This is a genomic window from Streptomyces sp. NPDC029151, from assembly GCF_055564315.1.
Map to the genome: position 1 here is coordinate 1 of NZ_JBVHWQ010000006.1, position 228,032 is coordinate 228,032.

Below are 228,032 nucleotides of genomic sequence, written 5' to 3' on the forward strand. Positions count from 1 at the left end.
GAGTTCTCAAGGAACGGTCGCTTCCTTTGTACTCACCCTCTCGGGCTTTCCTCCGGGCGCTTCCCTTCGGTCTTGCGTTTCCGACTCTATCAGATCTTTTCTCGATCCGATTTCCTCGGCGCTTTCCAGGTTCCCGCTCTCGCGTTTCCCTTTCCGGCGATTCCGACTTTATCAGAAGTTCTCGGCCGTTCTGAACGGCCGCTCATTTCCGAGTAATCGGGGATGCCTCTCAAGACGTCGTTCACGACCTTCTTGAAGAAGCGATTAGATTCTAGCGGCTGCCGGGGGAACATGTCCAACTCCGGGCAACTGTTTGAATCTACCTCCCCACTCCCTCCGTGTCAACGGCTCTCGCGGGGCGGAGAGGAGACTAGCAGCCCACGGGGGCCGAGTGCACATCCGGCGGGGCGTCAGGCGGCCGTGGGGACGGCGGCGCTGCGGTCCGCCCCTTCTAGATCACCCGTCTCGCCCGCGCGTGCCGCGCGACCGCCCAGGACGTAGACATACGTCAGGAAGGCCAGCTCGGCCGCGATCCCGATACCGATGCGGGCCCAGGTGGGCAGGCCCGAGGGGGTGACGAAGCCTTCGATGGCGCCGGAGACGAAGAGGACCAGGGCTAGTCCGATCGCCATGCCGACGGCGGCCCGTCCTTCCTCCGCGAGTGCGGTGCGCCGGCTGCGTGGGCCCGGGTCGATCAAGGTCCAGCCGAGGCGCAGACCGGTACCGGCGGCGACGAAGACCGCGGTCAGTTCGAGCAGGCCGTGCGGGAGCACCAGGCCGAGGAAGGTGTCCAGGCGGCCGGCCGAGGACATGAGGCCGAAGCCGACGCCCAGGTTGAGCATGTTCTGGAAGAGGATCCACAGGACAGGCAGTCCCAGGAAGACGCCCAGGACCAGGCACATCGCCGCCGCCTGGGCGTTGTTCGTCCACACCTGGGCGGCGAACGCGGCCGCGGGATGGCTGGAGTAGTAGGTCTCGTACTCGCCGCCGGGGCGGGTCAGCTCGCGCAGCCGGCTGGACGCCGCGATGGACGACTGCACCTCCGGGTGCGTACCGATCCACCAGCCCAGGAGGACGGCGACGGCCGTGGAGACGAGTGCCGTGGGCACCCACCAGTGACGGGCGCGGTAGACGGCGGCCGGGAAGCCCCGGCTCAGGAAGCGCGTGACGTCACGCCACGAGGCGCGGCGCGTGCCGGCGACGGCGCTACGCGCGCGTGCCACGAGCCGGCTCAGCCGTCCCGTCAGTTGCGGGTCCGGTGCGCTGGACTGGACGAGGGAAAGGTGGGTGGCGGTGCGCTGGTAGAGGGCGACGAGTTCGTCTGCTTCCGCACCGGTGAGCCGGCGTCGGCGGCGGAGCAGCGCGTCGAGCCGGTCCCATTCGGCTCGGTGCACGGAGACGAAGACGTCCAGGTCCATCGGGTCTGCCTGCTCCTCGGCTGTTCCTCCACGGCCCGTCGCGGTCGTCGTGGATGCTCGTCGTTGCTGTCAGCTTGTCGTACTGCGGCGCGATGTGCCGACAGCTTGGCAGACTTGCGGTTCAGGGGACCAGGGAAGGACGGCGGGCGTGAGTGAGCTGGTGACCGGCGAGGCGGTGGCGCTCGAACTGCGGCCCGCGAAGCTGCCGAGCAGGGCGCTGGCCGTGTTGCTCGACCTGGTGGTGGCGGTGGTCGCGTACATCGTCGTGATCATGGTGTTGGTGGCGTCGACGGCCTCGCTGGACGAGGCCGCGCAGGTGGCGTTGTCCATCGCAGCGTTTCTGCTCGTGCTGGTGGGTGGGCCGGTGGCCGTCGAGACGCTCAGTCACGGGCGCTCACTGGGGAAGCTGGCGTTCGGGCTGCGGGTGGTGCGGGACGACGGGGGGCCGATCCGCTTCCGGCACGCGCTGGTGCGAGGCGCGCTCGGGGTGGTCGAGATTCTGATGACGTTCGGGGTGGTGGCCTGCGTCGCTTCGCTGGTCTCGGCGCGCGGTCGGCGGCTCGGGGACGTGTTCGCGGGCACGCTGGTCGTGCGCGAGCGGATACCGGCCGGGCGGACCGGGTTCGTGCCGCCTCCGCCGCCCTGGCTCGTGGGGCGGTTCGCCGAGCTGGACCTGTCCGCGGTGCCGGACGGGCTGTGGCTCGCCGTCCGGCAGTACCTGATCCGGATGCAGCAGCTCGATCCGCAGGTCGCGGCGGGGATGGCCCAGCGGCTGGCCGTCGACCTCGCGGGGCGTACCGGGGCGCCGGTGCCCCCGGATCTGCCGCCTGCCGCGTTTCTGGCGGCCGTGGTGCATGAGCGCCAGTCCCGTGACGCCCGGCAGGCCTTCGGTCACGGCGGGGCCGCATTCGGCGGCTTCGCCCGGGCGGGTCTCGCCCCTCACGCTCCCGCGTCGCACCAGCCTCCCGCCGCTTACCAGCCTTCGGGCTTCCCCCCTCCCCTGGGTTCCGTTCGGCCGGCTCCCGTCCCGAGTCCGCCCCGGGACCTGGCTCCGCAGGCGCCGCTTCTGTCCCCGCCTGCACCGGGTGACGAGCCGCGGACCGAGCGGCCGGCCACGGGGTTCGCGCCGCCGGCGTAGCGCGGGCCGGCCGGGGTCGGGCCGGGAGGGGCGCAGGAGGCCCGGGGCGGGCCGCCCCTGGGGGCCCGGCTCAGTCGAACCGGGAGGGGGGTGACTCCAGGTCCTCCAGCTCGATCCCGGGCGCGGCCAGGACGACGTCCCCGGTGATGTGGACGGTGTGCCGCTCGCCGGTGTCCAGGGCCGTGACCTGGTATTCGTCCACGGCCAGGGGGCCGTTGTCAGTGGCGTGTGCTTCGCTGTTCACCAGAGCCCAGGACTGGTCCACGGTACGGGGGGCGAGGACGGGATCGGTGAAGGCCACGAGGCGTACGCGGGTCGCGGCGGACGAGGGGGTGAGGCGCAGGAGCCGGGCGGTGGCGACGAGGAACGCGGGGGACGTGCCGGTGAAGGCGTGGGCGCGCACATTGCCTTCGGTGGCATGAGTGCCGGTGGGGTCGGTGCGGACCCAGGTGACGCCGTCGAGGGCGGCGCCGCGCACCTGCCAGCCGCCCGCGTGGAGTTCGAGGCGGATGGGACGGCCGAGGTCGTCCAGTGCGAGGTCGACCGAGCCGCGGTCATCGCCGGCGGGGCCGGTCAGCCGGGAGACATAGCGCCAGCCGGACGGACCGGGGGCGCACTGGAAGTGTTCTTCTCCGAGGGGGGTGTGATCGTGCGGATCATGGAGCGAATAGCGGCCGCGGGGCATGGGGGTCCTGGGTCGTGACGGGCGGGTCCGGTCGGGAGTCCTGAGTTCCGGCCCGAAGCCCTGGGTGCGGGAACAGAGCCCTGGCCGCGGGGCCAGAGCCTTGGCTTCGGGGCCGGAAGCCCTCGGTTCGGAGGGCCAAAGGGGCAGGCCCCCGGCACGGGGGTGCGGGGGCCTGCCTCGGAGGGCCTGCTGCCAGGGGATGCGTCGGTGCACCGGCGCGCTCCCCCGGCAGGCGGGGCTACGGGATCACCAGCTCAGTAGCGGTAGTGGTCCGGCTTGAACGGGCCGTCGACCTCCACGCCGATGTACGCGGCCTGCTCAGGGCGCAGCTTGGTGAGCTTGACGCCGAGCGCGTCCAGGTGGAGGCGGGCGACCTTCTCGTCGAGGTGCTTGGGCAGCGTGTAGACGCCGATCGGGTACGCGTCGGGCTTGGTGAACAGCTCGATCTGGGCCAGGGTCTGGTCCGCGAAGGAGTTGGACATCACGAACGACGGGTGGCCGGTGGCGTTGCCCAGGTTCAGCAGGCGGCCCTCGGACAGCACGATGATCTTCTTGCCGTCGGGGAAGGTCCAGGTGTGGACCTGCGGCTTGACCTCGTCCTTGACGATGCCGGGCACCTTGGCGAGACCGGCCATGTCGATCTCGTTGTCGAAGTGACCGATGTTGCCGACGATCGCCTGGTGCTTCATCTTGGCCATGTCCGAGGCCATGATGATGTCCTTGTTGCCGGTCGTGGTGATGAAGATGTCGGCCTTGTCGACGACCTCGTCCAGGGTGGTGACCTGGTAGCCGTCCATCGCCGCCTGCAGGGCGCAGATCGGGTCGATCTCGGTGACGATCACCCGGGCGCCCTGGCCGCGGAGGGACTCGGCGCAGCCCTTGCCCACGTCGCCGTAGCCGCAGACGACGGCGGTCTTGCCGCCGATCAGGACGTCGGTGGCGCGGTTGATGCCGTCGACCAGGGAGTGGCGGCAGCCGTACTTGTTGTCGAACTTCGACTTGGTGACGGCGTCGTTGACGTTGATCGCCGGGAAGAGGAGGACGCCGTCGCGCTGCATCTCGTACAGGCGGTGGACACCCGTGGTGGTCTCCTCGGTGACACCGCGGATCTCCGAGGCCAGCTGGGTCCACTTCTGGGGGTTCTCGCCCAGGGTGCGGTGCAGCAGCTGGAGGATGACGCGGTGCTCGTCGGACTCGGCGGTCTCCAGGGCGGGGACCTCACCGGCCTTCTCGTACTCGACGCCCTTGTGGACGAGGAGGGTGGCGTCGCCACCGTCGTCCAGGATCATGTTGGGGCCGCCGGTGGGGCTGTCCGGCCAGGTCAGCGCCTGCTCGGTGCACCACCAGTACTCCTCCAGGGTCTCGCCCTTCCAGGCGAAGACCGGGATGCCCTGCGGGTTGTCGGGCGTGCCGTTCGGACCGACCGCGATGGCGGCGGCGGCGTGGTCCTGGGTGGAGAAGATGTTGCAGGAGGCCCAGCGGACCCGGGCGCCGAGGGCGACCAGGGTCTCGATGAGCACGGCGGTCTGCACGGTCATGTGCAGGGAGCCGGTGACGCGGGCGCCGGCGAGGGGCTGGGCCTCGGCGTACTCCTTGCGGATCGCCATGAGGCCGGGCATCTCGTGCTCGGCGAGGGTGATCTCCTTGCGGCCGAACTCGGCCAGCGAGAGGTCGGCGACCTTGAAGTCCTGTCGGTTGTCGACAGTCGTCATTACGAGCTGCTCCTCGGGGTTGGGGCGAGGTGGGTACGGCTGGTCTGCGCGGCGGCGGACACAGGGGTGCCCGGGAAGAGGACACAGGCATGCCCACGTACGCGCAGCGCAGTCCGTCGGAGGCCCTCTCTCCCTCGGTCGGTCCGTGTGGGACCGCCCGACCGCCATCAGCAGCGACGTCTGGCTCCGTCCCAAGCTACACCGGACGGCCCGCCGGGCCCCAGTCCGTCTGGGCATTCGCGGGGTCGTATTCCAGGCGGTCCGAGGGGCGGGTCCGGGGCGCGGTGGTCGTGCGGGAACCGTGGAGCCGGTGCCGACGGACCGGGCTGAACAGGGACTTTTACGTCTTCGAGGGGGAGGTGCCAGTGGTCGGGATGCAGGGGACCGGGAGTTCCGGATCCGCTCGCGGGGTGTCCGGGACGACACCCCCGGACGACGAAACGTGAGGAGACCGACGTGACGATCCCGGCCGGGCCGCCCCCCACGGGGTGGCCGCGACGACGGGCGGCGGCCGCTGAGCTGCCGGCGGTGACCACCCGCCCGGACGTCGGCGTCAGTGGCCGGCGGGGTGCGGGGTGGGTCCGCCCGGGGTGGCCTCCGGGTCGGGGCCCTTGGCGGCCTCGGCCTCGCTGTAGATGTCCGGCTCCAGGTAGATGACGCGGGCGATGGGGACGGCGGCGCGGATGCGGGCCTCGGCGGCGTCGATGGCGTTCGCGACCTCGGTGGCCGTGTCGTCGTGCCGGACGGCGATCTTGGCGGCGACCAGCAGTTCCTCCGGGCCGAGGTGCAGCGTGCGCATGTGGATGACGCGGGGGACCGTGTCGCCGTCGACGATCGCGGCCTCGATCTTCCTGACGTCCTCGGCGCCGGCGGCCTCGCCGAGCAGCAGCGACTTGGTCTCGGCGGCGAGGACCAGGGCGATCAGGACGAGCAGGACACCGATGCAGAGGGTGCCGATGCCGTCCCAGACGCCGTCGCCGGTGAGCAGGGAGAGGCCGACGCCGCCGAGGGCGAGGACCAGACCGATGAGCGCGCCGAAGTCCTCCAGGAGGACGACGGGCAGCTCGGGGGCCTTGGCGCGGCGGATGAACTCCTTCCAGGAGAGCTTGCCGCGCAGTTCGTTGGACTCCTTGATGGCCGTGCGGAAGGAGAAGCCCTCGGCGAGGATCGCGAAGACGAGGACCCCGACCGGCCAGTACCAGTTCTCCAGGCCGTGCGGGTGACGGATCTTCTCGTAGCCCTCGTAGACGGCGAACATGCCGCCGATGGAGAAGAGCACGATCGAGACGAGGAAGGCGTAGATGAACCGCTCGCGGCCGTAGCCGAAGGGGTGCTGCGGGGTGGCCTGGCGCTGCGCCTTCCTGCCGCCGACGAGCAGCAGGAACTGGTTGCCGGAGTCGGCGAGCGAGTGGACGCCCTCGGCGAGCATCGAGGAGGAGCCGCTGAACGCGAACGCCACGAACTTCGATGCCGCGATCGCGAGGTTGGCTCCGAGTGCCGCCACGATCGCCCTGGTACCGCCTGACGCGCTCATGTGTTCGCGTTGTCCCTTCGCCTCTGTCGGCCTGGTCCTGATCCGTCCGTCCAGGCGGGTGCCCGGTTTTGCCCGGCCTTTGCCCGGTGGGCCATTCTTGCAGCCCGGCCGGGGCTCACCGTCTCAGGTATCCACAACCCCGGTCATGCGATCACGGTGGCGCGGAAGACCGTGCCCGCCCCCGTGATCTCCGCCGTCTCGCCGGCCGGGACGAAGACGGACCGGCCGGGGCCCAGTTCGTGCTCGCCGGCCCGGACGGTGCCGGCCGTGCAGAGCAGGATCTGCGGGGTGTCCCGGGTGAGGTCGTGGGCGGCTCCGCCCTCGGGCAGGACGTACCGGGAGAGCCGGAACTCGTCGATCGGCGTCTCGTAGACCTCCTCGCCCTCCGGGGAGGCCTCGGGGCGCAGCACGCCCGGGTCGCTGGGCTCGAAGCGCACGACGCGCAGGAGTTCGGGCACGTCGACGTGCTTCGGGGTCAGGCCGCAGCGCAGGACGTTGTCGGAGTTGGCCATGATCTCGACGCCGAGGCCGCTGAGGTAGGCGTGCGGGATGCCGGCGCCGAGGAACAGGGCCTCGCCGGGCTGCAGCCGCACGTGGTTGAGCAGCATGGCCGCGATGACGCCGGGGTCGCCGGGGTAGTGGTGGGCGATGTCGGCGTAGGGGGCGTAGGCGCCGCCGAGGCGGGTGCAGGCGGCGGTGGCCTCGGCGACCGTGTGGGCGGTCTCCTCCCGGTCGGCGCCGAGGATCGCGGTGAGGACCTCGCGCAGGGCCGCGTCCTCGGGGTGGGCGTGCAGCAGGTCGACGTAGGGCTTGAGGGAGTCCACGCCGAGTCCGTCGAGCAGGCCGGCGGCCTGGACGGGGTCGCGGAAGCCGCACAGGCCGTCGAACTCGGTGAGTGCGCAGATCAGTTCGGGCTTGTGGTTGGCGTCCTTGTAGTTGCGGTGCGGGGCGTCGAGCGGGACGCCGCGCCGCTCCTCGTCGGCGTACCCCGCCCTGGCCTGCTCCAGGTCGGGGTGGACCTGGAGGGACAGGGGCGCGCCGGCGGCGAGGATCTTGAGCAGGAACGGCAGACGGGGGCCGAACCTGGCGACCGCGCGGGGGCCCAGCTCGCGCTCCGGGTCGGCCTCGATGACCTCCACGAGGGTTCCGCGCGCGGTGCGCGACGGGGCACCGGGGTGGGCGCCCATCCACATCTCCGCCTGGGGTTCGCCGGTCGGCTCCACGCCGAGGAGGTGCGGGATGGCGGTGGGGGAACCCCAGGCGTAGGGGCGGACGGTGTTGTCGAGGCGGTCCATGTGTCTTCTCTGTCTCCGTACGTACGCTGCGCGGCCGGCGCCGGCGGCCGGCCTCCTCGGGGCACCGGTGGCGGGCCCGGGTGGTCCGGCCCGGAACTGTGGGGCTTCACGGGGATCAGTCCGGGTCCGCGAGGCCCGGCACGGCGTCCCGCCGCGTTGCCGGACCACCCGGCCGCGCCCGGGGGTGCCGGTGGTCCGCCGCCGTGCGACGCCCGCACCGGGTGCCGCGGCCTGACCGGGCCTGATCCAAACGAAACCCCCTGGATCAGGCCCCGGAAGCGAGCGCCAGGTAAACGGCGGCGAAATCCGTGACGGCGATCAGTTCCGCGAGGGTCTCCAGTTCGCCGCCCTCCTCCGGTTCGAGTTCGCTGATGGGCGTGTCGTGGCTGAGGGCGACGTCGCGGGCGGCGGGGGCGGCGGTGAGGCCGCTGATCGGGCGGTCGCGGAGCAGCACCACGCGCGCGTGCAGGGCGGGCGGCTCCTCCACGCGGTCGCGGAAGAAGTCGTCCGGGTCGGCGCTGGCGGCGAGCGGGCCGGCCAGCAGGGCGTTGTGCGCGGCGAGCGCCTCGGGGAGTTCGGCGACCAGGGCGGGGCGGCCGGCGAGTTCGGCGAGGGCGGCGGCGAAGCGGCGGCCCGCCGGTCCGGCCGAGGTGCCCTCCGTCCACACCACGGGGAGCGCGTCGGCGAGTTCGGCGGCGAGGGTCTTCGCCGGGTTGCCGTAGGTGGCGATGGCGGGGCCGCAGCGCTCCGCGACGTGGTCCAGGCGGTCGGCGGCCTTCTCCAGGGCGTCCGGCGGTGCGGTGATCAGGCCGACCCGGTCCAGGAGCGCGAGCAGCGGGGTCAGCAGCGCCCAGAAGACGCCCGGGGAGGACGCGGCGAGCGGTTCCTCCTGGTCGTACGGAGCCGTCGCCATCGGTACGAACAGGCCGTGCGCGCCGGCGACCGCCTCGGCGAGCGGGGTGCGGGGCGGGGCCACGGCGACGACCGTGCAGCCGCGGCGGTAGGCCTGTTCGGCGAGGAGGGACAGGCTCGGCTCGGCGCCGTCCGGGGTGGCGATCAGCAGCAGGTCCACGGAACCGGCCCAGCCCGGGAGCTCCCAGCGCAGGGCGCCCGGGGCCGGGGCGACGCCGGTGGGGGCGAGCCGTACGACGGGGCTGCCGGCGCCGGCCAGGGTGCCAAGGAGGTCGGCGGTGTGGGTGGCGGCGGCGCCGGGGCCCGCGATGAGGACCGCGCGGGGGCGGCCGTCGGGCTTCAGGGTGCCGATACCGGCCTCGGCCGCGTGCCGGACGGCGGTGCGGACGCGGGCGCCGGCCTCCGCCGCGCCGCGCAGCAGAGCTCGGCGGTCGGCCTCGGCGAGGCCCTCCGGGGTGTCGAGCAGCGATTCGTCCAGCATGGGCGGGCAGCCTCCGGTCGCCGGGGATCCTAGGGTGCTACGAGGTGGGGCCCGTCACTCGGGTCGGCGGGCCTCGTCCACCAGCAGGACGGGGATGCCGTCGCGCACCGGGTAGGCGAGGCCGCAGTCCTGGCCCGTGCAGATCAGCTCGGTGTCCTGCTCCTTCAGGGGGGCGTGGCAGGCCGGGCAGGCGAGGATCTCCAGGAGGCCGGCTTCGAGCGCCATGGGGTGTCCCTTCGGAGGGCGGTGTGTCTTCGTGGATATGCCTGGTCAGGTTACCGCTGATGGGGCGGGCCGCTCAGCCCCTGATGATCGCCAGCGCCTCGTCGCGGATCTTCGTCATGGTGGCCTCGTCCCTGGCCTCGGCGTTCAGGCGCAGGAGCGGCTCGGTGTTGGACGGGCGGACGTTGAACCACCAGTCGGCAGCGGCGACCGTGAGGCCGTCGAGGTCGTCCAGGGTGACGCCGGCACGGCCCTCGTAGGCGGCCCGGATCGCGGCGAGGCGGGCGGCCTGGTCGGCGACGGTGGAGTTGATCTCGCCGGAGCCGGCGTAGCGGTCGTACTGCGCGACCAGGGCGGACAGCGGGCCCTCCTGGCCGCCGAGGGCGGCGAGGACGTGCAGGGCGGCCAGCATGCCCGTGTCGGCGTTCCAGAAGTCCTTGAAGTAGTAGTGGGCCGAGTGCTCGCCGCCGAAGATCGCGCCGGTGCGGGCCATCTCCGCCTTGATGAAGGAGTGGCCGACGCGGGTGCGGGCAGGGGTGCCGCCGTTCTCCTTCACCACCTCAGGCACCGTGCGGGACGTGATCAGGTTGTGGATGACCGTGCCCTTGCCGCCGTTGCGGGCGAGTTCACGGGCGGCGACCAGTGCGGTGATCGCGGAGGGGGAGACGGGGTCGCCGTTCTGGTCCACGACGAAGCAGCGGTCGGCGTCGCCGTCGAAGGCGATGCCGAGGTCGGCGCCCTCCGCCGGGACCCGCTTCTGCAGGTCCACGAGGTTGGCCGGGTCGAGCGGGTTGGCCTCGTGGTTGGGGAAGGTGCCGTCCAGTTCGAAGTACATCGGGACGAGGGTCAGGGGCAGGCCGGCGAAGACGGAGGGCACCGTGTGGCCGCCCATGCCGTTGCCGGCGTCGACCACGACCTTGAGGGGGCGGATGGCGGTGAGGTCGACGAGGGAGCGGAGGTGCGCCGCGTAATCCTCCAACGTCTCGCGCGCGGAGAGGGTTCCCGGCCGGTCCACGGGTGCCGGGGCGCCCTCCGCCAGCCACCGCTCGGTCAGCTCGCGGATCTCCGCGAGGCCGGTGTCCTGGCCGACGGGGGCGGCGCCCGCGCGGCACAGCTTGATGCCGTTGTACCGGGCGGGGTTGTGGGAGGCGGTGAACATCGCGCCCGGGAGGTTCAGCGCGCCGGAGGCGTAGTACAGCTGGTCCGTGGAGCACAGGCCGATCTCGGTGACGTCCGCACCGCGGTCGGCGGCGCCGCGCGCGAAGGCACGGGAGAGACCGGGGGACGAGGGCCGCATGTCGTGGCCGACGACGATGGCCGCCGCTCCCGTCACCTCCGCGAAGGCGGCGCCGAAGAGTCCGGCCAGTGCCTCGTCCCACTGGTCCGGGACCACTCCGCGCACGTCGTACGCCTTCACGATCTGCGACAGATCAGCAGTCACGGCCAACCCTCCTGAAGTCCTATGGGTGCCCACAAACTACCCGTCCGGGGTAAGCGGAGGTGCGCGGACACCAGCGGGCCCTTCCGCGGAACCGCATTCCGGTCTCCCCGGGGGTCCCTGTGCGGGCGCTTCGCGGGCCCCCGTCCGTGACGCCGGCGGGAGGCGAATCGTCACGCCTGGCGGGAGTGGCGCGGGGTGACGGTCAGTTGTCCGGGGAGCGCAGGACCCTCAGGTGGCCGCGGCGGGCGACCTCCATGGGGTCGGCGGCACGGCCACCGCCGCCGCCCGCCTCCGCGGCGCGCTCCTGCGGACGGGCCGCCTCGCGGACGGCGTTGGCGAGCGCTTCCAGGTCGTCCCCGCTGGGCCGTGCGGGCGCGGAACCGTCCAGGAGGCGTACGACCTCCCAGCCGCGCGGCGCGGTGAGGCGCTCGGAGTGCTCGGCGCACAGGTCGTAGCAGTGGGGTTCGGCGTAGGTGGCGAGCGGGCCGAGGACCGCGGTCGAGTCGGCGTAGACGTACGTCAGCGTCGCGACGGCGGGTCGGCCGCAGGCGGTGCGCGAACAGCGACGTACAGGGCTCACGACGTTGGACGGTACCGCACTCTTGAGCGGGCCGCGACGACTCTCCACCAGGTCACTCCACCGTGTCGGGCTGTGAAACGCCCCACACACCCCTTCGAGTGGGCCCTGCTGACCTGCATGGACGAGGGTGAGGCGGGGCTCGGGCGGCACTGCGTCCGGTCATGAGTCGGTACAAACACCGTCAAACGGCTTGAGTTCGGTGGTCTTGGAGAGTTACGGAAACGAGCCACACCTTGGCTGGAATGGTCATCCTGCGGCAGGGGGGCGTTGGGCCGGTTGCCGCGTGGAGCCGGACGGGCGAAGGGTGCGGGGACTACGCTTCATCGGTGATGGACAACCGTGTACCGCCCCGTGCCGCCGGCCCTGGGCCCCGTCGCCGTGACCGCCACGGGCGGGGCATGCGGGGGCCGATCGCACCGCCGCAGGTGCCGCTCGCGGCGAGCCGTGCCCAGGTGTTCGCGGACCTGGTGCAGGACTCCGTGGAGCGTCTTGAGCGGCGGTGGCCGCAGCTGGCCGACATCGACTTCCTGGTGCTGGAGGTGCCCCGGCTGGAGGGGCGGGGGGAGCAGGCGGCGTGGGAGGACGACGCGGTCCCGCTCGGCGGGGTCGCCCCCGCGCGGGACGGGCGGCGGGCTCGGGTGGTCGTGTACCGGCGGCCGGTGGAGATCCGGACCAAGGGGCGCGACGAGCGGGCCGCGCTGGTGCATGAAGTGGTGGTCGAGCAGGTGGCCGAGCTGCTCGGGCTGACGCCGGAGACGGTGGATCCCCGGTACGGGGAGGATTAGGCCGGAAAGGCGGGGGCCGAAGTCCGGGGTGGGGGTTCTTCCCGGCTGGGCCTGACGGGGCTGTGTCCCGGCTGGTGCTTGTGCCGGTGCCGGTAGGTGTGCCGGTGCCGGTCGCAGGCCGGACTGCCGGCCCGCGCCGGCGGGGTGCCGCCGAGCCCCGCCCGCGCCGCCTTGGCGGCACGGCTGCCCGCCGCCACGGCCGCGTGACCGCGGTTGCCGGGTGGGTGGGTGGTGTCGTGCCCCGCAGCAGGCCGATTCAGCGCTACGGCCGCCCCGGCCGCGCGGGCCCGGCGGTCCTGTCGGCTGTCGTCGCCACGGTGCCGCGGTGCGGGCCGCCGGGGTGCGGGTGGGTCAGTTCTGGAGTATCGACAGGTCCTGCTCCGTCCGCGGTACCGAAACCGTTCCGTGGTCGTTCGGGAGGGACTGGACGGTGAAGGCGGGGACGCCTCCCTCGGTGGCGGCGAGCGTGCGGGAGGCGTACACGGGGGCGCCGGAGACGGGTTCGACGGTGAGGGCGTAGGTGCCCTTCAGGCCTGCCGGGACGGGGGCGTCGATGTTCTGGGTGGTGCCGGACTTGAGGGTGTAGGTCTTCGTGACCGGGGTTCCGCCCTCGCTGCCGGCCGAGGCGGTGACCTTGACCGTGGCCGTGCCGGCCGGGGCGGTCAGGGCGAGTGTGGTGCCCTTGGCACTGTTGTCGGCCGAGGTCGCGCGCGTGCCGACGGCGGCCGTGGCCGGGATGAACGCCGTCTCCTTCTTGTCGCCCTTGCCGCGGACGACCTGGAGGGCCGCGACGACCGGGACGGTCCGGTCGGTGGGCGTCAGGACCAGGGAGCCGGCCTCGCCCCGGGTGACGTCGCCGAGGTCGACCGCCGTCGACACGCCGGACTTCACGTGCAGGGTCTCGTTCCCGGCCGGGGTGATCAGACCGTCGGGCGAGGCCAGGCGGATCTTCAGGTCGGCGTCGTCGTCGCCGGGCGTGAAGGCGGTCAGGCGGACGTCGGTGGCGTCCTTCGGGATGCCGGGCAGGACCAGGCTGCCGGCCGGGTCCGCGGCGGCGGCCAGCCAGTCGCCGCCCGCCTTGTCGTCCAGGGCCTGTACGGCCGCGCCGACCCGGCCGCTGCGCACGCCGACGTGCACGGTCAGGTCGGCCTGCCGCTCCTCGGTGAGGGTGGACAGCAGGATCGGCTCGCTCGCGTGCGCGTCGACGGTGAGGTTCTCGCCCAGCGGGGACTTGATCGCGCCGTCCTTGCCGTACAGCTCGATGTCGACCACGGCGGCGGAGTCGTCGGGGTTGGTCAGATGGACGTAGTCGGTGCGGCCTGCGGCCGTGCTGGCGCCCGGGAACCAGAACTCGGTGTCCGCTCCGGTGCAGTTGACGCCCAGCAGGCCCCGGCCGGTGCCGGCGGCGACCTCGGTGGTCTCCTGGACGGTCCAGCCCGACGCGAACCCGCCGTCCGCCGTGCCGATCAGCGCGGGCGCCTCCGCGCCGGAGGTCTCGCCGGTGGCCGGAGTGCCCGGTGCCTTCGGGGCGAGCCCCGGTTCGTCGGTCTTCTTCGCTGCGCCCTTGCCGCCCTTGCCCCCCTTGCCGCCGGTGTCGTCCGACTGCCCCGTGGCGGCCTGGAGCCGGGCCTTGCCGCTGCTCGCCGCGCCCTTGGTCACCGGTGTGAACGACGTGTACGCCGTGTCCGCGATGTCCGACATGCTCGGCGCCGGGCAGAGCAGGCCCGTGCGCTCCACGGGGAGTTGGGCGGCTGCCCGGGGGACGGCGGCGCCGGACGCGGACGGCGTGTCGAACGCGGCGAACGCGGTGACGGCGGCCAGCGCGGTCGTACCGGCGATCAGGGACAGGGTCGTGCGGTTCACTGCTGGCTCCCGTCGGGGCGCTGGCTGCCGGTGCCGTGGGGGTGCTGGGCGGGGTCGTAGCCCTGCTGGTGCTGGTCGTAGCCCTGCCGGCTCTGGTCGTAGCCCTGCCGGCCCTGCTCGTAACCCTGCTGGTGCTGGTCGTAGGCCTGCGGGGCCGGGTCGTAGCCCTGCTGGGTGGCGTCGTAGGCCGGGTCGTAGCCCTGCTGCCGGTAGGCGGCCGGGTCGTACGGCGTCTGGCCGGCGCCGCCGTCGTAGGCGTACGGGTCGTAGGGGGCCGGCTGGTAGGGGTCGGGCTGCTGGTACGGCTGCTGGTCGTAGCCGGTCGCGGTCTGGTAGGGGTCCGTGCCGTAGCCGTCGGTCCCGTAGGCGGCCGGGTCACTCCCCCAGTCCCGGCTCTCCTCGGCCGGCGGGGCCCCCGCCTCGTACGACTGCTGGTGCGGTACCGCCGTCGCGGGCTGCGGGACCGCGGCGGAGGGGTCCTCGGCCGGGGCGTCCGCGGCGGCGGCCTCCTCGGCCTGGGCGCGCAGACGGCGGGCGCGGCGGCCCTCGCCGGTGGGGGCCTGGGCGGGCAGGGGCTCCTCCTCGGGCAGGTCGTCGTCGACGTCGCGGCGGCGGCCGGGCAGCGCGAGGACGACGAGGACGAGGGCGAGCGCGCCCTGTGCCCAGAGCCAGGCGGTGCGGGTGACCGGGGGGTCGTAGGTGACGTCCAGCCGGCCGCCGGCGGCGGGGAGCCGGAAGCCCTGGGCCCAGCCGTCGACCGTGGTGCGGGTGAGCGGCTCGCCGTCGAGGGTGGCCGTCCAGCCGTCGGCGGCGCTGTCGGCGAGGCGCAGGACGCGGCTGCCGGAGCCGGCGGGGATCGTCGTGTGGATCTCCACCGGTCCCGAGGGGACCGTCCGGGCCTTGCCCGAGCCGGAGGCGGGCACGACGGCCGCGCGGGCGACGTCCTGGTCGACCCGCCACAGGGCGTTGCCCTTCTGCTGGCTGAGCCGGGACAGGCCGGGGGTGGCGTCGAGGATCCGGGTGATGTCGCGGGGGGCGCCCTTGTGGACGAGGACGTACCGCACGGCGAAGCCGCCGAGTTCGTCGGCCTGGTCCGCGCCGGAGCCGGCGACCAGGTTGGCGACGATCTTGTCCAGGCGGGTGTTCTCGCCGCCGGCGGCGGCGAGTTCGGCGTCGCCCATGCGGACGCCGGAGCCGCGGACCAGGGTGTAGCGCACCCGCGCGGCGGAGTCGCTGTCGAGGACCAGGGTGCGGGCCTGGGCGCCGCCGGTGGAGTCCTCGGCGACGAACGCCGGCACCTGGGCGGGGTCGCGGCGCTGCAGGGGGCCGTCGGCGCCGCCGATCATCCAGCCGGCGGCGATGAGCAGCGGGCCGGCGGCCGAGGCGAAGGCGATCAGGGCGGCCACGGGCTGGCGCCAGCCGAAGCTCTGCTCGGCCACGCGTGCGCGTGCGCCGTCGGCGCCGAGGGCGGCGGCGGCCAGCAGGGCGATGCCGTAGACCAGGGTGGCCGGTCCGGCCCAGGTGGACTCGTTGGACAGCACCGCGAAGACGAGGCCGACCAGGGCGACGGCCCACGCGGTGCGGATGCCGAGCTGCCGCTGGGAACGGAGCAGGGCGGCGAGCGCGGCGAGCACGATGCCGAGGAGCATCAGGCCGTCGACGGTGCCGGGGCCGCCGGGGGAGGCGCCGAGCAGGTCGAGCGCGGAGGCGGCCGAGGGGCCGTACTCCAGGCCGGCCTCCTGGAAGAAGCCGGTCGGCAGGAGGGTCAGCGACCAGGGTGCGAGGACCAGCAGCGGGGTGCCGAGCTGGGCGAGGAAGCGCAGGCCGTGGGCGAGGAGGTCGCCGCGGCGCAGCACCAGGACGCCGAGGCCGAGCAGCAGCGCGATGGGCCAGACCACCGGCGTGAACGCGGTGGTGATGGTCAGCAGCAGTGCGTACGCCCAGGTGGCGCGCCAGCTGCCGCGGGCGCCGGTGCGGCTCGCCAGGCCGCTCGCGGCGATGCCCGCGCGCGCGATGAGCGGCAGCAGCACGGCGAGGACGGAGGTGCCGATACGGCCGCCGGCGAGGGCGCCGGTGGTGGCGGGCAGGAAGGCGTAGACGACGGCCGCCCACGCGCGCAGCAGCCGGGAGGTGACCAGGGGGCGTGAGGCGAAGTAGGCGGTGAAGCCCGCGAGCGGCACCGAGCAGACCAGCAGGACGGTGACGGCGAGCCCGGTGGAGCCGAACAGGACCGAGGCGAGGGTCGCGACGATCGCGAGGTAGGGCGGCGCGGACGGGGCGCCGCCGGCGCCCACCGGATGCCAGGCGTCCAGGTAGCGGGACCACAGGTCGCCGGCGTCGGCCGGGGCGGGCAGCAGGGCGCCGCCGGCCAGCGCGCCGCCGCCGAGCAGGGCGCGGCAGGCGACGAAGGAGACGAGCAGCAGCGCGAGGAAGAGCACCGGGCCGGGCCGGCGGGCGATCCGCTTGAGCCGGGCGAACTGCTCGACCTCCAGGAACTCGGCGTCGTCGCCGCCGGGGCCGGACTCCACGGCGCCGCCGTGCCGGCCGGCCGAGGAGGTGTCGGTGTCGGTGCCGCTGGTGAAGCTGCCCGCGATCTGTTCCACGGTGGCCCGGACGGTGGCGCCGGGCGGCGGGAACAGCCGGCGCAGCTCGCCCTTGTCGATCCGGGGGGTGCCGCGGCGGCGCCGGGCGGCGATGATCCGCTCGGGCCGCAGCAGGGTGCTCAGCAGGCCGCGGATCTCGTCGACGGCCTGGCCGGGGACCTTGCCGACGAGGTAGGCGAGGGTGCGCAGGACGGTGCCGAGGACGAGCCGGACCAGCACCCAGGGCAGTGCGGCGGTACGGGTGTTGACGAGCAGGGTGTAGACGGCGCCGGCCTTGTCGACCTTGTGCGGGGAGGCGGCGGTGCGGCCGGCGCAGTCGACCGTGCGGCGCTCGCGGGAGGCGGCCTCGGCGTGCCGGACGACCGCGTCGGGGGCGACCAGGACGCGGTGGCCGGCGGTGTGGGCGCGCCAGCACAGGTCGACGTCGTCGCGCATGAGGGGCAGCCGGCGGTCGAAGCCGCCGAGCTGTTCGAAGACGTCGCGGCGGACGAGCATGCCGGCGGTGGAGACGGACAGCACGGTGCGGACGTGGTCGTGCTGGCCCTGGTCCTGTTCGCGGCGGTCCAGGCCGGTCCAGCGGCGGCCGGAGTTGGCGATGGAGACGCCGACCTCCAGCAGTTGCCGGCGGTCGTACCAGCCGCGCAGCTTGGGGCCGACGACGGCGACGTCGTCGCGGCCGAGTTCGAGCTCGTTGTCGACGACGCGCAGCAGCTGGGCGAGGGCGTCGGGTTCGGGGGCGCAGTCGTCGTGCAGCAGCCACAGCCACTGGACGGGCTCGCCGTGCGGCAGTTCGGGCAGGTCGTAGGCGTCGTCGCGCCACGTGCGCGTGACGGGGTCCCAGCCGCTGGGGCGCTTGAGGTACGGCAGTTCCTCGGGCGTCAGGACGGGCGCGGTGCGGCTCGCCTCCTCCACGGCCTGGCCGAAGCCGGTGCGGCGGGCGAGGTGCAGCACGTTCGCGTCGCCGAGGGCGTCGGTGAGCAGCCGGGCGGAGTCGTCCGCGCTGCCGGTGTCGGCGGCCACGGCGTACTGGACGGGGCGTTCCTGGCCGAGCAGCCCGGCGAGCGCGTCGGGCAGCCAGCGGGCGCCGTCGTGGGAGACGAGGACCGCGGTCACCACATGACGCGGGAACTCGGGCGGGCGGGTCGGGTCGGACCCAGCGGTGGCGGCCCCGGTTCGGGCGGCCGTATGGCTGTGCACGGACATCGAGGTACGGGCCCCGGTTCGATGGACTGCGGTGGACGCCCGCGTCTTCTCGGGAGTCGAGGGGACAGCGGGGCGTCTCGGACGAGCGACCACACTATCGGCAGTCCAAACGGGGCGGCGCGTAGCGCCTCGACGAGGGGTGGTGGCCGGGCGGCGGACGGGCGACGACGGCCCGCCGTCCGTGGACGGCCCGCGGGTGGCGGGCCGTTGGCGTTCGCGGCCGTCCGTACGTCAGACGGCGGCCTTCTTCAGGCGGCGGCGTTCGCGCTCGGACAGTCCGCCCCAGATGCCGAAGCGCTCGTCGTTGGCGAGGGCGTACTCGAGGCACTCGGAGCGGACCTCGCAGGCGAGGCAGACCTTCTTGGCCTCTCTGGTGGAGCCGCCCTTTTCGGGGAAGAAGGACTCGGGGTCGGTCTGGGCGCACAGCGCGCGCTCCTGCCAGCCGAGTTCCTCGTCCGCGTCGTCGACCAGCAGTTGCTGCACCAGCTCGGTCATGTGCGCCCCTCGTCTGTCTTTCGCGTCCCCGTGCGTAGCCGTTACCGATCTCGGCTGAACGACACGAGTGAAATTACAAGTGTGCTGCTCCGGGCGAGTCAAGCCGAGATCTGCTATTGGGCCCGTTATTCACTCTGCGGAACCAAGGCCGTGCGGAAAGTGTTCAAATCGCCATAAACCTTGACACGCAGCAGGACCCACGGGGACGGCCGCCACCCCGTACAGATCTCTGTACGCAGAAGGACGCCTCCGTGTTCGATCCCGTTCCGCGAGCCTCAAGCGCTCGGATGTGCCCCATGTGTCCCGGCTTCCCGGTGAGCAAACCTTTCACCTTCCAGGTGAACCGGATGAGGTGAAACATGTCCCACATACCGGGCACCGAGTTGACAGTGCGGGTGTGAACCGATGTCCTAGTGGGCATGCTCGCGAACTTGGCGCCCACCTCGACCCGCACCGCCGGGTCCCTCGGTGCCGCCCGCGCGCGCTGTAGCTGTTGTTGCTGTTCCAGCTGTTGAGCCGAGCCCGCTCCGGCTGTTCCCGAGTCCATCCCGGCTCGGCCGCGTCTCCCGCCGTGTGACCCCTCACCCGGGGCACCCCGCCCGCCCGTGACCCGGGCGGACCGTACGCGTCACCCGGCTCCACGCCCTCCGGCTCCACCCCCCCCAGCTCCAGCCCCCCACTCTTCACCGAGGACCTCCGCACCCCGATGAACAGCGACAACGACCTCCAGATCGCCGGCGACATCCTCGAAGTCCCCCACCTGCTCCAGCCGCCGCGCGAGCACCCGGCCACCGTCTCCGAGTTCGTGGGCCTCGCCCGCTCGATCGCCGCAGACCGCGGCCAGTGGGAGCACCTCGTCCGCTACGACGCCACCACCCGCTGGTACCACCGGCTGCGCACCGGACCCGGATACGAGGTGTGGCTGCTGTCCTGGGTGCCCGGTCAGGGCAGCGGACCGCACGACCACGGGCCCTCGTCCGGTGTGCTCACCGTCCTGGAGGGCACCCTCACCGAGCGCACCGAGCGCGGCACGCGCGCGCTGGCGGCGGGCGCGCAGCGGGTGTTCGCGCCGGGGTACGTCCACGAGGTGGTGAACGACGCGCTGGAGCCGGCGGTCAGCCTGCACGTGTACCACCCCGGGCTGACCCAGATGCCGATGCACTCCTCCCCGCACTGCGAAGCGCGTCCCGTGGTCGTCTGACGCGTTGTCGGACCCGCCTGCAAGACTGGGCCCATGCGCATTGTGGTTCTGGCAGGCGGCATCGGCGGTGCCCGGTTCCTGCGCGGTCTGAAGCGGGCCGTGCCGGACGCGGACATCACGGTCATCGGCAACACCGGCGACGACATCCACCTCTTCGGGCTGAAGGTCTGCCCGGACCTCGACACGGTGATGTACACGCTGGGCGGCGGCATCAACGAGGAGCAGGGCTGGGGACGGAGCGACGAGACCTTCCACCTCAAGGAGGAGCTGGCGGCCTACGGCGTGGGCCCGGAGTGGTTCGGGCTGGGGGACCGGGACTTCGCCACGCACATCGTGCGGACGCAGATGCTGGGCGCCGGCTATCCGCTGAGCGCGGTCACCGAGGCGCTGTGCGACCGCTGGAAGCCGGGCGTGCGGCTGATCCCGATGTCCGACGACCGCGTCGAGACGCACGTGGCCGTCGACGTGGACGGTGAGCGCAGGGCGGTCCACTTCCAGGAGTACTGGGTGAGGCTGCGCGCCTCCGTCCCGGCGGAGGCGATCGTCCCGGTCGGCGCCGAGCAGGCCAAGCCGGCCCCGGGCGTGCTGGAGGCCATCGCCGAGGCGGACGTCATCCTCTTCCCGCCGTCCAACCCGGTCGTGTCCATCGGCACCATCCTCGCCGTGCCCGGTATCCGCGAGGCCATCGCCGAGGCGGGCGTGCCGGTGGTCGGCCTCTCCCCGATCGTCGGGGACGCGCCCGTGCGCGGCATGGCCGACAAGGTGCTCGCCGCCGTCGGCGTGGAGTCCACGGCCGCCGCGGTCGCCGAGCACTACGGCTCGGGGCTGCTGGACGGCTGGCTGGTCGACACCGTCGACGCGGGCGCGGTCGGACGGGTCGAGGCGGACGGCATCCGCTGCCGGGCCGTCCCGCTGATGATGACCGACGTGGACGCGACCGCGCAGATGGCGCGTGAGGCGCTCGCACTGGCCGAGGAGGTGCGGGGGGCGTGAGCGAAGACGCGTCCGCCGGGGCGGCCGAGCGGCCCGGGTACCGGGTCTGGGCCCCGTCCGGCATCCCGGAGGTGCAGCCGGGCGACGACATCGCCAAGCTGATCGCCGCGGCCGAGCCGGGCCTGGCCGACGGGGACGTGGTGATCGTCACCAGCAAGATCGTCTCCAAGGCGGAGGGCCGGATCGTGCGGGCGGCCGACCGGGAGGCCGCGATCGACGCGGAGACGGTCCGCGTGGTGGCCCGGCGCGGCACGCTGCGGATCGTGGAGAACCGGCAGGGTCTGGTCATGGCCGCCGCCGGAGTCGACGCCTCCAACACCCCCGCCGGGACAGTGCTGTTGCTGCCCGAGGACCCGGACGCGTCCGCGCGCGCGATCCGGGCCGGGCTGCGCGACACCCTCGGGGTCGAGGTCGGGGTCGTCGTCACCGACACCTTCGGGCGGCCCTGGCGGGCCGGGCTCACGGACGTGGCGATCGGCGCCGCCGGGGTGCGGGTGCTGGACGATCTGCGCGGGGGCACGGACGCGTACGGCAATCCGCTGAGCGCGACCGTCGTCGCCACGGCGGACGAGCTGGCCGCCGCCGGAGACCTGGTCAAGGGCAAGGCGGAGGGCCGGCCGGTGGCCGTGGTGCGCGGACTGCCCCACGTCGTGGCCGACGGTGAGGAAGGTGAGGAAGAGGGGAAGGGCGCCCGGGCGCTGGTGCGTACGGCGGAGAACGACATGTTCCGGCTCGGCACCTCCGAGGCGGTACGGGAGGCGGTGACCCAGCGGCGTACCGTCCGGGCGTTCACCGACGACCCCGTCGACCCCGGCGCGGTCCGCCGCGCGGTGGCCGCCGCGGTCACCGCGCCCGCGCCGCACCACACCACACCGTGGCGGTTCGTGCTGCTGGAGTCGGAGGAGTCGCGGGTACGGCTGCTCGACGCGATGCGGGACGCCTGGATCGCCGACCTGCGCCGGGACGGCCGGAGCGAGGAGTCCGTCGAGAAGCGGGTCCGCCGCGGTGACATGCTGCGCAACGCGCCGTACCTGATCGTGCCGTGCCTCGTCATGGACGGCTCGCACACCTACGGGGACGCCCGACGGGACGGTGCCGAGCGGGAGATGTTCGTGGTCGCCATGGGCGCGGGCGTGCAGAACCTGCTGGTCGCACTGGCCGGGGAGCGGCTGGGCTCGGCGTGGGTGTCGTCCACGATGTTCTGCCGGGACGTGGTGCGCGAGGTGCTGGAGCTGCCGGCGGACTGGGACCCGATGGGCGCGGTGGCGGTCGGCCGTCCGGCTCAGGAGCCGGGGCCGCGGGCCGAGCGGGACGCGGGGGCGTTCGTCGAAGTGAGGTGAAGCACCCCGAGTGGGGGTGAAACACACCGGACACCGCCTAGTCTCGTAGGGCGGCACCGGTCCTCTGGGGGCTCGTCCGCGGAGGACGCGTTCTCCCGGAGGACGCGTCCTGCGCAGGACTCGTTCACCGTGGGACTCGTTCGCACCGGACTCATTCCCCGTAGGACTCATTCGTGGCAGGTCGATTCCCCCAGCGCCCCACGCGTACGACCGTGCGCGGCGGGCATGTCGCCGTGCCGGCGGGGGCCGCCGGCGGGATACCGCGGCAGGCCTCGGCGCCCGCGCGGGTGCGGCGGTGGGTACCGGACGGGCCGCTGGACCTCGGGCTGACCCTCGGCCCGCTGCGGCGCGGGCCGGGCGACCCGACGTTCCGGGCCACGGCGGACGGGTCCGTGTGGCGGGCCTGCCGTACGCCCGCCGGCCCGGGGACGCTGCGGGTGCGGGCCTACGGCGGTGAGGTGCTCGGTGAGGCGTGGGGACCGGGGGCGGAGTGGCTGCTGGAGCAATTGCCGGAGCTGCTCGGTGCCGCCGACGAGCCCGAGGCCTTCGTGCCGCGGCACCGGGTGGTGGCGCTGGCGCGGCACCGGCGGCCGGGGCTGAGGCTGACCCGGACCGGGCTGGTGCTGGAGTCGCTCATTCCGTCCGTGCTGGAGCAGAAGGTCACCACCGACGAGGCGTACCGGGCGTGGCGGCGGCTCGTACGGCGGTTCGGGGAGCCGGCGCCGGGGCCCGCGGGGCTGGGCGAGCGGGCGATGTGGGTGATGCCGGCGGTGCGGACCTGGGCGCTGATCCCGTCCTGGGAGTGGCATCGGGCCGGGGTGGACGACAAGCGGGCGTCGACCGTTCTGCGGGCCGTGCGGGTCGCCGCGCGGCTGGAGCAGTCGGTGGGGATGCCGGCGGCCGAGGCTCGGGCGCGGCTGGAAGTCGTACCGGGCGTGGGGCCGTGGACGTCGGCGGAAGTGGTGCAGCGCAGTCATGGGGCGGCGGACGCGGTGACCGTCGGGGACCTGCATCTGCCGGGGATCGTGGGGTGGGCGCTGGCGGGGGACCGGGATGCCGACGATGCGGAGATGCTGCGGCTGCTGGAGCCGTATGCCGGGCAGCGGCATCGGGCGGCTCGGCTGATCCTGCTGAGCGGGTCCGTGCCGGGGCGGCGGGCGCCGAAGATGCGACGGGTGGACATCGGCTTGCTGTGAGGCGCGGGGCGCCGCACGGGGCTGGGTGGGGTTCGCTCACCGGTGCTGCCCGTGTGCGGGGTGCCGCACGGGGCTGGGTGAGGTTCGCTCACCGGTACTGCCCGTGTGCGGGGTACCGCACGGGGCTGGGGCAGGGTTCGCCCACCGGTACTGCCCGTGTGAGGGGTGCCGCGCGGGGCTGGGTGGGGTCCGCTCACCGGTACTGACGAGTGCGGGGTGTCCCCGCCGGGCGGGGGTCGGACCGCTCGCCCGCGCCGACGGGGTGCCGCCGCGCCCACCCGCGCCCACCCGTGCCGCCCCGGCGCCACGACTGCCCGGGGCGACGGCGGGTGCCGCGCAGCCGGCGCACTGCGGCGCCCCGGCAGGGGCGGGGGAACCGCGCGAGCGGCGTGAGCGCCCCTCGACGGGCCCGGGGACCGCTGACGGGCCCCGCATGGCGGACGGGACGACGGGAGATCGGGGCCAAGCCACCCGGGGGGACCCCTGGGATGGGGTGCCCGGGGCGCGCAGATCCGGGGAGGGCGTCCCGGGGAGGACGTCCGGGGTAGGCAGTCCCGGGGAGGGGAGTCCCCTGGAGGACTTCCGGGGTGGGGCGTCCCAGGGAGGGGCGTCCGGGGAGGGGCGCCCCAGGAAGGGCGTTCGGGGTGGGACGTCCCAGGAAGGGCGTCCGGAGTGGGGCTTCCCGGGTGAGCAGTCCCGGGGAGGAGCGCCCCGGGGGCGTCCTATGGAGGACGTCCGGGGAGGAGCGTCCCAGGGAGGAGCCTCCGGCAAGGGGCGCCCCAGGAAGGGCGTTCGGGGTGGGACGTCCCGGGTGAGCAGTCCCGGGGAGGGGCGCCCCGGGGGCGTACCAAGGAGGACGTCCCGGGAGGAGCGTCCCAGGGAGGGGCGTCCGGGGTAGGCAGTCCCAAGGAGGGGCGCCCCGGGGGCGTCCCAGGAAGGACGTCCGAGGTAGGCAGTCCCGGGGAGGGGAGCCCCCGGGGGCGCCCCAGAAAGGACGTCCGGAGTGGGCAGTCCCATGAGGGCGTCCGGGAAGGACCGTCCCAGGAAGGGCGCCCGGGGTGACGAGCCCGGGGTGACGAGCCCGGGGTGACGAGCCCGGGGTGACGAGCCCGGGGTGACGAGCCCGGGGTGACGGGCCCGGGGTGACGGGCCCGGGGTGAGCGGCCCGGGGTGAGGGGCCCGGTGAGGGTCCCGGGTGTGGGCTACTGGTCGGAGGAGAAGCGCACCGCTCCCGCCGGGATGCGGACGTCGCACCAGACGCGGGCTCCCTGGAGGAGTTCGTTGTCGGCGCCCACGATCGCGCCGTCGCCGATGACCGTGCCGGTGAGGACGGAGCGTTCGCCGACGCGGGCCCGGCTGCCGATGAGGGAGTCGGTGATGACGGCGCCGGGTCCGATGACGGCGCCGGGGAGGATGGTGGAGCCGTAGATCCGCGCGCCCTCCGCCACGGACGCGCCCTCTCCCACCACCGTGCCGCCCGTCAGCTTGGCGTCCGGCGCCACCGTGGCCGAGGGAAGGACGAGGCGGTCGCCGCAGCGGCCCGGTACCGCCGGGGACGGCGCCCGGCCGAGGACCAGGTCGGCCGAGCCGCGGACGAAGGCGGCCGGGGTGCCGAGGTCCAGCCAGTAGGTGGAGTCGACCATGCCCTGCAGGTGCGCGCCGGCGGCCAGCAGACCGGGGAAGGTCTCGCGTTCCACGGAGACGGGACGGCCGGCCGGGATCATGTCGATCAGCGAGCGTCTGAAGACGTACGCGCCCGCGTTGATCTGGTCGGTGACGATCTCCTCCGGCGTCTGCGGCTTCTCCAGGAAGGCGAGGACCCGGCCGGTCTCGTCGGTGGGGACGAGGCCGTAGGCGCGCGGGTCCGTCACCTTCGTCAGGTGGAGCGAGACGTCGGCGCCCGTCGACTCGTGGGTGTCCACCAGGGCCCCGATGTCCAGCCCCGTCAGGATGTCGCCGTTGAAGATCAGCACCGGGTCGTCGGGACCGGAGTGCAGCCGGGAGGCGACGTTGCGGATCGCCCCGCCCGTGCCGAGGGGCTCCTCCTCCGTCACGTACTCGATGTGCAGGCCCAGCCGGGAGCCGTCTCCGAAGTACGGCTCGAAGACCTCGGCCAGATAGCTGGTCGCGAGGACGATGTGGTCGACGCCCGCCGCCCGTGCCCGCGCCAGCTGGTGCGTGAGGAACGGCACCCCGGCGGCCGGGACCATCGGCTTCGGCGTGTGCACCGTGAGCGGTCGCAGCCGGGTGCCTTTGCCGCCGACCAGGAGGATCGCTTCTGTCACCTGTCGTCTCTGCTTCCTGCCGGGACCGGCCGAGCTGTTCGTCGCACTCTTTTCGGCCGGTCAGTGTATGCAGACCGGGCGACGACGCCCTCGACGGCCGCGCGGTGTCCCGCGAGATCGACGCGCGTTTTCCCCCGAGCCGCCGCACGCGTCCCTCCGGCGGCGGGCCCCGGCCTCAGCGCCCCTGGTACGTCGCCGCGCTGGAACGGGCGCTGCCGAGCCTGGCGTAGAGCTGCTTTCCGGGGCATTCGGTGGCGTACCCGTCCCGATGACCGGAGATCACGTTCAGTCGTACGCTCTTCCCCTTGGGGTAGAGGTTGCCACCGCCCGACGTGAGATATGTCTTCGCGCGGGGATCGACCCCGTAGAGCCCGAGCTTCCACGCGGTGAGCCGGGCCACGGCCGTCACCGCGGCGGCCGCCGGCTTGGTCGTGGTGTACGTGCCGATCACGGCGATGCCCATGCTGTTCGTGTTGAACCCGAGGGTGTGCGCGCCCAGCACCGCCTTGGCGACGCCCCCGGCCCGGCCCTCGTAGATGGCCCCGCACTTGTCCACGAGGAAGTTGTAGCCGATGTCCCGCCAGCCCATGCTCTTGACGTGGTAGCGGTAGATACTGCGGATGACGGACGGGGCCTGGGCGCAGGTGTACGTGTTGCCCGTGGCGGTGTGGTGGACGAAGGCGGCCTTGATCGTCTTCGTGTAGACGAACCCGTGCTCGCGCAGTGACTCGTCCGCGCCCCAGCCGCGGCGCGTGACGATCCGCGGCCGCGGTCCGACGTACGGCTTGGCCCGCGCGGGGTCCTGGACCCCGGGGACCTGGAGCCGGGCCAGCTCGCGTTCGGTGGCCTGCCGGTCCAGTTCGGGGATCGCGTAGGAGCCGAAGTCGGTGATGTCGGCGTTGGCGGCCGAGGCGGCGAGTGCGGCCTCGGTGTCCAGGTCGGTGTGGGGCGGGTCGTCGGCCGGCAGCTTCCCTGGCGCCGCCTCCCCGGTGTCCCGCACCGCCTGCCCCGCCTCGTCCGTCTGCGGCACCCTCTTCACAGCCGCGGTCCGCCCCGTCCCCGCCGTCACCGCGGTCTTCCCCGTGTCCTTCCCGGGATCCACCAGCTCCAGCCGCATTCCCGACGGCAGCGCGGACCGCAGCCCTCCCGCGCGCGCCCCCCGCGTCCTTCCGGCGCCGGCCGCGCGCACCCGTACGTCCACGCCGTCCGAGTCGCCCACCCACAGCGGCGCGGTCCCCCCGCGCACCCGCCCGGAGGAGCGTTCCGCCGTGCCCGTGTCGGCGCCGTGGTCGGCGTGGTGCGTCTCGACGTCCTGCCAGCCGGACCACTCCCCCGTCGCCGCGGACCGGGTGCGCACCCGCACCCGGCCGTGCAGCTCCGCGGCCGGGTCGTCCCAGACCACGCCGACCAGCGCGAACCGCGCGAGGCCGGTGCGGCGCAGGCCCTGTTCCGGGGCCGCGCCGAGCGCGCGCTCCCGGGAGACGGGGGCGAGCGGCAGTGACCGGGTGCTCCCGGCGATCCCGGACCTGACCGGCGTGGCGGCGGCGGTCAGGCGGGCCGCAGCAGCGGCGGCGGTCAGGCGGGCCGGCGTACCGGCGGCGGCGAACCCGGCCGGAGCAGCGGCGGCGGGCCCTGCCGGGGCGAGGGCGAGGGCCGTGGCGAAGGCGACGCCGATCGAGCGGGCGGTGAGCGGGGGGACGCCGGGACAGGAAGTAAGGAATCCGCGCATGTGCCAGATCTTGGACATAGTCATACATACATGTCCATCAAGGAACTGACGGTGTGTCGGGAACCGTTCCGCCGAACCGGTGGCACCGCCACCCGCCGCGCCCGACCGCCCGCGCGTACCCTGTGCCGGGTGAACGCCACCGATCGCACCCCCGCCGACCTGCTGACTTCCGCGCTCGCCGCGGACCCCGGCCGCCCGCTGGTGACCTTCTACGACGACGCCACGGGCGAACGCGTCGAACTGTCCGTGGCCACCTTCGGCAATTGGGTGGCCAAGACCGCGAACCTGCTCCAGGGCGACCTCTCCGCCGGACCCGGCGACCGGGTCGCGCTGCTGCTGCCCGCGCACTGGCAGACGGCGGTGTGGCTGCTGGCCTGCTCCTCGGTGGGCGCGGTCGCGGACGTCGCCGGGGACCCCGCGGCGGCCGACGTCGTGGTGAGCGGGCCGGACGCGCTGGACGCCGCGCGCGCCTGCCGGGGCGAGCGGGTTGCTCTGGCGCTGCGGCCGCTGGGCGGCCGGTTCCCGCAGGCGCCGGAGGGCTTCCTCGACTACGCCGTGGAAGTACCGGGGCAGGGCGACCGGTTCGCCCCGTTCGCCCCGGTGGACCCGGAGGAGCCGGCGCTGATCGTCGCGGGGCGGGAGTTCAGCGGGGCGGAGGTCGTGGAGCGGGCCTCCGCGCAGGCGGCTTCGCTGGACCTGACGGGGCCCGGGTCGAGGCTGCTGTCCGGACTGCCGTACGACACCTGGGAGGGGCTGAGCGCGGGGCTGTTCTCGCCGCTGGCCGCAGGGGGCTCCGTGGTGCTGTGCCGGAACCTGGACCGGCTGGACGAGGACGGCCTCGCGCGGCGGATCGAGAGCGAGCGGGTGACGGCGGTACGACGGTAAGCCCGACGGCACGGGCACCTGTCCCCCGTTCGGAGTAACAAAGGGCGCTCCCGGCCCCCCTCCCCCGCCATCGTCGTAAGTGCAGGACGCGACGTTCGTACGCCATGAGGGGATGGCCCCACCGTGACCGACACCGCAGGCAGGCCCCTCGGTCCCGGTCCGGGAGCGGGGGCCTCCGCCACCGGCGACGGGCTGGCACGGCGTCGCCGGCGGCACTGGCTGCGCGGCGGCGCGCTGGGGGCGGCCGTACTCCTCGTCGCGGCCGCGGGGGCCGGCTGGGCCGTGTACGCCAAGCTCAGCGGCAACATCACCGCGGACGCCGCGGCCGCCGCCGAACTCGCCCGGTACGAGCGGGAGCGGCCCACCGCGCTGGTGAAGGACGCGCAGAACATCCTGCTGATCGGGTCCGACACCCGGGCCGGGGACGGCAACGCCAAGTACGGCAGGGACCTCGGCAGCGAGCGGTCGGACACCACGATCCTGCTGCACCTGGCCGCCGACCGGCGCAGCGCCACCGCCGTCTCGCTGCCCCGCGACCTGATGGTGGACATCCCGGACTGCCGGCAGGCGGACGGCAGACGCAGCGACCCGGTGTTCGCGATGTTCAACCACGCCTTCCAGGTGGGCGGTTCGGCGTGCACGATCCGGACCGTCGAGAAGCTGACCGGGATCCGCGTCGACCATCACATGGTCGTGGACTTCCACGGGTTCGAGGAGATGGTGGACGCCGTCGACGGCGTCGAGGTGTGCCTGAAGGAGCCCATCGACGACAAGGCGGCGAAGCTGCGGCTGCCCGCGGGGAAGGTCACGCTCGACGGGGAGCAGGCGCTCGGGTTCGTACGGGCCCGCAAGACGCTCGGCGACGGCAGCGACACCGAGCGGATGGAACGGCAGCAGCGCTTCCTCGGCGCGCTCGTCAACAAGGTGCAGAGCGACGACGTCCTGCTGAACCCGGTGAAGCTGTACCCGGTGCTGGACGCGGCGACCTCCGCGCTGACCACCGACCCCGAGATCGCCAGTCTGCGCGGCTTGTACCAGTTGGTGCGCGGGCTGCGCGACATCCCCACCGAACGGACCCAGTTCCTGACCGTGCCGAGGGAGTCGTACGTCTACGACTCCAACCGTGACCAGCTCGTGGAGCCGGAGGCGGAGAAGCTGTTCGCGCGGCTGCGGAACGACCAGCCGGTGGTGGTGAGCCAGGAGAATTCACAGAAAGTTCCGGGCGCCGACACAGGCTCGGGCGGTCCGGACGGCCCCTCGCCCGCGCCGACGTTCCGCGGGAACACCGCCGCCGAACAGACGTGTACGTAGCCGCGCGGCGCAAAGGGAGAACTTACGTTCAGAAAATGAGGGGAATTGCCCGGTTGTAGGCAGGTGGAATTTGTCACCGGCGTCGCCCGACGCTGAACTGGGCGGATAGTGTGAGCGATCCGGTGCACCTGGCCGCGAGGTCCGACGGGCTTTGTCGGGGCCGTGCACCGATTCACCGAGACCCGAGCGCCTTGTAGGGGGAAGGCGCCGCGTGGCCCCGACGGAGGATTCGGACAACCGTGGACGCGCAAGGCCGTGGGCGGGCGGACAACATCGATCCCGCAGACCAGTGGGTGCTCAATCCGAACACCGGCGAATACGAATTGCGACTGAGCCCTTCCGCAGCGCAGTCGCCGGTGCCCGGACCGCGCAGACCGTCCTCCCGGGACGGTGGTGCGCCGGGCGGGCGTGCGCGGCGGCCTGCCGGGGAGGCCCGGCAGCCGTCCCGTGGGCGCGGCGCCGAGGTGCCGGCCCCGCGCGCGGCCCGCCGCCGCCCTGCCGAGCCGGAGGCACCGCAGGGGCGGCGCGCGTCCCGGCGGCCGGTGAAGAAGAAGTCGACGGCGAAGAAGATACTGCTGTGGACCGGCGGCTCCATGGCCTTCGTCCTGGTCGCCGTGACGGCCGCCGGCTACCTCTACATCAAGCACCTGAACGACAACATCACGTCCGTGTCCGACGACGGCGCCGGCACCGGCGGCTTCCGCAAGGACGAGGCGATCAACATCCTGCTGATCGGCACGGACAAGCGCACCGGCAAGGGCAACGAGGGCTACGGCGACTCGGGCAGCGTCGGCCACGCCGACACCACGATCCTGCTGCACGTCTCCAAGGACCGGTCCAACGCGACCGCGCTCAGCATCCCGCGCGATTTGATCGTGAACGTCCCGGACTGCCCGACCCGGCAGGAGGACGGCAGCCAGAAGGTCATCCCCGGCTCCGAGCGCGCCCGCTTCAACACCAGCCTCGGACAGGACGACCGTACGCCGAGCTGCACCATGCGCACGGTGACCGAGCTGACCGGGATCAAGCCGGACGACTTCATGGTGGCCGACTTCAACGCGGTCAAGACGCTGACCGAGGCGGTCGGCGGGGTCGAGGTCTGCCTGGCCAAGGACATCGACGACAAGGACTCGCACCTGAAGCTGTCCGAGGGCACGCACAACATCTCCGGTGAGCAGGCACTGGCGTTCGTGCGCACCCGGCACTCCGTCGGCTTCGGCGGCGACCTGAGCCGGATCGGGCTCCAGCAGCAGTTCCTGAGCGCGCTGATGCGCAAGCTGAAGGGGAACGACACCCTCAGCAGCCCCACGAAGATGGTGAAGCTGGCGGAAGCGGGCACCAAGGCGCTCACCGTGGACGACAAGCTGGACAGCATCGGCAAGCTGAAGGACCTGGGTCTGGAGCTGGGCAAGCTCAACCCGAAGAACCTCACCTTCACCACGGTGCCGGTGGTGGACAACCCGGCGGAGAAGGTCCACAGCACGGTCGTCCTCAACGAGTCGAAGGCCCCGGCGGTGTTCGACGCCATCAGGAACGACGTCTCCTTCAGCGACGTGAAGAAGAAGCAGAAGGCGGAGAAGAACGCCCAGGCCGCCCGGCTCAAGGGCACCAAGGCGCCCGCCTCCGAGGTGCGGGTGCGCATCCTCAACGGCGGGGCCGCGGCCGGGAGCGCGCAGGCGGTGCTGAGCTGGCTGCAGAACGACGAGGGCGTGACCAAGTCGGAGAACGACGGCAACGCACCCGCACCGTCGAGCAGGACCACCCTGGAGTACGCGCCCGACCAGGCGGCCCAGGCCCGCCGGCTGGCCGCGATCATGGGCCTGTCCGGGGCCGCGCTGAAGCCGGGCAAGAGCGTGACCAACTCCCAGGGGCTGCCGGCGATGACGCTGACCCTGGGCAAGGACTTCAAGGGTGCGGGGGTCTCCCTCACTCCGTCGACGAAGGCTCCGGACGTCGACAAGTCCACGGCAGACAAGGTGAAGTGCGCCTCGTAGGTAACCCAAGGGGCCCGTCGTGCGTCTAACCCGACGCGGGACGGGCCCGTTGCTTGGCGCAAGGGTGGGGAGGGCAGGGAGTTGGCGCAGAGCGAGGTGCGCGGGAAGGCTCCGGCGGTCGAGGACACGATGTCGCTCACGCCGAAGACCACGGACGCGCCGGCGCGTTCCGGACGCCGCGAGCGCGGCGGCGGGGGCGGGCGGCGGGCCGGCGGTCCCAAAGTCGACAGACGCCGGCGCAGACGGCGCGTACTGCGCTGGTCGGCGACCGTGCTCGCGGTGGTGATACTCGGCACCGCCGGCGCCGGATACCTGTACTACCAGCATCTCAACAGCAACATCCAGAAGGGCAAGCGCGCCAACGGCGACGACTCCAAGGCCCACCGCACGGCGCCCAACGCGGCCGGCCAGACCCCGCTCAACATCCTGCTGATCGGCTCCGACAGCCGGAACTCCAAGGAGAACCTGAAGCTCGGCGGCAGCAGGGACCACGTCGGCGACCCGCCGCTCGGGGACGTGCAGATGCTCATCCACCTCTCGGCGGACCGCAAGAGCGCCTCCATGGTCAGCATCCCGCGGGACACCCGGGTGCACATCCCGGAGTGCAAGGACCCCCAGAGCGGCAAGGTCTACCCCGAGACGACCGACATCATCAACGTCACCCTGGCCCGCGGCGGGGCCGGCTGCACGCTGCTCACCTGGGAGGACCTCACCGGGGTCTACATCGACCACTGGATGACGATCGACTTCGCGGGTGTGGTGCGGATGGCGGACGCCATCGGCGGTGTCGAGGTGTGCGTGAACCAGAACGTCTGGGACCACTCGACCCCCAGCCAGCGCGGCGGCTCCGGCCTGAAGCTGACGAGGGGATCGCACAAGGTCAAGGGCGAGCAGGCCCTGCAGTGGCTGCGCACCCGGCACGCCTGGGGCAGCGACCTGATGCGGGCCCGCGCCCAGCACATGTACCTGAACTCGATGATCCGCACGCTGAAGAAGCAGAGCGTGTTCACCGACACCGGCCGGCTGACGGACCTGGCCGAGGCGGCCACCAAGTCCCTGAAGGTCTCCGAGGAGATCGGCACGGTCAAGAAGCTGTACGACCTGGGCATGGAGATGAAGTCCGTGCCGACGGACCGTGTGACGAGTCTGACGATGCCCAACGTCCCGGACCCGAACGACCCGGACAACCACGTCGTACCGGACAAGGCCAAGGCCGACCGGGTGTGGCAGATGCTCCAGGACGACGTGCCGTTCGACAAGAACGGCGGGAAGTCCGACGGGAAGAAGGACGCGGGCAAGGACAAGCCGGCGAAGAAGCCCTCGCTCGACGCGGCCCGGCTCGGGGTGCTGGTGCAGAACGCCACCCGCACCTCCACCGAGGCACCGGTGCGGCAGCGGGCGTCGGCGATCGGCCAGGAGCTGGTGCGCATGGGCTACGCCCGGGCGCAGGCCGACGCCTCGGGGAGCCTCTCCGAGGACAAGACGGTGGTGCGGTACCCGAGCGCGGACCTGGAGGGTGACGCGCAGGCCGTCGCGAAGGCGCTGGGCATCCCGATGGGCCAGGTGCAGAAGTCGACGGACGTGTCGGGGGTCACGGTCGTCGTCGGCGCGGACTGGCGCACGGGCGGCGCCTATCCCAAGGAGTCCAAGCCGAAGGCGGGCGACCTGCCCGAGGGCACCGACGCCGTCAACGCCTCGGACAAGGCGGACTGCATGGACGTGTACAAGCCCTACCAGTGGCACTGACGGACCGGCACACGCGGAAGGGCCCCTCCCCCGGCGGGGGAAGGGGCCCTTCGTGGCTTCGGCCTCCGGCCTCGGGTTTCCGTCAGACGGTGTCGAGGACCGCGGGCCGCCGGGAGGCGATGACCTTCCTCGCCAGGGACTTCGGGCTGGTCAGGAAGCCCCAGCCCCAGGCCATGTGCATGGTGGCGAGGGCCACCGGGATCTGCAGCCGGGCCTTCAGGGGCAGCCCCTTGCCGGCCGGGACGGAGCCCGCGACGATCGCGGCCAGGTAGCCGCCCGGGATCACGAGCCCCCACGGGGTCAGCGCCGCGCCGACGACCAGGCCGGCCGCTATCGCGCACACCGCCGTCGGCGGGGCGAGGTAGCGCAGGTTGATGGAGCCGGAGTGGTAGCGGGCGACGACGTGCCGCCAGCGGCCGTAGTCCTTGTACTGCTTGGCGAGCGCCCGCACCGACGGCCGCGGCCGGTACGACACCCTCAGCTCGGGCGAGAACCAGATCAGCCCGCCCGCCTCGCGGATGCGGAAGTTCAGCTCCCAGTCCTGGGCGCGGATGAACTCCTCGTTGTAGCCGCCCTGCTGCTCCAGCGCCTCCCGGCGGAAGACGCCCAGGTAGACGGTCTCGGCGGGGCCGGCCTGGCCGCCGGTGTGGAAGGCCGCGTTGCCGACGCCTATCTTCGAGGTCATCGCGGCGGCGACCGCGTGCTCCCAGTCGTTCTCGCCCTCGGCGTGCATGATGCCGCCGACGTTCTGGGCGCCGGTCTCCTCCAGGAGGCGTACGGCGGTCGCGATGTAGTTCGGCGAGAGCATGCCGTGGCCGTCGACCCGGACCACGATCGGGTGCCGGGACGCCTTGATCGCCGCGTTCAGCGCGGCCGGGGTGCGGCCGGTGGGGTTCGGGACGGTGTGCACGCGCGCGTCTTCCGCCACGAGCTGGGCCGCGATCTCGTCCGTGCGGTCCGTGGACGGACCGAGGGCGATCACGACCTCCATCTCGCCGGCGTACTCCTGCGCGAGGATCGCTTCGACGGCCCCGCGCAGATGCCGCTCCTCGTTGAGGACGGGCATGATCACTGACACGGCGGGGAGCCGCACGTCGGGCTTGGCGTTCATAGGGGCCTCACGTTACCGCGAACGGGGGACACGGATGCGCGCCGCCGGGCCTGCGGCGCGGGCTGGAGATCGTATCGGCCTACTGTGCTCACGGATCCCACGTACGGCCTCGTCCGGAGGTGTCCTCCTTGCCCAGTCCGCCCCGGTCCCCCTCCCCCACTGGCACGAGCGCGGCAGGCGCCCCCAGGCAGCGGCGCCGCCCGCAGCCGCCCCGCCGGGTGCCGCACCAGTCCGAGCGGCCGGTGCGGTCCGTCCGGCCGCCGCGGCGGCCGCGCTGGGCCATGCGGGCGGTCACCACGCTGTCGGTGGTGGTGCTCGCCTCCGCCGGGATCGGGCACGCGGTCGTCACCAGCCTGGACGCGGGCATCGCCCGCATCGACGCCTTCAAGGACATGAAGAACCGGCCCCAGGCCGGCCACGGCATGAACCTGCTGCTGGTCGGCACCGACGGCCGCGACAAGGTCAGCGAGAAGGACCGGCGCGCCTACCGGCTGGGCGGGCAGCCCTGTCACTGCACCGACACCATGATGATCGTGCACATCTCCGAGGACCGGGAGCGGGCCACGGTGGTGAGCCTGCCGCGCGACTCCTACGCCGAGATGCCCGCGCACGTCGACCAGAACTCGGGGCGGCGGCACGGCCCGCACCCGGTCCGGCTCAACGCGGCCTACGCCGAGGGCGGCCCCCAGCTGACCATCCGCACGGTCGAGAACATGACCCACGTGAAGATCGACCACTACCTGGAGGTCGACTTCACCAGCTTCATGCGGACCGTGGACGTGCTCGGCGGGGTCCGGGTGTGCACGCCGACGCCGCTGAAGGACAGGTACACCGGGCTCGACCTCGCTCCGGGCACCTACACCCTGCGGGGCGGGCAGGCGCTCCAGTACGTGCGCGCCCGGCACCTCGACGGCGCCAGCGACCTGGGCCGGATGAAGCGGCAGCAGCGGTTCCTGGCCGCGCTGCTCGACAGGGCGACCTCCTCCGGGGTGCTGCTGAACCCGATGCGGTTCCGGGACGTGACCCGGGCGGTGCTCGGCTCGGTCCGCGCCGACGCGGGCTTCGGCACCGACGAGCTGCTCGACCTCGGCCGGGCGATGCGGAACTTCGCGCCGTCCTCGTCGGAGTTCACCACCGTCCCCATCGGGCAGATGAACTTCCCGGTCAAGGGCATCGGCTCGACCCTGAAGTGGGACCCGGCCAAGGCGGAGCAGCTGTTCCGGTCGCTGCGCGACGACAAGCCGCTCAGCGTGGACCGGCCGCACCGCGACCCGGGGCGTGCCCCGGTGCCGGTGGAGGTGGCCCCGGACACGATCCGGGTGCAGGTGGCGAACGGCACCGGCACGATCGGGCTGGCCAAGCGGGTCGACGCGGCGCTCGCGGCGACCGGCTTCGCCACGACCCGCCGGCCGGTGACCGCGCCCACCCACGTGCCGCGCACGGTGATCCTCTACGACCCCCGCTGGGACCGCTCCGCCCGCTCCCTGGCGTCGGCCCTGCCGGGCAGCGAGCTGCGGGCGGTGCCGGGGCAGGGTCCGCTGCTGAAGGTGACGGCGGGCGCGGACTTCAAGAACGTACGGAAGGTGCGGTTCGAGGATCCGGCGCAGCCGGAGGACAGCGTGGTACGGGGCAACGAGGTGGTGTGCTGACGCTCACGGTCCTCGCTGCGGGCGCTCACGGTCCTCGCTCGGGTTCCTAGTCCTCGAATCCCTCCGCCGCCCGCTTCTCCCGCAGTTCCCTGATCGCCCGGCGGCGGGCCAGGCGGTGCGTGCGGCGGATCTGGGCCTCCTGGTAGCGGCGGCGGTCGCGGTCGGTCTCCGGTACGACCGGAGGTACGCGGCGCGGCTTGCCGTCGGCGTCGACGGCCGCGAAGACGAGGTAGGCCGAGCCGACCTGGGTGGCCGGGGCGGACTCGTTCCACCGCTCGGCGAGGACCCGGACGCCGATCTCCATGGAGGTCCGGCCGGTCCAGTTCACCTGCGCCTTGACGTGGACCAGGTCACCGACGCGGACCGGCTCCAGGAACACCATCTCGTCCATGGAGGCGGTGACGGCGGGACCGCCGGAGTGCCGGCCGGCCACCGCGCCCGCCGCGTCGTCGACGAGTTTCATGATCACTCCGCCGTGCACGGTCCCCAGCAGGTTGGTGTCGCTGTGGGTCATGATGTGGCTGAGGGTGGTGCGCGAGGCGGACGTGGGCTTGCCCGGGATGTCCGGTTCCACCTCCGGATCCCTGTCCGTGGCCTGGTCTGTCATGCCCTCCACCCTATGCCGACGGCGCATTCGCGGAATTTGTGTCGGGTTCGCAACAGCAGCGCCCTGATTTTCCGACATCCCTTGTCGAGCACGTATCGGCGCCCTGCACACTGGGGCGCATGAATGACTGGCCCGAGGGATGGTCCGACGACAACCGTGGCCCGCGCTACGGACGCGGCAGTGCCGGCGCACAGCCGGAGGGTGCCCGTGTGATGCGTCAGGTGCGGCGCGGCCCGGCGACGCCGCCGTACGCGGCCGGTGTGCCGCAGCAGCCGTCGTACGTCGACGGCCAGGGGCACGAGGAGGGCGCGGGCTACGGCGACTACGACAGCGGCTACAACACGGGCCAGGTCTACGGCGGCGCCGGCGGCCGCGGCCCGGGCGGTACCGCGGGTACGCCCACCCGGGCCCCGCGGCCCGCGCCGAACTGGCGGCGCCGGATCAAGTGGACGGCGATCACGCTGGCGAGCCTGCTGGTCGTCACCTCGGTCGCGACCTACTTCTGGGCCGACTCCAAGCTGCGCCGGGAGGTGGACCTGTCCAAGGTCATCGACCGGCCGGAGGCGGGCGAGGGCACGAACTACCTGATCGTCGGCTCGGACAGCCGTGAGGGCATGTCCAAGGAGGACGAGAAGAAGCTGCACACCGGCGGTGCCGAGGGCAAGCGCACGGACTCGATGATGATCCTGCACGTCGGCGACAACGGCGACACGCTGATCTCGCTGCCGCGTGACTCGGACGTGGTGGTGCCGTCGTACCAGGGCTCGACGTCCGGGAAGACCTACCCCGCGCAGGGCCGGCACGCGAAGCTGAACGCGACCTACGCCGAGGACGGGCCGACGCTGCTGGTCCGCGCGATCGAGGCCAACACCGGGCTGCACATCGACCACTACGTGGAGATCGGATTCCAGGGCTTCGCGAGCATCGTGGACGCGGTCGGCGGCGTCGACATCACCATCGACAAGGGCTTCAAGGACAAGTGGTCCGGCGCCGACTTCAAGGCCGGCAAGCAGACCCTGGACGGCCAGCAGGCGCTCGCCTTCGTCCGTACCCGGCACGCGTTCGCCGCGTCCGACCTGCAGCGCACCAAGAACCAGCAGAAGTTCCTGGCCGCGCTGGCCCACCAGGTGGCCACGCCGTCGACGGTGCTGAACCCGTTCAAGTTCTACCCGACCATGGGCGCGGGCCTGGACTCGCTGATCGTCGACAAGGACATGTCGCTGTGGGACCTGGCCTCGATGTTCTGGGCGATGAAGGGCGTCAGCGGCGGTGACGGCACGTCGATGAACATGCCGATCTCCGGTTCCTCCGGCGGCAACCTCGTCTGGGACAAGGCGAAGGTGAAGACGCTGGTGGACGAGCTGAACAAGGACGAGAAGGTCACCGTCTCCGGCAACTGACACCGTCGCGCGCACCGGGCCGAGGGCACCCCGCGGGGTCCCCTCGGCCGTGTCGCGGTGGGCTCACATGCTGGCGCCCGCCATCGCCCGGCAGGTCTCCGCGCAGCGGCGACACGCCTCGGCGCAGCGCATCATCTGCTGGTCGTCCGGCATGGACATACACGCCTCGGCACACATGTCACAGGCCCGCGCGCAGACCGCGCACATGTCGCCGGCCATGGGAGAGCGCCGCATCATCATGTCGGCGCACATGCGGGTCGTCTCGGAGCAGTCCATGAGCGCACGCATGACCTGCATCTGCGCCTGGCCGCCCTGCTGCATGCAGGAGCTCATGGTCTCCTCGCACATGTTGTGGCAGTTCATGCAGGCGTCGATGCAGTCCTGCATCTGCTGGGTCAGGGCAGGCATCATTCCGGACTGGGTCACGGCTCCTCCTCGGAGGCGGTGGGACCCGGGCCGGGTCCCGTGTGCTTCCGTCCTACGACGAGGAGCGGTGTCCCGCACGTCGGGGTACGGCTTCCTGCCCCCCCACCCGCCGGGGCTGCCTCGGGGCCGGACGGGTGCATCGCTCCGCCCGGCCCGGCCGGAGGGCGTGTCACGACCGCTCGATCCGGCACAGGCAGAACGGGTGGCCGGCCGGGTCGGCGTACACCTGGAAGTCCTTCTTCTCCCGGTCCTCCAGGTCCAGCGGGCGGGCGCCGAGCGCGAGGACCCGTTCGTGGGCCGTGTCGACGTCCGCCCAGGTCGGGCCCGCGTCGAAGTCCAGGTGCAGTTGCTGGCCGTTGCGGTCCGCGCGCGGCCAGTCCGGCGGGGTGTGCCCCTCGGCCCGCTGGAAGGCCAGCCGCGGCCCGTCCGGGACCTGGAGGACGACCCAGTCGTCGTCCTCCGGCTGCGGTGTCCCCCCGGCCACCGCCGCGTAGAAGGCGGCCAGCGCGTGCGGATCGGGGCAGTCGAGGACGACGTTGCGGAGCCGGGCCACGGACGCCATGGTTTCTCCTCCCGAGCAGGTCAGCATGCACAGAGGCAGAACGGGTGCCCAGCCGGGTCGGCGTAGACACGGAACGTCCGCTCCCGGTCCTCCGCGTCCAGCGGCCGGGCGCCCAGTTCCAGCACCCCCTTCTCGGCCGTGTCCAGGTCGTCCACCACCAAATCCAGGTGGAACTGCTGCGAGTGGTCCGCCGCGGGCCACTGCGGCGGCACGAACCCGGGCGCCTTCTGGAAGGCGAGCGCCGGCCCGCCCGGCACCTTCAGGTCGACCCACTCGCTCCCGGAATCCCCCTCCACCGTGCCGCCGAGCACACCGGCGTAGAAGCCGGCCAGCGCGCGGGGGTCGGGACAGTCCAGCACCACGACGTCGAGCTTGGCGAGAGCCATGACTACCTCCTCCTGACGTTACCCACAGAGGCGGGTAACCGGTAACGGTTACTGCATGCTCCCGCATCGGAGGTAACGTCGCAAGCATGAGCGAGAGATCGGCCGCTCCCGGTGGCCTGGCCCTGGTCGAGGCCCTGGTGAACACGCTGGACATCGAGACGGGCGCCGACTCGCTGGAAACGCCGGAGGGCCGCGCCCGGCTGGGGATCACGCAGGACGGCCTGGCCGAGGCCCGGGAGCTGCGCGAGTCGCTGCGGGCGGCACTGCTCGCCCACGCCGGCCACCCCCCGCACCGCGCGGTGACCCCGCTGAACGCCCTGCTGGCGCGGGCCCCGCTGTACGTCGCCGTGGACGAGGAGGACGGCTCGGCACGGCTCACGCCCGCCGACACGGGCCCGCTGACCTCCCGGGTCGCCGCCGCCGTCGCCGAGGCGCTGGTGGCCGGCACCTGGGCCCGGCTCAAGGCGTGCGAGGCCGAGACCTGCCACTGGGCGTACTACGACCGCAGCCCCGCCGGCCGCGGCCGCTGGTGCTCGATGCAGGTGTGCGGCGCCCGCGCGAAGATGCGGCGGTACCGGGCGAAGGGCGCGTGAACCCGCACGGTGTGGTGCAGAATGCGGACAGACGCCGGTTCGGCCGACTGAGCCTCGGCCGAACCGGCGTCGCCACACGGATCTCCGCTACGAGTCCCTACGCCGTGGGCCGGCCCATCGCCCGGTACGTCCAGCCGGCCCGCCGCCACAGCTCCGGGTCGAGGGTGTTGCGGCCGTCGAGGATCACCCGGGCGGTCGCCGCCTCGCCGAGCGCGGCCGGGTCCAGCTCGCGGAACTCCTGCCACTCGGTCAGGTGCAGCACGATGTCGGCGCCCCGGACGGCCGACAGCGCCGAGTCGGCGTAGCCCAGCGTCGGGAAGACCTTGCGGGCGTTGTCCATGCCCTTCGGGTCGTAGACGGTCACCTGGCCGCCCTGGAGGTGGATCTGGCCGGCCACGTTCAGCGCGGGCGAGTCGCGGACGTCGTCCGAGTCGGGCTTGAAGGTGGCGCCGAGCACCGCGACCCGCTTGCCGAGGAAGGAGCCGCCGCCGAGCGCCTCCCGGGCCATCTCGACCATCGCGCCGCGCCGGCGCATGTTGATGGAGTCGATCTCGCGCAGGAAGGTCAGCGCCTGGTCGGCGCCCAGCTCGCCCGCGCGGGCCATGAACGCCCGGATGTCCTTGGGGAGGCAGCCGCCGCCGAAGCCGATGCCGGCGCGCAGGAACTTGCGGCCGATCCGGTCGTCGTACCCGATGGCCTCCGCGAGCTTCGCCACGTCACCGCCGCCGGCCTCGCACACCTCGGCCATCGCGTTGATGAAGGAGATCTTGGTGGCGAGGAAGGAGTTAGCGGCCGTCTTCACCAGCTCGGCGGTCGGGAAGTCGGTGACGACGAACGGCGTGCCCTCGCCGACCGGCCCGGCGTACACCTCGCGCAGCAGCTTCTCCGCGCGCTCGCTGCGCACGCCCACGACGATCCGGTCCGGGTGCAGGGTGTCCTGGACGGCGAAGCCCTCGCGCAGGAACTCCGGGTTCCAGGCCAGCTCGGCGTCGGCGCCGGCCGGGGCGTGCCCGGCGAGGTAGGCGGCCAGCCGGTCGGCGGAGCCCACCGGCACCGTCGACTTGCCGACGACCAGGGCGGGGCCGTGCAGATGCGGGGCGAGGGAGGCGATCGCGGAGTCGACGTAGCTCATGTCGCACGCGTACTCGCCGTGCTTCTGCGGGGTGTTCACGCACACGAAGTGCACATCGCCGAAGGCACCGGCCTCGGCCCAGTCCACGGTGAACCGCAGCCGCCCGGTGGACCCCTCGATCCCGGCGACGTGCCGGCGCAGCAGGTCCTGGAGCCCCGGCTCGTACATGGGTGTCTCGCCGCGCTCCAGCATGGCGATCTTCTCCGGTACGACGTCCAGGCCCAGCACCTCGAAGCCCAGCTCGGCCATGGCCGCGGCGTGTGTGGCGCCGAGGTAGCCGGTGCCGATCACGGTGATCTTCAGGCTCATGGATGCGCTCCAGCTCGGGTACGTCGGTGATGCGGCCCCTGAGCATAGTCGGGCGCCCCGACGGGCAATTTCCCCGCTGTCGCGTAGCTCACGTAGGCGGGGTCGGAGCGGGGCTCTAAAATTTGAGTTACTTAACGGTAATTAGCGTCAGTATCACTGCGTCTTTGGAGCGTGAGAGACCGTGGCCGGATCGGCTGACTTCGACCTGTACCGCCCGTCCGAGGAGCACGACATGCTCCGGGACGCCGTCCGTTCCCTGGTCGAGGCGAAGATCGCGCCGTACGCCGCGGCGGTGGACGAGGAGGCCCGCTTCCCGCAGGAGGCCCTCGACGCCCTCGTCGCCAACGACCTGCACGCCGTGCACGTACCGGAGGAGTACGGCGGCGCCGGCGCCGACGCGCTCGCCACGGTCATCGTGATCGAGGAGGTCGCCCGCGCCTGCGTCTCCTCCTCCCTCATCCCCGCGGTGAACAAGCTCGGCTCCCTCCCGGTGATCCTCTCCGGCGGCGAGGAGCTGAAGAAGAGGTACCTGACGCCGCTGGCCAAGGGCGACGCGATGTTCTCGTACTGCCTCTCCGAGCCGGAGGCGGGCTCGGACGCGGCCGGCATGAAGACCAAGGCCGTCCGCGACGGCGACCACTGGGTGCTCAACGGCGTGAAGCGCTGGATCACCAACGCGGGCGTCTCCGAGTACTACACGGTCATGGCGGTCACCGACCCCTCCAAGCGCTCCAAGGGCATCTCCGCGTTCGTCGTGGAGAAGTCGGACGAGGGCGTCTCCTTCGGCGCCCCGGAGAAGAAGCTCGGCATCAAGGGCTCCCCGACCCGCGAGGTCTACTTCGACAACGTGCGCATCCCCGCCGACCGCATGATCGGCGAGGAGGGCACGGGCTTCCTGACCGCCATGAAGACGCTGGACCACACCCGCATCACCATCGCCGCGCAGGCCCTCGGCTGTGCTCAGGGCGCCCTCGACTACGCCAAGGGCTACGTCCAGGAGCGCAAGCAGTTCGGCAAGGCGATCGCCGACTTCCAGGGCATCCAGTTCATGCTCGCCGACATGTCGATGAAGATCTCCGCGGCCCGCGCCCTCACCTACCAGGCCGCCGCCGCCTCCGAGCGCGGCGACGCCGACCTCACCTACCTGGGCGCCGCCGCCAAGTGCTTCGCCTCGGACGTGGCGATGGAGGTCACCACGGACGCCGTCCAGCTCCTCGGCGGCTACGGCTACACCCGCGACTACCCGGTGGAGCGCATGATGCGCGACGCCAAGATCACCCAGATTTATGAAGGCACGAACCAAGTTCAGCGGATCGTCATGGCAAGGAACCTTCCCTAGCAGGGTTTTTGCAGGTCAGGCGCTGTTTCGACGGCCCGGCGAGTCGGTCACGGCTTCCTGTCCGTTGCGGCCCGATCAGGCCCGGTCCTGGGCGTCATGCTGGGGAAATCCTGGGTAGACGCCAGGCCGGAAACGGCCTCTGACCTGCATAAACAGCTCAGCCCCCGGCGCGTGGCCGGGGGCTGTAGTTGTAGGCGGATCAGGCGACCTCTGATGCCTCCGTGGGATCGTCAGCGCCGGGCGTCAACATCGTTGCGATGGCGGCCCGGCCGCGCTGCTCGGCCCCTTCAAAGATGTAGTGGTAGTGCTCCCTCAGCACGTCCGTACTGCTGTGGCCCATCCAGTCGGCCACATCGTTCTCGGGGACTCCGGCGTACAGCAGCCGTGATCCGTAGTAGTGCCGGAGCGAGTGAGCCTTGCAGTACTCCACCCGCCCCTTGCTCAGAGCCTCCATCCAGATCTTCGGGTAGAAGTACGACGCGTAGAGGTAGCCAGTCCGCGTCACGTTGGGGAAGAGAAGCCGCTCAGGCCCCCATACACCGTGGTTCTTGATGTGCCGCCGAAGCTCGAAGGCGACGTTCGGCGGGAGGGGGACCGTTCGCCCTGGCTCGCCTTCGTCACGAGCCTTGATGTGACGACGCTGGATCGCGCTGTTCTTCCCCGACTCGGTGTCTCCGTCCTCCGCAATCTGGAAGTCGACGCGAAGAGTCTCGGCCTTGAAGTCGATCTGGTCGCGGGACACTGCCATCGCCTCACCCAGCCGCAGGCCGCATCCGGCCATGAGCCACAGCATCGCGCGGTAACGGGCAGGGGCGGCATCCAGCATCGCCAGGACTTCCCGCGTCGTGAGCCGCCTTGCGGTGCTCTTCTGCTCCCGGATCTCCTTGGCGCGGCTGCCCGCGCCCTTGACCTTCTTGCACGGGTTCCGGCCGACGATCTCGTTGACGACAGCCCAGTCCATCATCCCGGAGAAGAACGAGAACCGCTGACGCCGTGTGCGCGCGGACAGCTTCCGGTCCTGCTCCATCCACAAGAGCCACTGCTCTACATCAGCGACCTTCAGGGACACGATGGAACGGGCCTTGAAGAACGGCTCAATGGTCGTTTTGAGGATCGACCGGTACTGCTTCTTGGTGCTGTTCTCCAGCCTCCTTTGATTCGCCCACTGCTCCCACACGGCCGTCACGGGCTGCTTGCCCAAGTGGTCGTCCAGGTAGGTCCCGGCTTCGAGTTCCTGCTCCTTGCGCTTGCGCAGGTCGCCATCCCGCTTCTTGGTCTCGAACGTCTTCTGCCGTTGCCTGCCGTACGGGTCGTACCAGTACGTCGTCCACTTCTTCGGGTCGTCCTTCGACCGCGCGACCCATGCCCTTGCCACTGAGGCGACCCCCTCCTGCTGTTGCCGACGTACGAGCCCGCCCCGCCGTCGCGCCGGTCACTCCCCGGCGTTCAAGTCTGCACACTGACCACCCTGGGCTGTCAACACAGGGTGGAACACCCTGGGTGTGTTAATTTGAGTGATATGGAAGCGGATGACAGCGGGTTCGAGATCACTCAGCAGCAGGGCGCCTGGGTGGTCCGCATGTGGTGGCCCGCGGGACCGGTCAACGGGGGACCACAGCGGATCACCATCGAGCCGGCCGAAGATTCCCCTGCTCGCGAGGTGGCACGGGGTATCTCGACCACTGTCCTGCGCAGGCTCGACATAGCCGCAGCCCTAAAGCTGGCCAAGCAGGCTCCCGATGCCCAGCGGACGTTGGAGGAGGCGGCAGGGAAGCTGAACGAGATGGGAGAGGCGGCGGGGCTCACCCTGGAGGGCGAAGGCGTCTCAGAGCGGTACTTGACCCTGCTTGTAGCCACATACACGGCCATGGCGGATTTTGGGGCTCCTGCGCCCATTCCATGGCTCGCCCGGCTCATCGGCCGCCGACCTGAGACGGTGAAGGATCACCTGAAGCGGGCCAGAAGGGACGGCTTCCTGACCACAGTTGCCGGTAAGGCGGGTGGAGAGTTGACGGACAAGGCCAAAGCAGCACTTGAGGAAATGGCTGAAGCAGGTAGCCAAGGCGCTGAACTACCTAGCACTTCATAGAGCGGGAGCGCCTGGCCGGGGAGGCACGAGCCCTCCCCGGCAAAGGCGGGAACGAATTCAGGATCACGGGGTGGGCGGAGTGCCGCCGCGACGAACGCGCCCTTCGAGGTCGCGTGGCCGCCAGTCCTCGGGTCTCGCACCTCTTCAACCGCTCTCCGCCTGTGCCAATGACTACGCCGCGCTGCTCGGCGAGTGCCCGTTCACCGGGCAGACGGGCTCCAGGCTGCGGCTTCCCCGTTGCCGCTTCGAGTGAGACGGGTCAGCTCCTCGCGTGCCATACGAACCCCCGGCGTGCTTACCTCGGTTCGGCCGTCACGCAGGGCGGCCGCCTTCACGAGCCCCCCTCTTCTGGTTCACCGATCAACAACTTGTGATCACCGATCACACAAACCATGTGGGGGCCACATCTATATGCAGACGCTCACGGATCGCTACGGCAAGAGGCGAGTATGGGCAGTCATCGGCTGTGCCTGGGCCGTGGTCATCCTGGTGGGAGTGGTCAAGACTGCTACCGACGACAGCGGCCCGGACACCTCGTCACCGGCATTCAAGGCTGGACAGCAGGACGCTGTGAAGTGGTCCTTCGAGTACGAGGACCCGGACACAGCCCTCAACGACTGCGAAGCGGGCGTGGCGCACGACCACGTGCTCTACCAGCTGGATCAGAAATCCGCCGACTGGGACGACGAACAGTTGGTTGCCTGGTCGGCCGGCTGCGTCTCTGGCCTGCGGAACCTCGGCATGAGCATCCCGCATCAGAGCTGGGAGGGCTGACCATGCCGAAGACGATGGAAGAGCTGGACAAGGAACTGAAGCGCGTCTTCGCCTCGGACGACTGGCTTCGAGAGAACAAAGACGGGGTGATCGCTGGTCTGGTCCTCTTCGAGAAGGACCTGGCCGCTCGGCTCTCCGAGCTGGACGAGGACGACCCCAGGGTGACGGGAAAGTGCCGGTCATCATGCGGGCGCTGAGGGACACCGAGGGGGCAAGGAAGAAAGCCCCCGGCCCGAAGGCCGGAACTGACTGACCGCCGCCGTCCGTACCGGGCGGAGTCCAGGACCGTCACGCCCGGCTAGGCGGGGTCCAGCTCGCTGATCCGGGCGTTCGACGCCTCCCGGCGGTGCCGGGCCGCCCGGGCCGTGGAATCCGCGCTGCGCAGGACCCGTTGTACGTTCCGCCAGGTCAGGAGGGCCAGCTCGGTCTCGGACCAGCCTCGGCGCAGCAGTTCGGCGATCAGGTGCGGGTAGCGGGAGGCGTCGGCGAGGTCACGGGGGTGGACGGCTCCGGAGTCGTAGGTGCCGGACAGGCCGACGCACTCGGGGCCCGCCACCGTGCGGACGTGGTCGAGGTGGTCGGCGACGTCCGGGACGGTCGGGCCGGTCTGCTCCGCGGTGAGCGGCACCATGCACAGCCCCTTCGCCTCGCCCAGGGCGGCGAGCAGCCCGTCGCCCAGGTTGGCCGGGTGCGGGCGCAGGGCCCGGGCGGCCGAGCGGCTGCACAGGACCGGGGTCTTGGACAGGGCGATGGTCCGCTCGGCGGTGTCCGGGGAGGCGCCGGAGACGTCGGCGAGCACGCCGAGCCGGTTCATCTCGCGCACGACCTCCTCCCCGAACCGGGTGAGTCCGGTCTCGCCCGCCCAGGCGGTGCCGGCGAGGGTGAGCACGCGCAGACCCAGGGAGCGCAGGATGCGCAGGAGGCCGAGGGAGTCGTCCAGCGCGGCGCCGGGCGCGGGGCCGAGCACCACGGCGATGCGGCCGCAGTTGCGGGCGTCGATGATCTGTCCGGCGGTGCGCACCAGCCGCAGGCCCTCCGGGTGGGACTCGACGACCGTGCGCACCAGGTCCAGCTGTTCCAGGGTCGCCGTCACCGCCCGGCCGTGGTCCGGCTCCCCGGGAAGGTGCAGGGACCAGAAGAGCGCGCCGACGTGTCCCTCGCGCAGCCGGGGCACGTCCGTGTCGATGGCGGCCTCGCCGAGCTCCAGGTCGTACCAGGGCAGGTGGCGCAGCGCCCAGGGCAGGCCGCTGTAGCCGTCGGCGACCGGGTGGGTGTCGAGCAGGGCGTGCGCCCGCTCCAGCAGCTCGCCGTCCGGCTGCCACCGGACGAAGGGGTCGTCCGGCAGGCTGTCGTCCTCGACGACCTCGGTCGTGCAGGGGATGTCGTCCTGGAGGTCGGCCATGGCGGGCTCCGTGCGTCGTCGTGGGCTACGTCGGTGAGCTACGGCGGGCTGTGGGCGGCGTACCGACACGGTCGCACGGGGCGGGGGAAGCCTCCTGGTGGGTGGGGCGTTCGGGGGTACGGCGGTCAGCCGGGCACGCCCGTGCCGTCCAGCTCCTCGATGGTGGCGAGGGAGGCGGCCCGGGTGGACTGCAGGTCCCGGGCGACGTCCTCCGCCGCGCCCAGCACCCGGACGGCGTTCTGCCAGGTCAGCTTGGCCAGGTCGGCCGTGGACCAGCCGCGGTCCAGCAGCTCGGCGAGCAGGTTGGGGTAGCCGGAGACGTCGTTCAGGCCGTCCGGGGTGAACGCGGTGCCGTCGTAGTCGCCGCCGATGCCCAGGTGGTCGATGCCGGCCACCTCGCGCATGTGGTCCAGGTGGTCCGCGACGGTGGACACCGTGGCGACCGGGCGGGGGTTGCGTTCCTCGAAGGCCCGGTGGACCTTCATCGCCTCGGCGCTGGTGTCCAGGTGGTGCAGGCCGTGGGCGCGCAGGTTCGCGTCGGCCGCGGCCGTCCAGTCCACGGCGGCCTGGAGGACGAACTTGGGCACGAACGTCACCATGGCCACGCCGCCGTTGGCGGGCAGGCGTTCCAGGACGTCGTCGGGGATGTTGCGGGGGTGGTCGCACACCGCGCGGGCGGAGGAGTGCGAGAAGATCACCGGCGCGGAGGTGGCGTCCAGCGCGTCCCGCATCGTCGTCGCGGCCACGTGGGAGAGGTCGACGAGCATGCCGAGGCGGTTCATCTCCGCCACGACCTCGCGGCCGAACGCGGACAGGCCGCCGACGTTCGGTTCGTCGGTCGCGGAGTCCGCCCAGTCCACGTTGTCGTTGTGGGTGAGCGTCATGTAGCGCACGCCGAGCGCGTGGAGGCCGCGCAGCGTGCCGAGGGAGTTGGCGATGGAGTGGCCGCCCTCGGCGCCCATGAGCGAGGCGATACGGCCGTCCCGGCGGGCCTTCTCCAGGTCGGCGGCGGTCAGGGCGGGCGCCAGCTCGGCCGGGTAGCGGTCGAGCAGCCGGCGGACGCAGTCGATCTGCTCCAGCGTCGCGGCGACCGGCTCGGGTTCCTCGCAGGGGACGTACACCGACCAGTACTGGGCGCCGACCCCGCCGGCGCGCAGCCGCGGCAGGTCGGTGTGCAGGCGTGTGCGCTGGTCGCCGGCGATGTCCAGGGCGTCCAGGTCGTAGCCGGCGTGCTTGCGCAGTGCCCAGGGCAGGTCGTTGTGCCCGTCGACCACGGGGAACTCGCGCAGCAGCGCGTGTGCTTCGTCCAGGGCGGCCACGGCGGTCACTTCCCGAAGCCGAAGCCGCTGCCCGCGCCCTCGACCTTGGCGCGCAGCCGCTTGCCCTTCTCGGTGGCCTGGTCGTTGAGGTCCTGCTGGAAGTCGCGCATCCTGTGCAGCAGGTCCTCGTCGTGCGCGGCGAGCATCCGGACCGCGAGGAGACCGGCGTTGCGGGCGCCGGCGACGGAGACGGTGGCGACCGGGACACCGGCGGGCATCTGCACGATGGAGAGCAGCGAGTCCATGCCGTCCAGGTACTTCAGCGGCACGGGGACGCCGATGACCGGCAGCGGGGTGACGGAGGCGAGCATGCCGGGCAGGTGGGCGGCACCGCCCGCGCCCGCGATGATCACCTTCAGGCCGCGGTCGGCGGCCTGTTCGCCGTAGGAGATCATCTCGCGGGGCATGCGGTGCGCGGAGACGACGTCGACCTCGTAGGGGATCTCGAACTCGTCCAGGGCCTTGGCGGCGGCTTCCATGACGGGCCAGTCGGAGTCCGACCCCATGACGATGCCAACAACGGGGCTCATTCGGTGATGGTGCCTCTCAGGTAGCCGGCTGCGTGACGGGCGCGCTCCAGCACGTCGTCCAGGTCGTCGCCGTAGGTGTTGACGTGTCCGACCTTGCGGCCGGGCTTCACGTCCTTGCCGTACATGTGGATCTTGAGCTTGGGGTCGCGGGCCATGCAGTGCAAGTACGCGGAGTACATGTCCGGGAAGTCGCCGCCCAGGACGTTGACCATCACGGTCCACGGCGCGCGCGGGCGCGGGTCGCCCAGCGGGAGGTCCAGGACGGCGCGGACGTGGTTGGCGAACTGCGAGGTGATGGCGCCGTCCATGCTCCAGTGGCCGGAGTTGTGCGGGCGCATCGCCAGTTCGTTGACGAGGACGCGGCCGTCGCGGGTCTGGAACAGCTCGACGGCGAGGTGTCCGACGACGCCGAGTTCCTTGGCGATGGTCAGGGCCATCTGCTCGGCGTGCAGGGCCAGGTCCTCGTCCAGGCCGGGGGCGGGCGCGATCACGGTGTCGCAGACGCCGCCCACCTGCCGGGACTCCACCACGGGGTAGGCGACGGCCTGGCCGTGGGGGGAGCGTACGACGTTGGCGGCGAGCTCGCGGACGTAGTCGACCTTCTCCTCGGCGAGGACGGGGACGCCCGCCTTGAACGGTTCGGCGGCCTCCTCGGCGGAGTCCACGACCCACACGCCCTTGCCGTCGTAGCCACCGCGGACCGTCTTGAGGACGACGGGGAAGCCGTCGCCCTCCTCGGCGAACCGGACGACGTCCTCCGGGTCGCCGACGATGCGGTGCCGTGGGCACGGGATGCCGAGCGCGTCGAGTTTCGCGCGCATCACGCCCTTGTCCTGGGCGTGCACCAGCGCGTCGGGCCCGGGGCGTACGGGGATGCCGTCCGCCTCCAGGGCGCGCAGGTGTTCGGTCGGCACGTGTTCGTGATCGAAGGTGATCACGTCACAGCCGCGCGCGAACTCGCGCAGCGTGTCGAGGTCGCGGTAGTCGCCGATGACGACATCGCTCACGACCTGCGCCGCGGAATCCTGAGGGGTGTCACTGAGGAGCTTGAACCTGATGCCCAACGGGATGCCCGCTTCGTGCGTCATACGCGCGAGCTGCCCCCCGCCGACCATGCCGACTACCGGGAACGTCACACCCCTAGCGTATCGGCCAAGTGGAGGAGACCGGATCCCGTCCCTCCCCTCGGCCTCTTACCCAGGGCTTCCCCGACTCTTTCCGACCCGTTTCCGTGCCGTGGCCCGGTCCGCGGGCACGGGAGGGGCCGCCCGGCTAGCATGGCAAGGTCGACAGAACCTACCGACGGGAGTTGCACAGCCATGGAACCTCGTTCCTCGGGGCTGCAACGGCTCGTACGCGAGGTGGTCAAGTTCGGGGCCGTCGGCGGTGCCGGTGTGCTCGTCAATCTCGGCGTGTTCAACCTGGTCCGGCACGTGTCCGACCTGCCGGTGGTGCGGGCCAGCATCATCGCGACCGTCGTGGCCATCGTCTTCAACTACGTCGGCTTCCGCTACTGGACCTACCGGGACCGCGACAAGAGCGGGCGCACCAAGGAACTCACGCTGTTCCTGCTGTTCAGCGCGGTCGGCCTGGTGATCGAGAACGGTGTGCTGTACCTGGCGACCTACGGCTTCGGCTGGGACAGCCCGCTGCAGAGCAACGTCTTCAAGTTCGTCGGCATCGGTGTCGCGACCCTCTTCCGGTTCTGGTCGTACCGCAGCTGGGTGTTCAAGGCGCTGCCCGCCCGGGAGGCCGTGGCGGGGGCCGAATCGATCCTCGAGCAGGAGTCGAGGCAGCAGCCGCCGAGGCAGCGCGTTCCCTGAGGGACCGCTCGGCGGACGATCCTCGCCGAACCGTGTCCGGCGCAGGCCCGGCGTGCGGGGCTCAGCGGACGGTGGGCCGGTCCTCGTCCGGCTTGTGCGCCGGGGGCGTGCGCGAAAGGAACAGGCCGAAGACCGGGGGCTGCGCCTGGAGCAGCTCCAGCCGGCCGCCGTCGGCCTCCGCGAGGTCCCGGGCGACGGCCAGGCCGATCCCCGTGGAGTTCCGTCCGCTGATCGTCCGCTCGAAGATCCGCGCGCCGAGGTCCGCCGGGACGCCCGGCCCCTCGTCGGTGACCTCGATGACGGCCTGGTTGCCGGTGACCCGGGTGCGCAGGGCGACGGTGCCGCCGCCGTGCATCAGCGAGTTCTCGATCAGCGCGGCCAGCACCTGGGCGACCGCGCCCGGTGTGCCCACCGCCTTCAGGTGCCGCTTGCCCGAGCTGACGATGGCCCGGCCGACGTTGCGGTAGGCGGGCCGCCACTCGGCGAGCTGCTGCTGGATGACCTCGTCCAGGTCGAAGGTGACGGCGGAGCCGGTCCGCGGGTCGCGGGAGTTCGTCAGCAGCCGCTGTACGACGTCCGTGAGCCGCTCGACCTGGGTCAGTGCGATGGTCGCCTCCTCCTTCACCGTCTCCGGGTCGTCGGTGAGGGTGATCTCCTCCAGCCGCATGGACAGCGCGGTCAGCGGTGTGCGGAGCTGGTGGGAGGCGTCGGCGGCCAGGCGCCGCTCGGCGGTCAGCATGCGCCCGATCCGCTCGGCGGAGGCGTCCAGCACATCGGCGACCCGGTCCAGCTCGGGGACGCCGTACCGCTTGTGCCGGGGGCGCGGGTCGCCGGAACCGAGGCGTTCGGCGGTCTCGGCGAGGTCGGTCAGCGGGGAGGCGAGCCGGTTGGCCTGCCGTACGGCGAGCAGCACGGCCGCCACCACGGCGAGCAGCGCGACCAGCCCGATGATCAGCAGGGTCCGGCCGACCTCGCGGGTCACCGAGGAGCGGGGCTCCTGCACGGTGACGGTCTCGCCCTCCTCGCCGTGCTGCGTGGAGTGGATGGTGTCGCCCTCGGGCCTGCTGCCGATCTCGATGGGCGGCTTGCCGGGCATGCGGATGACCGCGTACTGGTCCTTGCTGACCGGGTTGCGCAGGACGTCCGCGTTGACGTTCTCGGCGGCGAGGATCCGGCTGTCCACGATGCTGGCCAGCCGCACCGCCTCGGACTCCACCCGTTCCTGGGCGCTGTTGCCGATCGTCCGCGTCTCGACGATCACGAGGGAGACGCCGAAGACCGCGATCACCACGAGGACGACGGCGAGGGTGGACTGGATGAGACGTCGGCGCATGGTCCGTTACCTGTGGGGAGTCGCCGGGGCCCGGCTCAGCTCTTCTCGAAGCGGAAGCCGACCCCGCGCACCGTCGCGATGTACCGGGGGTTCGCCGCGTCGTCGCCGAGCTTCTTGCGCAGCCAGGAGATGTGCATGTCGAGGGTCTTGGTGGACGACCACCACGTGGTGTCCCAGACCTCGCGCATCAGCTGGTCCCGGGTCACCACCCGGCCGGCGTCCCGCACCAGCACCCGCAGCAGGTCGAACTCCTTGGCGGTGAGCTGGAGTTCCTCCTCGCCCATCCACGCCCGGTGCGACTCGACGTCGATCCGCACCCCGTGCGTGGCCGGCGGCTGCTGCGGCTCGGCGGCGCCGCGCCGGAGCAGGGCCCGTACCCGGGCGAGCAGTTCGGCGAGCCGGAAGGGCTTGGTGACGTAGTCGTCGGCGCCCGCGTCCAGGCCGACGACGGTGTCCACCTCGTCGGCCCGCGCGGTCAGGATGAGGATGGGTACCGTGTGGCCGTCGGCGCGCAGCCGGCGGGCCACCTCCAGGCCGTCCATGCCGGGCAGGCCCAGGTCCAGCACGACCAGATCGACGCCGCCCTGCATTCCGGCGTCGAGCGCGGCGGGTCCGTCCTCGCGCACCTCGACCTCGTAACCTTCCCGGCGCAGGGCGCGGGCCAGCGGCTCCGAGATGGACGCGTCGTCCTCGGCGAGCAGTACACGGGTCATGAGGTGATGGTAGACCGCCCGGGCGAGGTGCCGGGGTGTGATCGGTTCCCCCGCTTCTTACCTTCGTGCGCCACTGGTACGAACCATTGACCTGGGGATGCGATCGTAGGGGAGACCTTCGAAACGCGTTCCGCGGTTCCCGCGACACCTGTGATCCGCGTCTCAAGTCCTTCCATATCCGGCAGTGTCCTGCCGTATGGTGACCTGAACGCCTGTAGTACACCGGGGACCTTTGGCGGGCAGTGGACGCTGAAGGTCTCTTTTGTGTGCGGGCTGACCAAGATCACTTGATCAGCCTTGAAAGGAATGACCTCTGGCCGGGCTCCGGACGCACCTACGCGTCGAGGGGCGTGGATCCCGGTGGTCGCCGTCCGCCACTCCGTGATCCGGAGCGGACTCCCCCTGGGCGTGGGGTGGACGACCGACCTGCCGGTGCCGGCCGCCCCCACCGGGCGCGCAACTCCCCAAGCTCGGCCGCGCCGAGCAGGGGGACCCCCGACCGCGCGTCCCGACCAGCAAGGAACGACCATGGCGTCCAGCCTGACGAAGGACTCGGTCCGCCCGGGCACCCCCGGTTCCGAGAAGACCTTCTTCGGCCACCCCCGCGGCCTGGCCACCCTCTTCATGACCGAGATGTGGGAGCGTTTCTCCTACTACGGCATGAGGGCTCTTCTCCCGCTGTACCTGGTGGCCCCGGGTGGCCTGCACCTGAGTGCGGGCACGGCGAGCGCCATCTACGCGGTGTACCTGTCGCTCGTGTACCTGCTCGCCCTGCCGGGCGGCTGGTTCGCCGACCGTCTCCTCGGCCCCCGCAAGACGGTCGCCGTCGCGGGCGGGATCATCATGCTGGGCCACCTGTGCCTGGCGCTGCCGGCCGCCGCGAGCTTCTACGTCGGCCTGGTGCTCGTCGCCATCGGTTCGGGTCTGCTGAAGGCCAACATCTCCACGATGGTCGGCCACCTCTACGACGGCCCGCAGGACCCGCGCCGCGACGGTGGCTTCACGCTCTTCTACATCGGCATCAACCTCGGCGCCTTCGTCGCCCCGCTGGTCATCGGCACCATCGGTGAGGACGTCAACTGGCACCTGGGCTTCGCGCTGGCCGCCCTCGGCATGGCGCTGGGTCTCGTCCAGTACCTGCTCGGCGGACGCCACCTGAGCGCGAAGAGCAGCGAGGTCCCCACCCCGCTGACGCCCGCCGAGAAGGCGGCCACCCTGCGCAAGGGCCTGATCTGGCTCGCCGTCGCCGTGGTCTTCTACGGCGTCGTCGGCGGCACCGGCCACTTCACCCTGAACTGGGCGCTGATCCCGCTCACCCTCGTCGGCCTGATCGTGCCGATCCTGGTCATCTCCCGCATCCTGCGGGACAAGGAACTGGACTCCGCCGAGCGGTCGAAGGTGTCGGCGTACATCTGGTTCTTCGTCGCCGCCGCCGTCTTCTGGATGATCTACGACCAGGGTGGCTCGACGCTGTCGCTGTTCGCCAAGAACAGCGCGGAGAACTCGGTCCTCGGCTGGGACTTCCCGGTCTCCTGGTACCAGTCGGTCAACCCGGTCATGATCATGGCCCTGGCGCCGGTCTTCGCCTGGCTGTGGCTGTGGCTGAACCGCCGCGGCAAGGAGCCGAGCACGATCGTGAAGTTCGCCTCCGGCCTGGTGCTCGTGGGTGTGTCCTTCTTCGTCTTCCTCGCCCCGCTGTCGATCGCCGAGGGCGGTCACAAGGCCGCGGCGATGTGGCTGGTCGCGATCTACTTCGTGCAGACCATCGGTGAGCTGACGCTCTCTCCGGTCGGTCTGTCCGTGACGACGAAGATGGCGCCGAAGAAGTACGCCTCGCAGATGATGGGTGTCTGGTTCCTCGCGGTGACCGCGGGCGACTCCGTCACCGCCCTGCTGTCCAACCCCGCCGTGGGCGGCGTCAACCTCGACAAGATGGGCTTCGTCGCCCTGGAGGCCGTGCTCGCCGTGGTCGCCGGTGTCGCGGTGTGGATGTACCGCGGCAAGGTGAAGAAGATGATGGGCAGCGTCAACTAGCCGCTTCCGCCCTCCCGGCCCGAAGAGGGCCACCGCGTCTCCGGGACGCGGTGGCCCTCTCGCCGTGTGCGGGGGCGGCTAGCGCGTCCTGCGCCGTGCGGGCAGCACCGTGAAGATCGCGCCGCCCAGCAGGATCGCCGTGCCCGCCACCAGGCCCAGGGCCTTCAGGGCGCCGTGGTCGCCCGCGCCGGTCTCCGCGAGGCCGCCGTCACCGCCGTCGCCGCCGCCCGTCCCGGCGGCGCCCGACGAACCGCCGGCTGACCCGCCGGCTGACCCGCCCGAGGAGCCGGACCCGCCCGACGTGGACGTGCCGCCCGCGGCGCCGCCCGGCTGCCCGGTGGTGTCCAGGCTGAGGGAGACTTCCGTCTTCACCGGCGTGCACGTCGTGGTCGTCCCGAGCGCCTCGACCGTCAGCACGCCCGGGGACAGCGTCGAGGTGCCGCTCGCGCCCGGCTTGTAGGTGCCGGTGAGATCGGGGATCTCGATCGGGTCGCCGGCCTTGACCGGGCCCGTGTTCGTCGGCCCCTCCACGTGCACGGTGCCCTTGTCGGCGCCGCCCAGCACCACCTCCATGGACGGTTTCACGGAGTCCTTCGGGATCTCGGCGGGGCTGTCCATCACCGACTTCCCGAACCGCACCGTGAGGGCGTAACTCCCGCCGTCCTTCCTGGCGTCGATCCGCACCGGCGAGGTCGCGCTCCTGTCGCCGATCGGGGTCTTGCAGGCGTACGGGATCCGCACCTCCTTGCCGGTGAAGTCGGTCTGCCCGGTGCCGCCCGTGGCGGTGGCCGTCGCCGTGGCGGTCCTGGTCGGGGTCGCCGTCCTGGTCGGGGTCGCCGTCCTGGTCGGGGTCGCGGTCGCCGTGCCGCCGGCCGCCGCCACTTGGATCGTCGCCGCCTTCCGCACGGCCTCCTTCGGCGTGCACTCGGTGTCGGTCGACATCGCGTTGACCGTGTACGCGTCCGGTGTGAGCGTCACCTCGCCGGCCGCCGTCAGCTTCACGCTGCCCTTCATGTCGGACAGCACCATCGCACCGCCCTTGGGGATCGCGGGGTTCTCCCGCGGGCCCCGCATCGCGATGCCGCCGGTCTGCGCACCGGCCGCCTTCAGCACGCCGGACGGCTGCACCGAGTTCGCGGGCAGGTCGATGATGTCCGGGTTCCTGGACGCGGCCTGGACGAACTTCCACACGATGTCCACCGTGTCGCCCACCTTGGCCGTGGCCGGCGCGGTGATCTCGACCTTCGTGGTGCCGTCGACGGGGTCGATGCCCGCGGGCGGCACGCAGTGCGTGGCGTACGCCACCTCGGCCGCCTGCGCGGGGGCCACCGCCGCGCCCAGCAGGACGCCCGCCGCACAGAACACCAGCAGGGTGCCCGTGCCCCCGGCCGCCGTACCTCTCCTTCGCATGCTCACCTGGGTCCCTTCGTGGTGGGAGTCGTCGGACTCGTCGGGCTGTCGTCGTGCGGTGCGGAGGACCGGCCGGCCGGGCCGCCCGGAGCGGAGTCCGGGGCGAACCACGGCAGGGTCGGAGCCGGGGCGGCCGGGCGGGCCGAGGGGGCCGTCGCGGCGGTGGGCGCAGTGGGCGCCGCGGCGGAGCGGGGGCCGGGGGTGCGGGAGCGCCGGAGCGGCAGGCTCAGGGGTGCCCGCGGACGCAGGGGTGACGGGCGCGGGCGCGGGGCGGGCCGGTGGCGGGCACCGTGGGGGCGGCGCGGACGGACGCGGTCCACCACGGCCATGCCGACCCGGAACAGCGCCGCCGGCACGACCAGGCAGAGCAGGATCCAGAACAGCGTCACGCCCCACGGCCGGCCCACGCCCCACGGCTGCTCGGCGAGCACCCGGCCGCCGTACCGCAGGGTCACGGTGTAGTCGCCGTGCGCCCCCGCCGACAGCTCGACCGGGAGCTTGACCTGCGCCTTCTTCCCGGGGGCCAGGGTGCCGTGCCATTGCCGCTCGTCCCACTCCGGGGCGAAGACGCCGTGCGCGGTGCCGACCTGGAACACCGGGTCGCGGATCGGGCTCGTACCGGTGTTGCCGACCGTGAGGACCAAGGTGCGGGCGGGCGGCGCCCCGAACCAGGTCAGGAACCCGCTCGACCCGGTGAGCCGGGTGTCGGACAGCACCGCGAGCCGGCCGGCGGAGCGCTCGGCGGGCAGCGGGGCCACGGGGTGCCCGGCGACCTCCAGCACGGCGTCCGCCTCGGCCCTGGCGCCGGTGACCGTGGCGACGTGCACCACGCAGGGGCAGGGTACGGGCGGCTCGGCGACCGGCAGTTTCCGGTCGAAGGCGCCGTGGGTGTCGGTGGTCACGGCCCGTCCGTCGCCGTTGGCGCAGGAGTTGGTGCCGCCGACGACCCCCCGGGCCGGGGTGGCCCGCCCGCACACCAGCACCATCAGCAGCGTTCGAGGCCGCCAGCCGCTGCCGCTGACGGTGACCGCCCCGCCGACGCCGGCCTGCCCCGCCGACAACCGCACCCCGGGTCCGTCCGCAGCCCGCCCCGTCCCGGCCGTCCCGGCCAGGGCCAGCAGCACGGCGGCCACCAGCGGCAGGCCCCGCCTCACCCGCCCGAGCCGCCTCACGACACCGCTCCCGCCGTGCCCGGCCGGTGCGCGGGGCGTCCACGCAGGAGTACGGCCGTGGCCGGGGAGCTCGCGGTGTCCCGCGCACCGCCCGCCGCCGCGACCGTCGGCCGTAAGCGCGCCTCCCCCGACAGCGGCCGGCCGGACCCCGGCTCGCCGAACGCGCGCCGGGCGCCCGGGGGCAGCCGCACGGGCAGGGTGCGCGGGGCACGGTCCGGGACCCGGCCGAAGACCCCGTCGGCACGCACCGCGAGCTTCGGCACGAGGACGGTCGTACCCCGGTCGACCAGGTCGTACGTGATCCGGTCGGCGTGTACGGCCAGGTGCTCGACGCTCAGCGCGACGAGCGCGGGACCGCCCACGCGCAGCCGGACCGGCACGGTCGCGGTACGGCCGTGCGCGTCCCGAGCGACGATCGCGCCGGCACGGTCGCCGGGCGGGGCGCTCCGCGGCACCGTCACGGTGAAGGGCACCTCGGCCCGGGTGCGGGCCGGGACGGTGAGGGCGGTACGGCCGAGGGTCGCCGGCACATCGGAGCCGCGCAGCCGGACCGTCACCGGGGTCCGGCCCCGGCTGGTGAGCAGGACCAGGGTGGCGAGGGCCAGCGGCGCGCGTGGGGGTGAGGGCAGGGCCGGCAGGGGCGATGGGGGTGGGGATGGGGGTGGCCCGGGGGTGCGGGCTGCGGTCGGCATGGGCGGCTCCAGCGGTGGTGGCCGGACGGTTCAGCGGGGCGGCGCCGGGGCGGTCGGGCGGGCTGGCGGACGAGGCGAGGCTGGTGAGGTGGCGGGTGGGGCGGGTGACCGGGGCGGGCCGGGCGTCGAGGCGCGGTTGGTGGGGGCAGGTGACCGGAACGGGCGGGGCGTCGAGGCGAGCTGGTGGGGGCAGGTGACCGGGGCGGGCGGGGCGTCGAGGCGCGGTTGGTGGGGGCAGGTGACCGGAACGGGCGGGGCGTCGAGGCGAGCTGGTGGGGGCGTTGAGCGGGGTGGCCGGCGGGAGCCGGTGAGCGGCGTCGCCGGCGGGGGCCGGTGAGCGGCGGGCGGGGTGGCTCGGTCGGCGTACGCGGCGGACGGGGCCTGGCCTGAGCCGGGTCGGGGCCGGGGGGTGTGGCCCCTGAGGTCGGGGGCCGGGGGCCGGGGACCTGATCCGGGACGCGGTCGCGGCGGACGGCGACCCGACCCGGGCGAGGCCCCGGCAGCGCCCGCCCTGGCCGGTCCGGCGGCGGGCGGCTTCGCCAGGCCGGTGCCGCGGCGAGCGGCCCGGTCAGCGGCGGGCCGGCTGCCCCCGCCGGGTCAGCCACAGCGCCCCCGCCGCTCCGGCGAGGAGGACCGTGCCGCCGAGCGTGCCGAGGGCGACCGTGGAGTCCTCGGGGCCGGTCTGCGGCAGCTGCTGCCCGGCGGACGTACCGCCCGAGGAGGACGAGGACCCCGCGGACGAGCCGCCGGAGGACGACGAGGACGAACCGCCGGCCGCCGTCACGTCCAGGGCCAGGGACGGCTTCGGGCTGTTGGTCGGCGTGCACGTCGTCGTCGTACCGAGCGCCTTGATGGTGAGCGTGCCCGCCGTGAAGGTCACCTTGCCGCTCTTCTTCGGCGTGTACGTGCCGCTCAAGTCGCTGATCTTGATGGGGGTGTCGGCCGGGATGGCCGCGGAGTTGGCGGGGCCGGTGACGGCGAGGGTGCCGCTGTCGGCGCCGCCCAGCTCGATGGTGGCGCTCGGGCTCATCGCCCCCTTGCCCAGTTCGACGGGGCTGGAGGAGACGCCCTTCCGCCACGACATGGTGATCGTGTAGCCGCTGCCCCTCCGGGCGCTCCTGATGTCGATGGGCGAGACGGCACTCTTGACGCCGATCGGTGTCTGGCAGCGGTAGTCGACGTCGACGACGTCGGCCCGCGCGGCCGGTGCGGCCAGCAGCACCGCCGAGCCGGCCAGGGCCGCGGCGGACGCGAGCGCGGCGGTTCGTTTCGGGTACGACACGTTCGGTCCACCCCATTCGTTCCTGACGGCACATCAGATTCGGGCGTCAAGGTACGCCCGGGGTCGTGAGGAAGGAAGACGCGGCGCACGCCGGAGTTGTGGCGGTCCGGCGTGCGCGAAGGGGCGTCGGAGTGGAGGCCGCGGCCGGGGCGGCGGCCGTACGGGACGTCAGGCGGGGGCGCCCAGCTCCGCCCAGACCGTCTTGCCCGGGGCGTCCGGGGCGCGGACGACGCCCCAGTCCAGGCACAGCCGCTGCACGATGAACATGCCGTGGCCGCCGGGCCGGCCGGCGCGGTGCGGGGTACGCGGGGACGGCTGGCCGGCTCCCCGGTCGGAGACCTCCAGCCGGATCACCTTGTTGTCGCAGGCGAGCCGCAGTTCGTCGGGTCCCTCGGCGTGCAGGCAGGCGTTGGTGACCAGTTCGGAGACGACGAGCAGCACGTCCTCGGCCGCGGCCCGCTGCTCGGCACCGGCGGCGGGCAGCCAGCCCCACGCGTACAGCGCCTGGCGGGTGAAATCGCGGGCGAGCGGGACGACCCCGCTCTCGCCTTCGAGGCGGAGTCTGCGGACCTGCCGCCCCCGCGCCTGTGGCGTACCGTCGGACGGCACGGTCGGCGCGGACGGCGCGGCTGCCCCCGTGGCTGCGCCGGCAGCCGGCGCCTCCCCCTCGGACGCCCCGGAAGCGCCGCTGGGCTCCGGGCCGCGGTCGCCCGGCGAGTAAGGCCGGGTGGTGCTCATCAGCGCTTCACCTCACCGATTCACCAGTTCACGTTTCAATAGTCCGGTCAGTTGTCGCTCGGCAGCCCGGTGAGCGTTCCGGCCGGCCGTCCGGCCGGAGGTCCGTACGGCGCGGGCGCCGGCCGGTCGTACACCGTCCGCGGGCCGTACGCGCCGCGTCCGCCGCGGGTCGCCGTCCGGGCGGGGTCCCGTCCCCGCCCGTCCACCGGTCGCGCCTTCCGTCCGGGGCGTTCGCTGTGTCCAGGTCGTTCGCCGGCCTCCGTCGGACTCCGGCGCCCGGCCGGCGGCCGGTGGCCGGCAGGAGGCCTCCTGCCTTCTTCTGCCCTCTCCTGCCCGGCCGATCCCGCGGGACACCCCCGTATTGGACGTGACACGCGCAACGTCCACGGGGGCCGGTGCGAACCGGTCCGGACGGGGCCGGCCGGTCAGTCGGCACCGTCGGCCAGGGCCGCCTCCACAGAGTCGTGGACGGTGAAGACCGCCTCGGCCCCGGTGATCTCGAACACGCGGGCGACGACCGGCAGCATCCCGGCGAGATGGACCCCGCCTCCGGCGGCCTCCGCCTTCAGCCGGGCGCCGAGCAGGACGTTCAGCCCGGTGGAGTCGCAGAACTCCAGCCGTGAGCAGTCCACCACGAGCCGCGAGAAGCCCTTGGCGAGGAGGTCGTCGAGGGGCTCGCGCAGAAGATCGGCGGTGTGGTGATCGAGCTCACCCGCCGGTGTCACAACGGCGCTGGAGCCCTCTTCCCGCACCTCCACCAGAAGCCGGCCCGACTGTGCGCTGCCGACCGTCCCGTGGTCCATGCCGTCTCTCTCTCCCGAGGTCGTGGCTGCTGATGCCCTCGAACATTACGCCTTCTCCTCGCACTCCGACACCCGAACATCCGCGCACAATCGGACATATCACCACAGAACGCACTTGCGACCTGCTCGGTGCACCGGGTAGGGCTAGTAAAGACACACATCCCTACACGCCGGCTACGGAGGCGCCGCACACCGCAGTGCACGCACTGGCTTCGGCAGCCATATGCCGAGAACGATGGAGGACACCCATGTCACCCCGGCTCGACGCATCGCCTACCCCGATCGCGACGTCGACACCCCCACCGGAACAGCTGGATCATCCCATCGACACCCTCGACCTCTTCGAGGGACTCCCGGAGATCCCCCCGTACGACGAGATCGGCGCGGTCGACGCGCGGGCCCTGTCCAAGACCCTCTTCGAGCGCCTGGAGTCGCTGGAGGAAGGGACGCACGACCACGCGTACGTCCGCAACACCCTGGTCGAGCTGAACCTCGCGCTCGTCAAGTTCGCCGCCTCCCGCTTCCGCTCCCGCAGCGAGCCGATGGAGGACATCATCCAGGTCGGCACCATCGGCCTGATCAAGGCGATCGACCGCTTCGAGCTCTCCCGCGGCGTCGAGTTCCCCACCTTCGCGATGCCGACCATCATCGGCGAGATCAAGCGGTTCTTCCGTGACACCTCGTGGTCCGTGCGCGTCCCGCGCCGGCTCCAGGAGCTGCGGCTCGACCTCGCCAAGGCCGGCGACGAGCTGGCGCAGCAGCTGGACCGCGCCCCCACGGTCGCGGAACTCGCCGAGCGCCTCGGCCTCTCCAACGAGGAGGTCGTGGAGGGCATGGCGGCCTCGAACGCCTACACCGCCTCCTCGCTGGACGCCCAGCCGGAGGAGGACGACTCCGAGGGCGCGCTCGCGGACCGCATCGGGTACGAGGACCACGGGCTGGAGGGCATCGAGTACATAGAGTCGCTCAAGCCCCTGATCGCCGAACTCGCACCCCGGGACCGGAAGATCCTCTCCCTGCGCTTCGTGGCGAACATGACCCAGTCGGAGATCGGCGAGGAACTCGGCATCTCCCAGATGCACGTGTCCCGGCTGCTGTCGCGCACCCTGGGACGGCTGCGCAAGGGGCTGACGCTGGAGGAGTGACCCTCCGCCCCTTATAAGGAGCGGACCTCCACAGCGGGCTCCCCTCCCTCTCTGGAAGCGGCCCGGCCGACGACGCCGGGCCGCTCCGCCGTGTCCGGGGCCTGCCCCACCGGCCACCGGGTGCCCCGCGCGCCAACCGTTATGCGGTGACAGCACCCGGGATGCGGTCCCCGGCGAAAACGGCTTTCCAGCGCCCGCCCCGCTCCCCCACCATGGGCCCCGAACCGGCCGGCGTATCAGCCGTTCCGCGGCGGGACGGAGGGGGCGCACGGACGAGGGGGAGCACGGCACGATCCGCCGTACCCCGCCCTCGGGACGGCGGCGCCCCCGGACGACCGGTACGGGGCGGACCCGCGACGGCTTGCCCGTACGTCCCCCTGAGGAGGGTGCATGCCCGTCACCGCGGCCCGCAGCGGCCGGCTGACCGATCTTCCCGTTCTGCTGGTCGCGGTCGTCTGGGGCTCCAGCTACCTGGCCGCCAAGGGCGTCACCACGGAGCGGACCGTGCTCGCCGTGCTGGTGCTGCGGTTCGCCGTGGTCCTGCCGGTGCTGGCAGCCGCCGGGTGGCGGCGGCTGCGCGCGCTGAGCGCGGTGCAACTGCGCGGCGCCGGGCTGCTGGGGCTGGTCCTGGCGGGGATCTTCCTGCTGGAGACGTACGGGGTGGTGCACACCTCGGCGACGAACGCCGGGCTGATCATCAGCCTGACGATGGTGTTCACCCCGCTCGCCGAGAGCCGGGTGCGCGGTACCCGGCTGCCCGGGTCCTTCCTAGGGGCGGCCGGGCTGTCGGTGCTGGGCGTGGCCCTGCTGACCCAGGGCGCGGGTCTCACCGCCCCGACCGGCGGCGACCTGCTGATGCTCGGGGCGGCCGTCGCCCGTACCGTGCACGTCCTCGCCATGTCCCGCATGGAGTCGGTGCGCGGGGCGGACGCGCTGTCGCTGACCACCGTCCAGCTGGGCGGGGCGGTCCTCGTGTTCGCCGCTCTGGCGGCACTGCCGGGCACCGGCGCCTCGCCGTGGTCGGCCGCGGCCGCCTTCGACGGCGGGGACTGGCTGGGACTGGTGTACCTGTCCGCGTTCTGCACGTTGTTCGCGTTCTTCGTGCAGATGTGGGCGGTCCGTCGCACCTCTCCGTCCCGGGTCAGCCTGCTGCTCGGCACGGAGCCGGTGTGGGCCGCGGCCGTCGGCATCGCCGTGGGCGGCGACCGGCCGGGCGTGCCCGGCCTGCTCGGCGCCGTCCTGGTGCTCGCCGGTACGGCGTGGGGGCGGACGGTGGCCGATCGGGGGCGGGGAGCCGGGGCGGACGGCACGCAGGACGGGGAGAGGGGCGGCGGGACGGACGGTGGGGTGGTGGCCGTCGGGGGCGTCACCGAGGGGACGGCGAGGACGCCTTGACCGCGTCCCCGAAGGCCCGGCGGGGAGCCTTGGCCGGCGTCCTCGCCTCGCGCGCCCGCCGACGTCCGGTCAGACGACCCGTACGCCCTTGCGCCACACCCCGCCGACCAGCGGTACGCCCGGGCGGTAGGCCAGGTGGACATGGCTGGGGGCGTCGAGGAGGGTCAGGTCGGCGCGGGCGCCGGGGGTGAGGCGGCCGATGTCGGTGCGGCGGAGGGCGGCGGCACCGCCCGCCGTGGCCGACCAGACCGCCTCGTCCGGGGTCATCCGCATGTCGCGGACGGCCAGGGCGATGCAGAAGGGCACGGAGGAGGTGAAGGACGAGCCGGGGTTGCAGTCCGTGGAGAGGGCGACCGTCACCCCGGCGTCCAGCAGGCGGCGGGCGTCCGGCCACTCGGCGCGGGTGGAGAACTCGGCGCCCGGCAGGAGCGTGGCGACCGTGTCGCTGTGGGCGAGGGCGTCGACGTCCGCGTCCGTCAGGTGGGTGCAGTGGTCGGCGCTGGCCGCGTCCAGTTCGACGGCGAGCTGGACGCCGGGGCCGTAGGAGAGCTGGTTGGCGTGGATGCGGGGGTGCAGGCCCTTGGCCTTGCCCGCCGTGAGGATCGCGCGGGCCTGGTCGCCGTCGAAGGCGCCCTTCTCGCAGAAGACGTCGATCCAGCGGGCGTGCGGCGCGCAGGCGTCCAGCATCTCGCCGGTGACGAGGGCGACATAGGCCGCGGGGTCGTCGGCGTGGTCGGGGCTGACGATGTGCGCGCCGAGGTACGTCACCTCGTCGGTGTGCCTCGCCGCGAGGCGCAGGGCGCGGGACTCGTCCTCGACGGTCAGGCCGTAGCCCGACTTGGTCTCGAAGGTGGTGGTGCCCTGGCGGAGCGCCTCGTCGAGGTAACGGGTGAGGTTCGCCTCCAGTTCCGCGTCGCTCGCGGCCCGGGTGGCGGCGACCGTGGTGCGGATGCCGCCGGCCGTGTAGGAGCGGCCCGACATGCGGGCGTTGAACTCCTGCGTCCGGTCGCCCGCGAAGACCAGGTGGGAGTGGGAGTCCACGAAGCCCGGCAGCACCGCCCGGCCGCCCGCGTCGACCCGGTTGTCGGTGGCGGGTGCTTTGCTGGATTCACCGGTCCACGCGACACGGTCGCCGTCGATGACGACGGCCGCGTCCTGGATCAGACCGAGGGGGGAGCCGTCACCGAGGGAGGGGTCGTTGGTGACCAGCGTGGCGATGTTGGTGATGACGGTGCTGCTGCTCATGGTGTCCTCGTGGGTGATCGTCAGGCGCGGAGGGCTTCGACCGCCCGCGCGAGGGCGTGCGGCACATCGGGTACGAGCGTGTGCGCCCCGTCGCGTACGACATGCCGTCCGCCCACGACCGTATGCCGCACGTCCGCCGCCGTCGCCGCGAAGACGGCCGTCTCGGCGCCCAGCCCGGGCAGCGGCCCGGCCGTCCTGACCGAGTCCAGGGCGATCGTCGTCAGGTCGGCGAGCGCGCCGGCCTCGATGGCGCCGGCCTCGTCCCAGCCGAGGGCGGCATGGCCGTCGGCGGTGGCGGCCCGCAGCAGGGCGGCGGCCGTCCAGTGGCCCCGGGTGCGGGTGCGCAGCCGCTCGTTCAGCTCCATGGCACGCGCCTCTTCGAGCAGGTCGACGACGGCGTGGCTGTCGGAGCCGAGGGAGAGCGGGGAGCCGGCCCGCTGCAGGGCGACGGCCGGGCCGATGCCGTCGGCCAGGTCCCGCTCGGTGGTGGGGCACATGCAGGTGCCGGTGCCCGAGCCGCCGAGCAGCGCGATGTCCTCGTCGGTGAGGTGGGTGTTGTGCACCCCGGTGGTGCGCGGCCCCAGGACGCCGTGGTCGGCGAGCAGCCGGGTGGGCGTGCGGCCGTGCGCGGCGAGGCAGGCGTCGTTCTCGGCGGTCTGCTCCGACAGGTGCACGTGCAGCGGGGCCCGCCGCTCCTCCGCCCAGCCCGCCACGGTCGCCAGCTGCTCCGCGGGCACGGCCCGCACGGAGTGGATCGCCGCCCCGATCCGCGCGTGGTCCCGCTCCTTGAGAACCGCGCAGCGGGTCGCCCAGGCCTCCGCGCTGCCGTCGGAGAACCGCAGCTGGTGGGGGTTGGGGGGCTCCCCGAAGCCGGAGGAGAGGTAGCAGGTGTCGAGGAGGGTGATCCGGATGCCGGCCTCGGCGGCGGCCTCGATCAGCGCCTCGCCCATGGCGTTGGGGTCGGCGTAGGGGGTGCCGCCGGGCGTGTGGTGCACGTAGTGGAACTCGCCGACACAGGTGATGCCGGCCAGGGCCATCTCGGCGTACACCGCGCGGGCCAGGGCGTGGTAGGTCTCCGGGGTGAGGCGGTCGGCGACGGAGTACATCACCTCCCGCCAGGTCCAGAAGGTGCCGCTGCCGACCTGGACGGTGCCGCGCAGCGCCCGGTGGAAGGCGTGGCTGTGGGCGTTGGCGAGCCCGGGCAGCGTGAGCCCGCGCAGCACCTCGGCGCCGGGCGGCGGGGTGGGCACGCCGGTGCGGACGGCACCGATCCGCCCGTCCGCGACCTCGACGGCCACGCCCGGCTCGACGTGCGCGCCGAGCCAGGCGTGCTCCAACCAGTAGGTCCCCTTGGTCACCTGCAGGCCAGCCCTTCCAGTACGTCGGCGAGTGCGCGCACCCCGGCCACGCAGTCGTCCTCGGCCGCGAACTCGGCCGGGGAGTGCGAGACACCGGTGGGGTTGCGCACGAACAGCATGGCGGTCGGGATGCTGCCGGACAGGATCCCGGCGTCGTGTCCCGCACCGGTCCCCAGGACCGGCACCGTCAGGCCGGTGTCCGTGCCGAGGATGCGGGCGAGTTCGTCGCGCAGGGCGTGGTCGAACTCGACGACGGGGGTGAAGGACTCCCGGACGACGTCGAGGTCGATGCCGTGGGCGTCGGCGTACTCCCGGGCCGCCTTCTCGATGCCGCCCACCACCGTGTCCAGGGTGGCCTGGTCGGCGGCGCGGGAGTCGAGCCACCCGCGCACGAGGGACGGGATCGCGTTGACCCCGTTGGGCTCCACGGCGATCTTCCCGAAGGTGGCGACGGCACCGGCGAGTTCGGCCTCGCGGCGGGCCGCGAGCACGGTCTCGGCGTACGACAGCATGGGGTCGCGCCGGTCCGCCAGCCGGGTGGTGCCGGCGTGGTTGGCCTCGCCCCGGAAGTCGAACCGCCACCGGCCGTGCGGCCAGATGGCGCTGGCGACGCCGACCCGGTCGCCGGACAGGTCCAGCGCGCGGCCCTGTTCGACGTGCAGTTCCACGAACGCGCCGATCCGGGCCAGCCGCTCGGGGTCGGCCCCGATGCCCTCGGGGTCGTACCCGGCGGCCTCCATGGCCCGGGGCAGGCTGATCCCGTCCCCGTCGGTGAGCCGGTGCGCCTGCTCGACGGTCAGCTGTCCGGCGGTGAGCCGGGAGCCGACGCAGGCGAGCCCGAACCGGGCCCCCTCCTCGTCCCCGAAGTTGACGATGGCGAGCGGCTTGGCGAACTCCGCCCCGCGGCCGCGCAGTTCGTCCAGCGCGGCGAAGGAGGACACGACGCCGAGGGGCCCGTCGAAGGCACCGCCGTCGGGCACGGAGTCCAGGTGCGAGCCGGTGACGACGGCGTCCCCGGCCGCCGGGTCCCCGAGCCACGCCCACTGGTTCCCGTTGCGGTCGACCTCGTACGCCAGCCCGCGGTCCTCGGCCTGCTGCCGGAACCAGTCCCGGCAGTCGGCGTCGGCCCCGGTCCAGGCGTAACGCCGGTAGCCGCCGGAGACGGAGCTGCGGCCGATCGGCAGCAGCTCCGCCCACATGCTGTGGAAGGTCACGCCTCGTCACCCTCACGCATCGGCACCCGGACCCCCCGCTCGCCCGCGACGGACTCCGCGATGTCGTACCCGGCGTCCACGTGCCGGATGACACCCATGCCGGGGTCGTTGGTGAGGACGCGCCGGATCTTCTCGCCGCCCAGCTTCGTACCGTCGGCCACCGTCACCTGGCCGGCGTGGATGGACCGCCCCATGCCCACGCCGCCACCGTGGTGGAGCGAGACCCAGGAGGCGCCGGAGGCGACGTTGACCATGGCGTTCAGCAGCGGCCAGTCGGCGATCGCGTCGGAGCCGTCGAGCATGGCCTCGGTCTCGCGGTACGGAGAGGCGACGGACCCGCAGTCGAGGTGGTCGCGGCCGATGGCCAGCGGCGCGGCCAGCTCACCGCTCGCCACCATGTCGTTGAACCGCTCGCCGGCCTTGTCGCGCTCGCCGTAGCCGAGCCAGCAGATGCGGGCGGGCAGGCCCTGGAAGTGGACGCGTTCGCCGGCCAGCTTGATCCAGCGGGCGAGGGACTCGTTCTCGGGGAACAGCTCCAGGATCGCCTTGTCGGTCTTGGCGATGTCGGCCGGGTCGCCGGACAGGGCGGCCCAGCGGAAGGGGCCCTTGCCCTCGCAGAAGAGGGGGCGGATGTAGGCGGGGACGAAGCCGGGGAAGGCGAACGCCCGGCCGTAGCCCGCGAGCTGGGCCTCGCCGCGGATGGAGTTGCCGTAGTCGAAGACCTCGGCGCCGGCGTCCATGAAGCCGACCATGGCCTCCACGTGCCGTGCCATGGACTCCCGCGCGCGCGTGGTGAAGCCGGCCGGGTCCTTCGCGGCCTCGTCGGCCATGTTTTCGAAGGCGACGCCCACCGGAAGGTACGACAGCGGGTCGTGGGCGGAGGTCTGGTCGGTGACGACGTCGATGGGGGCGTTCATCGCGAGGAGCTGCGGGACCAGCTCGGCGGCGTTGCCGAGGACGCCGATGGAGAGCGGGCGCCGGGCGTCGCGGGCCTCGACGGCCAGCTGGAGCGCGTGGTCGAGGCTGTCGGCCCTGACGTCGAGGTAGCGGTGCTCGATGCGGCGCTCGATGGCGCGCGGGTCGCAGTCGATACAGATCGCGACGCCGTCGTTCATGGTGACGGCGAGCGGCTGGGCGCCGCCCATGCCGCCGAGGCCGGCGGTGAGGGTGATGGTGCCGGCCAGGGTGCCGCCGAACTTCTTCGCGGCGACGGCGGCGAAGGTCTCGTAGGTGCCCTGGAGGATGCCCTGGGTGCCGATGTAGATCCAGGAGCCGGCGGTCATCTGGCCGTACATGGTCAGGCCGAGGGCCTCCAGCCGGCGGAACTCCTCCCAGTTGGCCCAGTCGCCGACCAGGTTGGAGTTGGCGATGAGGACGCGCGGGGCCCACTCGTGGGTCTGCATCACGCCGACCGGGCGGCCGGACTGGACCAGCATGGTCTCGTCCTGCTTGAGCGTCCGCAGCGTGCGGACCATGGCGTCGAAGGAGCGCCAGTCACGGGCGGCCTTGCCGGTGCCGCCGTAGACGACCAGCTTGTCGGGGTGCTCGGCGACCTCCGGGTCGAGGTTGTTCTGCAGCATGCGCAGAGCGGCTTCCTGCTGCCATCCCAGGGCGCTGAGTTCCGTGCCGCGCGGTGCTCGTACGGGGCGGGGTCCCGACATCGTCTGCCTCCTCCTGTGCCTACGTCTATTCACATCCTGTCGGTCTGAATAGAGCTAGTCAATACATCGGCTCGGCCACGTCCCCGCGCGGCAGGTGTTTGGCTGGAAGGACCGGTAGCCGACAGGACGGAGCAGCCGTGGCGGAGATCGAGACGGCCGAGGACATCGGGAGCGAGGCCCGGGAACGGGCGGCGCGGCGGGACCGGGCCGTGCGGGCAGCCGTCGCACAGGGGCTGCTGGGCCCCGGCGCGGCCGTGGCGGGCCTGCTGGACGTCACCGGCATCCGGGAGTCGGCGGCGGCCCTGCGGGCGGCGTTCGAGGCGGTGACGGCGCCCGGCACCCCGGTGCTGCACGCCTTCGCGGTGAAGGCGACCCCGCTGGTGCCGGTGGTGCGGCTGCTGCACGAGGCGGGCGTCGGCGCGGAGGTGGCGAGCCCCGGGGAGCTGGCGCTGGCCCGGGCGGCCGGGGTGCCGTCCGCCCGGACGGTGCTGGACTCGCCGGCGAAGACCCCCGCGGAGCTGCGCGACGCGCTGGCCCTGGGCATCGCGGTGAACGCCGACAACCCGCAGGAGCTGGACCGGCTCGACGCCCTCGTGGGCTCCGACCCCGTCCGGTCGCCGCTCGGGCTCCGGGTCAACCCGCAGATCGGCGGCGGCACGATCGGGGCGACCTCCACGGCGACGCGGACCTCGAAGTTCGGGGTGGCGCTGCGGGACGAGGGGGCGCGCGCGTGGATCGTACGGGCGTACACGGAGCGGCCGTGGCTGACCCGGCTGCACGCGCACACCGGCTCGCAGGGCATCCCGCTGCCGCTGCTGGCGCGGGGCGTGGCGGAGGTCCACGCGCTGGCGGAGGAGATCAACAAGGCCGTCGGACGCCGGCAGGTCGACACGGTCGACATCGGCGGCGGGCTGCCGGTGAACACCGCCTCGGAGGCGACGGCCCCGACGTACGCGCAGTACGCGCGCGTGCTGGCCGGTCAGGTGCCGGGGCTGTTCGACGGGCGGTACGGGCTGGTGACCGAGTTCGGGCGGTCCCTGCTGGCCGAGCACGGGACGGTGGTGGCCCGGGTGGAGTACACCAAGAGCGCGGGCGGACGGCGGATCGCGGTGACGCACGCGGGCGTGCAGGTGGCGGCGCGGACGGTGTACGTGCCGGGGGCGTGGCCGCTGCGGATCGCCGCGTACGACGCCGGGGGGCGGCCGAAGACGGGGCCGGAGGTGGTGCAGGACGTGGCCGGACCGGCCTGCTTCTCGGGCGACCTGCTCGCCGAGGGGCGCGCGCTGCCGCTGCTGGAACAGGGCGACTACGCGGCGGCGCTGGACACGGGGGCGTACTACTTCGCCCACCACTACGCGTACAACTCCCTGGCCCGTCCCGGCATCTACGGCTACGCGCCGGACGGGGACGGGGGCGTCGCCTTCGCGGTCGTACGGGAGCCGCAGAGCCTCGCGGAAGTGGTGGCCGAATCCGGAGGGGCGCACGCCTCCGCGCTCACCACCCTGGGCGCGCCCGGGAGCCGTTGACACGCCCCCGCCACCCTCGAACAAATGGATCAACGGCCGTGGAACACACGTCAGTTGACTCACACTAGTACGCCGGACGCATGTTCCACCGGAAAATGCCAAAGGCCTCACCTCCCGCACACACGTTGCGTAGTGTCGGCGTCACTCAACCGGAGTCCCAGGCGGGAGGGGAGCCACGGTGCCCGGAATCGACGAGTGCTTACTGGAAGCGATGCGGCTGCCCGGTGCCCGGGGGGCCGCCCTGGTGGACTGGACGAGCGGACTGGCCCTCGGCACGGTCGGGGAGGCACCCGGCGGCGACCACGAGACGACCGCGGCCGAGGCCGCCGAACTGGCCCGGATGGCCGCCGAGCACGGCACCTTCGCGGCGCGCGGCGACGACGCGCCCCCGGTGGAGGACGTGATCATCAGCAACGGGGACAGCTACCACCTGCTGCGCTTCGTGGACACGTCCTTCGACAGCAGCGTGTTCCTGCACCTGTGGCTCGGCCGCGAGGAGGGCAATCTCGCGCTCGCCCGGATACGCCTCGGTGAGATGGCCGCCCGGCTGGTGCTGGGATGACCGTGGTCAGGACCCCTCCGCCGGCCCTGCCGGTACGGGACAGGGGCGCCACCCGCGCCCTGTCCCCGATGCTGACCCGGCTCGCCGAGGAGCGGGCCACCGGCGTCCTGGTCCGCGAACACGGCGTCCTGCACCTGGCCGAGGGGCGGGTGGTGCACGCCGAGAGCCCCCTCGCCCCGGGCCTCGACGTGCTCCTCACGGCCCACGGCACCCTCGCGGGCGCCGCCTGGCAGCGGGCCGCCGCGCAGACCCCGGGCCCCCTGCACGCGGCCGAACTGCTGCTGCGCTCCGGGGTGCTGCCCACGGGCGCGCTGGAGCTGTGCCATCTGGACGCGCTGTACGACGCCGGGTACTTCGCGCTGGCGCCGAGCAGCACCCCGGGCCGGTTCCGGTACGACGCCGCGCCCCGCCTCGGCCCGCTGCCCTCGGTCCCGGTCGTCGCGCTGGAGCGCGAGACGCTGCGCCGCCGCCTGCTGCTGCACCGGCTCTGGCCCGACCCGGCCGCCGACGGCGCCCCGCTGATCCGCGCGGACCCGGCCGCCGGCCGCACCCCGGGCGCGCCCGTCACCCCCCGCCAACGCGCCGTCCTGGACCGCGTGGACGGTGTCCGCACGGCCGTCGACATCGCCCGGAACCTGGGCCGGCAGGCGTTCCACACGCTGGTCGACGTACGCCGGCTCACGGCGGCCGGGCACATCGCCCCCGCGCCCACGGCACCCGCCCCGCCACCCCCGGCACGGGCACCGGCACCGGCACCGCGCCCGGCGCCGGTCCACCTGGTCACCACCGACCCCGACATCGCGCTGCTGAAGAGGCTCAGGGATGCGCTGGAGGCGCTTTGAACGGCACCGCCCCGCCGAGAGGAGAGACCTGATGGTGGCCGAAGACGACCTGCGGACCGTCCTGGAGGAGCTGCACCGGCTGCGCACCCGGGTGCCCCAGCTCACCGGCGCCCTCGCGGCCGGCGTGGACGGCCTCGTCGTCGCCCACGACACCCCCGGCGTCGACCCGGAGGGCCTGGCCGCGCTCACCGCCGCCGCGCTCGGCGTCGCCGTGCGGATCAGCGACCACACCGGACACCGCGGTTTCCGGGAGCTGCTGGTGCGCGGCGAGCGCGGTTACGTCGCCACCTACGCGGCCGGCCGCACCGCCGTCCTCACCCTGCTCGCCCAGGACCGGGTCAACGTCGGCCGGCTGCACCTGGAGGGCCGCCGGGCCGGCGCCCGCATCGGGGAGCTGCTGGACGCCGCCGAGGCGGTACGCCCGCTCCCGGGGACCACCGCCCCCGCACGCACCCGCACTCCTCGCGCACCCCGCACCACCGCCGCAGAGGCGCGCACCGCAACCGACAGCTGAAAGGACCACCATGGCCAACACCGAGACCGCCCTGAAGGAAGCCCTCACCTCCATCGAGGGCGCCACCGGCGTCGCGCTCGTCGACTACACCAGCGGAATGGCGCTGGGCACGATGGGCGGCAGCAAGACCTTCGACCTGAACGTGGCCGCCGCCGGCAACACCGACGTCATCCGCGCCAAGATGCGCACCATGGAGATGCTGGGCCTCAAGGCCGGCATCGAGGACATCCTGATCACCCTGTCCGACCAGTACCACCTGATCCGCCTGCTGAGCAGCCGCGGCGGCAACGGCCTGTTCCTGTACCTGGTCCTCGACTCCGGCCGGGCCAACCTGGCCATGGCCCGGCACCAGTTGAAGAGGATCGAGGAGGAGCTGGAGGTCTGACGGCGGCTCAGACCAGCGCCGCGGTTCGGCGGCGGGCCCCGCCCGGGGCCGCGTCGCCGGCCGCGACGCCCGTACCGCGCAGACCCTTGACGGCCTTGCCGGCCGGACGCCCGCCGCGCCGGTCGAGCCAGTCGACGCGCACCCACAGCAGCGTCTCGCCGGCCCGCTCCAGCCGTCCGATCCAGGCGGCCTTCAGCCACAGCCCGGTGCCGAGCCCGGCCAGCAGCAGCCCGCCGGCCGCGGGCACCGCGAAGGCGGAGCCCAGCGCGGCCGCCCAGCCCAGCAGCAGCCACCAGCGGTGCCCCCGGCGCCAGGTGCGCACGGTCACCGCACGGTCCTGCAGCACGTCGTACCTGCCCGCGCGGGCCACCCCGCGGGCCAGGGCGGTGTACCGGCCGCGCCGGACCAGCGCCACCACGGCCGCGCCGGCCAGGAACAGCACGGCCCCGGCCAGCACGCCGATGCGGCGCCCGGTCACTCCTTCCGGCACGATCCCGAGCCCCGCGGCGGCCACCCCGAGCCACCACAGCGGTGCGGCCCCCGCCCGTACGACGACGGCCAGCCGGGCCAGACCCTGTCCTCCGCGCGCCACGTCAGCCTCCCGTGTCACGTGTCCACAGCGCTTGTGTCCGCGGGGAAATTAGCAGCGGAACGTGAGACGAATCTGAGAACGGCAGGGCCCGGTCACTCGACGAACAGCCCGCGGGCCGCCGCCTTCACGTCGAACTCCTCCAGGCGGGCCTGGGCGTCCGGCAGGTCGTCGCAGAGGGCCTCCAGCAGCACCCGGCCGAGCAGCATCGGCGCGCACGCGGTGTCGAAGGCGAGCCCGGTGCCGACGGCGGCGGGCAGCAGCAGGTCGGAGTGCTTGGCGACCGGCGCGAACGCCGAGTCGGCGACGGTGACGACGGTCAGGCCGGCGTCCTTGGCGTAGGCGAGGGTGTCCACGACCTCGCGGGGGTGCCGGGGCAGCGCGAAGCAGAGGAGGGCGGTGGCGCCCGCGCGGACGGCGGCGTCGACACGGTCCTGGATCATCGTGCCGCCCTCGTGCAGCAGCCGGACGTCCGGGTGGACCTTGGCGGCGAAGTACGCGAAGCCGTACGCCTGGGAGGCGGCGGCGCGCAGGCCGAGCACCGGCAGCGGGCGGGAGGCGGCGAGGATCCGGCCGGCCTTCTGCACCGGGCGCGGGTCCGCGAGCAGCTCGGCGAGGTGCCTGAGGTTCTCGATCTCGGCCTCTACGGCCTGCTGGTACTCGTTGTAGGCGGAGGCCTCGGCGGCCGGCTCGGCCGGGACGACCTCGCGCAGGTGCCTGCGCAGGGCCGGGTAGCCGTCGAAGCCGAGGGCGACCGCGAACCGCGTCACCGACGGCTGGCTGACCCCGGCCAGTTCGGCCAGCTCCACGCTGGACAGAAAGGGCACGTCGGCGGCCCGGCGCACCATGCTGTGCGCGATGCGGCGCTGGGTCGGCGTGAGCCGGTGGCTCTCGAAGAGCGCCTGCAGGCGGTTGGCAGGGCTGTCGGTCGCGCTCATCACGTACTCCCCCTCCGGATTCCTCGACGCCCCGGGAGAGTACAGCGCCGAGGCATTGACAAACACAGGCTGCCTATTCAGACAGTGTGTCGCTGCATACCGTTATACAGCCCAGCGTGGGGAGTACGCATGGCACAGCTCGTGGAACTGCGCTCCATCGACCCCGTCCCGGACGAGGAACGGCACGGGACGGCCTTCAGCCAGTTCACGCTCTGGCTCGGTGCCAACCTCCAGATCACGGCCGTCGTCACGGGTGCCCTGGCGGTCGTCTTCGGCGGGGACGTGGTCTGGTCGGTCGTCGGCCTGCTGCTCGGCAACCTGCTCGGCGGCGCCGTGATGGCCCTGCACTCCGCGCAGGGCCCCAGGCTGGGCCTGCCGCAGATGATCCAGTCGCGGGCGCAGTTCGGGGTGCGCGGGGCGGTCGTACCGCTGCTGCTGGTGATCGTGATGTACGTCGGCTTCTTCGCGTCCGGCAGCGTGCTCGCCGGACAGGCGGTGGGCGAGCTGACGCACACGAACGACACCACCGGGATCATCGTGTTCGCGGCCGTCACGGCGGTCATGGCGACCGCCGGCTACCGGGTCGTCCACGCCCTCGGCCGGGTCGCGAGCGTCGTCTGCGCACTCGCCTTCGTCTACCTCGCCGTACGCCTCCTGGACCGCGCCGACACCTCCGCGCTGCTGCACGACGCGCACTTCTCGCTGCCGCTGTTCCTGCTGGCGGTGTCGCTGTCGGCGTCCTGGCAACTGGCGTTCGGGCCGTACGTGGCGGACTACTCGCGCTATCTGCCGCGGACGACGTCGCCGAAGGCCACCTTCTGGTGGACGCTGTCCGGTTCGGCGCTGGGCTCCCAGTGGTCGATGACCTTCGGGGTGCTGGTCGCGGCCACCGCCGGCGAGGAGTTCCTGGACAGCCAGGTCGGCTATGTCGTCGCCCTCGGCGGCACCGGTCTGGCCGCGTCGTTCTTCTCCTTCGTCATCGCGCTCGGCAAGCTCACCGTCAACGTCCTCAACACCTACGGCGGATTCATGTCGATGGTGACGGGCGTGAGCGGTTTCCGCGGGCAGCGGCGGCTGTCCCGGGCGGGCCGGGCGGCGTACATCGGGCTGGTGATGGTCGCCGGGACGGCGGTGGCCCTGCTCGGCAAGGACAGCTTCCTGTCCTCCTTCAAGGACTTCCTGCTGTTCCTGCTGACGTTCTTCACGCCCTGGTCGGCGATCAACCTGGTCGACTACTACCTGGTCTCCAGGGAGCGGTACGACCTCGCGGCCCTGGCCGACCCGCACGGCCGCTACGGCGCCTGGCGCTGGGACGCCCTCGCCGTCTACGCCGCCGGACTCCTCGCCCAGCTGCCGTTCCTCGCCACGAGCTTCTGCACCGGCCCGCTGGTGGACCCCCTGGGCGGCGCGGACGTCTCCTGGATCGTCGGCCTGGCCGTGCCCGCGCTGCTGTACCGGCTGGTCGCCCGGCGGAACGCGGACGCCCTCCCGGAGCCGGACCGGGGGGGTAGCCCCAGTGCGGCGGAGCGGACCGCTTCCTAGGCTGGCCGGTATGAGCACACTCGATCCCCGGGACGCCGGTCTCGGATCGGACCCGGGCCTCGGGAAGGACCTGGACGCCACCGTGCGGGCCCGCCGGGAACTGGGCGACGACTACGACTCCGCCCTGGTGGAGTCGTTCCTGGAGAAGGTCGGGCACCGGATCGACGACGCGGTGGACCGCCGGGTGCGCAGGCAGCTGGCCGAGCGGCAGATGGCGGCGGCCCGCGAGGACCGGCGCCCGAAGGCGGCCGACTCCTGGACCGAGCGCTACGGCTTCGCCCTGATCACCCTGGTGCTGGCGGTCCCGTTGTCCGCGATCGCCGGCGCCTTCGCGGGGCTCGCCGGGATGGTGGTCGCCTGGCTCGGCATCGTCGGCGTCAACGCGGTCCAGGCGGCACGGCTCCACCCGGACCTGTTCCCCGGCCGCGACGCCTCCGCGCGGGACGACTGACCGCCCCGGGGCCTTCAGGCCTGCCGGGTCGGCAGCACCATGATCTGGCGCAGGTTGACGTGCCGGGGGCGGCTGGTGGCGTAGGCGACGACGTCCGCGACCTCGGCCGCGGAGAGCCCGCCGAGCGCCCCGAACATCTCGTCCAGCTGCCCGGACAGCTCCGCGCTGCCGACGTGCGTCTTCAGCTCCGTCTCCGTCAGCCCCGGCTCGATGTTGGTGACCCGGACGTCCCGCGGGCCCAGCTCGCCGCGCAGCGACTGCGACAGGTAGGTGACGGCCGCTTTGGTCGCCCCGTACACCGCGTAGCCGGGGAAGGTCATGTGGGCGCCGATGGAGGAGATGTTCACCAGGTCGGCGGCGCGTCCCCCGGCCGCGGCGGCCAGCAGGTCGGCGGTGAAGGCGCGGATCATCCGCAGCACGCCGGCGACGTTGGTGTCGAGCATCCGCTGCCACTCGTCGATCCGGCCGTCGTCGACCGGGTTCGGCAGCATGACACCGGCGTTGTTGACGACGAGGTCGACGGCGCCGAACGCCTCGTGGATCCGGTCCCGGGCGGCCTCCACGGAGCCGTCGTCGGTGACGTCGGCGGCCACGGCGAGGGCCTCGCCGCCCTCCGCGCGGATCTTGTCCACCAGCTCCTGGAGCCGGTCCGCGCGCCGGGCGAGCAGCGCCACCCGGGCGCCCTCCGCGGCCAGTTGCCGTGCGACGGCCTCGCCGATCCCGCTGGCGGCTCCGGTGACGACGGCGGTACGGCCGGACAGGTTCTCGTACGACATGGTGTTCCCCTGGGCTCGCTGGCCGGGGCGTTTCCCCGGCGGCTGGCACCACTCTCGCCGCGGCCGGCCGCCGTACCCAGGGATGCGCTTTTCCTGGGTCTGCCAGTACCAGGATGGAGCCGGCCCCGCTCCCCTACGATCGGACCCATGGACGGGGACTGGACCGAAGCAGAGGTGGGCGACTTCCTGCGCTCACGCCGCGCCCGCATCCGGCCGGAGGAGGTCGGTCTGCCCGTGTACGGGCGGCGCCGGGTACCGGGGCTGCGCCGCGAGGAGGTGGCCCAGCTCGCGGGCGTGAGCGTCGACTACTACATCCGGCTGGAACAGGGCCGGGGCACGAGCGTCTCGGACGCCGTCCTGGACGCGGTCGCGCGGGTGCTGCGGCTGGACGAGACCGAGCACGCGTACCTGCGCACGGTGGCCCGCCCCCGTCGGCCGTCCCGGCAGCAGGTCCCCGCGCCCCGCGTCCGCCCCGGCGTCCAGCTCGTCCTGGACGGCCTGGAACGCAACCCGGCCCTGGTGCTGGGCCGCCGCATGGAGGTGCTCGCCTGGAACGCGCTCGGTGACGCGGTGAACGGCTTCAGCCGCATGGCACCGGCCGAGCGGAGCATGCCCCGGCAGGTCTTCCTGGCCCCCGGCGCCCGGGACCTCTACCCCGAGTGGGCGGCGGTGGCCGCGCAGACGGTCGCCCACCTGCGCCTGAACGCGGGCCGGTACGCCGACGACCCCGAGCTGTGCGCCCTGGTCGGCGAACTCTCCGTGAAGAGCGAGGACTTCCGCCGGCTGTGGGCGGACCACGAGGTCAGGGAGTGCGCGTACGGCGTGAAGAAGGTACGGCACCCGGTCGCGGGCCTGCTGACCCTGCCGTACGAGACCCTGGGCGTCCCGGCGGACCCGGAGCAGACGATCGTGGTGTACACGCCGGAGCCGGGTTCGGAGACGGCGGAGCGGCTGGCGCTGCTGGGGAGCTGGGAGTCGAGCACCGCTCGCTGAGAAGGGTGTGCGCGGGGACCGCCGCACCCCCGTTTCCGGGGGGCGGGACGACGGCGGTCCCCGCGAGGGACGCGTGCCGGGTCAGGGCCGGGTTGCGCGTCCGTGGCGTCCATGGAGGTCCGGGAGCCGCTCCGGAGGTCCTTGGCGCCGTTCGGTGCCGGTCCGGAAGGGGAGCCTCCCCCAGTGCTGAACGCCTGGGTGGTGCCTCCCGCTCCCTGCCGACACCCACCACTGTGCCGGACCCGTGTTAAGCCGGTGCTGCGCGCACGTGACACGCTCGTACACCTTCCGCGAACCCGGGCCCCCGGCTTCTGCCGGTTACTTGTTGCCGCCCTTGGCGAGGAAGGCCAGCAGGTCCTGCCGGCTGACCACGCCGGTGGGCTTGCCCTCGACCAGGACGATCGCCGCGTCCGCCGAGCCCAGGACCTGCATCAGGTCGCCGACCGGCTCGCCGGAGCCGACCTGCGGCAGCGGGGCGCACATGTGCTTCTCCAGCGGGTCCTCCAGCGAGGCCCGCTGGCTGAACAGGGCGTCGAGCAGCTCCCGTTCCACGACCGAGCCGACGACCTCGGCGGCCATGACGTCCGGGTGTCCGGCGCCGGGCTTGACGACGGGCATCTGCGAGACGCCGTACTCGCGCAGCACCTCGATGGCCTGGCCGACCGTCTCGTCCGGGTGCATGTGCACCAGGGAGGGGATGGTGCCGCCCGCCTTGTCGTTCAGCACGTCACCGACGCGGGCGCTCGGGCCCTCGTCCTCCAGGAAGCCGTAGTCGGCCATCCACTCGTCGTTGAAGATCTTGCTGAGGTAGCCGCGGCCGCTGTCCGGCAGGAGCACCACCACGACATCGTCCGGGCCGAGCCGCTCGGCGACCTCCAGCGCGGCCACGACGGCCATGCCGCAGGAGCCGCCCACCAGCAGGCCCTCCTCCTTGGCCAGCCGGCGGGTCATCTGGAAGGAGTCCTTGTCGGACACGGCGACGATCTCGTCCGCCACGGTGCGGTCGTAGGCGGTCGGCCAGAAGTCCTCGCCCACACCCTCGACCAGGTAGGGCCGGCCGGAGCCGCCGGAGTACACCGAGCCCTCGGGGTCGGCGCCGATGACCTTGACCTTCCCCTGGCTGGCCTCCTTCAGGTAGCGGCCGGTGCCGGAGATGGTGCCGCCGGTGCCGACGCCCGTCACGAAGTGGGTGATCTTCCCCTCGGTCTGCTCCCACAGCTCGGGGCCGGTGGAGTGATAGTGCGAGAGCGGGTTGTTGGGGTTGGAGTACTGGTCGGGCTTCCAGGCGCCCGGGGTCTCACGGACGAGCCGGTCGGAGACGTTGTAGTAGGAGTCCGGGTGCTCCGGCGCCACGGCGGTCGGGCACACGACGACCTCGGCGCCGTACGCGCGCAGCACGTTGATCTTGTCGGTGCTCACCTTGTCGGGGCAGACGAAGATGCACTTGTAGCCCTTCTGCTGGGCCACGATGGCGAGCCCCACCCCGGTGTTGCCGCTGGTCGGCTCGACGATCGTGCCGCCCGGCTTCAGCTCGCCGCTCTGCTCGGCGGCCTCGATCATGCGCAGGGCGATACGGTCCTTCACCGATCCGCCGGGGTTGAAGTACTCCACTTTCGCCAGGACGGTCGCCTGGATGCCCTTGGTCACGCTGTTGAGCTTCACCAGCGGGGTGTTGCCGACGAGGCTGATCATCGAGTCGTGGAACTGCACCGTTGTCTCCGGTCGCTGCAAAAGAAGTGTTCGTAGTGGTGCCGCCAGCCTACGGCCCCGCGTGCGGCGGGGGAGGTCGTTCACTCCTGGTGGAGATTGACGCACGGTCCGTACGGGGCAAGGAACGGGTACGGCTACGAGGAGGTGGCGGCGACGCATGACGAGCATGTCGAGGGCGCGGGTGGCCCGGCGCATCGCGGCCGGAGCGGCGTACGGCGGGGGCGGGGCCGGACTGGTCGGCGCGGCCGTCGTGGGACTGGTGCTGGCGGAGCTGCGGCTCGCCCGGCGCCATGTGGGCAACGGAAGCGGCGGCCGGGTGCCGGTGGCCGACGGGGTGTACGGCCACGCGTACGACCTCCCGGGCGAGCCGCCCCTGCGCCTGACCATGCTGGGCGACTCCACGGCGGCGGGGCAGGGCGTGCACCGGGCGGGGCAGACCCCGGGGGCGCTGCTGGCCTCCGGGCTCGCGGCGGTGGCGGAACGCCCGGTGGAGCTGCGCAACGTGGCGGTGCCGGGGGCCCGGTCCGACGACCTGGACCGCCAGGTGGCCCTCGTGCTGTCCTCTCCCGGCCCCGCCCCGGACATCTGCGTGATCATGGTCGGGGCGAACGACGTGACCCACCGGATGCCGCCGACCCGTTCGGTGCGGCACCTGTCGGCGGCGGTACGGCGGCTGCGCACGGCCGGCGCGGAGGTGGTGGTCGGCACCTGTCCCGACCTGGGCACGATCGAACCGGTGCAGCAGCCGCTGCGGTGGCTGGCCCGGCGGGCGTCCCGGCAGCTGGCGGCGGCGCAGACGATCGGCGTGGTGGAGCAGGGCGGGCGCACGGTGTCACTGGGCGACCTGCTCGGGCCCGAGTTCGAGGCGAACCCGCGGGAGCTGTTCGGGCCGGACAACTACCACCCCTCGGCCGAGGGCTACGCGACCGCGGCGATGGCCGTCCTGCCGACGGTGTGCGCGGCGCTGGGCCTGTGGCCGGCGGACGAGGAACGGCCGGACGTGTCGCGCCGCGAGGGCTTCCTGCCGGTGGCGCGGGCCGCGGCGGAGGCCGCGGCGGAGGCGGGCACCGAGGTGACGGCGGCGATGCCGACGGGCCCGCGGGGGCCGTGGGCGCTGCTGAAGCGCCGGCGCCGGCGGCGGGTACCGGAGGCGGAGCCGGCCACCCGGCCGCTCTGACCGCCTCGCCGGGGGCGGACCGCAGCCAAGCAAGCGCTTAGACAATTGCGGTCAGTGTCACACCGCCACACCGATGACCTGGGCCATACGTACGGGTAACTTCCCAAGCGGCCCTGCCCAACCCCCTTCCACTGGAGCCGTGATGCCCGAAGCCGTCATCGTCTCGACCGCCCGCTCCCCCATCGGCCGCGCGAACAAGGGCTCCCTGAAGGACCTGCGCCCCGACGACCTCACCGCCACGATCATCCAGGCCGCGCTCGCCAAGATCCCCGAGCTGGACCCCCGGGACATCGACGACCTGATGCTCGGCTGCGGCCTCCCCGGCGGCGAGCAGGGCCACAACCTCGGCCGGATCGTCGCCGTGCAGATGGGCATGGACCACCTGCCGGGCTGCACGATCACCCGCTACTGCTCCTCCTCCCTGCAGACCTCCCGCATGGCGCTGCACGCCATCAAGGCCGGCGAGGGGGACGTCTTCATCTCGGCCGGTGTCGAGATGGTCTCCAGCTACCGCAACGGCAGCTCCGACATGCCGGGCACCTACAACCCGCTGTTCGCCGAGGCGCAGGCCCGCACCGAGGCCGTCGCCCGGCAGGAGGGCACGACCTGGCACGACCCGCGCGAGGACGGCCTGCTGCCCGACCCGTACATCGCCATGGGCCAGACCGCCGAGAACCTGGCCCGCGCCAAGGGCGTCACCCGCCAGGAGATGGACGAGTTCGGCGTCCGCTCGCAGAACCTCGCCGAGGAAGCCATCAAGAACGGCTTCTGGGAGCGCGAGATCACCCCGGTCACGCTGCCCGACGGCACGGTGGTCAGCAAGGACGACGGCCCGCGCGCCGGCGTCACCCTGGAGGGCGTGCAGGGCCTGAAGCCGGTGTTCCGCCCGGACGGTCTCGTCACCGCCGGCAACTGCTGCCCGCTGAACGACGGCGCCGCCGCGCTCGTCATCATGTCCGACACCAAGGCCCGCGAACTGGGCCTGACCCCGCTCGCCCGGATCGTCTCCACCGGCGTCTCCGGCCTCTCCCCCGAGATCATGGGCCTCGGTCCGGTCGAGGCGAGCAAGCAGGCCCTCCAGCGCGCCGGCCTGACCATCGACGACATCGACCTGGTCGAGATCAACGAGGCCTTCGCCGCCCAGGTGATCCCGTCGTACCAGGAGCTCGGCATCGACCTCGACAAGCTGAACGTCAACGGCGGCGCCATCGCCGTCGGCCACCCCTTCGGCATGACCGGCGCCCGCATCACCGGCACCCTCATCAACTCGCTCCAGTGGCACGACAAGCAGTTCGGCCTGGAGACGATGTGCGTCGGCGGCGGCCAGGGCATGGCGATGGTCATCGAGCGCCTCAGCTGACGCACCGTCCGTAGCGAACCCCGCACGGTACGTCGCAGAAGGGCCCAGAACCCAGGAAACACCACGGTTCTGGGCCTTTTCGTGATCCAATCTCCCCCAGGATGTGACCTATCTCGCTAGCCTGAGGCATCAACGCAGGTCAGAGCGGTTCACCAGGGCGTACGGCGAGACGGCAGACCCAAAGTCCTGTCCGTTTCGTGACGTTACGCACTGACAGCTGGATAGTCCGCCCTTCAAGCTGATGTAGGAAGTCGGGGGTCGACTTGGAACCGGGAGTACGTCAGTGAGCGCCATGCCTATCGCCCTGCTGCTCACCACGGCAGCCACCGGCGCCGTGGGCGTCGCCGTCCTGCGCACCGTTCTGAAGCTGCGCCGCCAGCTCACCGAGCTGCAGCGGCAGCTCGCCGAGGACCAGGCGGCCACGGCACGCGCCCTGCTGCCGAACGCCCGTACCACCGCCGACGCCGAGCAGATACGCGCGGCCGTGGCCGCGGCGCTCGCCGAGGAGCGGGAGCGCGAGCTGGCCGAGGCCCGTGCCTTCTGGGCGGCGCAGGAGGCCCGCGACGCCTCGGACGCGCCCTCGCTGTTCGGCCTGCCCGAGGCGGACGTCTTCCTGCCCCGGCAGGCGGACTTCGCCGGCCTGGAGCCGCTGGAGCCGGTGTCCGAGCCGAGCGGCGACGCCGAGGACTTCGCCGGCGGCACGCCCTCGGGCGCCCCGGCCGCAGACTCCCCGGAACTGGCCGCGGCCCGCCGCCGGCACCCCTCGCACCCCGACTTCGTCCCGGTGCAGTCGCCCGCGGTCAACGACCACGAGCGCACGGTGACCACCCTGGAGGAGCTGGCCGCCGACCGCGTCGCGCTCTCCGACGTCCGCCCCGGCCCGCTCGGCACCCTCGACGTCTACGTCTTCGCCGACGGCACCACCCTCTGTATGACCCCGGGCCACCGCGAGACGGCGGAACGCCTGGCGGCGGCCCTGGAGTCGGGCGCGTCCCCGTACCTCCTGGGCGGCTCGGGCATCTCGGGCGCGTACACGCTGACGTTCGCGTGCGGCGAGGAGACGGTCTACATCCTGGCGGACCGCGTCATCGCCTCCCTGTAGGACGGCGCCCTCAGACCCCCGCCCGCTGCCGGGCCTCCTCCACCAGCCGCACCGCCTCGGCGACCTGGTCCTCGCTGCGCACCGCGACCGCGAGGTCGTGCGCGGCCACGAGGATCTGATCGGCGGCGGCGAACATCCCGGCGTCCGGCATCTCCCGGGGCTCGCGCCCCGGCTCCTCCATCAGCTGGGCCCGCCGGGAGAGTTCCCTGGCCACGGCCAGGGCCTCGGCGGCGGCGCCGCGTTGGAGCCGGCTCTGCGGAGCCGCCCGCAACCGGTCGGCGAAGTGATCCACTGCTTGGGTCAGGGGCGTCGTATCAACCACCAGCCGAGCGTAACGCGCCGCACTGTTGCCAATACCCGGACGCTCAGGCACGGTGACGTGAAGGACCGGCTTACATCCCCTTTGCGTTCGGAGGCGCCGATGTCCCACGTCTTGTCCGAGGAGACCCACCGCAACCTGCTCGCCCGCATCCCGCACTGCACCGGTCGTGAGATCTCCGACTGGCTGCGCACCGTCGAAGAAGGCCCGGCGCTCTTCCGCTTCGAGGAGAAGGTCAGCTGGCTCCGGCACGAGTACGACCTGGCGTACGGCCACGCGAAGGCGATCGTGCACGAGTACGACCTGAGGAGGGCGGCGCGCAAGCTGCTCTGAACGGCACGGGGCCCCGGGCGGATCGCCCGGGGCCCTGCCGTTGCCGTTGCCGTCGGCGGGGACGCGCTAGTCGTTGCTGCTGAAGATCGCGACCAGCCGCAGCATCTCCACGTAGATCCACACCAGGGTCATGGTGAGGCCGAACGCGGCCAGCCAGGACTCGTTGCGCGGTGCGCCGTAGGCGATGCCGTCCTCGATCTGCTTGAAGTCCAGCGTGAGGAAGAACGCGCCGAGCAGGATCGCGATGACGCCGACGAGCGCGCCGAGCGGCCCGAAGCTGCGCAGCCCGCCGTCCTCGGCGACGCCGAACGCGACCAGCAGCAGGTTGATCGCCATGACCACCATGAAGGCGATCGCGATGGCCATGCCGATGCGGGCGTAGCGCGCGGTGACGCGGATCCAGCCAGCCTTGTAGACCAGAAGGGTGGCACCGGAGACCGCCATGGTGCCGAGCACCGCCTGGAAGGGCGCGCCGCTCCACCGGCTGTTGAACATCTCGCTGAAGACGCCGAGGAAGACGCCCTCGAAGGCGGCGTACCCGAGGATCAGCGCGGGGGACGGGGTGCGCTTGAAGCTCTGGACCATCGCCAGGACGAACGCGACGAGCGCGGCGCCGACGGCCAGGCCGTAGCTGGTGCCCGAGACCGGCAGGAGCGTCCAGGCGAGGACGGCTCCGACGGCGACCGTGCCGAGCGTGAGGGCCGAGCGGACGACGACGTCGTCCATGGTCATCCGGTCGGTGGTGGCCGGGGCCTGGGGCGGGGCGCCGTGCTGGACGTCACCCTGCGCGTACGGGTTCTGGGCGTAGGGGTTCTGCGCGTAGGGGTTGCCCTGTGCGTACCCGGCCTGCGGTGCGGTGTTGAAGCCGGCGTAGCCGTTGTCGCGGCTGAACCCCCGTCGCGAGAAGACCGGGTTGCTGCTCCTCATTTCACTCCTCCATGGCTGCCGAGTGCAGCCTTGGCTCAAGAGTAATGGATTGGCAAAGGATCGACCATGATACTTGAGGAGGATCTTTCCGTGTGGATCTTCCCTCTGTGGCTCTTTCCCCTGTCGTGCTGGGCAACACGCTACGCGCGAGGCCGATTCCCGGCTACGGACGGACGGCCGACCGGGCGGGAACCCCGTGCACCCCTCGGCCGGCCCGGTCCCGGGCGGGCGGGAGGCGGGCGTCGAAGGCGGTGGCGTCCGGGGCGCTCCTCGGCGCCGGCGGGCGGCACGGCGCGGGCCGCGTACCCGGCGAGGGACGGCCGGCCGTGCCGCGTCCGCTCGCGCACGGAGGAGGGCATCGGTGTGCCCGGCAAGAGGTGCACGCCCGGCGCGGCCGGCCCCGAGGCGATCAGCGCCGATCGGGTGGCCGGGATGCCCGCCGTCCTCGCCGACGCCGTGTCGTGGACAGGCTCGCCGGACCGGCTTCACTCGGCTCTCGGTGAGCGGCGGAGACAAGGGAAAAAGGTGCCCGGAGCCGGACTCGAACCGGCACGCCCGCGAAGGGGCAGCGAGGTTTAAGCTCGCCGTGTCTGCATTCCACCATCCGGGCAGGCCATGGGCTCCGCTGCGAGGTTCGAGCCTATCGGGACCCATCCCTCGAACAGCGGACGGGTGGACCGATGTTGTCTTATTTTATTGACGTCTGAGGGTGCATCAGCCGACGGAACTCGCCATCCGCACTTGCCAATAGCCTGACGTGAGGGCTTTGCGCGCGTACGCGAAATGACGGAATTTCACCGTCCGAACGAGGGTGTTCCACCTGTTCTCCGTCCGGTGGGCGTCAGGGTCGCCCGTCCTCCCCAGGTATGACACCGGGCCGCTCCGTCCGACCCGAGTCGCCCCCCGGAACCGGAACAGCGACTGACTCCACGCGCACCGAACGCCGGGACGATGGATCGGTCCCCACGAAAAGACGTCGTACCGACAGGAGCACCCTCCCGTGACCACCACACCCACCGCCGGCCGGACCACCGCCGTGGCCGCACGCGCCACGGAGCTGTCGAAGATCTACGGGCAGGGTGAGACCCGGGTGGTCGCCCTGGACCGGGTCTCCGTCGACTTCCGGGCCGCCGAGTTCACCGCGATCATGGGGCCGTCCGGCTCCGGCAAGTCCACGCTGATGCACTGCGTGGCCGGGCTGGACACCTTCTCCTCCGGGTCCGTCCGGATCGGGGACACCGAGCTGGGGTCCCTGAAGGACAAACAGCTCACCAAGTTGCGCCGGGACAAGATCGGCTTCATCTTCCAGGCCTTCAACCTGCTGCCCACGCTGACCGCCCTGGAGAACATCACCCTCCCGATGGACATCGCCGGGCGGAAGCCGGACAAGGCGTGGCTGGACCGGGTCATCCAGATGGTCGGGCTGTCCGGGCGGCTCAGCCACCGGCCCTCCCAGCTCTCCGGCGGCCAGCAGCAGCGCGTGGCCGTCGCCCGCGCCCTCGCCTCCCGCCCCGAGATCATCTTCGGTGACGAGCCGACCGGAAACCTGGACTCCCGCTCCGGGGCGGAGGTCCTCGGCTTCCTGCGCAACTCCGTGCGCGAGCTCGGCCAGACCGTCGTCATGGTCACCCACGACCCGGTGGCCGCCGCCTACGCCGACCGCGTGGTCTTCCTGGCCGACGGGCGGATCGTCGACGAGATGCACGGCCCGACCGCCGACTCCGTCCTCGACCTGATGAAGCAGTTCGACGCGAAGGGCCGTACCAGCTGATGTTCCGCACCGCCCTGCGCAACGTCCTCGCGCACAAGGCCCGGCTCCTGATGACCGTGCTCGCCGTCATGCTCGGCGTGGCGTTCGTCTCCGGGACGCTGGTCTTCACCAACACCATCTCCGACGCCTACCAGAAGAGCTCCGCCAAGGGCTTCGACCGCGTCGACGTCGCCGTACAGCCCCAGTACCAGGAGTCCGAGGGCGACAAGGTCGGCACGACGCCCCGGCTGACCCGGGCCCTGCTCGACAAGGCCGCCAAGGTCCCCGGCGCCGCCTCCGCCACCGGTGTCGTCACCGGCTTCACCGCCCTCGCCGACAAGGACGGCAAGCTCGTCGGCGGCGACTGGCAGTCCGCCGGCGGCAACTACTGGGGCGCCGAGGACCCGCGGTACCCGCTGGTCAGCGGGCACGCCCCGCGCGACAGCCACGAGGTGGCGATCGACTCCGCGACCGCGAAGCGGGCCGGCTACCAGGTCGGCGACACCGTGCGCCTCTCCGTCGACGGCCCGGTCCTCACCCCCACCGTCAGCGGCATCTTCACCACCGACGACGGCAACGTCGCCGCCGGCGGCAGCCTCACCCTGTTCGACACGGCGACCGCGCAGTCCCTGTTCGGCAAGAAGGGCACGTACGACGAGATCGACGTGCAGGCCGCCCCGGGCACCAGCCAGGCGGCGCTCAAGGCCGCGCTGGACAGGACCCTGCCCGCGAAGCTGGTGGACACCACCACCGGCGAGCAGCTCGCCGACGACCAGGCCGAGGCGATCTCCTCCTCCATGAGCAGCCTGAAGCAGGGCCTGCTGGTGTTCGCCGGCATCGCCCTGTTCGTCGGCACGTTCATCATCGCCAACACCTTCACCATGCTGGTCGCCCAGCGCACCCGCGAGCTGGCCCTGCTGCGGGCGGTCGGCGCCTCCCGCCGCCAGGTCACCCGCTCGGTGCTGATCGAGGCGTTCGCGGTCGGCGCGGTCGCCGGTGTGACCGGCCTCGCCGCCGGTGTCGGCATCGGCGCGGGCCTGCGCTCCCTGCTGGGCTCCTTCGGCGCGAGCGTGCCGGACGGGCCGCTGGTGATCAGCCCCGGCACGGTGGTCACCGCCCTCGCGGTCGGCGTCCTCATCACGATGCTGGCCGCCTGGCTGCCCGGCCGCCGGGCCGCGAAGATCCCGCCGGTCGCGGCGATGAGCAGCGTCCACGCCAAGGCCACGGCCAAGTCGCTGGTGCTGCGCAACACGCTGGGCTCGCTGTTCGCGGCGGCCGGCGTCGCGGTGGTCCTCGCGGGCACGCGGATGAACGCCGACACCGGCCAGGGCGCGATGGGCATCGGCGCGGTCCTGCTCATCATCGGCGTGTTCATCCTGACCCCGCTGCTGTCCCGCCCGCTGATCGCCGCCGCCGCGCCGGTGCTGCGCGCCTTCGGGGTGTCGGGCAAGCTGGCCCGGCAGAACTCGGTGCGCAACCCGCGCCGTACCGCGGCCACCGCCTCCGCGCTGATGATCGGCCTGACCCTGATCACCGGCATGACGGTGATGGCGGGCAGCCTGCAGCAGTCCATCGACAAGATGGCCAGCTCGGCGATCCGCGCCGACTACGTCGTCTCGATGGCCAACCGCGGGCCGCTCTCCCCCGAGGTGGAGAAGAAGCTCGCCGCCGACGACGAGGTCACCACCAGCAGCCCGCTGCGCAACGCCGCGTCCCGCGTCGACGGCGGCACGGAGTACCTGACCGGTGTCGACGGCGCGGCCATCGGCAGGCTGACCGACCTGAAGGTCACCGACGGCTCCTTCACGGTGGGCGGCACGCGGGTCGTCGTGGACGAGGACCGGGCCGAGAAGCACGGCTGGAAGGCCGGCTCCCGGTTCACCGCGCACTTCGAGGACGGCAAGGCGCGGCGGCTGACGGTCGCGGGGGTCTACGAGGGCAACGACATGCTCAACGGGATCATCCTCGACAACAAGGTCGTCACCCCGCACCTGAGCGACCCGGCCGACATGCAGGTCATGGTCAAAACCGCGCACGGCGCCTCCGACGCGGTCAAGGACCGGCTGGAGCGGACCCTCGGCACCAACCCGGCGATCAAGGTCCAGGACAAGCAGGACATCTCCAACGAGATCGCGCAGATGTTCACGCTGATGCTGAACATGGTCTACGGCCTGCTCGGCATGGCGGTGATCGTCGCGGTGCTCGGTGTGATCAACACACTGGCCATGTCCGTCTTCGAGCGGGCGCAGGAGATCGGCATGCTGCGCGCGATCGGCCTGGACCGCAGGGCGGTCAAGCGGATGGTCCGCCTGGAGTCCCTGGTGATCTCCCTGTTCGGCGGGGTGCTGGGCATCGGCCTGGGCGTGTTCTTCGGCTGGGCGGCCGGCGAACTGCTGGGCACCAAGATGCCGACGTACGAGCTGGTGCTGCCCTGGGGCCGGATGGCGGTGTTCCTGCTGCTGGCGGGCGCGGTCGGCGTCCTGGCCGCCCTGTGGCCGGCCCGCCGCGCGGCCCGGCTGAACATGCTGACGGCCATCAAGGCCGAGTAGGCGGAGCACGACGGGCGGACGGTCGTACGACGGTGAAGGGGGCCCCTCGGGAAGGGGCCCCCTTCGCCGTACCGCCGGCGGTCGTACCGCTCGTCAGCCGTGCCAGGTGCGCGGCCGCAGCGGGAGACCGGAGGCGCCGGACTGCGGGGTGCGGATCGCGAGGACCTGGTTGACACCGATGCTGTTGCGTTCGAAGGCGAGCGCGGAGGCGGCCATGTACAGCCGCCAGACCCGGGCCCGGCCCGGGCCCGCGAGCTGGATCGCGCGGTCCCAGTCGGACTCCAGGTTGGTGACCCAGCGGCGCAGGGTGCGGGCGTAGTGCTCGCGGATGGACTCCACGTCCCGGACCTCGAAACCGGCCCGTTCCAGCTGGGTGACGGTGGTGCCGATGGGGGCGAGTTCGCCGTCCGGGAAGACGTAGGAGTCGATGAACGCGTCGACCTCGTACGCCGACTCGTCGGAGCGCGGACGGCGGGCGATCTGGTGGTTGAGCAGCCGGCCGCCGGGCTTCAGCAGGTCGTGCAGCCGGCGGGCGTACTCCAGGTACTTCTCCGCGCCGACGTGTTCGGCCATGCCGATGGAGGAGATCGCGTCGAAGGGGCCGTCCGTGACGTCCCGGTAGTCCTGGACCCTGATCTCCACCCGGTCGGTCAGTCCCTCGTCGGCGACGCGCTTGCGGGCGTACGCCGCCTGCTCCTGGGACAGCGTGACGCCGACGACGCTCACACCGTGCTCGCGGGCCGCGTGGATGGCCATGGAGCCCCAGCCGCAGCCGACGTCCAGCAGCCGCTGACCCTCCCTCAGGCCGAGCTTCGCGCAGACGAGTTCGAGCTTGTCGCGCTGGGCGGTCTCCAGGGTCCCGTCGTCCTCCCAGTAGGCGCAGGAGTACACCATGGAGGGACCGAGGACGATCTCGTAGAAGTCGTTGCCGACGTCGTAGTGGTGGCTGATGGCCCGACGGTCCGTGTGGCGCGTGTGCAGATTGCGGCGGGGCCTGCGGATCTCCTCGCGCGGCGGGGCGGGCGGGATCGGCGGGCCGGCCAGTTTCAGCAGCTCGCGGACGGCGGCCCGGACAGCGGGATCGCGCACGGCCTGGGCGACGCTGCGGGCGTCCTCACCGCGCTCCCAGACGAGGCCCGCCATCGCGTCGAGTGTGGCGTACAGGTCGCCCTCGACGTCCAGGTCACCGGAGACCCAGGCGCGGGCGAGGCCCAGCTCGCCCGGTTTGAACAGCATGCGGCGCAGGGCGCGGCGGTTGCGCACGACGAGCGCCGGCGCGTCCGGCGGGCCCGCCTGCGAGCCGTCCCAGGCCTTCAGGCGTACCGGGAGCGGGGTCCCCAGCACCTGCTCGGCAAGACTCCTCAGCCGCTGCGCGGCTTCGGCCATGGCGCACACCTCCGTCTTGAGACGTCTGACACCGTCTACCGGCAAACGATCGCCTACGCCGAGCTCATTCCCCTCCGTATACGGACGCCGACACTCCGCGTCCATGTCGGCCGGACTTCGCCGCCGGACCACCCGTGCGGCGGGGGCGGACGGGCGGGGCGCGCGATTGTGGGCCGGACGCCGGGCCGGGTCAAGTCCCGAGTGCGCGTGCCACGGGAAGCCGGGGCATGACCCGCCCCCGGGCCCCGGGTCGTAATGGAGACATCCCCACTCCCCCTCTTCCAAGGATGTGATTCAGATGACCCGTCTCTCCCGCCTCCAGCGCCTCAGCCTCTTCGCCGCCTCCGCCACGGTGGTCACCGGCGGTGTGCTGCTGCCCGGCACCGCGTTCGCCGCCCCGGCGTCACACACCGCGGCCGTCACCGACGTCACCGCGCAGTGGACGCAGACCACGGACTCCCCGAGCGGCATCTCGGTCCAGCTTCCGGGCAAGGCCGAGGCCCAGAAGTCCAACAGCGACGGCGTGAGCAGCCGCTGCTATGCGGTGCGTACCCCCTACGGGGTCATCGGCTTCACCGTCGAGGAGGTGCCCGGCACGGATGCGTCCGCTCCGTGGGACCTCGAGGGCAGTCTCAAGGCGAACCTCGACAACTACAACTCCGGCTCCACGCCCGCCGCCGCCAAGCTGCACAGCACCGACGTCAAGGAGGGTGTCACCGCGGACGGCCACCGGGAGCTGACTGCGGAGCTGACGGCGCCCGACGGCACCAGGGGCCACATCCACTTCATCGACCAGGGCAAGTACCTGGTCACCGTGGTCACGCTCTCCCCGAACGGGCACCAGGCCCAGATGGACCGTGACCAGCAGCGCGCCACGGACAGCGTCAAGGCGCCGGACAGCCATCAGGCGCAGTCCGACGGGGACAACCGGTCCACCGAGGCCCCGCGCTCCCTCTGAGCGGCCGTGAACGACCGCACACAGCCCGAAGGGGCCGCCCGCACCACGGATGGCGGGCGGCCCCTTCGGGCCGGGCTGGCGGGCCTGGGGTCAGGAGGCCTTGGCCTTCTCCTCGGGCTTGCTCGCGGCGACCGGCGCCGGCTTGGCGGCCTCGTAGAACTCCTCGCGGGGATTCTCCATGGCGCCCAGCGACACGACCTCGCGCTTGAGGAACATGCCGAGGGTCCAGTCGGCGAAGACGCGGATCTTGCGGTTCCAGGTCGGCATCGCCATGCCGTGGTAGCCACGGTGCATGTACCAGGCGAGGCGGCCCTTGAGCTTGATCTTCATCTTGCCCATGACGATCATCGCCACGCCCTTGTGCAGGCCGAGACCGGCGACCGCACCCTTGTTGGCGTGCTCGTACTCCTTCTGCGGGAAGCCCCGCATGCCGGAGACCACGTTGTCGCCGAGCACCCTGGCCTGGCGCAGCGCGTGCTGGGCGTTCGGCGGGCACCAGGCGTTCTCGTTGCCCGCCTTGCGGCCGACGAGGTCCGGGACCTGTGCGTTGTCACCGGCGGCCCAGATGTAGTCCGTGCCCTTGACCTGGAGCGTGGGCTCGCAGTCGACGTGGCCGCGCGGGCCGAGGGGCAGACCGAAGCGGGCGAGGGCCGGGTTCGGCTTGACGCCGGCCGTCCACACGATCGTGTTGGAGTCGACCTCGAGGCCGTTCTTCAGCACGACGTGGCCGTCGACGCAGGAGTCCATCGAGGTGGAGAGGTAGATCTCCACGCCTCGGCCCTCGAGGTGCTCCTTGCCGTACTGGCCGAGCTTCGGGCCGACCTCGGGAAGGATCTTGTCGGCGGCGTCGACCAGGATGAAGCGCATGTCCTCGCGGGACACGTTCTTGTAGTACTTGGCGGCGTCCCGGGCCATGTCCTCGACCTCGCCGATGGTCTCCGCACCCGCGAAGCCACCGCCGATGAAGACGAAGGTGAGCGCCTTGCGGCGGATCTCCTCGTCGGTCGTGGAGTCGGCCTTGTCCAGCTGCTCCAGCACGTGGTTGCGCAGGCCGATGGACTCCTCGATGCCCTTCATGCCGATGCCCTGCTCGGCGAGGCCGGGGATCGGGAAGGTGCGGGAGACCGCGCCCATCGCGATGACCAGGTAGTCGAAGGGCAGCTCGTACGCCTCGCCCACCAGCGGGGCGATCGTGGCGACCTTGCGGTCCTGGTCGATGGTGGTGACCCGGCCGGTGAGGACCTCCGCCTTCGGCAGCACGCGTCGCAGCGGGACGACGACATGGCGAGGGGAGATGTTGCCGGCGGCGGCTTCGGGGAGGAAGGGCTGGTAGGTCATGTACGACCGGGGGTCGACGACCGTGACGGTCGCCTCGCCGTAGCGCATCTTCTTGAGAATGCGCCGAGCTGCGTACAGGCCTACGTACCCACCGCCTACTACGAGGATCCTGGGACGCTCCGTGGTGCTCATGCCATCGAGTATCCACCCGCCGTCCGGGGGTCGCTCGTGCGCCCCTTCACAAGGTCCGACAGGCCCTGTGTTAAACTCCGCGGCCCGCGTGACGCAGGTCATGCGGGTGACGGGGAACCGGAGGGCGCTTCGCCCCGTTGTCAAGGCCGCGTGAGCTGCCTCTCCGGGTCGCGGGGGTGGCCGTGAGGGTGTCGTGACACCCCCGGAACAACCCCTTCTGCACCCCTTCCACACCCTCCGTCTGAACATGTTCAAACGGCACGTGACCCCCCGGAAGGGCCAAGAGACCCCCTTCCGGGACCCGGCTGCGGGGATTTCCTTGTGAAGAACTTCACGAAGTTTCCCGCGCCGGTACGACCAAGGGCCCCTCAAGGGGGCCCCGGCGCCGCTCAAACGGTATCCAACCTGCTCAGCAGATGGCTACCGATGAGTAATAAAAGAGAGCCACGCCACCGCTCAGGACTGGGTGCCGGCTCGGGGTCGGAAACCACCGGGTCGCCTACCGGATCGACGATGGTGAGCTCCTCGTCCTCGTCGTCAAGGCAGGCGACCGGCGAAACGTCTGCCGCGACTTGTAAGCGGTCAGGCCAGAGACCAGGCGATGCCGTCGAGGATCGCTCACGAACGCGACTCTCGGAACGGGCATGTGTACACGTGAGTGCGTACACTGACCTCATGACTGAGAACACCGTGACCGTACGGGAAGCCCGCGCGCACCTCGCCGACCACATCAACCGGGCCGAGGAAGGCGTTCCGACCGTCATCACGCGCAACGGCGCTCCGGTGGCCGCCGTAGTCCCGATTGCGGACTTCGAAGCTCTGGAGGAAGCGGCCGACGTCATGCTGGCTCGCGAAGCCGAAGCGGTCCTGGCCGAGGGCGGCCCCACGGTGACGATGGCGGAACTGCTGGCAGACCTGTTCACCGAACAGGACGGCGAAGCGGCGTGAAGTACGCCTTCCGGTTCACCGCGGCGGCGCAACGGCAGCTCCGGGCCATCAGCCGGCCCGACGCCATGCGCATCCTGACCGCGCTGACCGCACTCGGTGACGACCCGTACCGCCAGGACGCCGACGTCAAGAAGCTCACCGGCCCGTCCGGCCTCTACCGGCTCCGGGTCGGAAACCACCGGGTCGCCTACCGGATCGACGATGGTGAGCTCCTCGTCCTCGTCGTCAAGGCAGGCGACCGGCGAGAGGTGTACCGCGACTCGTAGGCGGTCAGGCCAAAGACCAGGCGATGCCGTCGAGGATGTCGTGCTCGCTCACGACGACCTCCTCCGCGCCGGTCCGCTCCATGATCGCGAGCAGGACGAGGGCGCCCGCACCGATGACGTCCACCCGGCCCGGGTGCATGGACGGGACCGCGGCGCGCTCGGCGTGCGTGGAGCGCAGCAGCCACTCGGTGATCTCGCGGACGCGGTCCCGGGAGATCCGGGAGTGGTGGATGCGCGCGGAGTCGTAGGCGGGCAGCTCCTGGGCGATCGCGGACACCGTGGTGACGGATCCGGCCAGGCCCACCAGGGTGTGCGCCTCGCGCAGCGGGACCGTCCGCTCGGCGAGGTCCAGGGCGGCCTCGATGTCGGCCCGTACGGCGGCGATCTGCTCCTCGGTGGGCGGGTCGCTCACCCGGCCCTCGTGCACCAGGTGCCGCTCGGTCATCCGCACGCAGCCGACGTCCACCGACCGGACGGCGCGCACGTGGTCGTCGCCGACGACGAACTCCGTGGAGCCGCCGCCGATGTCCACGACCAGGTAGGGGCGGGTCAGGTCGGCGCGGCCGGCGAGTTCCCTCGTGGCGCCGGTGAAGGAGAACTCGGCCTCCTGGTCGCCGGTGATGACCTCCGGCTCGACCCCGAGGATGTCCAGCACGCCCCGGACGAAGTCGTCCCGGTTCTCGGCGTCGCGGGAGGCGGAGGTGGCGACGAAGCGGAGCCGCTCGGCGCCGTACTCCTTGACGACGGCCGCGTACTCGCGGCAGGCCGCGAAGGTGCGCTCCAGCGCCTCGGGGGCGAGCCGGCCGGTGCGGTCGACGCCCTGGCCGAGCCGCACGATGGTCATCCGGCGGTCCAGCTCCGTCAGTTCGCCCGTCTCCGGGTCGGCGTCGGCGACCAGCAGGCGGATGGAGTTGGTGCCGCAGTCGACGGCGGCGACGCGGGTCACCTCTGCTCCCCCTCGGTCTCGTCGGACGTCACGCACGCGCCCTTGCGCCACCACTCCGGCAGCATCGCCAGGGCCTCGTCGCCGAGCGGGTTCACCCCGGGGCCGGCGGCCAGCGAGTGGGCGACGAGCACGTGCAGGCACTTGACCCGGTCCGGCATGCCGCCGGCGCTCGGGAAGCCCTGGAGGACCTCGATCTCGTCCCGGCGCCGGACGTAGTCCTCGTGCGCGGCCCGGTAGGCGGCGGCCAGCTCGGGGTCGCTCTGCAGCCGCTCGGTCATCTCCTTCATCACGCCGTTCGCCTCGAGCGTGCCGATGGCGGAGGACGCCTTCGGGCACGTCAGGTAGTACAGCGTCGGGAAGGGCGTGCCGTCGGGCAGGCGGGGTGCCGTCTCCACGACGTCCGGCTGACCGCACGGGCAGCGGTGCGCGATGGCCCTCAGGCCCCGCGGCGGGCGGCCCAGCTGCTGCTTGAAGGCCTCTACGTCCGCGTCGGTGGGCTCGGTGCGCGGAGTGGGCGGCGGAGGCGTTTCCATGACTGCTTTCAGAGTGGCTTTCTGGTCGTACCGGCCGTGTCGCCGGCTCACTGGTCGGAGGCGTCGGACTTGTCGACGCCGTCCCAGACGTTCGCGTACCAGGGCCGGTGGGCGGCCCCGAGGTCGGCGCGGGACTGCTTGGCCGCGCCCGGGTCGATGACCACGTACCCGGTCTCGCCGGGCCTCACGTAGTGCAGCCGGCGGCGGATCTGCTGCTCGGCGTAGGCGTCGTCCTGCCAGCGCGCCTTCAGGTCGCGCAGCTGCTCGACGCGCTCGCGCGCCTGCTCCCGCTGCCGCCGGAGGTCGGCGATCTCCGCGCGCTGGGAGACGTACTGCCGCATCGGGTAGGCGAGGGCGACGATCAGGGAGCAGAGCACCAGCGCGAGCAGGGCCGCGCGGCCGGTGAGCCGGGAGCGGCGGGCCTGCCGCTTCGTCTGGGAGCGGTAGACCCGGGCGGCCGTCTGCTCGCCGAGCAGCCGCAGCCTGGTCGCGGTGGAGAACCGGTCACGGTCCTTCACTGCCATCTTCCCCGCCTCCCGTTCACACACGCGCGTACGTCCCCGGACACGGTACGGGACCGGGTGCGGGGACGTACGTACGACTGGCTAGGCCTTACGCCAGGTTGGCTCAGCCCTTGGAGACCGCGCCGCGGAAGCGCGGGAACGCGCTGCGGCCGGCGTAGACCGCGGCGTCGTCGAGGATCTCCTCGATGCGCAGCAGCTGGTTGTACTTGGCGACGCGCTCGGAGCGGGCCGGGGCGCCGGTCTTGATCTGGCCGCAGTTGGTGGCGACGGCCAGGTCGGCGATGGTGACGTCCTCGGTCTCGCCGGAGCGGTGGGACATCATGCACTTGAAGCCGTTGCGCTGGGCCAGCTCGACGGCGTCCAGCGTCTCGGTCAGCGAGCCGATCTGGTTGACCTTGACCAGCAGGGCGTTGGCGGCGCCCTCCTCGATGCCGCGGGCCAGGCGCTCGGGGTTGGTGACGAACAGGTCGTCACCGACGAGCTGGACCTTGTCACCGAGCTTGTCGGTGATGGTCTTCCAGCCCTCCCAGTCGTCCTCGAACAGCGGGTCCTCGATGGAGACCAGGGGGTACGCCTCGACCAGCTCGGCGTAGTACTCGGTCATCTCGGCGGCCGTGCGCTCCTTGCCCTCGAAGAGGTAGGAGCCGTCCTTGTAGAACTCGGACGCGGCGACGTCGAGGGCGAGCGCGATCTGCTCGCCGGGGGCGTAGCCGGCCTCCTTGATCGCCTCCAGGATGAGGTCGAGCGCCTCGCGGTTGGAGCCGAGGTTCGGGGCGAAGCCGCCCTCGTCGCCGAGGCCGGTGGACAGGCCCTTGTTCTTCAGGACCTTCTTCAGCGTGTGGTAGACCTCGGTGCCCCAGCGCAGGGCCTCGGAGAAGGACTCCGCGCCGATCGGGGCGATCATGAACTCCTGGATGTCCACGTTGGAGTCGGCGTGCGAGCCGCCGTTCAGGATGTTCATCATCGGCACCGGCAGCAGGTGCGCGTTCGGGCCGCCCAGGTAGCGGAAGAGGGGCAGGTCGCTGGCCTCGGAGGCGGCGTGGGCGACGGCGAGCGAGACGCCGAGGATGGCGTTGGCGCCGAGGGAGCCCTTGTTGTCGGTGGCGTCCAGGTCGAACATGGCCTGGTCGATCAGGCGCTGCTCGGTGGCGTCGTAGCCGACCAGCTCCGGGCCGATCTGCTCGATCACGGCGAGGACGGCCTTCTCGACGCCCTTGCCCTGGTAGCGGTTGGGGTCACCGTCGCGCAGCTCGATGGCCTCGAAGGCGCCGGTCGAGGCGCCGGACGGGACGGCGGCACGACCCGTGCTGCCGTCGTCGAGGCCGACCTCGACCTCGACCGTGGGGTTGCCTCGGGAGTCCAGGATTTCCCGGGCTACGACGACGTCGATGGACGGCACGAGCATCTCCTTCTTGGATGTGACGCTGGAAGTGCGGGCTGGGTGCCTTACGGCTGTGCCTTGCGACTAGAGCCTAACCGTCCCGGGGGCGTCGGCCACCGACCGACCGTCCCGTGGACATGCCGACCGTACCTTTTGTTTCTGCGCCAAACAAAGGGCTTCGGGGAGCTCGGTGCTCCCGGGCAGAAAAAAACCCGCCCCGGTGCGTACGGGGGAACACGCACCGGGGCGGGGGGCCCGTGGGGACGGGGGGTGGCCCGCACGGGGTCTCAGGGGGCCGGGCGGGCCCGGGGGACCCGCCCGGGGAGGGCCGCGGGGGTCCGCCGGCCGCTCCTCTTACTTCAGGTGCAGCTGCTGGCCCGGGTAGATGAGGTTGGCGTCCTGGACGATGTCCTTGTTCAGCTCGAACAGCTTCTGCCAGCCGCCCTTGACGCCGTTCTTCGCGGCGATGGCACCGAGGGTGTCACCCGTGACGACCTTGTACTCGCCGTCGCCCTTCTTGACCTTCTTGCCGGTCGGGGTGGTGACGGTCTTCTCCGTCGACGGGGCGGTCCGGGTGGTGGAGCGGGTGGTGGACTGCTGGTCGGTGGAGCGGGTGGCGGCGGAGCCGGTGCCGCTGCCCGAGCCGCCGGTGCCGCCCGAGGTCGAGGGGGCGCTCGGGGCGGAGCCGTTGTACGGGGTACCGGACAGGCCCGTGCCGCATACCGGCCAGGCGCCCTTGCCCTGCGCGGCCAGCACCTTCTCGGCGACCGAGATCTGCTGCGACTTGGAGGCCTGGTCGGCGGTGGCGGCGTACTGCGTGCCGCCGTACGCGGACCAGGTGGAGGCGGAGAACTGCAGACCGCCGTAGTACCCGTTGCCGGTGTTGATGGACCAGTTGCCGCCGGACTCGCACTGGGCGACCTTGTCCCACTCGGCGGTGGTGGCGGCGGAGGCGTTGCCGGCCGCCATCAGCGGGGCGGCGACGGCCGCGCCGGTGACACCGGCGAGCGCGATGGCCCGGGTGGCCTTGGACGGACGACGGTGCTTGCCCTTGCCGGTAAACAGCATGGATCGATCCCCTCACCGACGCCTGCGAGGTGAGCTGTCGGGTTCGGGCCGGTTGAGTTGCCCGGCCGCGCTCCCGCTTGCGCGGAAGTCGCGGCTTCACCCCCAGCCGGTCCCAGCCTCAACTGCTGGTCCCGGCGCCTACCTTGGGTCCCCCGCTCCTGCCTACGGCGCTTGACGCGACGACTGTTCCCGGGTGGGCCGCTGGCAGGATTCGGCGTTGCGACCGCCGGGGCTCGTGGTGACGAGCGGCCTCGACCGTAGACACGCGCCGCGCGGAATTTCAAAGACGATCAGGGCTTCTGAGACTCATCCCACACTTTCGCCAAACCGGACATTACGGCGTCAAATGGGGCGTCAACTCCGCCTAGTTCGCGTCCGTTTCACCCGCGACGTCCAGCGTCTGACCGGCGGCGATGTGATCCGGGTCGGACCCGATGGCCTTCTTGTTGTCCGCGTAGAGCGCGCGCCACCCGCCGTCGACGTCGAGGGAGTCGGCGATGGAGACGAGGGAGTCGCCCTGGCGGACGGTGTACGTGTCCGTCCCGCGGGACGCGTGCCGGCCCGACACGGTGTCGTCCTGACCGTTTGTCACGCTTTCGTCCGCACTCGCCCCGCGGTGACGTCCGCCGCCGAGCGCCCCGGTGTCGACCAGGCTCCAGGAACCGGCGGCCCGCTGCGGGTCGTTCTCGACGCCCGCCTCCGGGGTGGCGGGGGCGGAGCCGTCACCGGGCGCGCTGGAGCCACCGGCGCCCGGCGAGGCGGACTTGTCGGACTTGGGGGTGTTGGTCCCCGCGGAGTCGGCGTCCGCACCGGCGTGCTTGCCCGGCTTGCCGGTCGGCGTGGTCGCCGGATCCGTGGACGATCCGGCGCCGGAGCCGGAGTTGGCGTCGGGGCCGGCACCGGTGGAGGACGGCGAATCCGGCGAACCGGACGCACCGGAGCCGTCGGAGGACCCCGAAGTGCCGGAAGTTCCGGAGGTGTCGGACTTCTCGGTCGATCCGGACGTCCCGCCCGAACCGCTCTTGTCGCCGGAGCCGCCGACACCCGTGTCGACGTCCACGGAACCCGAGTCGGTCGTCAGGCCGGACAGCAGGGCGCAGGTGGCCCACGGGGCGGTGCCCTTGTCGGCGAGGATCTTCTCGGCGACGGCGATCTGCTGGTTGCGGCTGGCCTGGTCGGGGCTGGCCGCGTACTGGCCGCCGCCGTACGCGTTCCAGTCCTCCTGGGAGATCTGGAGGCCGCCGTAGTAGCCGTTGCCGGGGTCGGCGCTCCAGGAGCCGCCGCTCTCGCACTCGGCCACCTTGTCCCACGTGCCGCCGTCGGCCGCGCTGGCGCTCGCCGCGCCGAGGAGCGGGATGGCGATGGCGGAGCCGGTCACTCCGGCCGCGACGAGGAGGGCAGGGGCCTGGCGGGGGCGACGGTGTCGACCGTTCCCGGAGAGCATGCAGAAGCCTTTCGAGCGACAGCAGGGCCGACGCGGCGGACGGAGCGGGTCGCCGCGCTGATGGGTGAACGTATAGGCAGACGATCACTTGTCACAAGTTCATGCCGCGCAGATCACGTGAAGATCACAGAGTTGAACGTCGTTCTTTTCCTCTGGAGGGCCTGTGGTCAGGCCGTGGGCGTGAACTCGACGGGCAGGGTGCGCAGGCCGCGCATGATGAGTCCGCCGCGCCAGCGCAGCTCGGCCGGATCGGCGGCGAGGCGCAGGTCCGGCAGGCGGGTGAGCAGGGTGGCGAGCGCGGTCTGGCCCTCCAGGCGGGCGAGCGGCGCGCCCAGGCAGTAGTGGATGCCGTGGCCGTAACCGAGGTGCTGGTTGTCACGGCGGCCGAGGTCCAGCACGTCCGGCTCGGCGAACCGCTCCGGGTCCCGGTCGGCGGCGGCGAGGACGACGAGCACCGGGTCGCCCGGCGCGATGTCCTGCCCGCCGATGGTGAGCGGCTCGGTGGCGAACCGCCAGGTGGCCAGCTCCACCGGGCCGTCGAAGCGCAGGAGTTCCTCGACTCCCGTCTCCAGCAGGTCCCGTTCGCCGCGGGCCAGGGAGGTCTGGAGCCGCGCGCGCTGGTCGGGGTGGGTGAGCAGGGCGTAGGTTCCGTTGCCGATGAGGTTGACGGTCGTCTCGAAGCCGGCGAACAGCAGGATGAAGGCCATGGCGGCGGCCTCGTTCTCGGTGAGGTGCTCGCCGTGGTCGGAGGCGCGGATGAGGCCGGAGATCAGGTCCTCGCCGGGCGTGGGCGCGGCGGGCAGCGCCTCCCGCTTCCGGTGGATCAGCTCGGCGAGGTAGCCGCGCATCTTCTTCACCGACCGGGCGACCCCGCCCCGGGGGCCTCCGCCGTGCCGGATCATCATGCCCGCCCAGTCCCGGAAGTCGTCCTGGTCCTCGCGCGGGACGCCGAGCAGGTCGCAGATGGCGTAGATGGGCAGCGGGAAGGCGAAGTCGTGGATGAGGTCGGCGGACCCCGTCTTGGCGAACCGGTCGATGAGGTGGTCGGTCAGTTCCTGCACCCGGGGGGCGAACTCGGCGACCCGGCGCGGGGTGAACGCCTTGCTGACGAGCTTCCTGAGCCGGGTGTGGTCCGGCGGGTCGATGTTCAGCAGGTGTGTCATCAGCTCGGCCTTGCGCTCGCCCGGGATGCCCGTCTTGCCCTTGGCGTGCGCGGGCTCGTCGTGATGCGCCGGGTTCTTGCTCAGCCGCTGGTCGGCCAGGGCCTGCCGGGCATCGGCGTACCGGGTGACCAGCCAGGCCTCGACCCCGCTCGGCAACCGCGTCCGGTGCACGGGGGCGTGCTCGCGCAGCCAGGCGTACGCCGGGTAGGGGTCGGCCGCGAACTCCCAGGTGAAGAGGGCGGGCGCGGACTGGTCGGGGCTGTGCTGCTCGGTCACTCCTCGACGGTATCCGGCCGGGCGGCCCCACCGCGTCCAGGCCTCCGCGCACGGGCCACGGCCGCCCGCTCCAGCATCTCCCCGACCCGCTGCGCCGCGGCCGGTGAGCGGCGGACCGCGGCCGGCAGCGCACGTCTCGGCTCCCGCGACTCGGCTGTCGCGCCGGCTCCCACGCCTCGCACCCGCCCGCCGGAGCAGCGGTACTAACCTGACAGCCCCTCAGCGGCCCGTATCGCGTCCCGGTACGCCCGCGCCGCCGCCCGCAGGGCCGCCTCCGGGTCGACGCCGGCCGCCTCGGCGCGGACCGCCAGCGCCAGCAGTTCGTACCCGATGCCCTCGCCCTCGGGCAGGGGGACCGCCAGGCCCGCCGTGCGGGTGCGGGAGGCGAGCTTGGCGGCGAGGGCCAGGCCGGGCTGGCCGAGCGGGACGCCCTCCGTGACCGAGGCGCGCCGCTTCTCCTCGGCCTTGGTGCGCAGCCAGTGCTCCTTGACGTCCTCCGGGGTCTCGGCCTCCTCGTCACCGAAGACGTGCGGGTGCCGGTGGACGAGCTTGGCGACGATGCCGCCGGCGACGTCGTCGATGGAGAACGGCGCCTCCGGGTCCTCCTCGGCGATCCGGGAGTGGAAGACGACCTGGAGGAGGACGTCGCCCAGCTCCTCGCGCAGCTCCGCGCGGTCGCCGGCCTCGATCGCCTCGACCAGTTCGTACGCCTCCTCGATGCCGTACTTCGCCAGGCCCTGGTGGGTCTGCCGGGAGGACCAGGGGCACTCGGCGCGGATGCGGTCCATGACCTGCACCAGGTCCAGCAGGCGGGCGCCGGGCAGGTCGTAGGAGGCGGGGAGCAGCTCCAGCTCCGGCATGGCGATCCGGCCGGAGCCGGCGAGCCGGGCGAGGCCGTCGGTGAGCGCCGGCTCGCCCTCGCCCGTCGCCACGACCACCACCGTGCGCCCGCCGGCGCAGGCCTCGACCAGCTCCTGCGCGGTGGGGGACGCCTCCGTCACCGCTGTCCCGGCCTCGCGCAGATACGGCAGCTGCGGGTGGGCGCCGTCCGCGCACAGCACGGCGTCGGCGGTGCGCAGGGCCTGCCAGGCGGGCCAGGACAGCAGGCCGGGGGCGACGCGGTGGCTGGTGGTGAGCAGGACGATGCGGCCGGGGGCTTCCTCGCGGGCGTCGGCGCGGAGCTCCGGGCCGCCTGCGGCGCGGGGTTCGGGGCTGGTTTCGTTCACGATTCGAACGTAACCCACGGCGCGAGGAAGCGGATCTCGTTGTCCACAGGGCCGAGAGATCCTGTGATCACGTGATCGTACGACCGGTCTAGGCCGTCACCGGCTGTCCGCCCGCCGTCGTGACCTCCCGCACCCACGGCGTCTCGGCGTCCACCCGGCTGCTCTTCTGCACGTCCCAGGTGCCGTAGCGCGGGTTGAGGTCGACGCGGAGCTCCTCGGACGCCTTGGACAGGGCCTTCCAGAAGGCGGGCCGGCTGGTGTCGGTGCCGAGCTTCTCGGCGAGCTTCTGCGCCTCCAGCTGCAGCCGCAGGTTGTCGTCGAGGCGGGCGGGGGCGATGCCGTACTTCTGGAGCCAGGCCGCCTCCAGGCCCTTGCTGCCGCCGGCCTGCCGCTCCAGGTCCGCGCGCATCTGCTGGATCTCCTTGCGGGTGACCGTGACGGCCTGGTCCTGCGCGGCGCGGTGCAGCACCCGGTCGAGCACCATGTTGTGCAGGGTGTCGCGGGTGAGGCCGCTGGTGGAGGAGACGACCTGCTGGTACTGCGTCTCGTCCGGCACCGTGGCCCGCTGGGCCCGGCGGACCTCCTCGACCCGGTTCTCCAGCTGGGCGACGGTGATCCGCTGCCCGCCGACGACGGCCGCGGCGCCCGGGTGCGCGTCGTCTCCGCAGGCGGTCAGCAGGGGTGCCGCGGCGGCGATCGCGGCGGTGAGGACGAGCGCGGTGCGACGGCGGCGGTGCAAGGAGACCTCCAGAGGGGAGATTGTGCGGCGGTGCACAAGGTCTTGCGGTGATCGATGGTAGGCAGTGGGCAGGCCGCGGCCAACCCATTCGACCAACGATTCGCGCGCCCTTCGGGCACCGCCGGCCGCCGCGCCGGCCTTATCCGCGCACCTGCCCCAGCCACTGCAGCGTCCGCCGGACCTCGACGGCCAGCGGGTGGCCGGGGCCGTGCAGCCGCTCGACGTCCATGACCAGCCGGGCGAGTGTGTCGTGGGCGGCCGACCGGTCGCCGAGGGCCAGCAGCAGGTGGCCGATGCGCCGGCGGACCTCATGGGCGAGCTGCGGGTCCCCGGAGACGTACTGGTTCTCGTAGTACGGCAGCAGCGCGCGGTACTCGGCGAGCGCCGCCGCCGGTTCGCCCAGCTGCTCCAGGCACTGCGCGGCCTCGTAGCGGTAGCGCAGCGACTGCGGGTCGGCCTGGCCGGCCTCGGCGGCGCGTTCGTCGGCGAGCCGGCGCAGTTCCGGAAGCGCGCGCCGGTACTGGCCGTCGTCCATGAGGGTGGCCGCGTACTGCTTGCGTAGCGTGCGCACCACCGGGGAGTGCTCGCCGTGCTGCTCCGCGGCGGCCGGCAGGATCGCGCCCAGGATGTCGACGGCCTGCGTGATGCGGCCCTCCCCCAGCAGGCGCTTGACCTCGTCCACGGCGGCGGCGACGTCGGGCTTCTCGGCCACCGGCGGCGCCGGCGCGACCGGGGCGGGCTGGGGCGCGGGGGTCCGCGCGCGGTCCGGCCAGGGGGCGTGCGGACGCAGGAAGGGGCGCGTGGGGTCCAGGGGCGCCCCGGTGGGCGTCCCGCGCGCGGGCAGGAGCAGCGCCAGGTCCTCGTACACCTCCTGCGCGGACGCCGGCCGGTGCTGCGGGTCCTTGGCGAGCAGCCGCAGCACCAGGGACTCCAGCGCCTCGGGCACCTCGGGGCGGATCCGGCGCACGGGGAGCGGGGGCTCGTACAGGTGCCGGTGCAGCACACCGAGCGCCGTCGAACCGGCGAACGGCACCTCTCCGCTCAGCAGTTCGTGCATCAGCACGCCGAGCGCGTACAGGTCGGTGTACGGGCCGACCGCACCGCCCATCGCCTGTTCCGGCGCCATGTAGGCGGGCGAGCCGATCGGGGAGCCGGTGTGGGTCAGACGCGTGGTGTCGGTGTCCATCACGGACGCCACACCCAGGTCGAGGACGGTGACCAAGCCGTCCTGCTTCACCATCACGTTGCGCGGCTTGAGGTCGCGGTGCACGATCGGCACGGCGTGCACGGCGCTCAGGACGGCGCACAGTTGCGCGGCCACCGCGACGGCCCACGGCCACGGGTACGGGTCGTGCTCGGCGAGGTGGTCGGAGAGGTCGGCGCCGTCGACGTACTGCATGACGAGGAACAGCTCCTCGCCCTCGCTGCCCGCGTCGTGCACCGTCACCAGGCCCGGGTGGTCCACCTGAGCGGTCACCCGGCACTCGCGCACGAACCGGCGGCGCAGCTCGTCCGCCTCCTGGCCCGCCACCTTGTCCGGGCGCAGCAGCTTCACCGCCACGCGCCGGTCGAGCCTGCGGTCGTACGCCGTCCACACCTGGCCCATGCCGCCCTGCCCGATGAGCGTGGACAGTTCGTAACGGCCGGCGACCATGCGCCCCGTCGTCACCGTCACCGTCCGCCCTCGTGGCCGTCCTGCCGGCGCAGGTAGTCGCTCAGCTCGTCCAGCTCGGCCCGCACCTGGTCGATCCGGGCGGGCGCGGGCCGCTGGAGCGGCGGGGTGGCCGGCGGGGGCTGGGGCACGGGGGTGTGCGACACCGGGGGCGGCGGGGTGTGCAGTCCGTTCGGGGTGTGCGGTGCGGTCGCCGGCGTCGCCGTCGGCAGGGCCGGGACGGTCGTCGCGGCGTACGGGGTCACGGGCGCCGGGTAACCGTACGCCGGGGCCGGCGCCCCCTGCGCCGCGTACGCCTGCTGCCGCAGCAGGAAGTACCGGATGTCCGCCGCGAGGTAGTAGGCGATGGCGGCCACGAGCGTGCCGAGCAGGAGCAGGATGCCCACGTAGCCGCCGGTGGTGTGGATCTCGTCACCGGGCTCCATCGCCACCAGCGTGAAGCTCAGGACGTCGGCGGCGAGCACGGCCACGAACAGCCCCCAGTCCAGCGAGCGGCGGGTGACGGCGGCCAGCCGCAGCAGCATCGCCCAGGCCAGGAAGCCGATGGTGAGGATGCCGAGCGCCACGAACAGCACGCGCAGGCAGACCAGCCACGCGGTGTGCGGTGGCTGCTTCACCGGCTGTCCGTAGCCGTGGCCTTGCATGGCTGCTCCCGATCCTGAAGTGGGCGTGCCCGCCCGTCCGGCATGGTCCGCGGGGCGGACGGCGCCGGCCGCGCGATGTCGCTTCGAGCATATGGCCCGGCAGGGACAAGCGGTCCGGGTTGTACCGAACCGTTGTGCGGCGACCGGGGAGGGAGCCGGCGGGACGCCCGTGGAGACGTCCCGGGGGTGCCCTGGGGGTCAGCCGGGTGCGACCGTGCCGTCCGTCAGGCCGTCGTACATCCCGCGTACGAGCTGCTCCCCCAGCCGGCTCGCGTACCGCAGCGCCCGCTCGAACTCGTCCAGGGCGCGGAACCGCGCGCCGTAGCGCCGCTGTTCCTCCAGCGGGAGCCGGGGCAGTTGCAGCCGGCGCACGTCCAGGCGGGTCGCCGTCGACGCGTAGCTGCTGGCCTGCCGGTTGTTGGCGGTCCCGCGCAGGAACCCGGCGAGGAACCACGGGTCGAGCGCCGTGGCATCGGGGCGCAGCAGCACGAGGTTGCGCCCCAGGGCGGCGCCCCCCGTCGCCTCGTCGACCACGCGCGCCACCGAACCCCCGCCGAGCACGGGTACGACGACATCGCCCGGCTCGGTCAGCACGGCCTCCTCCTCGCTCTCCGGGAGGGTGCCCGAGGGCGCGGTTCCGGCGAGGACGTCGTGGTCGGTGAGGACCGGCACGCGCGCGTGGCCGCCGTTCCCGCCGGTGCGCATCACCAGCGCGCCCCCGCGCGCGAGTTCGCCGACCGTGGTGAGCGGCCAGCGCACGGGCGGTGCCGGGGCGGCGGCGGGCGGGGTGAGGTCGGCGGTCAGGCGCAGGGTCGCACCGAGCCGTTCGCGCACCTGCGTGAGCTGCTCCGCGCCGTCGGCGACCGCGGCCGGCGGCAGATGGCGGGCGGGAGCGAGGTCCACGTCGTCGTCGAGGAGGTCGATGACCGGCACCGAACGGGCGAGCCCCGGCCGCTCCGCGAGCCGCCCCGCGCGCGTGAAGGCGCGCCAGGCGTCCGTCACGGCCTCCCGCACCGCCTCCCAGTCCGGTCCGCCGCGCCCCTCCCCGGCGAACCTGCCGGAGTCCACGAGCAGCACCTCGGGCGTCACCGGTGTCCGGTCGGGCCGGCGCAGCACCCACAGGTGCAGCGGGATGTTGTACGGCGGTGCCGCGCCGGCCGGCAGCGCGACGACGGCCCGCAGCGCGCCCCGGCGCAGCAGGTCGGCGCGGATCCGGCGACCGGAACGACGGGAGGCGGCGGCCGGCGGCATCAGCAGCACCGCCGTGCCGCCGTCGGTCAGCCGGGCCAGCGCGTGCTGCACCCAGGCCAGCTCCGACTCGGTGCGCGCCGGGAAGCCGTACTCCCAGCGCGGGTCGTAGGCGAGCTCGTCGTGGCCCCAGTTGCGCTCGTTGAACGGCGGATGGCACAGGACGACGTCGGCGTGCAGCCCGGGGTGCGCGTCGGCGCGCAGGGTGTCGCCGGCCGCGCCGTGCACGGTGGCCCGGCTGTGCAGCGCGAGCCGCAGCGTGCTGAGCGCGGCGAGTTCGGGGGCGCTGTCCTGGGCGTACAGCTCCTGTCCGGGGCGGGGGTCCACGGCACGCAGCAGGGCGCCGGTGCCGCAGGCGGGGTCCAGGGCGGTACGGGCCGGTCCGGCGAGGTCGGCCATGAGACCGGCGAGTTCGGCGGGCGTGAGCGTGTACTGGCGGGGGTTGGCGTCCAGGTGCCGGCCCAGCAGGAACTCGAACGTCTGCCGCGCCCCCATCTCGGCGGCCAGCTCGGCGGCGCCGCGGAGGAGGGGGGCGGAGGGGAGGAGCTGGGGGCCGGTGGGGGTGCGAAGGGCGGGGGCCGGGGGAAGGGCGGGGGCCGGGGCCGCCGCCGTGGCCGTGGCGGCGGGCTCGTGCTCCTGGGGCGGGCTGGGAACAACAGGCGCGGGGTTCACAGCCGGGAGAGTGGGCGACGAGTTCACGCGCGGCGACGTCGGGGCGGGGTTCACAGCCGGCGCCACGACCGGCGCGTTCACATCCCGCGCGCCGACGGCGGCGTTCACATCCCTCCCACCACCACCCGCGTTCACACCACCGTCGCCGAAAAGGCTGTTCACGTGGACGCCACCCGCTCGGGTGTTCACACCGTCGGCCTCGCCCGCGGAGTTCACACCGCCGCCGCGAACGGCGCCGTACACACCCCCACCCGGCGCGCCCGAGGGCTCACTCCGCCCCGGCACCCCGCCGAGCCGCGGCGCAAGCACCTCCTCCAGCACCCCCGGCAGCACCGCGGCCAGCCGGGCGTCGGAGCCCGCGCTCGCGTCGAGCCAGACGGTGGGCCGCTCATGGATCAGGAGCAGGACGCAACCGGCGTGCACCAGGGCCGTGAGCGGGCCCTCCGGGTGCCCGGCGAGCTGTTGCCAGACGCGTTCGCGCAGCGGGACTTCGGCGAGTTTTCCCTGCTTGCGCAGCCAGGCCTCGACCTCGGCGAGTGCGAAGGACGGGCTGGTCTCGCTGCCGCCGACCGGCTTGGGGAAGTCGCCGTGCCGGCGGCGCCAGTTGCTGACGGCGGCGCGGCCCACTCCGGCGAGCCGCGCGATACCGGCTGCGGTCACCTCTGTCGCGTTGTCCTGCACCGGCCTTGCTCCCCTCGTCCCGTGTGTGCGCCGAGCATACCGGCGTACACAAGATCTACAGATTCACGCGCGTGTACTGAACCCAATACGGGAGTCGTGTTGACTCGGTTCACAGCCTCTGTTCTTATTGACCCAGCGAACGAGCGGCCGCCGAGGGGGAGGCCGCATCACTCAGGGGAGGGGTTCGCCATGGGTATGAAGGCCAAGGTCGCGCTCGGTGCCGTCGTGGGGATCGCCGGCATCGGCGCCTTGTCCGCCAACGCCGGCGACGACGGCAAGGACGGCGCCGCGAGAGGCGGCGACAAGGACTCCTCGGCGTCGGCCGAACACAAGCCGACCGGCACCAAGGGCTCGGGCGGCACCAAGGGCTCGGGCGGCAGCAAGGGCTCGGACGGCACCAAGGCTGCCGAGGAGAAGAAGGCCGCCATCGGGGGTGACGGCGAGTACCGGGTCGGCTCCGACGTGAAGCCGGGGACGTACCGCACGACCGGCAACACCGACGACATGTGCTACTGGGAGCGCGCCAAGGACGCCTCCGGCGAGCTGGACTCCACCCTCGCCAACGACAACGTCAGCGGCACGAGTTACGTGACCGTCAAGCCCACCGACAAGCTGTTCAAGTCCAGGGGCTGCAAGGACTGGGAGGCCGTCGACCCCAAGGCGAAGGGCACGCCCGGCTCCTCGATGGACGGCGACGGCGGCATGTACAAGGTCGGCACGGACATCGCGCCGGGCACCTACAGGTCGACCGGGAACACCGACGACTCCTGCTACTGGGAGCGCACGAAGGACGCCGGCCAGGGCCTGGACTCGATCATCGCCAACAACAACGTCAGCGGCACGGCCGTCGTCACGATCAGCCCGTCGGACGCCTACTTCAAGACGAACGACTGCGGCGACTGGAAGAAGGCCTGACGGCCTGACGGTCACCCCGGTACGGGCCCGCCGTCCCCACGGCCCGCCGTACACACACCGCGTTCCCCACCCCGTTCCCCCCACCCCCCACACCCCGTTCCACCCCCCACACCCCGTTTCAACCCGCTCATCACCTCTGAAGGACTGTCATGCGTCTCTCGTCCCGTGCCGCAACGCTGCTCGCCGTCGCGGTGCTCCCCCTGGCCCTGTCCGCGTGCGACTCGGACTCGTCCTCCGGCACCGGTGCGAGCGCCGCACCGGCCAAGACGAAGAACCCGAACGCCGGCCTGCTGACCGGTACGCAGCTGAAGAAGGCGCTGGCGCCCGCGTCGGCCTTCCCGGCCGGGCTCACCCTGGAGGCGGACGGCGCCTCGGACAGCGGCGGCAAGTTCCTCGCCGTGTCCAGCCGGAAGACCGCGAAGCCGGACTGCACCCGGCTGGAGGGCACGTCCTGGATCCAGGTGACGGGCTTCGAGGGAGGCGTGGCCTTCGCGCAGGACGACTACGTCAACCAGGACAAGACCGAGGAAGTGGCCCAGGAGGTCGACGCGTTCCAGGGCACCACGGCGAAGACGGTGATGCAGCGGATGCGGTCCGTCGCCGCCGAGTGCGCCACCTTCACGGACACGGACACGCACGCCAAGGTGAAGGTGAAGGGCGCGTCCACGGCCGGTCTCGGCGACGAGGCGTACACGATGACGCTGACGAGCGGCGTCTGGGAGACCGGTACCACGCTCATCGCGGCCCGCTCCGGCAACCACGTGGTCACCGTGCTGTCCACCGCGGGCGATGACGACGGCGCCGCGGCCGCGAAGAAGGTGACGGCCCGGATCCTGGGCTCGCTGAAGGGCACGCCGGCCGCGTGACCCACCCGGGCGGCGGGACCGCCCGGCCCGTCCGCCCGCACCGTCCTGCCGGCCACGTGTGACCTGAACCCCGGGCCCCGCCCGGGGTTCAGGTCACAGCGGGTGCCGCATCCACACGTTGGGCTCCACGTAGACGGCGTACCCGTGCTCCATGTCGCAGCGGACCGGGACCAGTGCGCCGGGCACCTCGACGTCCCCCGCCGTGTCGAAGGGCAGCCCGGTCCAGCGGCGCCACTCCGCCAGCGAGCCGCTCACGGTCATGGAGGCCGGGGCGATGGAGTCGATGGTGGCACCGGCCCGGGCGTGGACGCGCAGCCACGGGTCCTGGGGCAGTCCATCGGGGCGGACCCGGTGGGCGTACTCGGTGATCGGGGTGCGCGGTTCGCGGTGCTTGGCGTTGGGGCGTACGGGGGCGACGACCTCGCGGAAGCCGTGGGCGCGGGCGTTGTCGCGCATCGCCGCGAGCATGAGGGCCGACAGGCCGTGGCCCTGGGCGTCCGGGGCGATGGTGACCGAGACGGCGCTCACGGTGTCCGGGCGGGTGCCGCGGCGCAGGTCGGCGAAGGCCCACGCGAGGACCTGGTCCCAGCCGCGGGCGGGCAGGGTGCGCCGCCCCTCGACGTCGAGGGCGAACGGCACGCTGTAGGCGTGGGCGACGACCCGGCCGTCCTCGTCCTCGGCGAACAGGGCGTACTCCGGGAGTTCGGTGGGGATGCGGCCGTAGTGGGTGGTGCCCACGAGGTCCTGGGTGACGAACTCGGGCCAGGTGTCGGTCATGCCGAACACCGCGGGCAGCCGGTCGGGCCGCTCGGCGAGGCTGCTCACCTTGATGTCCATGCCGGTCACGGTAGGCGGCGCCCGGCCGGGGCGACAGCGGATTACCCGGTCGTCACGGACGTCGCCGGGCGGGTCAGCGGGCCTGGAAGCGCTCGGGTGCCTTCGTCGGGTTGCCGCCGGTGGGCAGCTTCTGGCCGGGGCAGGAGGAGAGGACCTTCTTCATGGCGCTCTGTTCGGCTGCGGTGACCCACAGGCCGTACTTCTTCTTGACGGCGACCTGGGCGGCGACGTAGGCGCACCGGTAGGCCTTGTTGGGCGGGAGCCAGGTGGCCGCGTCGCCGTCTCCCTTGCCGCGGTTGGTGCTCGCGTCGACGGCGAGGAGGTTGAGGGGGTCGTTGGCCAGCGCTATGCGCTTGCCGGCGTCCCAGTACTTGGCGCCCTTCTGCCAGGCGTCGGACAGGGCGACGACGTGGTCGATGTCGACCTTGCTGCGGCCCCGCCGGTAGGTGATCTCCTTGCCGGAGTAGGGGTCGGGCTCCAGCAGGCCGTAGGAGACCCTGCACTTGCCGCCGGTGAACCGCACGTCCTTCAGGTCGCGTTTGAGGATGTCGTCGCGGGTGTCGCAGGAGTTGGAGTCGGTGTCCGCCCAAGCGGTGCCGAACCGGGCCCGCGAGTAACCGGTCTTCGGGGCACGCCCCTTGACGGTCAGTGAGCCGACGGCGGTCAGGGCGGCGCCTTTGCCGCCGGTCTTCCCGGGCCCGTTCGCTCCGCCGGACACTCCCCCGGTCTGCTCGGCCGTACAGCCGGTCACGGCGACCAGCACGGCCACGGCGGTGACCGCGGTGGCCGCTCCGCCCCTCGCACGCGTCACGGTACGTCCCCTCGCTCGCGCCGCCCGCCCCCCGGTGCGGGACGGATCGTTCCGCTCCCCACGGTAACCTCCCGCCGCCGCACAGCAGATGGGCACAGTGGGACAATTCGCCTCCGGCGTGCGGTTTTTGCCGCCCATCCGGCTTGACCCTGCCACTGGCGTCAGGGTCCGACGATTCCCGCATGAGCGAGAACAGCACCGCCCGAACCCCCCGTACCGTCCTCGTGACCGGCGCCGGCACCGGTATCGGCCGGGCCACCGCCCGCGCCTTCGCCTCCGAGGATGCCCGGGTCGTCGTCGTCGGCCGCCGGGCCGCGCCGCTGGTCGAGACGGCCGAGGGGCACCCCGGCATCACGCCGCTGCCCGCCGACCTCACCGCCGAGGACGGCCCCCGGGCCGTCGTGGGCGCCGTACTGGAGCGGTACGGCCGCCTCGACGTGCTCGTCAACAACGCGGCCGTCGTCACCACCGACTCCCTGCGGACCTACACCCGCGCGTCGGTACGGCCGCTGCTGGAGACCAACCTCCTCGCGCCCGTGCTGCTCACCCAGGCCGCGCTGCCCGCGCTGGAGGAGAGCCGGGGCGTGGTGGTGAACGTGACGACCTCGGTCGGCCAGCGGGGCTGGCCCGGCAACTCCCTGTACGCGGCGGGGAAGGCGGCCCTGGAGGTGCTGACCCGCAGCTGGGCGGTGGAACTGGCGCCGCGGGGCGTCCGGGTGGTCGCCGTGGCCCCGGGCGCGATCGAGACGCCGATCGCCGACCACTCCGGTTACACGCCCGAGCAGCGGGCCGCCGTCCGCGCGTGGCAGCTCGACCACACCCCGCTCGGCCGGATCGGCCGCCCCGAGGAGGTCGCCTGGGCCATCACCCGCCTCGCCTCGCCCCAGGCGTCGTTCGTGACGGGAGCGGTGCTGCCCGTGGACGGCGGCGCGGTCGTCGCCTGACCCCACCCCGTCCGGCCCCTGGCCCCCGCCCGTCCGGTCGCCCTCCGCCCCGGCCCCCGCCTGACCGGGCGGCCCCGGCCCGCCACCTGCTCCGCTCGCTCCGTTCGGTCGCTCGGTCGGTCCGGTCGATCCGGTCGGTCCGGTGGGTCCGGCGGGTCCGGTGGGTCCACTTGGTTCGTCCGGTCCACTTGGTTCGTCCGGTCCGTCCGGTGCGGTTCAGCCGGTCTCGGCGCCCGCCGCCCGCAGCGCCGACGCCAGGCGGTCGCGCAGCGCCGTCTGGGCCGCGATGCGGGCGTCGAGCACGGCCAGCCGCTCCCGGGCGACCTGGAGCGCCTTGGGGGAGACGGGTGCCGCGGTGACATCGGCGCCGTCCAGGCAGGGCAGGAAGACCCGTACGTCGTCCAGGGTGAGGCCCGCCTCCAGCAGCCGGCGGATGTTGCGGACGCGCACCGCCGTACCGGAGTCGTACGCGCGGTAGCCGTTGGCCGCGCGCACGGACGTGATCAGGCCCTGCTGCTCGTAGTGGCGCAGGGCGCGCGGTGTCGTGCCGGTCGCCTCGGCCAGCTCACCGATCCGCACGCGCGCCCCCGCCCCCGTACAGAGCCCCTCACCCCAGGACGGAGGTGAGGAACTCGCCGACCCAGGCCAGCAGTTCGCGGCCGACCAGCGGCTTGCCGCCGACCTTCGCGGTCTTCGGGCGCGGTACCAGCACCTGGTGGGCGGCGGGTTTGATGACCGTGCCCGGGTAGAGCCGCTTGAGCCGCAGCTCCTGCGACTCGCGCAGCTCCACCGGCGCGAAGCGGATGTTGGTGCCCTGCAGGACGATCTCGCCGACACCGCACGCCCGCGCGAGCATCCGCAGTCCGGCCACCAGCAGCAGGTTCTCCACCGGTTCGGGCAGCTTGCCGTAGCGGTCGGTGAGTTCCTCGCGGACGGCCTTGACGTCCTCCTCGGAGTTGGCCGAGGCGATCGCGCGGTACGCCTGCAGACGCAGCCGCTCGCCGGGGGCGTAGTCGTGCGGGACGTGCGCGTCGACCGGCAGCTCGATCTTGACTTCGAGCGGCGCCTCCTCCTCGGCTTCACCGGTCTCCAGCTGCCGCCGGTAGTCCGCGACGGCCTCGCCGACCATGCGGACGTACAGGTCGAAGCCGACGCCCGCGATGTGCCCGGACTGCTCGCCGCCGAGCAGGTTGCCGGCGCCGCGGATCTCCAGGTCCTTCATCGCGACGTACATGCCGGCGCCCATCTCGGTGTGCTGGGCGATGGTCGCCAGGCGTTCGTGCGCGGTCTCCGTCAGCGGCTTCTCCGGCGGGTACAGGAAGTACGCGTACCCGCGCTCGCGGCCCCGGCCGACGCGGCCGCGCAGCTGGTGCAGCTGGGACAGGCCGAAGGTGTCGCCGCGCTCCACGATCAGCGTGTTGGCGTTGGAGATGTCGATGCCGGACTCCACGATCGTGGTCGACACCAGCACGTCGAACTTCTTCTCCCAGAAGTCGACCACGACCTGTTCCAGCGCCGATTCCGACATCTGGCCGTGGGCCGTCGCGATGCGCGCCTCCGGGACGATCTCGCGGAGCCTGGCCGCCGCGCGGTCGATGGACTCGACGCGGTTGTGGATGTAGAAGACCTGGCCCTCGCGGAGGAGCTCGCGGCGGACGGCGGCGCCGATCTGCTTCTCCTCGTAGGGCCCGACGAAGGTGAGGACCGGGTGGCGCTCCTCCGGGGGCGTGGTGATCGTGGACATCTCGCGGATGCCGGTGACCGCCATCTCCAGGGTGCGCGGGATGGGCGTGGCCGACATGGTCAGTACGTCGACGTTGGCGCGGAGCTTCTTCAGCTGCTCCTTGTGCTCGACGCCGAAGCGCTGTTCCTCGTCGACGATGACCAGGCCCAGGTCCTTGAACTTGGTCTCGGAGGAGAACAGGCGGTGGGTGCCGATGACGACGTCCACCGAGCCCTCCTTCAGACCCTCCAGGACGGCCTTGGCCTCGGTGTCGGTCTGGAAGCGGGAGAGCGCCCGCACGTTCACCGGGAACTGTCCGTACCGCTCGGAGAACGTGCCGAAGTGCTGCTGCACCAGCAGGGTGGTGGGGACGAGGACGGCCACCTGTTTGCCGTCCTGTACGGCCTTGAAGGCGGCCCGCACGGCGATCTCGGTCTTGCCGTAGCCCACGTCGCCGCAGATCAGGCGGTCCATGGGGACCGACTTCTCCATGTCCTCCTTGACCTCGGCGATGGTGGTGAGCTGGTCGGGGGTCTCCGCGTAGGGGAAGGCGTCCTCCAGCTCGCGCTGCCAGGGCGTGTCGGCGCCGAAGGCGTGGCCGGGGGCGGCCATGCGCGCGCTGTACAGCTTGATCAGGTCGGCGGCGATCTCCTTGACGGCCTTCTTCGCGCGGGCCTTGGTCTTCGTCCAGTCGGCGCCGCCGAGGCGGTGCAGGGTGGGTGCCTCGCCGCCGACGTACTTGGTGATCTGCTCCAGCTGGTCGGTCGGGATGTAGAGCCGGTCGCCGGGCTGGCCGCGCTTGGCGGGGGCGTACTCCACGACCAGGTACTCGCGGGTGGCGCCCTGGACGGTGCGCTGGACCATCTCGATGTAGCGGCCGACGCCGTGCTGCTCGTGGACGATGTAGTCGCCGGGCTCCAGGGTGAGCGGGTCGATGGTCTTGCGGCGGCGGGCCGGCATGCGGGTGCCGTCGCGGCCGGTGGCGCGCTGGCCGGACAGGTCGGTCTCGGTGAGCACGGCGAGTCTGAGCGCCGGGTCCACGAAGCCGTACTCGATCGAGCCGCAGGAGACGTGCACGAGGGAGGGGCTCAGCTCGCCGAGGTCGGAGTCGAGGCGGGCCGCGATGCCCTCGCCGCCGAGGACCTCCACCGTGCGGGCGGCCGGGCCGTGGCCCTCGGTGACGAACACCGTGCGCCAGCCGTCGGCGAGCCAGCCCTTGGTGTCGGCGAGGGCCCGCGCGGTGTCGCCCCGGTAGCTCTCGGGGGCGTGCATGCCGAGCTTGAGGGTGTCGGCGTCGAGGTCGGCGTCGGCCGCGAACGGGGACACCGACCACCACATCACGTCCAGCTCGCGCGCGCGGTCGCGGACGTCGGCGATGGACCACAGGGAGGCCGCGCCGACGTCGATGGGGGCCTCGCCGCCGCCGGCGGTGGCCGCCCAGGACGCCTGGAGGAACTCCTGGCTGGTGGCGACGAGGTCGGCGGCGCGGGTGCGGACCCGCTCCGGGTCGCAGACGACGGCCATCGCGCCCTTGGGCAGGACGTCGAGCAGCAGCTCCATGTCGTCCACCAGGACCGGGGCGAGGGACTCCATGCCCTCGACCGCGATGCCCTCGGCGATCTTGTTCAGCAGCTCGCCCAGCTCCGGGTGCTCCTCGGCGAGGGCACGCGCGCGTGCGCGGACGTCGTCGGTGAGCAGCAGCTCGCGGCACGGGGGCGCCCACAGGCCGTGCTCGGCGACTTCGAGGGAGCGCTGGTCGGCGACCTTGAAGTAACGGATCTCCTCGACGTCGTCGCCCCAGAACTCGATGCGCAGGGGGTGTTCCTCGGTGGGCGGGAAGACGTCCAGGATGCCGCCGCGTACGGCGAACTCGCCGCGCTTCTCGACCAGCTCCACGCGCGCGTAGGCGGCGGCCGCGAGGGCTTCCACAACGGCGTTCAGATCGGCGCTCTGCCCGGTCCTGAGGGATACCGGCACCAGGTCGCCGAGGCCCTTGACCTGCGGCTGGAGCACGGAGCGCACGGGCGCCACGACGACGGAGACCGGGCCGGTCCCGGGGTCGTCGGCGCTGGGGTGGGCGAGGCGGCGCAGGACGGCGAGGCGGCGGCCGACGGTGTCGCTGCGGGGGCTGAGCCGCTCGTGCGGGAGGGTCTCCCAGGAGGGGTACTCCACCACGCCCTGTTCGGGCAGCAGGGAGCGCAGGGCGGCTGCCAGGTCCTCGGCCTCACGGCCGGTCGCGGTGACCGCCAGCACGGGGCGGCCGGCCTCGCGGGCGAGGGCGGCGATCGCGAAGGGGCGGGCGGCCGGGGGGCCGACGAGGTCGATGTGCGGGCGGTTGCCGTCCGCCGCCGCCTGAATCGCTTCCGCGAGGGCGGGGTCCTTGACTACGGCGTCGAGCAGACCGTGCAGGCTCATGGAGGGGCTTTCCGTCCAGGGGGTCGGCAACACGAAGGGCCCGACTCGACTGACGGGCCGGGGCTGTCCAGCGTACGACGGTGCGGGCCGCGGTGCGGGAGGCTGTGGACAACCCCGGGCGGCCGCACGCGCGGAAACCCGGTGCCGGCAAGCCCTCCAGGGCTTCCCGGCACCGGGCGTTCCCCCGCAACCCCCGTGTGCGGTGGCTTCCGGACCGGCCCGCGCGGCCGGTCCGCTGTCGGTCAGTCCGCCGTCGGTCAGTCCGTCGCGATCGCGTTCAGGACGTTCATCCGGCCCGCCCTGAACGCGGGGACCAGCGCGGCGAACAGGCCCACGAACGCGGAGCCCGCGAAGACGGCGGTGATCGTCGGCCAGGGGATCTCCAGGACGGTCAGGCCCTCCAGGGCGAGGAGCTTCTGGGCGGTGGCGCCCCAGCCCATGCCGAGACCGAGGCCGAGCAGCGCGCCGAAGACGGCGATCACCACGGACTCCAGGCGGATCATGCGGCGCAGCTGGCGGCGGGAGAGGCCGATGGCCCGCATGAGGCCGATCTCCCGGGTCCGCTCGACCACCGACAGGGCGAGGGTGTTCACGACACCCAGGACCGCGACGATGATCGCGAGGGCGAGCAGGCCGTAGATCATGTTCAGCAGCTGGCCGATCTGGTCCTTCAGCGCCTGCTTGTAGTCGGTCTGGTCGCGCACGGTGTACTGCGGGAACTCGTGCAGGGCCGACTTCAGCGCCGCGTAGGCGGACTTCTCCCGGCCGTCCTTCGCCGTGACGAAGAGCAGGTCGTCCAGGGGCATGTCGGCGGCGGGGATGTACTTCGCGGCGGTGGCGATGGACGCGTACATCGCGCCCTTGTCGATGACGGCCTCGTCGCTGGTGATCGCGCGGACGGTCAGCTTCGCCGTACGGCCGGCCTTGAAGTGGACGGTGACCGTGGATCCCAGCTTGATGCCGTGGTCCTTGGCGAAGCCCTCGAAGACGGACATCGAGTCGGGCCGGTAGGCGTCGGCGAGGGTGCCGGCGACGGTCTCGGTGCGCACGTCCCGCGCGTACGTCGGGTCGGCCGCGTTGATCGTCCCGTTCTCGGTGGTGCGGCCGTCCGGGGTGGTCAGGGAGGCGTCCAGCGCCTTGTACTCGGTGACCCGGGCCAGGCCCGGGGTGTCCTTGACGGCGTCGACCGCCTGCCGGGTGATGATCTGGCCGTTGTCCTCCCGGACGATGAAGTCCGCGCCGACGGTCTTGTCCAGCTGGTCGGTGGCGGAGGCCACCATGGAGGAGCCGACCACCGACAGGCAGGCCACCAGGGCGAGGCCGATCATCAGGGCGGCGCCGGTGGCGCCGGTGCGGCGCGGGTTGCGCAGCGCGTTGCGCTCGGCCATGCGGCCCACGGGGCCGAAGATCCGCAGGATGACCGCGCCGAGGATCCGGACCAGCCCGGCGGCGAGCAGCGGGCCGATGACGACGAAGCCGACCAGCGTGGCCACCACGCCCAGGCCCAGCCAGCCCGAGCCGGCCTTGGCGTCGTCGGTGGTGGCGGCGGCGTACAGGCTCCAGCCGCCGGCGGCGGTCAGGAGCAGGCCGATCACGGCCCGGACGGCACCGGCCCTGGCGTCGGCGGGGGTGCCCGCGTCGCGCAGGGCGGCCATCGGGGAGACCTTGCCGGCGCGCCGGGCGGGCAGGTAGGCGGCGAGGACGGTGACGACGACGCCGAGGAGCAGGCCGGTCGCGGGGGTGGTCCAGGCGACCGTGAGATCGTCGGTGGACAGCTTCATGCCGATCCGGCCCATGAGCTTCATCAGGCCGACCGCGATGCCGACGCCCGCGCCGACGCCGAGCACCGAGCCGAGCACGCCGAGCAGCAGGGCCTCGACCAGCACGGACCGGTTGACCTGCTTGCGGGAGGAGCCGATGGCGCGCAGCAGGCCGATCTCGCGGGTGCGCTGGGCGACCAGCATGGAGAAGGTGTTGATGATCAGGAAGATGCCGACGAGGAAGGCGATCCCGGCGAAGCCGAGCATCGCGTACTTCATGACGTTCAGGGAGTCCTGGACTTCCTTCTGGTTGGCGTCGGCGACCTCCTTGGCGGTCTGCACCCGGTAGTCGTGCCCCAGGACGGCGGTGACGTTCTTCTTCAGCCGGTCGTCGGTCACGCCCTTGGCGGCCATGACGTTGACGTCGGTGTAGACGCCGGTGCGGCCGACGAGGGTCCGCTGGGCGGTCCTGGTGTCCAGGTAGAAGACGGCCGCGCCGGGGTTGGTGACCCGGAAGGCGGCGATGCCGGACACGCGCGCGTGGTGCGTGCCGACGACGGTGATGAGGCCGATCTCGTCGCCGATCCTCAGGCCGTGCTTGTCGGCGGTGTCGGCGTCGACCATCACCTGGTCCGGGCCCTTGGGCGCCGTACCGGAGGTGATCTCCATGGTGCGGGCGTCGTTGCCGTTCCAGTTGCCGACGATGGTGGGCGCGCCGCTGCTGGGCGACAGCTTGTCCTTGTCGGCGTCGACGACGGTCACCGAGGTGGAGAACACCGTGCCCTCGGCCGACCTGACGCCCTCGGCCCTGCGGATCTCACCGACCACGGAGGCGGGCAGCACGGGCGGTCTGCCGGTGCGGGAGGTGGTCTCCCCGGTGTCGGAGGAGCTCCGCGCGCTGACCTGGACGTCCGAGGAGGTGGCCTGGAAGAGCTGGTCGAAGGTGGTGTTCATGGTGTCGGTGAACACGAGCGTGCCGCACACGAACGCCACCGACAGCAGGACCGCGACCGCCGACAGCATCATGCGGCCCTTGTGCGCGACGAAGTTGCGCAGCGAGGTCTTCAGGACGGTCATGCCGTACGCCCCCGGGCGTCGAAGTCCTTCATGCGGTCCAGGACCTGGTCGGCCGTCGGGTGGTGCATCTCGTCGACGATCCGGCCGTCGGCGAGGTAGAGCACGCGGTCGGCGTAGGAGGCGGCCACCGGGTCGTGGGTGACCATGACGATGGTCTGGCCGAGCTCGTCCACCGAGCGGCGCAGGAAGCCGAGTACTTCGGCGCCCGCGCGGGAGTCGAGGTTTCCGGTCGGCTCGTCCCCGAAGATGATCTCCGGGCGGGCGGCGAGGGCGCGGGCCACGGCGACGCGTTGCTGCTGGCCGCCGGAGAGCTGGGTGGGGCGGTGCTTGAGGCGCCCGGCGAGCCCGACGGTCTCCACGACCCGGTCCAGCCAGGCCCGGTCGGGCGTGCGGCCGGCGATGTCCATGGGGAGCGTGATGTTCTCGATCGCGTTCAGGGTCGGCAGCAGGTTGAACGCCTGGAAGATGAAGCCGATCCGGTCCCGGCGCAGCTGGGTGAGCTTCTTGTCCTTCAGGCCGGTGATCTCGGTGTCGTCGAGGTGGATCTGTCCGCTGGTCACCGTGTCCAGGCCGGCGAGGCAGTGCATCAGGGTGGACTTGCCGGATCCGGACGGGCCCATGATCGCGGTGAACCGGCCCCGGGTGATGTCCACGTCGACGTGGTCCAGGGCGACGACCCGGGTCTCGCCGGATCCGTACGCCTTCACGACCTGCCGCGCCCGCGCGGCAACGGCCGTAGGCCCTCCAGTGCCCCCGTGCCTGGGAATGGTCACAGCCGATGTCACGGTATGTCTCCTATATCGGTATGCAGGTCGGTGAGGGTGCTCCGGCGTGCCGGGGCGTCGTCTCGGGTACGTCGATGAGTCTCGCGGCCGGCGGGGGCCTCGCGCGCTGGTGCGAAGCCCCGTCTTTCCGGGGGGAAAACCCCACCCCCGCCGGTGCGGTCCGCCGCCCCCCAGCGGCGTGAAGCCAGGTTAAGGACGGACCGGGGCCGGTCTCGTCCTCCGCCGGGACGAACCCTCCCCGAGCCGTTGTACGGAGGAACCCCTAGGGGTGCTCCACCGCCGGGTGGAGGCGCATCCGGGGGCGTCTCCACCCTCCGGTGCGGAAAGCCTCCACCCTCCCGCCGCGTCAGGGTCAAGCCCGCCGCCCGTGGGAAGCTGTCGTCCCGGACATGCGTGCAGGGGGCATCTGGGCGGCTTCCGGCGGGAAGCACGGGAGGGGTTGCGGTGGAGAGCACGACAGGGGCGATACGCGGCGGGACCGAACGGCGGCCGGACACCCGGCGGCGGGGCGCGGTGGTCGCCGCGCTCATGCTGGCCATGGCACTGGCGGCCCTCGACGCCACCGTGGTCTCCACGGCCGTACCGCAGATCGTCGGCGACCTCGGCGGGTTCTCCGTCTTCTCGTGGCTGTTCTCCGGCTATCTGCTCGCCGTCACCGTCACCCTCCCCGTCTACGGCAAGCTGTCCGACACCTTCGGCCGCAAGCCGGTGCTGGTGGTGGGCGCGGCGGTGTTCCTGCTCGGCTCGCTGCTGTGCGCCGCCGCCTGGAACATGGCGGCCCTCATCGCGTTCCGGATCGTGCAGGGCCTGGGCGGCGGGGCGTTGCAGGGCACGGTGCAGACGCTGGCCGCCGACCTGTACCCGCTCGCCGAGCGCCCGAAGATCCAGTCCAGGCTCTCCACGGTGTGGGCGGTCTCCGCGGTGGCCGGCCCCGGGCTCGGCGGCGTCCTCGCCGCGTACGCCGACTGGCGCTGGATCTTCCTGGTCAACCTGCCGATCGGCGCCGCCGCCCTGTGGCTGATCGTGCGTCACCTGCACGAACCCCAGCGGCAGTCGGCCCGCCACGCGCGCGTGGACTGGGCCGGCGCGGTCGCGGTGTTCGCGTGCGGCGGGGTGCTGCTGACCGCGCTGGTGCAGGGCGGGGTCGCCTGGCCGTGGCTGTCGGCGCCCTCGCTGGCCCTCTTCGGCACGGGGCTGGCCCTGGCCGCCGTGGTGGTGTGGGTGGAGCGACGGGCCCCGGAGCCGATCATCCCGGGCTGGGTGTGGCGGCGCCGGACGATCGCGGCCGTCAATCTGGCGCTGGGCGCGCTGGGCCTGCTGATGGTGGCGCCGAGCGTGTTCCTGCCGACGTACGCGCAGTCCGTGCTCGGACTGGCGCCGGTCGGCGCCGGGTTCGTGCTGTCGGTGTGGACGCTCAGCTGGCCGGTGTCGGCCGCGTTCAGCCAGCACGTCTACCGGCGGATCGGCTTCCGGGACACCGCGCTGCTCGGCATCGGCCTGGCGGCGCTGATCCTGTGCGCGTTCCCGTTCCTTCCCTACCCCGGGTCGTGGTGGCAGCCGATGCTGCTGATGCTGCTGCTGGGCGGCGCGCTGGGCCTGTTCCAGCTGCCGCTGATCATCGGCGTGCAGTCGACCGTGGGCTGGTCGGAACGGGGCACCACCACCGCCTCGGTGCTGTTCTGCCGGCAGACCGGCCAGACCCTCGGCGCCTCCCTGTTCGGCGCCGTCGCCAACGGGGTGCTGGCCGCCCGGCTCGGCGGAGCGGGCGACCTGGACTCCGTCACGCGCGCGCTGGACGCCGGTACGGCCCCGGAGGCGACCCGGCGGGCCATCGCCGAGGCGGTGCACGCGGTCTACCTCGGAGCGGCGGCAGCGGCGGCCCTGGCGTTCGTCGTACTGCTGGTGGTGGCACCCCGGAGGTTCCCGGTGCTCCAGGACTGAACCCGGCCGGGCCCACCCGGAGCACACCGCCGGGGTTAACGCGGGTAACACCCCAGGTCGGAGCCGTTGGCGCGGGGAAAGCGCATACCGACCGGCCAGTTTGGTGAAAACGCCGCGCGGGCCGCACCTCGCGAGTAGCGTGCGTGGCCCAGCTCCCCCCACCTCCCTGCGGTCCGCCGCCACGGACCCGAGCCACGCAAGGAGCCCCGGGATGTCCTACGACACGCCGCACCCGTCGTACCCGCCGCACGCCGCACCACCGCCGTCCCCCTCGTACCCGCCGCACCGGCCGTACGCCGCACAGCCGTCGTCCGCGTCGTCGGCGCCCTCCGCGCCCTCGGCGTCGTCGGCGTCGTACCCGACCTACCCCTGGCAGCCGCCCGTGCCGCCCGACCCCGGCCCTCCGGTCCGCCGGACACCCCGCGAACCCCTCGGCCACCACAGCGACCTGCGGGTGCTGCGCGGCGCCTACCGCTGGCAGCGGCGCACCGCCACGCTCACCGCGCTCGGCTACTTCACGCTGTTCCTGGTCCTGTCCGCCACCGCCCCCGGCGTCATGACGAGCACCGTCGCCGACGGCATCCCCGCCGGCCTGCTCCTCGCCCTCCTCCAACTCCCCGTCACCTGGCTCGCGATCGCCCTGTACGAGCACACCGCGCGCCGGCACGTCGACCCGCTCGCCGACCGGATCCGCCGCCAGGCCGAACTGGACGCACGGCGGGGAGCGGTGCGATGACCGGCGCCGCCGCCACCGGTTTCACCGGCTTCAGCGACTCCGCGCAGGCCATGGCCCTGGTCGCCTTCTCCACCGCCGCCACCGTCACCCTGCTGCTGTGCGTGATGACCGGCCCCGACCGGGACGACCTGGACGAGTTCTACACCGGTTACGGCTCCCTCTCCCCGCTGCGCAACGGCCTCGCCATCGCCGGCGACTACATCTCCGCCGCCACCGTCCTCGGCACCGGCGGGGTGATCGCCCTGTGCGGCTACGACGGTGTGGTCCTCGCCCTCAGCACGGCGCTGTCGCTGATGCTGATGATGTTCCTGCTGGCCGAACCGCTGCGCAACGCCGGCCGGTTCACCATGGGCGACGCGCTCGCCCGCCGGCTTCCGGGCCGCGGCGTCCGCGTCGCGGCGTGCGCGGTGACCATCGCCGCGCTGCTGCCGCTGATGCTGGTCCAGCTCGCCGGAACCGGTCAGCTGATGGCCTTCATCCTCGGCTTCACGAACGAGTCCCTGAAGACCGGGTGCGTCGTGGGACTCGGCATCCTCATGATCGCCTACGCCGCGATCGGCGGCATGAAGGGCACCGCGCTCATCCAGATCGTGAAGATCGTGATGCTGATCGGCTCGGGCGCCGTGGTCGCCCTCCTGGTCCTGCGCCGCTTCGACTGGGACCCGGGCACCCTGTTCACCGCCGCCGCCCGCCAGAGCGGCGCCGGACCCGCCTTCCTGCACTCGGGGCTCGAGTTCGGCACCACACCCGCCGCCCGCGTCGACATGATCGCCTCGCAGCTGACCGTCGTCCTCGGCGGCGCCTGCCTGCCGCACATCACCATGCGCATGTACACCGCCTCCAGCGCCCGCCAGGTGCGCCGCTCGATGTCCTGGGCGGTGTCACTGGTCGCCCTGTTCGTCCTCGTCATCACCGTGGTGGGGTTCGGCGCGACGGCCCTGCTCGGGCGTACGGCGGTCGCGGCGGCCGACCCGCAGGGCAACACGGCCTACCTGCTGGGCTCGCGCGCGGTGTTCGGCACCGAGGTGACGACGGCGGAGACCTTCCTGTTCACCCTGGTCACCACCGCCATCTTCCTGACCCTGCTCGCCTCGGTGGCCGGGATGATCCTCGCCTGCGCCAACTCCCTCGCGCACGACGTGTTCGCGGCCCGGGTGCAGGAGATGCCGGCCCGCCGCGAGATGACCCTGGCCCGCGTCTCGGCGCTCGCCACAGGGGCACCGACGATCCTGCTGGCCACCCTGGTCCAGCACCACAGCCTGCAGCCCCTGGTCACGCTCTCCTTCTGCCTGGGCGCCTCCGCCCTCGCACCCGCCCTGGTCTACGGTCTCTTCTGGCGCCGCTACACCCGCACCGGACTCCTGGCCACACTGATCGGCGGCTCGCTGACCGTGCTGCTGCTCATGCCGGGCACCAAGCTCGTCTCCGGCTCGCCCGTGTCGGCGTTCCCGCACGCCGACTTCGCCTGGTTCCCGTTCACCACCACCGGCATCGTCTCCATCCCGGCCGGCTTCCTCTTCGGCTGGTTGGGCACGGTGCTCTCGGGCCGCGCCGAGGCGGAGGCGCAGAGGCACCAGTACGAGGCGGTGGAGGGGTGGATCCTCGCGGGGGCGGTACGGAAGGGGAGGTGACGGCGGGTCCGGTCCCGCGCTACTCCAGGGCCGCCCGGCCGGTCAGGGTGATGAGGCTGTCGCGCACCGAGTCCATGTGCGCCTGCATGTCGTCCCAGACCTCGCCGTGCTCGCGCAGCACCCGTTCCGTGTCCCGGGCGATGCGCTCCTCGCGCAGACGCGCCTCGGCGATGATCTCGGCGGCACGCGCGCGTGCCTCCTCCTGGGAGCGGCGCGCGGACTCCTCGGCCTCCGCGAGAGCCTGTTCCGCCTCGGCCAGGTCGGCCTCGGCCCGCCTGATCCGTTCGCCGTACCGGGCGTCCAGCGCGGCCGTCCGCTCGGCGTCCGCGCGTTCGGCCTCGGCCCACTGCTCGGCGTGCTCCCGGGCCTGTTCGGTGAGCACGCCGGTGGCGCGCTCCCGCGCCTCGCGCAGCACCGCGAGGGTCTCGGCGCGCCCGGCCTTCACCTCGCGCCGGGCACCGACACGGATCGCGTCGGCCTCGGCCTGCGCGGCCAGGAGGATCCTGCGGGCGAGTTCGTCGGCCTCCGCCCGGAACGCGTCCGCCGCCTGCTGCGTCTCCCGGCGCAGCCGACCGGCCCGCACCTCGGCCCGCTCCACCTCCTCCTGCCCCTCGCGCCGGGTACGTTCCGGCAGGTCCGCCGCCTCCTCCACCGCCAGCCGGTACAGGCGCCGCGCGCGGTCCCCGAGCGTCTCGTACGTCGGCGGCGGGAGCTGGGCGACGGCCTCGCGCACCTCCGCGAGCTCCGCCTCCATGTCCCTGGCGAGCACGGTCAGCCGGGCGGCGCGCTCCCAGGCGGCGTCCCGGTCGTCGGACAGCGCCTCCAGAAACGCCTCGACCTGGTCGGGACGGTAGCCGCGCCCCCGGACGGTCACGAAGCCGTGCGCCGGCATCGATGCGCTGCTCACCCTGAGGACCCCTCTCCATCGGGCCAAACGACGGACATACACGACAAGAAGATTTCGCGCATATCTTGATGGATCGGACGCGGGCGGTCATAACGCGACACTCCGCAGGAACGTCACGGCCTCCCCGGAAACACGTCGGGCCCTTCACGCACACGCGTGAAGGGCCCGACCGCGCTCCGAGGAGCACGCCACGGCGGGCGGGTCTACAGCAACCCGTCCCACATCTGCTCCAGCAGCACCGACCACCAGCTCTCCGGCGAACCGAGCGCCGCCGGATCGAGGGCGGCCAGCTGCGCCTGGAAGTCGACGGTCCAGCGGCCCGCCTGCTCCTGGTTCAGCCCGTACCGCAGACGCCACATCCGGCCCAGCAGCGCCAGGCACCGCGCGAACTCCGGCAACCCGGTGTTCACGAACTGCGGCGGCACCGGCGCACCACCCGGCCCCGCCTCCACCGGCACGGCCACGATGTTCGCCGTCCCGTACTGCACACAGATCGCCTTGCCGAAGTCGGTCCCCATGACGAGGTACGACCCCGCGTCCGCCGCCGGCTGCACCCCGCGCTCCGCCGCCAGCTCCGCCAGCGTCGGCACCGGACGGCCCGGCTGCGCCTGCGCCCAGAAGAACGGACCCATGTCCAGCGGCAGCCCCGCCACGACCAGCGTGTGCGCCACGACCGGCGGCACCCCCTGCCGGGACACCGCCTGCTGGTCGAACCGGAAGATCCCCGGCCCGAACGCCGCGGCCAGCTCCTGCGCGACGCCCTCCGGCGGCACGGGCGGCACCGCCTGCACCGGCGGCAGCGGCGCCCGCACCGGCGCGGGCCGCGCGGGACCGTCCGCCACCTGGTGCAGCTCACCCTGGTGCGCCAGCAACTGCTGCATGCCCTGCTGCCGGCTCGCGTGGTCCGTGCCGTACGGCGCGATGCTCGCGATCCGCGCCTGCGGCCACTGCTCACGGATCATCCGCGCGCAGTAGGCACCCGGCAACGCGCACGACTCCAGCTCCGTGTGCAGCTCCAGCACCTGGTCCGGCGGCACGTTCATGGCCCGCAGCTCGTGGAAGATCTGCCACTCCGGATGCGGCGTGCCCGGCGCCGAACGCCGGATCAGCTGCTGCTCGGAGCCGTCCTGCGCGCGGTAGCGCAACACGGCCTGGTAACCGGGGCCGACCGTCGGCTGAACCTGCTGCGGATACCCGTAGGCCGGACCCGGCCCGGGCACCGGCCCACCTGCCGGCGGCGGCATCGCACCGGGCGGCATCGGAGCCGGGGCCCCGGGAGCCCCCGGGGGCATACCAGGGGCGCCCGGCATACCGGGCGCGCCGGGCACGGGCGGCGGCGGGGGCGGCGGCGCGCCGGGGCCACCCACCGGGGGAGCGGCCAGCACGGTCTCGGCGTGGTGAACGGCACCACGGCCGCCACCGGGGGCGGCGGGCGGCTGCGGCGCACCGGGAGCGCCCGGAGGCTGCGGCGCGCCGGGGGCGCCCGGAGCACCGGGCGGGACCGGGGGCTGCGGTGCGCCCTGCGCAGGGGGCATACCAGGGGCACCCGGAGCCGCCGGGGAACCGGGAGGCTGGGGCGCACCCTGCGCGCCAGGGGCTCCGGGTGCACCCGGAACCGGCGACCCGCCCAACTGGCTCGGGTCCGCCAGCACCGTGGCCGCGTGATGGACGTTGCCCGGAGGCGCGGCGGGCGGCTGCGGGGCGCCCGGAGCGTTCGGCGCGCCCGGCGTCCGCGCACCCTCCGCGCCCCCCGGACCGGCCGGCGCACCCGCACCGCCCGGCCCCTCAGACCCGTCGGATCCCTCCGGGCCGAGCGCCGACATGAGCTGCGTCGGCACGTACCCGCCCGCGGGCGCACCCGGCGCGGGCGGCGGCGTCGCACTCCCCGGACGCGCACCCGGCGCACCCGGCGCCCCCGGCGGAGGAGGCGGCGCACCCACACCACCGCGCGCCTTCTTCGGCGGCGGCGCGGCCTTGCTCGTCGCGGCGTCCGCGATGTCCCCGGCGTTCGGCGCGAGCCGGCGCCCCGGCACACCCGAACCCGCGGCAGGCGGCGGCGCGCCCGGCACACCGCCCGGCCCCTGCGGATAGCCGTACGACGGGGCACCCGGCGGCGGAGGCGGCGTACTGCCCTGCGGAGCACCGTGCGCCGGAGGGTACGGCGGCACACCCTGCGCAGGCGTGCCCGGCCCCTGCGGATGGCCGTACGGGGGCGTACCCGGCACCGGCGGGGGTGTACCGCCCTGGCCGGCACCCGGCCCGCCCGGTCCACCCGGCAGGTCCAGCGCCGGCGCGACCGCCGTCGGCGGCAACTGGCTGCCGCCCGACATCAACGCCGTCGGCGCGTCCGCCGACACCGCCGGCGGGCGCGGCGCCGCGTCGTCCACGTCGCTCAGCGGCGGCGCGAACACCGTCGCGGGCAGCGGCACGGAACGGTCCTCGTCACCACTGTCCGCGTTCGTGTCCGTACCGGCCCAGGGCGTCGCCCCCGCGGGCACGTCCGCCGGAGCCGCAGCCGCCCCCGACGGGCCGGCCTGCGTCTGCGCGAGCCCGCCCCCACCGGAAGGAGCCACACCACCCGAAGCCGAGGGAACCGCACCCGAAGCCGGCCCCCCCTCGTGAGCCGAAGCCGCAGCGTCCGGGACAGCCGCCCCCGAAACCGAAGCCCCACCATCCGAAGCCCCCGCACCCGCCCCCGGAACCGGAACCGGAACCGGAGTCCCCGCCCCCGAAGTCACCACACCCGCACCCGGAGCCGAAACCCCCGGACCCGAAGCCCCCGCCCCCGTGCCCGTGTCCGCCCCCGCGCCCTCCGGCCGCCGCTCCCCGATCCCCAGCTTGTCCGCCGCCTCCTGCAACCACTCCGGCGGAGTCAACAGGAACGACGTCTGGTTCAGATCCAGCCGAGCCGCCGCCGGCGCCGGAACCGCGTCCTGCGGCTCCTCCGCACGGCCGTACTCCTCCTCGTACCGACGGATCACCTCACCCACCGGCAGCGCCGGCCACAGCGTCGCCTCCCCGCTGTCCCGGGCGATGACCAGCCGCTGACCACCCGCGTCCGAACGCGGCCCCTCAGCCCGGTCCTCCCCCCACACCACGAACCCCAGCTCGAACTCCCGCACCCGCACCTCACGATGCTGGTACACCGGCACATCGCCGTTGATCCACTCCTCGGCGCGCTCCTGCGCCTGCGCGTACGTCACCATCGCCAACTCACTCCCCCACCGGGCCGGAAGACGCCGAACCGGAAGACACCGGGACGACCCGCGCGAAACCACCGTCCACCATCAGATGCGCCACCGTGTCCAACTCCGGCGGACTACCGGCCAACCGCGACAGGAACCCGTCGAAGTCGTCCCCACACGGCAGCAGCAGACGCTCCACCCGCTCCCCCGGCGACCACGACGGATCCACGTCCCGCACATCGTCGTACGCGCAGAACCACACCGAACCCGGCCGCTCGCCCTTCACCTTCACCGCGAGCAACCCACCCTGCACGAAGGCGACCCCCAGATAATCCTTCGTCAGATGGTCACGCAGACACTTGTTCACATACACCAGGTCGTTGACCGCGGCCTCGTCCCGCACCGTGAAGAACGGCTGATCCACCAGCAGACCCAGCTCGGCGTCCAACGCCGTACCCACCGGCGCACAACCCCCCGCCGCCTTCAGGAACGAACGGTACGCACCCGGCAACCGGTACCCGAGGTCCTCCTCGACCCCCTGCACCTGCGCCTCCGACACCGCCACACCCGACTTCGGCAACCCGAAATGCGCCGGCCGCGACTCCTGCAACGGCCGCGTCCCCCGCTTGCCATGGTCCACCGGCGCCGTCGCCACCCCACCGTGATGCCGCAACAACGCCTTCACCTCGACCGGAACCAACTCCAGCCGCCGCGAACCCACCACGTGATGCCACGTCCAGCCGTGCGGCGTCGCCACATCCGGCACCGTGTCCCACAACTCGTGCCCCGCCGCCGCCAACGCCGCGTTCGCCGACACGTAATCCGTCAGCCGCAACTCGTCGACACCGAAACCCTCCGGCGGCTCGGCGATCTCCACCGCCACACGCGCGTACGGCGAGAAATCCGGATAACCCCGCTCATCGACCCGTACCCCTCTCGGGTGACGTGCCGCCCGGACCGGATCCGGAAAGTGCACGACCTGCCCGGCATAGGCCGCGTTCGGCGGCGCGGCCTGTCCCCCAGCGTGGCCGCTGGGCGGTACCCCCAGCCCGAGCCGACCTGTCGTCATGGCGGTTGCCCCCTGCGGCGTTGTCTTGGGCCTGAACGGCGCTGTCGATCGCGGACGGCGACAGCCTATGCGGTACCCGCACCCCGGTCACCGGCCCACCACAACCCCACCCACCCCACACCACCACCCCCGTGACCAGCCGTCACCCCACCGTCACAGCACGCCCTGAACGGGCGTGTCGCACCGCCCCAGCTACCACACCAGCCACGGCATTTGGCACCCTGTGTCCTTCAGGGGGACGCCCGGGGAGGGAACAACGATCATGAACGCCTTGCAGACCGGAGGTACCGACGTGCGGGCCGGCGACCCTCGCATCAACTGGAGCGGCACCGACACACCCCCCGCCCCCACACTCCGCCACCGCCGCGACGGCATCCTGCCCGCCATCGCCGCCGCCCTCTCCGTCCGCGGCGCCACCCTCACCGGCACCGCCGCCCGCAGCGACCAGCCCCCCGCCCTGCACCCCCTCGTCCAGGACTTCCTCGACACCCTCACCAGCGCCCAACGCGACCGCTTCACCGGCCGCTGCGCCGAAACCATCCTCATCTCCCGCCACATCACCACCGCCGACGCCGCCCGCAGCAAACGCGCCGCCCGCAGACCCATGACCAACGGCGAAGCCCGCAAAGCCCTCAAACACGCCAAACTCACCGCCCGCCGCATACGCGAGGACGGCGACCCCCTCCACGGCAGCTTCGCCACCCCCTGCCGCGCCTGCACCGCCCTCAGCGCCCACTTCGGCGTCCGCATCGTCGACCCCACCGCACCCGACGCCTGAACCACCCCCGTACCACCCCGCCGACACGACGATCGAAGGGCAGATGCACCCCGACCACACCCCCGCCCCCCAGCTCCCCGCCCCCGCCGACCAGGGAACCCCCACACCCCGCTTCCCCGTACCCGTCGACGCCGCCCTACGCGCCGCCGGCTGGCAACCCGGACGCTGGGACATAAAACAGGCGGAGATCTGGGCCGACACCCTCCGCGACCACACCTCACCCGCCGGACACCGGCACACCGTCTTCCCCGCCGCCGTCGAGGCCTGGGCCGAATTCGGCGGCCTCACCCTCACCCCCATCGGACCCGGCCGCCAGATCGCCCCCGCCCCCCTCCACCTCGACCCCCTCCACGGCCTCCACCTCGCCCGCACCCTCGGCGACCTCGGCCGCGCCCTCGGCACCGAACTCTGCCCCCTCGGCGAGGAGACCCACACCGCCGCCCTCCTCGCCATCGACACCGAAGGCCGCGTCTACACCATCGACCACACCGGCGACTGGTACCTCGGCCCCGACATCGACCGCGCACTCACCACCCTGATCACCGGCATCCCCCCCGTACGCCTCACCGCGGGCTGACCCCCCACCACCAGGCACCTACACCGCTACACCGCCGGAATCACCGCCGACACCCGGAAACCCCCCGCATCCGTCGGCCCCGACACGAACACACCACCCAGCGCCACCACCCGCTCACGCATCCCCACCAGGCCGTTCCCACCCGACGGCAACCCCGCCGCCGACGCCGACGCAGGCTCCGGCGGCGGCTCGTTCTCCACCTGCATCGCGATCTCCGACACCCGATGCGCCAACCGCACATGCGTCTTCGCCCCCGCCGCATGCTTGTGCACGTTCGTCAACGCCTCCTGCACCACCCGGTACGCCGTCTGCTCCACCTCCGCCGCATACGACCGCACCTCCCCCTCCACCGACAGATCCACCACCATCCCCGCGGCAGCCGACTGCCCGATCAACTCCTCCAGCTCCGACAGACAGGGACCCTCCGCCGCCCCCTCCGCCTCCGCCACCCGCGAAGCCGCCGCGACAGCCGCCTCCCCCACCACCGCCAACGACGCCGAAGCCGCCCGCCGGCCCGCGCCCTCCCCCGCCCGCAACACCCCGAGCATCTCCCGCAACTCCGTCAGCGCCTGCCGCCCCATGTCCCCCACCAGGGCCGCGTTCCGCACCGCCTTCTCCGGATCCTTCCGCGCCACCGCCTGCAACGCGGCGGCATGCACCACCATCAGACTCACCCGATGCGCCACCACGTCGTGCATCTCCCGGGCGATCCGCGTCCGCTCCTCGCTACGCGCCCACTCCGCCCGCTCCTCCGCCCGCTCCGCGAGCAGCTGAAGCTCCCGCTCCAGACTGTCCGCCCGCTCCCGCAGGCTCTCCATCAACCGCCGCCGCGCCCCCACGTACAACCCCAGCAGCACCGGCGGAGCCGTCAGCCCCAACGCCGTCGTCACCGCCGCGAACGGCACGAACCAGTCACCCAGCGTCAGATCCCCGCGCGCCATGTCCTGGCGCACCCGCACGAACGTCACCACCGCCGTCCCCAGCAGCGACATCCCCGACAACGACCCGATCACCCGCCGCGGCAGCTCACACGCGGCCAGCGTGTACAGACCGACCACGCCCATCAGGAAACCCATCTCGGCCGGCGTGACCGCGATCGCCACCAGCACCACGGCGACCGGCCACTTCCGCCGCACCAACAGCACCGAACCGGCGACCAGCCCGAACACGATCCCGACCGACACCGGGATCCCCGCCTCCCGGGCGAACGGAACCCCCTCCGCCGCACACTCCACGGCCGACACCAGCGCCAGAGCCCCGTCCAACACCGCACTACGCCGCCTAGGCCACCACCAAGGGCCGGTCAGCGCCCTGGCGTGGTCTTCCCCCGTCGTGGTCATGCCTCCAGCCTACGGGCGTCAGGTACGGCTTTTCCGGTGACTTTCGCCCACCCCCACCGACCACACCCGGTAACCGAACGCCCTCGAAACCACCCGGTATCCCTCGAACTGATGAACCTCCCCCGACCGCCCACGGAAGCCAACATTCCACCCGGACGGTATGCATATGGCACATTCACCCGGCAAGTACGCCGACTTCGAGGGCCTCAGGGAGCAGGCGATCGCCCTCCGCAGAGCGGGCCACAGCCTCCGGCAGATCCGCGACGAGCTGAAGATCTTCAACAACGACATCCTCAACCAGCTGGTGAAGGGGGAGCCACCGCCGGAGTGGACGAAGCGCCCCAACGCGAAGGACGACCTCCGGGAGCGGGCGCGGGAGCTGCGGCTGCGGGGCTGGACCTACAAGGAGATCCAGGAGGAACTCGGCTGCTCCAAGAGTTCGGTCTCACTGTGGGTGCGAGATCTGCCGCACCCCCCGGCCAAGTGCACCCCGGAGGAACAGCGGGCACGCATGAACGCAGGACTGGCAAGACTGCGGGCGTCACAAGACCGCGAGCGAGCAGAGGCCAAGCGGGCGGCCGCAGCGGCGATCGGCGACCTTTCCGACCGGGAACTCTTCATCACGGGCGTCGCCCTGTATTGGGCCGAGGGAACCAAGGACAAACCACACGCCCGGCGCGAAAGCGTGGAGTTCGTCAACAGTGACCCGGGAGTGATCTCCGTCTTCCTTGCCTGGCTCGACCTGTTGAACGTCGCGCGCGATCGCCTGCACTGCCGGGTCATGATCCACGAATCCGCCGACATCGACGCCGCCGAGCGCTACTGGGCCGACCTCGTCGGCATCGACAGGACCCTCCTGGGCAAGACCATTCTCAAGAGGCACAACCCCTCGACCGTGCGCAAGAACACGGGAAGCGCCTATCGGGGATGCCTTGGCATCAAAGTGCGCCAAGGAGCGGATCTGTACCGTCGCATCGAAGGCACCTGGTACGGCATAGTAGGGGCTGTGTCCGAGACCGATCTAGGAAATCGGACATAAGGGTAATCCCGGGTCGTCTAAGGGCAAGACGGTGGTTTTTGGTACCACTTATAGGGGTTCGAATCCTCTCCCGGGAGCCACAGCACACAAAACCCAGGTTCGGGTCCTGACCGGTAACACCACCGTCAGGACCCGCTCTCATGTCCGCCACAAAACACCCCGGTATCCTGCGGCTGTCACCCCCACCCATCCAGAGCCGAAGGGCAACCCCGTGAGCGCCATCCGCCCGGCCGCCGTCGTCGTTCTCGCAGCGGGTGAGGGCACCCGTATGAAGTCGGCCACACCCAAGGTCCTGCACGAGATCTGCGGCCGTTCCCTCGTCGGCCATGTGCTGGCCGCCGCCCGAGAGCTGGACCCGCAGAACCTGGTCGTCGTGGTCGGCCACGCCCGTGAGCAGGTCACCGCGCACCTGAACCAGATCGACCCGGAGACCAGGACGGCCGTCCAGGCGGAGCAGAACGGCACCGGGCACGCCGTGCGCATGGGTCTGGAGGAGCTGGGCGGGGCCGTGGAGGGGACCGTGGTGGTGGTGTGCGGGGACACCCCGCTGCTGACCGCCGACACGCTGAAGCGGCTCGCGGAGACGCACGCTGCCGACGGCAACGCGGTGACGGTGCTGACCGCGGAGGTTCCGGACGCGACCGGTTACGGCCGGATCGTGCGGGACGAGGCGACGGGTGCCGTCACGGCGATCGTGGAGCACAAGGACGCGACGGAGGTCCAGCGGGAGATCCGTGAGATCAATTCCGGGGTGTTCGCGTTCGACGGCGCGCTGCTGGCCGACGCGTTGAAGAAGGTGCGGACGGACAACAGCCAGGGTGAGGAGTACCTCACGGACGTGCTGGGGATTCTGCGGGGGGCCGGGCACCGGGTGGGGGCCTGTGTGGCGGGTGATCACCGTGAGATCGCGGGGATCAACAACCGGGTGCAGTTGGCCGAGGCGCGGCGGATCCTGAACGACCGGTTGCTGGAGCGGGCGATGCTCGACGGGGTGACCGTGGTGGATCCGGCGACGACGTGGGTCGATGTGACGGTGACGTTCGAGCGGGACGCCGTCGTGTATCCGGGGACGCAGCTGACGGGGTCGACGCATCTGGGTGAGGGTGCGGAGGTCGGGCCGAACAGCCGGCTGAAGGACACGTCGGTGGGTGCGGGTGCCCGGGTGGACAACACGGTGTCGGACGGGGCGGTGGTGGGTCCGCTGGCGTCCGTGGGGCCGTACGCGTATCTGCGGCCGGGGACGCGGCTGGGGGCCAAGGGCAAGATCGGGACGTACGTCGAGACGAAGAACGCGTCGATCGGTGAGGGTACGAAGGTGCCGCATCTGTCGTACGTGGGGGACGCGACGATCGGTGATTTCTCGAACATCGGTGCGGCGAGTGTGTTCGTGAACTATGACGGGGAGCACAAGCACCACACGACCGTCGGGTCGCACTGCAAGACGGGTTCGGACAACATGTTTGTGGCTCCTGTCACGGTCGGGGACGGTGCGTACACCGCTGCCGGGTCCGTGATCACGAAGGATGTGCCGCCCGGTTCGCTGGCCGTGGCCCGTGGTCAGCAGCGGAATATCGAGGGTTGGGTGGCGCGGAAGCGTCCGGGGAGCGCGGCGGCGAAGGCGGCCGAGGCGGCGTCCCGGCGGGGTGAGGGCGAGGACTGACGGGGAACGGGTGCGCCAAACACGGCGTACCGTGATAAGTGCACATCCGCACGTGTGCACCCGCACCTTTACCAGCTGATACGGCCTCTCATGCCCAGTCGGGAGGTCGCCGAGCAGCCGGCTGGCTGAGACAACCTCTGAGGAGACAGTGCTGTGACCGGGATCAAGACGACCGGCGAGAAGAAGATGATGTTCTTCTCCGGCCGCGCCCACCCCGAGCTTGCCGAGGAGGTCGCCCAGCAGCTGGGTGTCGGGGTCGTCCCGACGAAGGCCTTCGACTTCGCGAATGGTGAGATCTACGTCCGTTACCAGGAGTCGGCGCGTGGTGCGGACTGCTTCCTGATCCAGAGCCACACGGCTCCGATCAACAAGTGGATCATGGAGCAGCTGATCATGATCGACGCGCTGAAGCGTGCGTCGGCTCGTTCCATCACGGTGATCGTGCCGTTCTACGGTTACGCGCGGCAGGACAAGAAGCACCGGGGTCGTGAACCGATCTCGGCGCGTCTGATCGCGGATCTGATGAAGACGGCGGGTGCGGACCGCATCCTGACGGTGGATCTGCACACGGATCAGATCCAGGGTTTCTTCGACGGTCCGGTGGATCACCTGTTCGCGTTGCCGCTGCTGGCGGACTACGTGGGCAAGAAGGTGGACCGGGAGAAGCTGACGGTGGTGTCGCCGGACGCGGGCCGGGTGCGGGTGGCGGACCGGTGGTGTGACCGTCTGGGTGCGCCGCTGGCGATCGTGCACAAGCGGCGTGACAAGGACGTGGCGAACCAGGTGACGGTCCACGAGGTGGTGGGCGAGGTCAAGGGCCGGGTCTGTGTGCTGGTGGACGACATGATCGACACGGGTGGCACGATCTGTGCGGCGGCGGACGCGTTGTTCGCGCACGGTGCGGAGGACGTCATCGTGACGGCGACGCACGGTGTGCTGTCGGGTCCGGCTGCCGATCGGCTGAAGAACTCGCGGGTGAGTGAGTTCGTGTTCACGAACACGCTGCCGACGCCGTCGGAGCTGGGCCGGGATCTGGACAAGATCACGGTGTTGTCGATCGCTCCGACGATCGCGAGTGCGGTGCGTGAGGTGTTCGAGGATGGTTCGGTGACGAGTCTCTTCGACGAGCAGTGAGGTTTCTGCGCGTCCGTTGAGCCCCTGCCGGGCGATCTGATGTGATCGTTTTGGGTACGGCCTCCCCCTCCGAGTAGACTGCTGCAGTTGCTCGGCGAGGGAGGCCGTACTCGTGTACGGCGGTCCGTTATCGACGCGCTCTTCGTAGCAGGCCGTTCGTGGCCGGGTGACCACGTCCGTTCCGAGTTCTACGAGGAGTGATCCATATGTCCGAGGTGAAGCTCAGCGCCGAGACGCGCAGCGAGTTCGGCAAGGGTGCCGCGCGCCGTATCCGCCGTGACAACAAGGTGCCGGTCGTGCTGTACGGCCACGGCACCGACCCGGTGCACCTGACCCTGCCGGGTCACGAGCTGCTGCTGGCGCTGCGTACGCCGAACGTCCTGATCTCGCTGGACATCGACGGCAAGACCAACGAGCTGGCGATCCCGAAGGCCGTGCAGCGCGACCCGCTGAAGGGCTTCCTGGAGCACGTCGACCTGCTGCTGGTCAAGCGCGGCGAGAAGGTCACGGTCGAGATCCCGGTGCACACCGAGGGCGAGCTGGCCCCGGGCGGCAACCTGCTGGAGCACGTCCTGACCGCGCTGCCGGTGGAGACCGAGGCCACGCACATCCCCGAGGCCGTCACCGTGTCCGTCGAGGGCCTGGAGGCCGGTGCCTCCGTCCTCGCCAAGGACATCACCCTCCCGTCCGGCACCACGCTGGCCGTCGAGGATGACGCGGTCGTCCTGCAGGTCCTGGCCGCCCAGGCCGAGGAGACCGAGGGCGAGGCCACCGAGGGCGAAGAGGCCGCCGAGGCCTGATCCTCGCCGTCGTCATCAGCTGATCAGCCGCCGTTTCCCTCGCGGGGAGCGGCGGCTGGCGCGTATCAAGGAGACATGGACGTGACCACTGCCGCCAGTGATCCCTGGCTGATCGTCGGGCTCGGCAACCCGGGACCGGAGTACGCCATGAACCGGCACAACGTCGGTTTCATGGTGGCGGACCTGCTCGCGGACCGGATCGGGGGGAAGTTCAAGCGGGCGGGCAAGGCGCAGGCGCAGGTGCTGGAGGGGCGGATCGGTCCGGCGGGGCCGGGGAGCCGTCGGGTGGTCCTGGCGAAGCCGATGTCGTACATGAATCTGTCCGGTGGTCCGGTGAACGCGTTGCGGGACTTCTACAAGGTTCCGTTGGCGAACGTCGTGGCGGTCCATGACGAGCTGGACATCGATTACGGGACGCTGCGGCTGAAGCTGGGCGGTGGGGACAACGGGCACAACGGTCTGAAGTCGATGACGAAGGCGATGGGGCCGGAGTACCACCGGGTGCGGTGCGGGATCGGGCGGCCGCCGGGGCGGATGCAGGTGGCGGACTTCGTGCTGAAGGACTTCTCGTCGGCGGAGCGCAAGGAGCTGGACTGGTTCGTGGACCGTGCGGCGGACGCGGTGGAGTCCCTGGTGACGGAGGGGCTGGAGCGGGCGCAGAGCGCGTACAACTCCTGACTTGTCCGGGCTTGGCGCCCGCGGAGTTGACCGGTCGCAGGGGTATGGCCAATGATCCCGGCCATGCCTGCCACAGCCAGTACCGCTCGTCAGGCGTCCGTGTCCGCGTTGCGGTTCGGGCGGGTCGCGGTGATGGGCGCGCTCGCCGCGCTGATCGTGTTCGCCGGGGTGTGGGGGTCCTGGGGGACCGCCCAGCACGTGATGCTGACCAAGGGACGTGAACGGGGCACGGTGCGGGTGACGGGGTGCGCGCAGGGTGTGTGCGGCGGTCCGTTCACGCCGGGGTCGGCGGGGGCGCGGCCGCGGGCGCGGGTGGAGATCGCGCAGTCCGTGGCGGTGCGGGTGGGGGCGACGTACGACGTGGTGCTGAAGCCGGATTCGGGGAGTGCGGTGCGGTCGGGTCCGGCGGGGGTGCTGTACGCGTGGGTTCCGCTCGGCGGGGCGCTGTTGCTGGCGGCGGTGGTGGTCGCGGGCGGGATGCGGCTGGTCCGGCCGGCGTGGGTGCTGGGGTTGGCGGGGGCGGGGCTGCTGACGGCGGCGTTCGTGGCGTTGCAGTGATGCGGCGGTGATGCGGGGGCCGGTGGTCCGGGAGACGGGGGCGCCCCCGGGGTCGTACGACCTCGGGGGCGCCTTTTTGGTGTTTCCGCAGGTCAGCCGGTGTTGCGCAGGCCTGCTGCCACGCCGTTGACGGTGAGGAGCAGGGCGCGGGAGAGCAGCGGGTCGGGGTTCACGCCGGCCGCGGCGGCGTCGCGCTGCCGCTTGAGCAGGGCGACCTGGAGGTAGGAGATCGGGTCCAGGTAGGCGTCGCGGATGGCGAAGGTCTGCTTCAGGACGGGCTGGGCGTCCAGGAGTTCGCTCTCGCCGGTGACCCGGAGGACCTCGGCGACGGTCAGCTCGTGTTCGGCCTTGATGGTGTCGAAGACGTGCCTGAGCTCGTCGGGGACGAGGGTGTCGACGTAGTGCTGGGCGATGCGCAGGTCGGTCTTGGCGAGGGTCATCTCGACGTTGGAGATGAAGTTGCGGAAGAAGTGCCACTGCTGGTGCATCTCGTCGAGGACGGTGTCGAGGCCGGCTTCGCGCAGGGCCTTGAGGCCGGAGCCGACGCCGAACCAGCCGGGGACGATCTGCCGGGACTGGGTCCAGCCGAACACCCACGGGATGGCCCGCAGGCCGTCGAGCGACACGCCGGAGCCGGGGCGGCGGGAGGGCCGGGAGCCCAGGTGCAGGTCGGCGAGCTGGTCCACGGGTGTCGACGCGAGGAAGTACGTCGGCAGGTCGGGGTCCTCGACCAGGCGGCGGTAGGCGGCGTGGGCGGCGTCGGAGACGACGTCCATGGCCGCGTCCCAGCGGGCGAGGGCCTCGTCGGACTGGCGGGGCGCGGTGTGCAGGGCGGAGGCCTGGAGGGTGGCGGCGACGGTCAGTTCCAGGTTCTCCCGGGCGAGGGAGGGGATGAGGTACTTGTCGGAGATGACCTCGCCCTGCTCGGTGACCTTGATCTCGCCTTCGAGGGTGCCCCAGGGCTGGGCGAGGATGGCGTCGTGGGAGGGGCCGCCGCCGCGGCCGACGGTGCCGCCGCGGCCGTGGAAGAGGCGCAGGCGGACGCCGTAGCGGTGGGCGACGTCGCGCAGCCGGCGCTGGGCGCGGTGGATCTCCCACTGGCTGGTGGTGATGCCGCCGAACTTGGAGGAGTCGGAGTAGCCGAGCATGACCTCCTGGACGTCGCCGCGCAGCGCGACCAGGCGCCGGTAGGACGGGTCGGAGAGCATGTCCTCCAGGATGGTGTCGGCGGCCTTCAGCTCGTCGGTGGTCTCCAGGAGGGGGACGATGCCGATCTTGGCCCAGCCGGCGTGCAGGTCGACGAGGCCGGCCTCGCGGGCGAGGACGGCGGCGGCGAAGACGTCGTCGGCGCCCTGGCACATCGAGATGATGTAGGACTCGATGACTTCGGGGCCGAAGACCTCCAGGGCCTTCTTGACGGTCTGGAAGACGCCGAGGGTCTTCTGTCCGGCGGCGTCGACGGGTGCCGGGGTGGGGGCGAGGGGGCGCCGGGAGCGGAGTTCCTTGGCGAGGAGCTTGGCCCGGTAGTCGCGGGGCATGTCGGCGTAGCGCCAGGACTCCTCGCCGAGCCGGTCGAAGAGCTGGCCGAGGGCGTGGTGGTGGGCGTCGGCGTGTTCGCGGACGTCCATGGTGGCGAGCTGGAGGCCGAAGGCGGCCAGGGTGCGGATGGTGCGGGCGAGGCGGCCGTCGGCGAAGAGGCCGCCGCGGTGCTCGCGCAGGGAGGTCTGGATGATCCTGAGGTCAGCGAGCAGTTCGCTGGTGCCGAGGTAGTCGCGGCCGTCCTCGTGGGGGGTGCCCTTGGCGAGGCGCTGCTTGGTGTTCTCCAGCTTCTGCCGGATGCAGGTGGCCTTGAGCCGGTAGGGCTCCTCGGCGTTGAGGCGCTTGTAGCGGGGGCTGATCTCGGGGAGCCGGTCCAGGTCGGTCTGGAGGGAGTCGAGGAGTTCCTGGGTGGCGCCGGCGTAGCGGATGGAGTTGGAGAGCAGTCCGCGCAGCTCGTCGATGGTGTCCAGGGCGTCGTTGATGCCGTGCTCGTGCTGGAGGATGAGGACGTCCCAGGTCACCTGGGGGGTGACGTTGGGGTTGCCGTCGCGGTCGCCGCCGATCCAGGTGCCGAAGGTGAGGGGGCGGGTGTCGTCGGGCAGCTTGACGCCGACGCGCTCCAGTTCCGCGGTGAGGTCCTCCAGGACGTCGCCGACGGCGTCGGCGTGCAGTTCGTCCAGGTAGTAGATGGCGTTGCGGGCCTCGTCGGCGGGTTCGGGGCGTACGACGCGCAGCTCGTCGGTCTGCCAGACGAGGTCGATGTTCTCGGCGAGGCGGACGTCGTGGCGGCGGCGGTCGCTGTCGAGGACGGGGGTGTCCAGGAGCGCGGCGATGCGCCGGAGCTTGTTGAGGACGGACCGGCGGGCGGCCTCGGTGGGGTGTGCGGTGAAGACCGGGCGGACGTTGAGGTTGCGGACCGTCTGCTTCAGGTGCTCGGGGTCGGCGTCCTTGAGCCGGTCGGCGGTGCGGGAGAGCAGGCCGCCCTCGGCGGCGCGCCGGGCGCGCAGCTCCCGGCCGCGGTGTACCTGCTCGGTGATGTTGGCGAGGTGGAAGTAGGTGGAGAAGGCGCGGACCAGCTTGGCCGCGGTCTCCAGCTCGGTGCCGCGCAGCAGCTCGGCGGCGGCCTCGCCGTCCTCGCGGGTGAGGCGGCGGACCTTTTCGACCAGTTCGAGGAGCTCGGGGCCTTCCTGCCGGACGAGGGTCTCTCCGAGGAGATCACCCAGCCGGCGGATGTCGGCGCGCAGCTCGCTGCTGGTCGTGGTGGTCTGGTCGTCGGCACTGCTCACAGGTGCGGCTCCTTGCAGTGTTGAAGCTCGTCTGGGAGGGAACCCGGCCGGCTGCCAGGCGGCGGGGCGCCGCATACGGGCCGGTGCGTCCGGGAAGGGAAACTTCAGCGGACCGCGCTGTCCGACCGAGTCCAAGGATAGGTGGCCATGTGGACGCGCAGGGTCTGGGGCTCTTGCCGCCGCACATCTCGCTGCCATACTTACGACGCCGTAGGTTACGGAACCGTAGGGAAGTACCGTCGAGTCCCGCTCGGTCCCGCAGACCCGGCATCTGCCTCGACCATCGACCCCACAGGGGACGCGCATGACCTCAAGTTCCGATGTGATCGAAGAAGCCCGTAAGGCCACCGACACACCCCCTCCCTCCGCCACGCTGGGCGGTGAGCAGAAGCGTTCGATCGAGCAGATCACGTTGCTCCTGTTCATCGTCGTGCCCTTCGTGGCACTCGTGGCGGCCGTGCCGCTGGCCTGGGGCTGGGGGGTGAGCTGGCTCGATCTGGGCCTGCTGGTCTTCTTCTACTTCCTCGGGTGCCACGGCATCACCATCGGTTTTCACCGGTATTTCACCCACGGCTCGTTCAAGGCCAAGCGGCCGCTCAGGATCGCGCTGGCGATCATGGGTTCCATGGCGGTCGAGGGCCCGCTGGTGCGCTGGGTGGCCGACCACCGCAAGCACCACAAGTTCTCCGACGCCGAGGGCGACCCTCACTCCCCCTGGCGGTTCGGGGAGACGCTTCCCGCGCTGATGAAGGGCCTGTGGTGGGCCCACATCGGCTGGATGTTCGACGAGGAGCAGACTCCGCAGGACAAGTACGCGCCGGACCTGATCAAGGACAAGGCGATCCGGGCGATCTCCCGCCAGTTCGTGCTGTGGACGGCCCTGTCCCTGGGTCTGCCGCCGCTGATCGGGGGGCTGGTGACGATGTCCTGGTGGGGCGCGGTCACCGCGTTCTTCTGGGGGTCGCTGGTGAGGGTGGCGCTGCTGCACCACGTGACCTGGTCGATCAACTCGATCTGCCACGCGGTCGGCAAGCGGCCGTTCAAGTCGCGGGACCGTTCGGGCAACGTGTGGTGGCTGGCGGTCCTGTCCTGCGGGGAGTCCTGGCACAACCTGCACCACGCCGACCCGACCTCCGCGCGGCACGGTGTGATGCGCGGCCAGATCGACTCCTCGGCCCGGTTCATCCGTATCTTCGAGGCGTTCGGCTGGGCGTACGACGTGCGCTGGCCGTCACGCTCGCGTATCGATTCGCGCCGCAGCACCGATGAGGGCGGCTCCCGGCGCCGGAAGGAGACCGCGAAGGCGGCATGATTGACGCCGTGGCGACCGACTCCAGCAGCACTTCAGGCAACGACAAGCAGCGGCGGACCCGCCGGACCCGTATGACCGGTGCCGAGCGCCGCCAGCAGCTGCTGGAGATCGGTCGCACCCTCTTCGCGGCGAAGGGCTTCGAGGGCACGTCGGTGGAGGAGATCGCGGCGAAGGCCGGGGTGTCCAAGCCGGTGGTGTACGAGCACTTCGGCGGCAAGGAGGGGCTGTACGCGGTGGTGGTGGACCGTGAGATGCGGCGCCTGCTGGACATGGTGACCGGTTCCCTGACCGCCGGCCACCCCCGCGAGCTGTGCGAGCAGGCGGCGTTCGCGCTGCTGGACTACATCGAGGAGTACACGGACGGCTTCCGCATCCTGGTCCGTGACTCCCCCATCCCCCAGTCCACGGGGTCCTTCGCCTCGCTGATCTCCGACATCGCCACGCAGGTGGAGGACATCCTGGGCCGCGAGTTCAAGTCCCGCGGCTTCGACCCGAAGCTGGCCCCGCTGTACGCCCAGGCCCTGGTCGGCATGGTCGCCCTGACCGGCCAGTGGTGGCTGGACGTGCGCCGCCCCAAGAAGGCGGAGGTGGCGGCCCACCTGGTGAACCTGGCCTGGCACGGCCTGGACGGGCTGGAGCAGAAGCCGCGGCTGATAGGGCACCGGAAGGCGTAGGGCGGGTCAGCGGGGCTGGAGGAACTCCAGGCGGTTGCCGACGGGGTCCTCGCAGAAGAAGCGCCGGTGGCCGGGGAGGCGGTCGTCCCAGGTGACCCGGACCCCGTGGGCGGCCAGCCGGGCCGCGTAGGCCTCGATGCCGGTGACCCGCAGCCCCGGGTGGGCCTTCTTCGCGGGACGGAAGTCCGGCTCCACGCCCACGTGGAGCCGGACGAACCCCGCCTCGAACCAGCAGCCGCCGCGTGCGGCGAGCGCGGGAGGCCTGGGGACCTCGGTCATGCCGAGGACACCGGTGTAGTACGACCGCAGCTCGGGCTCCGAGCCGGGCGGTGCGGCCAGCTGCACGTGGTCGACGGCGACCAGCACCGCTCTCACTCCCCCTTCACCGCGACGGCGAACAGCCGCCGGAAGGGAAGGACGGTCCCGTACGGCGCGCTCGGGTACGCCGTGCGCAGCAGGTCCCGGTACTCGGTGAGGAACGCGTCGCGGGCCTCCGTGTCGTCGGCGAGGGCGGTCAGGGCGGGGCGCAGGCCGGTGCCCTTGACCCAGTCGAGGACCGGGTCCTCGCCGGGCAGGACGTGGAAGTACGTCGTCTGCCACACGTCGGCTGCGCAGCCGAGGCGGGTGAGGCGGTCCAGGTAGGCGCCGGGGGCGGGGACGGAGTCGGTGCGGCGCAGCACGCCGGCGAGGCGGTCGCGCCAGCGGGGGGTGTCGGCGAGGTTCCGCATGAGGGCGTGGAGCGGGGCGTCGATGTTGTCGGGGACCTGGAAGGCGAGGGTGCCGCCGGGGGCGAGGGCGGCGATCCAGTCGGGGAAGCGGTCGGTGTGGCCCGGTACCCACTGGAGGGTGGCGTTGGAGACGATCAGGTCGTAGGTCTCGGCGGGCGTCCAGGTGCGCAGGTCGGCGTGGGCGAAGTCCAGGCGGCCGCCGGGCGTGGGGCCCTCGTGCTCGACGTGGGCCCTGTCGAGCATCTCGGGTGAGTTGTCGTAGCCGGTGATGTGGGCGGTGGGCCAGCGGTCGGCGAGCAGGGCGGTGACGTTGCCGGGGCCGCAGCCGAGGTCGGCGATGCGGGGGCGGTCGCCGGGGAGTGCCGGGATCCGGGCGAGGAGGTCGGTGAAGGGCCGGGCCCGGTGCCCGGCGTGGCGGAGGTACTGGGCGGGGTCCCAGCGGGGCGTCGTCATGGCACCCACTTTCCCCGCCCAATTATCTCGCCGTCAAGAGACTCGACATCAAGAGACTTCACGTCGACACAACCACTACACTGATCTCCATGGAGGACGAGGTCGATCGGCTGGTCGCAGCGTGGCGCCGGGAGCGCCCGGACCTCGACGTGGAGCCGCTGGAAGTACTGAGCCGGGTCAGCCGGCTCGCCCGGCACCTGGACCGCGCCCGCCGGCTCGCCTTCTCCGAGCACCAGCTGGAGCCCTGGGAGTTCGATGTGCTGACCGCGCTGCGGCGCGCGGGAACGCCGTACCAGCTCTCCCCCGGCCAGCTGCTGACACAGACGCTGGTCACCTCCGGCACCATGACCAACCGCATCGACCGGCTGGCGAAGAAGGGCCTGGTGGAGCGGCTGCCCGACCCGAGCGACCGCAGGGGCGTCCTCGTCCGGCTGACCGACGAGGGCCGGGACCGCGCCGACCAGGCACTGGCGGGTCTGCTGGAGCAGGAGCGGGCGATCCTCGGCGAGCTCTCCCGCGCCCAGCGCGCCGAACTGGCCGGCCTGCTACGCCAGCTGACCGCCCCGTTCGACAACATCCCCGGCTGAGGCGCCGCGCCCGCCCGGCCGCGCCCGCAGGACCGGGCACGCGCACCCGCGAGGTCGCCGTCCCGCCGGACGCGCCGCGGGGAGCCCCTCTCCTCCGTCCTTTCGCTCACCCGGTCCGATCAGGCGCTGTTCGTCTCCTCCGGCACGACCCGCCCGGCGGACCCCAGGTCGGCCGGGCCGACACCCGCCCGTCTGGCCAGGGCGACGGCGGCCAGGGTGGAGTGGACGCCCAGTTTGCCGAGGACGTTCTGCATGTGGGTGCGGACGGTGTGCGGGGAGAGGAACAGCCGCTCGGCGACGGCCTTGCGGCCGAGCCCGGCGACCATGCAGCGCAGCACCTCCCGTTCCCTCGGGGTGAGGGACTCCACGAGCCGCTCGCTCTCGGTGCGGTGCCTGCGGGCCGCCGTCAGCTCCTTCAGCACCGCCGTGAGCAGCGCGGGCGGCAGATGGGTCTCGTCGCGCAGCACCCCCCGGATCACCGTCAGCAGCCGCGACAGCGAGCAGTCCTTGGCGACCCAGCCGGAGGCCCCGGCCTGCAGCGCGAGGGCCGCGCGGCGCGGGTCGTCCTTCTCGGCGAGGACGACGATCCGTACGGCGGGCTGGGCGGCGCGGACCCCGGCGACCAGCGAGATGCCGTCGACCAGGCCCTCCTCGTCGCCCTCCTGCACGGGTACGGCCGGACGGGCGCCGGGCAGCCGGCCGCCGAGATCGGCGTCGACCAGCAGCACGTCGTACCGTCTGCCGTCGCCGGCCGCGCGCTCCAGGCAGCGCAGCGCGGCAGGACCACTGCCGGCCGCGGCGACGTCGACGTCGGGCTCGGCGGCCAGCGCGGCGGCGAGCGACTCGGCGAAGATGCGGTGGTCGTCCACGACCAGGACTCGGGTGCGAACCACGTAACCCCCTTCCCCGGGCTCCGCGCGGAGCAGGGGATACCAAGGTCCGGAAGGCTCCGGAATAGGCCGGCCCGGACGAATCCGGAAAGGATCCGGAGGACGACGACCAACACGGGTACGACACCCACGGCCAAGGACGCGCGCCGCACGGCCGCCGCCGTTGCGGAGACTGCCACCCCTCCGCGGGTGCCGTACCCGCCTGTCTCGCCCCCTGATGCGACACCGGCCCCCACCGGTGCTGTTCCACAGAGTACGGATGGCAGCACGCAGCGGAAGCGGATTTACAGAACTGGCCGTCCGGCGCGTTTATGGTGTGCCGCATGTTTCGTATTGAGGCGGAAGTCGACAAAGACCGACGCGATCTGCTCCGCTCGCGGCTGCGGGACACCAACACGGCGGCGTCCCCGGTGCTCGCGGCCCTGCGCGGGACGCCCGGCGAACGCGAGGTCCCCCTCCACGTCTGGGCCCTGGACCCCTCCGGCGGCCTGGCGGGCGGCCTGGTCGGCCACACGTGGACGACCTGGCTGCACATCACCTACCTGTGGGTCGACACCGCCCACCGCGGCACCGGCCTGGGCACCCGTCTGCTCGCCGAGGCCGAGCACCTCGCCACCGACCGCGGCTGCACCGCCTCCCGCCTGGAGACCTGGGACTTCCAGGCCCCGGAGTTCTACCGGAAACAGGGCTACGAGGTGGTGTGCGTGATCCCCGACTACCCGCCGGGGATCACGGAGTACACCCTGACGAAACGACTGCCCCGAGACAACCTCAGCCCAGCCGGCGGGCCCCCGCCGTCCGGGCGCGTGGGGGAAGCCGTCCTCCGTCAGCGGTCGTAGCGCGGCAGCTGCGCGGGGAAGCCCCCCGGTCCCTTGCACTCGGCCAGGTCATAGGCGTGGCGGGTGAGTTGGTAGGCGAAGTCGGTCAGGGCCTGACGCAGGGCCGCGCCTGAGACCCTGCTCTTCCCGGTCACACTGGCCTCCGCCACCAGGGCACGGGGCCCGGAGGCACCGTCCGGCCCTTCCCCGGCGCCCTTCGGCTCACAGGGCACGTACACGGAAGCGACGCCGTGGTCGGTGTCGACCTGCGCCAGCCCTGCCACACGGCCCGCCGAGGTCCGCACGACGGCGGTGCCCGCGGCACCGCTGTAGCCGTCCGCCCAGGCGGCCTTCGACGACTCCCGCAGGTTCACCCCACCCGACAGGATCGAGTGACCGCTGGTCGAGACACGGCAATCGAACATGAACTCGCGACTGCCACCGCCTTGGTGATCCGCCCATTCCTCCGCTGCGCGCGCCCGCGGCAGAGTATGGATGACGAGATCTCGCTGGACGGAAGCTTCGCAGACCTTGTCCGGGAGCAGATACAGCCCTTTCACGAAGAACAGGAAGAGCCCGCCGCACACCAGTACGAGGACCGCGACCGCGATGAAGAACGCTCGTACGGAGTAGACCTGCTTCGCAGGGCGGGCCTTCCCCGTACGGCCGGATCCTGCCTCAGCCATACTTCACCTTCGAGCGGTTCAGGTAGTAGTCGGCATCCTTCCAGCCGTCGTTGACGGCCTGCCCCACGGAGTCGTCGATCTCGTCCTTCGGCAGGTGCACGTGGTTGCGCGCCAAGGCGTCGTCCACCGACCAGATCGTCTGCTGGCTGACCGAGTCCCGCATCGAGAACAGGTCCTTGCTGGAGTAGTACAGCCCCTGGTCCTCGGCACCCTTCATCTGCTGCCCGTCGAGCAGACGGTCGACGGCGGCACCGGCGACGGCACCGGCTCCGCCCCCGATCACGGACCCCATGACGTCGCCGCCGTACTGCGCGGGAACCTTGAGCCCGGTCAGGCCGATCGAGACCCAGGTCTTGGCGAAGTCCCCCTTGGCCTTGAGTTCTTCGTTGAACTCCTTCTCGCCGTCGATGGCCTTGCCGACTTCCGAGTTCGCAGCGGAATGCCCGACGATCCCTTCGATGATCCCGGCGTTCCTGCCGATGTCGTTGAGAACCTGTTTTTGGTCCCCGTCGAACAGATCGGGGTTCGACAGGTGCTCCTGCAAGAGACTTCCGGTGTAGATGCTTTCGCCGTAAATGATCCCTGCGCGCCCGGCGGGATCCGCGGCGGTGGCCGACAGGAAACGCGTGACATCCGTGAGATTGAGGCCTCTCGGGGCCTCGCTGGTCGTCAGGAAGACGGCCTCGCTCTCCGGTCCCTTGAAGGCACAGCTGATTTCCGGCATGTACGCGGCGGCCATGTCCCCGAAACTCTCACCGAGCCCCTGGGACACCAGGTCCCCGCCACCGTCCGGATCGGCCACCGCCTGCATGATGTTCGCCATGATCCTGACCTGGGCCGCGCTGTGCGGTGGGGCTCCGGAGTAGGTGTCGCCGTTGGCGACTCCGGTGACCGCGCTCTCCAGGGCGCGTCCGAGGGACTGTCCCCGGTCGGTGTACTTGGTCGTGGCGAGCATGTGGTCCAGGTCCGGCTTGGACTCGAAGGCGTGCTCGGCAGCTTCGGGGTTGTGGGAGAGACCGTCGAACAGTCCCTCCAGCGGATCCCGGCCGTTGCCGTCGCCGAAGACCAGGTCCAGGCCGTCGTACCCCTTGACCCACCGGTCGTCCGTGTTCGAGCCTCCCGCTCCCCTGTCCGCCTTGAAGAGGTCCTTGCGGTAGTCGTCGAGGAACTCCGTGTCGTACTGGCCGTCGCGCATGAGGCTGCTGATGACCTGGTAACCGAGCGCACCGATCGGGCTGGGTGACTTGGGGTCGCGGAAGTTGGTGGTGGTCTCGGCGAGAAGGTCCTTCTTCCACCCCCGCATCGCGTCCGTGTCCGAGAAGGTCGCCGTGGCCAGGGTCAGGCCGAGGTTGGTCTGCAGGTCCTTCATCGCCTGGAGTTCCGAGCCCTTGGCACCGGCGTGGGAATAGGCCATGTCGGCCCAGAACTGAAGCGTCCCCTTGGCCCCCAGGCGCGTCGCGAACTGCTCCGCGAACAGGGGATCGTCGTGGTACTTCGCCATCTCGCGGTTGAAGGCGGCGATGTCGTCGAGGGACATGTCGTCGGGGTGCTTGGCCGTCTTCGCGAGCTTCTCCGCCGCGGCGACGGCCTTGACCGCCTCGTCCCGGTTCTCGTACGAGGCGTCGGAAAAGCCGTACTTGGCCTGGTCGACAAGGAGCTTGAGCACCTTCGCCGCGCTGTCGTCGCTCTCCGTCGCCTTGCTCAGGATGCCCTGGATCTCGTTGCGGAAGGCGTCGACCACCTTCTGGTCCGTCGCGCCGGTGTTCCCGCTGGGGTCCGACGTCCAGTCCGGGCGGGTGTTGCCCATGACGGAGAACGTGCCGTCATGGTTGTCGATCACAGTCAGGCTCTTGTCGTTGGCCCGCTTGATCGCGTCGTTGAGCTGGGTGCGGAAGCCGACGAGTTCGCCATGCGTGTCACTGAGGATCTTGGTGATGGAGTCGGCCTGTGTGTGCGCGTCGGCGAACTCGGCGGCGGTCTTGGCGATGAACTCCCGGCTGACGGTCGCGTTGACTCCCGCCCATTTGGCCTTGTCGGCTTTCGCCTTGAGGTTGTCCTCGGCGTCCCTCTTGAGGTCGGCGAGCTTCTTCGTCATCTGTTCCCAGTCGGTGACGGCTTCGCCGAGCTTGGAGAAGTTGCCGTGGCGCAGTGCGTCGAGGTCCATGGGCGTCAGTGGCCCTTCCGGTCGTCGAAGCCCTCGTCGAGCGCCGAGATGCCGCTGACCGAGCCGGCGATGTACGAGTCGTCGGCGTCGTGCCGGTTCTTGGTGTAGCGCAGGTGGTTGGAGATGTGCGCGCAGGCGTCCAGCAGGGTCTTCGTCTGCTCGCTCCATCGCTGCGTCACATGCTCCAGCGCGTCTCCCAGGGCGAAACCCTCGCCCTTGAGTCCGCCCGCCGCCGCCTCGGAGGTCACGCTCGCGTGCCCGCTGTAGGTCGTGAAGTGGTCGAACAGCTCGTGGGCCGCCTTACCGACCGCTTCGAGATCCTCGTGCCCTACGACAAGGTCTCCCTTGGTGCTGCCACCGCCCTGGTCGGCCGGGTACTGGTTGAGCTGCATGCGTGTGGAATGCCGATCGGCCGCCCGGGCCTTCAGCTGGTCCCATTCCTCCCACGCCATCGTTGGCCTCCCCCGCGTCTCCTGATGCACAGCCGGGCACGGCGGTGACGGGCGTGTACATTACCGCCAGGCCACGTCAAGTCACGCGCGGGGCACGGGGCTTCGCTCTTCGCGCGCGGTGCCGGTACGACATCGGCCCCGTACACGATGATCACGTACGGGGCCGGTCGGGGCGACGGGCGTCAGCCCAGCCGGCGGGCCCCCGCCGACGGAACCGCCTCGAAGACGCGGGGTGCGGTGAAGGCCGCTGCCGCGAAGGCCTCCTCGATCGTCTTGGTGAGGGTGTCGACGTCGGTCGCCTCCGCCAGGACGATCGCCGAGCCGCCGAAGCCGCCGCCCGTCATGCGGGCGCCGAGGGCGCCGTGGGCGAGGGCGGTGTCCACGACCAGGTCCAGCTCCGGGCAGGAGATGCGGAAGTCGTCGCGGAGGGAGGCGTGGCCCTCGGTGAGGATCGGGCCGATGGAGCGGGGGTCGCCGGCGCGGAGCAGGGCCACCGTGCGCTCGACCCGCTGGTCCTCGGTCACCACGTGCCGCACCAGGCGGATCACCTCCTCCTCGTCGCCGAGGCGGGCGAGGGCCGCGTCCAGGTCGTCGTAGGGGATGTCCCGCAGGGCGTCGACGCCGAGCAGGGCCGCGCCCTTCTCGCAGCCGGCCCGGCGCCTGCCGTACTCGCCGCCGCTGTGGGCGTGCTTGACCTGGGTGTCCACGACCAGCAGGCGCAGGCCCTCGGCCGCGAGGTCGAAGGGGATCTGCTGCTGGGACAGGTCGCGCGTGTCCAGGAACAGCGCGTGGCCCTGCTCGCAGCAGGCCGACGCCGTCTGGTCCATGATCCCGGTCGGCGCGCCGACGTAGACGTTCTCGGCGCGCTGGCACAGGCGGGCCAGTTTCCAGCGCTGGAGGCCCAGGTCGTACAGGTCGTTCAGGGCGAGGGCGATCACGACCTCCAGGGCGGCCGAGGAGGACAGGCCGGCGCCCGTCGGGACCGTCGAGGAGAGGTGGACGTCCGCGCCGGTGATCTCGTGGCCCGCCTCGCGCAGGGCCCAGACCACGCCCGCCGGGTACGCCGTCCAGTCGTGGTCGGTTCCGGGGGCGAGGGCCTCCAGGCGCAGTTCCGCGACGCCGCCCTCGATGTCCGCCGAGTGCAGGCGCAGGACGCCGTCGGTGCGACGGGAGACCGCCGCGAGCGCCTGGTGCGGCAGCGCGAACGGCATGACGAAGCCGTCGTTGTAGTCGGTGTGCTCGCCGATCAGGTTGACCCGGCCCGGCGCCGCCCACACCCCCTCCGGCTCCGCCCCGTACAGCTCGGCGAAGCGCTCGGCGACCTGCTGTGCCCCCACTACTGCTCCCTTGTGATGCTCTGCGCGAACTCCCACGCGTCCGCGACGATGCCCGCGAGGTCCGCGCGGGTCGGGTTCCAGCCCAGTTTCTCGCGGGCGGTGTCCGCGGAGGCGACCAGGACGGCGGGGTCGCCGCCCCGGCGCGGGGCGGTGACCTCCGGGATCGGGTGGCCGGTGACCTCGCGGACGGTCTCGATGACCTCGCGGACGGAGAAGCCGTTGCCGTTGCCGAGGTTGCAGATCAGGTGCTCGCCCGGCCGGGCGGCCGTCAGCGCCAGCAGGTGGGCCTCGGCCAGGTCGGCGACGTGGATGTAGTCGCGGACGCAGGTGCCGTCGGGGGTCGGGTAGTCGTCGCCGTAGACCGAGATGGCGTCGCGGCGGCCCTGGGCGACCTGGAGGACCAGGGGGATGAGGTGCGACTCGGGGTCGTGGCGCTCGCCCTGCGCGCCGTACGCCCCGGCGACGTTGAAGTAGCGCAGCGACACCGCGGCCAGGCCGTGGGCGGTGGCCTCGCCGGTGATCATGTGGTCGACGGCGAGCTTGGAGGCGCCGTAGGGGCTGGTGGGGCGGGTCGGGGCGGTCTCCGGGATCGGGGTCTGCTCCGGCTCGCCGTAGGTCGCCGCGGTGGAGGAGAACACCAGCGTGCGGACGCGGGCCTCGCGCATCGCGGCGAGCAGCGCCATGCTGCCGCCGACGTTGTTCTCCCAGTACTTCTCCGGCTTCACCACCGACTCGCCGACCTGCGAGAACGCGGCGAAGTGCAGCACGCCGTCGAAGGAGGGGTCGAGCCACTTGGCGGCGTCGCGGATGTCGCCCTCGACGAACGCGGCTCCCGCGGGCACGCCCGCGCGGTGGCCCGTGGAGAGGTTGTCGAGGACGGTGACCTCGTGGCCGGCCTCCAGCAGGTGCTGGGCCACGACACTGCCGACGTATCCGGCCCCACCCGTCACCAGGTACTTCATGAACTCGCTACCTCTCGCAGTCGCTCGGCCGCGCGCTCCGGCGGCACGTCGTTGATGAACACGTTCATGCCGGACTCGGAACCCGCGAGAAACTTCAGCTTGCCGGAAGTGCGGCGGATGGTGAAAAGCTCGAGGTGAAGCGCGAAGTCGTCGCGCGTCACCCCGTCGAACTCCTCCAGCGCGCCGAACGGGGCCTGGTGCCAGGCCGCGATGTACGGCGTCGGAGCCTCACCCGTGCCGAAGATCCGGTCGAAGCGCCTCAAGAGTTCCAGATACACCTGGGGGAACTCTGTGCGTGCCGCCTCGTCCAGCGCGAGCAGATCGGGCACGCGGCGCTTCGGGTACAGGTGGACCTCGTAGGGCCAGTGCGCCGCGTACGGCACGAAGGCCGCCCAGTGTTCACCCTCAAGGACGACCCGCTCACCGGCGAGTTCCCGCGCGAGGACCGCGTCGAACAGGTTCTCCCCGCCGGTGGCCTCCTTGTGGGCGGCCAGCGAGCGGAGCATCAGCGCGGTGCGGGGGGTGGTGAAGGGGTAGGCGTAGATCTGTCCGTGCGGGTGGCCGAGGGTCACACCGATCTCGGCACCGCGGTTCTCGAAACAGAACACCTGCTCGACGGAGGGCAGATGCGACAGCTCCGACGTGCGGTCCGTCCACGCGTCCAGCACCAGCCGCGCCTGGTCCCCGGTGAGGTCGGCGAAGGAGGCGTCGTGGTCGGAGGTGAAGCAGACGACCTCGCAGCGGCCGGAGTCGCCGGCGAGGGAGGGGAACCGGTTCTCGAAGACGACGACGTCGTACGAGGAGTCGGGGATCTCGCTGAGCCGGTCGCCCCGCGTGGGGCACAGGGGGCACTCGTCGGCCGGCGGGTGGTAGGTGCGGCCCTGGCGGTGGGAGGCGACGGCGACGGAGTCGCCCAGCAGCGGGTCGCGGCGGATCTCGGAGGTGGTGACCGTACGGTCCAGCGGGCGCCGGTCGGCCGCGTCGCGCACGGTGTCGTCCCGCAGGTCGTAGTAGATCAGCTCACGACCGTCGGCCAGCCGGGTCGAGGTCTTCTTCACGCCGGACTCCTTGTTCGGGCCCTACGGGTGCGGCCGCACTGTCCTCACCCAATCACTCAACACAATCAAACATAACAGATCACACTCCGACACACCCTTGGTCGATCACAATCAAACAAAGAACACCAGCAGAAGTGTTCAAATACTGAACACGGCGGCGTAGGTTCCGCTCTGGATCAGTTCGCGCAACGAAGCGAGTTCTCATGCACACCCCCACAGACGCCCCCGCCTACCTGGCGGCGGAGCTACGGCTCCCCACCAACTGGCTGGACTACACGATCCTGGCGATCTACTTCGTCGTCGTCCTCGGCATCGGCTTCGCCGCCCGCCGCTCCGTGAAGACCAGCCTCGACTTCTTCCTGTCCGGACGCTCGCTGCCCGCGTGGATCACCGGCCTCGCCTTCATCTCGGCGAACCTGGCGGCCACCGAGATCCTCGGCATGGCCGCCAACAGCGCCCAGTACGGCGCCTACACCGTCCACTGGTACTGGATCGGCGCCATCCCCGCCATGGTCTTCCTCGGCCTGGTGATGATGCCCTTCTACTACGGCAGCAAGGTCCGCTCGGTCCCCGAGTTCCTGCTGCTGCGCTTCGACCGGGCCGCGCACCTGCTCAGTTCGGCCCTGTTCGCGTTCGCCGCGATCCTCATCGCCGGCGTCAACCTCTACGCCCTCGCGATCGTCGTGGAGGCCCTGCTCGGCTGGCCGCAGTGGGTCGCCATCGTCGTCGCCGGCGCCTTCGTCCTCGCCTACATCACCCTGGGCGGCCTGTCCTCGGCGATCTACAACGAGGTCCTCCAGTTCTTCGTGATCCTCGCCGCGCTCATCCCGATCACCGTCCTCGGCCTGAAGAAGGTCGGCGGCTGGGGCGGGCTGACCGACAAGCTCACCGCGACCCACGGCGCCGACTTCACCACGGCCTGGGGAGGCACCGGCATCGGCCACGCCAACCCGCTCGGCGCCAACTGGCTCACCATCGTCCTCGGCCTCGGCTTCGTGCTCTCCTTCGGCTACTGGACCACCAACTTCGCCGAGGTGCAGCGCGCCCTGTCCGCGAAGAACCTCTCGGCGGGCCAGCGCACACCGCTCATCGCGGCCTACCCCAAGATCTTCATCGTCTTCCTGGTGATGATCCCGGGCCTGGTCGCCGCCGCTCTGATCCCGAAGTTCGGCACCGCCGGCTCCGGCTACCAGTACAACGACGCCATCCCGTACCTGATGCAGGAACTGCTGCCCAACGGTGTGCTCGGCATCGCCGTCACCGGTCTGCTGGCCGCCTTCATGGCGGGCATGGCGGCGAACGTGTCGTCGTTCAACACGGTGTTCACCAACGACATCTGGGCGAAGTACGTGGTCCGGGACCGCGAGGACGGCTACTACGTCCGCTTCGGCCGCCTGATCACCGCGATCGGCGTCTGCGCCTCCATCGGCACGGCGTTCCTGGCGTCCTCGTTCTCGAACATCATGAGCTACCTGCAGACGCTGTTCTCCTTCTTCAACGTGCCGATGTTCGTCGTCTTCGTCGTCGGCATGTTCTGGAAGCGGGCGTCCGCGAAGTCCGGGTTCTGGGGCCTGCTCGCCGGCACCGTCACCGCGATGGTCAACTACTTCGTGCTGTACAAGAAGGGCATCGTCTCGATCCCCACCGACCAGGGCGCCAACTTCGTCTCCGCGATCGCGGGCTTCGTCGCCGGCGCGGTGGTGATGGTCGCGGTGTCCCTGTTCACCAAGCCGAAGCCGGCGGAGGAACTGCAGGGCCTCGTCTACGGCACCCGCTCCCCCGGCATGTCCGAGCCGCCCGCCGAGGGCGACGACGCGTGGTACCGCAAGCCGGCCCTGCTGGGCTGGGGCGCGGTCGTCCTCGCCGCCGCCTGCTACATCCCGTTCTCGTTCTGACGCGGGAGGATCGAGGAAACCATGACCGAGCACCCTGAGCGCCCCGACCGTCACCGCTACACCGAGGAGGAGGTGGCGCGGCAGGTCACCGATCTGGAGACCAAGTCCGCGACGGCGGCACGGATCTTCGACCTGCGCCGCATCATCGGCGGACTGTTCGTCGTCTACGGCGTCATCGTCACGATCACCGGGATCACCGACTCCCAGGCCGCGATCGACAAGGCCGAGGGCGTCAACATCAACCTGTGGACCGGCATCGGCATGCTGCTCCTGGGCATCTTCTTCCTGGCCTGGCTCAAGCTCCGGCCCACGCCTCCGCCGCTGCCTCCGGAGGGGCTGCCGGAAGAGCGAGAGGGGGCCTGAGGCTCCGCTTCCGCCCGCGGGCGCGTGGGAGCTGCTCGCGCAGTTCCCCGCGCCCCTCGGCGGCGCTCCGGCGCGGGGGCGCCTACTCGGGGACGGCGCCCCGCACGGGCCCGGCCCGGTCCAGCAGGCCCGTCCTGGCGGCCAGCGCCGCCGCCTCCAGCCGCGACCCCACCCCCAGCTTCATCAGGACGCGCTGGACATGCGTACGGGCCGTGCTCGGGGCGATGCCCATGCCGGCCGCGATCCGCCGTGTGTCCTCGCCGTCGGCCACCCGGACCAGCACCTCCACCTCCCGCGGCGTGAGCATCTCCAGCAGCCGCTGCGCCTCGTCGTCGGGCTGCGCGGCCGGGTTCAGCAGTTCGGCGAAGGCGCCCTGGAGCAGCAGCGGGGCCACCGCCGCCTCCCCGGCCCGGGCCTTCATGATGGCCCGCTCGACCCCCTCGATCCGCTCGTCGTGCCGCACGTACCCCGACGCCCCCGCGGCGAAGGCCGCCGCGATCCCGCGCGGCGACGGCACCGGGCCCAGCACCAGCACCGCCACCTGCGGACGCTCCCGCTTGATCTTCACGACCGGGTCGAAGACCCCCGGCTCGGCCGGTGCGGCCGTACCCAGCAGGCACACCTCGGGCGCCCGCGCGATCACCAGGTCCGCCGCGCCCGCCGCCGGTGCCGCCGAGGCGACCACCCGGTGCCCGCGCAGCTTGAGCGCCGACGCCAGCGCCTCCGCCAGCAGCCGATGGTCGTCCACGACCATGAGCCGCACTCCCATACACCAACCCCCCAGTCCCCCAGGCACCCCCGCCCTTCATGCCCCCGGAAGCTACACGCTTGTTCGACGTCGCGCTGCCCCTCTTCATGAGAAGTGCCCCGGATCGATGAAATCCGGGGCACTCCTCGGCAAGTCACCCATTCGGGCGAGGCCGGCGAACGGCGGGGCGCAGGCGTCAGCCGTCGGTGCCGAACGCCATCACCAGGTACTCCTTGCTGGAGGACGACATGTCCCGCTCCTTGGCCCACACGGCGGACATGTACAGCCGGCCCTTGCCGAAGAGCAGCTCGGAGTACTCCGGCAGCAGATTGGCCTCCGAGTCCCGCACGCTCTTCACCGACGGGTTCTCCAGCAGCTTGGTCGCCTTGAACGAACCGCCGTCGAGGCTGACGACCTGGCCGCCCTTGTTGTAGGGCGGTGCCTTGTAGGCGAGCAGGTTGCGTCCGTCCAGGCGCAGCGGGGAGAGGGTGTAGCCGTCACCGGCCTCGGCGCGCTGGCCGGTGGGCTTGCCGGTCTTCAGGTCGAAGGAGACGATCTCGTTGGTCCGGGTGTAGTCGCCCGAGCCGTCGTGCGGCTCGGTCATCAGGTACAGCCTGCCGTTGCCCGCCACGACCTGCTTGCAGTCCTCGATCCGGGTGATGCCGTCGCAGCGGCCCCCGTAGGTGTCGCCGGGCGCGGGGATGCGGGCGAGCAGCTTGCCGGTCTTGTCGTCGATGGAGAAGTAGTCCGAGACACCGCTGCCGTCGCCCGCGCTCTGACCGACGTCGGCCGCGACCACCAGCGGGTCGGTGGAGACGATGGAGGGGTAGTCGACGCCGGCCGGCATCCGGTACTCGGAGATCACCTTGCCGCCGGCCGGGTCGATGGTCTGGATGTTCAGCTGCGGGTTGTCGTACTCGCCGCACTTGCGCACCGCGACCAGCCGGGTGCCGCCGGCGTACCCCACGTCATGGCAGGTGTCGTCCGGCTTCGGCTGCCACAGCGCCTTGCCGGAGCCGATGTCGAACGCGGCGCCGCCGTCGGAGCTGCCGACCGCGACGGTGCGCTGGGCGACCGTGACGTTCTGGAAGGTGATCGGGAAGTCACCGGACTCCACCGTCTTCGTCCACAGCTTCTTGCCCGCGGCGAGGTCGATCGCCGCGATCTGGCTACAGCCCGCGGTGGAGCCCTTCGCGGGCATCTTCGGCTGGAAGGTGATCGCGGTCAGGCCGTCGGAGGTGACGTGGTGGCTGCCCGCGCAGATCGGGCCGGGCAGCTTGATCGTCCACCGCTCGGTGCCCTTGGCCGGGTCGTAGCCGACGATCTCGGCGATGCCGCTCTTGGCGTAGACGGTGTCCGTCAGCCAGGAGCCCACGGTGCTGGTCGTGTCGTCCGCCTTGGGCAGCGGCACCTCGAAGAGGACCTTGGCGGCCGGGTCGGCCGGCGCCTTCTCCTTGCCGCCACCGCCGCCGCTGCCCCCGGAGCCGTCCTTGCCGCCCGTGCCGCCGCCGGAGGAGGCGGTGTCGTGCCGCTTGCCGTCGTCGCCGGAGGACTTGGCGTACCAGATGCCACCGCCGACGATCAGGGCGATGGCGACGACCGCCGCGACGACGATGAACAGCACGGCGTTGTTCCGCCCGCCGCCGCCCGGCGCCGGCTGCGGCTGCATCGGCATGCTCGGCGGCCGGCCCTGGCCCGGATAGCCGTACCCCGGCTGCCCGCCCGGCAGGGGCTGCGTGGGCTGCGCGTAGGGGTTGGGCGGCTGGGCGCCGTAGCCCGGGGGCGGCGCCGCGGGGTGGGCCGGGGGCTGCTGGGCGTAGGGGTTGGGCTGCGCGCCCGGATAGCCGTAGCCGGGCTGCGGCTGGGCCGGCGGCTGCGGGGGCGGGGTCTGCGGGTAGCCGTACCCCGGCTGCGGCGGCGGCCCGGCCGGCGGGTTCGGGGGCTGGCTCGGGGGTTGCTGGGGCGGCGGGGGCGGCGGGGGCGGCTGGGTCATGGTCCGGGTACCTCGGGGACGCTCGGGAGGCCGTACGGCGACGGCGGGCTCGGGAGGAACGGGCTGGGGCCGGGAGGAACGGGCCGGGCTCAGTTGCCGAAGGCCATCATGAGCTTCTCCTTCGAGTCGTCGTCGCCGGACAGCCGGCCGGAGGAGATGAACAGCCGCCCGCCGGTCCAGTCGACGACGCCGTCGTAGAAGGCGTTCTCCGCGCCGGCGGCGCCCTGCGGGTTCTGCAGCAGCCGGGTCGTCTTGTGGGAGGAGCCGGTGACCGGCACCGACACCACCTGGCCGCCCGTGTCGTACGACGGCTGCACATAGGCGACGAGCTTGCCGTCCTCGACCTTCACCGGCGCCATCGGCCGGTCCGACGGGGAGCCGACGCGCCACTTCGCCTTGCCGTCGGCGAGGCTGATCGCGACGATCTCGTTGGCGCTGACGGTGGAGTCGGTGGGCAGGTACAGCGTGTCCGCGTCGACCGCGACCCCCTGGCAGCCCTGCAGCTCCCGCTCCAGGACGGCCCAGCCGCAGCGGGGCGCGAACTTCTCGTTCACCTTGACCTCGGAACGGAACTTGCCGTTCTTGTCGAAGGTGGAGATGTTCCAGGCCTTCTTGTCCCGGTTGGTCAGGTAGACCACGAGCGGGTCGACCGAGAACGTCCGGGTCACCTCCCAGCCCTTCTTGACGGTCTGGGTCCAGCGCACCTTGCCGGTGGCCGGGTCGAGTTCCTGGATCTCCTCGTGCTCCTTGCCGGTGCCGGCGCCGCAGGAGGCCACCTGGATCAGCCGGCCGGTACCGCCGGCGAAGGCGGCCGGGAAGCAGGCCGCGCCGTACCTCTTCTTGTCGTACAGCTTCTTGCCGGTGCCGATGTCGTACGCCGTGCCCGACTGCGAACGGCCCACCATCAACGTCTTCCCGCTGACCGTGAGTTCGACGGACATCGCGCTGTCGAACAGCCCGCCGTCGGCGACCTCGGCGGTCCAGCCCTTCTCGCCGGTGCGCAGGTCCAGCTGCTGGAGCTGGTTGCACTTGGCGCGGTCGCCGCCGCCGTTCATGTACGCCACGACGACCTTGTCGTCGGCCGACTTCTGCGGGGTGACCGCGCAGATCTTCTGCGGGAAGGCCAGCGGGCCCCAGGCGGTGCCGCCGTCGGCGGTGCGGAAGGCGAAGACCTGCTTGTACGCCGCCTTCACCGCCGTGTCGCCGGTGATCCACATGCCGGGTGCGTCGGCGCCGGAGGCCGGGGCGTCCGGTGCCGGCTTGTACCAGAGCACCTTCGCCTCGCCGGCCTGGCGGTCCTTGTTGAGGTTCTCCGGGTCCTCTCCGCCGGACGCCGTCGGCGAGGAGGTGGCGGAGTGCTTGGGGTCGTCGCTGTGCCGGGCCACGGGCTTCTTGTCGCCGCCGCCGTCGTCACCGCCTCCGGACACCGCGAACACCGTGCCGCCGATGACGAGCAGCGCGGCCACCGCGGCACCGATGATCAGTGCCGTCTTCTTCCGGGAGCCCTGCGGGCCGGGGACGGGACCGCCGGGCGCGGCACCGGGCATGCCCGGGTACGGCGGCTGCTGCGGGTGACCGTAGCCGGGCTGCGGCGCGCCGTACGGGCCGGGCTGGGGCGGCTGGCCGTAGGGACCGGGGGCGGCGCCGTAGGGGCCCGGCTGCTGCGGGGGCTGCTGCGGGTAGCCGTAGCCCGGCTGGGGCGGCTGCGGGGGCATGGCGGGCGGCTGGGGGGCGCCGAAACCGCCCTGCGCGGGCGGGGTCTGCGGGGCCGGGCCGAAACCGCCCTGTACCGGTGGCGTCTGCGGGGCCGGGCCGAAACCACCGCCCTGCGGCGGCTGGTCCTGCGGCGCTCCGAACCCGCCCTGCGGCGGCTGGTTGGGCGGCTGAGTCATCAGCGCTCTTCCCCCTCGTTCACTGATTTTTAGCCACGCCCTGAGGTTCGTGACGGACCCAAGGTCGCTTTACAGACAGTTCTCAGACGGCTCTTTCTATCACCCGGCACAGACAGCACACGGGGCCGCGTCCTCCCCTGTTCCCAAGGGAGGACCGGCCCGTGATGCCGTTGTTATGCGCCTTCACGCCCCCTTCACGCGACGGGCGTCAGGCGTCCTCCGCCAGTTCCAGCCAGCGCAGCTCCAGTTCCTCGCGCTCCCCGGCCAGGTCCCGCAGCCGGGCATCGAGTTCGGCCACCTTCGCGAAGTCGGTGGCGTTGTCGGCGATCTGGGCGTGCAGCGTGGACTCCTTCTCGGAGATCTTGTCCAACTGCCGCTCGATCTTCTGGAGTTCCTTCTTCGCGGCCCGCTGGTCGGCGGCGCTCTTCTCGGTGGTGGCCGGCTTCGGTGCCACGGCGGCGGCCTGCGCGGCGACCGCCTCCTCCATGCGCCGGCGCCGCTCCAGGTACTCGTCGATGCCGCGCGGCAGCATCCGCAGGGCGCCGTCGCCGAGGAGGGCGAACACCCGGTCCGTGGTGCGCTCCACGAAGAACCGGTCGTGGGAGATGACGATCATCGAGCCGGGCCAGCCGTCGAGGACGTCCTCCAGCTGGGTGAGCGTCTCGATGTCGAGGTCGTTGGTGGGCTCGTCCAGGAAGAGGACGTTGGGCTCGTCCATGAGCAGGCGCAGCAGCTGCAGCCGGCGCCGCTCGCCACCGGACAGGTCACCGACCGGCGTCCACTGCTTCTCCTTGGTGAAGCCGAACGTCTCGCACAGCTGCCCCGCCGTCATCTCGCGCCCCTTGCCGAGGTCGACGCGCTCCCGGACCCGCTGCACGGCCTCCAGCACCCGCCAGGTCGGGTCGAGTTCGGCGACCTCCTGGGACAGGTAGGCCAGCTTGACGGTCTTGCCCACGGCGATACGGCCCCCGGCAGGCTGCTCCTCGCCCTCGCTGCGGGCCGCGGCGGTCATGGCCCGCAGCAGCGAGGTCTTCCCGGCGCCGTTGACCCCGACGAGACCGATCCGGTCGCCCGGCCCGAGCTGCCAGGTGACGTGCTTGAGCAGCACCTTCGGACCGGCCTGGACGGTCACGTCCTCCAGGTCGAAGACGGTCCTGCCGAGCCGCGAGGAGGCGAACTTCATCAGCTCGCTGCTGTCCCGGGGCGGCGGCACGTCCGCGATGAGCTCGTTGGCGGCCTCGACCCGGAAGCGCGGCTTCGACGTCCGCGCGGGGGCGCCGCGCCGCAGCCAGGCCAGCTCCTTGCGGATCAGGTTCTGCCGCTTGGCCTCCTCGGTCGCGGCGATCCGCTCCCGCTCCGCGCGCGCGAAGACGTAGTCGGAGTAGCCGCCCTCGTACTCGTACACGTCACCGCGCTGCACGTCCCACATGCGCGTGCACACCTGGTCCAGGAACCACCGGTCGTGCGTCACGCACACCAGCGCCGAGCGCCGGTTCCGCAGGTGCTCGGCGAGCCAGGAGATGCCCTCGACGTCGAGGTGGTTGGTGGGCTCGTCCAGGACGATCAGGTCCTGCTCCTCGATGAGCAGCTTGGCCAGCGCGATACGGCGCCGCTCGCCGCCGGAGAGCGGCCCGATGACGGTGTCGAGGCCCTTGGGGAAGCCGGGCAGGTCCAGCCCGCCGAACAGCCCGGTCAGCACGTCCCGCACCTTGGCGTTGCCGGCCCACTCGTGGTCGGCCATGTCACCGATGACCTCGTGACGCACGGTGGCGGCCGGGTCGAGGGAGTCGTGCTGCGTCAGCACGCCGAGGCGCAGCCCGCCGGAGTGCGTGATCCGCCCGGTGTCGGCCTCCTCCAGCTTGGCGAGCATCCGGATCAGGGTGGTCTTGCCGTCGCCGTTGCGTCCGACGACCCCGATCCGGTCACCCTCCTGCACGCCCAGCGAGACCCCGTCCAGCAGGGCACGGGTGCCGTACACCTTGCTGACGTTCTCGACATTGACCAGATTGACGGCCATTTCACTCCTGTGCGCGGGGCTGGACTCGATATGCGGCTCCGCCGCGGGGGTCAGCCTTCTAGCGTAGGGCTTCGGGGGAGGGGGTTGGGGGGTGAGGGGGTGGTCACTCTTTGTGGTGACTCGATCGGGACACGGCCGCTACCGTGGAGGACAGGCAGCAGGATGCCGTCCATGGGAGGAACCATGACCGCCGAGTCCGTAGAGCACCGGGTTCCCTGGCCGGTGCCGCCGCTGGACGGCTACACCGTGGACGACCTGTTCACGCTGCCGGATCTCCCGCCGCACACCGAGCTGATCGACGGGAGCCTGGTTTTCGTGAGTCCGCAGCGCCGATTCCACGGGAACGTAGTCGATCTGCTCGTCTTCGGCCTGCGCGCCAGTGGCCTGCCTGCCGAATTCAAGGTCAGCCGGGAGATGACCGTGATCCTCGATAGGCGCAACGGCCCCGAGCCCGACGTGAGCGTGATCCGGACCGACGCCATCACCGGGCCGGACCAGACGAGCTACCAGGCCACCGACGTGCTTCTGGCGGTCGAAGTGGTCTCGCCCGAGTCCGAGTCCCGTGACCGCACGACGAAACCGCAGAAATACGCCGCCGCCGGAATTCCGAACTTCTGGCGCGTCGAGGCGAACGGGACCGACGGCAGGCCCGTCGTCCACGTCTACGAAATCGACCCGCTCACCCGGGCGTACGTCCACACGGGCATGCACCGCGATCGCATCAAGGTCGACAAGCCGTACCCCATCGACATCGACCTGACCGCCATCGACAACCTCTGAGCTCCTCAGAGAACCGTCGCCCCCGCCACCGGCCCCGCCGCCACGCGCACCGCCCGGCACGTCCCCGAAGCCCGCAGCACCTCGGCCACCTTCTCCGCCGCCTCGGCGTCCCGCGCGAGGAACGCCGTCGTGGGCCCGGAACCCGAGACCAGCGCGGCGAGCGCACCCGCCCCGCGTCCCGCGGCCAGCGTGTCCGCCAGCTCGGGAAAGAGGGACAGCGCGGCCGGCTGGAGGTCGTTGGAGACGGCCGCGGCCAGCGCCTCGGCGTCCCCCTTCGCCAGCGCCTGGAGCAGTTCCCGCGAAGCCACCGGCTCCGGGATCTCCCGTCCCTCCGCCAGCCGGTCGAACTCCCGGAACACCGCCGGCGTCGACAGGCCCCGCTCCGCCATCGCGAACACCCAGTGGAAGGTGCCGCCGGCCTCCAGCGCGGTCAGCTGCTCACCGCGCCCGACGCCGAGGGCCGCGCCGCCGACCAGACTGAACGGCACGTCGCTGCCCAGCTCGGCGCAGATCGCGAGCAGCTCGGCCCGTGAGGCTCCGGTGCCCCACAGCCGGTCGCAGGCGAGCAGCGCGCCCGCGCCGTCCGCGCTGCCGCCCGCCATGCCGCCGGCGACCGGGATGTCCTTGGCGATGTGGAGATGGACGTTCGGCTCGATGCCCCGGCGCCCGGCCAGGGCGATCGCGGCGCGCGCGGCGAGGTTGGTGCGGTCCAGGGGGACCTGGTCGGCGTCCGGTCCCTCGCAGGTGACCCGGAGTTCACCGGCCGGGGTCGCGGTGACCTCGTCGTACAGGCCGACCGCGAGGAACACGTTGGCGAGGTCGTGGAAACCGTCGGGGCGGGCGGCACCGACCGCGAGCTGGACGTTGACCTTGGCCGGCACCCGTACCGTGACGCTCACTCGCCGCTCCCCTTGCGTTCCGCGATCCGCGCGAACTCCTCCACCGTCAGCGCCTCCCCGCGGGCCTGCGGGGAGACGCCGGCCGCGACCAGCGCGGCCTCGGCCGCCGCCGCGGACCCGGCCCAGCCGGCGAGCGCGGCCCGCAGGGTCTTGCGACGCTGGGCGAAGGCCGCGTCGACCACGGCGAAGACCTCGGCCTTGGTAGCGGTGGTCTTGATCGGCTCGGCCCGGCGTACCAGGGACACCAGGCCGCTGTCGACGTTCGGGGCGGGCCAGAAGACGTTGCGGCCGATGGCCCCGGCCCGCTTCACGTCGGCGTACCAGTTGGCCTTCACGGACGGGACGCCGTACACCTTGTTCCCGGGTGCGGCGGCGAGCCGGTCGGCGACCTCGGACTGCACCATGACCAGCGTCCGCTCGATGCTCGGGAAGGTGTCGAGCATGTGCAGCAGAACGGGGACGGCGACGTTGTAGGGGAGGTTCGCGACCAGGGCCGTCGGGGCGGGGCCGGGCAGCTCGGTGACGTGCATCGCGTCACGGTGGACCAGCGCGAAGCGGTCGGCGCGGCCGGGCATGCGCGCGGTGACGGTGCCGGGGAGGGCCGCGGCGAGTACGTCGTCGATCTCGACGGCGGTGACCCGGTCGGCGACCTCCAGCAGCGCGAGGGTGAGCGAGCCGAGGCCGGGGCCCACCTCCACGACGACGTCGTCCGGGCGGACCTCGGCGGTGCGGACGATACGGCGGACCGTGTTCGCGTCGATCACGAAGTTCTGGCCGCGCTGCTTGGTGGGGCGGACACCGAGCGCTGCCGCGAGTTCACGGATGTCGGCGGGACCGAGGAGGGCGTCGGGGGTGGGGCTGCTCACGGGGACAAGGGTACGGGGGCGGAGGGGGCCGGATCGCCAGGTGTCCGGCGCGGGGCCGCGGGCGGGCGGGCACGCCGGGCGGGCACCGCACCGCGCGGCCCGCCGCACGGGGGTCCTTCCCTAGCCGCGCAGCCGCGCGCCGCAGTGCGGCCAGGGGCTCGTCCCCTGCCGGACGTACAGCTTCTTCGCGCGGTACGTCTGTTCCTCCGCCGACGCGTCCTGGGGGCGGCCCGTGCCGCCGAGGCTGTGCCAGGTGCGGGTGTCGAACTGGTAGAGCCCGCCGTACGTGCCGGAGGGGTCGACGGCGTGCGGCCGGCCGCCGGACTCGCACGCGGCGAGCGCCTGCCAGTTCAGGTGGTCCGCGCCGGACACGGAGTCGGGCCGCGGCTTGGTGCCCACCCGCACCACCTGCTTGCGCGGCAGGCGCACCACCTCGGACCGCTCCAGGCGCGGCTTCTGCCGGACGCCGTTGACGGTGCGCAGCAGGAACGTGGTGCGCCGCAGCCCGGGTCGTCCGGGCCGCGCGACGACCTCGGTGCCCGTGAAGAGCGAGGGATCGTCGGTGCGTTCGACCCGGAAGGGGATCTGCTCCTCGCGGACCTCTCGGCTGCCGGTCACCCGCAGCACGGTCACCGTCTGCCCGTCGCGCGGGAAGCTGTCCTGCGGGACCGAGGTGGTGTCCTGGCCGTGCAGGGTGATCCCGGCCTCCTCGACCGCTTCCCGGACGGTGGCCGCGTTGGTGCGGATGGTGCGGGACCGGCCGTCCGCCATGACCGTGACCGCGCGCTCGGTGCGCACGTCGAGGGCGAGCCCGGCGCGTCCGATCCGCTGGGAGCGCGAGGTCGACAGGTACGCGCCCTCGGCGCGCACCCCCAGCTCGTGCAGCGCCCCTTCCACGGTGTGCGCCGTCGTCCACACCTCGTGCCGCCGGCCGTCCAGCGTGAGCCGCACGGGGCGGCCGTACCGCACCGCGACCTCGTCGCCACTGGCGAGCGCCGTGCCGGGGGCAGGCGCGATCATGTCGTGGGCCCCGACGCGCACGCCCTCCTCGGCGAGCAGTTCGCTCACGTCGTCGGCGAAGGTGTGCAGGCTGCGCTGCCGGCCGTCGACGCTCAGCTCGATCGCCTTGTCCTCGGCGACGAAGGCGGTGGTGCCGCCGGCCAGGAAGGCCACGACCAGCGCCTGCGGCAGCAGCCGGCGCATGGCGGACTCCGGCCGGTCGGAGTCGCGCGCCCGGCGCCGGCGCGCGGCCCGCCCCCCGGCTCCTTCGGCGGGCTCGGCCTCCGGGACCGCCGGCTCCCGGATCACGGCCTCCGTGATCGCGGCCTCCGGGATCACCGTTTGGAGCGTGCCGGCCGTCTGCCGGGGCAGCGGCGGAGCCGGTTCCGTGACGAAGTACGCCTCGGCCTCGTAGGCGGGCCGGTAGGTGTCCCTGCCGAGGCCGTGGGGCAGGGTCTCCGCCGTGTGCACGGAGGCCTCATGACCGTAGGGGTCGTACGTCCCGTAACTCGACTTGCTCACGCCGACACGCTCCAGGGGGCCACAGGGGTCCGGTTCGGGCCCCCAGAACCTAGCGGAGGGTCGGTCACTCTCCAAAGCGACGCGACTACGTACTGTTGCGCCCCGAACGGGTGATCAGTAGTCGAAGGCCCGGGCGGTGTTCGCCGCCAGGGCCGTGGCCAGCGTGTCCTCGTCGGTGCCCCGCACGCCGGCCATCGCACGCACCGTGACGGGGATCAGGTACGGCGCGTTGGGGCGCCCGCGGTACGGCGCCGGGGTCAGGAAGGGCGCGTCGGTCTCCACGAGGACCAGCTCCAGCGGGGCGACGGCGAGGGCGTCCCGCAGGTTCTGGGCGTTCTTGAAGGTGACGTTGCCGGCGAAGGACATGAAGTAGCCCTCGCGGGCGCAGATCCCGGCCATCTCGGCGTCACCGGAGTAGCAGTGGAAGACGGTGCGCTCGGGGGCGCCCTCCTCCTTCAGGATCCTGAGCACGTCGGCGTGGGCGTCGCGGTCGTGGATGACGAGCGCCTTGCCGTGCCGTTTGGCGATCTCGATGTGGGCGCGGAAGGACCGCTCCTGGGCGGCCTTGCCCTCCGGGCCGGTGCGGAAGTGGTCGAGGCCGGTCTCGCCGACGCCCTTGACCTGCGGCAGTGCGGCGAGCCGGTCGATCTCGGCGAGGGCCTCGTCCAGCGCCGCGTCGCCGCCCGCCGGCCGGGCGCCCTGCCGTGACCAGCCGTCGGGATCGCCGTGGACGATGCGCGGGGCCTCGTTGGGGTGGAGGGCGACGGCGGCGTGGACGCTCGCGTGGGCGGCGGCGACCTCGGCGGCCCACTGCGAGCCCTTGATGTCGCAGCCGACCTGCACGACGGTCGTCACGCCCACCGAGGCGGCCTTCGCCAGGCCCTCCTCCACCGTGCCGGACTGCATGTCGAGGTGGGTGTGGGAGTCGGCGACGGGCACCTGGAGGGGCGCCGGAAGCGGCGGAGCCGCCTTCTTGTCGTCGTCTGCGGAGCTGTGGCCGGCGTTCGAGGGCATGCCCCGATCCTACGGAAGGGGCATGCCCGCGCGGTCCGGTGCCCGGCTCAGCTCGCCCGGCGCTGGAAGGGGTGCAGGAGGTCGGAGAGGTGCCAGTGGTGCGGTTCCGCGGCGGCCTGGCCCGGCACCGGGGGCACCTCGACGGGGCCCGCCGCCGGCACCCCGTGGTGCTGCCGGGCGGCCGCGCCGCGCACCGAGGAGACCTGGCCCGCGCGCATGATCCGCACGACGTGGCCGTCACAGTTCTGGCAGGCGGGCCGGCTGAGGGGCGACGGCACCACCCGGCCGTCGGCCACGTACAGCACGAACTGCTCCCCCTCGGCGTTCGTGTGGTGCTCTATCTCGTACGACTGCTCCCAGCCGTGCCCGCAGCGCATGCAGGCGAACGAATACGACTCGTGAACGACGGCCGAGGCCATACCGCGGAGCCCGGTCTGCCCTGCTATGTCACTCATGCCAGCTCCTTCTTGCACGGGTGCGTCCCTCTTGGACGGGTGCGTCCCTTCGACCAGTGGACGCCTCCGCGGGCCCGAACGCAGCAGGTCTGTCGAGTGTTGGAGCCGTTTTGGACATCGCTTGCCGAACCGACTCGAATGAGACGGCTGGGCTTTGCCATCGACGCCAGCCTTTTGCCCTCCCATGGGGCGCGTGCTCAGCCGAGGCGATCCCTGCTCAGGAGGGTGCCGCGGGTCGGCTCGGGTCCGTCTTCTTGGCCTGGACCACGGCGTCGAACACGACCCGTTTGGGCAGCCCCGCCTCCACCGCCACCGCCGCGATCGCCTCCTTGCGGCGCTCTCCGGCCTCCTCCCGCACCCGCACCCGGCGCACCAGCTCCGCGGCGTCGAGTTCCTCCGGCCCGGTCTCGGGCGCGCCCTCGACCACGACGGTGATCTCCCCGCGCACGCCCTCGGCCGCCCACCGCGCCAGCTCGGCCAGCGGACCGCGCCGCACCTCCTCGTAGGTCTTGGTCAGCTCGCGGCAGACGGCGGCGCGCCGGTCCGCGCCGAAGACCTCGGCCATCGCGGCGAGGGTGTCGTCGAGCCGGTGCGGGGCCTCGAAGTAGACGAGGGTGCGCCGCTCGCCCGCGACCTCGCGCAGCCGGGACAGCCGCTCGCCGGCCTTGCGGGGCAGGAAGCCCTCGAAGCAGAACCGGTCGACGGGCAGCCCGGACAGGGCGAGCGCGGTGAGCACGGCGGACGGCCCCGGCACGGCGGTGACCTTGACGTCCCGTTCCACGGCGGCGGCGACCAGCCGGTAGCCGGGGTCGGAGACGGAGGGCATGCCGGCGTCGGTCACCAGCAGCACGCGGGCACCGCCGAGCAGTTCCTCGACCAGTTCCGGCGTCCGGGCGGACTCGTTGCCCTCGAAGTACGACACCACACGGCCCTTGGGGGTGACGCCCAGCGCCTGGGTGAGCCGGCGCAGCCGCCGGGTGTCCTCGGCGGCGACGACGTCGGCGCCGGCCAGCTCCTCGGCGAGCCGGGGCGGCGCGTCCGCGATGTCACCGATGGGGGTACCTGCCAGGACAAGGGTTCCAGTCACCCACCCATCCTCCCAGGAGTCCCGGCCCGGTTTCCGGCCACCCGCGGACGGAGGTCCCGGCCGGCGGGCACGACCGGGGGAACCCCGGGGGAATCCGACCGTGTCCCGACCGGTACCGCACATGCGCGGGACTCGCACAGGCCGGTTCCCTACGATGGCGCGGTGACCAGTACCGCGTCCTCCATGGACCTCCGGCAGGACCAGGCACCGCACGACCGGCGGCCGTCGTGGCAGCAGCGGCTGCGCCGATTCGGGTACGCGCCGGCCTCGGACGCGCCCGAGGGTGACGTACGCGACCGGCTGGTGCCGCCGTTCGCCGGGCCCGGCCCCCGGCTGTGGCGGGTGCTCGGCGTGCCGCCGGTCCTCGCCGAGCGGCTCACCCGCTGGTCGGGCTGGGGCGGGCCGCTGCTGGTGACGCTGCTGGCGGGCGTCATGCGGTTCTGGAACCTGGGCAGCCCGCGCGCGGTGATATTCGACGAGACGTACTACGCCAAGGACGCGTGGGCGCTGGTCCACCGCGGTTTCGAGGTCAGCTGGGACCAGTACGGCAAGAACGCCAACGACATGGTGCTCCAGCAGGGCGGGCACCTGGGGCTCCCGACGGACCCGGCGTACGTGGTGCACCCGCCGGTCGGCAAGTACGTGATCGGGCTCGGCGAGCTGGTCTTCGGGTTCGACCCGTTCGGCTGGCGGTTCATGACGGCGCTGCTCGGCACGCTGAGCGTGCTGCTGGTGTGCCGGATCGGCCGCCGGATGTTCCGCTCGACGTTCCTGGGCTGCCTCGCGGGCGCGCTGATGGCGGTCGACGGCCTGCACTTCGTGATGAGCCGGACCTCGCTGCTCGACGGCGTGCTGATGTTCTTCGTGGTGGCCGCGTTCGGCTGCCTGGTGGTGGACCGGGACCGGGCGCGCGAGCGGCTCGCCGCCGCGCTGCCGGCGGGGCCGGACGGGCGGGTACGGCCGGACGGGCAGGTCGCGGACACCTTCCGTTTCGGGTGGCGGCCCTGGCGCTGGACGGCCGGGCTGATGCTGGGCCTGGCCGCGGGCACGAAGTGGAACGGCCTGTACGTGCTGGCCGCGTTCTGTGTGATGACGGTCCTGTGGGACGTCGGCACCCGCAAGGTGGCCGGCGCGTACCGCCCGTACCTCGCGGTCCTGAAGTACGACACGGGCGCCGCGTTCGTGGCGACGATCCCGGTGGCCCTGGTGGTCTACGTGGTCTCGTGGACCGGCTGGATCCTCTCCCCGGCCGACGGCACGGGCGGCTACTACCGCAACTGGGCGGCCACCGACGGCAAGGGCGGCACCTGGGCGTTCCTGCCGGACTGGCTGCGCAGCCTGTGGCACTACGAGCACGAGGTGTACAAGTTCCACGTCCACCTCGACCAGCCGCACACGTACCAGTCCAACCCGTGGAGCTGGATCGTGCTGGGCCGACCCGTCTCGTATTTCTACGAGTCCCCCTCCCCCGGCTCCGACGGCTGCCCGGCGGACGCGGGCCAGAAGTGCGCCCGGGAGGTGCTGGCGATCGGCACGCCGCTGCTGTGGTGGGCGGCCTGCTTCGCGATCGGCTACGTGCTGTGGCGCTGGGCGTTCCGCCGCGACTGGCGGGCCGGCGCCATCGCCTGCGGTATCGCGGCGGGGTACCTCCCCTGGTTCCACTACCAGGAGCGCACGATCTTCCTCTTCTACGCGGTCGTCTTCCTGCCGTTCCTGTGCCTGGCGGTGGCGATGATGGCCGGCGCGCTCGTGGGCCCGCCGAAATCCACCGACACCCGCCGCGTGATCGGCGCGACGGCGGCGGGCGTACTGGTCCTGCTGATCGCCTGGAACTTCATCTACTTCTGGCCCCTGTACACGGGCCAGGCGATCCCGATCGACTCCTGGCGGTCGCGGATGTGGCTGGACACCTGGGTGTAGCTGGGCAGACCCACTGGGAGGGCGCGGCCGACGGCCGCGCCCTCCCGGCCGTTGTTGGTCGTTAGTGGTTGATGCTGGCCGCCCTCGGACGGCCCGGAGACGGCCCGGCCAAGGCAGCACGGCAGATTCACAGCCCGCGCGACTCGTCGGAGGCGACCTGCGCCTACGAGGGGTCCAAGGCATGTGGCCCCCACAACGGCCCCACAGAGACGATGCAGGCGTTCTTCCCGGTGCCGCCCCGATACGAGCGACCGTCTGACGGCCCAGTGATCACTCAGCGACCGCGACAGCTCTCGGCATTGGGCCGAAGATGTTTGCCCGCGCCGCGGAACAAAGCTGCCTTACCTCAAGCTCGACTTGGGCCCAGTGCAGCCAGGCTTAGGCGCCACCATTGAAGCCGCGGATTGTACCCTAACCAGGCCTTTTGATCTGGTGTACAGTTTTGTTGTTGGGGAGCCATCACCCACTCGGGAAGGCACCTGACACGAAGAAGGGCCCGGCTCCTGCCAGAGCCAGGCCCTCCATGCAGTAGACACGAGCCCGGTCGCCTATCAGTAGGCCGGGCTCGCTGCTTTACCAGCGGCCCGCCGCGGCCGGGCGTACTCGCGCGTGGCGCCTTCTGTAATCAGGAGACGTACTGCACCACGATGGCGGCAAGCGCCAGGATCAGCCCGATCACACCGATGACCACCTGAGCCTTCTCGGGCCCGGTCCACGGCCGACGGGGCTTCCTCCCATCGAAACCTGCCACTTCGCGCCTCCTTCTCCTCCAGCCCTGGCCTTCAGGGCGCCACACTGAACAGCTCTTGCTGCCCAGCAAGTTGAGGGGAGGATCTTGCAGCGCGAAAGTCAGACTACTCTAGCCGTACGTTTACACGGAAACGTACGCACGCATACCAGGAGACGTACCGTACGCACCAGAACAGTGCTGACACATCATCAGTACATCGCATCCGCGCTGTCTTTGCAAACAACTCCGCTGTCACCGCATACTAGTTGTACCCACTAGACGTGAACCACTCTGACTGACCTGGGGGTTGACATGCCGACACTGCACGCGGCGATCCGCGCCAAGATGGGATCGACCCCGTACTACGTGACCACCATGAAGGTGAGCGACCTCGTTCAGATCGCCCGACCGGCGAGCGAGCAGGAAGAGTGGGCCACCACTGGCCTGACCGAACGGTTGCAGCGTGAGCTCAACGACACTCGGGTGCGCACCGAGATCGCCCCGTACCTGGCCAACTCCCCCGACCGGTTCTTCGGCGCCATCATCCTCCTGCTGGACTCCGATGAGGAGCCGGAGTTCGAGCCGCTCAGCGAGGTGGCCAAGAGCCTGCCGAAGGCGTACCGGTCCACGATGGGCAAGGACTCCTTCGGCTTCCTGACCATTGACAGCGGCGAGCGCATCATCCTCGACGGCCAGCACCGCTTCGCCGCCCTGCGCGAAGTGTTCATCACGCGCAACGTGGAGGGTGAGTACGTCAAGGACGTCGGGGACGACGAGGTGACCGTCATCATCGTCCCGCGCATCAGCACACAGCACACCAGGAAGATCTTCAACAAGGTCAATCGCTACGCCAAGAACACGAGTCGCGGCGACAACATCCTCACCAGTGAGGACGACGGGTTCGCCATCTTGACCCGGCGCCTGGCGGATGACGGCGGTCCGCTGGCCGGCAAGAACCACAAGGGTGAATCGCTGGTCAACTACAAGAACAACACGATCGCCGAACGCAGCACCCAGCTCACCACCCTGAGCGCCATCTACGAGACCGTCCGCATCATCGCTGAGCACTACGACATGGCGGACGAGCTGAACGAGAAGAAGACTCACGTCCGCCCCTCTGAGGACACCCTGGACCAGGGCTACGAGCACGTCGAGGGCTGGTGGGCGACTGTCCTGGACGGCATGCCGAAGCTGAAGTACGGCCGGGACAACACCAAGCTCCTCCCCGAGCTGCGCGCCAAGGAAGCCGACTACGGACTGCTGTTTAAGCCGGCAACCCACATCGTGCTGTTCCAGGCGCTCTCTCAGATCCTCAAGGCAGACCCCAACCTGACCCTCGAGGAAGCCGTGGACCGCACCTACCAGCTCGGCTGGAAAATCACAGACCCTCTGTGGCGCGACGTCCTGATCAACTCCGCGCACAACATCCTGACGAAGAAGGAGAACTACAACCTCGCGGCCGACTTGATCACCTACCTGGTTGTCGGCAACAAGCTGCCCACCAACCACATCAAGGAGCTGCGCGAGCGCGTCGCAAAGGCACGCGGCGAGGACGAGTCGACGTTCCAGCTTCCGGACCCGCTCGCCGACTGATCGGCGCCATCTCACCCAACCTGCGGCTACCACGCCCCGCGCCGGCCGGGTCCGCAGCGCTTACGCTCGACCCGGCCCGGCACCTTCAGCCCACTTTTTCACCGCAGAGTCTTCCACCAGCAGCTCTACAGCGGTCCGGTTTTGAGTGCACTGAACAGGCATATTGCTTCATACAGCTGGTGTGGGGCAGCCCAGGGAACTTCAACAGGTAGGAGGGAACCCGCGGCTCCAGGTTTCTGTTGCGCAGAGCTAGGCAGAAAGGAGGTCAAGCTTTCCCATCCACCGTAGAAGAAGTTCGCTTTGGGTGGCGCTGAGGTCAAGGTCGGGCTGCTCGTCCAGCAGGTGCCTTACCTCAGTCACCGAGGCTCCTTCGTCAAGCATCTGGCGGACTTCCTGGGCTCCCAGGATGCGCTCCATGAAAAGCCGACGCAGCAACTGCGCGTCGCGGTTCTCAACGAACTTGCGACCATGGGCGGTGAGAAGAATCTTCTCTCCTTGCACGACGGACAATCCGAGGGAGACCAAGTTCATGAGTCTTTTGCGCGCCTCGGGTTCGAGAGTGACGCTCGTAAAGAACTCCATGAACTTCTCAAGACACGTCTTCAGTTGAGGGTTCTCCTCAACCAGCTGAGCCATGAGCCACAGCGTCTCGACGTAGTCATTGCTGCGGCCACCGGGAACCTTGGCTAGGCGGTAGCGCGAACGGGTTGCGGCATGTCGCAGTTCGTCGGCGTCGGCTTCGACTGTCTCCAGGTGCCGCAAGGCGTCGACCGAGTTCCGGTCGACTTTCTTTTCCAGCTGGAAGACCCTACTGACCTGCTGCATCAGAGTGCTGGGCTCTACCATGAAGAGTCGCAGACCAGTGAGATCGCGCAGCTCATTCACCAACTCGATGCGCGGAAGCCGAACGGCTTTAGCAGACGCCTTCCGCCACCAGTCCTCCTTCAGATCCCGAGTAACGAAGAGCACATCCTTCCTGTGGCTCTGGGCCGCGTCCATGAGCTGACGCCAGACCAGATAGTCGCCGGCCGCCTCCTCGTCCTCCTTCTTCCCACTCTCAAAGTCCTTATAGCCAGGTGGTATTTGCTGGTCAGCCCTCTCCTTGGCCCGCTGCACCTCCTCCACGTGCCGCTGCGGCGAGTAGGGAGCTCCGACACGTTGGTCGAGAAGGTGTTCCAAGGCATTAATCACGGGGTCGGTGTGTGTGTTGCGGATCCCCGGGACCCTATCCTTTGCGGCCTGACGCTCCAGCCTCTCTTCAATTTCCTGGTAGAGCTTCTCGGCGCGATCAAGCTTCTCGTACATCGGTGAAACGATGTCGGTGTTGTCACCTATGTGGACATTCCTAGCCCACTCCTCCAAAGCACTGCGTGACCGACTGATAGAACTCTTCAAAATCTCCGCCGCGGTGGAGGCTTTTTTATCGTGATAGGTAATGAGCTCTTCACTCTGTCGGTTGCGCCAGAACTCAACCAGCACTTGGTGAGGGACCCACAGGCGTTCGGAGAGCGTCTTGAGGACGGTCAGCATGTCCTCACGGACGCGCCCGTTCATGCGGTACAAGTCGAGCAGTACGTTGGTGTCTAGGACGACGAGGCCGTGCTGCAGGGCCGATCGGTAGTCGCGATCGGAGGGTGTGCGATAGGCCTCGAATCCATCGAACATGCCCCGTGCCGTGGTCATACTGCTTCCCTCCCCCAGAACCTACGTGCTTATGATTCCAGAGGTGCGAGGCGGAAGCCCGGGTGTTTCGCTGCCGTACGCGCGATCTGGCCTCGTTGGCGGGTCCGTGTAAGAACGCTTCCTCTGGGCTGGCCCCGGACGCCACAAGCCATCACGCCGACGCCAGTCGACCGGCAGCTGCACAGTGGGCCCCGCCCACCACCCACGGCCAGCGTCTCTCCGCGTGCAGCATGCTGTCGGGGGACACCTGGGGGACCAGTGTCGGGTCAGGGGGCGACGTATCTCTCCATAGCAGGCAATGCGCACCGCGTTCGGAGTTCGATCCATCCGTGGCTCACATCCGCACCACCCCTCACTGCGCTGCAAAGCCTTCACTGGCATGGGCAGTGTCTTCATCTTCCGCGTGAACGCCGTGTACCGTGCACTGTTCGTAGTGTTTTCGCCTGACCGGCTCCTGGTCCTGTGTGTTGACAATCGACGCAACTATGAGCGGCTCTTGGCGGTGGGGCAAGGCGGCCGACTCCGGCGGCTCCCTGACCTGAGCGGACGTCGTCCCCGCACGGCACTTCGGTGCCGTCGAGGCCGCGTTCCGCCACCGCGCCAGCCATTGGACCCGCGTGTCCGGCCGTGACGAGGGCGCGCGGGCAAGCGGGCGCTTGAGGGGGCCTCAGAAGCCGCTGGCCCTACGGGATGTGCCGCTACCCAAGGCTGTGGCCACCGTGCTGCGGGAGCACTCCAAGGAGTTCGAGCCGATCGACGTGACGCTGCCGTGGCGCACGCCAGACGGCCCCCACGTGACGAAGCGGCTGATCTTCAGCGGAGTCGAGGGGCGCCACGTACGCGTGAGCAACTTCAACGATCATCACTGGAAGCCCGCGCTCGCCGCCGCCGGCATCATCCCCGATGCCGAAGCGGGCGAGCGGTATGCGTCGGCCCGCGAGCACGGCATGCACGCACTCAGGCACTTCTACGCCTCCGTGCTGCTGGACGCCGGCGAGAACATCCGGGCCCTGAGTCAGTACCTCGGGCACAGCGATCCGGGGTTCACGCTCCGGACATACACTCACCTGATGCCGAGCAGCGAGGGACGCACGCGGAAGGCCGTCGACAGCCTCTATCTGGCGTCCGATCATCACGATCACGGCCCAGAGACGGCCCAAGCCGCCTGATTCGGCCCCGGCCAGAGGCAAACGCCCTGGTCGGGGCCCTACGGGGCCTGATCGCGCAGACTTCATCTACTTCTGGCCCCTGTACACGGGCCAGGCGATCCCGATCGACTCCTGGCGGTCGCGGATGTGGCTGGACACCTGGGTGTAGCGGGCGGTCGACCGTTCGCCCGGGGCCCGCGCCGGCGCATCTCCGTTCGGACAACAATCGGCAACTCCGGTCACAAGCGCTCCACAACCGCTTACAGTGCTCCCAGTACCTGTTTTGAACGTGTTCAACAGGTCGAACGGGAGGGGAATCCGCGTCATGCGCAACGGGGTCAAGGCGGCCGTCGTCGGAGGCGTGTGCGTCACGGTGCTGGGCGGGGCCGGTTACGGCGTCTTCAACATCGCGTCCGCGCTGAACGGTGACGGCGGCACGGGGGGCGCGGCGGCCGTGAAGACCGGTCCGCCCAGCGGTTCCGAGGTGAGGGAGGCGACCGGCGCGTTCTTCGCCGCCTGGGAGAAGGGCGACGCGGTCTCCGCGGCCTCGTGGACGAACTACCCCCAGGCCGCGCAGGAACTGCTGACGGCCTTCGCCGACGACGCGCACATCGGCAAGGTGCGGATCACCCCCGGCCGGACGAGCGGCGACACGGTGCCGTTCACGGTGCGGGCGACGGTGTCGTACCACGGGGTGTCGCGGCCGCTGTCGTACCGCGGCACGCTGACCGTCGTCCGCGGCGAGACCTCGCACCGCCCGCTGGTCGACTGGCAGCCCTCGGTCGTGCATCCCCGCCTGCGCAAGGGGGACACGCTCCGCACGGGCGAGTCCAGCGCGCCGGAGATCGAGGCCGTGGACCGCGACGGGAAGGTGCTCACCCGGGTGACGTACCCGTCCCTCGGCCCGATCCTGGACGAGCTGCGCGGGCGGTACGGCGACAGGACCGGCGGCCGGCCCGGAGTGGAACTCGTCGTCCGGCACCAGGCGGCGGGTGACGGCAGCCAGGCCGCGGACACCCCGTTGCTCACCCTCGCCAAGGGCAGGCCCGGCATGCTCCCGACGACGCTCAGCGCCAGCGTCCAGGCGGCGGCCGAGGCGGCCGTGGCGAAGTACCCCGAGTCCTCCGTCGTGGCCGTCAAACCCAGCACCGGCGAGATCCTGGCCGTCGCCAACAACCGCGACGACGGCTTCGACGCGGCCCTCCTCGGCGAACGCGCCCCCGGCTCCACCATGAAGATCATCAGTGCGGCCACCCTCATCGACAACGGCCTGACCACGGCGAACGGTCCGGCGCCCTGCCCGCCGTCGGCCGTGTGGCAGAGCCAGACCTTCCAGAACCTGAAGGGTCTGACGCCCGACGAGCACGCCACCCTCGCCGACAGCTTCGCCCGCTCCTGCAACACGGCGTTCGTGAAGTTCGCGGACGAGGTGAAGGCCGACTCCCTCACCCGGGAGGCCCAGGACCGGTTCGGGCTCGGGCGGAACGACTGGAAGACCGGCGTGCCGACCTTCGACGGCCGGGTCCCCGCCTCCGGCGGGCCGGACACCGCGGCCAACCTGATCGGCCAGGGCCAGGTCCAGATGAGCCCGCTGAACATGGCGTCCGTGACGGCGACCGCGAAGACCGGCACCTTCCGCCAGCCGGTGATCGTGCCGCTGAGGCTGGACGGCCGGACCCCCGCCCGCGCGCGTGGCCTGTCCCCGGCAACGGCCCGGCAGCTGCGCGCCCTGATGAGCCGTACCGCGCGCAGCGGCACCGCGGCGGGCGTGCTCGGCTCGATGCGCGGGGACGTCGGCGCGAAGACCGGATCCGCCGAGGTCGACGGGGAGGCGAAGTCGGACAGCTGGTTCGCCGGGTACCGGAACGACGTGGCGGCGGCGGCCATGGTCCAGGACGGCGGGCACGGCGTCGACGCCGCCGGGCCGATTGTCGCAAGCCTGCTACGGATCGCCGGCTGAGATCACCCGCGGAGGCGGGGACTTTAAGGTGAGTGCCGTCGTTGGGGAAGTGTGAGGGCATGCGGGGACCCTGGGGAAAGGTGCGGAGGAACTGAGGCTGTGGGGAAGAGAAGGCGCGTCGCCGAGCGACGGAAGACCCGTCCCGCCGTACTCGGCGGGATGATCGCCGTGGTCGTCGGCGGCGCCGGGTTCGGCGTCTACGCGCTGTACGGCGGGGCCGCGGCCGACGAGCGGCCCGGCGCCGCGCCCGGCCACAAGGCCGTCCGCACCGGCCCGCTCACCGCCGCCGAGGTCCGCACCGCCTCCACCCGTTTCCTCACCGCCTGGCAGCACGGCCGGGTCACCGAGGCGGCCGCCGCCACCGACGACCCGTCCACCGCCGGCAAGCTCCTCACCGGCTACACCAAGGACGCCCGCCTGAAGGACGTCACGCTCACCCCGGGCACGGCCAAGGGCGCCACGGTCCCCTTCTCCGTGAAGGCGACGGTCTCCTACCGCGGCCTGAGCAAGCCGCTGGCCTACGGCAGCTCCCTCACCGTCGTCCGCCGGGCGAGCGACGGCAGGCCGCTGGTCGACTGGCACTCCGCCGTGGTCCACCCGGACCTGCGCGACGGCGACAGGCTCGTGACCGGCGAGTCCGGCACCCCGCCGGTGAAGGCGCTGGACCGGTCCGGCGGGGAGATCACGGCCGCGAAGTACCCGTCCCTGGGCACCGTGCTGGACGGCCTGCGCGAGAAGTACGGCAAGAAGGCGGGCGGCACGGCGGGCGTCGAGCTGCGCGTGGTGCGCGGCAAGGCGGCCAGGGCGGCGAAGCTCTCCGACAAGACGCTGGTGGAGCTGAGCAAGGGCACGCCGGGCACGGTGAGGACGACGCTCAGCCCCGGCCTCCAGGCCGCCGCCGAGCAGCAGGTGGACAAGCGCGCGCGTGCCTCGGTGGTCGTGCTGCGGCCCTCGACCGGCGAGATCCTCGCGGTCGCCAACAGCGGGCACGGCTTCAACACCGCCTTCCAGGGCTCCCTCGCGCCCGGCTCCACGATGAAGGTGATCACCTCCTCGCTGCTGATCGAGAAGGGCCTGGCCTCGGCGGACAAGGAGCATCCCTGCCCGAAGACCGTCAAGTACGGCGGCTGGACGTTCCACAACGACGACGACTTCGAGATCAAGGGCGGCACGTTCAAGGCGAGCTTCGCCCGGTCCTGCAACACCGCCTTCATCAGCCAGGCGAAGAAGCTGAAGAACGACGACCTGACCGAGCAGGCCCAGCAGGTCTTCGGGCTGTCGATGAACAACTGGGCGATCGGCGTGCCCACCTTCGACGGCTCGGTGCCGGTGCAGTCGGCGGCCCAGATGGCGGCCTCGCTGATCGGGCAGGGCGGGGTGCGCATGAACCCGCTGAACATGGCCTCGGTGGCGGCGACCGTGCGGTCCGGCAGCTTCCACCAGCCGTACCTGGTCGCCCCGTCCGTGGACCATCGCACGCTGGCCACCGCCTCGCGCACCATGTCGGCGAAGACGCTGTCCCAGCTGCGCGAGCTGATGAAGTACACGGCCGCGTACGGCACGGCCGCCGAGGCGATGTCGGGGCTCGGCCCGGACTTCGGCGCGAAGACCGGCTCGGCGGAGGTCGACGGGCAGAAGAAGCCGAACGGCTGGTTCACCGCCTACAAGGGCGACCTGGCAGCCGCCGGCGTGGTCCAGGCGGGCGGGCACGGCGGTGACACGGCCGGACCGATCGTGGCGAAACTGCTGAAGCTCGGGAGCTGACCGCCTCCCGGCGGGGCTCAGCCCCGTACGGGCTCGGCGGTGTAGGTGCGGCGCAGGAACCGGAGCAGCGTCTTCGACTCGAACTGCACCACTTCGACGCCGTGGTCGGTGTGGAACTCGACCACGGCCTGGACGCGCCCGCAGGGCCACACGCGGACGTCGCCGCTCTCGGACGGCACCCGCAGCCCCTGCTCCAGGAGCGCCCGGGAGAAGGTCCACTCGTGCGGACCGGGCAGGCCCACGCGGACCGAGCGGGGATCGCTGTCGGGGTCGTACCGCAGCACGACGGGTACGGCCCCCGGGTCCTCCTCGTCCGTGACGATATGAGCGCGCGCGTACTGCTCGACTACAGACATCGGACCGCCCTCTCACGCACCGTGACGTATACGAAAGCTGTGCATCCGCTTTCCATCCAGCGTCGCACATTTTCCGGTGCGCGCCCCGGTGGGAGACGAGACCCGGTCCTTCCTGCGGCCGCTCTCTCTTGCAAGGAGTTCGCAACAAGGGCCTAAAATCGTCGGGTGCATGTACCTGACGGATTCATCGACGCCCCGACCTCGGCGGTCACCGGAGTGGTCGCCGCCGGCGCCCTCGCGGTGAGCCTGCGCGGCGCCCGCCGTGAACTCGACGAGCGGACGGCCCCGCTGGCGGGGCTGGTGGCGGCGTTCATCTTCGCCGTCCAGATGCTCAACTTCCCCGTAGCGGCCGGCACCAGCGGCCACCTCCTCGGCGGGGCCCTGGCCGCGATACTCGTCGGCCCCTACACGGCCGTGCTGTGCGTGTCGGTCGTGCTGCTCATGCAGGGGGTGCTGTTCGCCGACGGCGGGCTGACCGCGCTCGGCGTGAACATCACCGACATGGCGATCGTCACCACGGTCGTGTCGTACGCCGTCTTCCGCGGCCTGCTCGCCGTGCTGCCCCGCAAGCGGCGCTCGGTGACCGTCGCCTCCTTCGTCGCCGCGCTGGTGTCCGTGCCGGCCGCCGCGGTCGCCTTCACCCTGATCTACGCGGTCGGCGGCACCACCGACGTCTCCCTGGGCAAGGTCGCGACCGCCATGATCGGGGTGCACGTGCTGATCGGCATCGGCGAGGCGGTCATCACCGCGCTCACCGTCGGCGCCGTCGTCGCCGTACGCCCGGACCTGGTGCACGGCGCGCGCGGGCTGCGGCAGCGGCTCCGGCTGCGGGTGAACGGCGCACTGGTGGACGCTCCGGCTCCCACGGTGCCCGTGGCAGCGCGCACCTCGCGGCGCACGCTGTGGGTGACCGGCCTGGTCACCTCGCTCGTCCTCGCCGGGTTCGTCAGCTTCTACGCCTCCGCGAACCCCGACGGCCTGGAGAAGGTCGCGCACGACAAGGGGATCGACAAGAAGGCGGAGAAGCACGCCGCCTCCGGCTCGCCGCTGGCCGACTACGGCGTCAAGGACATCTCCGACGCCCGGCTGTCCGGCGGTCTCGCGGGCGTGATCGGCGTCGGCGTCACGGTCGTCGCGGGCAGCGCGGTGTTCTGGGCGCTGCGCCGGCGCCGCGCCGACGACGTCTCCCCCGTGAACACCGGCGTCTGAGGTGGGAGCGGGACACGCGCACCGGCTCTACCGGCACGGGCACTCGCCCGTGCACGGTCTGCCGCCGCACACCAAACTCGCCGCCGCGTTCCTGTTCGTGGTGGTCGTGGTGTCGACCCCGCGCGAGGCGATGTGGGCGTTCGCGGTCTACGCCGTGCTGCTGGCCTGTGTGGCGTACCACGCGCGCGTGCCCGCCGGCTTCCTGCTCGGGCGGCTGCTGATCGAGGTGCCGTTCGTCGCGTTCGCGGTCCTCATGCCGTTCGTGGCGGAGGGCGAGCGGGTGGACGTCCTGGGCCTCTCGCTGAGCGTGAACGGGCTGTGGGGCGCCTGGAACGTGCTCGCCAAGGGCACCCTCGGCGTCGCCGCCTCGGTGCTGCTGGCCGCCACGACCGAGCTGCGCGAGCTCCTGCTCGGACTGCAGCGCCTGAAGCTGCCGCCGCTGCTCGTGCAGATCGCCTCCTTCATGATCCGCTACGGCGACGTCATCACCGACGAGATGCGCCGGATGCGGATCGCCCGCGAGTCGCGCGGCTTCGAGGCGAAGGGCGTACGGCACTGGGGCGTGCTCGCCAAGTCCGCCGGCGCGCTGTTCATCCGCTCCTACGAACGCGGGGAACGGGTACACCTGGCCATGGTGAGCCGGGGGTACGCGGGTGCGATGCCCGTCATCGACGAGGTGACCGCCTCCGGCGCGCAGTGGCGGCACGCCCTGACCCTCCCCTGCGCCGCCCTCGTCGTCTGTCTGCTGGGATGGTTCCTGTGACACCTTCTGCGGTTCCCGTGACGCCTTCGCTGGAAGTGGCCGGTCTGGCCTTCGCCTATCCCGACGGGCACCAGGCCCTGTTCGGCGTGGACTTCTCCATCGGACGCGGCGAGCGGGTCGCCCTCCTCGGCCCCAACGGCGCCGGCAAGACCACCCTGGTGCTGCACCTCAACGGCATCCTCGGCGGCGGCACGGGCACGGTGACGGTGGCCGGGCTGCCGGTCGGCAGGCAGCACATGGCCGCGATCCGGCAGAAGGTCGGCATCGTCTTCCAGGACCCCGACGACCAGCTGTTCATGCCGACCGTGCGGGAGGACGTGGCGTTCGGGCCGGCCGCCGCCGGGATCAAGGGGGCCGCGCTGGAGGCCCGGGTGCGCACGGCGCTGCAGCGGGTCGGGATGCAGGACTTCGCCGACCGGCCGCCGCACCACCTGTCCTTCGGGCAGCGCCGCCGGGTCGCGGTGGCCACCGTGCTCGCCATGGAGCCGGAGATCCTCGTCCTGGACGAGCCGTCCTCCAACCTGGACCCGGCCTCCCGCCGGGAACTCGCCGACATCCTGCGCTCCCTGGACGTCACGGTCCTCATGGTCACGCACGACCTGCCGTACGCCCTGGAGCTGTGCCCGCGCTCGCTGATCCTGAGCGACGGGGTGATCGCGGCGGACGGTCCGACCGGCGCGCTCCTCTCCGACGAGGAGCTGATGCGGGCGCACCGGCTGGAGCTGCCGTTCGGCTTCGACCCGAAGTCCGTGACAATGGGCGCGTGACGAACGAGGACCCGGCCGTCGAGGGCTCGCTGCTGCTGGACGACCAGCTGTGCTTCGCGCTGTACGCGGCCCAGCGCGCCGTGACCGCCGCGTACCGGCCGCTGCTGGACGAGCTGGGGCTCACGTACCCGCAGTACCTGGTGCTGCTCGTGCTGTGGGAGCGGGGGGAGACCAGCGTGAAGGAGCTGACGGGTGCGCTGCGGCTGGACTACGGCACCGTCTCGCCGCTGCTGAAGCGGCTGGAGGGGGCGGGCCTGGTGCGCAGGGAGCGCGCACCGGGCGACGAGCGCTCGGTGCGGGTGGCGTGCACCGGGCGCGGCGAGGAACTGAGGGAGCGCGCGGCGCGGGTGCCCGGCGCGCTGCTCACCACCACGGGGTTCGGCGGCCAGGAGGTCGCGCGGTTGCGCGAGGAGCTGTGGAGGCTGACCGAGCGCGCCGACGCGGCGGCCGACCGGCGCTGATCCCGCGTTACCCGCGGTTTCCCACCCCCTGCGGCGAACCCTGACCTACCGGCCAGTACCTTGTGCACGATGTACTTGTGCGCCACTTGTTCCGGGGGAGGCCGGCCATGACCGAGGGCACCGCTGTCGACACGCGCCCGACGAAGATCGTGTACGTCGCCGAGGCCACCGCCCACGGCGGCCGGGACGGCTACGTGACCAGCCAGGACGGCCGGATCGACCTGAAGGTGGCGATGCCGCCGGAGCTGGGCGGCGACGGCGACGGCACCAACCCGGAACAGCTGTTCGCGGCCGGCTTCAGCTCCTGCTTCCACAACGCGCTGATCCTGGTCGGCAACCGCGCGGGCTACGACCTGACCGGCTCCACCGTGGCCGCGAAGGTCGGCATCGGCCCGAACCGGCACCGCGGCTACGGCCTCGCGGTCGCCCTCAGCGTCTCCCTGCCGGTCCTGGACCCCCAGGTGGCGGCCGGGCTGGTGGACGCGGCGCACGCGGTCTGCCCGTACTCGAACGCGACACGCGGCAACATCGACGTCTCGATTCTGCTGGGCTAGACGCACTGAGGAATCCAAGGCCGCGCCCCCGTGTTTCACTCATGACGTTAAGCGAGTGAAGGGACCCGGCGTGGATGTGAACGTGAACGGCACGGTGACCGAGGGCTTCGAGCCGGTCAGGGAGGCGTTCGCCGCCAACTTCGCGCACGCCGGGGAGCGCGGCGCGGCCGTCGCCGTCTACCGCGACGGGCACCGGGTCGTGGACCTGTGGGCCGGCACGAAAGACGTGGATGGCGCGGGCGGCGCGGACGGCGCGGCCCCCTGGGAGCCCGGCACCGCACAGGTCGTGCGCTCGGCGACCAAGGGCGTCGCCGCCGCCGCGCTGCTGCTCCTGCACCAGCGCGGCGAGCTGGACCTGGACGCCCCGGTCGGCACCTACTGGCCGGAGTACAAGGCGGCCGGCAAGGAGCACACACGCGTGCGGGACGTGCTGGCGCACCGCGCGGGCGTGCCCGTGCTGGACCGCCCGCTGACGCCCGCCGAGGCCGCCGACCCCGACCGGGGCGCCGCGGCCGTCGCCGCGCAGGCGCCGGTGTGGGAGCCGGGCACGGACCACGGCTACCACGCCCAGACCTACAGCTGGCTCACCGGCGAGCTGCTCCGCCGGGTCACCGGCCGCCCGGCCGGCGACTGGATAGCGGACGAGATCGCCCGGCCCGTCGGCGCGGACCTGTGGCTCGGCCTGCCGGAGGCGGAGCACGCGCGCGCCGGCCGCGTCGGCCCGGTGGACGCGCCCGAGACCGCGGGCGGCCTGAAGACCCGCCCCAAGCGCGCGGTCGCCGAGGCCTACGCCGACCCGGAGTCGCTGACCCGCCGCGCGTTCGCGGCGATCACCCCGCTGCCCGACGAGAACGACCCCGCCTACCGCGCCGCCTGCCTGCCCGCCTCCAACGGCATCGCCACGGCCGACGGACTGGCCCGCTTCTACGCCTCGCTCATCGGGGAGGTGGACGGCGGCACACGGCTGTTCACCCCGCAGACCATGGAACTGGCCCGGACCGAGCGGTCCGCCGGACCGGACCGGGTGCTGGTGGTCGGCACCCGGTTCGGCCTCGGCTACATGCTGCACGGCGCCGCGTCCCCCCTGCTCTCCCCCTCCTCCTTCGGCCACCCCGGCCGGGGCGGCGCGCTCGGCTTCGCCGACCCGGAGGCCGGGATCGCCTTCGGCTACGTCACCAACGGCTTCCGGGGCGGTGTGACGGCGGACCCGAGGGCGCAGGCGCTGGTCCGGGCGGTCCGCACGGCGCTCGCCTGATCCACGGACGCCCGCGGGGCATGGGGGGCGAACCGGGCGTGCGGTGCCTGCGGGACCCGTGTCACACGTGGATGGGGTGCGAGGTGCGCCCGGACGCCTGGTCGATCTCCTCGTGGGCCTTGGTCAGCAGCTGCATGGCCAGTTCGTTCAGGGCACGGGCGCCGGCGATCTCCTCGCCGATCCGGGGCTGGTTCGCGTCCACGCGGTGCCGGCTGGCGCGGCCGTGGGCCCGCACCTCGCTGCCGTCGGGCAAGCGCACCAGAGCCGCCGCGCGGGTGTGCTGATCGTCCTCCTCGAACTCGAGCTCGACGTGCCATCCCACAGCGGTGTGCATCATGACGACCACCTCCGAGAAATCGCTGATTCCAGGGTGCGCCACCGCACCCCGGCCCGTCATGTCGGGCCGGGACGCCGCTAACCGGCGCGCAGCATCAGCCCGATCCCGACGACCAGCAGACCCGCCGCCACGATCCGGGGCGCGCCGAAGCGCTCCTTGAAGAACAGCGCGCCGATGGCCGCGCCGACGATGACGGAGGTCTCGCGCAGGGCGGCGATCGGGGCGAGCGCGGCGCGGGTCTGGGCCCACAGCACCAGGGCGTAGGCGGCGACGGACAGGGCGGCGCCGAGCAGGCCGAGGGCGGCGTACGGACGGAGCAGCCGTACCGTGCCGCCCCGCACGCGGGCGAACAGGACCGCGGGCAGGACCCAGCCCTGGACGGCCATGAGCCAGGCGATGTACCCGAGCGAGGTGTGCGCGGCCCGGACGCCCATGCCGTCGATGACCGTGTACACGGCGATCGTCAGACCGGTGGCGAGGGCCGCGCCGATCGCCGCCCAGTCCGGCCGCCTGCCGCGCATCCCCCACAGCGCCACTCCGCCGAGCCCCAGGCAGGACACGGCGATTCCGGCGCCCGCCCGGACGCCGGGCACCTCGTGCGCGAAGACGGCGGCGAGCAGCGAGACGACGAGCGGGGCGCTGCCGCGTGCGATGGGGTACGCCTGCCCGAAGTCACCGAGCCGGAACGAGGTCGTCAGCAGGGCGTAGTAGGCGATGTGCACGGCCGCCGAAGCGAACAGGTACGGCCAGGCGGCTCCCGCCGGGAAGTCGGCGAACGGTGTGAGCGCGAGCCCGATCAGCAGCCCACCGCCGGATATGAGGGCGAACCCGGCCTGCTTGTCGGTGATGCGGTGCGCGAGGGCGTTCCAGCCGGCGTGGGTGACGGCGGCGACCAGCACGGCCGCGGCGACGACCGGTGTCACGCGCGCCGCTCGCGCACGTCCACCAGTGTCGCGCCCGCGCGGGCGACGAGTTCCCCGGGTTCGATCGGGAAGACGGTGTGCGGCGTCCCGGCCGCCGCCCACACCACGTCGTGCGCGAGCAGCGACCGGTCGGCGAGGACCCGCGTCCGCGTACGGTGCCCGAACGGCGGCACCCCGCCGATGGCGTACCCGGTGGTCTCCCGCACCACCCCCGCGTCGGCCCGGCCGACCTCCACGGCCCCCAGTTCCCGGCGCACCCGCTCCACGTCCACCCGCGAGGCCCCGTCCATCAGCACCAGCACGGGCACCCCGTCGGCGGCGAAGACCAGCGACTTGCAGATCTGACTCAACCCGCACCCGATGGCGGCGGCGGCCTCGGCGGCGGTCCGGGTCGCCTCGGGGAAGCTCCGCACCCGGGGCAGCAGCTCCTCCCCCAGGCCCAGCTCCTCCACGGCGGCGGCGAAACGAGGGTGAGCGGTCGTCGTCATACGCGCACGCTAACGGGTCGCCGTGCGGCGGACGAAACGCATTCCGCCGGGGTGAGGCCACATCCCGTCGGGGTGCGGACGCGTTCCGTCCGGGTGCGGACGCGTTCCGTCCGGGTGCGGACGGCGAGAAGCCGGTGGGGGTGCGGCCCCGTCCCCACGGGCACCCCCACCGGCCGCTCCTCGCAGGAGGCCTGGTGCGTCAGGCGCGTACCAGCTCCCGTTCGCCCTCCCTGCCGTCCGCCGGGGTCCCCGTGCGCAGGCCCTCGCCCTCCACGTCCACGTTGGGCAGGGCGCGGTCGAGCCACTTCGGCAGCCACCAGGCGCGCCCGCCCAGCAGGGCGAGGACCGCCGGCACGATGGCCATGCGGACGATGAACGCGTCGAAGAAGACGGCGATCGCGAGGCCGAAGCCGATCATCTTGACCATCGACTCGCTGGAGCCGATGAAGCCGGAGAAGACGGCCATCATGATGACGGCGGCGGCGGTGACGACACGGGCGCCGTGCCGGAAGCCGGTCACCACGGCCTGGCCGGGCTTCTCGCCGTGGACGTACGCCTCCCGCATGCGGGTCACGAGGAACACCTCGTAGTCCATCGCGAGGCCGAAGACGACGCCCACCATGAAGATCGGCATCATCGACATGACCGGTCCGGTCTCCTCGACGTTCATCAGGCCGGACAGCCAGCCCCACTGGAAGACCGCGACCACGGCGCCGAGGGCCGCCATCACGCTGAGCAGGAAGCCGAGGGCCGCCTTCAGCGGGACCAGGATCGAGCGGAAGACCACGATCAGGAGCAGGAACGCCAGGCCCACCACCAGTGCCAGGTACGGCAGCAGCGCGTCGTTCAGCTTCTGCGAGACGTCGATGTTCATCGCCGTGGAGCCGGTGACCAGGACGGTGGAGTCGGTCTCCCGGGTGATGTCCGCACCCTTGTCGCGGATGGCGTGCACCAGGTCCTCGGTGGTGGCCGAGGACGGCTTGGAGTTCGGCACCACGGTGATCGTCGCGGTGTCGCCGGCCTTGTTGGGCGCGGCCGGGGTGACCGTGACGACGTCCCTCAGGCCCTTGATCTCCTCGCCGACCTTGTGGAAGGCCGCCTTGGGGTCGTCGCTGCCCTTGGCGTCGACCACGACCATCAGCGGGCCGTTGAAGCCGGGGCCGAAGCCCTCGGAGAGCAGGTCGTAGGCGCGGCGCTGGGTGGTGGAGGTGGGCTGGGAGCCGTCGTCGGGCAGGCCCAGCTCCAGGGAGGCGGCCGGTACCGCCGCCGCGCCGAGGCCGAGCACGCCGAGCAGGAGGACGGCGACCGGGCGGCGGACGACGAAGCCGGCCCAGCGGGTGCCCATGTTGGGACGGCCGGGGTTCTTCGGCGCACGGCCGCCGCCGAGCAGCTTGCTCTTCTCGCCGGCCGGCTTGATCCTGCGGCCGGCGTAGCCGAGCAGCGCCGGGATCATGGTGAGGGCGATGAGGACGGCGACGGCGACCGTGCCCGCCGCCGCGACGCCCATCTTCGTCAGCATCGGGATGTTGACGACGGACAGGCCGACCAGGGCGATGACGACGGTCAGGCCGGCGAAGACGACCGCCGAGCCCGCCGTGCCGACGGCCCGTCCGGCCGCGTCCTCGCGCTCACGGCCCTCGGCCAGTTCGGCGCGGTAGCGGGAGACGATGAAGAGGGCGTAGTCGATGCCGACGGCGAGGCCGATCATCGAGGCGAGGGTGGAGGTGGTGGAGCCCAGGTCCAGGGCGCTGGCGAGCGCGGTGATCGTGGAGACGCCGATGCCGACCCCGATGATGGCGGTGAGCAGCGGGAATCCGGCCGCGAGCAGCGAGCCGAAGGTGATGACCAGGACGACGGCGGCGACCGCGATGCCGATGACCTCGCTGGAGCCGGTCTCGGGGGTCGCGCTCAGCGCGTCACCGCCGATCTCGACGGTGAGGCCCGCGTCCCGCGCGTCCTTCGCCGCCTCCCTCAGGGCGTCCTTGGAGGAGTCCTCCAGCTCCATGCCGGAGACCTTGTACTTCACCGAGGCGTAGGCGATGGTGCCGTTCCTGCTGACGGCGTGCCCGGTGTAGGGGTCGGCGACGGAGGCGACCTCGGAGCCGCTCGCCAGCTCCTTGACGGTCTTGCGCACGGCCGCCTTGTTGGCGGCGTCGGTCATCTTCTCGCCCTCAGGGGCCTTGAAGACGACCCGGGCGGTGGCGCCGTCGGCGCTCATCCCGGGGAAGCGCTGTTCCAGCAGGTCGAAGGCTTTCTGAGCCTCGGTACCGGGGATGGAGAAGGACGTGTTGCCGGCGGCCGGCGCGGAGGCGGCGCCCACCCCGGCGAGGGTGAGCAGCGCGACCCATATGAGGGCGACGAAGTGCCGTCGCCGGAAGGCGAGGCGGCCGAGTTTGTAGAGGAACGTGGCCACGGAGGCGTACTCCCGGTCAGGTCGTTGGGTTCAGCTGGGCAGGGGTGATCAGCCCGACGACGTGAGCGGTGACGTCAGGTGGTGGGCTTGCTGGGGAAGGGGTTCAGCTCGTGGGAACGCCGAGGGCGGGGAGGACCACGGCGTCGATGTACGAAAGTAGGAAGGCCTGGGTCGGCGGCTGTTCGTCGATCATGGTGCGGGCGGCGAACGCGCCGACCATCATGTGCATCACGAACCCGATCGCCGGGTTGTCCGCACGGATCTCGCCCCGGTCGACCGCCCGTTGCAGCACGCGGTGGAAGTCGGCCATCTCGGGTTCGATGAGGTGTTCCCGGAACGCCTTGAGCAGATCCGGGTTGCCGTGCACCGCCATGGCCAGGCCCCGCATGAGCGCGGAACTCTGCTCCATCTCGCAGTCGTCCGCACGCATCGTGAGTGCGTGCAGGTCGCCCTTGAGGGAGCCGGTGTCGACGTCGCCGACCCGGCCCGGCTTGTTGTGCCGCACGGCCTTGGCGACCAGTTCGGCCTTGCCGCCCCACTGGCGGTAGAGCGTGGCCTTGCTGGACCGGGTGCGGGTGGCCACGGCGTCCATGGTGAGGGCGTCGTAGCCGACCTCCCGGAGCAGGTCGAGCACGGCCTCGTACAGCTCGGCCTCGCGCTCGGGTGTGATCCGGCTGCGACGTGTCGCCGCCACGGCTTCCGTCATGCCCCTCACCTTCCCGCTCCGTCGGTCTCCATCTCCGTACAGGGAGAAGATACCCCGGGTGCCAAGCGAAACGAAACAGTTTCGTACGTGTGTTGGGTCACGAAGGTGAAGGCCCCATAAGTTGCTGGCGCCGGTGCAGCGGAAAAGCATGGGGAGGTGAGCTATCTGCGCCTTCCCCACCTCAGCGGCGACCTGCTCTGCTTCGTCGCCGAGGACGACCTCTGGCTGGCCCCCCTCGACGCCCCGGGCCGCGCCTGGCGGCTCACCGCGGACCGTACGAAGGCCGGCCACCCGCGCTTCTGCCCCGACGGCCGCCGGATCGCCTACACGAACTGGGGCAGCCTCGTCCCCGAGATCCACCTCGTCGACGTCGACGGCGGACCCGGCCGGCAGCTGACGTACTGGGGCAGCGCCGACACCCAGGTGTGCGGCTGGACCCCGGACGGGGAGATCCTCGCCGTGGCCTCCCACGGCCAGCCCTTCTCGCACTTCACCTGGGCCTACAAGGTGCCCGCCGACGGTGACCCGGGCGGCCGGCTGCCCTGGGGCCCGGTCGCCGACATCCAGGTCGCCGACGTCGACGGCGTCCACAAGACCCTGCTGCTCACCGGTACCCCGCCGCACGAACCGGCCTCCTGGAAGCGGTACCGCGGCGGCGCCATGGGCCGGCTGTGGCTGCACGGGCAGCGGCTGCTGCCGGACCTCGACGGCCATCTCGCCTCCCCCCTGTTCGTCGCCGGCCGGATCGCCTTCCTCTCCGACCACGAGGGCGTCGGCAACCTCTACTCCTGCGCGCAGGACGGCTCCGACCTGCGCCGCCACACCGACCACGACGCCTTCTACGCCCGGCACGCCTCCAGCGACGGCGAGCGGGTGGTCTACCAGTGCGCGGGCGACCTGTGGCTGGTGGACGACCTCTCCCCGGACGGCGTACCGCGCAGGCTCGACATCCGGCTCGGCGGGCCGCGCACCGGCCGCCGCCGCTACCAGGTGCCGGCCGCGCAGAACGTCGACGGCATCTCCGTGGACGAGACCGGACGGGCCAGCGCGGTCGTCGTCCGCGGCAGCCTGTACTGGCTCACCCACCGCGACGGCCCGGCCCGCACGATCACCGAGACGCCCGGTGTCCGGGTGCGGCTGCCGGAGATGCTGGGCTCCACCGGGCAGATCGCCTACGTCACCGACGCCGAGGGCGAGGACGCCGTCGAGATCGTCCACCTGCCCCGCGCCACCGGCGGCCGCGCCCCCCGCCGGCCGGCCTCCGGCTCCCTGGGCCGCGTCCTGGAGCTGGTCTCCGACCCCGGCGGCGAGCGCCTGGCCGTGGCCTCGCACGACGGCAGACTGCTGCTGATCGACGTGCCGGAGGAGGAGACGGAGGGCGAGACGGACACGGAGGGCGAGACGGACACGGAGGGCGAGGCGGGGACGGAGACCGGAGCGGGACCGGAGGAGCAGACGCGGGAGCGGCGGGGCGGGACCGAGGAGAGCGGTGCCGCCGCCACCGCCGGGGCGCACGGGACCGTCACCGAGCTGATCAGGTCCGCCAACGGCCCGGTCCGCGACCTCGCCTTCTCCCCCGACGGCTCCTGGATCACCTGGTCGCACCCCGGCATCGGCCGTTCCCTGCGCCAGATCAAGCTGGCCCGCATCAAGGACGGGCTGATCGTGGACGTGACCAACGGCCGCTTCGAGGACGAGAACCCGGTCTTCACCCGCGACGGCCGCTACCTCGCCTTCCTCTCCTGGCGCGGCTTCGACCCGGTCTACGACGTGCACACCGGCGACCTGTCCTTCCCGCTCGGCTGCCGCCCCTACCTGGTCCCGCTCTCCTCCGCGACCCCCTCCCCCTTCGCCCTCAACCCCGAGGGACGGCCGGCCGCCGGCGGACTCGACCCGCTGGAGGACGAGGAGACCGGCGAGGCCGGGACGGTGACGGTCGAGGTGGAGGGACTGGCGAACCGGGTCACACCGTTCCCGGTGATCGCCTCCAAGTACTCCGGGCTGTACCCCGTCGCGGGCGGCGGCCTGGTCTGGCTGCGCTGGCCGATCTCCGGCGCGCTCGGCGAGACCTTCGTCAACCCGGCCGACACCAGCGGCCGCCCCACCCTGGAGTACTTCAACATCACCAAGGCGAAGAAGTCCGAACTGGTCGACCACCTGGACTGGTTCACGGTGAGCGGCGACGGCACCCGGCTGGTCGTGGTGGACGAGGGCGATCTGCGGGCGGTGCCGTCGACCGAGACCGGCGACGCCGACTCGACCGTCTGGATCGACGTACGCCGCATCCTGCACGAGGCCGACCCGCCCGCCGAGTGGCGCCAGGCGTACGACGAGGCGGGGCGGCTGATCCGCGCCTACTTCTGGGAGCCGGGCATGTGCGGCATCGACTGGGACGCGGTGCTCGGCCAGTACCGTCCGCTGGTCGAACGGGTCGCCTCCCCGGACGAGTTCGCCGACCTGCTGCGCGAGGTCCTCGGCGAACTGGGCACCTCCCACGCCTACGTCACCGCCGCCCGCCGCAACGAGGGCCCGGCCCGCTACCAGCGCTGGCAGGGCCTGCTCGGTGCCAACTTCGTCCGCCGCGACGGCCGCTGGACGGTCAAGCGGATCCTGCTCGGCGACTCCTCCGACTCCAGGGCCCGCTCCCCGCTGGCCGGCACGGGCATCCGCGAGGGCGCCGTCCTCACCCATGTCGACGGCCGCCCGGTCGACCCGGTGGCGGGCCCGTACCCGCTGCTGGCCGGCTCCGGCGGTACGACGGTGGAGCTGACGTTCCTCACGGGCGAGGGCGACACCGGGCACGCGCGGCGGGTGGCCGTCGTCCCGCTCATCGACGAACGCCCGCTGCGCTACCAGGACTGGGTGGCCAAACGCAGGGCCGTGGTCCGGGAGTTGAGCGACGGCCGCTGCGGCTATCTGCACATCCCCGACATGGGCGGCTCCGGCTGGGCCCAGTTCAACCGCGACCTGCGGATGGAGGTGTCCCGGCCCGCGCTCATCGTGGACGTGCGCGGCAACGCGGGCGGGCACATCAGCGAGCTCGTCATCGAGAAGCTGACCCGGACGATCGTGGGCTGGGACCTGACCCGGGACGCGCAGCCGGTGTCGTACACCTCCAACGCCCCGCGCGGCCCGGTGGTGGCACTGGCCGACGAGGCGACCTCGTCCGACGGCGACATGATCACCGCCGCCTTCAAGCTGCTGAAGCTCGGTCCGGTCGTCGGCCAGCGCACCTGGGGCGGAGTCGTCGGCATGACCGGCCGGCACCGGCTCGGCGACGGCACCGTCATCACCGTCCCGATGAACGCGGCCTGGTTCGACGCCTACGGCTGGTCCGTGGAGAACCACGGCGTCGCCCCCGACCTGGAGATCGTGCGCACCCCCCTCGACTGGGCCGAGGGCCGCCAAGCCCAGCTGGCCGACGCGGTGGAACTGGCGCTGAGCCTGCTGGAGAGCAACCCGGCGGCGGTCCCCCCGGACTACAGCGCCGTGCCGAACCGCTCCCGCCCGAAGCTTCCGCCGCGGACCGGAGCCTGACGCACCGTGGGGTGCCCTTCCGGGAAGGGCACCCCACAGCGACCGAAGCTCGGCGACTAGGACTCGTAGTCCTGGCCGATCCGGTCCTCGACCTGCTGCTCCGTGTCCTCGATGTCACGGAAGTTCTGGCCGCCGCGCTGCGGCTGCTGGCCCTGCCGGCCGCCCTGCTGACCGCGCTGGCCGGCCTTCTCCCGGGCCTGGCCCATCTTGTCCTTGGCCTGGTCCTTGGCCTGACGCGACTTGTCCTGGAACTGGTCCTTCATACCCATGTGGGTTCACTCCCGTGGTGGGTGGGGGTTCAGGCCCCTCTGTGGGGCCTCGACCAGATTCACACGACCGAACACGCCCTGCATGTCGATCAGTTACGGTGCGTAGCGCGAGCGGCCTCGTCCGCGGCCCCACCTGCGCCGACGAGCCCCGAGCGCATCCCCTGCAGGCGGGGCGCGAACCGCTTCATCTCGCGCTGCCCGACCGTCCCGATGAGCGCCGGCAGGTACCCGCGCACGCCCTGCATGCCGCGCAGCCACCACTGCCCGTACACATGCGCCGAGCGCCGCTCGATCCCGGCGACGAGCCGGTCCACCGCGGGCCCCAGCGGGTACGTCTTGTTCGACGGCCACGGCAGCCGCTGCCGCAGCTCCCGCATGACCTCGTCCTGGTCGGCCCCGCGCACCATGTCGGTGTCGGTCCAGGACAGGTACCCGACGCCGACGCGCACGCCCTGGTAGCCGACCTCGGCGCGCAGACTGTGCGCGTACGCCTCCACGCCCGACTTCGACGCGCAGTACGCCGTCATCATCGGAGCCGGGGTGATCGCGGCGAGCGAGGCGATCTGCAGCAGATAGCCGCGGCTCTCGACCAGCACCGGCAGGAACGCGCGCGCGGTCACCGCCGAGCCGATCAGGTTCACCTCGATCACCCGGCGCCAGGCCTGCGGATCGGAGTCGGCGAAGGGCCCGCCGGTCGCCACTCCGGCGTTGGCGACGACGATGTCGACCTTCCCGAACCGCGCCTTCACCTCCTGCGCGACCCGGCTCATCGTCTCGTGGTCGGTGACATCGGCGTACCAGTGGGCGCTGTCGCTGTGCAGCCGCCCGGAGACCTCCTTGAGGGCCTCCTCCTCCAGCCCGACCAGCGCGACCTTCGCCCCGCGCGCGGACAGTTTGCGCGCCAGCAGCTCACCGACGCCACGGGCCGCTCCGGTGACGACCGCGACCTGCCCTTCGAGGCCGACCCTGCTCATGCGCTCTCCTTGGTCTGCGGGGGTGTCTGCGGGGGAATCCCGGCGGAAGTCCCCGCGGCGATCTCCGCGGGGTCGGAACCGTGCTCGGGGGCGGCCCCCGAGACGTACGTGCCGACAAGTTCCCTGATCCGGCCGGTCACCAGCTCGGGCGCCTCGACCGGGGTCATGTGGCCGATGCCGGGCAGCTCGGTGACGCCGACGCAGTGCGGCAGCGCGGCCGCCAGCGCACGGGCGTGCACCGGGGGCGTGAGCCGGTCGTCCGTGCCCTGGACCACCGCGGTCGGTGGCCGCAACCGCCGTACGCCGTCGTCGAGATCGAGCCCGGCGAGGACGACGGACCAGGCGTGACGCGCGGCGCGCGGACAGGCGTGCACGATCCGCGCGCACGCCTCCACCCGGTCCGGGGCGGAACCGGCGCCCATGGTGGCGTACTTCAGGACGCGCATCGCGAGCGGGGTGACCGGGCCGAGGGGGGCGCGGGAGCCGAGGACGCGCCCGGTGATCCAGGTGCGCACCCGCCCGGCGCGCAAGGGCACCACGCGCGCCTCGGCGACCAGGCGCGAACTGCCCGTGCTGCACAGCAGGACGGCGGCGGCGTGCTCACGGAAGCGGGGACGGCCGGCCGCGGCCATGACCGTCATGCCGCCCATGGAGTGGCCGACGACGAGCGCCTTCTCCCCGGGCGCGAGGGCCGCCGCGAGGACCGCTTCGAGATCGTCCGCCAGTGCCTCGGTGGTGCACGCGGGGCTCGCGGGGCTGCGCCCGTGCCCCCTCTGGTCGTAGGCGATCACTCGGTGGTCTGCGGCCAGTTCCCGTATCTGCGCCGCCCAGAACGCCGTCGAACAGGTCCAGCCGTGGGAGAGGACGACGGGGGGCGCGTTCTCGGGGCCGTGCACCTCGACGTGCAGCCGGGCGCCGTCGGCGGAGACGGCGGTGAGGGTGCGGGCCGGGACGGGCGGGGCGTAGGGGCCGCTCGTGACGGAGGCGGTGCGGCTCATGCGACGGCCTCGCTCTTCCGCCCGGAGACCGCGGCGGGCTCGCGGATCACCTCGTACTCGGCGAGGTCCACCCGCCGGGTCGCCCGCCGGAACTCGGTGGTCGTACCGGGCCAGATGGTGGTGTTGCGGCCGCTCGCGTCCAGGTACCAGCTGGTGCAGCCGCCGGTGTTCCACACCGTCCGCTTCATCCGTTCCTGGACCCGGTGGTTCCAGTCCTCGACGGCCGCGGGCCGGGCATCGAGGGCCGCACGGCCTCCGAGGACGTCCAGTTGCCGCAGGTAGTCCGCCATGTAGTTCAGCTGGGACTCGATCATGAGGATCATCGAGGAGTTCCCGAGGCCGGTGTTGGGGCCGATGATCGTCATCCAGTTCGGGAACCCGGCCGCCGAGGCGCCGCGCAGCGCCTGCATGCCGTTCTTCCAGGACTCGGCGAGCGTGATGCCCTCCGCGCCGACCACCCGCTCGGCGATGGGCATGTCCGTGACGTGGAAGCCCGTGCCGAAGATGATCGCGTCGACCTCGGCCTCGGTGCCGTCGGCGGCGACGGCCGTCGAGCCGCGGATCTCGCTCAGCCCGCCGGCCACGACGTCCACGTTGGGCTCGGCCAGCGCCGGGTAGTACGTGCTGGACAACAGGATCCGCTTGCAGCCGATGCGGTAGTCCGGGGTGAGCTTGGCGCGCAGGGCCGGGTCCTTGACGGCCCGGGCCATGTTCCGCTTGGCGAGCTGCTCCACCAGGCCGAGTTCGTCCGGGCGCTTGGTGAAGGCCTGCACCTGCAGCTCCCGGATGCCCCACAGCAGGCCGCGGCGGGCCTGGGCGGTGACGGGCAGCCGCCGGTGCAGCCACCGCTCGGCGCCGCTGATCGCCCGGTCGACGCGGGGCATCACCCACGGCGGGGTGCGCTGGAAGAGGGTGAGCCGGCCGACCCGCGGCTGGATGGCGGGCACGATCTGGATCGCGGAGGCGCCGGTGCCCACCATGGCGACCCGCTTGCCGCGCAGGTCGTAGTCGTGGTCCCAGCGGGCGGAGTGGAAGACCTTGCCGGGGAAGGAGTCCAGGCCCGGGATCTCGGGGATCTTCGGGTCGGACAGCGGCCCGGTGGCGGAGACCACGACGTCGGCGGTCAGGGTGCCCCGGGTGGTCTCGATGTTCCACCGCAGCGTGTCGTTGTCCCAGGTCATGAGCTTGACCTCGGAGCCGAGACGGAGGTGGGGGCGCAGTCCGAAGAGATCGGTGACGTGCTCCAGGTAGGCGCGGATGTGGCGCTGCCCGGAGAAGGTGCGCGGCCAGTCGGGGTTGGGCGCGAAGGAGAAGGAGTAGAGGTGCGAGGGCACGTCGCAGGCGCACCCGGGGTAGCTGTTGTCCCGCCAGGTGCCGCCGACGCTGTCGGCGCGCTCCAGGACGACGAAGTCGGTGATCCCCTCGCGGCGCAGCCGGACGGCGGCCCCCAGACCGCCGAACCCGGACCCGATCACCGCCACCCGTACATGCTCGTGCTCGGCCATCCCGAAGCCTCCACGCATCACCTAGAACTCTGCCAGTGATTACTGGCGCAATGGGACTGTAGAGCAGTCGCGTACCGAGCGGTAGGGGGCGGAAGAAGGAAAGTTACCCGTGGTACGCCATAGGCTGCGGGAGTGGCAGAGGACGCAGAACACCCCGGACCCAGGCGTGAGTACCGCATGGAGGAGCTGGCCCGGCTGGCCGGCATCACCGTGCGCACCCTGCGCTTCTACCGCGAACGCAAGCTGATACCGCCGCCCCGCCGCGAGGGCCGTATCGCCTGGTACGACGAGCACCACCTGGCCCGGCTGCGCACCATCGCCACCCTGCTGGAGCGCGGCCACACCCTGAACGGCATCGCGGAACTCGCGGACGCCCTCGACCAGGGCCGCGACGTCGCCGACCTGCTCGGCGTCGGCGCCCCCACCGAGGAGGAGCCGGTCCGCCTCACCCCCGAGGAACTCGCCGCCCGCTTCGAGGGCGAGGTCACCCCGGAGAACCTCGCCGCCGCCATGGAGCTGGGCTACCTCGGCACCGACGGCGACACGATCGTCCACATCAGCCGGCGCCTGCTGGACGTCTCCTCCGCGCTGGTCCGCGAGGGCATCCCGCTCGCCGAGGTACTGAAGGCCGGCGCCCGCGTCCGCGAACACGCCGACGCCCTGGCCGAGCTCTTCGCCGACCTCGTCCTGCGCCACGCCCCCGAGGAGGACCTGCAGCGCCTGCGTCCGCTGGCCCGCAGCGTCGTGGAGGCGGAACTCTCCCTGGCCCTGGACCGCCGGCTGAACAAGCCCGGCTGAGGGCGCGCGGCCGTGGACGGCAGCTGGGTCTAAAGGTCGTAGACGACGGTGACCGGCGCGTGGTCCGACCAGCGCTCGGCGTGCGTGGCGGCGCGCTCCACCAGACCCTTGACCGCCTTGCCGGCGAGCCCGGGCGTGGCGACGTGGAGGTCGATGCGCCAACCTGAATCGTTGTCGAAAGCCCGCCCCCGGTACGACCACCAGGTGTACGGCCCCTCGGTCTCCGGGTGCAGGGCGCGGACCACGTCGACGTACCCGCCCTCGGCGGGCGCGAACACCCGGCCGAGCCACTCCCGCTCCTCCGGCAGGAAGCCGGAGTTCTTGGTGTTGCCGCGCCAGTTCTTCAGGTCGGCCTGCTGGTGGGCGATGTTCCAGTCGCCGCAGACGAGGACCTCGCGCCCGTCGGCGGCGGCCCGCTCGCGCAGCTCCTTCAGGTGGGCGAGGAACTCGCCCATGAAGCGGATCTTCTCGTCCTGCCGTTCGGTGCCGACCTCGCCGGAGGGGAGGTAGAGGGAGGCGACGGTGACGCCGGGCAGGTCGGCCTCGACGTAGCGGCCGCCGCCGTCGAACTCCGACGAGCCGAAGCCGACGCGGACCCGGTCGGGCTCGCGGCGCGTGTAGAGGGAGACGCCCGCGCGGCCCTTGGCGGCGGCCGGGGCGTGCACCACGTGCCAGCCGTCGGGCTGCCGGACCTCGTCGGGCAGCTGGTGCGGCTCGGCGCGCACCTCCTGCAGGCAGACCACGTCCGCCTCGGTCCCGGCGAGCCACTCCACGAAGCCCTTCTTCGCGGCGGCCCGCAGTCCGTTCACGTTCACCGAGGTCACAGTCAGCACCAGGGCACGATACCGGCACACTGGTCGTGGTCCGCAAAATCACGGACCCCCGCCGATTGCATAGAAGTACGATGCCCAGTATGAATATTCGCCGTGTTCGCTTCGACCACCCCGACGCAGTGAAGCTCAACGACGAGGTCCAGGCCGAGTACCACCTGCGCTACGGCGACGGGGGTGACGCCACGGCCCTGGACGCCGCGGACTTCGACCCGCCCCGGGGCGTGTACCTGATCGCGTACGACGCGTACGACCGCCCCGTGGCCACCGGTGGCTGGCGCAGCCAGGACCGCAACGAGGAGGGCAACGAGGACGGCGACGCCGAGCTGAAGCGGATGTTCGTCGTCGAGGAGATGCGCGGCCGGGGCCTGGCCCGCCGGATCCTCGCGGCCCTGGAGGAGGACGCCCGCATGGCCGGCCGCGTCCGCATGGTCCTGGAGACCGGCACCAAGCAGCCGGAGGCCGTGGCCCTGTACACCTCCAGCGGCTACGAGCCGTGCGCCAAGTTCGGCTACTACCGCCACCACAAGGAGAGCCTCTGCTACGCCAAGCGGCTCTGAGCGGACGCGGACCGTCGGCGGAGCCGACGGGGGCGTCGGTCTCTTCTGGCGTCGGCCGCGCACGGCGGCCGGCGGCCCGAGGAGGGCGGTCTCCCGGATCCGTCCCGGAAACGACGAAGATCCCGACCGGTCGTGATGACCGACGGGATCTTCGTCGTGCAGTGGACCTGAGGGGATTTGAACCCCTGGCCCCCTCGATGCGAACGAGGTGCGCTACCGGACTGCGCCACAGGCCCTTGCAACGAGTGAAACTCTAGCATCCCGATCCGGGTGCTTGGAAATCCGCTCCCTGACTGGTCAGGGCGTCGATTGCCGGTGGTGACCCGGGTCACTCGTTGGCGGCCCGTGGACGGTCGTCGTCGTCGAACTGGTCGAAGAGGGGGGTGCGTCCGCGTTCCCGTGACCGGCGGGCGGAGGCGGCGCGGCGGGCGTCGCCGTGGCCGCCCGCGGGCTTCTCCCCGGTCGCGGGCGCCGCCGTCCCGGTCTCGGCCTGCGGCGCCTCCTCGTGCTCCGGGGCGACCGCGCTGGAGCGTGCCGAGCTCCAGGTGTCGGGCGCGCCGAGATCGACGTCGGAGGTGGCGCGCGGGGCGACCGGCGCGGTGACGTACGTCGGCAGGGGCACCGGGACCGGGTCCCAGCTGTCCCCGTGGCCGGGCCGGCGCTGCCGCTCGCGCTGCTGGTCGACCCACTCGGCGTGATCGGTCTGCTCGACGAGGGCGCGCCGGTCGGCGGCGAGCGCGGACAGGCCGGTGTCCGTGCCGGTGTCCGGGGCCTCCTCCGCCGGGTCGGCGCCGGGGCCCGCGTCGAGCGGCGCGCGGCGGTGGGGCTGGCGCTCGCGCAGCCGCTGGGCCGCGGCCTCGGCGTGCCGGCGGTCCATCTGGTAGGCGAAGCGGCGGCGCTCCTGCGTCCGCAGGTGGGCGATGTACCCGCTCAGCAGGAGTGCGGGCACGGCGGGCGCCCAGAGGAAGGCGAGTCCGCCGACGGCGGCCACGATCGCGCCGAGGGTGAAGGCGAGGAAGAGCATCACGGTGGTGCGCCGGCGCCGGGCGAGCACCTTCGAACGCCGGGCGCGCGCTGCGGCCGTCTGCGCCGCGGAGGCCTGCGCCGCGGAGGCCTGGGCCGCGGAGGCCTGGGCCGCGGATGCTTGCGCCGGGGACGCGTGCTTCTGCGCCGGCACGGGCGCGGGGGTGTGCCTGGGCACCGGCTCGGGGGCGGGGTCGCGCGCCGGGTCGGCGGTGTCGGCCGCCACGGGCTCGGCTTCCGGCACCGCCTGACGGCGGGTCGGAGGCACGGCGAAGGCCCGGACGTCCACCGCGTCGGTGACGGCGTCCGGATCGACGGCGTCCGGCTCCCCCTCCTGGGCGGAGCGCGCCTTCAGGTCCCTGGCGTACCGGCGCTCCATACCCGCCCGTCCGGACAGCAGCCGGATGGCGGTGCTGAAGCGTTCCGTCGGACGGGCCTCGTTCAGCTCGTCCTGCCTACGGAGCCACATCGGCACCAAGTAGGCGGCCCAGGCCCCGACAATGACTGCGTAGATGAGGCCGCTGCTGCTCACGCTCACACGGTAGAGGGGTTTGCGCGAGGCCATCCGCCAATTGGGCCGGTGTGTCGCACGATCCGGCTGATATTTCCAGCATTTTTTGCGACCGATGCGATCACGGGGCCGCCGGAGGAGCGAATTTCAGTGACCGAGACGGTCAACAGCCGATCAATTTCGAACACATTTTCAATTTACGGACTCTCGGTGCGCTGGCCGCCGTGAGAGCGTGCCCGCTTCCACCGCGCGAGCAAACCGTCGGGCACCTCTTCCGCGGTGAGCGCGAAGACCAGATGGTCCCGCCAGGCGCCGTCGATGTGCAGATAACGCGGCCGGAGCCCCTCCTCGCGGAATCCGAGTTTCTCCACCACCCGCCGGCTCGGCCGGTTCTCGGGACGAATGCAGACCTCGATCCGGTGCAGACCGACGGTGCGGAAACAGTGGTCCACCGCGAGCGCGACCGCCGTCGGCATCACCCCGCGGCCGGCCACCGCCTCGTCCACCCAGTAGCCCACGTGCCCCGAGCACATCGACCCCCAGGTGATCCCGGCGACCGTCAACTGCCCGACCAGCGCGCCCTCGTACTCGATGACGAACGGCAGCATCCGGCCCGCCCCGGCCTCCGAGCGCAGGTGCCGGACCATCTGGCGGTAGGTCGGCCGGTGCGCGATGGGCCCGCTCGGTGTGGGCGGCGGGATCGTCGCCTCCCAGGGGCGCAGCCACTCGCGGTTGCGCCGGTTCACCTCGCGCCAGGCCCGCTGGTCACGCAGCTTTATCGGCCGGAGGACGACATCGCCGTCCGCCAGCACGACGGGCCAGGAAGGGCTGTTCAGCTCGCACCCCCACCACTGCCGGGTCTGGGGTGGTCACCGCCGCGGATCTGGTCGACGGCGTGGACCAGCAGGGGCGCCAGTACGGCGAGCCCGTCGCGCACGCCACCGGTCGAGCCGGGCAGGTTGACGATCAGCGTCCGCCCGGCGACCCCGGCCAGGCCCCGGGACAGCACGGCGGTCGGCACCTTGTCCCGGCCGTACGCGCGAACGGCCTCCGCGATGCCCGGCACCTCGTACTCGATCACCGCGCGGGTCGCCTCCGGGGTGCGGTCGGTGGGCGAGACGCCGGTGCCGCCGGTGGTGACGACGACGTCGTACCCGGCCGCCACGGCCGCCCGCAGCGCCGCTTCCACCGGATCCCCGTCGGGCACCACCTGCGGCCCCTCCACGGCGAACCCGAGGTCCTCGAGGCCCTTCACGACGAGCGGGCCGCCCTTGTCCTCGTAGACACCGGCGGCCGCCCGGTTCGAGGCGGTGACGACCAGCGCGGCGTACGGCGCCGGCCGGGCGCCCCTCACGCCGTCGCCGGACGTCATGCCCGGCTCCAGTCGCCCGACTTGCCGCCCGTCTTCTCCTCCACCCGTACGTCCGTGATGACCGCTCCCTTGTCGACCGCCTTGACCATGTCGATCACGGTGAGCGCGGCGACCGTCACCGCGGTGAGGGCCTCCATCTCGACGCCCGTGCGGTCCGCCGTCTTCACGGTAGCCCGGATCTCCACGGCGTCGTCCGCGACCGACAGGTCCAGTGTCACACCGGACACCGACAACGGGTGGCACAGCGGGATCAGGTCCGGGGTGCGCTTGGCCCCCATGATCCCGGCGATGCGCGCGGTGGCCAGGGCGTCACCCTTGGGCACCCCCTCGCCGCGCAGCAGCTCGACCACGCGGGGGGACACGAGGACCCGGCCGCTGGCACGGGCGGTGCGCGCGGTCACGTCCTTTCCGGATACGTCGACCATGCGGGCCGCGCCCGCGTCGTCGATGTGGGTCAGTCGGTCCTGCGACGTCATGGTGTGCTGCGCTCCCGGTCCGGGCCCGTCGCAGTGCGGTGCGCGGGCCTGCTGTCCGCGACACCGTACCGCCAACCAGGAGGGCTCAGCCGAGCAGGACCACCTCGACCTCGGTGCCGGACTCGGCGGACTCCACGTCCTCGGGCAGGACGATCAGCGCGTCGGCGTGCGCCAGCGCCGCGATCAGGTGGGAGCCGGAGCCGCCCACGGGAGTCACCTCGCCGTCGGCGTACGCGCCGCGCAGGAACTGCCGGCGGCCCTGGGGCGAGCGCAGCGCCCGGTCCGTCCTCAGGGTGGCCCGGGCGCGGGGCCGGTGGACGTCCTCCAGGCCCATCAGGGTGCGGATGGCGGGGCGGACGAACAGCTCGAAGGAGACGTACGACGACACCGGGTTGCCGGGCAGCGCCAGCAGCGGGGTGTGGTCGGGGCCGATGGAGCCGAAGCCCTGCGGCTTGCCGGGCTGCATGGCGAGCTTGCGGAACTCCACACCGCTGCCCGGCTCCTCCGCGAGCCCCGCGTACGACAGCGCCTCCTTGACGACGTCGTACGCCCCGACGCTGACCCCGCCCGTGGTCACCAGCAGGTCCGCGCGGATGAGCTGGTCCTCGATGGTGGAGCGGAGGGTCTCGGCGTCGTCGGCGACGGCGCCCACCCGGTAGGCGATGGCGCCCGCGTCCCGCGCGGCGGCGGTCAGGGCGAAGCTGTTGGAGTCGTAGATCTGGCCCGCGGCCAGCCGTTCGCCGGGCTGGACCAGTTCGCTGCCCGTGGACAGCACGACCACGCGCGGGCGCGGACGCACCCGGACCGTGCCGCGGCCGATCGCGGCGAGCAGCGCGATCTGCGGCGGGCCGAGGACCGTGCCGGCCGCCAGGGCGAGGTCTCCCGCCTTCACGTCGCTGCCCTTGGCCCGCACGTGCGCGCGTGCCTCGGCGGGCCGGTACACGTGCACCTGCCCCTCGGCGCCCTCCGGGGCCAGGCTGCGCGCCCGCATGCCGCTCACCGGGCCCTCGCCGAGCCCGCCGTCGGTCCACTCGACGGGGACGACGGCCTCGGCGCCGGGCGGCAGCGGCGCGCCCGTCATGATGCGCGCGGCCTGTCCGGGGCCGACCCGGACCAGGTCGGCCGCGCCGGCCGCGACGTCCCCGACGACCTCCAGGGCGGCGGGGAACTCCTCGCCGGCGCCCGCCACGTCCGCGACCCGTACCGCGTACCCGTCCATGGAGCTGTTGTCGAACGGGGGCAGGGACACCGGCACCGTGACGTCCTCGACCAGGACGCAGCCCTGGGCGTCGAGCAGTTGCAGCTCGATGGGTTCGAGGGGGCGGACGGTCGAGAGGATGTCCTCCAGGTGCTCGTCCACCGACCACAGGTCGTCCGGGCCGGCGGGGCGGGTCGCGGCGCTGCTCAAGACTGCTGCATCTCCTCGGCTACGTAACTGCGGAGCCAGGTCCGGAAGTCCGGGCCCAGGTCCTCACGTTCGCACGCGAGTCTGACAATGGCACGCAGGTAGTCGCCGCGGTCCCCGGTGTCGTAGCGGCGGCCCTGGAAGACGACGCCGTGCACCGGACCGCCGACCTTCTCGTCCTGCGCGAGCTGCTGGAGGGCGTCGGTGAGCTGGATCTCGCCGCCGCGGCCCGGCTCGGTCTTGCGCAGTATGTCGAAGATGTGCGGGTCGAGGACGTACCGGCCGATGATCGCGTAGCTCGACGGGGCGTCCGCCGGGTCGGGCTTCTCGACCAGTCCGGTGACCTTCACGACATCGCCGTCGGCGGTGGCCTCCACGGCCGCGCAGCCGTAGAGGTGGATCTGCTCGGGCGCGACCTCCATGAGGGCGACCACACTGCCGCCGTGCCGCTCCTGGACGTCGATCATGCGCCGCAGCAGGGGGTCGCGCGGGTCGATCAGGTCGTCACCGAGGAGGACGGCGAAGGGCTCGTGGCCGACGTGCGGGGCGGCGCACAGGACGGCGTGGCCGAGGCCCCTGGGGTCGCCCTGGCGCACGTAGTGCATGGTGGCCAGGTCGCTGGATTCCTGCACCTTGGCGAGCCGCTCGGCGTCGCCCTTCTTCTCCAGCGCCGATTCCAGCTCGTAGTTGCGGTCGAAGTGGTCCTCCAGGGGGCGCTTGTTGCGCCCGGTGACCATGAGGACGTCGTCGAGCCCCGCCGACACGGCCTCCTCGACCACGTACTGGATCGCCGGCTTGTCCACGACCGGCAGCATCTCCTTGGGAGTGGCTTTGGTGGCCGGCAGGAACCGGGTGCCGAGGCCTGCTGCGGGGATGACAGCCTTGCTGATCCTGGGGTGGGACTGAGTCATGCCCGCCACCCTATCCGGTGCCTTTGTTGGGAATCTGTGGCTCCGGTTGCTTGACCCTCATATGACCTGCATTAAGAAGGGCGCGCGACGAGCAGTGGAAAACGACGACGGACCTACGGCCGAGCCTGACAAGCGCGTGTTGCGGCGGGACTTCCTTGCGGTGAGGAACAGGTTGACGACGGATGACGTGCGGGAAGCGGGCCGTGCCCTGGCGGAGCGCGCCCTGGAGCTGCCCGAGCTGGTGCGCGGTCGCACGGTGGCGGCGTACGTCTCCGTGGGGAGCGAGCCGGGCACGCTCGCGTTGCTCGACGCGCTGCGCGCGCGGGGCGTGCGCGTCCTGCTCCCCGCGCTCCTGCCCGACAACGACCTCGACTGGGGCGAGTACACCGGTCCCGACTCCCTCGCGCGCGTCCAACACGGCGGAAGAATGGCGCTTTTCGAGCCCTCCGGAACACGGCTCGGCCCGGACGCCGTGACGGCCGCGGACGTCGTCCTGCTGCCCGGGCTCGCGGTGGACGCGCGCGGGATGCGGCTGGGGCGTGGCGGAGGGTCGTACGACCGCGTGCTCGCCCGGCTGGAGCGGGCGGGGGCCCACCCCCGGCTGGTGGTGCTGCTGTACGACACGGAGGTCGTCGCGCGCGTCCCGGCTGAGGCGCACGACAAGCCGGTGCACGCGGTGGTGACCCCGTCGGGGGTGCGCCGCTTCCCGAGCCCCTGACCCGAGCCGCGAAGCACAACGGCCCTCCACGCGCGCGCGTGGAGGGCCGTTGTGCGGTGTGCCGCCTCAGGGGGCGGTCACGGTTTGAGGACGAGGGTGTCGCTCGTGCTCCGGTCCACCGCCTTGCCCGAGAACGACCAGGGCAGCAGCTCGCCCTGGGCCCACTTGCCCGTCTGGTCCGTGTAGTGCGCGTTGAACGCGTGCCCGGAGGCGCCGCTCAGGTTGATCCACTTGGACTTGTCGAGTTCGGCGAGGTTGACCACCATCCGCATGGACGGCACCCAGACCACGTTGTAGCCGCCGGCGGCGTTCCAGCCGGACGCGTTCACCGTGGACTCGCCGCCGCTGAGCTTCCAGGGGCCGCGGTTCAGCAGGTACTGCAGGACCTTGGGGCCCTCGGTGCCGAGCGTCTGGTTCTTCAGGAACAGCCGGTGCAGGCGGCCCCAGCTCCAGGTGTCGATGTCCTTGCCGAGCTTGGCGGTCAGCTCCCAGCGGGCGTCGATCATCGCCCGGCGGAAGAGCTCGTCGCGGTTGTCGGCGCCGGGGCGGGTGCCCGCCTTGGGCGTCTTCCACCAGTCGCTGTCCGGCTTGTCCATCAGGGTGCGCACGACCTCGAACCAGCGGTCGCCGCCGTCCGGCTGCGCCTGGTCGGCGTCGCGCTGACCGCACTCGCGCACCTTGGTGTCGTCGTCCACCGGGCCGGTGCTGTCGATCTTGTCGACCCACAGGCACTGGCCCTTGACGCGGACCTCCTTGGGGAGCTTGTTGCCGAAGCCGAGCTTGAGGATGTTGCGCCAGACGGCGTTGAAGTACGCCGCCGCCGCCGAGTCGGCCTCCTGGGTGTAGTCCCAGCCCTCCAGCAGCTTCTGCGCCTGGCGGACGTCCGGGTCGTCCAGGTTGATCTTCAGCAGCCTGGGCACCAGCAGCTTGGCGATCTCGCTGCTGTTGTCCAGCTGCATCTGGCGCATGTCGTCGGTGGAGATCCTGCCGCCGTCCTTGATCTTGGACTCGATCAGGTCGGAGATGCGCTGGCTGCGGGTGCCGTAACCCCAGTCGGTGGTGAGGGTGTACGGGTACTTCTCCGGGTCGACCACGGCCTGGTTGGCGGTGACGATGTAGCCGCGCTTCGGGTCGTACTCGTAGGGCAGCTCGTCCTGCTTGATGAAGCCCGTCCAGCGGTACTTCGAGTCCCAGCCCGGTGCCGGGATGGCGCCGGTGTCCTTGGCCGAGCGGGTGGGGATCCTGCCGGGCAGCGTGTAGCCGATGTGGTTGTCCGTGCTGGCGAAGACCAGGTTCTGCGAGGGCACGTCGAACAGGGCCGCCGCCGCGCGGAAGTCGTTCCAGTCCCCGGCCCTGTCGAGGGCGAACACGGCGTCCATCGTCGTGCCCGGGTCGAGCGCGGTCCACCGGAGGGCGATGCCGTAACCGTCGCCCCGGTCGGGCGCGGCGGTGTTCACCGAGGCCTTCCTGCCGACCTGGACGAGTTCGTCGTCACGGTCGGACAGCAGCGGCATCCCGTCCTGGGTCTGGCGGACGACGATCGTCTTCGCCTTGCCGCCGGCGACCTCGATGGTCTCCTCGCGGGTCTTGAACGGGCGGACCTTGCCGTCGTAGAGGTAGCCGTTCGCGCTGACCTTCTCCAGGTAGAGGTCGGTGACGTCGACACCGGAGTTGGTCAGGCCCCAGGCGATCTTCGCGTTGTGTCCGATGATCACACCGGGCATGCCGGCGAACGTGTAGCCCGTGACGTCGTACCGGCACTTGCTGGAGACGGTCCGGCAGTGCAGGCCCATCTGGTACCAGACGGACGGCAGGGACGCCGACAGGTGCGGGTCGTTGGCGAGCAGCGGCTTGCCCTTGACGGTGTACTTCCCGGCGACCACCCACGAGTTGGAGCCGATGCCCTGGCCGTTCACGCCGACGGCCGTCGGCAGGTCGTCCAGGACGTTGTAGAGGCCGCCCAGCTGGCTCGTGAGGCCCGAACCGGTCCCGGTCGCGCCCGCGGTGCCGCCGGTGCCCGTGGCGCCCCCGGAGGAGCCCGTGGTGCCGGTGGTCCCGGTGGTGCCCGTCGTTCCGGTGGTGCCGGTCGTGCCCGTCGTGCCCTGGGAGCCGGTGGTGCCGCCCGTCGTGCCCTGGGAGGGACCGGTGGCCCCGCTCTGCCGGAAGGCACTGGTCAGCTCGTCGTACTGGCCTTCCTGGACGATCGGCTTGTTACGGCTGTACGGGTACGCCGGGTACAGGTCCTGGATCTGCTGTGGGCCGAGGCGGCTGGTCATCAGGGCGCGGTCGATCTCGTCCTGCATGTTGCCGCGCAGGTCCCACGCCATCGCCTTCAGCCACGACACGGAGTCGACCGGGGTCCACTTCCGCGGCTGGTAGTCGTTGGTGAGGCCCAGGGCCGCGTACTCCAGCGAGATGTCCTTGCCGCTCTTGCCCTGGAGGTAGGCGTTGACCCCCTTGGCGTAGGCCTGGAGGTACTTCTTCGTGGCGGCCGACAGCTTGGTGTCGTACTCCTGCTGGGCCACCCGGTCCCAGCCGAGGGTGCGCAGGAACGCGTCGTTGTCGACCTGGCTCTTGCCGAACATCTCCGACAGGCGCCCGGAGGTCATGTGCCGGCGCACGTCCATCTCGTAGAACCGGTCCTGCGCCTGGACGAAGCCCTGCGCCATGAACAGGTCCTCGTCCGAGGAGGCGTAGATCTGCGGGATGCCGTAGCCGTCCCGCTTGACGTCGACCGGTCCGGACAGGCCGTCGATCCTGATCGTTCCCGTGGTCTGCGGGAAGGAGGCGCGGACCGTGCTGATCGACCAGTACGCCCCGAAGGCGACGCCGCCGATGATGGCCAGAACCAGCACAAGCACGATCAGTCGGGCTTTGCGCACCTTCTTCCTGCCGGACTTGCCGGGCGTGGCACTCGCACCCGTGGTGGCGGTGTCACCCGTTGTGGCGGTGGTGTTGGGGGGCATCGCTGTCCTTGCTGTCCTAACGCGAGCGGCAGGTCGGGCTGTGACTTTGAATGAGCGCTGGAGCAACCATAGGCGCAGGGCCCTGTCCCGCTTGACGCGGAGTCGGGAACCAGCGCGCACGAGCGTTCGATCTTGCCTCGCGAACGTCAAGAAAGCGTCAAGACTTAGGTAAGCTAACGAAGTAACCGGAGATCACCTGTCCGATCCGAGGGGGAACGCCCGCTGACTGTCCACCACCTCAACCAGCTCCTGCTCGTCTGCTCCGTCGTCCTGCTCGTCGCCGTCGCGGCCGTCCGGATCTCCTCGCGCAGCGGGCTCCCCAGCCTGCTCGTCTACCTGGGGATCGGCGTCCTCATGGGGCAGGACGGGATCGGCGACGTCCACTTCAACAGCGCCGCGGTGACCCAGGTCATGGGGTACGCGGCCCTGGTCGTGATCCTCGCCGAGGGCGGCCTGGGCACGAAGTGGAAGGAAATCCGGCCGGTTCTGTCCTCCGCCGCCGTCCTGGCGACCGTGGGCGTCGCGATCAGCGTCGGCGTCACCGCGGCGGGGGCGCACTACCTGGTCGGGCTGGAATGGCGGCAGGCGCTCATCATCGGCGCGGTGGTCTCGTCGACGGACGCGGCGGCGGTCTTCTCGGTCCTGCGGAGAATCCCCCTCCCCGCGCGCGTGACGGGCACGCTGGAGGCGGAGTCCGGCTTCAACGACGCCCCGGTGGTCATCCTGGTCGTGGCCTTCTCCACGGCCGGCCCGGTCGAGCACTGGTACGTCCTGCTCGGCGAGATAGCCCTGGAGCTGGCCATCGGCGCGGCCCTGGGGCTCGCGGTGGGCTGGTTCGGCGCCTGGGGGCTCCGGCACGTCGCCCTGCCCGCCTCCGGCCTCTACCCGATCGCCGTGATGGCCATCGCCGTCACCGCCTACGCCGCCGGCGCCCTGGCCCACGGCAGCGGCTTCCTCGCCGTCTACCTGGCCTCCATGCTGCTCGGCAACGCCAAGCTGCCCCACTGGCCCGCCACCCGCGGTTTCGCCGAGGGGCTCGGCTGGATCGCGCAGATCGGCATGTTCGTCGTCCTCGGCCTGCTGGTCACCCCGCACGAGCTGGGCGACGACGTCTGGCCCGCCCTGGTCATCGGGCTGGTGCTGACCATGGTGGCCCGCCCGCTGAGCGTGATCGGCAGCCTGGCGCCGTTCCGGGTGCCGTGGCGCGAACAGGCCCTGATGTCCTGGGCGGGACTGCGCGGCGCCGTGCCCATCATCCTGGCGACCATTCCCATGGTGAACGGCGTCGACGCCAGCCGCCGCATCTTCAACATCGTCTTCGTCCTGGTCGTCGTCTACACCCTCGTCCAGGGGCCGACCCTGCCCTGGCTGGCCCGCACCCTGCGGCTCGGCGAGAAGGGCGAGGCGGCCGACCTCGGCATCGAGTCGGCGCCCCTGGAGCGGCTCCGGGGGCACCTGCTGTCCGTGTCCGTCCCCGAGGGCTCCCGGATGCACGGCGTCGAGGTCAACGAGCTGCGGCTGCCGCCGGGGGCGGCCGTCACCCTGGTCGTGCGCGAGGAGAAGTCGTTCGTCCCACTGCCCACGACGGTGCTCCGGCACGGCGACGAACTGCTGGTGGTGGCCACCGACCCGGTCCGCGACGCGGCCGAACGGCGCCTGCGCGCGGTCGCGCACGGCGGCAAGCTGGCGGGCTGGCTGGGCACCGACGGATCCGGCGGCACGCGGTGAGGGGGCAGCGGCCGTTCCGCACCACCCCCTGGAAACCCCAGGTGGCCACGCGCATGGTGCTCGTTTTCACAGTCGCGCGAGCGGTGATCCCTGTACGATGAAGGCGCACCCTGATCGAACCAACTCTGCCTGACGCAGAGCTGGCGCGACCGTATGGCGGCCGGGTCGCCCCCCACATCCCCGTGGGCACCGGCATCTACCGCAGTCCGCGCAAGAGGACAGCTCTCGGCGCCCGGCCCGCACGGGGCCCGCGCTACCAGGCGGCAGAAAGGCACGGGCCGTGGGATCCACGGTCACCACCACCGAACCGGAGAAGACCTCGCCGGCGTCCTCCCGCCCCGGATACGGACAGCTGCTGCGCACCCGCGGCGCCTGGACCTTCCTGCTCCCCGGCTTCGCGGCACGCCAGCCGTTCGCGATGCTCACCCTCTCCATCGTGCTGCTCGTCCAGCACACCACCGGCTCGTACGGCGCCGCGGGCGCCGTGGCGGCCGCCACCGGTGTCTCCATGGCGCTGTTCGCGCCCTACAGCGGCCGCCTCGCCGACCGCTACGGCCAGCGCGCCGTCCTGGTCCCCGGCATCCTGGTGCACACCGTCGCCGGCCTCACCCTGACGGCGCTCGCGCTGGCGCACGCACCCCTGTGGGCGCTGTTCCTGGCCTCCGTCCCGACCGGCGCCTCGGTGCCCCAGGTCGGCCCGATGGTGCGGGCCCGCTGGGGCGTGAAGCTCCAGGGTTCCCCCCTGATGACCACCGCGGCCGCCTTCGAGTCGGTCACCGACGAGCTGACCTTCGTCTTCGGCCCCCTGCTGGCGACCGCGCTGTGCACCGCGGTCGCACCGGCGGCCGGTCTGGTCACGGAGGCCGCGCTGACCCTCGTCGGCGGTCTGCTGTTCGCCGCGCAGAAGAGCACGCAGCCGTCGGTGTCCGCCGGCAGCGGCCACGCGCGCGTGCGGCACGCCTCCGCGCTGCGCGTCCCGGGCGTGCGCGTGCTGGTCGTCACCTTCCTGGGCATCGGCTCGGTCTTCGGCGGCATGCAGGTCTCGCTCGCGGCCTTCACGCAGTCCATCGGCGAGCCCGGCCTCAACGGCGTCCTCTACGGCGTCTTCGCCGCCGGCAACATGCTCTCCGGCATCGCCTGCGGCGCGATCGCCTGGAAGACGGCCCCCCACAAGCGCATCGTGATCGGTTACGCCGCGCTCGCGCTGGCGGCGTCCGCGCTGTGGACGGCGCACTCGGTGCTGCTGCTCGCCGCGCTCGGCCTGCTGGTCGGCATGTGCATCGCGCCGTCGCTGATCACGGGCTACACGCTGGTCGAGAAGCTGGTCCCGGCCGGTGCCCGCACCGAGGCCTTCACCTGGCTGACCGGCGCGGTCGCGCTCGGCCAGGCCGCCGCCGTGACGGTCGCCGGACAGCTGGAGGACCGGCTGTGGGACGGCGCCGGGTTCCTGGTGCCGATGGCCGGCACCGTACTCGCGCTGGCGACCCTGGTCACGCTGCGGTCCCGGCTGGTTCCGCGGCACGGGAACCGCACGGTCGCGCGTGGCGTCGGTCACCGCGTGCCGGTCACGGTGGACTGATCCCCGGGAATACGTCACTATGGACCGTCGTTAGCACTCATTGAGTGAGAGTGCCAGGAGGAAGACAGTGCCGACCTACCAGTACCAGTGCACCGAGTGCGGCGAGGGCCTTGAGGCGGTGCAGAAGTTCACCGACGACGCCCTGACGGAGTGCCCCAGCTGCAAGGGCCGCCTGAAGAAGGTGTTCTCCGCGGTCGGCATCGTCTTCAAGGGCTCCGGGTTCTACCGCAACGATTCCCGCGGCTCCACGTCGAGCAGCGCCCCGGCGTCGAAGCCGGCCGGCTCCTCGTCCGACTCGAAGACGTCCTCTTCGTCGGCGTCCTCGACGTCCTCGGCGTCCTCGACGTCCTCGACCTCGTCGTCGTCCGGCTCCACCAGCAGCTCCGCCGCCTGAGAACTCTCTTCCGAGCCCCGCCGTCGCCCGACGGCGGGGTCTTCGGCGTTCCCCGGTACCCGCTCCCCACCGCCTTCTCGGGCCGCTAGTGTGCTGGTCATGGCGAACGCAGAGATCGGCGTGATCGGCGGATCGGGTTTCTACTCCTTCCTCGACCACGTGACCGAGGTCCAGGTGGACACCCCCTACGGAGCGCCCAGCGACTCCCTCTTCCTCGGCGAGCTCGCCGGCCGGAGGGTCGCCTTCCTGCCCCGGCACGGCCGCGCCCACCACCTGCCGCCCCACCGCATCAACTACCGCGCCAACCTGTGGGCCCTGCGCTCGGTCGGCGTCCGGCAGGTGCTCGGCCCCTGCGCGGTGGGCGGGCTGCGCCCCGAGCACGGCCCGGGCACCCTGCTCGTACCGGACCAGTTCGTGGACCGTACGAAGTCCCGGGCACAGACCTACTTCGACGGCCTGCCGCTGCCCGACGGCACCGTGCCGAACGTCGTGCACGTCTCCATGGCCGACCCCTACTGCCCCACCGGGCGGGCCGTCGCGCTGAAGGCGGCCCGCGGCCGGGACTGGGAACCGGTGGACGGCGGCACCCTGGTCGTGGTCGAGGGCCCGCGCTTCTCCACGCGCGCCGAGTCGCTGTGGCACCGGGCCCAGGGCTGGTCGGTGGTGGGCATGACCGGCCACCCCGAGGCCGCGCTCGCCCGGGAGCTGGAGCTGTGCTACACGTCCCTGACCCTGGTCACGGACCTCGACGCGGGCGCGGAGACCGGTGAGGGCGTCTCGCACGAGGACGTGCTGGAGGTGTTCGCCGCCAACGTGGACCGGCTGCGCGACGTCCTGTTCGACGCGGTGACGGCCCTGCCGGCGACCGCGGACCGGGACTGCCTGTGCGTGAACGCGCTGGGCGGGATGAACCCGGGGTTCGAGCTGCCGTAGGGCGGTGGGGTGGGCGAGTTGTCCACAACCAGCCGGTGATCCACCGGCTCCGGCGGGATCCGGCGCGAGGCCCCATCGTGGGAGCGCAAGCCGAACTCCTCGTCGCAGGCGGTGATTCCCGTGCCCTCGCCCACTCCCGTCACGCCCCCGTTCCCGCCTCCCCTCCGGCTCCCGCGCCCACTGGGCACGGACGCCCCGCCGACCCGCGAGGTGCCCCCGTTCGACCCGGTGCGGGTGCGCGGTGGCCGGTACCGGCTGCACCGGCTGGTGCGGCATCGCCGGCGGGCGGTCGCGGCCGGCCTCGCGGTGACCGCGGCGGCGCTCGTGGCGGCGGGTCCCCGGGCCGGACTGTCCGGCGGCACCGGTACGGAACCGCACGGCTCGGGCAGGCCCCGCGGCCATCCGGTCAGCGAGCCTGCCCGAGGGCAGCCGGGCGCGGGGGCCGCCCGCGGGCATACGGCCACGGCACCTCCGCTACGGCACCCGGCGGCCGACGTCGTGTCGGCACCGGTGCGGATCGCCGACGCGGCCACGGTGCGGCTGCTCCGGCCCGGTGACCGTGTCGACGTGATCGCCGCGCCGGACCCGTCGGCCGGCGGCGGGGAGGCGCGGGTGCTCGCGAGCGGGGTCCGGGTGACGACCGTGCCGGAGATGCCGGAGATGCCGGACGGACCGGAGGGACCGGTCGCGCCGGGGGCCTCGGCCGGTGCGGCGGAGAGCGGCGCGCTGGTCGTGCTGGCCGTACCGCGGGCCACGGCGGCCCGGCTGGTCGGCGCGGGCGCCACCGCACGCCTGGCGGTGACGCTGTGCTGAACCAGTTCCTCCGCGCCCTCGGTGGCCTGCTGTCACCTCTCTCGATCGAGCGAGGCAAGTGGACACACCGACCGCACCGTGCCGTAAGTTGCGGAGCGCTTCATTCCACAGCCTGTGCATACGAGGAGAGTCCCCGAGGTGAGCGCGAAGCAGCAACCGAGCGTCTGGCACGGCTTCAAGGCCTTCCTGATGCGCGGCAACGTCGTCGATCTGGCGGTGGCGGTGGTCATCGGCGCGGCCTTCACGAACATCGTCAACTCGGTGGTGAAGGGGATCATCAATCCGCTGGTCGGAGCGATCGGCACACAGAACCTCGACAGCTACAGCACCTGTCTGAAGGACCCGTGCCATGTGGCCGCGGACGGCACGGTCAAGAGCGGGGTGCCGATCATGTGGGGCTCCGTCCTGGGCGCCACGCTCAGCTTCGTGATCACCGCGGCGGTGGTGTACTTCCTGATGGTGCTGCCGATGTCGAAGTACCTGGCCCGGCAGGCGGCCCGGAAGGCGGCGCGGGAGGGCACGAGGGAGGTCATCGAGGTGACCGAGCTGGAGGTGCTCAAGGAGATCCGCGACGCGCTGGTCGCGCAGCGCGGGGCCGGGCGCGACGAGCGCTAGCGGCGCCGCAGGGGGCCGCTCAGAGGTGGTGGGGCGGCTTCTCGTCCAGGAAGCGCCTCAGGTCGGCGGCGCTGTCGCCGGCCGGGCGTTCGCCCCAGCCGCGGTCGGTGTCGTCCGAGGACTGCTGGTCCAGCGGGTCGTCGAAGACCAGCGCGGGCTTCGGATCGCGGGGCTCGGGCTCGGGGGCGGTGCTCATGCCACCAGGGTACGGCGCCCCCCGCTCAGGCCCGACGGCTAGCTCTCTGCCCACGCCGCCCCGGCCCACACCGCCCCGGCCCACACCGCCCCGGCCCGCGCCGGCCCGGCCCACGCCGGCCGCTCCCGCCGCCCCGCCCCCGGCGCTCGTGAACGCGCTCACAAGATTTCGGCCCGGTTTTCTGCTGTGCTGGGACCATGACGTCGAGTTCCGCCCCGGCGCCCGCCCCCTCGGGCGCACCGCAGCCCTCCCGCCCCCTGCGACGGCTCACCGCGCGCGGGCGCGACGAGGAGCACCGCGTCGCGTCCCCGCTGGAGCTGTTCTTCGACCTGTGCTTCGTCGTGGCGATCGCGCAGGCGGGTGTGCAACTGGTGCACGCCGTCGCGGAGGGGCACGCGGGCAGGGGCATCCTCGACTACGTGATGGTGTTCTTCGCCATCTGGTGGGCGTGGATGAACTTCAGCTGGTTCGCCTCGGCGTACGACAACGACGACGCGCTCTACCGGGTCGTCACCCTGGTGCAGATCGCCGGTGTCCTGGTGCTGGCCGCCGGCGTCTCCCGGGCCGCCGCGCACCACGACTTCCTGCTGGTCTGGCTCGGCTACGCGATCATGCGGCTGGCGATGGTCTGGCAGTGGCTGAGAGCGGCGAGATCGGCCGCGGGCACGGAGCGGACCACCGCGTTGCGGTACGCGTACGGGGTGCTGCTGTGCCAGGCCGGCTGGCTGGGCCTGGTGCTCCTGCCCGAGCCGTCCCGGCCGTGGGTGTTCCTCGTGATGGTGGTCGCGGAACTGTGCGTGCCGCTGTACGCCGAGAGGGTCCAGGAGACCTCCTGGCACCCGCATCACATCGCCGAACGGTACGGCCTGTTCACCATCATCGTGCTCGGCGAGACGATCGCCGCGGCCACGGTCGCCGTGAAGTCGGGCGTGGACGAGCACGACGCGCTGGGCGAGCTGCTGCCCATCGCGGCGGGCGGCCTGCTGATCGTCTTCGCCGCCTGGTGGATCTACTTCGTGGTGCCCATCCACGGGCACCTGCGCTCCACCCGGCGTGCGTTCGTCTGGGGCTACGGGCACTATCTGGTCTTCGCCTCGGCGGCGGCGATCGGCGCCGGGCTGGAGGTGGCCGTGGAACAGGCGGTCGGCAAGGCGCACATCTCCGTCCTGTCCGCCTCGGCCGCCGTCACCCTGCCGACCGCGCTGTACCTGCTGACCGTGTGGGCGTTGCACTCCCGCCACTTCAAGGTCGGTCTCGCCCAGCAGCTCGTCCTGCCGGTCACGGCCCTGCTGGTGATCTGCTGCACCTTCCTGGGCGAGTGGGCGGTGCTCGCGGCGGGGCTCGTGTCCTCGGCCGCGGTGGCGACCGGGGTGGTCCTGACGGCGCGCACGGCCGCCCGGGAACGCGGGGCGGGCGCCGCCGCCGAGACCGGCTGAGTCCCTCGGTCCGGGGCGCCCGCTGGGCCAGACTGGCGTCCATGACAGCTGACGCTCTGACGGATGTCGCCGGGCTGCGGGTGGGGCACGCCACCCGGCGCGGCGGCGGCCTGCTCACCGGCACCACGGTCGTCCTCGCCCCGGAGGGCGGTGCCGTCGCCGCCGTGGACGTGCGGGGCGGCGGCCCCGGCACCAAGGAGACCGACGCCCTCGACCCGCGCAACGTGGTGCAGAAGGTGGACGCCGTGGTGCTGACCGGGGGCAGCGCGTACGGGCTCGACGCGGCCTCCGGGGTGATGGCCTGGCTGGAGGAGCGGGGGCGCGGGGTTCCGGTGGGCGTGGATCCGGCGCACGTCGTGCCGGTGGTGCCGGCCGCGTGCGTCTTCGACCTGGGGCGCGGTGGCGACTTCCGGGCGCGTCCGGACGCGGCGACGGGACGTGCGGCGGTCGAGGCGGCGGCGGCCACGGTGCCGGGTGCGCGGGTGCCGGAGGGGTGCGTGGGCGCCGGCACGGGCGCCGTCGTCGGGCGGCTCAAGGGCGGGGTGGGCACCGCGAGCACGGTGCTCGGCTCGGGCGTCACCGTGGCGGCGCTGGTCGTCGCGAACGCCGCGGGAGAGGTGCTGGATCCGGGGACGGGCGTGTTGTACGGGGAGTTGTTCCAGGGACGGGTGGAGTACCCGGAGGAGCGCGTGCACGCAGCCGCGCTCCGGCGCCTGGACGAGGCCGCCCCCGGGAACGCGCCGGCGCCGCTCAACACGACGCTGGCGGTGGTCGCGACGGACGCGGACCTCTCCAAGGCGCAGGCGCAGAAGCTGGCGGGCACGGCACACGACGGGATCGCGCGCGCCGTGCGGCCGGTGCACCTCCTGCACGACGGCGACACGGTGTTCGCGCTGGCGACCGGCGCCCGTCCGCTCGACCCGCACCCGCTCGCGCTCAACGACATCCTGGCCGCCGGCGCGGATCTGGTGACCCGCGCGATCGTACGGGCCGTGCGCGCCGCCGAGTCGGTCGCCGGGCCGGGCGGAGCGTGGCCGTCGTACGGGGAGTTGTACGGCCGTTAGGGGGCCGTGCTGCCAAGGGGGTTGAGCCCCGGATTGTCGCGGTTCTGTCACGTGATGGCGTTCACGGGAGTGGAAGGGAACCTTCCGCAGCGGCGGAGCCCTCTTTCTCCACGCACTGGAACGGACCACGCACATCACACGAACCTGGAGCAGCCCGTGACAACGCCGGACATTGCAGCGCGGCGCGCACTCGGGGCCTGTGCCGCCCTGATGGTCGGCGCCCTCACCCTGACCGCGTGCGGCGGCAGCGCCAACGCGAACAACGACGACGGCAAGGGCGGCAAGGACTCCCCGAAGACGTCGACGGCGAAGATAGCGATCTCGGCCAAGGACGGTTCGACCGGGGCGTCCATCAACGCCACCGGGGTGAAGGTCAGCGACGGCAAGCTGACCGACGTGAAGATGACGGTGGCGGACTCCGGGCAGACCGTGCCGGGGGCGATATCGGCGGACGGCCACACCTGGAAGCCGAAGGAGCAGCTGGAGCGCGGCACCAAGTACCGGATAGCCGCGACCGCGAAGGACACCGACGGACGCACGGCGGCGGCCAACTCCATCTTCACCACCGTCAGCTCGTCGAACAGCTTCATCGGCACCTACACGCCGGACGACGGCTCGACGGTCGGCGCGGGCATGCCGGTGTCGTTCACCTTCGACAAGTCCATCACCGACAAGAAGGCCGTGCAGTCCCACATCACGGTCAACTCCACCAGCGGCCAGCAGGTGGCCGGGCACTGGTTCGGCGACCGGCGCCTCGACTTCCGGCCGCAGGAGTACTGGAAGGCCGGGTCCAAGGTCACGCTCTCCATCGACCTGGACGGCGTCGAGGGCGCGAAGGGCGTCTACGGCGTGCAGAAGAAGACCGTCACCTTCACCATCGGCCGCTCGCAGGTCTCCACGGTCGACGTGAACACGCAGACCATGACGGTCGTGCGGGACGGCAAGACGATCAAGACGCTGCCGATCTCGGCGGGCAGCCCGCAGCACACCACGTACAACGGGCAGATGGTGATCTCCGAGAAGTTCGTGCAGACCCGCATGAACGGCTCGACGGTCGGCTTCGGCGGGGAGTACGACATCCCGGACGTGCCGCACGCGATGCGGCTGACGACGTCGGGGACGTTCATCCACGGCAACTACTGGTACAACCGCGGCAACCCGCCCTTCGGGCGCACGGGCACCAGCCACGGCTGCGTCGGCCTCGCGGACGTGCAGGGCGCCCAGGGCGCCACCGAGGCCAAGTGGTTCTTCGACAACTCCCTCGTCGGTGACGTCGTGATCGTGAAGAACTCCCCCGACACGACGGTCTCCCCCGACAACGGGCTCAACGGCTGGAACATGTCGTGGAACGCCTGGACCGCGGGGAGCGCCGTCTGAGCGGCGGTTTCTGACGGAACGACGGGCCGCGCGGGAACTTCTCGCGCGGCTCCGGCGTTTTCCCGGCGTACGTTTTCTCGGTTCCCGGACATGATGTCCGACCGAGGGGCTACGGTATGCACCCACAAGGTGACATGCAGCAACGCCGGGAGAAACCTTGAGCGTTCCGTACGAGACGGCAGCGTACGAACCAGCCGAGTCGCCCGAGTCTCCTGAGGAGCATCTCGCGCGACTTCTCGGCCGTGCCCTGAACTCGTTCGAGCTGCCCGACGAAGTGATACGGCGCCTCGACTGCGCGCTGGCGCACGACAGCTCGCTGCACTCCGCGTACCACAGCGCGGGGCTGCACCGGGAGACGTACCGGCACACCTGGCTGCTCGCCGACGGCACGGCGGTCACGCTGTGGGAGCTGGTGCACAACCCCACGCCGGGCAGCGCCCCGGAACACGAGGTGTACGTCGACGAGGAGGAGCTGCAGGCCGCCGCCGACCGGCTCGGCCCGCAGCCGGACACCCAGGACCTGGAACTGCCCGCGCTCATGCGGCTGTGGGCGATTCCGGAACCCCGGCACGTGTTCGCCTCGGACGACTCCGCGGACCACGCCCGCCGGCTGCTGCGCCGCGCGGAGAACCCCGACCGGCCCGGTGCCGACACGGCGGCGCTGCTGGCGACGGCGACCGCCCACCAGATCACCCAGGCCTTCGGCCGCCCCGGCCGGGCCGGCCGGACGGGGCTGAGCTACGCGCTGTACGAGCACGCCTTCCTGCTGCCCGACGGGACCGAGGTCTCCCTGTGGGAGGTCGAGCACACGGCGACGCCCGACGGGCGGCACATGTGCGAGGTGTACATGTCGGAGGACGCGGCCCGCGACGCGATGGAGCGGCGCGCGGCACGGCAGGGATAGCGCGCCCGCCGTACAGGCGGGTCAGGGCCCGGGACCTCCGTCCCGGGCCCTGAGTGTCCCGCCATGGCCCGTAGCCAATAGCCCGTAAGCCCGTAGCCGGCAGCCCTTGGCCGATAGCCGGCAGCCGGATCAGGCGGCTATCGGCTGCTTGGTGCCCTCGGGAGCGGCCGTCTCCTGTGCGGCCGGGTCGGCGGCCGGGGACTCGGGGTTCGGCTTGCGCAGGCCCTTGAGGAGGACCACCAGGACCGTGGTGGCACCGACGCCGGCCGCGATGGCCACCAGGTACAGCAGCGGGTTGCCGATCAGCGGGACTACGAAGATGCCGCCGTGCGGGGCGCGCAGGGTGGCGCCGAAGCCCATCGACAGGGCGCCGGTGAGCGCGCCGCCCACCATCGAGGAGGGGATGACCCGCAGCGGGTCGGCCGCCGCGAAGGGGATCGCGCCCTCGGAGATGAAGGACGCGCCCAGCACCCAGGCGGCCTTGCCGTTCTCGCGCTCGGCCGCGGTGAACAGCCGGGCGCGGACGGTGGTGGCCAGGGCCATCGCCAGCGGCGGGACCATGCCGGCCGCCATCACCGCGGCCATGATCTTCATGGCGGAGTCGCCGGGGGTGGCGACGGCGATGCCGGCGGTGGCGAAGGTGTAGGCGACCTTGTTGACCGGGCCGCCCAGGTCGAAGCACATCATCAGGCCGAGCAGGGCGCCGAGCAGGATGGCGTTGGTGCCGGTGAGGCCGTTCAGCCAGTCGGTCAGGCCCTTCTGGGCGCTCGCGATGGGCTTGCCGATGACGACGAACATCAGGAAGCCGACGATCGCCGAGGAGATCAGCGGGATCACCACCACGGGCATGATGCCCCGCAACGCCGCCGGGATCCGCACCCGCTGGACGGCCAGCACCACGCCACCGGCGATCAGACCGGCCGCCAGGCCGCCGAGGAAGCCCGCGTTGATGGTCACCGAGATCGCGCCGCCGACGAAGCCGGGGACCAGGCCGGGCCGGTCGGCCATGCCGTAGGCGATGTAGCCGGCCAGGACCGGGACCAGGAAGCCGAAGGACACCACGCCGATCTGGAACAGCAGGGCGCCCCAGCTGTCGGCCTGGGTCCACACGAAGTGGTCCATCACCGAAGGCGCCTTGTTGATCTTGTAGCCGCCGATCGCGAAGCCCAGCGCGATGAGCAGACCGCCCGCGGCGACGAACGGGACCATGTAGCTGACGCCGGACATGAGCCACTTGCGGAGCTTGGTGCCGTAGCCCTCGGTGGAGTCGCCCGCGCGCTCCACCGGCGTACCGGACGGCGCCTGCGCCGGCGCGCTCGCCTCGCCGCGCGCCGCCTTCCCGCGGACCTCCGCGATGAGGTCGGCGGGCCGGTTGATGCCCGCCTTCACACCCACGTCGACGGTCGGCTTGCCCGCGAAGCGGTCCTTGTCACGGACGGGGACGTCGTGCGCGAAGATCACGCCGTCCGCCGCCGCGATCACCGCCGGGTCCAGCCGGGTGAAGCCGGCCGAGCCCTGCGTCTCGACGGCCACCTCGACGCCCGCCTCACGGCCGGCGTTCTCCAGCGACTCGGCCGCCATGTAGGTGTGGGCGATACCGGTGGGGCAGGAGGTGACGGCGACGATTCGGAAGGGGCGCCCGCCTGGGGCCGGAACGGCGTCCGGCACCGGGGCGGATCCGTCCGCGACGGCCGCGTCCGCAGCCGGGGCCGTACTGCCCGCCACGGCGTCGGCGGAGGCCGCCACCGACGCCGCGGCGGTGTCTTCGGAGGCAGCCGCGGCACCCTGGGGAGTGCCAGCGGCACCCTGAGGAGTGCCCACGGCCCCCTGCGCGGAGCCACCGGCGCCCCGCGCGGAGTCGGTGCCCTGGGCGGAGTCCGCGGCGCTCTGGGCGGATCCCGCGTCCGCCGTACCGCCGGCGCCCTCGCCCGCGGCCGTCGGCGCCTCGTCCCCGCGGATCAGCGCCGCCGCGGTGTCCGCGTCCCCGGCCGATCGCAGCGCGTCGGTGAACTCCGTGTTCATCAGCTGGCGGGCGAGGGAGGAGAGGATCGTGAGGTGGGCGTCGTCGGCGCCGGCGGGGGCCGCGATCAGGAAGACGAGGTCGGCCGGGCCGTCCGCGGCACCGAAGTCGATGCCGGCGGCGCTGCGGCCGAAGGCGAGGGTCGGCTCGGTGACATGGGCGCTGCGGCAGTGCGGGATGCCGATGCCGCCGTCGAGGCCGGTCGGCATCTGGGCCTCGCGGGCGGCGACGTCGGCGAGGAAGCCCTCCAGGTCGGTCACCCGGCCCTGGGCCACCATGCGCCGGGCGAGGGTACGCGCCGCCGCTTCCTTGGTGTCGGCGGACAGGTCGAGATCGACCAGCTCCGCCGTGATCATTTCGCTCATCGCGGGCTCCTATGCACGCGTACCGCCCGGGGAGAGGGGTGGGCGGGAGTGGGGACGGGGGTGCGGTGGGGGGACGGGGTGGTGCGGGAGGCGGGGCCGGGGGAACCCCGCCTCCCGCGGGCGGCACGGCGGCTCGGCCGGCCGTGCCGCCCGGTGGCCGCGGCGGATAACGGGGACCCCCGCCGCTCGGAGGCCGGCGGGGTCGGCGGGGTGGGCCTCACGGACCCGGCGCGTCCGCCCAGCCGGCGGAATCCGGGGCGGATGCCACTGCGCGCGAGCGAGGTCATGACACCGGCTCCGTCAGTTCGCGGTCGAGTGGGATGTCGGCCGTGACCGTCACCGCCGCCGGATCCAGGTCGTCCGGGGCCGGCATCACGCTGCCGGGGAGCTGGACGGCGGCGGCGCCGTGGGCGACGGCGGAGACGAGGGCCTGGGGGCCGGTGCCGCCGGCGATGAGGAAGCCGGCCAGGGAGGCGTCGCCGGCGCCGACGTTGCTGCGGACGGCGCGGACGTGGGCGGCGCCGAACCACGCACCGGTGTCCGACACCAGGAGCTGCCCGTCGGCGCCCAGGCTCGCGAGCACGGCGCGTGCGCCCATCGCGCGCACCTCCTCGGCCGCCTTGAGCGCGTCCCCCACGGTCGTCAGGGGCCGCCCCACGGCTTCCGCCAGTTCCTCGGCGTTCGGCTTCACCACGTCGGGCCGGGCGCGCAGCGCCTCCAGGAGCGCACGCCCCGAGGTGTCCAGCGCGATACGGGCGCCCCCGGCGTGGGCCCGGGTGACGACATCGGCGTACCAGGAGGGCGCGAGCCCCCCGGGCAGGCTGCCGCAGCAGGCGATCCAGTCGGCGTCGGCGGACTGGGCGCGGATGGTGTCCAGGAGCAGTTCCTGTTCCGCCGCGGACAGCTCCGGGCCCGGCGCGTTGATCTTCGTGAGCACCCCGTCGGCTTCCGCGAGCGCGATGTTGGAGCGGGTGGCGCCGGTGACCGGGACCGGCGCGACCTCGATGCCCTGCGCGTGGAGCAGATCGGCGACGAGCGCGCCCGGCGCGCCGCCCAGAGGCAGGACGGCGACCGTGCGCCGGCCGGCGGCGGCGACGGCGCGCGAGACGTTCACGCCCTTGCCGCCGGGGTCCATGCGCTCGCCGGTGGCGCGGACGACCTCGCCGCGCTCCAGGGCGGGGACCTCGTAGGTGCGGTCGAGGGAGGGGTTGGGGGTGACGGTGAGGATCATGCGCGCACTACTTCCGTGCCGCCACGCTCGATGGCGGCGGCGTCTTCCGGGCTCAGCCCGCTGTCGGTGATCAGCAGGTCCACATCGCTCAGGTCGCCGAAGCGGGCGAAGTGCTCCTGGCCGTGCTTGGAGGAGTCGGCCAGCAGCACCACGCGGCGCGCGGCGGCGACGGCGGCCCGCTTGACCGCGGCCTCGGCGAGGTCGGGCGTGGTCAGACCGTGCTCGGCGGAGAAGCCGTTGGCGGCGACGAACAGCACGTCGGCGCGGATCTCCCCGTACGCGCGGAGCGCCCAGGCGTCCACGGCGGCGCGCGTACGGTGCCGTACGCGCCCACCGACCAGGTGGAGCTGGATGCCCGGGTGGTCGGCGAGGCGGGCGGCGATCGGCAGGGAGTGCGTGACGACGGTGAGCCGGGCCTCCAGCGGGATGGCCGCGGCCAGGCGGGCGACCGTCGTACCGGCGTCGAGGACCAGGGTGCCCTCGGCCGGCAGTTCGGAGAGGGCGGCCTTGGCGACGCGGTCCTTCTCGTCGGCGGCGGTGGACTCGCGCTCGGCGAGGTCCGGCTCGAAGTCGAGACGGCCGACCGGGATGGCGCCGCCGTGCACCCGGCGGACGAGACCGGCGCGGTCGAGGGCCTTCAGATCACGGCGGATGGTCTCCGCGGTGACCTGGAACTCCTCGGCCAGTGACAGCACGTCCACCCGGCCGCCGTCACGGGCGAGCCGGAGGATCTCCTGCTGCCGTTCCGGTGCGTACATGTCCGTTCGCCTCCGCCTCATGCCCGAACGTGTGGTTTTACTGGGAGAGTACGTCCGGTTTTCCAGAATGTAAACAAGTCCGGACCACAACCGGGCACGAACGGACTTCCGGCGCTGTCCGCACAGCAGCGAGGCCCGGCACCTGATCGGTGCCGGGCCCCACGTCGTGCCTGGTCATGAAGTGGCCGGAGCTCCGTGAGGGAGCCGGTCCGGGCTCCGTCAGGAAACCGGTCCGGGGCTCCGCGGAGCCCCGGACCGGCACCCGTCAGGGAACCAGTTCCGGCTCCCGCGCCGCCGCCGGAACCTCCTGCTCCGCGCCCTCGACGTGCTGGGCCGGACGCTTCGGCAGGGCGAACATCAGCAGGAAGATCACGCCCATGATCCCGGCCACCCACCACAGCGCGTACTGGAAGGCGTGGACGAACGCCGGACCGACCTGTACGGCCGTCAACCGGTCGCCGATCCGCCCGAAGAAGACCACCGACACCAGTCCCAGCCCCAGCGCGTTGCCCATCTGCTGCACCGTGTTGATCAGCCCGGAAGCGGACCCGGCGTGCTCGCGCGGCACCTCCGAGAGCACCGCGTCGGTCAGCGGCGCGACGATCAGTCCCATGCCGGCCCCCATCACGACCAGGGGCAGCGCCATCTGCCAGGAGGCGATGGTCTGGCCGTAGCGGTGCGCCTCCCACAGGTAGAGCAGCACACCGGCCCCCATGACCAGCGCGCCCGTCTGGAGCACCTTGCGGCCGAACCGCGGGACCAGCTGCTGCACCGACAGCCCGGCCGCCGTGGACACCGCGAGGGAGAACGGCACCCCGGTCAGCCCGGCCCGCAGCGGCGTCCAGGCCAGGCCGACCTGCATGTACAGCGTCCAGACCAGGAAGAAGATGCCGAGCGCGACACCGAAGACGGTCTGCACGGCGATGCCCGCGGCGAAGCTCTTCACCCGGAAGAGGGACAGTTCGACGAGCGGGGAACCGTCCCTGGCGGCCTTCCGTTTCTCGTAGGACACCAGCGCCGCGAAGACGACGACCGCACCGGCCATGCAGACGTCCCCCCACAGCGGCCAGCCCAGCTCACGTCCCCGAGTGAGCGGATACAGCAGCATCAGCAGACCCAAGGTCACCAGGGCGACGCCGACGAGGTCCAGCTTCAGCGCCCTGGGTGCCTTCGACTCCGTGATGTAGCGACGGCCCAGCAGCCAGGCGACGACACCGACAGGAAGGTTGATGAGGAAGATGGGGCGCCATTCGAGTCCGAACAGGTTCCACTCCGTCAGCAGCGCGCCCAGCAGCGGGCCGGAGACCGCGCCGAGGCCGACGATCGCGCCGAACAGGCCGAAGACCTTGCCGCGTTCATGGGCCGGGAAGGTGGCGTGCACGATCGACAGCACCTGCGGCACCATCAGCGCGGCCATCCCGCCCTGGAGGAGGCGGGAGGCGACCAGCATCTCCGGGTTGGCGGCGAAACCGCACAGGGCGGAGGCGAGGGTGAAGCCGCCGACCCCCAGGAGGAACAGCCGCTTACGGCCGTGGATGTCACCGAGCCGGCCGCCGGTGATCAGACCGGCGGCGAACGCCAGGGCGTACCCGGCGGTTATCCACTGGATCTGACTGACCGTCGCGTGGGCGCTTCGCTCGATGGACGGGATGGCGATGTTGACGATCGTCACGTCGACCAGGTCCATGAAGGCCGCGGTCATGACGATGGCCAGGGCCAGCCAGCGGGTCCGGTCGGGCGTTCCGCGCCCCTGGGCGGTGTTGCTGTCGTTCGGCGTCATGAGAGGACGGTAGAACCGCACTAGGACAGATCGTGTCCTATATCTGCGGCATGCTCATCGGTATGACAACCGACACACCAGCCCGGCTGCTGCAGCTCCTCTCCCTTCTCCAGACGCCGCGTGAGTGGCCCGGCGGTGAGCTGGCCGACCGGCTGGGGGTCTCGCGGCGGACCGTGCGGCGGGACATCGACCGGCTGCGGGAGCTGGGCTACCCGGTGCAGGCGACGAAGGGCGCGGACGGCGGATACCGGCTGGTCGCCGGCAAGGCCATGCCGCCTCTGGTGCTGGACGACGAGGAGGCCGTCGCCATCGCGGTGGGACTGCGGGCCGGCGCCGGGCACGCCGTGGAGGGGGTGGACGAGGCGTCCGTGCGGGCGCTGGCCAAGCTGGAGCAGGTGCTGCCTTCCCGGCTGCGCCACCGGGTGTCCACGCTCCAGGCCGCGACCACTCCGCTCACCAGCGGGGACGGGCCGAGCATCGCTCCGGAGACGCTGACCGTGATGGCGTCGACGGTGGCGGGGCACGAGCGGCTGCGGTTCGCCTACCGCGACAAGGACGGCAGCGCCTCCCGCCGGCTGACCGAGCCGCACCGGCTGGTGTCGACGGGCCGGCGCTGGTACCTGGTCGCGTACGACCTCGACCGGGCCGACTGGCGCACCTTCCGCGTCGACCGGGTGAGCGAGCCGTTCGCGACCGGAGTCCGGTTCGCGCCACGGGAGTTGCCGACGGGGAGCGCCGCCGAGTACCTGCGGCAGTCGATCCACCGGCGACAGGAGACGTACGCGTTCGAGGTGCGGTTCGCCGCACCGGCGGAAGCCGTCTCCACGCGGGTCGCGCAGTGGCTCGGGACGCCCGAGGACGACGGAGCGGGCGGCTGCGTCCTGCGGGGCACCACCGGCGACCCCACGGAGTGGCTGGCGGTGCGGCTGGCGATGGCGGGGTACGAGTTCTCGGTCCGGGCACCGCAGGAACTGGCGCAGGCCGCACGGGAGTTGGGAGGACGGTTGAGCAGGGCGGCAGAAGGCGGGGGTGGCGGCGGGGCGTAGAGGGGGGCACGGCTCCCGCTCCCGTGTCACCCCCCATGCTCACGACTCCCCCTCCCGCTCCCCCCTCTCACCGTTCCCCCTTCGACCCCCGCTCTCCCGCCTCCGCCCCCGCTCTCACGCCCCCTGCTCCCGCTGTCCGCCCCATGCGAAGCCGCGCAGGGCGCGGAGGTTGCGCAGGGCGAGGGCCGCCGGGCTTCCGGGGCCGGTGGGCGGGGCCGTGGTGGTGGCCCACGACTCGACGGCCACGCGGACGGCGGCAGCGGCCACGGCGGCGGCGAAGCGCAGGTCCGGGCCGGGCTGTACCGGCTGGGCCCCCGCGGCTTCCAGGCCGACCGAAGTCACCGAGCCCCCCGTCCCCTCCCGCTCCCGCCCTCTTTCCCGCTCCCTCTCTCCCAGGGTCTCCGCCAGTGCCCCCTCCGACGCCTGGCACACCTCTGCCCAGACCTTGCGCAGGGCCGGGCTGGTGTCGGCGAGGCGGACCAGGGTGCGGAGCCATTCCCAGGAGGCGGCCGAGACGCCGATGCCCGGGGTGAGGGTGTGGTGGACGGCGTGTTCCAGCGCCTGGGGGAGGGACAGGTGGGCCGGGGCCGTACGGACCGCCTCGGTCCAGCGTTGGGCGCCGGCTGCGTAGAGCGGGGCGACCGCCTCTTCCTTGGTGGCGAAATAGCGGTAGAACGTGCGCGGTGCGATGCCCGCGGCCTGGGCGATGTCCTCGGCGCGGGTCGCCCGCAGGCCCTGCTGGACGAAAAGGGCCGCCGCCGCCCGGGCGATCTCCATCCGGGTCTCGGCCTTCCGGCGTTCGGTGAGGGACACCGGTGCGGAGGCGGAAAACGGCTGGTGGGCGGCGCTGGGGGTGGTGCTCATCCCGGCAGGCTATGCCCGTGTGGCAGAATCTGCCATCCGGCGGTCCACCCCGGGGTTCAGGTACGGGGTGGGCCGCCATTCCACCAGGCCAGCACGTCGGGACGCAGGCCGCCCAGGCCGC

Annotated in this window: 196 protein-coding genes, 3 tRNA genes, 2 pseudogenes and 1 riboswitch; of the genes and pseudogenes, 86 read left to right on the top strand and 115 right to left on the bottom strand. The window is 72.2% G+C overall.

The window, feature by feature from the left end:
• Positions 1–410 precede the first annotated feature (410 nt).
• The gene (locus tag ACZ4VF_RS22315; protein ID WP_467928016.1) at positions 411–1,418 is read right to left on the bottom strand and encodes a stage II sporulation protein M; all 1,008 of its coding nucleotides are present in this window, start codon (positions 1,416–1,418) and stop codon (positions 411–413) included.
• Positions 1,419–1,566: 148 nt separating this feature from the next.
• On the opposite strand from ACZ4VF_RS22315, the gene ACZ4VF_RS22320 reads away from it, so the two are divergent.
• Positions 1,567–2,556: an RDD family protein gene (locus tag ACZ4VF_RS22320; RefSeq protein WP_467928018.1), complete on the top strand. Its 990-nt coding sequence runs from the start codon at positions 1,567–1,569 to the stop codon at positions 2,554–2,556.
• 70 nt (positions 2,557–2,626) lie between these two features.
• Here ACZ4VF_RS22320 and ACZ4VF_RS22325 read toward each other — a convergent pair whose 3' ends face one another.
• The 8 genes from ACZ4VF_RS22325 to ACZ4VF_RS22360 form a co-directional block, all read right to left on the bottom strand.
• The gene (locus ACZ4VF_RS22325) at positions 2,627–3,241 is read right to left on the bottom strand and encodes a hypothetical protein (RefSeq protein WP_467928019.1); all 615 of its coding nucleotides are present in this window, start codon (positions 3,239–3,241) and stop codon (positions 2,627–2,629) included.
• A 254-nt stretch (positions 3,242–3,495) separates the two neighbouring features.
• Complete coding sequence (ahcY, locus tag ACZ4VF_RS22330; RefSeq protein ID WP_467928020.1) at positions 3,496–4,953, bottom strand: adenosylhomocysteinase; 1,458 nt, start codon at positions 4,951–4,953, stop codon at positions 3,496–3,498.
• Positions 4,954–5,506: 553 nt separating this feature from the next.
• On the bottom strand, positions 5,507–6,487 hold the full coding sequence (locus tag ACZ4VF_RS22335) for a cation diffusion facilitator family transporter (protein ID WP_467928022.1): 981 nt from the start codon (positions 6,485–6,487) through the stop codon (positions 5,507–5,509).
• Positions 6,488–6,630: 143 nt separating this feature from the next.
• Entirely contained in the window at positions 6,631–7,782 is a 1,152-nt protein-coding gene (gene manA, locus ACZ4VF_RS22340; protein WP_467928023.1) for a mannose-6-phosphate isomerase, class I, read from the bottom strand.
• Between the two features lie 265 nt (positions 7,783–8,047).
• A complete protein-coding gene (locus ACZ4VF_RS22345; protein ID WP_467928024.1) occupies positions 8,048–9,175 on the bottom strand; it encodes an SIS domain-containing protein in 1,128 nt (375 codons plus the stop codon).
• Positions 9,176–9,229: 54 nt separating this feature from the next.
• Entirely contained in the window at positions 9,230–9,400 is a 171-nt protein-coding gene (locus tag ACZ4VF_RS22350) for a Trm112 family protein (protein ID WP_189983189.1), read from the bottom strand.
• A gap of 73 nt (positions 9,401–9,473) precedes the next feature.
• Positions 9,474–10,838, bottom strand: coding sequence for a phosphomannomutase/phosphoglucomutase (locus ACZ4VF_RS22355; protein ID WP_467928025.1), 1,365 nt, complete (start codon positions 10,836–10,838; stop codon positions 9,474–9,476).
• A gap of 202 nt (positions 10,839–11,040) precedes the next feature.
• The gene (locus tag ACZ4VF_RS22360; protein WP_467928027.1) at positions 11,041–11,466 is read right to left on the bottom strand and encodes a DUF3499 domain-containing protein; all 426 of its coding nucleotides are present in this window, start codon (positions 11,464–11,466) and stop codon (positions 11,041–11,043) included.
• Between the two features lie 350 nt (positions 11,467–11,816).
• Here ACZ4VF_RS22360 and ACZ4VF_RS22365 point away from each other — a divergent pair, with 350 nt between their 5' ends.
• Positions 11,817–12,203: a metallopeptidase family protein gene (locus tag ACZ4VF_RS22365; protein WP_467928028.1), complete on the top strand. Its 387-nt coding sequence runs from the start codon at positions 11,817–11,819 to the stop codon at positions 12,201–12,203.
• 351 nt (positions 12,204–12,554) lie between these two features.
• Here the strand turns inward: ACZ4VF_RS22365 and ACZ4VF_RS22370 are convergent, their stop codons facing one another.
• From ACZ4VF_RS22370 to ACZ4VF_RS22380, 3 genes are all read right to left on the bottom strand, one after another.
• Positions 12,555–14,066 carry a DUF5719 family protein gene (locus tag ACZ4VF_RS22370; RefSeq protein ID WP_467928029.1) on the bottom strand — a complete coding sequence of 504 codons (1,512 nt, stop codon included), beginning with the start codon at positions 14,064–14,066 and terminating at the stop codon, positions 12,555–12,557.
• The gene (locus tag ACZ4VF_RS22375) at positions 14,063–17,872 is read right to left on the bottom strand and encodes a glycosyltransferase family 2 protein (RefSeq protein WP_467928030.1); all 3,810 of its coding nucleotides are present in this window, start codon (positions 17,870–17,872) and stop codon (positions 14,063–14,065) included. The genes ACZ4VF_RS22370 and ACZ4VF_RS22375 overlap by 4 nt, the downstream gene beginning before the upstream one ends.
• Positions 17,873–18,103: 231 nt before the next feature.
• Positions 18,104–18,367, bottom strand: coding sequence for a WhiB family transcriptional regulator (locus ACZ4VF_RS22380; RefSeq protein ID WP_003975777.1), 264 nt, complete (start codon positions 18,365–18,367; stop codon positions 18,104–18,106).
• A 706-nt stretch (positions 18,368–19,073) separates the two neighbouring features.
• Here ACZ4VF_RS22380 and ACZ4VF_RS22385 point away from each other — a divergent pair.
• The 4 genes from ACZ4VF_RS22385 to ACZ4VF_RS22400 all read left to right on the top strand — a co-directional run bounded on the left by ACZ4VF_RS22385 (position 19,074) and on the right by ACZ4VF_RS22400 (position 23,097).
• Positions 19,074–19,568 carry a cysteine dioxygenase gene (locus ACZ4VF_RS22385; protein WP_467928032.1) on the top strand — a complete coding sequence of 165 codons (495 nt, stop codon included), beginning with the start codon at positions 19,074–19,076 and terminating at the stop codon, positions 19,566–19,568.
• 33 nt (positions 19,569–19,601) lie between these two features.
• Complete coding sequence (cofD, locus tag ACZ4VF_RS22390; RefSeq protein WP_467928033.1) at positions 19,602–20,561, top strand: 2-phospho-L-lactate transferase; 960 nt, start codon at positions 19,602–19,604, stop codon at positions 20,559–20,561.
• Complete coding sequence (locus tag ACZ4VF_RS22395; protein WP_467928034.1) at positions 20,558–21,901, top strand: coenzyme F420-0:L-glutamate ligase; 1,344 nt, start codon at positions 20,558–20,560, stop codon at positions 21,899–21,901. The genes cofD and ACZ4VF_RS22395 overlap by 4 nt, the downstream gene beginning before the upstream one ends.
• A 173-nt stretch (positions 21,902–22,074) precedes the next feature.
• Entirely contained in the window at positions 22,075–23,097 is a 1,023-nt protein-coding gene (locus tag ACZ4VF_RS22400) for a DNA-3-methyladenine glycosylase family protein (RefSeq protein ID WP_467928035.1), read from the top strand.
• A gap of 1,202 nt (positions 23,098–24,299) precedes the next feature.
• Here ACZ4VF_RS22400 and manB read toward each other — a convergent pair.
• Positions 24,300–25,382 (bottom strand): mannose-1-phosphate guanylyltransferase, encoded by a 1,083-nt coding sequence (gene manB / locus ACZ4VF_RS22405; RefSeq protein WP_467928037.1) that lies wholly within the window; start codon positions 25,380–25,382, stop codon positions 24,300–24,302.
• 175 nt (positions 25,383–25,557) lie between these two features.
• The gene (locus ACZ4VF_RS22410) at positions 25,558–27,129 is read right to left on the bottom strand and encodes a peptidoglycan recognition protein family protein (protein ID WP_467928621.1); all 1,572 of its coding nucleotides are present in this window, start codon (positions 27,127–27,129) and stop codon (positions 25,558–25,560) included.
• Between the two features lie 111 nt (positions 27,130–27,240).
• On the opposite strand from ACZ4VF_RS22410, the gene ACZ4VF_RS22415 reads away from it, so the two are divergent.
• The 4 genes from ACZ4VF_RS22415 to ACZ4VF_RS22430 all read left to right on the top strand — a co-directional run bounded on the left by ACZ4VF_RS22415 (position 27,241) and on the right by ACZ4VF_RS22430 (position 33,047).
• Positions 27,241–27,996: a TIGR03089 family protein gene (locus ACZ4VF_RS22415; protein ID WP_467928038.1), complete on the top strand. Its 756-nt coding sequence runs from the start codon at positions 27,241–27,243 to the stop codon at positions 27,994–27,996.
• A 123-nt stretch (positions 27,997–28,119) separates the two neighbouring features.
• Positions 28,120–29,307 (top strand): LCP family protein, encoded by a 1,188-nt coding sequence (locus ACZ4VF_RS22420; protein ID WP_467928039.1) that lies wholly within the window; start codon positions 28,120–28,122, stop codon positions 29,305–29,307.
• 239 nt (positions 29,308–29,546) lie between these two features.
• On the top strand, positions 29,547–31,301 hold the full coding sequence (locus ACZ4VF_RS22425) for an LCP family protein (RefSeq protein ID WP_467928041.1): 1,755 nt from the start codon (positions 29,547–29,549) through the stop codon (positions 31,299–31,301).
• A gap of 81 nt (positions 31,302–31,382) precedes the next feature.
• Positions 31,383–33,047, top strand: coding sequence for an LCP family protein (locus ACZ4VF_RS22430; protein ID WP_467928042.1), 1,665 nt, complete (start codon positions 31,383–31,385; stop codon positions 33,045–33,047).
• Positions 33,048–33,129: 82 nt separating this feature from the next.
• Here ACZ4VF_RS22430 and ACZ4VF_RS22435 read toward each other — a convergent pair whose 3' ends face one another.
• The gene (locus tag ACZ4VF_RS22435; RefSeq protein WP_467928043.1) at positions 33,130–34,158 is read right to left on the bottom strand and encodes a glycosyltransferase family 2 protein; all 1,029 of its coding nucleotides are present in this window, start codon (positions 34,156–34,158) and stop codon (positions 33,130–33,132) included.
• A gap of 128 nt (positions 34,159–34,286) precedes the next feature.
• Between ACZ4VF_RS22435 and ACZ4VF_RS22440 the strand changes: the two genes are divergently transcribed.
• Complete coding sequence (locus tag ACZ4VF_RS22440) at positions 34,287–35,807, top strand: LCP family protein (RefSeq protein WP_467928044.1); 1,521 nt, start codon at positions 34,287–34,289, stop codon at positions 35,805–35,807.
• A 46-nt stretch (positions 35,808–35,853) separates the two neighbouring features.
• Here ACZ4VF_RS22440 and ACZ4VF_RS22445 read toward each other — a convergent pair whose 3' ends face one another.
• Positions 35,854–36,414, bottom strand: coding sequence for an acyl-CoA thioesterase (locus ACZ4VF_RS22445; protein WP_467928046.1), 561 nt, complete (start codon positions 36,412–36,414; stop codon positions 35,854–35,856).
• A gap of 119 nt (positions 36,415–36,533) precedes the next feature.
• Here ACZ4VF_RS22445 and ACZ4VF_RS22450 point away from each other — a divergent pair, with 119 nt between their 5' ends.
• Positions 36,534–37,814 (top strand): LCP family protein, encoded by a 1,281-nt coding sequence (locus tag ACZ4VF_RS22450; protein WP_467928047.1) that lies wholly within the window; start codon positions 36,534–36,536, stop codon positions 37,812–37,814.
• 63 nt (positions 37,815–37,877) lie between these two features.
• Here ACZ4VF_RS22450 and ACZ4VF_RS22455 read toward each other — a convergent pair whose 3' ends face one another.
• The 3 genes from ACZ4VF_RS22455 to ACZ4VF_RS22465 all read right to left on the bottom strand — a co-directional run bounded on the left by ACZ4VF_RS22455 (position 37,878) and on the right by ACZ4VF_RS22465 (position 39,188).
• On the bottom strand, positions 37,878–38,225 hold the full coding sequence (locus ACZ4VF_RS22455; RefSeq protein WP_388320293.1) for a four-helix bundle copper-binding protein: 348 nt from the start codon (positions 38,223–38,225) through the stop codon (positions 37,878–37,880).
• Positions 38,226–38,409: 184 nt separating this feature from the next.
• Entirely contained in the window at positions 38,410–38,802 is a 393-nt protein-coding gene (locus tag ACZ4VF_RS22460; RefSeq protein ID WP_467928048.1) for a VOC family protein, read from the bottom strand.
• Between the two features lie 20 nt (positions 38,803–38,822).
• A complete protein-coding gene (locus tag ACZ4VF_RS22465; RefSeq protein ID WP_467928049.1) occupies positions 38,823–39,188 on the bottom strand; it encodes a VOC family protein in 366 nt (121 codons plus the stop codon).
• 86 nt (positions 39,189–39,274) lie between these two features.
• On the opposite strand from ACZ4VF_RS22465, the gene ACZ4VF_RS22470 reads away from it, so the two are divergent.
• Complete coding sequence (locus tag ACZ4VF_RS22470; protein WP_467928051.1) at positions 39,275–39,781, top strand: CGNR zinc finger domain-containing protein; 507 nt, start codon at positions 39,275–39,277, stop codon at positions 39,779–39,781.
• 97 nt (positions 39,782–39,878) lie between these two features.
• On the opposite strand, the gene ACZ4VF_RS22475 is transcribed toward ACZ4VF_RS22470, so the two are convergent.
• Positions 39,879–41,222 (bottom strand): UDP-glucose dehydrogenase family protein, encoded by a 1,344-nt coding sequence (locus ACZ4VF_RS22475; RefSeq protein ID WP_467928052.1) that lies wholly within the window; start codon positions 41,220–41,222, stop codon positions 39,879–39,881.
• A gap of 181 nt (positions 41,223–41,403) precedes the next feature.
• On the opposite strand from ACZ4VF_RS22475, the gene ACZ4VF_RS22480 reads away from it, so the two are divergent.
• Positions 41,404–42,561, top strand: a complete 1,158-nt coding sequence (locus ACZ4VF_RS22480; RefSeq protein WP_467928053.1) for an acyl-CoA dehydrogenase family protein — start codon at positions 41,404–41,406, stop codon at positions 42,559–42,561.
• 199 nt (positions 42,562–42,760) lie between these two features.
• On the opposite strand, the gene ACZ4VF_RS22485 is transcribed toward ACZ4VF_RS22480, so the two are convergent.
• On the bottom strand, positions 42,761–43,936 hold the full coding sequence (locus ACZ4VF_RS22485) for a tyrosine-type recombinase/integrase (RefSeq protein ID WP_467928055.1): 1,176 nt from the start codon (positions 43,934–43,936) through the stop codon (positions 42,761–42,763).
• A gap of 144 nt (positions 43,937–44,080) precedes the next feature.
• Here ACZ4VF_RS22485 and ACZ4VF_RS22490 point away from each other — a divergent pair, with 144 nt between their 5' ends.
• The 3 genes from ACZ4VF_RS22490 (at position 44,081) to ACZ4VF_RS22500 (ending at position 45,621) form a co-directional block, all read left to right on the top strand.
• Positions 44,081–44,650 carry a hypothetical protein gene (locus tag ACZ4VF_RS22490; RefSeq protein ID WP_467928056.1) on the top strand — a complete coding sequence of 190 codons (570 nt, stop codon included), beginning with the start codon at positions 44,081–44,083 and terminating at the stop codon, positions 44,648–44,650.
• Between the two features lie 411 nt (positions 44,651–45,061).
• Complete coding sequence (locus ACZ4VF_RS22495; RefSeq protein ID WP_467928057.1) at positions 45,062–45,424, top strand: hypothetical protein; 363 nt, start codon at positions 45,062–45,064, stop codon at positions 45,422–45,424.
• Between the two features lie 2 nt (positions 45,425–45,426).
• Complete coding sequence (locus ACZ4VF_RS22500; RefSeq protein ID WP_467928058.1) at positions 45,427–45,621, top strand: hypothetical protein; 195 nt, start codon at positions 45,427–45,429, stop codon at positions 45,619–45,621.
• A gap of 101 nt (positions 45,622–45,722) precedes the next feature.
• On the opposite strand, the gene ACZ4VF_RS22505 is transcribed toward ACZ4VF_RS22500, so the two are convergent.
• The 4 genes from ACZ4VF_RS22505 to ACZ4VF_RS22520 all read right to left on the bottom strand — a co-directional run bounded on the left by ACZ4VF_RS22505 (position 45,723) and on the right by ACZ4VF_RS22520 (position 49,811).
• A complete protein-coding gene (locus ACZ4VF_RS22505) occupies positions 45,723–46,826 on the bottom strand; it encodes a dipeptidase (protein ID WP_467928060.1) in 1,104 nt (367 codons plus the stop codon).
• A gap of 125 nt (positions 46,827–46,951) precedes the next feature.
• Positions 46,952–48,145: a dipeptidase gene (locus ACZ4VF_RS22510; protein WP_467928622.1), complete on the bottom strand. Its 1,194-nt coding sequence runs from the start codon at positions 48,143–48,145 to the stop codon at positions 46,952–46,954.
• Positions 48,146–48,150: 5 nt separating this feature from the next.
• Complete coding sequence (gene purE, locus ACZ4VF_RS22515) at positions 48,151–48,675, bottom strand: 5-(carboxyamino)imidazole ribonucleotide mutase (protein ID WP_467928061.1); 525 nt, start codon at positions 48,673–48,675, stop codon at positions 48,151–48,153.
• A complete protein-coding gene (locus ACZ4VF_RS22520) occupies positions 48,672–49,811 on the bottom strand; it encodes a 5-(carboxyamino)imidazole ribonucleotide synthase (RefSeq protein ID WP_467928062.1) in 1,140 nt (379 codons plus the stop codon). Before ACZ4VF_RS22520 ends, purE begins: the two co-directional genes overlap by 4 nt.
• Before the next feature lie 183 nt (positions 49,812–49,994).
• Between ACZ4VF_RS22520 and ACZ4VF_RS22525 the strand changes: the two genes are divergently transcribed.
• Positions 49,995–50,498, top strand: a complete 504-nt coding sequence (locus tag ACZ4VF_RS22525) for a GtrA family protein (protein ID WP_467928063.1) — start codon at positions 49,995–49,997, stop codon at positions 50,496–50,498.
• 61 nt (positions 50,499–50,559) lie between these two features.
• Here ACZ4VF_RS22525 and ACZ4VF_RS22530 read toward each other — a convergent pair whose 3' ends face one another.
• On the bottom strand, positions 50,560–51,831 hold the full coding sequence (locus ACZ4VF_RS22530; protein WP_467928065.1) for an ATP-binding protein: 1,272 nt from the start codon (positions 51,829–51,831) through the stop codon (positions 50,560–50,562).
• A gap of 35 nt (positions 51,832–51,866) precedes the next feature.
• A complete protein-coding gene (locus tag ACZ4VF_RS22535; RefSeq protein WP_189294696.1) occupies positions 51,867–52,544 on the bottom strand; it encodes a response regulator transcription factor in 678 nt (225 codons plus the stop codon).
• 528 nt (positions 52,545–53,072) lie between these two features.
• Here ACZ4VF_RS22535 and ACZ4VF_RS22540 point away from each other — a divergent pair.
• A complete protein-coding gene (locus ACZ4VF_RS22540) occupies positions 53,073–54,578 on the top strand; it encodes a peptide MFS transporter (RefSeq protein WP_467928066.1) in 1,506 nt (501 codons plus the stop codon).
• A 78-nt stretch (positions 54,579–54,656) separates the two neighbouring features.
• Here ACZ4VF_RS22540 and ACZ4VF_RS22545 read toward each other — a convergent pair whose 3' ends face one another.
• From ACZ4VF_RS22545 to ACZ4VF_RS22570, 6 genes are all read right to left on the bottom strand, one after another.
• Positions 54,657–55,988 carry a hypothetical protein gene (locus ACZ4VF_RS22545; RefSeq protein ID WP_467928067.1) on the bottom strand — a complete coding sequence of 444 codons (1,332 nt, stop codon included), beginning with the start codon at positions 55,986–55,988 and terminating at the stop codon, positions 54,657–54,659.
• Positions 55,989–55,990: 2 nt separating this feature from the next.
• Positions 55,991–57,160 carry a hypothetical protein gene (locus ACZ4VF_RS22550; RefSeq protein WP_467928069.1) on the bottom strand — a complete coding sequence of 390 codons (1,170 nt, stop codon included), beginning with the start codon at positions 57,158–57,160 and terminating at the stop codon, positions 55,991–55,993.
• On the bottom strand, positions 57,157–57,852 hold the full coding sequence (locus ACZ4VF_RS22555) for a hypothetical protein (RefSeq protein ID WP_467928070.1): 696 nt from the start codon (positions 57,850–57,852) through the stop codon (positions 57,157–57,159). The genes ACZ4VF_RS22550 and ACZ4VF_RS22555 overlap by 4 nt, the downstream gene beginning before the upstream one ends.
• Positions 57,853–58,420: 568 nt before the next feature.
• Positions 58,421–59,134, bottom strand: coding sequence for an LPXTG cell wall anchor domain-containing protein (locus ACZ4VF_RS22560; RefSeq protein WP_467928071.1), 714 nt, complete (start codon positions 59,132–59,134; stop codon positions 58,421–58,423).
• Positions 59,135–59,302: 168 nt separating this feature from the next.
• On the bottom strand, positions 59,303–59,872 hold the full coding sequence (locus ACZ4VF_RS22565; RefSeq protein ID WP_467928073.1) for an ATP-binding protein: 570 nt from the start codon (positions 59,870–59,872) through the stop codon (positions 59,303–59,305).
• Positions 59,873–60,297: 425 nt separating this feature from the next.
• On the bottom strand, positions 60,298–60,675 hold the full coding sequence (locus ACZ4VF_RS22570) for an STAS domain-containing protein (protein ID WP_059251093.1): 378 nt from the start codon (positions 60,673–60,675) through the stop codon (positions 60,298–60,300).
• A gap of 248 nt (positions 60,676–60,923) precedes the next feature.
• Between ACZ4VF_RS22570 and ACZ4VF_RS22575 the strand changes: the two genes are divergently transcribed.
• Positions 60,924–61,820 carry an RNA polymerase sigma factor SigF gene (locus ACZ4VF_RS22575; RefSeq protein WP_467928074.1) on the top strand — a complete coding sequence of 299 codons (897 nt, stop codon included), beginning with the start codon at positions 60,924–60,926 and terminating at the stop codon, positions 61,818–61,820.
• Positions 61,821–62,210: 390 nt separating this feature from the next.
• Complete coding sequence (locus tag ACZ4VF_RS22580; protein WP_467928075.1) at positions 62,211–63,215, top strand: DMT family transporter; 1,005 nt, start codon at positions 62,211–62,213, stop codon at positions 63,213–63,215.
• A 69-nt stretch (positions 63,216–63,284) separates the two neighbouring features.
• On the opposite strand, the gene hutI is transcribed toward ACZ4VF_RS22580, so the two are convergent.
• Genes hutI through hutU form a run of 4 tightly spaced genes read right to left on the bottom strand, consistent with a single transcriptional unit; the run spans position 63,285 to position 68,693 of the window.
• A complete protein-coding gene (gene hutI, locus ACZ4VF_RS22585; RefSeq protein ID WP_467928077.1) occupies positions 63,285–64,460 on the bottom strand; it encodes an imidazolonepropionase in 1,176 nt (391 codons plus the stop codon).
• A 20-nt stretch (positions 64,461–64,480) separates the two neighbouring features.
• A complete protein-coding gene (locus tag ACZ4VF_RS22590) occupies positions 64,481–65,818 on the bottom strand; it encodes a formimidoylglutamate deiminase (RefSeq protein ID WP_467928078.1) in 1,338 nt (445 codons plus the stop codon).
• Positions 65,815–67,017, bottom strand: a complete 1,203-nt coding sequence (locus ACZ4VF_RS22595) for an allantoate amidohydrolase (protein WP_467928623.1) — start codon at positions 67,015–67,017, stop codon at positions 65,815–65,817. The genes ACZ4VF_RS22590 and ACZ4VF_RS22595 overlap by 4 nt, the downstream gene beginning before the upstream one ends.
• An 11-nt stretch (positions 67,018–67,028) precedes the next feature.
• Positions 67,029–68,693, bottom strand: a complete 1,665-nt coding sequence (gene hutU / locus ACZ4VF_RS22600; RefSeq protein WP_467928079.1) for a urocanate hydratase — start codon at positions 68,691–68,693, stop codon at positions 67,029–67,031.
• On the opposite strand from hutU, the gene ACZ4VF_RS22605 reads away from it, so the two are divergent.
• The 5 genes from ACZ4VF_RS22605 (at position 68,666) to ACZ4VF_RS22625 (ending at position 72,522) form a co-directional block, all read left to right on the top strand.
• Entirely contained in the window at positions 68,666–70,219 is a 1,554-nt protein-coding gene (locus tag ACZ4VF_RS22605; protein WP_467928080.1) for a type III PLP-dependent enzyme domain-containing protein, read from the top strand. The two genes, hutU and ACZ4VF_RS22605, sit on opposite strands and share 28 nt — an antisense overlap.
• 178 nt (positions 70,220–70,397) lie before the next feature.
• Complete coding sequence (locus ACZ4VF_RS22610; protein ID WP_189294707.1) at positions 70,398–70,781, top strand: hypothetical protein; 384 nt, start codon at positions 70,398–70,400, stop codon at positions 70,779–70,781.
• Positions 70,778–71,623, top strand: a complete 846-nt coding sequence (locus tag ACZ4VF_RS22615) for a transcriptional regulator (protein ID WP_467928082.1) — start codon at positions 70,778–70,780, stop codon at positions 71,621–71,623. Before ACZ4VF_RS22610 ends, ACZ4VF_RS22615 begins: the two co-directional genes overlap by 4 nt.
• Positions 71,624–71,654: 31 nt before the next feature.
• Positions 71,655–72,137, top strand: a complete 483-nt coding sequence (locus tag ACZ4VF_RS22620; protein WP_356156192.1) for a roadblock/LC7 domain-containing protein — start codon at positions 71,655–71,657, stop codon at positions 72,135–72,137.
• Between the two features lie 10 nt (positions 72,138–72,147).
• On the top strand, positions 72,148–72,522 hold the full coding sequence (locus ACZ4VF_RS22625; protein WP_467928083.1) for a roadblock/LC7 domain-containing protein: 375 nt from the start codon (positions 72,148–72,150) through the stop codon (positions 72,520–72,522).
• 7 nt (positions 72,523–72,529) lie between these two features.
• Here ACZ4VF_RS22625 and ACZ4VF_RS22630 read toward each other — a convergent pair whose 3' ends face one another.
• Complete coding sequence (locus ACZ4VF_RS22630; protein WP_467928084.1) at positions 72,530–73,114, bottom strand: hypothetical protein; 585 nt, start codon at positions 73,112–73,114, stop codon at positions 72,530–72,532.
• 92 nt (positions 73,115–73,206) lie between these two features.
• Entirely contained in the window at positions 73,207–74,049 is an 843-nt protein-coding gene (locus tag ACZ4VF_RS22635) for a MurR/RpiR family transcriptional regulator (RefSeq protein ID WP_467928086.1), read from the bottom strand.
• Positions 74,050–74,178: 129 nt separating this feature from the next.
• On the opposite strand from ACZ4VF_RS22635, the gene ACZ4VF_RS22640 reads away from it, so the two are divergent.
• Positions 74,179–75,591 (top strand): purine-cytosine permease family protein, encoded by a 1,413-nt coding sequence (locus ACZ4VF_RS22640; RefSeq protein WP_467928087.1) that lies wholly within the window; start codon positions 74,179–74,181, stop codon positions 75,589–75,591.
• A gap of 10 nt (positions 75,592–75,601) precedes the next feature.
• The gene (locus ACZ4VF_RS22645) at positions 75,602–76,042 is read left to right on the top strand and encodes a hypothetical protein (RefSeq protein ID WP_467928088.1); all 441 of its coding nucleotides are present in this window, start codon (positions 75,602–75,604) and stop codon (positions 76,040–76,042) included.
• 14 nt (positions 76,043–76,056) lie between these two features.
• On the opposite strand, the gene ACZ4VF_RS22650 is transcribed toward ACZ4VF_RS22645, so the two are convergent.
• A complete protein-coding gene (locus tag ACZ4VF_RS22650) occupies positions 76,057–76,818 on the bottom strand; it encodes an SDR family oxidoreductase (RefSeq protein ID WP_467928090.1) in 762 nt (253 codons plus the stop codon).
• Between the two features lie 147 nt (positions 76,819–76,965).
• Between ACZ4VF_RS22650 and ACZ4VF_RS22655 the strand changes: the two genes are divergently transcribed.
• Positions 76,966–77,811, top strand: a complete 846-nt coding sequence (locus ACZ4VF_RS22655) for a helix-turn-helix transcriptional regulator (protein WP_467928091.1) — start codon at positions 76,966–76,968, stop codon at positions 77,809–77,811.
• Between the two features lie 318 nt (positions 77,812–78,129).
• Here ACZ4VF_RS22655 and ACZ4VF_RS22660 read toward each other — a convergent pair whose 3' ends face one another.
• On the bottom strand, positions 78,130–79,521 hold the full coding sequence (locus ACZ4VF_RS22660; RefSeq protein WP_467928092.1) for a cystathionine beta-synthase: 1,392 nt from the start codon (positions 79,519–79,521) through the stop codon (positions 78,130–78,132).
• 157 nt (positions 79,522–79,678) lie between these two features.
• On the opposite strand from ACZ4VF_RS22660, the gene ACZ4VF_RS22665 reads away from it, so the two are divergent.
• The 3 genes from ACZ4VF_RS22665 to ACZ4VF_RS22675 all read left to right on the top strand — a co-directional run bounded on the left by ACZ4VF_RS22665 (position 79,679) and on the right by ACZ4VF_RS22675 (position 83,160).
• The gene (locus tag ACZ4VF_RS22665; protein ID WP_467928094.1) at positions 79,679–80,698 is read left to right on the top strand and encodes an SGNH/GDSL hydrolase family protein; all 1,020 of its coding nucleotides are present in this window, start codon (positions 79,679–79,681) and stop codon (positions 80,696–80,698) included.
• Positions 80,699–80,840: 142 nt separating this feature from the next.
• Positions 80,841–82,058, top strand: coding sequence for an acetyl-CoA C-acetyltransferase (locus tag ACZ4VF_RS22670; protein WP_467928095.1), 1,218 nt, complete (start codon positions 80,841–80,843; stop codon positions 82,056–82,058).
• A 283-nt stretch (positions 82,059–82,341) separates the two neighbouring features.
• Positions 82,342–83,160 carry a hypothetical protein gene (locus tag ACZ4VF_RS22675; RefSeq protein WP_467928096.1) on the top strand — a complete coding sequence of 273 codons (819 nt, stop codon included), beginning with the start codon at positions 82,342–82,344 and terminating at the stop codon, positions 83,158–83,160.
• Positions 83,161–83,170: 10 nt separating this feature from the next.
• Here ACZ4VF_RS22675 and ACZ4VF_RS22680 read toward each other — a convergent pair whose 3' ends face one another.
• A complete protein-coding gene (locus ACZ4VF_RS22680) occupies positions 83,171–83,482 on the bottom strand; it encodes a hypothetical protein (protein ID WP_467928097.1) in 312 nt (103 codons plus the stop codon).
• Between the two features lie 99 nt (positions 83,483–83,581).
• On the opposite strand from ACZ4VF_RS22680, the gene ACZ4VF_RS22685 reads away from it, so the two are divergent.
• Positions 83,582–83,812, top strand: coding sequence for a DUF4287 domain-containing protein (locus ACZ4VF_RS22685; RefSeq protein WP_467928099.1), 231 nt, complete (start codon positions 83,582–83,584; stop codon positions 83,810–83,812).
• 66 nt (positions 83,813–83,878) lie between these two features.
• Here the strand turns inward: ACZ4VF_RS22685 and ACZ4VF_RS22690 are convergent, their stop codons facing one another.
• Positions 83,879–84,739, bottom strand: a complete 861-nt coding sequence (locus ACZ4VF_RS22690) for a Bax inhibitor-1/YccA family protein (protein WP_467928100.1) — start codon at positions 84,737–84,739, stop codon at positions 83,879–83,881.
• A 526-nt stretch (positions 84,740–85,265) separates the two neighbouring features.
• Positions 85,266–85,349, bottom strand: a tRNA-Leu gene (locus ACZ4VF_RS22695).
• Between the two features lie 390 nt (positions 85,350–85,739).
• On the opposite strand from ACZ4VF_RS22695, the gene ACZ4VF_RS22700 reads away from it, so the two are divergent.
• Both ACZ4VF_RS22700 and ACZ4VF_RS22705 read left to right on the top strand, forming a co-directional pair.
• Entirely contained in the window at positions 85,740–86,510 is a 771-nt protein-coding gene (locus tag ACZ4VF_RS22700) for an ABC transporter ATP-binding protein (protein ID WP_467928101.1), read from the top strand.
• Positions 86,510–89,038, top strand: a complete 2,529-nt coding sequence (locus ACZ4VF_RS22705) for an ABC transporter permease (RefSeq protein WP_467928102.1) — start codon at positions 86,510–86,512, stop codon at positions 89,036–89,038. Before ACZ4VF_RS22700 ends, ACZ4VF_RS22705 begins: the two co-directional genes overlap by 1 nt.
• Positions 89,039–89,131: 93 nt before the next feature.
• Here ACZ4VF_RS22705 and ACZ4VF_RS22710 read toward each other — a convergent pair whose 3' ends face one another.
• A complete protein-coding gene (locus tag ACZ4VF_RS22710) occupies positions 89,132–90,424 on the bottom strand; it encodes a class I SAM-dependent methyltransferase (RefSeq protein ID WP_467928104.1) in 1,293 nt (430 codons plus the stop codon).
• A 298-nt stretch (positions 90,425–90,722) separates the two neighbouring features.
• Between ACZ4VF_RS22710 and ACZ4VF_RS22715 the strand changes: the two genes are divergently transcribed.
• Positions 90,723–91,382 (top strand): hypothetical protein, encoded by a 660-nt coding sequence (locus tag ACZ4VF_RS22715; RefSeq protein ID WP_467928105.1) that lies wholly within the window; start codon positions 90,723–90,725, stop codon positions 91,380–91,382.
• A gap of 90 nt (positions 91,383–91,472) precedes the next feature.
• Here the strand turns inward: ACZ4VF_RS22715 and ACZ4VF_RS22720 are convergent, their stop codons facing one another.
• The gene (locus tag ACZ4VF_RS22720) at positions 91,473–92,852 is read right to left on the bottom strand and encodes an NAD(P)/FAD-dependent oxidoreductase (protein ID WP_467928106.1); all 1,380 of its coding nucleotides are present in this window, start codon (positions 92,850–92,852) and stop codon (positions 91,473–91,475) included.
• Between the two features lie 675 nt (positions 92,853–93,527).
• Here ACZ4VF_RS22720 and ACZ4VF_RS22725 point away from each other — a divergent pair.
• Together ACZ4VF_RS22725 and ACZ4VF_RS22730 are read left to right on the top strand one after the other, a co-directional pair.
• Positions 93,528–93,800, top strand: a complete 273-nt coding sequence (locus ACZ4VF_RS22725) for a type II toxin-antitoxin system Phd/YefM family antitoxin (protein ID WP_137302729.1) — start codon at positions 93,528–93,530, stop codon at positions 93,798–93,800.
• Complete coding sequence (locus ACZ4VF_RS22730) at positions 93,797–94,066, top strand: type II toxin-antitoxin system RelE family toxin (protein ID WP_467928109.1); 270 nt, start codon at positions 93,797–93,799, stop codon at positions 94,064–94,066. Before ACZ4VF_RS22725 ends, ACZ4VF_RS22730 begins: the two co-directional genes overlap by 4 nt.
• Before the next feature lie 4 nt (positions 94,067–94,070).
• Here the strand turns inward: ACZ4VF_RS22730 and ACZ4VF_RS22735 are convergent, their stop codons facing one another.
• From ACZ4VF_RS22735 to ACZ4VF_RS22790, 12 genes are all read right to left on the bottom strand, one after another.
• Complete coding sequence (locus ACZ4VF_RS22735; RefSeq protein ID WP_467928110.1) at positions 94,071–95,012, bottom strand: Ppx/GppA phosphatase family protein; 942 nt, start codon at positions 95,010–95,012, stop codon at positions 94,071–94,073.
• Entirely contained in the window at positions 95,009–95,545 is a 537-nt protein-coding gene (locus ACZ4VF_RS22740; RefSeq protein ID WP_467928111.1) for a DUF501 domain-containing protein, read from the bottom strand. The genes ACZ4VF_RS22735 and ACZ4VF_RS22740 overlap by 4 nt, the downstream gene beginning before the upstream one ends.
• Before the next feature lie 47 nt (positions 95,546–95,592).
• The gene (locus tag ACZ4VF_RS22745) at positions 95,593–96,069 is read right to left on the bottom strand and encodes an FtsB family cell division protein (RefSeq protein WP_467928112.1); all 477 of its coding nucleotides are present in this window, start codon (positions 96,067–96,069) and stop codon (positions 95,593–95,595) included.
• Between the two features lie 103 nt (positions 96,070–96,172).
• Entirely contained in the window at positions 96,173–97,468 is a 1,296-nt protein-coding gene (gene eno, locus ACZ4VF_RS22750; RefSeq protein ID WP_467928114.1) for a phosphopyruvate hydratase, read from the bottom strand.
• 336 nt (positions 97,469–97,804) lie between these two features.
• Positions 97,805–98,518, bottom strand: coding sequence for a transglycosylase family protein (locus ACZ4VF_RS22755; protein WP_467928115.1), 714 nt, complete (start codon positions 98,516–98,518; stop codon positions 97,805–97,807).
• A gap of 4 nt (positions 98,519–98,522) precedes the next feature.
• A riboswitch (cyclic di-AMP (ydaO/yuaA leader) is annotated at positions 98,523–98,698 on the bottom strand.
• Positions 98,699–98,882: 184 nt separating this feature from the next.
• Positions 98,883–99,962, bottom strand: a complete 1,080-nt coding sequence (locus ACZ4VF_RS22760; RefSeq protein ID WP_467928116.1) for a transglycosylase family protein — start codon at positions 99,960–99,962, stop codon at positions 98,883–98,885.
• Between the two features lie 167 nt (positions 99,963–100,129).
• Entirely contained in the window at positions 100,130–101,401 is a 1,272-nt protein-coding gene (locus ACZ4VF_RS22765; protein WP_467928118.1) for a cytochrome P450 family protein, read from the bottom strand.
• A 203-nt stretch (positions 101,402–101,604) separates the two neighbouring features.
• Positions 101,605–102,627: a nucleoside triphosphate pyrophosphohydrolase gene (locus ACZ4VF_RS22770; protein WP_467928119.1), complete on the bottom strand. Its 1,023-nt coding sequence runs from the start codon at positions 102,625–102,627 to the stop codon at positions 101,605–101,607.
• A gap of 88 nt (positions 102,628–102,715) precedes the next feature.
• Entirely contained in the window at positions 102,716–103,366 is a 651-nt protein-coding gene (locus ACZ4VF_RS22775) for a SurA N-terminal domain-containing protein (RefSeq protein ID WP_467928120.1), read from the bottom strand.
• Between the two features lie 139 nt (positions 103,367–103,505).
• Positions 103,506–105,020 (bottom strand): protein kinase domain-containing protein, encoded by a 1,515-nt coding sequence (locus ACZ4VF_RS22780; protein WP_467928625.1) that lies wholly within the window; start codon positions 105,018–105,020, stop codon positions 103,506–103,508.
• Between the two features lie 17 nt (positions 105,021–105,037).
• Positions 105,038–105,682 (bottom strand): hypothetical protein, encoded by a 645-nt coding sequence (locus ACZ4VF_RS22785; RefSeq protein ID WP_467928122.1) that lies wholly within the window; start codon positions 105,680–105,682, stop codon positions 105,038–105,040.
• A 198-nt stretch (positions 105,683–105,880) separates the two neighbouring features.
• Positions 105,881–108,283 carry an N-6 DNA methylase gene (locus ACZ4VF_RS22790; RefSeq protein WP_467928123.1) on the bottom strand — a complete coding sequence of 801 codons (2,403 nt, stop codon included), beginning with the start codon at positions 108,281–108,283 and terminating at the stop codon, positions 105,881–105,883.
• Positions 108,284–108,472: 189 nt separating this feature from the next.
• On the opposite strand from ACZ4VF_RS22790, the gene ACZ4VF_RS22795 reads away from it, so the two are divergent.
• Positions 108,473–109,198 carry a hypothetical protein gene (locus tag ACZ4VF_RS22795; protein WP_467928124.1) on the top strand — a complete coding sequence of 242 codons (726 nt, stop codon included), beginning with the start codon at positions 108,473–108,475 and terminating at the stop codon, positions 109,196–109,198.
• 149 nt (positions 109,199–109,347) lie between these two features.
• On the top strand, positions 109,348–110,064 hold the full coding sequence (locus tag ACZ4VF_RS22800; RefSeq protein WP_467928125.1) for a hypothetical protein: 717 nt from the start codon (positions 109,348–109,350) through the stop codon (positions 110,062–110,064).
• Between the two features lie 93 nt (positions 110,065–110,157).
• Here the strand turns inward: ACZ4VF_RS22800 and ACZ4VF_RS22805 are convergent, their stop codons facing one another.
• Both ACZ4VF_RS22805 and ACZ4VF_RS22810 read right to left on the bottom strand, forming a co-directional pair.
• Positions 110,158–110,901: a GNAT family N-acetyltransferase gene (locus ACZ4VF_RS22805; RefSeq protein ID WP_467928127.1), complete on the bottom strand. Its 744-nt coding sequence runs from the start codon at positions 110,899–110,901 to the stop codon at positions 110,158–110,160.
• Positions 110,902–110,974: 73 nt separating this feature from the next.
• Positions 110,975–111,712 (bottom strand): HNH endonuclease family protein, encoded by a 738-nt coding sequence (locus ACZ4VF_RS22810; RefSeq protein WP_467928128.1) that lies wholly within the window; start codon positions 111,710–111,712, stop codon positions 110,975–110,977.
• A 182-nt stretch (positions 111,713–111,894) separates the two neighbouring features.
• On the opposite strand from ACZ4VF_RS22810, the gene ACZ4VF_RS22815 reads away from it, so the two are divergent.
• Complete coding sequence (locus ACZ4VF_RS22815) at positions 111,895–112,656, top strand: SDR family NAD(P)-dependent oxidoreductase (RefSeq protein WP_467928129.1); 762 nt, start codon at positions 111,895–111,897, stop codon at positions 112,654–112,656.
• Positions 112,657–112,872: 216 nt separating this feature from the next.
• On the opposite strand, the gene ACZ4VF_RS22820 is transcribed toward ACZ4VF_RS22815, so the two are convergent.
• The 4 genes from ACZ4VF_RS22820 to ACZ4VF_RS22835 form a co-directional block, all read right to left on the bottom strand.
• Positions 112,873–113,235: a MerR family transcriptional regulator gene (locus ACZ4VF_RS22820; protein ID WP_467928131.1), complete on the bottom strand. Its 363-nt coding sequence runs from the start codon at positions 113,233–113,235 to the stop codon at positions 112,873–112,875.
• A gap of 28 nt (positions 113,236–113,263) precedes the next feature.
• On the bottom strand, positions 113,264–116,794 hold the full coding sequence (gene mfd / locus ACZ4VF_RS22825; RefSeq protein WP_467928132.1) for a transcription-repair coupling factor: 3,531 nt from the start codon (positions 116,792–116,794) through the stop codon (positions 113,264–113,266).
• Positions 116,795–117,051: 257 nt separating this feature from the next.
• Positions 117,052–119,631 (bottom strand): ABC transporter permease, encoded by a 2,580-nt coding sequence (locus ACZ4VF_RS22830; protein ID WP_467928133.1) that lies wholly within the window; start codon positions 119,629–119,631, stop codon positions 117,052–117,054.
• Entirely contained in the window at positions 119,628–120,416 is a 789-nt protein-coding gene (locus ACZ4VF_RS22835; RefSeq protein ID WP_467928135.1) for an ABC transporter ATP-binding protein, read from the bottom strand. Before ACZ4VF_RS22835 ends, ACZ4VF_RS22830 begins: the two co-directional genes overlap by 4 nt.
• Positions 120,417–120,860: 444 nt before the next feature.
• On the opposite strand from ACZ4VF_RS22835, the gene ACZ4VF_RS22840 reads away from it, so the two are divergent.
• From ACZ4VF_RS22840 to ACZ4VF_RS22850, 3 genes are all read left to right on the top strand, one after another.
• Positions 120,861–122,357, top strand: coding sequence for an MFS transporter (locus tag ACZ4VF_RS22840; protein ID WP_467928136.1), 1,497 nt, complete (start codon positions 120,861–120,863; stop codon positions 122,355–122,357).
• Positions 122,358–122,568: 211 nt separating this feature from the next.
• Positions 122,569–123,093 (top strand): DUF485 domain-containing protein, encoded by a 525-nt coding sequence (locus ACZ4VF_RS22845; protein ID WP_467928137.1) that lies wholly within the window; start codon positions 122,569–122,571, stop codon positions 123,091–123,093.
• Positions 123,090–124,724: a sodium/solute symporter gene (locus ACZ4VF_RS22850; protein WP_467928139.1), complete on the top strand. Its 1,635-nt coding sequence runs from the start codon at positions 123,090–123,092 to the stop codon at positions 124,722–124,724. The genes ACZ4VF_RS22845 and ACZ4VF_RS22850 overlap by 4 nt, the downstream gene beginning before the upstream one ends.
• Before the next feature lie 19 nt (positions 124,725–124,743).
• On the opposite strand, the gene ACZ4VF_RS22855 is transcribed toward ACZ4VF_RS22850, so the two are convergent.
• The 3 genes from ACZ4VF_RS22855 to ACZ4VF_RS22865 all read right to left on the bottom strand — a co-directional run bounded on the left by ACZ4VF_RS22855 (position 124,744) and on the right by ACZ4VF_RS22865 (position 129,885).
• Positions 124,744–125,631, bottom strand: coding sequence for a cellulose-binding protein (locus tag ACZ4VF_RS22855; protein ID WP_467928140.1), 888 nt, complete (start codon positions 125,629–125,631; stop codon positions 124,744–124,746).
• A gap of 203 nt (positions 125,632–125,834) precedes the next feature.
• Positions 125,835–128,837, bottom strand: a complete 3,003-nt coding sequence (locus ACZ4VF_RS22860) for an SUKH-4 family immunity protein (RefSeq protein ID WP_467928141.1) — start codon at positions 128,835–128,837, stop codon at positions 125,835–125,837.
• 7 nt (positions 128,838–128,844) lie between these two features.
• Positions 128,845–129,885: an SMI1/KNR4 family protein gene (locus ACZ4VF_RS22865; protein ID WP_467928142.1), complete on the bottom strand. Its 1,041-nt coding sequence runs from the start codon at positions 129,883–129,885 to the stop codon at positions 128,845–128,847.
• 262 nt (positions 129,886–130,147) lie between these two features.
• On the opposite strand from ACZ4VF_RS22865, the gene ACZ4VF_RS22870 reads away from it, so the two are divergent.
• On the top strand, positions 130,148–130,663 hold the full coding sequence (locus ACZ4VF_RS22870) for a YwqJ-related putative deaminase (protein WP_467928144.1): 516 nt from the start codon (positions 130,148–130,150) through the stop codon (positions 130,661–130,663).
• Positions 130,664–130,706: 43 nt separating this feature from the next.
• Positions 130,707–131,240 (top strand): SUKH-3 domain-containing protein, encoded by a 534-nt coding sequence (locus ACZ4VF_RS22875; protein WP_467928145.1) that lies wholly within the window; start codon positions 130,707–130,709, stop codon positions 131,238–131,240.
• A 26-nt stretch (positions 131,241–131,266) separates the two neighbouring features.
• Here the strand turns inward: ACZ4VF_RS22875 and ACZ4VF_RS22880 are convergent, their stop codons facing one another.
• A complete protein-coding gene (locus tag ACZ4VF_RS22880) occupies positions 131,267–132,580 on the bottom strand; it encodes a sensor histidine kinase (RefSeq protein WP_467928146.1) in 1,314 nt (437 codons plus the stop codon).
• 166 nt (positions 132,581–132,746) lie between these two features.
• Here ACZ4VF_RS22880 and ACZ4VF_RS22885 point away from each other — a divergent pair, with 166 nt between their 5' ends.
• The 7 genes from ACZ4VF_RS22885 to ACZ4VF_RS22915 all read left to right on the top strand — a co-directional run bounded on the left by ACZ4VF_RS22885 (position 132,747) and on the right by ACZ4VF_RS22915 (position 138,449).
• Positions 132,747–133,619 carry a helix-turn-helix domain-containing protein gene (locus tag ACZ4VF_RS22885; protein ID WP_467928147.1) on the top strand — a complete coding sequence of 291 codons (873 nt, stop codon included), beginning with the start codon at positions 132,747–132,749 and terminating at the stop codon, positions 133,617–133,619.
• Positions 133,620–133,625: 6 nt separating this feature from the next.
• Positions 133,626–133,699, top strand: a tRNA-Gln gene (locus ACZ4VF_RS22890).
• A 131-nt stretch (positions 133,700–133,830) separates the two neighbouring features.
• Complete coding sequence (gene glmU / locus ACZ4VF_RS22895; RefSeq protein ID WP_467928149.1) at positions 133,831–135,279, top strand: bifunctional UDP-N-acetylglucosamine diphosphorylase/glucosamine-1-phosphate N-acetyltransferase GlmU; 1,449 nt, start codon at positions 133,831–133,833, stop codon at positions 135,277–135,279.
• Positions 135,280–135,432: 153 nt separating this feature from the next.
• Entirely contained in the window at positions 135,433–136,413 is a 981-nt protein-coding gene (locus ACZ4VF_RS22900) for a ribose-phosphate diphosphokinase (RefSeq protein ID WP_467928150.1), read from the top strand.
• Between the two features lie 206 nt (positions 136,414–136,619).
• Positions 136,620–137,213: a 50S ribosomal protein L25/general stress protein Ctc gene (locus ACZ4VF_RS22905; RefSeq protein WP_467928151.1), complete on the top strand. Its 594-nt coding sequence runs from the start codon at positions 136,620–136,622 to the stop codon at positions 137,211–137,213.
• 75 nt (positions 137,214–137,288) lie between these two features.
• The gene (gene pth / locus ACZ4VF_RS22910; RefSeq protein WP_467928153.1) at positions 137,289–137,891 is read left to right on the top strand and encodes an aminoacyl-tRNA hydrolase; all 603 of its coding nucleotides are present in this window, start codon (positions 137,289–137,291) and stop codon (positions 137,889–137,891) included.
• A gap of 51 nt (positions 137,892–137,942) precedes the next feature.
• Positions 137,943–138,449 carry a hypothetical protein gene (locus ACZ4VF_RS22915; RefSeq protein ID WP_467928154.1) on the top strand — a complete coding sequence of 169 codons (507 nt, stop codon included), beginning with the start codon at positions 137,943–137,945 and terminating at the stop codon, positions 138,447–138,449.
• A gap of 92 nt (positions 138,450–138,541) precedes the next feature.
• On the opposite strand, the gene ppc is transcribed toward ACZ4VF_RS22915, so the two are convergent.
• Positions 138,542–141,274 (bottom strand): phosphoenolpyruvate carboxylase, encoded by a 2,733-nt coding sequence (ppc, locus tag ACZ4VF_RS22920; RefSeq protein ID WP_467928155.1) that lies wholly within the window; start codon positions 141,272–141,274, stop codon positions 138,542–138,544.
• Between the two features lie 304 nt (positions 141,275–141,578).
• Here ppc and ACZ4VF_RS22925 point away from each other — a divergent pair, with 304 nt between their 5' ends.
• Positions 141,579–142,586, top strand: a complete 1,008-nt coding sequence (locus tag ACZ4VF_RS22925) for an acyl-CoA desaturase (protein WP_467928157.1) — start codon at positions 141,579–141,581, stop codon at positions 142,584–142,586.
• Positions 142,583–143,260, top strand: coding sequence for a TetR/AcrR family transcriptional regulator (locus tag ACZ4VF_RS22930; RefSeq protein WP_181793533.1), 678 nt, complete (start codon positions 142,583–142,585; stop codon positions 143,258–143,260). Before ACZ4VF_RS22925 ends, ACZ4VF_RS22930 begins: the two co-directional genes overlap by 4 nt.
• Before the next feature lie 6 nt (positions 143,261–143,266).
• Here ACZ4VF_RS22930 and ACZ4VF_RS22935 read toward each other — a convergent pair whose 3' ends face one another.
• Both ACZ4VF_RS22935 and ACZ4VF_RS22940 read right to left on the bottom strand, forming a co-directional pair.
• The gene (locus ACZ4VF_RS22935) at positions 143,267–143,626 is read right to left on the bottom strand and encodes a VOC family protein (protein ID WP_467928626.1); all 360 of its coding nucleotides are present in this window, start codon (positions 143,624–143,626) and stop codon (positions 143,267–143,269) included.
• 5 nt (positions 143,627–143,631) lie between these two features.
• Positions 143,632–144,441, bottom strand: a complete 810-nt coding sequence (locus ACZ4VF_RS22940) for a trans-aconitate 2-methyltransferase (protein ID WP_467928159.1) — start codon at positions 144,439–144,441, stop codon at positions 143,632–143,634.
• A gap of 89 nt (positions 144,442–144,530) precedes the next feature.
• Between ACZ4VF_RS22940 and tamR the strand changes: the two genes are divergently transcribed.
• Entirely contained in the window at positions 144,531–145,028 is a 498-nt protein-coding gene (gene tamR / locus ACZ4VF_RS22945) for a MarR family transcriptional regulator TamR (protein ID WP_189294766.1), read from the top strand.
• Positions 145,029–145,147: 119 nt separating this feature from the next.
• Here the strand turns inward: tamR and ACZ4VF_RS22950 are convergent, their stop codons facing one another.
• Positions 145,148–145,921 (bottom strand): LuxR C-terminal-related transcriptional regulator, encoded by a 774-nt coding sequence (locus tag ACZ4VF_RS22950; RefSeq protein ID WP_467928160.1) that lies wholly within the window; start codon positions 145,919–145,921, stop codon positions 145,148–145,150.
• Positions 145,922–146,229: 308 nt separating this feature from the next.
• On the opposite strand from ACZ4VF_RS22950, the pseudogene ACZ4VF_RS22955 reads away from it, so the two are divergent.
• Positions 146,230–146,676, top strand: a pseudogene (locus tag ACZ4VF_RS22955) (GNAT family N-acetyltransferase); the annotation flags it as partial.
• A 68-nt stretch (positions 146,677–146,744) separates the two neighbouring features.
• Here the strand turns inward: ACZ4VF_RS22955 and ACZ4VF_RS22960 are convergent.
• From ACZ4VF_RS22960 to galT, 6 genes are all read right to left on the bottom strand, one after another.
• Positions 146,745–147,422, bottom strand: coding sequence for a hypothetical protein (locus ACZ4VF_RS22960; protein ID WP_467928161.1), 678 nt, complete (start codon positions 147,420–147,422; stop codon positions 146,745–146,747).
• Complete coding sequence (locus ACZ4VF_RS22965; RefSeq protein WP_467928163.1) at positions 147,415–149,586, bottom strand: hypothetical protein; 2,172 nt, start codon at positions 149,584–149,586, stop codon at positions 147,415–147,417. Before ACZ4VF_RS22965 ends, ACZ4VF_RS22960 begins: the two co-directional genes overlap by 8 nt.
• Positions 149,587–149,591: 5 nt before the next feature.
• Entirely contained in the window at positions 149,592–150,038 is a 447-nt protein-coding gene (locus ACZ4VF_RS22970; RefSeq protein WP_467928164.1) for a hypothetical protein, read from the bottom strand.
• A 182-nt stretch (positions 150,039–150,220) separates the two neighbouring features.
• Positions 150,221–151,375 (bottom strand): galactokinase, encoded by a 1,155-nt coding sequence (galK, locus tag ACZ4VF_RS22975; RefSeq protein WP_467928165.1) that lies wholly within the window; start codon positions 151,373–151,375, stop codon positions 150,221–150,223.
• Positions 151,375–152,337 carry a UDP-glucose 4-epimerase GalE gene (gene galE / locus ACZ4VF_RS22980; protein WP_467928167.1) on the bottom strand — a complete coding sequence of 321 codons (963 nt, stop codon included), beginning with the start codon at positions 152,335–152,337 and terminating at the stop codon, positions 151,375–151,377. Before galE ends, galK begins: the two co-directional genes overlap by 1 nt.
• The gene (gene galT, locus ACZ4VF_RS22985) at positions 152,334–153,395 is read right to left on the bottom strand and encodes a galactose-1-phosphate uridylyltransferase (protein ID WP_467928168.1); all 1,062 of its coding nucleotides are present in this window, start codon (positions 153,393–153,395) and stop codon (positions 152,334–152,336) included. Before galT ends, galE begins: the two co-directional genes overlap by 4 nt.
• A 203-nt stretch (positions 153,396–153,598) precedes the next feature.
• Here galT and ACZ4VF_RS22990 point away from each other — a divergent pair, with 203 nt between their 5' ends.
• On the top strand, positions 153,599–155,290 hold the full coding sequence (locus ACZ4VF_RS22990; RefSeq protein WP_467928169.1) for a sodium:solute symporter family protein: 1,692 nt from the start codon (positions 153,599–153,601) through the stop codon (positions 155,288–155,290).
• A 21-nt stretch (positions 155,291–155,311) separates the two neighbouring features.
• Positions 155,312–155,653 (top strand): hypothetical protein, encoded by a 342-nt coding sequence (locus tag ACZ4VF_RS22995; protein WP_467928170.1) that lies wholly within the window; start codon positions 155,312–155,314, stop codon positions 155,651–155,653.
• Between the two features lie 82 nt (positions 155,654–155,735).
• On the opposite strand, the gene ACZ4VF_RS23000 is transcribed toward ACZ4VF_RS22995, so the two are convergent.
• From ACZ4VF_RS23000 to ACZ4VF_RS23015, 4 genes are all read right to left on the bottom strand, one after another.
• A complete protein-coding gene (locus ACZ4VF_RS23000; protein WP_467928172.1) occupies positions 155,736–156,422 on the bottom strand; it encodes a helix-turn-helix transcriptional regulator in 687 nt (228 codons plus the stop codon).
• A gap of 175 nt (positions 156,423–156,597) precedes the next feature.
• Positions 156,598–158,394 carry an outer membrane protein assembly factor BamB family protein gene (locus ACZ4VF_RS23005; protein WP_467928174.1) on the bottom strand — a complete coding sequence of 599 codons (1,797 nt, stop codon included), beginning with the start codon at positions 158,392–158,394 and terminating at the stop codon, positions 156,598–156,600.
• Positions 158,395–158,483: 89 nt separating this feature from the next.
• Positions 158,484–160,286 carry an outer membrane protein assembly factor BamB family protein gene (locus ACZ4VF_RS23010; RefSeq protein WP_467928175.1) on the bottom strand — a complete coding sequence of 601 codons (1,803 nt, stop codon included), beginning with the start codon at positions 160,284–160,286 and terminating at the stop codon, positions 158,484–158,486.
• A 208-nt stretch (positions 160,287–160,494) separates the two neighbouring features.
• The gene (locus ACZ4VF_RS23015) at positions 160,495–162,303 is read right to left on the bottom strand and encodes an ABC-F family ATP-binding cassette domain-containing protein (RefSeq protein ID WP_467928176.1); all 1,809 of its coding nucleotides are present in this window, start codon (positions 162,301–162,303) and stop codon (positions 160,495–160,497) included.
• A gap of 183 nt (positions 162,304–162,486) precedes the next feature.
• On the opposite strand from ACZ4VF_RS23015, the gene ACZ4VF_RS23020 reads away from it, so the two are divergent.
• Complete coding sequence (locus ACZ4VF_RS23020; RefSeq protein ID WP_467928178.1) at positions 162,487–163,083, top strand: Uma2 family endonuclease; 597 nt, start codon at positions 162,487–162,489, stop codon at positions 163,081–163,083.
• A gap of 5 nt (positions 163,084–163,088) precedes the next feature.
• On the opposite strand, the gene ACZ4VF_RS23025 is transcribed toward ACZ4VF_RS23020, so the two are convergent.
• From ACZ4VF_RS23025 to rsmI, 6 genes are all read right to left on the bottom strand, one after another.
• Positions 163,089–163,982, bottom strand: a complete 894-nt coding sequence (locus tag ACZ4VF_RS23025; RefSeq protein ID WP_467928179.1) for a 4-(cytidine 5'-diphospho)-2-C-methyl-D-erythritol kinase — start codon at positions 163,980–163,982, stop codon at positions 163,089–163,091.
• Entirely contained in the window at positions 163,979–164,848 is an 870-nt protein-coding gene (gene rsmA, locus ACZ4VF_RS23030; RefSeq protein WP_467928180.1) for a 16S rRNA (adenine(1518)-N(6)/adenine(1519)-N(6))-dimethyltransferase RsmA, read from the bottom strand. The genes ACZ4VF_RS23025 and rsmA overlap by 4 nt, the downstream gene beginning before the upstream one ends.
• Positions 164,849–164,968: 120 nt before the next feature.
• Positions 164,969–166,369: a ubiquitin-like domain-containing protein gene (locus ACZ4VF_RS23035; protein WP_467928182.1), complete on the bottom strand. Its 1,401-nt coding sequence runs from the start codon at positions 166,367–166,369 to the stop codon at positions 164,969–164,971.
• A gap of 114 nt (positions 166,370–166,483) precedes the next feature.
• Positions 166,484–167,383: a TatD family hydrolase gene (locus ACZ4VF_RS23040; protein ID WP_467928183.1), complete on the bottom strand. Its 900-nt coding sequence runs from the start codon at positions 167,381–167,383 to the stop codon at positions 166,484–166,486.
• A gap of 47 nt (positions 167,384–167,430) precedes the next feature.
• Entirely contained in the window at positions 167,431–167,838 is a 408-nt protein-coding gene (locus ACZ4VF_RS23045; RefSeq protein ID WP_467928184.1) for a hypothetical protein, read from the bottom strand.
• A gap of 217 nt (positions 167,839–168,055) precedes the next feature.
• On the bottom strand, positions 168,056–168,925 hold the full coding sequence (rsmI, locus tag ACZ4VF_RS23050) for a 16S rRNA (cytidine(1402)-2'-O)-methyltransferase (RefSeq protein ID WP_467928186.1): 870 nt from the start codon (positions 168,923–168,925) through the stop codon (positions 168,056–168,058).
• A 162-nt stretch (positions 168,926–169,087) separates the two neighbouring features.
• On the opposite strand from rsmI, the gene ACZ4VF_RS23055 reads away from it, so the two are divergent.
• Positions 169,088–170,845 carry a dolichyl-phosphate-mannose--protein mannosyltransferase gene (locus tag ACZ4VF_RS23055; RefSeq protein ID WP_467928187.1) on the top strand — a complete coding sequence of 586 codons (1,758 nt, stop codon included), beginning with the start codon at positions 169,088–169,090 and terminating at the stop codon, positions 170,843–170,845.
• Positions 170,846–171,470: 625 nt separating this feature from the next.
• Here ACZ4VF_RS23055 and ACZ4VF_RS23060 read toward each other — a convergent pair.
• Entirely contained in the window at positions 171,471–171,596 is a 126-nt protein-coding gene (locus ACZ4VF_RS23060) for a hypothetical protein (RefSeq protein ID WP_366749712.1), read from the bottom strand.
• 291 nt (positions 171,597–171,887) lie between these two features.
• Here ACZ4VF_RS23060 and ACZ4VF_RS23065 point away from each other — a divergent pair, with 291 nt between their 5' ends.
• Positions 171,888–173,168 carry a DGQHR domain-containing protein gene (locus tag ACZ4VF_RS23065; RefSeq protein WP_467928188.1) on the top strand — a complete coding sequence of 427 codons (1,281 nt, stop codon included), beginning with the start codon at positions 171,888–171,890 and terminating at the stop codon, positions 173,166–173,168.
• Between the two features lie 249 nt (positions 173,169–173,417).
• Here ACZ4VF_RS23065 and ACZ4VF_RS23070 read toward each other — a convergent pair whose 3' ends face one another.
• A complete protein-coding gene (locus ACZ4VF_RS23070) occupies positions 173,418–174,851 on the bottom strand; it encodes a PIN-like domain-containing protein (RefSeq protein ID WP_467928190.1) in 1,434 nt (477 codons plus the stop codon).
• Between the two features lie 665 nt (positions 174,852–175,516).
• Here ACZ4VF_RS23070 and ACZ4VF_RS23075 point away from each other — a divergent pair.
• The 3 genes and pseudogenes from ACZ4VF_RS23075 to ACZ4VF_RS23085 all read left to right on the top strand — a co-directional run.
• Positions 175,517–176,020: pseudogene (locus ACZ4VF_RS23075) on the top strand (tyrosine-type recombinase/integrase); the annotation flags it as partial.
• 304 nt (positions 176,021–176,324) lie between these two features.
• A complete protein-coding gene (locus ACZ4VF_RS23080) occupies positions 176,325–177,959 on the top strand; it encodes a penicillin-binding transpeptidase domain-containing protein (protein ID WP_467928191.1) in 1,635 nt (544 codons plus the stop codon).
• A 99-nt stretch (positions 177,960–178,058) separates the two neighbouring features.
• Complete coding sequence (locus ACZ4VF_RS23085) at positions 178,059–179,723, top strand: penicillin-binding transpeptidase domain-containing protein (RefSeq protein WP_467928192.1); 1,665 nt, start codon at positions 178,059–178,061, stop codon at positions 179,721–179,723.
• Positions 179,724–179,740: 17 nt separating this feature from the next.
• Here the strand turns inward: ACZ4VF_RS23085 and ACZ4VF_RS23090 are convergent, their stop codons facing one another.
• The gene (locus ACZ4VF_RS23090; RefSeq protein WP_467928194.1) at positions 179,741–180,079 is read right to left on the bottom strand and encodes an SsgA family sporulation/cell division regulator; all 339 of its coding nucleotides are present in this window, start codon (positions 180,077–180,079) and stop codon (positions 179,741–179,743) included.
• Positions 180,080–180,244: 165 nt separating this feature from the next.
• Between ACZ4VF_RS23090 and ACZ4VF_RS23095 the strand changes: the two genes are divergently transcribed.
• From ACZ4VF_RS23095 to ACZ4VF_RS23120, 6 genes are all read left to right on the top strand, one after another.
• Complete coding sequence (locus ACZ4VF_RS23095) at positions 180,245–181,288, top strand: energy-coupling factor ABC transporter permease (protein WP_467928195.1); 1,044 nt, start codon at positions 180,245–180,247, stop codon at positions 181,286–181,288.
• A gap of 1 nt (position 181,289) precedes the next feature.
• Positions 181,290–182,051: a cobalt ECF transporter T component CbiQ gene (gene cbiQ / locus ACZ4VF_RS23100; RefSeq protein WP_467928196.1), complete on the top strand. Its 762-nt coding sequence runs from the start codon at positions 181,290–181,292 to the stop codon at positions 182,049–182,051.
• Positions 182,039–182,818 (top strand): energy-coupling factor ABC transporter ATP-binding protein, encoded by a 780-nt coding sequence (locus tag ACZ4VF_RS23105; RefSeq protein ID WP_467928198.1) that lies wholly within the window; start codon positions 182,039–182,041, stop codon positions 182,816–182,818. Before cbiQ ends, ACZ4VF_RS23105 begins: the two co-directional genes overlap by 13 nt.
• Positions 182,815–183,279 carry a MarR family winged helix-turn-helix transcriptional regulator gene (locus ACZ4VF_RS23110; RefSeq protein ID WP_467928199.1) on the top strand — a complete coding sequence of 155 codons (465 nt, stop codon included), beginning with the start codon at positions 182,815–182,817 and terminating at the stop codon, positions 183,277–183,279. The genes ACZ4VF_RS23105 and ACZ4VF_RS23110 overlap by 4 nt, the downstream gene beginning before the upstream one ends.
• A gap of 107 nt (positions 183,280–183,386) precedes the next feature.
• A complete protein-coding gene (locus ACZ4VF_RS23115) occupies positions 183,387–183,833 on the top strand; it encodes an organic hydroperoxide resistance protein (protein WP_467928200.1) in 447 nt (148 codons plus the stop codon).
• 76 nt (positions 183,834–183,909) lie between these two features.
• Positions 183,910–185,088 carry a serine hydrolase domain-containing protein gene (locus tag ACZ4VF_RS23120; protein WP_467928627.1) on the top strand — a complete coding sequence of 393 codons (1,179 nt, stop codon included), beginning with the start codon at positions 183,910–183,912 and terminating at the stop codon, positions 185,086–185,088.
• Positions 185,089–185,149: 61 nt separating this feature from the next.
• Here ACZ4VF_RS23120 and ACZ4VF_RS23125 read toward each other — a convergent pair whose 3' ends face one another.
• The 5 genes from ACZ4VF_RS23125 to ACZ4VF_RS23145 form a co-directional block, all read right to left on the bottom strand.
• Complete coding sequence (locus ACZ4VF_RS23125; protein WP_467928201.1) at positions 185,150–185,425, bottom strand: DUF1876 domain-containing protein; 276 nt, start codon at positions 185,423–185,425, stop codon at positions 185,150–185,152.
• Between the two features lie 77 nt (positions 185,426–185,502).
• Complete coding sequence (locus tag ACZ4VF_RS23130; RefSeq protein WP_467928203.1) at positions 185,503–186,348, bottom strand: EamA family transporter; 846 nt, start codon at positions 186,346–186,348, stop codon at positions 185,503–185,505.
• On the bottom strand, positions 186,345–186,836 hold the full coding sequence (locus ACZ4VF_RS23135) for a YbaK/EbsC family protein (protein ID WP_467928204.1): 492 nt from the start codon (positions 186,834–186,836) through the stop codon (positions 186,345–186,347). The genes ACZ4VF_RS23130 and ACZ4VF_RS23135 overlap by 4 nt, the downstream gene beginning before the upstream one ends.
• A gap of 199 nt (positions 186,837–187,035) precedes the next feature.
• Entirely contained in the window at positions 187,036–189,249 is a 2,214-nt protein-coding gene (locus ACZ4VF_RS23140; RefSeq protein WP_467928205.1) for an MMPL family transporter, read from the bottom strand.
• A gap of 103 nt (positions 189,250–189,352) precedes the next feature.
• Positions 189,353–189,955: a TetR/AcrR family transcriptional regulator gene (locus ACZ4VF_RS23145; protein WP_467928206.1), complete on the bottom strand. Its 603-nt coding sequence runs from the start codon at positions 189,953–189,955 to the stop codon at positions 189,353–189,355.
• A 156-nt stretch (positions 189,956–190,111) separates the two neighbouring features.
• On the opposite strand from ACZ4VF_RS23145, the gene ACZ4VF_RS23150 reads away from it, so the two are divergent.
• A complete protein-coding gene (locus ACZ4VF_RS23150; protein ID WP_467928208.1) occupies positions 190,112–193,492 on the top strand; it encodes a S41 family peptidase in 3,381 nt (1,126 codons plus the stop codon).
• A gap of 56 nt (positions 193,493–193,548) precedes the next feature.
• Here ACZ4VF_RS23150 and ACZ4VF_RS23155 read toward each other — a convergent pair whose 3' ends face one another.
• The 4 genes from ACZ4VF_RS23155 to ACZ4VF_RS23170 all read right to left on the bottom strand — a co-directional run bounded on the left by ACZ4VF_RS23155 (position 193,549) and on the right by ACZ4VF_RS23170 (position 197,238).
• Entirely contained in the window at positions 193,549–193,761 is a 213-nt protein-coding gene (locus ACZ4VF_RS23155; RefSeq protein ID WP_467928209.1) for a hypothetical protein, read from the bottom strand.
• Positions 193,762–193,850: 89 nt separating this feature from the next.
• Positions 193,851–194,735: an SDR family oxidoreductase gene (locus ACZ4VF_RS23160; protein WP_467928211.1), complete on the bottom strand. Its 885-nt coding sequence runs from the start codon at positions 194,733–194,735 to the stop codon at positions 193,851–193,853.
• Positions 194,732–195,733: an alpha/beta fold hydrolase gene (locus ACZ4VF_RS23165; RefSeq protein ID WP_467928212.1), complete on the bottom strand. Its 1,002-nt coding sequence runs from the start codon at positions 195,731–195,733 to the stop codon at positions 194,732–194,734. Before ACZ4VF_RS23165 ends, ACZ4VF_RS23160 begins: the two co-directional genes overlap by 4 nt.
• Positions 195,730–197,238 carry a flavin-containing monooxygenase gene (locus ACZ4VF_RS23170; RefSeq protein ID WP_467928213.1) on the bottom strand — a complete coding sequence of 503 codons (1,509 nt, stop codon included), beginning with the start codon at positions 197,236–197,238 and terminating at the stop codon, positions 195,730–195,732. Before ACZ4VF_RS23170 ends, ACZ4VF_RS23165 begins: the two co-directional genes overlap by 4 nt.
• Before the next feature lie 177 nt (positions 197,239–197,415).
• Between ACZ4VF_RS23170 and ACZ4VF_RS23175 the strand changes: the two genes are divergently transcribed.
• Positions 197,416–198,036 carry a MerR family transcriptional regulator gene (locus ACZ4VF_RS23175; protein ID WP_467928628.1) on the top strand — a complete coding sequence of 207 codons (621 nt, stop codon included), beginning with the start codon at positions 197,416–197,418 and terminating at the stop codon, positions 198,034–198,036.
• Between the two features lie 29 nt (positions 198,037–198,065).
• Here ACZ4VF_RS23175 and ACZ4VF_RS23180 read toward each other — a convergent pair whose 3' ends face one another.
• Complete coding sequence (locus tag ACZ4VF_RS23180) at positions 198,066–198,869, bottom strand: exodeoxyribonuclease III (protein ID WP_467928214.1); 804 nt, start codon at positions 198,867–198,869, stop codon at positions 198,066–198,068.
• Positions 198,870–198,949: 80 nt separating this feature from the next.
• Here ACZ4VF_RS23180 and ACZ4VF_RS23185 point away from each other — a divergent pair, with 80 nt between their 5' ends.
• Positions 198,950–199,426, top strand: a complete 477-nt coding sequence (locus ACZ4VF_RS23185) for a GNAT family N-acetyltransferase (RefSeq protein ID WP_467928216.1) — start codon at positions 198,950–198,952, stop codon at positions 199,424–199,426.
• A 162-nt stretch (positions 199,427–199,588) separates the two neighbouring features.
• On the opposite strand, the gene ACZ4VF_RS23190 is transcribed toward ACZ4VF_RS23185, so the two are convergent.
• From ACZ4VF_RS23190 to galU, 7 genes are all read right to left on the bottom strand, one after another.
• A tRNA-Ala gene (locus ACZ4VF_RS23190) sits at positions 199,589–199,662 on the bottom strand.
• 92 nt (positions 199,663–199,754) lie between these two features.
• Positions 199,755–200,981: a divisome protein SepX/GlpR gene (gene sepX, locus ACZ4VF_RS23195; protein ID WP_467928217.1), complete on the bottom strand. Its 1,227-nt coding sequence runs from the start codon at positions 200,979–200,981 to the stop codon at positions 199,755–199,757.
• A gap of 176 nt (positions 200,982–201,157) precedes the next feature.
• Positions 201,158–201,772 (bottom strand): GNAT family N-acetyltransferase, encoded by a 615-nt coding sequence (locus ACZ4VF_RS23200; RefSeq protein WP_467928218.1) that lies wholly within the window; start codon positions 201,770–201,772, stop codon positions 201,158–201,160.
• A gap of 20 nt (positions 201,773–201,792) precedes the next feature.
• Complete coding sequence (locus tag ACZ4VF_RS23205; protein ID WP_467928219.1) at positions 201,793–202,332, bottom strand: MogA/MoaB family molybdenum cofactor biosynthesis protein; 540 nt, start codon at positions 202,330–202,332, stop codon at positions 201,793–201,795.
• Complete coding sequence (gene moaC, locus ACZ4VF_RS23210) at positions 202,329–202,808, bottom strand: cyclic pyranopterin monophosphate synthase MoaC (protein WP_467928221.1); 480 nt, start codon at positions 202,806–202,808, stop codon at positions 202,329–202,331. Before moaC ends, ACZ4VF_RS23205 begins: the two co-directional genes overlap by 4 nt.
• 85 nt (positions 202,809–202,893) lie before the next feature.
• Positions 202,894–204,216 carry a molybdotransferase-like divisome protein Glp gene (gene glp / locus ACZ4VF_RS23215; RefSeq protein ID WP_467928222.1) on the bottom strand — a complete coding sequence of 441 codons (1,323 nt, stop codon included), beginning with the start codon at positions 204,214–204,216 and terminating at the stop codon, positions 202,894–202,896.
• A complete protein-coding gene (gene galU, locus ACZ4VF_RS23220; protein ID WP_467928223.1) occupies positions 204,213–205,124 on the bottom strand; it encodes a UTP--glucose-1-phosphate uridylyltransferase GalU in 912 nt (303 codons plus the stop codon). Before galU ends, glp begins: the two co-directional genes overlap by 4 nt.
• A 61-nt stretch (positions 205,125–205,185) precedes the next feature.
• Between galU and ACZ4VF_RS23225 the strand changes: the two genes are divergently transcribed.
• Positions 205,186–205,842 carry a 5-formyltetrahydrofolate cyclo-ligase gene (locus ACZ4VF_RS23225; protein ID WP_467928224.1) on the top strand — a complete coding sequence of 219 codons (657 nt, stop codon included), beginning with the start codon at positions 205,186–205,188 and terminating at the stop codon, positions 205,840–205,842.
• A gap of 77 nt (positions 205,843–205,919) precedes the next feature.
• Here the strand turns inward: ACZ4VF_RS23225 and ACZ4VF_RS23230 are convergent, their stop codons facing one another.
• Positions 205,920–208,808 carry a penicillin acylase family protein gene (locus tag ACZ4VF_RS23230; RefSeq protein WP_467928226.1) on the bottom strand — a complete coding sequence of 963 codons (2,889 nt, stop codon included), beginning with the start codon at positions 208,806–208,808 and terminating at the stop codon, positions 205,920–205,922.
• A gap of 222 nt (positions 208,809–209,030) precedes the next feature.
• On the opposite strand from ACZ4VF_RS23230, the gene ACZ4VF_RS23235 reads away from it, so the two are divergent.
• The 6 genes from ACZ4VF_RS23235 (at position 209,031) to mscL (ending at position 214,870) form a co-directional block, all read left to right on the top strand.
• Entirely contained in the window at positions 209,031–210,536 is a 1,506-nt protein-coding gene (locus ACZ4VF_RS23235; RefSeq protein ID WP_467928630.1) for a potassium/proton antiporter, read from the top strand.
• Between the two features lie 280 nt (positions 210,537–210,816).
• Positions 210,817–212,115 (top strand): MFS transporter, encoded by a 1,299-nt coding sequence (locus tag ACZ4VF_RS23240; protein ID WP_467928227.1) that lies wholly within the window; start codon positions 210,817–210,819, stop codon positions 212,113–212,115.
• Positions 212,116–212,182: 67 nt separating this feature from the next.
• Positions 212,183–212,509: an FmdB family zinc ribbon protein gene (locus ACZ4VF_RS23245; protein ID WP_467928229.1), complete on the top strand. Its 327-nt coding sequence runs from the start codon at positions 212,183–212,185 to the stop codon at positions 212,507–212,509.
• 99 nt (positions 212,510–212,608) lie between these two features.
• Entirely contained in the window at positions 212,609–213,442 is an 834-nt protein-coding gene (locus ACZ4VF_RS23250; protein WP_467928230.1) for an S-methyl-5'-thioadenosine phosphorylase, read from the top strand.
• A 111-nt stretch (positions 213,443–213,553) separates the two neighbouring features.
• On the top strand, positions 213,554–214,255 hold the full coding sequence (locus ACZ4VF_RS23255; protein ID WP_467928232.1) for an RcpC/CpaB family pilus assembly protein: 702 nt from the start codon (positions 213,554–213,556) through the stop codon (positions 214,253–214,255).
• 138 nt (positions 214,256–214,393) lie between these two features.
• On the top strand, positions 214,394–214,870 hold the full coding sequence (gene mscL, locus ACZ4VF_RS23260; RefSeq protein WP_467928233.1) for a large conductance mechanosensitive channel protein MscL: 477 nt from the start codon (positions 214,394–214,396) through the stop codon (positions 214,868–214,870).
• A gap of 19 nt (positions 214,871–214,889) precedes the next feature.
• Here mscL and ACZ4VF_RS23265 read toward each other — a convergent pair whose 3' ends face one another.
• Complete coding sequence (locus tag ACZ4VF_RS23265) at positions 214,890–215,066, bottom strand: hypothetical protein (protein WP_208032721.1); 177 nt, start codon at positions 215,064–215,066, stop codon at positions 214,890–214,892.
• A gap of 197 nt (positions 215,067–215,263) precedes the next feature.
• On the opposite strand from ACZ4VF_RS23265, the gene ACZ4VF_RS23270 reads away from it, so the two are divergent.
• The 4 genes from ACZ4VF_RS23270 (at position 215,264) to ACZ4VF_RS23285 (ending at position 219,847) form a co-directional block, all read left to right on the top strand.
• Complete coding sequence (locus tag ACZ4VF_RS23270; RefSeq protein ID WP_467928234.1) at positions 215,264–216,502, top strand: low temperature requirement protein A; 1,239 nt, start codon at positions 215,264–215,266, stop codon at positions 216,500–216,502.
• Positions 216,503–216,543: 41 nt separating this feature from the next.
• Positions 216,544–217,566, top strand: a complete 1,023-nt coding sequence (locus tag ACZ4VF_RS23275; RefSeq protein ID WP_467928236.1) for a P1 family peptidase — start codon at positions 216,544–216,546, stop codon at positions 217,564–217,566.
• Between the two features lie 156 nt (positions 217,567–217,722).
• Complete coding sequence (locus ACZ4VF_RS23280) at positions 217,723–218,943, top strand: L,D-transpeptidase (RefSeq protein ID WP_467928237.1); 1,221 nt, start codon at positions 217,723–217,725, stop codon at positions 218,941–218,943.
• 157 nt (positions 218,944–219,100) lie between these two features.
• The gene (locus ACZ4VF_RS23285; protein WP_467928238.1) at positions 219,101–219,847 is read left to right on the top strand and encodes a DUF6227 family protein; all 747 of its coding nucleotides are present in this window, start codon (positions 219,101–219,103) and stop codon (positions 219,845–219,847) included.
• Between the two features lie 129 nt (positions 219,848–219,976).
• On the opposite strand, the gene ACZ4VF_RS23290 is transcribed toward ACZ4VF_RS23285, so the two are convergent.
• The 4 genes from ACZ4VF_RS23290 to ACZ4VF_RS23305 form a co-directional block, all read right to left on the bottom strand.
• The gene (locus ACZ4VF_RS23290) at positions 219,977–222,232 is read right to left on the bottom strand and encodes a PTS fructose transporter subunit IIABC (protein WP_467928239.1); all 2,256 of its coding nucleotides are present in this window, start codon (positions 222,230–222,232) and stop codon (positions 219,977–219,979) included.
• Between the two features lie 283 nt (positions 222,233–222,515).
• Entirely contained in the window at positions 222,516–223,463 is a 948-nt protein-coding gene (gene pfkB / locus ACZ4VF_RS23295) for a 1-phosphofructokinase (RefSeq protein ID WP_467928241.1), read from the bottom strand.
• A complete protein-coding gene (locus tag ACZ4VF_RS23300; RefSeq protein WP_467928242.1) occupies positions 223,460–224,221 on the bottom strand; it encodes a DeoR/GlpR family DNA-binding transcription regulator in 762 nt (253 codons plus the stop codon). The genes pfkB and ACZ4VF_RS23300 overlap by 4 nt, the downstream gene beginning before the upstream one ends.
• A 265-nt stretch (positions 224,222–224,486) precedes the next feature.
• The gene (locus tag ACZ4VF_RS23305) at positions 224,487–226,001 is read right to left on the bottom strand and encodes an MFS transporter (RefSeq protein ID WP_467928243.1); all 1,515 of its coding nucleotides are present in this window, start codon (positions 225,999–226,001) and stop codon (positions 224,487–224,489) included.
• A gap of 62 nt (positions 226,002–226,063) precedes the next feature.
• Here ACZ4VF_RS23305 and ACZ4VF_RS23310 point away from each other — a divergent pair, with 62 nt between their 5' ends.
• Positions 226,064–227,047: a helix-turn-helix transcriptional regulator gene (locus ACZ4VF_RS23310; RefSeq protein ID WP_467928245.1), complete on the top strand. Its 984-nt coding sequence runs from the start codon at positions 226,064–226,066 to the stop codon at positions 227,045–227,047.
• 114 nt (positions 227,048–227,161) lie between these two features.
• Here the strand turns inward: ACZ4VF_RS23310 and ACZ4VF_RS23315 are convergent, their stop codons facing one another.
• A complete protein-coding gene (locus ACZ4VF_RS23315) occupies positions 227,162–227,824 on the bottom strand; it encodes a TetR/AcrR family transcriptional regulator (RefSeq protein ID WP_467928631.1) in 663 nt (220 codons plus the stop codon).
• Between the last annotated feature and the right edge of the window lie 208 nt (positions 227,825–228,032).

Bases quoted from the DNA above. Each gene is read 5' to 3' on its own strand.
- ACZ4VF_RS22315 (WP_467928016.1), bottom strand. From the start codon at position 1,418: ATGGACCTGGACGTCTTCGTCTCCGTGCACCGAGCCGAATGGGACCGG.
- ACZ4VF_RS22325 (WP_467928019.1), bottom strand. From the start codon at position 3,241: ATGCCCCGCGGCCGCTATTCGCTCCATGATCCGCACGATCACACCCCC.
- ahcY (WP_467928020.1), bottom strand. From the start codon at position 4,953: ATGACGACTGTCGACAACCGACAGGACTTCAAGGTCGCCGACCTCTCG.
- ACZ4VF_RS22335 (WP_467928022.1), bottom strand. From the start codon at position 6,487: ATGAGCGCGTCAGGCGGTACCAGGGCGATCGTGGCGGCACTCGGAGCC.
- manA (WP_467928023.1), bottom strand. From the start codon at position 7,782: ATGGACCGCCTCGACAACACCGTCCGCCCCTACGCCTGGGGTTCCCCC.
- ACZ4VF_RS22345 (WP_467928024.1), bottom strand. From the start codon at position 9,175: ATGCTGGACGAATCGCTGCTCGACACCCCGGAGGGCCTCGCCGAGGCC.
- ACZ4VF_RS22350 (WP_189983189.1), bottom strand. From the start codon at position 9,400: ATGGCGCTCGAAGCCGGCCTCCTGGAGATCCTCGCCTGCCCGGCCTGC.
- ACZ4VF_RS22365 (WP_467928028.1), top strand. From the start codon at position 11,817: ATGCGGGGGCCGATCGCACCGCCGCAGGTGCCGCTCGCGGCGAGCCGT.
- ACZ4VF_RS22375 (WP_467928030.1), bottom strand. From the start codon at position 17,872: ATGTCCGTGCACAGCCATACGGCCGCCCGAACCGGGGCCGCCACCGCT.
- ACZ4VF_RS22380 (WP_003975777.1), bottom strand. From the start codon at position 18,367: ATGACCGAGCTGGTGCAGCAACTGCTGGTCGACGACGCGGACGAGGAA.
- ACZ4VF_RS22385 (WP_467928032.1), top strand. From the start codon at position 19,074: ATGAACAGCGACAACGACCTCCAGATCGCCGGCGACATCCTCGAAGTC.
- cofD (WP_467928033.1), top strand. From the start codon at position 19,602: ATGCGCATTGTGGTTCTGGCAGGCGGCATCGGCGGTGCCCGGTTCCTG.
- ACZ4VF_RS22410 (WP_467928621.1), bottom strand. From the start codon at position 27,129: ATGTCCAAGATCTGGCACATGCGCGGATTCCTTACTTCCTGTCCCGGC.
- ACZ4VF_RS22435 (WP_467928043.1), bottom strand. From the start codon at position 34,158: ATGAACGCCAAGCCCGACGTGCGGCTCCCCGCCGTGTCAGTGATCATG.
- ACZ4VF_RS22445 (WP_467928046.1), bottom strand. From the start codon at position 36,414: ATGACAGACCAGGCCACGGACAGGGATCCGGAGGTGGAACCGGACATC.
- ACZ4VF_RS22450 (WP_467928047.1), top strand. From the start codon at position 36,534: ATGAATGACTGGCCCGAGGGATGGTCCGACGACAACCGTGGCCCGCGC.
- ACZ4VF_RS22455 (WP_388320293.1), bottom strand. From the start codon at position 38,225: ATGATGCCTGCCCTGACCCAGCAGATGCAGGACTGCATCGACGCCTGC.
- ACZ4VF_RS22460 (WP_467928048.1), bottom strand. From the start codon at position 38,802: ATGGCGTCCGTGGCCCGGCTCCGCAACGTCGTCCTCGACTGCCCCGAT.
- ACZ4VF_RS22465 (WP_467928049.1), bottom strand. From the start codon at position 39,188: ATGGCTCTCGCCAAGCTCGACGTCGTGGTGCTGGACTGTCCCGACCCC.
- ACZ4VF_RS22470 (WP_467928051.1), top strand. From the start codon at position 39,275: ATGAGCGAGAGATCGGCCGCTCCCGGTGGCCTGGCCCTGGTCGAGGCC.
- ACZ4VF_RS22475 (WP_467928052.1), bottom strand. From the start codon at position 41,222: ATGAGCCTGAAGATCACCGTGATCGGCACCGGCTACCTCGGCGCCACA.
- ACZ4VF_RS22490 (WP_467928056.1), top strand. From the start codon at position 44,081: ATGGAAGCGGATGACAGCGGGTTCGAGATCACTCAGCAGCAGGGCGCC.
- ACZ4VF_RS22495 (WP_467928057.1), top strand. From the start codon at position 45,062: ATGCAGACGCTCACGGATCGCTACGGCAAGAGGCGAGTATGGGCAGTC.
- ACZ4VF_RS22500 (WP_467928058.1), top strand. From the start codon at position 45,427: ATGCCGAAGACGATGGAAGAGCTGGACAAGGAACTGAAGCGCGTCTTC.
- ACZ4VF_RS22505 (WP_467928060.1), bottom strand. From the start codon at position 46,826: ATGGCCGACCTCCAGGACGACATCCCCTGCACGACCGAGGTCGTCGAG.
- purE (WP_467928061.1), bottom strand. From the start codon at position 48,675: ATGAGCCCCGTTGTTGGCATCGTCATGGGGTCGGACTCCGACTGGCCC.
- ACZ4VF_RS22525 (WP_467928063.1), top strand. From the start codon at position 49,995: ATGGAACCTCGTTCCTCGGGGCTGCAACGGCTCGTACGCGAGGTGGTC.
- ACZ4VF_RS22530 (WP_467928065.1), bottom strand. From the start codon at position 51,831: ATGCGCCGACGTCTCATCCAGTCCACCCTCGCCGTCGTCCTCGTGGTG.
- ACZ4VF_RS22535 (WP_189294696.1), bottom strand. From the start codon at position 52,544: ATGACCCGTGTACTGCTCGCCGAGGACGACGCGTCCATCTCGGAGCCG.
- ACZ4VF_RS22540 (WP_467928066.1), top strand. From the start codon at position 53,073: ATGGCGTCCAGCCTGACGAAGGACTCGGTCCGCCCGGGCACCCCCGGT.
- ACZ4VF_RS22545 (WP_467928067.1), bottom strand. From the start codon at position 55,988: ATGCGAAGGAGAGGTACGGCGGCCGGGGGCACGGGCACCCTGCTGGTG.
- ACZ4VF_RS22555 (WP_467928070.1), bottom strand. From the start codon at position 57,852: ATGCCGACCGCAGCCCGCACCCCCGGGCCACCCCCATCCCCACCCCCA.
- ACZ4VF_RS22565 (WP_467928073.1), bottom strand. From the start codon at position 59,872: ATGAGCACCACCCGGCCTTACTCGCCGGGCGACCGCGGCCCGGAGCCC.
- ACZ4VF_RS22570 (WP_059251093.1), bottom strand. From the start codon at position 60,675: ATGGACCACGGGACGGTCGGCAGCGCACAGTCGGGCCGGCTTCTGGTG.
- ACZ4VF_RS22575 (WP_467928074.1), top strand. From the start codon at position 60,924: ATGTCACCCCGGCTCGACGCATCGCCTACCCCGATCGCGACGTCGACA.
- ACZ4VF_RS22580 (WP_467928075.1), top strand. From the start codon at position 62,211: ATGCCCGTCACCGCGGCCCGCAGCGGCCGGCTGACCGATCTTCCCGTT.
- hutI (WP_467928077.1), bottom strand. From the start codon at position 64,460: ATGAGCAGCAGCACCGTCATCACCAACATCGCCACGCTGGTCACCAAC.
- ACZ4VF_RS22595 (WP_467928623.1), bottom strand. From the start codon at position 67,017: ATGTGGGCGGAGCTGCTGCCGATCGGCCGCAGCTCCGTCTCCGGCGGC.
- hutU (WP_467928079.1), bottom strand. From the start codon at position 68,693: ATGTCGGGACCCCGCCCCGTACGAGCACCGCGCGGCACGGAACTCAGC.
- ACZ4VF_RS22615 (WP_467928082.1), top strand. From the start codon at position 70,778: ATGACCGTGGTCAGGACCCCTCCGCCGGCCCTGCCGGTACGGGACAGG.
- ACZ4VF_RS22620 (WP_356156192.1), top strand. From the start codon at position 71,655: ATGGTGGCCGAAGACGACCTGCGGACCGTCCTGGAGGAGCTGCACCGG.
- ACZ4VF_RS22625 (WP_467928083.1), top strand. From the start codon at position 72,148: ATGGCCAACACCGAGACCGCCCTGAAGGAAGCCCTCACCTCCATCGAG.
- ACZ4VF_RS22635 (WP_467928086.1), bottom strand. From the start codon at position 74,049: ATGAGCGCGACCGACAGCCCTGCCAACCGCCTGCAGGCGCTCTTCGAG.
- ACZ4VF_RS22640 (WP_467928087.1), top strand. From the start codon at position 74,179: ATGGCACAGCTCGTGGAACTGCGCTCCATCGACCCCGTCCCGGACGAG.
- ACZ4VF_RS22645 (WP_467928088.1), top strand. From the start codon at position 75,602: ATGAGCACACTCGATCCCCGGGACGCCGGTCTCGGATCGGACCCGGGC.
- ACZ4VF_RS22650 (WP_467928090.1), bottom strand. From the start codon at position 76,818: ATGTCGTACGAGAACCTGTCCGGCCGTACCGCCGTCGTCACCGGAGCC.
- ACZ4VF_RS22655 (WP_467928091.1), top strand. From the start codon at position 76,966: ATGGACGGGGACTGGACCGAAGCAGAGGTGGGCGACTTCCTGCGCTCA.
- ACZ4VF_RS22665 (WP_467928094.1), top strand. From the start codon at position 79,679: ATGACGAGCATGTCGAGGGCGCGGGTGGCCCGGCGCATCGCGGCCGGA.
- ACZ4VF_RS22670 (WP_467928095.1), top strand. From the start codon at position 80,841: ATGCCCGAAGCCGTCATCGTCTCGACCGCCCGCTCCCCCATCGGCCGC.
- ACZ4VF_RS22685 (WP_467928099.1), top strand. From the start codon at position 83,582: ATGTCCCACGTCTTGTCCGAGGAGACCCACCGCAACCTGCTCGCCCGC.
- ACZ4VF_RS22690 (WP_467928100.1), bottom strand. From the start codon at position 84,739: ATGAGGAGCAGCAACCCGGTCTTCTCGCGACGGGGGTTCAGCCGCGAC.
- ACZ4VF_RS22705 (WP_467928102.1), top strand. From the start codon at position 86,510: ATGTTCCGCACCGCCCTGCGCAACGTCCTCGCGCACAAGGCCCGGCTC.
- ACZ4VF_RS22710 (WP_467928104.1), bottom strand. From the start codon at position 90,424: ATGGCCGAAGCCGCGCAGCGGCTGAGGAGTCTTGCCGAGCAGGTGCTG.
- ACZ4VF_RS22715 (WP_467928105.1), top strand. From the start codon at position 90,723: ATGACCCGTCTCTCCCGCCTCCAGCGCCTCAGCCTCTTCGCCGCCTCC.
- ACZ4VF_RS22720 (WP_467928106.1), bottom strand. From the start codon at position 92,852: ATGAGCACCACGGAGCGTCCCAGGATCCTCGTAGTAGGCGGTGGGTAC.
- ACZ4VF_RS22725 (WP_137302729.1), top strand. From the start codon at position 93,528: ATGACTGAGAACACCGTGACCGTACGGGAAGCCCGCGCGCACCTCGCC.
- ACZ4VF_RS22740 (WP_467928111.1), bottom strand. From the start codon at position 95,545: ATGGAAACGCCTCCGCCGCCCACTCCGCGCACCGAGCCCACCGACGCG.
- ACZ4VF_RS22745 (WP_467928112.1), bottom strand. From the start codon at position 96,069: ATGGCAGTGAAGGACCGTGACCGGTTCTCCACCGCGACCAGGCTGCGG.
- ACZ4VF_RS22755 (WP_467928115.1), bottom strand. From the start codon at position 98,518: ATGCTGTTTACCGGCAAGGGCAAGCACCGTCGTCCGTCCAAGGCCACC.
- ACZ4VF_RS22760 (WP_467928116.1), bottom strand. From the start codon at position 99,962: ATGCTCTCCGGGAACGGTCGACACCGTCGCCCCCGCCAGGCCCCTGCC.
- ACZ4VF_RS22780 (WP_467928625.1), bottom strand. From the start codon at position 105,020: ATGGTCGCCGGCCGTTACGAACTGTCCACGCTCATCGGGCAGGGCGGC.
- ACZ4VF_RS22785 (WP_467928122.1), bottom strand. From the start codon at position 105,682: ATGCAAGGCCACGGCTACGGACAGCCGGTGAAGCAGCCACCGCACACC.
- ACZ4VF_RS22795 (WP_467928124.1), top strand. From the start codon at position 108,473: ATGGGTATGAAGGCCAAGGTCGCGCTCGGTGCCGTCGTGGGGATCGCC.
- ACZ4VF_RS22800 (WP_467928125.1), top strand. From the start codon at position 109,348: ATGCGTCTCTCGTCCCGTGCCGCAACGCTGCTCGCCGTCGCGGTGCTC.
- ACZ4VF_RS22805 (WP_467928127.1), bottom strand. From the start codon at position 110,901: ATGGACATCAAGGTGAGCAGCCTCGCCGAGCGGCCCGACCGGCTGCCC.
- ACZ4VF_RS22815 (WP_467928129.1), top strand. From the start codon at position 111,895: ATGAGCGAGAACAGCACCGCCCGAACCCCCCGTACCGTCCTCGTGACC.
- mfd (WP_467928132.1), bottom strand. From the start codon at position 116,794: ATGAGCCTGCACGGTCTGCTCGACGCCGTAGTCAAGGACCCCGCCCTC.
- ACZ4VF_RS22830 (WP_467928133.1), bottom strand. From the start codon at position 119,631: ATGACCGTCCTGAAGACCTCGCTGCGCAACTTCGTCGCGCACAAGGGC.
- ACZ4VF_RS22845 (WP_467928137.1), top strand. From the start codon at position 122,569: ATGTCCTACGACACGCCGCACCCGTCGTACCCGCCGCACGCCGCACCA.
- ACZ4VF_RS22850 (WP_467928139.1), top strand. From the start codon at position 123,090: ATGACCGGCGCCGCCGCCACCGGTTTCACCGGCTTCAGCGACTCCGCG.
- ACZ4VF_RS22860 (WP_467928141.1), bottom strand. From the start codon at position 128,837: ATGGTGACGTACGCGCAGGCGCAGGAGCGCGCCGAGGAGTGGATCAAC.
- ACZ4VF_RS22865 (WP_467928142.1), bottom strand. From the start codon at position 129,885: ATGACGACAGGTCGGCTCGGGCTGGGGGTACCGCCCAGCGGCCACGCT.
- ACZ4VF_RS22870 (WP_467928144.1), top strand. From the start codon at position 130,148: ATGAACGCCTTGCAGACCGGAGGTACCGACGTGCGGGCCGGCGACCCT.
- ACZ4VF_RS22875 (WP_467928145.1), top strand. From the start codon at position 130,707: ATGCACCCCGACCACACCCCCGCCCCCCAGCTCCCCGCCCCCGCCGAC.
- ACZ4VF_RS22880 (WP_467928146.1), bottom strand. From the start codon at position 132,580: ATGACCACGACGGGGGAAGACCACGCCAGGGCGCTGACCGGCCCTTGG.
- ACZ4VF_RS22885 (WP_467928147.1), top strand. From the start codon at position 132,747: ATGGCACATTCACCCGGCAAGTACGCCGACTTCGAGGGCCTCAGGGAG.
- ACZ4VF_RS22905 (WP_467928151.1), top strand. From the start codon at position 136,620: ATGTCCGAGGTGAAGCTCAGCGCCGAGACGCGCAGCGAGTTCGGCAAG.
- pth (WP_467928153.1), top strand. From the start codon at position 137,289: ATGGACGTGACCACTGCCGCCAGTGATCCCTGGCTGATCGTCGGGCTC.
- ACZ4VF_RS22915 (WP_467928154.1), top strand. From the start codon at position 137,943: ATGATCCCGGCCATGCCTGCCACAGCCAGTACCGCTCGTCAGGCGTCC.
- ACZ4VF_RS22925 (WP_467928157.1), top strand. From the start codon at position 141,579: ATGACCTCAAGTTCCGATGTGATCGAAGAAGCCCGTAAGGCCACCGAC.
- ACZ4VF_RS22930 (WP_181793533.1), top strand. From the start codon at position 142,583: ATGATTGACGCCGTGGCGACCGACTCCAGCAGCACTTCAGGCAACGAC.
- ACZ4VF_RS22940 (WP_467928159.1), bottom strand. From the start codon at position 144,441: ATGACGACGCCCCGCTGGGACCCCGCCCAGTACCTCCGCCACGCCGGG.
- tamR (WP_189294766.1), top strand. From the start codon at position 144,531: ATGGAGGACGAGGTCGATCGGCTGGTCGCAGCGTGGCGCCGGGAGCGC.
- ACZ4VF_RS22960 (WP_467928161.1), bottom strand. From the start codon at position 147,422: ATGGCTGAGGCAGGATCCGGCCGTACGGGGAAGGCCCGCCCTGCGAAG.
- ACZ4VF_RS22965 (WP_467928163.1), bottom strand. From the start codon at position 149,586: ATGGACCTCGACGCACTGCGCCACGGCAACTTCTCCAAGCTCGGCGAA.
- ACZ4VF_RS22970 (WP_467928164.1), bottom strand. From the start codon at position 150,038: ATGGCGTGGGAGGAATGGGACCAGCTGAAGGCCCGGGCGGCCGATCGG.
- galE (WP_467928167.1), bottom strand. From the start codon at position 152,337: ATGAAGTACCTGGTGACGGGTGGGGCCGGATACGTCGGCAGTGTCGTG.
- ACZ4VF_RS22990 (WP_467928169.1), top strand. From the start codon at position 153,599: ATGCACACCCCCACAGACGCCCCCGCCTACCTGGCGGCGGAGCTACGG.
- ACZ4VF_RS22995 (WP_467928170.1), top strand. From the start codon at position 155,312: ATGACCGAGCACCCTGAGCGCCCCGACCGTCACCGCTACACCGAGGAG.
- ACZ4VF_RS23000 (WP_467928172.1), bottom strand. From the start codon at position 156,422: ATGGGAGTGCGGCTCATGGTCGTGGACGACCATCGGCTGCTGGCGGAG.
- ACZ4VF_RS23005 (WP_467928174.1), bottom strand. From the start codon at position 158,394: ATGACCCAGCCGCCCCCGCCGCCCCCGCCGCCCCAGCAACCCCCGAGC.
- ACZ4VF_RS23010 (WP_467928175.1), bottom strand. From the start codon at position 160,286: ATGACTCAGCCGCCCAACCAGCCGCCGCAGGGCGGGTTCGGAGCGCCG.
- ACZ4VF_RS23015 (WP_467928176.1), bottom strand. From the start codon at position 162,303: ATGGCCGTCAATCTGGTCAATGTCGAGAACGTCAGCAAGGTGTACGGC.
- ACZ4VF_RS23020 (WP_467928178.1), top strand. From the start codon at position 162,487: ATGACCGCCGAGTCCGTAGAGCACCGGGTTCCCTGGCCGGTGCCGCCG.
- ACZ4VF_RS23040 (WP_467928183.1), bottom strand. From the start codon at position 167,383: ATGCCCTCGAACGCCGGCCACAGCTCCGCAGACGACGACAAGAAGGCG.
- ACZ4VF_RS23045 (WP_467928184.1), bottom strand. From the start codon at position 167,838: ATGAGTGACATAGCAGGGCAGACCGGGCTCCGCGGTATGGCCTCGGCC.
- ACZ4VF_RS23065 (WP_467928188.1), top strand. From the start codon at position 171,888: ATGCCGACACTGCACGCGGCGATCCGCGCCAAGATGGGATCGACCCCG.
- ACZ4VF_RS23070 (WP_467928190.1), bottom strand. From the start codon at position 174,851: ATGACCACGGCACGGGGCATGTTCGATGGATTCGAGGCCTATCGCACA.
- ACZ4VF_RS23080 (WP_467928191.1), top strand. From the start codon at position 176,325: ATGCGCAACGGGGTCAAGGCGGCCGTCGTCGGAGGCGTGTGCGTCACG.
- ACZ4VF_RS23090 (WP_467928194.1), bottom strand. From the start codon at position 180,079: ATGTCTGTAGTCGAGCAGTACGCGCGCGCTCATATCGTCACGGACGAG.
- ACZ4VF_RS23105 (WP_467928198.1), top strand. From the start codon at position 182,039: ATGGTTCCTGTGACACCTTCTGCGGTTCCCGTGACGCCTTCGCTGGAA.
- ACZ4VF_RS23115 (WP_467928200.1), top strand. From the start codon at position 183,387: ATGACCGAGGGCACCGCTGTCGACACGCGCCCGACGAAGATCGTGTAC.
- ACZ4VF_RS23125 (WP_467928201.1), bottom strand. From the start codon at position 185,425: ATGATGCACACCGCTGTGGGATGGCACGTCGAGCTCGAGTTCGAGGAG.
- ACZ4VF_RS23135 (WP_467928204.1), bottom strand. From the start codon at position 186,836: ATGACGACGACCGCTCACCCTCGTTTCGCCGCCGCCGTGGAGGAGCTG.
- ACZ4VF_RS23145 (WP_467928206.1), bottom strand. From the start codon at position 189,955: ATGACGGAAGCCGTGGCGGCGACACGTCGCAGCCGGATCACACCCGAG.
- ACZ4VF_RS23155 (WP_467928209.1), bottom strand. From the start codon at position 193,761: ATGGGTATGAAGGACCAGTTCCAGGACAAGTCGCGTCAGGCCAAGGAC.
- ACZ4VF_RS23160 (WP_467928211.1), bottom strand. From the start codon at position 194,735: ATGAGCAGGGTCGGCCTCGAAGGGCAGGTCGCGGTCGTCACCGGAGCG.
- ACZ4VF_RS23165 (WP_467928212.1), bottom strand. From the start codon at position 195,733: ATGAGCCGCACCGCCTCCGTCACGAGCGGCCCCTACGCCCCGCCCGTC.
- ACZ4VF_RS23170 (WP_467928213.1), bottom strand. From the start codon at position 197,238: ATGGCCGAGCACGAGCATGTACGGGTGGCGGTGATCGGGTCCGGGTTC.
- ACZ4VF_RS23175 (WP_467928628.1), top strand. From the start codon at position 197,416: ATGGAGGAGCTGGCCCGGCTGGCCGGCATCACCGTGCGCACCCTGCGC.
- ACZ4VF_RS23185 (WP_467928216.1), top strand. From the start codon at position 198,950: ATGAATATTCGCCGTGTTCGCTTCGACCACCCCGACGCAGTGAAGCTC.
- ACZ4VF_RS23205 (WP_467928219.1), bottom strand. From the start codon at position 202,332: ATGACGTCCGGCGACGGCGTGAGGGGCGCCCGGCCGGCGCCGTACGCC.
- moaC (WP_467928221.1), bottom strand. From the start codon at position 202,808: ATGACGTCGCAGGACCGACTGACCCACATCGACGACGCGGGCGCGGCC.
- galU (WP_467928223.1), bottom strand. From the start codon at position 205,124: ATGACTCAGTCCCACCCCAGGATCAGCAAGGCTGTCATCCCCGCAGCA.
- ACZ4VF_RS23225 (WP_467928224.1), top strand. From the start codon at position 205,186: ATGACCTGCATTAAGAAGGGCGCGCGACGAGCAGTGGAAAACGACGAC.
- ACZ4VF_RS23230 (WP_467928226.1), bottom strand. From the start codon at position 208,808: ATGCCCCCCAACACCACCGCCACAACGGGTGACACCGCCACCACGGGT.
- ACZ4VF_RS23250 (WP_467928230.1), top strand. From the start codon at position 212,609: ATGGCGAACGCAGAGATCGGCGTGATCGGCGGATCGGGTTTCTACTCC.
- ACZ4VF_RS23265 (WP_208032721.1), bottom strand. From the start codon at position 215,066: ATGAGCACCGCCCCCGAGCCCGAGCCCCGCGATCCGAAGCCCGCGCTG.
- ACZ4VF_RS23270 (WP_467928234.1), top strand. From the start codon at position 215,264: ATGACGTCGAGTTCCGCCCCGGCGCCCGCCCCCTCGGGCGCACCGCAG.
- ACZ4VF_RS23275 (WP_467928236.1), top strand. From the start codon at position 216,544: ATGACAGCTGACGCTCTGACGGATGTCGCCGGGCTGCGGGTGGGGCAC.
- ACZ4VF_RS23290 (WP_467928239.1), bottom strand. From the start codon at position 222,232: ATGAGCGAAATGATCACGGCGGAGCTGGTCGATCTCGACCTGTCCGCC.
- pfkB (WP_467928241.1), bottom strand. From the start codon at position 223,463: ATGATCCTCACCGTCACCCCCAACCCCTCCCTCGACCGCACCTACGAG.
- ACZ4VF_RS23300 (WP_467928242.1), bottom strand. From the start codon at position 224,221: ATGTACGCACCGGAACGGCAGCAGGAGATCCTCCGGCTCGCCCGTGAC.
- ACZ4VF_RS23305 (WP_467928243.1), bottom strand. From the start codon at position 226,001: ATGACGCCGAACGACAGCAACACCGCCCAGGGGCGCGGAACGCCCGAC.
- ACZ4VF_RS23310 (WP_467928245.1), top strand. From the start codon at position 226,064: ATGACAACCGACACACCAGCCCGGCTGCTGCAGCTCCTCTCCCTTCTC.
- ACZ4VF_RS23315 (WP_467928631.1), bottom strand. From the start codon at position 227,824: ATGGAGATCGCCCGGGCGGCGGCGGCCCTTTTCGTCCAGCAGGGCCTG.